Genomic DNA, 228078 nt, shown 5'->3' with positions numbered 1-228078 from the left:
CAGATGCGCCCCGGCCTCGAACGGAGGCAATGCGCCGGATGCGGCGGCGAAGGTGAATTCGCAGATGTCTGGGGTCAGGTCACGGCGGGCCGCAAGGGTCAGTGTCAGGGTCATGCAACGCTCACGCTGTCACCGGGGCGGATCACGGCGCCGGTCATCAGTTCGGCATAGATGCCCATGTCGGAATGGCCGTAGTGCTGATGTAACAGGCGCGGGATGGGCAGGTCGCGCCGCGCCGTCACCGGGTTCACCTCGGTCGCGGCACAGCGACGGGTGCGCAGCGTCACGCGGGCGCGGGCGGTGCCGATGGTGATCTCTTGCCCCACCAGCGCCAGTTCCGAAAAAGCGGGCCAGCCGGAGAAGCAGATATTCGCGCGGAAACGTTCGGGCGCGATGGCGGCTCCGGTCCTGGCCTCCAGATCCGCGATGCTGTCGAGGTTGATCAGCGAAACCGCGTTCATGAGATCTGACGAGACGACAGACACATCGGTAAAGCGGTGCGGGGCGGCATGGACAAAGCGCGGCATCTTGTCGGGGGCAAGGTCGAACATGCGGGCAAAGAAGGCTTCGGTCTCGGCGCAGCCTTCCGCTGTGGACAGGTCTGCCTGATGCACGCTGTGGCCCTGCACCTTCAGGACAAGCACCCGGCTGACGGGGTCAAAATGACTTGCAAGCCCGGCAAGCCTTTCGTCCCGCATCAGCATCAGGAAGCGGTCCTTCGGCATGGGGGCGGGGGCCAAGGGGTCGAACCCGCTGCCCGCGCGGGCAAAGCCGAACATCCGGTCGAACGGAAAGCCCTGCCCGGGCGACAGCGTCACCTCGGGCAGGGGTTGGCCGGACAAGCCCTTGACGGGGTAATGCATCAGCGATGCGATCGTGCCCTTGGTCATTTAATGCGTGCGGCCTTGTCCCGAAGCACCTGAACAGCCTCGGCCATCATCGTGGCGACGATTTCGCCTGCCGGGCGGATGTCCTTGACCAGGCCTACGCCCTGACCCATCAGCCAGGCCATTTCCTCGAAATCGCCAGTGGTGTCTTCGGTCGGCAGGATCACGTCGAACTTGCGCTTGATATGCTTGCCGCCCAGGAACACCGTTTCGCCAATCACCTCAAGGTCGTCACGGACGGTTGGGACTTCGGCCAAGCGGTGGGTCCACTCTTTCACCACGCGTGATTTGTGCAGACGCATCGGGTTGAAGAACGGCATTTCCGGCCCGAACACCCCGCTGAGGATGGTATCGGTGCCCGCGGCCTCGACCAGACGGCGGTGGTGTTCGGGATGCACATAGGCCTCGGCCGAGGCGACCAACCGGGTGCCGACCCAGACGCCATCCGCGCCCAGGGCCAAGGCCGCAGCAACGCCGCGCCCGTCGGCGATACCCCCTGCCGCCAGCAGCAAGGCGCGGCCGGCGATGGCATCGGCCATCACCGGGATCAGGGCGATGCCGCCCATGCCCGGCTGGTCCGCGCCGCCAATGCCCTGATAGTTGTGGCCGCCCGCCTCTTGCCCCTGGGCCACGATCACCTCGGCGCCATAGCCGATGGCGGTTTCGGCATCGGCAACGGATCCCACCTGCACCCAGATCGAGCAGCCCGCCGCCCTAAGCAGCGCCACCTGTTCCGCCGGGGGATGGCCCCAGTGGAAGGACACCACGGGCACCTTTTCCTCGGCGGCGACCTGTACCTGGGCTTCGTTGCCGAAAATGGTGATGAAGTTGATGTTGAACATCGTCACCCCCGCCGCGCGGATGGTGCGGATGGTGGCGCGCAGTTCCTCGGGCGGCATGAAGCCCACGCCGATGGCCCCGATCCCGCCCGCCTGGCTGACCGCGATGGCGAGTGCGGGCTTCTCCCCGGCAAAGGCCATACCCGCCTGCGCAAAGGCATGGGTCAGGCCGAACTTCTCCGTGAATGCTGTGGTGATGCTGGTCATGATTTCCCTGTCATCTTGCGGGCAGGATAGCCCTGTTTTCCCCACTGTGCGGACAGGGCGCGCGGGACGGTATCGGCAATAATGGGGATGCCTATCCCAGCAGGGTGGCGGAAAACCGTGCGCTCAATTCGGCGCGGTTGGAACAGTCGAGCTTTTCAAAGCAGCGGTTGACATGCGTGCGGACCGTTGAAAAGCCGATGCCAAGGATGTCCGAAATCTCTCGGTCCGTGCAACCCCGCGCGATCAATCGACCGATCTCACGTTCGCGCGGCGACAGGACGGCCAGACCCTCATCACCCGCCTGCAACGCGCGGGCGACATGCAGGGCCAGGGTATCCAGAAGATCAATCTCGCGCTGACCAAAGGGCTGGCGGTTCCGGTTGCGCCACACACGCAAGTCGAACACCTTGCCCGATCTGGCGGGCAGAAAGATGTTCAGGCCATAATGCATGCCGTCGGCTTGCAGGAAATCCGTGTAGAATTCGGTCTTTTCCAACTCTTGCATGGGAAAGCAGTTTTCGACGATCTGTGCCCCCTTCAGCCGCCGCATCCGCCGCGTCAGCGGGTCGCTGAACTGCAAGGAGGCGACATACTGGGCGACCTTGCCCTCATCGTGGTTGACCGAGACGGGTTGGTCATAGCGCGCCTTGCCCGGTTCCCAGACGTAAGAGGCCAGCGTATCCCCCCTCAGCAAACGCAGGATGCGTTCGGATGTCACTGCGCGCGGATCGACGTCCGGGGCAGGGCGGGCGAGGTCATGGATGACATCCGCGAAAACGGCGATCTCTTCCCCGGTCATGTCCCTGATCTGGAATGCCATTCGCCCGCGTCTCCCCAGACGAAAGGTAGAGGGGAACTTGGAGTCTGGCAACAAAGCTTGGGGTTTAACCGCCCAAAAGGGCTTCGATTCGTTGCGCCTGCAACAAAAGCATGCGGTCCTGTCCCGGCAGCGTTTCGATCATCAGGGAAACGGGCAGGCCGTCGCGGTCCAGCCCTGCGGGGATGGCCAGCGAGGGGGCGCCGGTCAACGTGGCCAATGCGGTGTTTGCCGTGACCGTCGGAAAGGTAGGCCGCGGCCCGAGGTCGGTTTCCATCATGTCATCCATACCAATCAGCGGCGGTTGCACGCTGACGGTGGGCAGGGCGATCATGTCGAGCGCATGATCGGCAAACAGCCGGGCATAGGCGGCGCGCAGTTCGGGCAGGTCATGGGCCATGGCGCGGGCGTAGGCGGCGCTCTCGGCCGCAGCGATGTCGGGCAGCGCCTGGAACACGTCGCGCACATCGGGGCTGGCGATCTGGGCCGCAAACTCTGCCAGGGTCAGCCCGGCCTTGTCCCGGGCAAAGCGGGTCCAGACCGCGAAAGTCTCGCAGAGAACGATGGCATCGCCAAAGCGGGCGTCCAGATCGTCAAAGGCCGGAACCTCGAGCGGAACAAGGGTAACTCCGGGGGCGGATCCCAGCCGCGCAAAGATATCCGCCATCGCAAGATCGACGGCGGCACTCAGGCCCGCTGCGGCCCAGAGCACGCCGATGCGCAGGGTGGGCGGCGGCGCGGGGTCGGCCGGTCCCGGCACGATCAGGGCGTCAACCTCGGCCAGATCGGCGCAGGTGACAGCCATCGGGCCGATCGTGTCGCGGGTGGTGGACAGCGTCAGGACGCCGCCTTCCGGATAGCGGCCGGTGCTGGGGCGAAAGCCCGCGATCCCGCAGAAGGCCGCAGGGATGCGGGTCGATCCGCCCGTGTCCGTACCCAAGGCAAAGGGGATCACCCCGCGCGCAATCGCCGCCGCATTGCCGCCGGATGATCCGCCCGCCACGCGAGACGGATCGAACGGGTTGCGCACCGGCCCATGTGCGGCATTGTTCGAGGTGATGCCAAAGGCCAGTTCATGCAGGTTCAGCTTGACCGGCACATAGCCCCCCGCCGCCTTGAGCCGGACCACGGAAGGTGCATCTGCGTCAGGAAAGCAGCCAGCCAAAGCGGGGGTGCCACCCGTCGTGGCAAAGGGCAGGCAATCGATGTTGTCCTTCACGCCGAAGGGGATGCCCTGCAATGGTCCTTCGGTCTGTTCAGGCAGGTGCCCATGAACCGAAATCACCGAATTGTCGGTTCCCGCGGCCGCTCGGTCCAGAACCCGGCGCAGGAGGGCGTCGGCCCCTTCGGCATCACGGATCGCACGTGCTGCGGCAAGCGTCATGGGTCTGTCGCGCATCGCGGCCATGGATCATCCTCGTCAGTTCGTGCGTTTGACGGTAGAGACATGCCCCGGCATTGCCATCGGCATTTTTGCTGATCCCGGCAACGGCGGTGACCACGTGAGTGACATAGCGATCAACTGACCGTCAGTGGCCGAGATGAAGTGGAGAAGCACGACATGCGCAGGGGGAGGACTCCGGCTTGATGAACCCGCAACAGCAATACGGATCGATCGCCTTTGGGCATTGATCTGGTCGTCTGCTGCCGCCCGCTTGTGATGTTTGCTCACGAGTTCTGCCTGGCCGCGGGGAGGGCCGCCTGACGGTGAGAGCCGCCCTCGCGCTCATGGCCTGACGGTTTCGATGAAGTCTGGCCCGACGAACACCCGCCTCGGGTTGCCGCGTTGCAACTGGCGGTGCCGGGCATGGAGGTCGGTCCTTTCCCCGGCACGGGCCGCTGCCTCTGTCGCTTGCACGAGCATCTGCAGCCGCTCCAGCGCCCGGGCCTTGTTCTGATGCTGGGACCGCCCGTCGCGCGACACCGCCGAGAAGCCGCGCCAGGTCGCACGGACGGCGCTGTCGGTCGTGTTCTGGTGCTGGCCGCCGGGGCCACCGGCCCGGAAGCTTGAGAACCGCACGTCCGCCAGGGGGATGGCGTCTGTTTCGGCAGTGGGCGTCGGCAGGTCAAAGACGCCAACGAACCAGTTGGCGCGGCGGTGTCCGGGGCGCAACTGGCTGGTCTGGCGCCATTGCACCGTGCCGGTCCAGTCCTGGGCGAGACGGTGCGCTCCTGCGCCCTGCAGCGCAACCACGGCCGAGGCCGGGGACGCGTCTTCGCTGCTGCTGGAAAGATCGACGCCCAAGGCTTCAGCCTCAAGCCGCATCCGGGCCAGGACATGGCCCACGGCCAGACGGCATTCCATCGGGCCGCCGCCTGCCGTGACCAGAAGAAAGGCCTGTTCCATGCTATGCCTCCCCGCCCGTCTTCTTGTAGGTGATCAGCGGGCGCAGTGTCGCGATGGACCGGGCCAGCGACAGGCTTTCCAGATCCGCCAGCACCCGGGCGGCTGACTTGTAGGCCGAACCGGCCTCTTCGATCAGAAGATCGGGATCCTCGCACAGGACCAAGCCACCAAGCGAGGTGCGGAGCTGCGCCTGCAGGTTGCTTTGCGTCTTCCTGATCCGGCCATGCATGGCGGCGCGGTCATGCTTGCGGCCAGCGCCGTGCGAGAGCGAGGCGAAGGGCGCGGCTGTTGCGCCGGTCGGGGCGAGGAGATAGCTGAAGCTGTCGCGCGAGCCTGCAAGGGGCACCGCTGGCCCGCAGGCAACCGCCGCGCCTTTGCGGTGCAGCCAGCCGTCTGCGGTTTCGACCACCAGATTGTGGGGCACGTCGGCCACGAGCCGAAGGTCGGCATTCAGTGCCCTTGCAGCCCGCGTGGCGATGGCCAGCCGATTGGCCGCCGCCCATTCGACGGCGCGGTCGTGGTCGACCAGATAGGCCCGGCCCGCATCGCTTTTGGGGTCCAGGGCCGCTTGCCCCTCGAAGCGGCGAAAAACGCTTTGACCCAGGCCGCGTGAGCCAGAGTGGACCAGCAGGCAAAGCCGGTCGCGGGCCAAGCCCAGTGCCACGGCTGCATCGGTCAGGGTCTCAACAGACTGCAGTTCGCAGAAGTGGTTGCCACCACCGATGGTGCCGAAGCCGAAGCCACGGTCCGCAGGGGCTTCGTCCCATTCGCCCGCCAAGGCGCGCAGGCGGCGCGCGGCCTTGTCCAGCGACAGTTTGCGGGGGGCAAGATCCAACGTGAACAGCGCCATCCCGCAGCCGATGTCGTTGCCGACAAGGGCCGGGAACAGGCGGTCGGCCAGAAAGGCGGCCCCGACCGGACCGTTGCGGCCGGGGTGCAGGTCGGGATAGCCCGCGACCGCGATCATGCCGGGCAGTCCGGCCGTTGCCGCAAGTTGCTGGGTGGCGCGCCCGTCGATCCAGGCCGCGTCCGTGAAGTAATGCGTGATCCGGTCGCCCGAAACGGCGGCTGCGGACCCCGAGAGGGGAGTGCCCATGAAGGTGTCTTTCGATCAGAAAATGCCTGCCGAAGCGGGCGATGGATCGGGCGGATTCCCGATCAGCCGAGGCGGGGAGATTGAATATGTGGCATGTGCAATCTCCCTTTTCTGATGCCGAACCCCATGTCCGGCAAAGACGGTGGTGCAGGTATCACGTCGCCGCAAGAATGCAAGTGGCAGGGCAAAGGCGGATTTCGCCTGTTGCCGTCAGACAACGACGCTTCTCCGTTCATGCGCACACCGGGCGGACATCGGTGTGCCGTTGAACGCGCACAACGCTTTTGGAGCGTTGATGAACCCGGCGGTTACCGCCGGGTTCGCTTGCCCTTCTGCCAGGCGGGGGGAAGGTCGCCCGCCATGATGCAGCCATAGGGGTCGATGCAGTCCACCACATCGGCCAGCCCGTAGTCGGCGATCTGGCGCATCACCTTCTCGGCGGGCTTGTAGCTCGACGGCAGCTCCGAAGCATCGACCGCACCGGCATGGAACCGGATGTCGAGCCCCTGGGTCTCGGCTGCCAGCATTTGCTCGGGCGTCACCCCGCCCATCCGCCGCTTGTGTTCGGACCGCGAGAAGTTGCGGCCCGCACCATGCGGCGCGAACCCCAAGGCATGGCCTGCGTCCTTCCCGCGCACCACCAGCACCGGCTGGGCCATGTTGAGCGGGATCAGGGTCAGCCCAGTCGCATCCGCTGCATAGTCCCCCCAGGCCGGGGTTGCCCCCTTGCCGTGGTAGTACAGGTCGCCACGCCGGAAGACGAAGTTGTGTTCGTTCCAGAAGCGGTCCCCAGGGCTGGCGCGCAGGCGTTCCACCACCGACTGGTGCAGCGCGTTGTGGTTGGCCTTGGTCCAGCGGCGGATGGTCTGCAGGGCGTCCCAGTAGTCCCTGCCTTCCTGCGTATCGGCGGGAATCCAGGCGTTCTGCTTCAGCGTGGCAGGGGACAGTTCGCGCCGGAAGCGTTCGGCCACCTCCATCCCGTACTTGTAGAGAAGCCCCCCCGGCCCGCGAGAGCCGTGGTGCGTGACCATCGCCACCCGTCCCGTCGCCCGGCTGCGACCGATGAACAGGAAGTGGTTCCCGTCGCCTTGCGTCCCCATGTGTGCCTGGGCGGCATGGATCATCCGCCCGTCCTTCAGGAAGGGATTGCTGCGGAACTCATCCATCAGGTCCAGGGACACGGTGTAGCGGTTCCCCTGATCGCGCCCGCCGGGGCCGAAATGGGTGATGGTGCTGGCGGCATCCAGCGCTGCCTTCGGGTCAACATGGCCGAGGTCGGTGAGCATCACGCTGCAGCAGATGTCGGCCGAATGCATACTCGGATGGATCGCGTTTCGCGTGGCGACCACGCCACCCACCGGGATCGTTCCCAGGGGACCAGCCGGGCACGCGTCGGGCATGATCGATCCGGCCACGGCGGTCGGGGTCTTCAGGACCTCGGTCATCGTGGCCTTGCAGTCCGCCAGATTCTTTTCCTCGTCCGGATCCTCGGCGCGGATGTTCACTTCCAGCTTGATCGCGCCTGCGGGCTGCAGGTCGAGCGCCGAGGGCGGCAAGTCGGCAGAGAGAAGGGCGCGCACGGCCTCACGGTCAGCGCCCCCGGTCAGGGCCGCGTTCGCACGCTCGATCAGCGCCGGGAAGGCGCGGCTGGGCCGGTGGCCCCAGGCTTTCAGGTCGTCGCCGGTGATCGGCAGGATTGCATCGGTCATCATCTCATTCACTCACATCTCTGGCCCCGGCGACAAGGGTTTGGCGACACGTCGTGCTCTATCCAGCTGAGCTACGTGCGAATGGGCGCACGGCGGGATTCGAACCCGCGACCACGAGGGTTGCAGCCTGTAGTGCCGCACGGCATTCGCCGGGGTGTTTCGGGTCCGGGGGACAAGGGATCGGGCAGACGGCGACAGGTTGGAGCTGTAGTCCGCCCGGCATTCCCCCGGTGTTGTTCTTGGCTGGAGGGGAAGGGTTCGAACCCTCGACCATCGGGACCAAAACCCGCTGCTCTGCCAACTGAGCTACCCTCCATCAAGACCGGGGCGACAAGGGGGAAGAGACTATGGGACCCCCGGCCGCACCGATGGCCGCATGCAAGGTGGGGGCTTGAACCCCACAGGTTATCCCGATGTGTGCTGTAGTCCCTTCGGCATTCGCCCCGGTGTTCGGGTCCGGCGACTAGGTTGGCAGGACAGCCTTGCACTGAGCTACGCTTGCGCGGCGCGAGTTGAACGCGCGACCTCCGGTTTCCCGGCGCTCTTACCGTGTAGTCCTACCGGCATTCGCCGGGTCGTTCTCCTTCTTCTGGTCCTGGCGACAAGGGGGGTGAAACCTTCCTTTCGGAAACTGCTCTACCACTGAGCTACTGCCTGAATTGGCAGGTGGGGATCGAACCCACGACCAGTTGTAGTTCCACCGGCATTCGCCAGGTCGTTCATTCGGTTGGCCCCGGCGACAAGGGTCGGCGACACGAAGTCTACTGCTCTACCTGACTGAGCTACGCGCCGTTCCCTTTCGGGTGACGACACGGCGGGATTCGAACCCGCGACCAGAAGATTAATGTAGTGCCGCCTGCATTCGCCGGGGGGTTGGGGTCCCCCCCGGCCCTTGGGCCGAAGGGGTGTTTACAATTGGACCGCCCGGATCTCGCCGACCCAGTGGTCGGGGCCCATCCGGTCGTCCGCGAAGGCGGCGATCTGGTCGAAGACCGCGTCCGAGAAGCCGCCGATGTTCAGCACGTCTTCCCGTTCTGCGGCCTGCGCCGTCCCGTAGGGCTGGATGTCGATGCAGACCAGCTTTGCGGCCTTGTTACGGGCCTTGAGCTTCGCCCACTCCGCCATCATCGCCGTCGCCTGCCCGCCCTGCCGACCGTCGACCCAGGACTGGTTGTCCGAGACGAAGATCACCAGGTCAGGTGCCAGACCCGCCTTGTTCAGCGCCGCCAGCGGAGCCGAGCAGTTGGTCCCGCCCCCTCCCAACGCCGCGAGTTTCTCGGCGTTGGTCAGGATCGTGTCGCGCGCCTCCAGCCGGACATCGCGCACGTCCACCTCAAAGGGCAGGACACGCGCGCCCGGGTTCTCGCGAACCACCGCCGCCGCGACCAGCGCCGCCACGTCGATGCAGCGCACCGCCGTGGTCGCCCCTTTCCGGTAGCCGGTCACGGGCGAAGACATCGAGCCGGACACGTCCGGGCAGACCGCGACTTGGCCCTTCAGCACCGGCACGTTGGAAATCGAAGCCTCCATCGCGTCGTGCAGCGCCTCCCGCAGCCGCGGGTCCACCCCCGCCTCCAGCGCCCGCAGGGTCGCCATCAGCTGATAGGGCATCGCCTTGGCCGCCTTGATGCGGGCGGGGTCACGCAGCGCCGAAGCCACATGGTCGACCGTTCCGGGTACCGTGAAGGCGCCCTTGCGGTCCAGCATGTTCAGCCCCTGCCGCAGTGTCGCCCAGGAGGCCCGGCCCGCGACTTCGGCCCATTGCTCGGGCGAAAGCGTCAGGTCGGACAGCATCTGGAACGGCACCTCCGGCACCTTGGCCGTGGCCCCGGCGCGGAAGGCGATCAGGTCCTGCACGACTTGCGGCAGGGCCGCCGTATCGGCCGGTTTCCCGATGGCCCAGGCATAGAAGGCCGCCCGCGACGCGGTTTCCGGCTTCGGGTGCACCATCCGGATCACATCCGCCAGCGACGGGTCGTTCCCGACCATCGCCGCCATCAGCTGCTCCTCCGTGGACCCGTTCAGCCAGCCCTGCACCATCGCCTTCGGGCGCGACCCGAGCGATTTCCGCCCCACCCGCCCCGACCGCAGGATCTGCACGAAGGTCCGCAGCATTTTCCCCGAGGTTACGACCTGCGGGAACGCCAGCGCAAAGAGCGCCGGGTCGCGGCTGGCCAACACTGCAAGCAGCAGCGCCGGAGTATCCTTCATGTGCCCCTTGGCCCGGACATGGACCGCGGTTTTCGCCAGGAACATGGGCTCCACCGCCTCAGCTGCCGCGACCAAAGTGGTCACTTCGGCCTCGGCATCCTGGTAGAACCCGCCCCCGATGGTGCCGGTCATGGCCAGCTGCGCCAGCTTGTGCTCGGCATCGTAGGCATAGGCCTTGGTGCCGTGGGCTGTGGTGGCGGTCGCCTTCGGCAGCAACCGCCCCACCACCGATGCAAACACGGATTTGTTTGCCATGATCGTCTTCCCTCTGTTTTCGCCAGGCCTTTGTGGCCGAATTCGTTGCAAGGCGGAAGAAAAGTGCGAAACGGGCCTTAAGTGTCTAGAAATGCACAATTAAACACCAGAATCGCGCACCTTGTGAGAAGTATGTCTGATACGCTAGTATCGCATCTTATCAGATTGGATAAACACCATGCGCAATGTCGTCATCGGCTTCCTCGGCACCCAGCTTGACATGGGCAAGCGGCGCGAATGGCGGCCTTCGGTCCAGCTGTGTGCCCATCCCGATTTCCCCATCGACCGGCTGGAGCTGATCCACGACAGGCGGCACTATCACCTTGCCTGCAACGTTGCCGCCGCCATCGGACGCATCTCTCCCGAAACCGAGGTGCGGCTGGTCAACATCGACATGAAGGACCCCTGGGACTTCCAGGAGGTCTACGGCAGGCTCTACGACTTTGCCGCCGACTACGGCTTTGACGAGGACCGCGAGAGGTATCACGTCCACCTGACCACCGGCACGCATGTGGCGCAGATCTGCTGGTTCCTTTTGACCGAAAGCCGCCACATCCCGGCGCGGCTGATCCAGACCGGACCGCCGAGGGAGGGGGGCGAACCGCAAGGCACGCTTGATGTCATTGACCTGGACCTCACGCGCTACAACGCGCTTCAGCGCCGGTTCGATGTGGCCAAGCGGGATCATGCGGCCCTGCTTCTGGGCGGGGTCGAGACCCGGTCGCCAAGAATGCTGGGCCTGATCGAACGGCTTGATCTGGTGGCCGGAACCACCGACGCACCGATCTTTCTCTTGGGCGAGGCAGGGACGGGCAAGTCGGCTCTTGCCACGCGGCTGCATGAGCTGAAGCTGGTGCGTCGCAGGGTCAAGGGCAGGCTTGTGCAGGTCAACTGTGCCACCTTGCGTGACGGAGCGCTGCCAGCCCTTCTTGGCCAACGGCGCGCGGCCACGGGTGCGCCGGGCATCGAAAGGCCCGGTTTCCTGCGCGAGGCGGACGGCGGGGTTCTGTTCCTGGACCAGATCGACGAGCTTTCGCCCGAGGCACAGGCGGCCCTGCTGCAGGCGCTGGAGACGGGTCGCTATTGCCCCGTCGGGTCCGAGGCGGAAACCTCGGTCAGGCTGCAGCTGATCGCATCGGCGAGCCTTGATCCCGGGGCGCTGGTCAAGTCGGGCCGGTTGCGCGCGGACCTTTACGCACGCCTTTCGCAATGGCAATTCCGCCTGCCCCCCTTGCGCGAACGGCGTGAGGATATCGAGGCGCATCTGCTGCATCTGATCGCCGAAAGCGAACGCCAGCTTGGGCGTCAGACCGGTTTCAATGCGGATGCCCTGGCACGCTACATGCGGTTTGCCAAGGATCCGGCGTCGGCATGGCCGGGCAATCTGCGAGACTTGCAGGCATCCGCCAGCCGGATGGCCGTCCTGGCCGAGCGCGGGCGGGTGACCCTTGCGATGGTCGAGGAAGAGATCGACATGCTGACAGCGCAGTGGCGGGCCGTGGATGCCGACCCCGATGGCACGCTGCTGGCCGAGGTGATCGCCGACCCGCAGGCGCTGGATGCCTTTGACCGGGTGCAACTGGCCGCGGTCATCCGCACGTGCCGCCAAAGTAGCAGCCTTTCAGCGGCCGGAAGATCGCTTTTTGCCGCCTCGCGCGCCGAAAAGGCCAGCCCGAATGACGCTGACCGTCTGCGTAAGTATCTGGCCCGTTTCGGGCTGGACTGGGCGGCGGTTTCGGCCAGTCAATCCCTTTGAAACGCTTGCGTTTGTGGTCGACTGGTTTCAAGATCAAGCGCGCAGAAGTTGTGTTTCAGGGGTCGGCGGGAGGCGCGATTTGGCTGTATTGCGCCAGGAAGTCATCGAAGCCGCGGCGCCGGATCAGGCCTCATTGGCTGCAGCGGTAAAGCTTCTGAAACCTGCGCTTTGGTCTGGCTTTGGCGGCTCTGCGGACGGCAAGCTTGTCTGGGGCGATTGCCAGGGGTCAGGTGCAAACCCCTACCGGCTGGCTGTCGATCTGGAGAACATCGGCAGCAAATGCACCTGCCCGTCCCGCAAGTTTCCCTGCAAGCACGCCCTGGCCCTGATGCTGCTGCAAAGCCGGGGGCAGGCTTTCCCGGTGGCCGACGTGCCGCCCTGGGTGGTCGAATGGATGGGGCGTCGCAGGGGCGCGTCGGTGGCGCCTGCGGCCCCGGAGACCGGCTCGGCGGCCGCTTCGGCGCCATCGCTTGCCGCCGTCATTGACGAGGCCGAGGCCGCGCCCGATCCAAAGGCTGAAGCCCGGCGCGAGGCGCAACGGCAGAAGCGCGAGGCCGAGACCGCGACGGCAATCCGGGCGGGCCTGACGGACCTGGAGGGTTGGATATCGGATCAGTTGCGTGGTGGGCTGACCAGCCTGATGGCCAACCTGCAGCCCCGGTGCCGGCAGATCGCGGCCCGCATGGTGGACGCGCGCATGGGGGCCCTGGCCGCGCGCCTTGATGAACTTCCCGCCCGGCTTCAGGAGTTGCCTTCCGCCCGGCGCGTCGATGCGCTGGTCGCTGAACTTGGCAATCTTGTGCTGATGTCGCGCGCCTGGGGCGATGGGTCCGCCCCTGATCCGGGCCTCCGCCGCCAGATTGCGACCACCGAGTCGCGTGATGCGCTGCTGGCCGATCCCACGGCGTTGCGGGTGATCGCCCCATGGTCTGTCTGCGCCACGCGAGAGGTGACCCGCCGTGACGGGTTGGTCGCTCAGTCCACCTGGCTTGCGAACCGTGGAGAGGGTCCGGCCTTCGCGCTTTTGCAGGATTACTTCCCCGCATCGGCCGGACGCCGAAGTGCCGCATTCGTCGAAGGCGAAACTTTCGGGGCAGAGCTTGTGTTCTATCCCTCTGCCCATCCTGTCCGCGCCCAGATCGTCCAGCGCTGTGAGGTCGGCGCCCCGTCCGCGCCAGCCGTGCCGGACGATCCGCTGGAGGCCTATGTCGCGGCTCTTGGCCGGGAACCCTGGATGGCCGAGCTTCCCCTGATGCTGCCCGAAGGGCGACTGGCCAAAGCCGAGGATGGCGCGCTGTGGTGGCAGGGCAGGGCGCGTGCCTTGCCTGTCCTGGCTGCGGACGTGCCAGAGGTTGTCTTTGGATTGCCGCTTTCGCGCGCGGTCATGCTTTGGGATGGCCACCAGGGCCGGATGCTCGAGGCTGAAACCCCGATGGGCAGGATCGGTTTTCATGGCTGAACCGCTAATCCCCCTCCTGATGGCCGCCCGGTCGCGCTGGATGATTGGCGGCGAAGCGCCAGTCCTTGACCATCCGCTTGTCGCCGAAGCATCACCGGCCGAGGCGGATCTGCGCCTCCTGGCGGTGGCGTGCCAGTACCAGCGGTTCGCGCAACCACCGCAGCCCCCGGCCCTGAACCAGTGGCCCGACCTGCCGCCGCTGAGCTTGCCCTTCCTGCCCGAAGCCCTGCGCCCCCTGGCGCGCAGACTGTTACAGGACAAGGCGGACCGGGCACCGCTCTGGTTGGCTACGTTTGTGGCGCGTCGGGGCCATGCGCTGCATCCTGCCGACTGGATGCCACCGCCGAGTGTCGACCTGCCCGAGGTCTACCGCCCGCTGCAGGCGTGGTCGCAAGGCCAGACCGCCCCGAATGCGCCCGTGTCGTCCGAGACCTGGCTCGACCTGTCCCGGGCAGAGCGTCTTGCGCGATTTACAGCCCTTCGTCGGGCCGACCCCATAGCCGCGCTTGCCCTCTTGTCTGAAAACATTGCCGCCTCTCCCGTCGAGGAGCGTCTTGCGCTGGTCGAGGCGCTGGCGACCAGACTGTCGGCCGAAGACGCCGCGTTTCTGCAAGGCTTGGCCACGGACCGGTCCGAAAAGGTTCGCAAGGCTGCGACCCATCTGTTGGCGCGGCTGGGCCATTCCGACGCCGACCCCCTGGCCGCCGAAGCCGCCGCGATGTTCGAAGTCGCGACCGAAGGCCTGATCCGGCGGCGCAAGGTCATGCGCCTGATCGCCAAGGCCAAGGACGGGCAAATCCGGTCGCTTGCCCAGGCGCTGTCCGAGATCAGCCTGCCAAGTCTCGCGCGAGCTTTGGGTCTGGACTCGGCCGAGTTTGTCGCGCTGTGGCAGCCGGATAAAGTGCCCCACACTGTGCAACACGCACTCTCTGGCATGATCGGGCGAACCGCGACAGACGCCGAAGTGGCTGACTACTGGCAAAAGATCATGGCCGATCCGGACGTCGCCCGAGCCAGCTTGCCCTTGCTTTTTTACCGGCTGTCGCCTGACGAGCAAGCGGCTGCCTGCCAATGGCTTGTCGCGCAATCCGGCCTTGGGGCCTGCGCCGACATTCTGTCTCTGACCGGGGTGGCGGTTCCGGCCCCGGTGTCGGCGACCCTGACGGCGCAGCGCAAGGCGCTGGTCGAACTGTTCGGGATGTCCCAGGAAACTGCACCCGAGAAAGCCGCAAGCGCGCGCGCCAAGGCGCAGGAGTTGGCGAATGTGCTGTCTGCCCTTGGCCTTCTGCTGACTGCCAGCGATGCCGCCCTTGTTCTGCAAACTCTGACCGGGGCTGGCGTCCATCCGGCTGACCCGATGCTCGACCGTCTCACTCTCAACGCTGCCTTGAAAGGTTCCTGAATGTCCGACATCCAGCGCCCGCCCGCCGAACAGCTTTTCGCCCGGGAACTTGCCGCCCTGAAGGCCGCCGACAAGGCCGAACGGCCCGAGGGTTGGGTTCTGTCCCCCAAGGCCGTGGTGACCTATGTCCTGGGGGGCACGGCGGCGGATGGGACGGTGATCTCGCCCAAATATGTCGGATCGCGGCGGCTGATCGAGACGGCTGTCGCCACGCTTGCCACCGATCGGGCGCTGCTGCTTCTGGGTGTGCCGGGGACCGCGAAATCCTGGGTGTCGGAACATCTGGCGGCAGCAATTGCGGGCGACAGCACGATGGTGGTGCAGTGCACCTCGGGGACGGATGAAAACCAAATCCGCTACAGCTGGAACTATGCCCAACTGCTGGCGAAGGGACCCTCGCCCCAGGCGCTGGTGCAAACGCCGCTCTACCGGGCGATGGATCAGGGCAAGCTCTGCCGGCTGGAGGAACTGACGCGGATGGGGTCGGATGTGCAGGACACGCTGATCACGGTCCTGTCGGAAAAGATGATGCCGGTGCCGGAACTGAATTCTGCGGTCTATGCCAAGCGCGGCTTCAACATCATCGCGACGGCCAACAACCGCGACAAGGGGGTGAACGAGCTGTCCTCGGCCCTGAAGCGGCGGTTCAACGTGGTCGTTCTGCCCCTGCCCACCGACATCGAGGAAGAAGTCGCAATCGTGACGCGCCGTGTGGGCGAAATGGGGGGCGGCCTGTCGCTGCCGGTGCCCAAAGGCACTGCGGCCGAGGTCGAGCGGGTCGTGACCATTTTCCGCGAGTTGCGCGACGGCAAGACGCTGGACGGCAAGACCGCGCTGAAGGTGCCCTCGGGGTCCTTGTCCACGGCCGAGGCGATTGCGGTGATGGTGGGCGGCCTGAGCCAGGCTGCCTGGTTCATGGACGGCGCGCTGGACGCCGAGGCACTGGCGCCGACGCTGCTGGGGGCCATCGTCAAGGACCCCGTCCAGGACAAGCTGGTGCTGGAGGAATATCTGGAAGGCGTCCTGAAAAAGCGCCGCGATTATGCCGGCTATTACACGGCGCTGACCGACCTTCTGTGATGGCCGAGGTCCATTACTTCGGCATTCGCCACCACGGGCCCGGATCGGCCCGGCGTCTGGTACAGGCGCTGGACCGGCTGCAGCCGAACCAGGTGCTGATCGAGGGGCCGTCCGACCTGTCCGACCTGATGCCCGCGCTGGCCCACCCGCAGGCACAGCCACCGCTGGCGCTGTTGTCCTATGCCGAGGATGACCCGTCGCGCGCGTTGTTCTGGCCTTTCGACATCTATTCGCCCGAGTATCAGGCGATCCGCTGGGCGGTGGCCCACGCGGCCAGGCTGCAGTTCATCGACCTTCCGTCCTTCGTAAAGCTTGCTCAGGAGCCTCAGGATGCGCCGCCTGCTCTGCGCGACGATCCGATTGCGGCGCTGGCGACAGCGGCGGGGCATGATGACCCGGAAAGCTGGTGGAACGACATGTTCGAGCTTTCGGGCGAAACGGACGTGTTCGAGGCAGTGGCCGAGGCCATGGCCGCGCTGCGCGATGGTCAGCCGGCCGCGGGCGACGACATCCCGCGGGAGGCGCAGATGCGGCAGGCGATTGCCGAGGCTGCCGGGGGCGATGGGCCGATTGCCGTGGTCTGCGGCGCCTGGCACGTGCCCGCGCTGACGGCAGCGCATGGGAAGGGCGCGGACCGCGAGGCGCTGAAGGGCCTGCCGCGCGTGAAGACACGGGCGACATGGGTCCCCTGGACCACGCAGCGCCTGTCGCGCCAGTCGGGCTATGGCGCGGGCGTTCCGGCACCGGGCTGGTATCGGCATCTGTGGGAGCAGGGCGGGGGTCAGGACGCTTCGGTGCGTTGGGTTGCCCGGATCGGCGCGGCGCTGCGGGCGGCGGGGCACCTCGTCTCGACCGCAAGCCTCATCGAGGTGCAGCGTCTGGCCGTCAGCCTGGCGGCACTGCGCGACCGCCCGGCCCCGGGGTTCGAAGAGCTGCGCGAGGCCTCGGTCGCTTGCCTCATGGGCGGCACGCCCGAGCTTTGGTCGCTGGTCGAGGCTGAGCTGCTTTTGGGCAATATGGTCGGCACCATTCCCCCCGACCTGCCGCTTGCGCCACTTCTGGACGATCTGGAGCGTCAGCAGAAAGCCACCCGACTGAAACCCGAGGCGTTGCCGCGCGAGTTGATGATCGACCTGCGGTCGGACGCAGGCACCGCCCGGTCGCAGCTTCTGCACCGGCTGGCGATCCTGGGCGTGCCCTGGGGCCGGATCGCCGACGCAGGCCGCAGCCGTGGCACCTTCCGCGAGAAATGGGTGCTGGCCTGGGAGCCGGAGCATGCCGTGGCACTGGTCGACAAGCTCGTCTGGGGTCCGACCATCGAGGCTGCGGCCACGGCTTTGCTGGTCGATGCGATGCAGAACGCGGCCAGTCTTGCCGATCTGGCGGGGGCGGTTGAAACAGCCTTGACGGCCGACCTGCCCAAGGCGGCGCAGGCCGGGATTGCGCTTCTGGACCGGTTGGCTGCCCGGACCGACGATGCCGGGGCGCTGCTGGCGGCCTTGCCATCGCTGGTCGACACCCTGCGCTACGGAACGGCCCGCGACATCGACCGCACGCCCTTGGCGGCATTGGCCGAGCGTGTCACCACACAGGCCGCAGTCGCCTTGCCCTATGCCGGGCGCAACCTCGATGCCGCAACCGCGCAGGCGCTGTCGCAAGCGGTTGTCGCGGCGCATTGTGCCGTGGTTCTGGCCGAGTTCCCCGAGCCGCTGCGCGCGGTCTGGCTGGGCGCCTTGTCCAGCCTGTCCGCCGCACCCCAGACCGCGCGCCAACTGGCCGGCTCTGCGACACGTCTTCTGTACGAAGCCGCGCAGATTTCGCCCGACGATGTGGCCGACCGCATCGGACTTGCCCTGTCGCCCGGCACGCCGGTCGTGGATGCCGCCGCCTATTTCGAAGGTTTCTTCGCCGGGGCCAGCCAGCGCCTGATCCATGATGCGGCCCTGTGCGCGGCGGTGGACGGCTGGATGCAGCGCCTGGACGAAGAGGACTTCATCGCCGCCCTGCCACTGTTCCGTCGGGTCTTTTCCGACCTTGCCCGGACCGAGCGGCAGATGCTGATGCAGGCTGTCCTGACCGGCCCACGGATCGCGCCCGCATCTGAAGACGAAGCCCATCCCGCCTGGGACGCGCATCTTGCCACCTTGACCCGAATCCTGACCGGCGGGGGATATCCATGAGCGAACGCAAGCGCCGCTGGTCCCTTGCCCTTGGTGGAGACGAAGCGGGTCTCACGGAAACTGACCGCCGGATGAGCCTCGCGCTGGACGCGCTTTATGATGATGAAAAGCCAAGGTCTGCAGGCCTCGGCGGGTCAGCCCCGCGCGTGGCACGCTGGCTGGGCGACATCCGCGAGTTCTTCCCGGCCCCCGTGGTGCAGGTCATCCAGAAAGACGCCTTCGACCGCAAGGGCCTGCGCCAGATGCTGTTGCAGCCGGAGTTCCTGGCCACGGTCGAGCCCGATGTGCATCTGATTGCCGACCTGATCTCGCTGCGCAGGGTGATGCCGGACAAGACGATCGAAACCGCCCGCCAGGTCATCGCGAAGGTCGTGGCCGAGCTTCTGAAGCGGCTGGAGGCACGAACGGCCGAGGCCATTCGCGGAGCGCTTGACCGCAGCCAGCGCACCAGCCGTCCCCGTTTTGCCGATATCGACTGGCCGCGCACGATCCGCGCGAACCTGTCGCACTATCAGCCCGATCTGCAGACCGTGATCCCGGAGCGGCTGGTGGGCTTTCAGCGCACGCAGCGGCGGCTTGCCGATCTGGATGAAGTCGTGCTGTGCGTCGACCAGTCGGGTTCCATGGCGACATCGGTGGTCTATTCCTCGATCTTTGCGGCCGTCATGGCGTCGATCCCGGCAGTGAAGACCAAGCTTGTCTGTTTCGACACGGCGATTGTCGATCTGACCGAAGACTTGGCCGATCCGGTGCAGGTGCTGTTCGGCGTGCAGCTTGGAGGCGGGACCGACATCAACCGCGCGATCGCCTATTGCGAAGAGCGGATCGAGCGGCCGTCCAAGACGCACCTCGTACTCATTTCCGACCTGTACGAGGGGGGCAACGCAGAAGAGCTTCTGGGGCGCATCGCACGGCTGGTCGCAACCGGGGTGAACGTGATCGCGCTTCTTGCACTGACGGACACCGGTCGGCCGGGATATGATCCAAGGAATGCCGAAGCCTTCGCCGCCCTTGGGGTGCCCGTCTTCGCCTGCACCCCCGATCAGTTCCCGGCCCTGATGGCCGCAGCACTGCGGCGGCAGGATATCGCTGCGTGGGCGGCAGCCCAGGACATAAAGCTTGCCAGGTGAACTCGGGTAGGGGCGCGCGCCGTTTGCGATTGCGTTGAACGAGTGCCGTCGGCTTCCGGCTCAACGACTGAAACGGCATGCGTCGCCCACCATCCTCACGCGGCATGGACCGCCGCCGTCACTGGAACCGGAAATCCCGGCCGGGCAGGGGGCTGACGCCTTGCGTTGACCCGATGGGTGGGTTGGTGTCGCCATCGGTGCGGACGATCATCTCGCCCAGGTTCGGGACATCAAGATAGATCACCGTGTCGGCGCCCAGCCGTTCCACATGCCGGACCCGACCTTGCCAGCGCGGCGCATCGCTGGTCAGGCGCAGGTGCTCGGGCCGGACGCCATAGGTTGCGCAGGACTCGCCCGCTGCGGTGCCGGGGTAGAGGTTCATCTTCGGGCTGCCGATGAAGCCCGCGACGAAGGGCGAGACGGGCGCGTCGTACAGCTGCATCGGCGCACCGACCTGTTCGATCCGGCCGGCGTTCCGGACGACGATCTTGTCGGCCATCGTCATCGCCTCGACCTGATCGTGGGTGACGTAGATCATCGTGGCGCCCAGCTTGCGGTGGAGGTCGGACAGCTCGATCCGCATCTCGGCGCGCAGGGCCGCATCGAGGTTCGACAGCGGCTCGTCGAACAGGAAGACCTTGGGGTCGCGGACGATGGCCCGGCCGATGGCCACCCGCTGACGCTGGCCGCCGGACAGGGCCTTGGGCTTGCGATCAAGGTAGTCCGTCAGCTTCAGCGCGGCCGCCGCGACCTCGACCTTGGCCTTTATCTCGGCCTTCGGCAGGCGGGCCGGCGAGAGGCCGAAGCCGATGTTGTCGCGGACGGAAAGGTGCGGATAAAGCGCGTAGTTCTGGAACACCATCGCGATCCCGCGGGCCGAGGGTTCGGCGTCGGTCACGTCCTGCGCCCCGATGTGGATCGTGCCCGAGGTCACCTCCTCCAGCCCCGAGATCAGGCGAAGGAGCGTGGACTTGCCGCAGCCCGAGGGGCCGACGAAGACGCAGAATTCGCCTGGCTCGATGGTCAGGTCGACGCCCTTGATGACCTCGACCGCGCCAAAGCTTTTGCGGATGTCCTTCAGGACGACGGAAGCATCGGACGCCATGCGCTACCCTTTCACCCCGCCGGTGGTCATCCCGGCGACGATCTGGCGGTTGAAGAAGATGAAGACAAGAAGGGGCGGGATCGTGACCAGGAGGATGTTCATGAACAACAGGTTGAACTGGCTTTGGAACTGGCTTTGGAAGTTGAAGAGCGTCAGCTGCACGGTCACGTTCTCGCGGCCCGGCAGGTAATAGAGCGGGTTGGTGAAGTCGTTGAAGATCGCGATGGACTGGACGACGATCAGGGTAACCGTGACGGGCTTCAGCAGCGGCAGGATCACCTTGAAGAACACCTGCCAGGGCTTGGCGCCGTCGATGATCGCGGCCTCGTCCAGTGATCGCGGGATGGTGCCGATGAAGCTGCGGTAAAGGAGGACCGAGAAGGCCAACCCGTAGGCCACCTGGATCAGGATCATGCCGTGGATCGTCTTGAAGAGGCCGAGGCCCTGTAGCACCCAGATCGTCGGGACCACGGCAGGGGGGACCATCAGGCCGATCAGGACGCAGGCGTAGATCAGCTTGTTCCAGCCGGTGGGGCGGCGCTGCAGCACGTAGCCGACCATTGCGCCGAAGATCACCAGCAGGGTCACAGCGCCCACGGTGATGATGGTAGAGTTGAAATAGGCCAGGAGAAGCATGTAGTTGCGCGTCTGCACGACGTCGACCAGGTTCTGCCAGAGGTGCCATTCCGTGGGCCAGGTGAACAGGAACAGCGCGGCTTCCTGCTTGGTCTTCACGGCCATGAACAGGATGTAGAGGAAGGGCAGGATGAAGATCACCGTCGCGACCAGCAGAGCTGCGATGCCGAGGTTGCGGCGACGGGCGGCGGTGCGGCGGAGGCTCACAACTCGACCTCACGCTTGCTGAACCACCAGGTGAGCGGCAGGATGATGACGGCGATGAGGATGAACAGGATCACGTTCCCGGCGGTGGACAGACCGTAGAACCCGGCCTGGTACTGCTTGTAGATCACCGATGCGAGGACATCCGAGGCGAACCCCGGCCCCCCGCGCGTGGTGGCCCAGATGATGTCGAAGGACCGCAGGCCCCCGATCAGCGACAGAGTGACCACCGTCACGGTGGCCGGGCGAACCAGCGGCACCGTCACGCGCCAGAACTGCTGCCAGCCTGTCGCGCCGTCGATGCGGCTGGCCTCGTAGTATTCCGGGGAGATGGCGGCCAGCCCCGCGATGTAGATCAGCGTCGCGAGGCCCACGCCCTTCCAGATGTCGATCAGCGCCACGGAATAAAGGGCCAGCGCCGGGTCGGACAGCCAGGCCGGGCCGTCGATTCCGACCCAGGACAAGGCAAGGTTGATCGCCCCCTTGGTCGGGTGCATCAGCGCCGCGAAGGCGATGCCGACACCGATGGTCGACACCAGCACCGGGAAGAACACCACCGACCGCAGGAAGCCCTGGAACCAGATCCCGCTGGTCAGGAGGACCGCGAGGAGCAACCCCAGCACAGTCTTCGCGCCCGAGGTGACCACCGCGTAGATCAGCGTGTTGACTAGGCCCTGGACCAGGAACGGCTCCTTGAAGAACTGGCGGTAATTGTCGAGGCCGATGAAATGCGCCTCGAACAGGTCCCAGCGGGTGAGGCTGAACCAGAAGCTGGCAATGGTAGGCACCAGGAACAGGGTCACGAAGACCACCGCGGCGGGCAGCACGAACCAGTAGGGGTAGGGCGAGCGTCGGGTGGCCATATAAGTCTCGGTCAAGGGTAGCCCCCGCCCGTCTGGGGTGGGCGGGGGCGGAACTGGTGTCGGGAGGTTACCAGTTCGGCAGGCCCAATTGCTTGGCCTGCTTTTCCACATCTTGGTCGTAAAGCGCCGCCGCTTCCGCCGCCGGACGGATGCCGCTGCCGACCTCGACCGTGATCTGCTCCAGCGCCGGGCCCTTCACGGGCGACAGGAACTCCAGCGCCGGGGCCGTCATGCCTTCGGTCTGGAAGTAGGGCAGCATGTCCTGCACTGCGGGCGGCACGTCGGCGGGCAGCTCGCAGCCCTTGATCAGGTAGGGGCCCGAGGCACCTGCAGCCCCGATCATCGTGTTGCACCCTTCGACCGAGGCGACGAAGTTCAGGAACTTGATCGCCTCGTCCTTGTTCGGGCTGGCTTCCGGCACATAAAGCCCCGCGGGCATCCAGACCGTCAGTCCATTCTTCGCGGCATCCGGGCCTGGCTGGGCGAAGAAGCCGAGGTCGTTCAGGTTGTCGGGGTGGTTCTGCTTCACCGTGCCGACGCCGAAGGTCAGCATCGGGTAATGCGCGCCCTCGCCGGTGGCGACCATGCGCATCCCGTCCTCGAACTTCGCCACGCCGAAGTCCTCGTTCATGTAATTGGCCTTGAACACGGCCTCCAGGTAGTCGAACCCGCGCATGGCCGCCGGGGTCGTCGCGTACTTCGCCTTGTTCGCGGTATAGTCGGCGGCAAAGGTCGGCACCTCGGCCTGGACGTTGAAGTAATCCGCCAGCACGAACAGCTGGCTGGTCCAGGTGTCGCCGAAGGTGGTGATGACGGAGACCTTGCCCGCTTCGGCTACCTTGGCGTTGTTCGCCATGAACTCGTCCCAGGTCTTTGGCACCGAGAGGCCGAGGTCGGCATAAATCTTGCGGTTGTAGAAGATCCCGCCGCCCATCGACGGGCCGAAGGGCACCCCGCGCACGCTGCCGTCAGGCGCGGTCACCACCTGCTTGAAACTGTCCAGCACATTCGCCTGGCCTTCGATCGCGGTCAGGTCGGCCAGCGTCTGGTCCGGCTTCAGCGCCTGGAAGAGGGATCCCGAGTTGTAGTTGAAGATGTCCGCCATCTCGCCCGTGGCCAGGCGCGTCTTGACGATGTTGTCGCCTTCCGCCCCGCCATTCCTCTGTTCGATGTCGAAGGTCACGTCCGGGTTCGCCGCCGTATAGGCCGCCGTCAGCGCCTCCATCGAGGCCACCGTCTCGGGGTTGTTGTCGATCAGGACCGAAAGCGTGACTTCGGCCTGGGCCATGCCCGCCGCAAAGGCGATGGCGGTGGCAAGGGCGGCAGAGTGTCTGAAAGTCTTCATGTTTCTGGTTTCCTCCCGTTGGTCGTTCAAGTCAGGTCGCAGGTAATGACGTGCGCGCCCGCAGGGATGGTCAGGCCCTCGGCGGGAACGCTGACGGGCTTGCCGTCCAGCGTGACGTTCTTGCGCTGGTCGCTGGCAGTCAGCCGCCCGCTGCAGCCTTCGGGCAGCGTCACGCGATAGGTCACGCGTGTACCGTCCAGAACCCAGCCAGCCTCGATCCGGCCATGGCGGCAGTCGTGCCAGGCCTCGACCGGGCTCAGCGCGGGCAGGATCAGCGGGTTCAGGGTGACCTCGTCGAAGCCAGGCTTCTCCGCCACCGGGGCCACCCCGGCCACCCCTTCGAACAGCCACTGGCACACCGCGCCATAGGCGTAGTGGTTGTAGCTGTTCATGTCGGGGTCGTAGATCGTACCGTCCTCACCGAGCGCGTCCCAGCGTTCCCAGATCGAGGTCGCACCCCGATCGACCTGGTACAGCCACCCGGGCACCTTGCGATTGAGGAATATCTTCTCGGCCAGGTCCGCCATCCCGTGCATCGTCAGCGCAGGCAGGATCGCCGGGGTCCCGATGAACCCCGTCCCGATCAGCCCGTCGGCATCTTCCACCACCTTGCGGAAATAGGCCTTGCTGGCCTCGTAGGTCTCCTCCGGCACCAGGCTGTAGAGGAACGCGAGGCTCCAGGACGTCTGGTCATTGTGCGCGATGCGGCCCGAGGGCGAGAAGAACTCATTCCGGAAGGCTTTGCGGATCGCCTCGGCCCGGTCCCGCAGCACCTTGGCCTCGGCGTTTTCGCCGATCAATCCGGCGATCTTCGCGGCAAGGTCGGTGGAGATGAAGTGGTAAAGCGTCGCCGCGCAGTCGTCGGCGATGGTGGGGCGGGGCTTCCTATTGTCGCCCACCGGCTGGATCCAGTCACCGAAGGTGAAGCCGAGCGCGCCCCATTCCGCGGGGGGCCGCACCACCGGCCCATCCGAGATGCCCCAGACATAGTCCAGCCACTTGCGCATCGCCGGGAAGTTTTCGCGCAACACACCTTTGTCGCCGTAATGCAGATAAAGCTGCCAGGGGATGATGACGATGGCATCGCCCCAGCCCGTCGACCCGGCCCAATCGCCCCGGTCGTCAATCGGATGCAGCCGCGTCGGGTCGGGCGAGAAATGCGGAACCGCCCCGTTCGGGCGCTGGTCATGCCGCACGTCGCGGAGGTATTTCTTCAGGAAGCTCTCGCAATCCGCCAGCCAGCAGGCCGTGCCCGCGAAGACCTGAGCATCCCCGGTCCAGCCCAGCCGCTCATCCCGCTGCGGGCAGTCGGTCGGCACCTCGATGAAGTTCGACCGCTGCGACCAGATCGTGTTCAGGACCAGCCGGTTGACCGATGGTTCGCCACAGGTGAACCCCCCCGCCGCGACGGGGACGGAGGTCACGGGGATCTGGTGGATTGACCTCAGCGTCGCTCCGCCAGTCAGGGTAACGCGGGCATAGCGGAAACCGAAGAAGGTGAAGAGGGGGGCATAAGTTTCGACGCCGTCACCCTTCAGCGTGTAGTGCTGTTCGGCGCGGGCAGAGCGGAAGTTGCGGTTGTCGAAATCGCGCTTCGGGCCGAGGACTTCCGAGAATTCCACCCGCACATGCGACCCCGCCGGACCCTGCACGGCGATTCGCACGTAGGCCCCGCAGTTCTGGCCGAAGTCGTAGACCGTGGTTTCGCCATCGGCCCAGCTGTCAACTAGGGCGACTGCCTCCATCTCCTTCACTGCGCCGGTTTCATGCGGGACCAGCAGCGCGCGGTCGAAGGGCAGGACCTCGACGCTATGTGTATCTGTCACCGCGATCCGGCAGTCGTAGTCCTCGCCATGGTAGATGCCGTTGCCCGTCACCGGCGTGAAGCCCGACTTCCACGAGGCATCGGTCTTCACCACCGTCTTGCCGCCCGCCATCAGCTCGGCAAAGGCGCCGATGCGGGTGCCCCATGTGTTCGGGATCGGGTTCAGTGCCCACATCAGGCGGGATCGGTACCAGCCGTCGCCCAGCCAGATTTCCAGCCGGTTCTTTCCCGGTTTCAGAAGCGGAGAGACGTCGTAGGACTGATAGGCGATCCGGTCGTCATAGCAGGTCCAGCCGGGGGTAAGGAGGTCATCCCCCACGCGGACGCCGTTCAGGAAGGCCCGATACAGGCCCTGCGCCGACAGGTGCAGAACCGCGCCCTCCGGACCCTTGTCCAGCTCGAACTCCCGCGCGACGAAGGTTCCGGCGCCGCCTGTCCCCGGATCGCAGGACGGCGCGATCATCTCAGCCGTAAATCCTTCTGAAGACAAAGCTTTACTGGCTGCGGACTCTGCCCGCACCTGCCCCTGAAGGCCCATTCCGACATCCTCCCTGCGGTGCCGAATCAGGTCCTCCCCATTTCGTGCACCGTTCTACGTAAATCATTCTACAGCCCGATTTGCCTTGCAACCGTTTTTTGCTAGGGTGCCGGGCAGGGGGGGCAGCATGGCCGACGGCAACAGCGATACGCGCGTGACGATCCGCACCGTGGCGGCGGATGCGGGCGTGTCCGTGGCCGCCGTGTCCAAGGTCATGCGCAACGCCTATGGCGTGTCGGACGCGCTGCGCCTGAAAGTCGAGGCGAGCATCGAGAAGCTGGGCTATCGGCCTTCGGTCGCAGCCCGGGGGATGCGGGGGCGGACCTTCACGATGGGCGTCCTCTTGGTCGGCATCGACAACCCGTTCCTGCCCGGCATCTACCAGGGCATCGAGCGGGTGACCGAGCCTGCCGGCTACAAGATCATGGTCGGTGTCGGCGCTGCGCGCACCCGGACCGAGGCCACGCTGATCGAGCAGATGATCGATAACAGGATGGACGGGCTGATCCTGGTCGCCAGCCAGATTTCCGGCGAGACGCTGGAACATTTCGCGCGGCAGATTCCGATCGTCGTCGTCGGACACCATGAACCCGCGGCGCTGGGCTATGACACGATCAACAACGATGACCAGAGGGGGGGGCAGCTGATGGTCCGCGCCTTTCTGGACCGCGGCTATCGCGACATCGCCTTTCTGACCCAGTCCGATCAGGAAGGGCAGCTGGCCGATGTCGCCCCCCAGCGCGAGATCGGCTATCGCCGGGCGATGGCCGAGGCCGGGCTGGCGGACCGGATCCGGGTGATCGGGGTGCCCAACCATGGCCTGCCGCGCGATGCGGCGTTCCGCGCGATCCTTTGCGCCCCGGACCGCCCGCGCGCGTTCTGCTGCTGGTCCGACCTGGACGCGATCCCGCTGTTGGGCGAAGCCTACCGCCTTGGCATCCGGATCCCGCAGGACCTGGCGGTGATCGGCTACGACAACTCGCCCGTGGCAGGCCTGCCGATGGTCGAGCTGGCATCGGTGGATCAGGATGGGCCACGGCTTGGCAAGCTTGCGGCCGAGGCGCTGTTCACCCGCATGAACGGGCGCAGCGTGGCAGAACATATCCTGATCGAGCCGACTCTGATCCCGAGAAAGAGCTGTTGATCGGATCAGTGGACCGCACCGCCCTTGCGCGGCTATGCTGCAGTCAGGACAGAATGCAGGCGCTGCCGGACCCGTGCCAGGCGCCCCGACACCGATAGCCGAAGATGGAGATGCGCCCCGTGACCTTTGCCCCCGAAGACCGCAAGATCGCCAACATCCACGACGCCGACTACCGTCCCTTCGTCTACCCGGACGGCCAGGCCTTCGGCGATGACATCCTGCAGCTCGACACCGACATGCCGCTGGGAGAGGGCTTCCACGTCTACCGGATGCCCGCCGGCATGACGACGCGGCGGCACATCCACAACGGGCACGAACAGTTCCTGATCCTCGAGGGCGAGCTGATCGAGGACGATGGCCGCGTGCTGAAACCCGGCGACCTGGTGTTCTACCGTGACGGGACCGAGCATCACTCTTACACGCCGAACGGCTGCCTTCTGGCCGTCCATATCGCAGGGCCCGAGATTTCGACCAGATAGCGCCCGGGCTAACTGGCCCTCAGGGCGCGAAGACCGTCGTGTCGTAGGCCAGGCTCAGGCCGATATAGCTGTCCTCATATTCCGAGCCGTCGTAGTAGCGCAGGTCCAGCGCCGCCTCGTCGGTCAGGCTGTAGGTGACGCCGAAATCCCATTCCTGCTCGGAGGGGGCTTCCTCGACCTCGTAAACCCCGTAGTTGGCCGAGATGCCGAACGTGTCGGTGGCCTGATAGGCCAGCTCGATGTAGGCGTTGCCAAGGGACGAATCCGGGTCGTAGGCAAGGTCGAGCGTGGTGCTGAACTTCTCGCCAAGGGGCACGCCCAGGCTGGCGGTCAACTCGCCGCAGCAATTGCCGCCGTCATTGGGGTAGATGTAGCGCGTGTAGCCGAAGTCGTAGGACACCCCCGAGGCCAGTTCGTTGCGGTAGCCCAGGTAGATGTCGACCTCGTTCAGGGTGTCATCATCGGCCACCTGACCCCAGATGCCGGCATAGAGGCCGTTCCGGTCAACTTCCAGATAGCCGGAAAGGTATGCGGCCGTTCCGCTGTCGGGTCCGTTCTCATCGAAGGTGAACTCAAGCTCTGTGCCGCCGTAAACCGTTACGTCCTGCGCCAAGGCGCCACTCGCCAGCAGGCTGAAGAAGGCGGTCGCCGTCGCTGCAAACCTGATCATGACGTTCCTCCATTCGGACAAAGTGGACCAGGACTTCTGTCATCAGCAGGGGAACACAGAATTGACTGGCTGAAAAGCCAAAGTAAGACTGGTGTTGACAGACCCCCGCGGATGCGTCGCTTTCGTCACAGGCGGATGGTCCGTCCGTTGAACGGATCAACGGTCTGGCGCAGCAGGAAGGACAATCGTGGCAACGATCCGCACGGACTTCCCGCACCAGGTCGAAGTGGTTGAAAACCTGTGGATTCCGTTGCCTGACGGTACGCGGCTGGCGGCAAAGCTGTGGCGGCCGGCGACGGGGCGGCATCCGGCGATCCTGGAATACCTGCCTTACCGCAAGCACGACGGGACCCGCAGCCGCGACCAGGGGATGCACATGTATCTGGCAGGCCACGGCTATGCCTGCCTGCGGGTGGACATCCGGGGCTGCGGTGAAAGCGAGGGGCTGATCTACGACGAGTACTCCGAAGTGGAGTTGGCCGATGGCTGCGACGTGATCGCCTGGATCGCGGGCCAGGACTGGTGCGACGGGCAGGTGGCGACGATCGGGATCAGCTGGGGCGGGTTCAACGGCTTGCAGATCGCAGCGCGGCAGCCTCCGGCGCTGAAGACGGTGGTGGCGGTCGGGTTCACCGATGACCGCTATGCGACGGATGTCCATTGCATCGGCGGCTGCCTGTCGAAGGACAACCTGGACTGGTCGGGGACCATGGTGGCGGGCATGGACCTGCCGCCGGACCCCGCCTTGCACGGGACGGCCTGGCGCGACCTTTGGCTGCAGCGGATCGAGGCGAACCGCCCCTGGGGGCTGATCTGGCTGCGGCATCAGCGGCGGGACGACTACTGGCGGCATGGCTCGGTCTGCGAGGATTTCTCGGCGATCCGGGTGCCGGTCTATGCGGTCTCGGGTTGGGCGGACAACTATTCCGAAGCCGTGCCGCGCCTGCTGGCGGGGTTGGGTGCGGACCGCTGCCGCGGTCTCATCGGCCCCTGGGCGCATTCCTTCCCGATGGATGTCTCGGTCGGCCCGGCCATCGGCTGGCTGCAGGAGGTCATCCGCTGGTGCGACCACTGGATGAAGGGGCGCGACACCGGGATCATGCAGGAACCCGCACTGCGGGTGTGGATGCAGGAAAGCGTGCCGCCCAAGACCTGCTACACTGAACGCCCTGGACGCTGGGTGGGTGAGGATCAATGGCCCAGCCCGCGCATCAGGGAGTGGAAGCTTTATCCTGACGGCCAGTCGCTGCACGAGACTGCGGGGCAGGGGCAGGCGCGCATCTGCTCCCCCCTCTGGGTCGGCGCGGCGGCGGGTGAGATCGGGCGTTACGGCGATGAGGCCGACTGGCCCACCGACCAGCGCGAGGATGACGGCGGGTCCCTGGTCTGGGCGACCGCGCCATTGGCAGAACCCGTTGAAATCATGGGGGCCGCGCGGCTACATCTTCGGGTTGCCTCGGACAAGCCTATGGCACTGGTGGCCGTCCGCCTGAACGACATCGCGCCCGACGGGGCTTCGACCCGAGTGACGCTGGGGGTGCTGAACCTGACCCACCACAAGGGCCACGACCGGCCGCAGGCGCTGGTGCCCGGCCAGCCGGTCGACGTGGTGGTCGAGCTTGACGACATCGCCCACGCCTTCCCCGCAGGCCATCGGATCGGGCTGTCGTTGTCCTCGGTCTACTGGCCCATCGCCTGGCCCTCGCCAGAGCTTGCGACGTTGACGGTGGACTTTGGGGCAACGTCATTGATCCTGCCGATACGTGCCCCGCGCCCCGAGGACGCGACGCTCCGCCCCTTCGACGCGCCCGAGATGGCGCCGCAATCCCCGATGATCCACCACCCCGTCACGCCCGCGCATCCGCGCCGGGTGGCGCGGGACCTCTTGTCGGGCCGGATCACGGTCGACTTCCCGCGCTGGTGCTATGACCACGAATTCCCCGATATAGGCATAAGGCAGGCAAGCGAGGGGCATGCCCGCTACCTTATCACCGAAGGCGAACCGCTCTCCGCGGCGATGGAAACCGCCTACCGCGTCGTCCAGACCCGCGCAGATGGGGTCTTCACCCATGACAGCCGCAGTCGGCTCACCTGCGATGAAAAGTCATTTCACTTCTGGGCCGAGACGGTGATCCACGAAAACGGCGCCGAGATTGCGCGCAGAGAATGGTCCGAGGAGATCCCGCGTGACCATCTCTGACGGCCCCAGCGTTGACTTGCCCCCCAAGCGCACCGCAAGCTTTGCCCGACCGGCCCCGCGCTGCCAGAGGTGCGCATGAGAGTGGAAACCGTGCCCCTGTCCGGGCCCAGCCCCGGCACCACACGGACCCTGACCCGCCATCACTGGGGGCGTGAGGGGGCGAGGCCCAAGGTCTACCTCCAGGGCGGGCTTCACGCCGACGAAATGCCGGGGCCTCTGGCGCTGTTTCACCTGATGGACCAGCTCGACCGGGCCGAGGCCGAGGGGCGGATCACCGGGCATGTCATCGTGGTCCCGCTGGCGAACCCAATCGGGCTGTCGGAGTGGCTGCTGCACAAACCCGTAGGGCGGCGCGATCTGGAGGGGGCGCACAACTTCAACCGGGGGTATCCGGACCTCGCCGCGCTGGTGGCGGACGGGCTTGAGGGGCGGCTGGGCGATGATCCCGTGGCGAATGTCGCGGTGATCCGGGCGGCCTTTGCGGAGGCTCTGGCCGGGGCCAAGATCGAGACCGAAGTCGACGAGCTGCGCATCCGGCTGATGGAGGCGTCCCACGACGCCGACATCGTCCTTGACCTGCACTGCGACCACCGGGCGGTGATGCACTTCTACGCCTCGACCGCGCGGCCCGAAGTGACCGACCTTCTGGGGCGCTGCACCGGGTCAGTGCTGGCGTTGATCGAGGATGTCTCGGGCGGGAACGCCTTTGACGAGGCACATACCGCGCCCTGGCGCGCGCTGCGCGAGAGGTTCGGCGAACGGGTGCCGCAGCCCTGTTTCTCCACGACGCTGGAATATCGCGGGCAGATGGATGTGGACGATACGACGGCGGCACGGGATGCCGAGGGGCTGATGGCCTTTCTCGGCTCTATCGGAGCCGTGACCGGCGGTCCTGCACCAGCTTACGGCCCGGCGGAAGAGATGCCGTTGGCCGGCGCGGTCGAGTTCATGGCCCCCATCGGCGGGATTGTCACCTGGGTGACCAAGCCCGGAGACCGGGTGAGCGAAGGCCAGGTCCTTGGCCACATCACCGACGCCGCTGCCCGGAGGCGAGTTGAAATCACGGCACCGACCACAGGCATCCTGTTCCGGCAAGAATTGTGGACCTCTTGCCTCAAAGGGCAGGGCCTGTGCCACGTGGCGGGCCACGAAATCCGGCGGACGGGGGACCTTCTGTCGAACTGAACCAACGATAACAGGGAGAGACGCGGATGATCGGAAAGGCAGGAAAGGTGGCGCGGTGGTTGGCTGGCGCGGCGATGGCCCTGGCGCTGGCGACGACTTTGGCGACGGGCCCGGCGCTGGCGGATGATACGCTCGACCGCGGCGTGGGGTCGGAATGGTCCTCGCTCGACCCGCAGGTGAACTTCGACGCGGCGGCGGGGTGGATCCTGGCGGATGCCTACGAGGGACTGGTGACCTTCGACCCCGACGGCAAGATCATCCCCGGCGCTGCGGAAAGCTGGGAAGCAAGCGCGGACGGCAAGACCTACACCTTCCGCCTGCGCGAGGGGCTGAAGTGGTCGAACGGCGACCCGCTGGTGGCGCAGGACTTCGTCAACGGGGTCCTCAGGACGCTGAACCCCGATACGGTGTCGGAGAAAGGCTACTACTTCTACTCCACAATCAAGGTGAAGGGTGCCGAGGCGCTGGCCAACGGCGAGACGAAGGACCCCTCGACCTTGGGGATCACTGCGCCTGACGACCGCACGCTGGTGATCGAGATGGAGACCCCCGCCCCGCATATCCTGGACCTGGTGGGGGCCTTCCAGTTCGCGCCCCTGCATTCCCCCAGCTTCGAGGCAAACGGCGCAGGCGTCTTCATCGACCCCTCCAAGGTCGTCTCGAACGGGGCCTATGTCATCAAGGAAGTCGTGCCGCAAAGCCATGTTCTCCTTGAGAGAAACCCCAACTACTGGGACGCGGCCAACGTCAAGATCCCCTTCGTCAAGTATCACGTGACCGAGGACGTGGGGACGGAACTCAAGCGCTATCAGGCGGGTGAAATCGACATCACCTATGACATCCCGCTGGCCGATCTGGAACGCCTGCAGGCCGAGACGCCGGATGAGGTCTGGGTGTTCCCCTCGACCTATCTGATCTACTACAGCTTCAACCTTTCGCACCCCGATCTGCAGAACATCGACCTGCGCCGGGCGCTGTCGCTGGCCTTGGACCGGGACGTGCTGGAGAACAAGATCGTCAAGGGCGGGGCCACGCCCAAGCTGAACTATGCGGGCGGCTTCGACCCCGACTACAAGGGCCCCGACATCGCCGAGGCTTCGATGACCCAGGCCGAACGCGAGGCGCTGGCGCAGGAGCTGTATGCCAAGGCGGGCTATGGCCCGGATAACCCCTTGAAGCTGTCCATCGCCACCACCGTGGCCGAGATCAACATCCGCCGGGCACAAGGGGCCGCGCTGATGTGGAAGAAGGTGCTGGGCGTTGAGGTCGAGCTCAACTCGATGGAGCGGAAGGCCTGGCTGGACCTGTTCTACACCGACGACTGGTCGATCTTCGCCGACAACCTGGTGGGTGATTTCGCGGGGCCGGAGACGTTCCTTTCTTACATGCGTCCCTCGGCAGAGCCTGGCTATGGCTGGGAGAAGCCCGAGTATGACGCGGCGATGGACGTGGCGGCGGAACAGCCCGACAAGGCGACGCGGTATCCGGAATTGGCGAAGGCCGAGAAGATCCTGCTGGACGACTACATCTTCGCGCCGATCTCGATCGAGCCCTACCGGCATCTGGTGAAGCCCAACGTCAAGGGCTTCGGCCCCTCTGCGGCGGGCTATCACAACAGCCAGTGGATGACGCTGGACTAGATGCTGCGCTTCATCGGCAAGCGGCTTTGGCACGGGGGCCTGACGCTGGCGGCGCTGGTCACGCTGACCTTCTTCGTCATGCGCCTGGCCCCCGGCGGGCCGTTTTCTCGCAACCGCAAGATCAGCCCCGAGGTGCAGGCCAACATCGAGGCGGCCTTCCACCTGGATGAACCATTGTGGATGCAGTTCGGCCGCTTCGTCTGGGGCATCTTGCGGCTGGACCTAGGCCCTTCGACCCGGCACCGCGACTATTCGGTCAACGACCTGATCGCATCCGGTCTGCCATATTCGCTGACCATCGGCTTCTGGGCTGTCATCATCGCGGCAATGGTGGGCGTGGCGCTGGGTCTGGCAAGCGCGCTGCGGCGGAACTCGGCCACCGACTACCTTGCGGGGACGGTGGGCGTCGTCGGCATCGCCATCCCGATCTTCGTCATCGGGCCTTTGCTGCAGGCCTTCTTCGCGCTGCGGCTCGACTGGCTGCCGGTCGGCGGGATCAACGACGGCTGGCGCTCGCTGATCCTGCCGGTGATTGTGCTCGCGCTTCCGAACATCGCCTATATCAGCCGCCTGACCCGCACATCGATGATCGAGACGATGCGCGAGAATTACGTGCGGACTGCGCGGGCCAAGGGCATCGGTTGGCGCCGGACGCTGTGGCGGCACACGCTGACCGGGGCGCTGCTGCCGGTCATCGCCTACCTTGGCCCGGCGACGGCGGCGATCATCACCGGATCGATCCTGATCGAGACGATCTTCGCCGTCCCCGGCATCGGGCGGCACTTCGTCGACGCGGCGCTGAACCGCGACTATCCCCTTGTGATGGGCATCACGCTCCTTTACGGCGCGATCCTGATCCTGTTCAACATCGCCACCGACGTCGTCCGCGCGATCCTTGACCCGAGGATCCGGAATGAGCGTTGATCTGGCCCCGCCACGCGGCACCTCGACCTTTCAGCTGCAGCTGCGGCGGTTTCGGCAGAACCGGCTGGCGATGGGCTCGGTCGTGGTGCTGGCGCTGATCGTCGCCCTCTGCTTCCTCGGCCCCTACACCTTCCCCTTCACGGGTGAGGACGCGGATTTCGACTTCATCAATGCGCCTGCCGAGTTTCAATGGCCGCACCTTTTTGGCACCGACGATTTCGGGCGCGACCTTCTGGTCCGCGTCCTTGAAGGGGGCCAGGTGTCGCTGACCATCGGCTTCCTGGGCGCGCTGGTCGCCGGTGTCATCGGCGTCCTCTACGGCGCCGTCGCGGGCTATGTGGGGGGCCGCACCGACGGGGTGATGATGCGGTTGGTCGAGATCCTATACGGCTTTCCCTACGTGATCCTCGTCATCCTCCTGAGCCTCCTCTTCGGCGGCGGCACCCTGGCCCTTTTCGCCGCCATCGTCTTCACCCTCTGGCTGACCCCCGCCGTCATCGTCCGCGCCCAGGCCCAATCCCTCGCCCGGCGCGAATTCGTCGAGGCCGCCCGCGCCGGCGGCATGACTGGCCCGGCCATCGTCCTTCAGCACATCGTCCCGAACTGCATGTCGAGCGTCATCGTCTACGGCTCGCTCCTGGTGCCCGAGGTGATCCTGTCCGAGTCCTTCCTGTCCTTCCTCGGCATCGGCATCAAGGAACCGCAGGCGAGCTGGGGCAACCTGATCCAGGCCGGCACTGCGGCGATGGACAGCGACCTGCGGCTTCTGCTTCTTCCCGGGGGCCTTCTCGCCGTCGTCCTCCTCTGCCTCAACTTCATCGCCGACGGCCTCCGCGATGCGTTTGACCCAAATGACCGGTAGCCTGCTGTCGATAAGGGACCTGACGGTCCGCTTCCGCCTGGCGCAGGGCGAGACGGTGGCGGTTGATGGCGTATCACTGGATGTGGCCCCGGGAGAAGTCCTTGGGATCGTTGGCGAAAGCGGGTCGGGGAAAAGCCAGATCCTCTATGCGATGATGGGGCTTCTGGCGGCCAACGGGCGGGCCGGGGGGCAGGTGCTGTTCCAGGGGCAGGACCTGCTGGCACTTTCCCCCCGCGACCTCGACCGGGTCCGGGGCGATGCCCTGTCGATGATCTTTCAGGACCCGATGACCAGCCTCAACCCCTACATGCGGGTGGGTGACCAGTTGGCCGAGGGGCTGGTGGTCCATAAGGGCCTGTCGAAGACGCAGGCTCAGGCCGAAGCGGTCCGGATGCTCGACCGCGTCCGCATCCCCGACGCCGCAGCCCGCGGCCGGCGCTATCCGCATGAGTTCTCGGGCGGCATGCGTCAGCGGGTGATGATCGCGATGGCCTTGCTAGCGAAGCCCAAGCTTCTGCTGGCCGACGAACCCACCACGGCGCTGGATGTCACTATCCAGGCACAGGTGCTGGACCTGATGGCGGAGCTCGGTCGTGAGACGGGGACAGCGATCATCTTTGTCACCCACGACTTGGGCGTCGTGGCCCGTCTCTGTGACCGGGTCGTCGTCCTCTACGGTGGCCGGGTGATGGAGGAGGCCCAGGCAGAGACCCTGTTCGACGCGCCCGCGCATCCCTATACCCGAGGCCTCCTCGCCGCGATGCCCCGGTTGGAGACAGCCTTGACCCCGCGCCTTGGCACAATCCCCGGCACGCCCCGGTCGGGCGGTCAGGCCAAGGGCTGCCCCTTCGTCGACCGCTGCGCGGTGCGGCTGCCGCACTGCGCCAGCGACCGACCGTCCCTGCGCGACCTGGGCCCCGGTCGCCGCGCCGCCTGCCATCTGACGGGGGACGCGCCATGAGCCTTCTGGAAGCGAAAGCCTTGAGCGTCGGCTACAAGGTCCCGGGGTCCGGTCTCCTCTCCGGCCCGCGCCTCTTGCCTATCGTCCACGATGTCTCCTTCACGCTGGAGGCAGGCCGCACCCTTGGCATCGTCGGCGAAAGCGGGTGCGGCAAGTCCACCCTGGGCCGCGCCCTCCTCCGCCTGATCGAACCGTCGGAAGGGCAGGTGCTCTGGCAGGGGCAGGACATGGCGACCATCCCCGACCTCCGCCGCCGACGGTCCGAGATGCAGATCATCTTCCAGGACCCGGTCGCCGCTTTGGACCCCAGGATGACGCTGGCCCGCATCGTCAGCCGCCCGCTGGCAACCTTTGAGCCCGGCCTTTCGCGCAGCAAAGCCCGCGACCGGGCGGTAGAGGCGCTGACCCAAGTCGGCCTGTCGCCCGATTTCGCCGACCGCTACCCGCACGAACTGTCGGGCGGTCAGGCGCAACGCGTGGGCATCGCCCGGGCGCTGGTCGGCAGGCCCAAACTCATCATCTGCGACGAACCCGTCTCTGCGCTGGACGTCTCGATCCAGGCACAGGTCATCAACCTGTTGATGGAGTTGCAGGAAAGGATGGGCCTCGCCCTCGTCTTCATCTCGCACAACCTGGCCGTTGTCCGGCACATCAGCCATGACATCATGGTCATGTGCCTGGGCCGCGTCGTCGAGCACGCGCCCCGCAGCGCGTTCTATGCGAAGCCGCTGCATCCCTATTCCCAGGCCCTGATGCAGGCCGTCCCCGAACCCGATCCGCGCCGGGAAAAGGGCCGGATCGGCACGGCGCTGCCAGGGGAACTTCCGTCCGTTCTGAACCCGCCCCCCGGCTGCGTCTTTGCCAGCCGCTGTCCCAAGGCCGCTGACCTTTGCCGCACCACCCGCCCCGAGCTGCGTGAGGTCGCCTCAGACCGCCTTGCCGCCTGCCATTTCGTGGATGCCCCATGACCGACCTTGCCGCCCTTTGGGCCACCGTTCCGCAACTGTCGAACATCCACGCCAGCGAGGATGGCCAATGGGCCTTCTGGTGCATGTCCGGCGTGACCGAGACCGAGAACGTCTGGTGCGCCCCTTTGGACGGTTCCGCCCCACCGAAGATGTTAACCGACGGCCATGACCACTACCTGATCCGCGACGTCTCTCCTGACGGCAGGCGCCTCGTCCTCGCCCAGTCGCTGAACGCGAACGAGCATGATCACCTGCTTATCCTTGATCGCGAAACCGGCGCACTGCGGCAGATTACACCGACGCAGGACACCCACTACGTCTACGGCGGCGCGCTGGCGAAGGACGGAAGCGCGGTCTTCTTCCTGGCCGATTACGACTATGCCACGGGCGAAGTGACGGAAGGCGCCTGGCTTTGGCGGCAGGACCTCGTCGCGGGCCGTTACACCTGCCTCGACCGGGCCGACAGCCCGCCGCACTACTACGTGGGTCCGCTTCTTTCGCCCGACGGCACCCGCCTTCTCTGGCACCGCAGCGACCGCGCGCCGGGCGGGTATCAGCTGTGGCTGGTGCCGGTGGCGGGCGGTGAGGCCACGAAGGTTCTGGATCTGGGTGCGAAGAACAACGTGCTGGCATGCTGGCTGGATGACAACCGGATCGGCTTTGCCTGCGACCATGAGGGGCGGGACAAGCTGGGGGTCCTGACCTTGCCCTCCGGCGCGATCGACTGGCGGACGGGGGAGCCGGACCTGTTCCCCCATTCCGTGCTGGCGGGGACGGGTAAGGACTTCCTTTGCATCCACCACCAGCAAAGCCACACCCGCGCCGCCCTGGTCGGCCCCCATGGCATCCGCCCGCTTCCCAACCATTCCGGCCGCCGCAGTCTTCTGCCCCATGCCGCGCTGCCCGGTGGCGGGTGGCTGGCCGAGGCTTATGACGCCGACGCGCCGCATGACCTGGTGGCCGTGGCTGCGGACGGCACCTGCCGCACGATCTTTCGCGCACCGCCAGAACCTGCGCGTCGCCATGTCGCCCCACAGGACTTCCGCTGGACCGCCCCGGATGGGATGGCGATGCAGGGTTGGCTTTACCGGCCCGAGGGCACTCCGAAAGGCCTGATCGGCTATGTCCACGGCGGCCCGACCTGGCATTCGGAGGATTGGGTCAACCCGAAGATCCAGTTCTGGGTCGCCTGCGGCTATGTTGTCCTTGACCCGAACTATCGCGGCTCCACTGGGTTCGGCTATGCCCACCGCGAGGCGGTGAAGGTCGACGGTTGGGGCGGGCGGGAGCAGGCGGATATCCGGGCGGGGCTGGAGGCGGCGCTGGCATCAGGGCTGCCCGGGCCGGTGGCGGTGGCGGGGAATTCCTATGGCGGGTTTTCAAGCTGGTTCGCGATCACTCGTCATGCCGACCTCGTGACGGCGGCGATTCCGATGTGCGGGATGTATCGCCTGGACATCGACTACCACGCGACCGAAATGCCGCATGGCCGGGCCTATAGCGAAGAGATGATGGGCGGCACGCCGGAGGAGTTTCCCGAGAAATACGCCAATGCCTCCCCCGGCCGGTTCATCACCTTGATCCGGGGGCAGGTGATGATCGTCCATGGGTTGGCGGATTCCAACGTCGGGCCCGAGAACACCCATGTGGCGATCCGCGAGCTGACGGCGGCGGGAATCCCGCACGAGGTGCTGCTGTTCAAGGACGAAGGCCACGGCGTGTTCCGGCGGCGCAATGTCGAAACCTACCTGCGCAGAAGCGCCGAATTCCTGGACCGGGCCTTTGCGACAGGGGGCGGAGCAGGGCAGGGGTAACCCTCGCCCCAGACCTTTGACGCCTGACCAGCTAGGACCATGGCCTCCAACCGTTCCAGGTGGCGGATCGCCGCCTCCAGCGATCCGGTGGTCACCAGTGACCGGTTCCAGGTCCGCAGCAGGGACCGCGCGCTCCAGGGCAGGGCGGCCTGAGTGGCCCAGGCGCGCAGGGGCGGCGGCAGGGCGTCGTGGTCCCGCATCGGGTTGCTTGGACGCCAGCGCAGGCGTGGTGCCGAAAGGTTGCGCATCATGCCGCCTTCCGACCCCAGGCCGGGAAAGGGTCGGGCAGTCTGGCCCAGGCCCCGGGCGTGAAGTCGGCGGCCGAGACCAGCGCGGCATTCAGCGCGGCAGAGATTGCATCGCGGTCCAGGCCCGCGCCGATGAAGACGATCTCTTGCCGCCGGTCACCCCAGGGTTCGGCCCAATGCCGGGCGATCTCGGCCTGGGCGTCGGGGTGTTTCGGCAGCCGCTCGGGCGGCACCGAGGCCCACCAGCGGCCCAGCGGCGTGACCGAGGACATCGCGCCCGCCAGCGAGAATTCAGCCACCCAGTCGGGGCGGGTGGCGATCCAGAAATGCCCCTTGGCGCGGATCACGCCGGGAAGCGGGCCGTTCAGGACGGCATGAACCTTTGCCGGATGGAAGGGCTCGCGCGCGTGGTAGACGAATGAGGAGATGCCGTATTCCTCGGTCTCGGGCGTATGGTTGGCGAAGCCGTACAGCTCCTTGGCCCAAAGCGGGTGTTCATGGGCGCGGTCAAAGTCGAAGAGGCCGGTGTCAAAGATCGCATCTGGCGCAACGCAGGAGCGGTTGGTCTCGATCAGGCGGGCGTCCGGGTTCAGCGCGCGGATGATCTTGCGCGCGGCATCGACCTGCGAAGGCGTGGCATCGGCGACCTTGTTCAGCACGATCACGTCGGCGAATTCCATCTGGTCGGTCAACAGGTTGACCAGCGTCCGTTCGTCGCCTTCGCCCATGACCTCGCCGCGGTCGGCCAGGAAATCATGGCTGGAGAAGTCGCGCAGCAGGTTCACCGCGTCGACGACCGTGACCATCGTGTCGAGCCGCGCGATGTCGGACAGGCTGATGCCGTTCTCGTCCCGGAAGTCGAAGGTCGCCGCGACGGGCAGCGGTTCGGCGATGCCGGTCGATTCGATCAGCAGATAGTCAAAGCGCCCCTCGGCAGCCAGGCGGCGCACTTCGGTCAGAAGGTCGTCGCGCAGCGTGCAGCAGATGCAGCCGTTGGTCATCTCGACCAGCTTTTCCTCGGACCGCGAAAGCTCGGCCCCTTCGCGGATCAGGTCGGCGTCGATGTTCACCTCGCTCATATCGTTGACGATGACAGCGACGCGGCGGCCGTCCCGGTTGTTCAGGACGTGGTTCAGAAGCGTGGTCTTCCCGGCACCGAGAAAGCCGGAAAGCACGGTGACGGGCAGGCGGGGGTCGGACTGGCTGGGGGGCATGGCGATCCACGTAATGTTATAAGATAACATATACTGCTACCCGAAAGCGCGCGCCCCTGCAATGTCCTTGCAAAACGCGCGTGCAGGCTGGGCCCGGGCAAGCCGACCGACCTGACTGGCAAAGGGCAGCGCATCCGCCCTGCATCAAGGCCGTCATCTACGCAGGACTTGCACCCTACACCGTCCGGATCGTGATCCCCCATCGGCGACCCGCTTGTTCAACGCATCCTGCAGGATCTGCTCCATCGCCTGCGTCACCAGCGGGACATCGACAGGACCGACCGGGAAGAACACCGTGGTCATGGCGGCTTTTCTTCGCCGGGGACTGAAACGCGAAGGCAATCGCATCGAGAAGGGCCGTTCCGCCGCAGGGTTTGGCGCATGGAAAGCCTGCCCCGCGACCACTGACCCGCTGGCGCAGGCGGAAACCGCCGATATTGGCGGTGAACCGACCGGTCGTGCAACAAAGGGCTTGAAGTCGGCGTCTTTCGGCGCGAGTCTCGCCGAAAAATGTCTGGCGGGACAACGAGTGGGAAGCAGTACAAGTTTGGTACAATTCGCGACAGGCCAATACAGCCTGCCAGGCACCCGGGGTAGAAGTCCCGGTGGTGCTTTCAGCTCATGCTTGATCGCCTGCCATAATGCCGCCTTCGAACGGTTGCATGTTCGGTCGCCGAATCGGACAGGCAACATTGGGGAGTCGGCTTTGGTCAGGGTCGTGCGCCAGTATCGCGCCGCTGAAAGAGACTGCCGCTGATGCCGCTGAGATCGTGGAGTCCTGCTGTCGTCGCCGGACGGGCGCCGCATCATGAGGCCGCCCAGCAGGTCTGGGATGTGATCGTGATCGGCACCGGTATCGGCGGTGGTCTTGCTGGCCGACGCCTGGCAGAAAGCGGGCTGTCGGTTCTGTTCGTTGAAAAGGGTCCGCTGGGCTATCGCACGGAAAGCCAGGACCTGCGGATCGACGTCGACGACTACACCACGCGGCAGATGCGCGGGTTCTGGCCCACCAAGGTCGAGGTGCGGATGGACGGCGGCCGTCCGCAGCAATTCTTTGCGCCGATCGGCAGCGGAGTTGGCGGCACCTCGGTCTTCTATGCTGCGGCGGTCGAACGCCCCGAACGGCATGACATCGAAACCGTGGGCAAGATGGAGCACCCCACGGGCGGCTGGCCGGTGGGTTATGATGCCTTCAGCGCCTATTTCGATCAGGCGGCAGAGATGTTGTCGATCCGGGGCGAAGGCGACCCCGTCTCGGGCCTGCCGGCGCCGGGTCTGCCAGCTCCGCCCTTGCGCGACGCCGAAGCGATCCTGTTCCAGGACCTGCGCGCCGTCGGCCTGAACCCCTACCGCGCGCATGAGGCGCTGCGCCGAGTTCCCGGCTGTTCGGATTGCCTGGGGCGCAAATGTCCCTTGCCCTGCAAGATGGACGGACGCTCTGCCGGGATCGAGCCCGCGATGGAAACCGGCCGCGCGATGCTGATGGCCGATACGACGGTCGAGGAGTTGATCGAAAGCGGCGGGCGGATCACCAAGGTCAAGGTGCGCAAGGACGGGCAGGAGATACTCTTGACCGGACGGACGGTTGTGCTGGCTGCCGGGGCGCTGCATTCGCCGCGTATTCTTCTTGCCTCGACCGGAACCCATCCCGAAGGCTGCGCGAATTCCAGCGGCTGGGTCGGACGCGGGCTGATGTTCCACCTGAGCGAGATGTTCGCGCTGTGGCCGCGCAAGGGGCAGCCTTCCGCGGGGGCGACGCGGGCTGTCGCGTTCCGCGATCTTTATGCGTACCAGGGCAGGCGGCTTGGGCTGGTTCAGTCCATGGGTGTGGCGGCGGATACCGGGCAGATTGCGGCCCATCTCAAGGAACGCATCGCCCAGACGCGACTGCGTCATGTGCCCGGGATCAAGATGGCGGCGACGTTGCTGGCGCGGGCGGGGGCCATGGTCTTCGGCAAGGCGACCGTCTTTGTCGGCATCCTTGAGGACCTGCCCTACCATGGCAACCGGGTGACCCGGCATCCGTCCGACCCGGAGATCCCGGTGATCGAGTACCGCCTGAACGAAGAACTTCTGGACCGTCGCGCCGTTTTCCGCCGGGTGGTCCGCAACCGGCTTGGCCGCTGGCGCACGCTGTTGCTAGGGTTCCGCCCGGCGCTGAACTTCGGCCATTCCTGCGGAACGTTGCGGTTCGGCCTGGACCCGAAGACCTCGGTGCTGGATGCCAACTGCAAGGCGCATGATCTGGACAACCTCTATGTTGCCGATGCGTCTTTCCTGCCCACGTCAATGGGGGTCAACCCCAGCCTGACGATCGCGGCGAATGCCCTGCGGGTCGCTGACGTAATTGCGGCGCGCCACCAGGCCGAAAGGCGGAAAGCGGTGTGATGGAGGAAAGCCCAATCAGGCCGGATGCTCCGGGCGGGGTAGCGGTGGTGACTGGCGCCGGCGGCGATCTGGGGCGCGCGCTCACGGCAGCTCTGGCGATGCGCGGTGTGCCAGTCGCCGGGATCTCGGCCACTGCGTTCGAGCCGCTGCATGAAGATGTCATGCCAGTGATCGCTGATGTCCGCGATGCCGCCGCGGTGGCCGTGGCTTTCGAGACGATCCGTACCCGGCTTGGTGCACCGACGATCCTGGTCAACGGGGCCGAGGTCTATCCGCACCGCGATATCCTGGAGGAGACGCCCGCCAGCTTCATGGACACGGTCGCGCTGAACCTGGGCGGGGCGTTGAACTGCTGCCACGCCGTCCTGCCGCACATGGTTGTCACGGGCCGGGGGCGGATCATCAACATCGTGACCTTCGCCGATGTGATGCCCGCGCCCCTTGCCGCCGCCTATTCCGTCTCGAAAGGCGCCCTGCGCATCCTGACCCGCGCGCTGGTGTCCGACCTGGGCGACCGCTTTCCCGGCATCGTGATCAACGACTGGGTCCCGGGCACCCATACCCCGCGCAAGGGCATCCCCGACGGCGTCGACCCGCTGCGTGCCGCCGAGTGGGGGGCAAACCTTGCGCTCTTGGATGACCGGGCGATCAACGGACTTCTCTTCCTGCAGGACCGCGAGCATGTGCTGCACCGGTCCCTGAAGGGGCTGGTCAAGGACCGGGTCCTCGGCCGCGACCGGGTGCGGGTGCGGCTGAACTGACGCCGAACTGCCGTCGCAGAGATTGCAGAACCCAGCCGCCCGCGCTATCCCCGACAAAACACGTGGGGGGAACATGAGCCGCGCATTCGTCTTTCCGGGGCAGGGCGCCCAGACCATCGGCATGGGCAAGGCGCTTTCCGAGGCCTATCCGGCCGCGAAAGCCGTCTTCGACGAGGTGGATGCCGCGCTGGGCGAAAAGCTGTCCGCGCTCATCTGGGAAGGTGACATTGCCGAGCTGACGCTGACCCAGAACGCCCAGCCCGCGCTGATGGCCACCTCCATCGCCGCACTTCGGGCGCTGGAGGCGGAAGGCTTCGGTCTGGACCAGGCCAGTTTCGTGGCCGGGCATTCCCTGGGCGAGTACTCGGCGCTTTGCGCGGCGGGGTCGCTGACCCTGTCCGACACCGCGCGCCTGCTGCGCATCCGGGGTCGGGCGATGCAAGAGGCCGTCCCCGTCGGTGTCGGTGCGATGGCCGCACTTCTGGGCCTTGATTTCGAGGCCGCGACGGCGGTCGCCGCCGAGGCCGCGCAGGGCGAGGTTTGCCAGGCCGCAAACGACAACGACCCCGCCCAGGTGGTGGTCTCGGGCCACAAGGGTGCCGTCGAACGCGCGGTGGAGATCGCCAAGGCCAAGGGCGCGAAACGTGCGCTCCTCCTTCCCGTCTCCGCCCCCTTCCACTGCGCCCTGATGCAGCCCGCCGCCCATGTCATGGCCGAGGCGCTGGCCGCCGTCCCGATCCAAAAGCCCGCCGTCCCCGTCGTGGTCAACGTCCGCGCCGAGGCGGTGATGGAGCCCGACCGGATCATGGACCTTCTGGTAGCGCAGGTCACCGGGTCAGTCCGCTGGCGGGAAAGCGTCCTCTGGATGGAAAAGGCCGGGGTCACGGAGTTCTGGGAAATCGGGGCCGGCAAGGCGCTGTCCGGCATGATCAAGCGCATCGCCCAAGGGGCCACCACCCGTGCCATCGGCACCCCTGACGACATCGCCGCGCTCAAGGCGTGAAGGAGACCAACATGTTTGATCTGACCGGCAAATCCGCCCTTGTGACGGGCGCATCGGGCGGCATCGGCGCCGATATCGCCCGCGTGCTGCACGCCGCCGGGGCCACCGTTGGCCTGTCCGGCACTCGCATCGAACCGCTGGAGGCGCTGGCAACCGAACTGGGCAGCCGCGCCTACGTGCTGCCCTGCAACCTGTCGAACCCGGAAGATGTCGAAGGGTTGGTGAAACGCGCCACCGAGGCGATGGGCGCGGTCGACATCCTGGTCAACAACGCCGGGATCACGCGTGACGGGCTGGCGATGCGGATGTCGGACGACGACTGGCAGTCGGTGATCGACGTCAACCTGACGGCGGCCTTTCGCCTCTGCCGGGCCGCGATCCGCGGGATGATGAAGGCACGCTGGGGACGGATCATCAACATCTCCTCCGTTGTCGGGCGCGCAGGTAATGCGGGGCAGGCGAACTATGCGGCCTCGAAGGGCGGGCTTGTCGCGCTGTCGAAGTCGCTTGCCGAAGAGGTCGCCAGCCGCGGGATCACGGTGAACTGCGTGGCACCTGGTTTCATCGAAACCGCGATGACCGAAAAGCTGAACGAGGCGCAGCGCGCGACGATCCTCGCCTCTGTCCCCGCAGGCCGCATGGGCACGCCCCAGGAAATCGCCGCCGCCGTCCTCTATCTTGCTTCGCAGGAGGCGGCCTATGTGACGGGCGCGACGCTGCATGTGAATGGCGGGATGGACATGGTCTGACGCGCAGGCGCGCAAGTCAGGTTAAAGCGTTTGCCATAGGCCTTGACCCTTGGTATAGGCGCGCAGGATTGAGGCCCGGGATGCCCGGGTAGAACGGTAAAGGCCGGGAGAAAGCCCGCGCCAAGCAAGAGGAACGGACATGAGCGACATCGCTGATCGCGTGAAGAAGATCGTCGTCGAGCATCTGGGCGTCGAAGCCGACAAGGTGACGGAATCGGCCTCGTTCATCGACGACCTGGGTGCGGACTCGCTCGACACGGTCGAGCTGGTCATGGCCTTCGAGGAAGAGTTCGGGATCGAGATCCCGGATGATGCCGCCGAGACCATCCAGACCTTCGGCGACGCGGTGAAGTTCATCTCGGAAGCCGCCTGAGGCATTCGTCCTTTCGTGGGACAGCAGGGCACCCTTCGGGGTGCCTTTTGCGTTTGCGGCGGGGGCAGGGGCGCAAATCTTTTCGAAAAGATTTGCAAAATCCTTCGAAGGATTTTGGCCCAGGCGCGCCGTCTCGGCGAAGGTGCGCCGCAACACCTGTCATCGGCCTTGCCAGCCTATGGGCCCAGCCGCAGACTGAGGGCCGCGAGAGGAGGCCCCCATGACCGGCAACACCGCCCTTGGCACCATGTTCGGCGCGTCCGGTGTGGAGACCTTCATGGGCATCCCACGTACCCGGGACCTGTCGCGCCTGTCGGCAAAGATGGCTTTGATCGGAGCGGATGGGTGTACTCCGTACCAAAGCGTCGGCTTCTATTGCGCCGGCGGTCCGGCGGCGATCCGGGCAGCGGGGGCGGCTTATGCGGCGAACCTTGCGCATATGAACTTCGACCTTGGCGGTCCGGTGTTTCCGGGCGGTGTTTCGGCAGTAGACGCGGGCGATCTGCCGCAGGATGTGAACGATCCGGCGGGCAATCGGGCGCGGATTTTCGGGGCGGTGAACCAGATCCTTGACCGGGGTGGGGTGCCGCTGCTGATCGGCGGCGATGACAGCCTGCCGATCCCGATGCTGGAGGCCTATGGTGCGCGGGGGCGGGGCTACACGATCCTGCAGATCGACGCGCATATCGACTGGCGCGATGAGGTGCAGGGGGAACGGCTGGGCCTCTCGTCCACCATGCGGCGGGCTTCCGAGATGGACCACATCGACGCGATCATCCAGGTCGGCCAGCGCGGGATCGGCTCGGCCCGGCTGCAGGACGTGGCGGATGCCGAGGCCTGGGGTGTGGGCTTCGTCCCGGCGGGCGAGGTGGCGCGCTACGGGATCACGCGCGCGCTGGACATGGTGGCCGAGGGGGCCGAGGTGATCATCTGCCTGGACCTCGACGCGCTCGACCCTGCGGTGATGCCTGCAGTGATCGGGCGGACTGCGGGGGGGCTTGGCTACTGGCAGGTCTTGGAACTGATTGCGGGCGTGGCCGAGAAGGCGCGGATCGTGGGCTTCGACATGGTGGAGTTCATGCCTGAACGCGACATCGACGGCCAGGGCGCGGCGGTGGCGGCGCAGCTTCTGGCAGCCGTGATGGGGATCGTGGCGCGGCAGGGGTGATGGTGAACGCATTCTGAACGTCCACGGCCAAGCGTCTGATTTCGCTGCATCTGCCCAAGCTGTCCTGCGTGGACAGCCCTCGTCGCCGCCGATGGGCCGCCCCCAAGGTTGCGCGGGTTCGGGGGGCCGTGTATCACCCAGAAAAAGCCTGGGTCCTGGAGGAAGAGCATGCGTCGCGTCGTCGTCACCGGTCTTGGAATGGTCACCCCGCTCGCCTGTGGGGTGGAGGAGACCTGGAGCCGCCTGATCGCCGGTCAGTCCGGGGCGGGGACGATCACCAAGTTCGACACCACGAACGTCGTGACCCAGTACGCCTGCGAGATCCCGAAGGGCGACGGGTCGGACGGGACCTTCAACCCCGATGACTGGATGGAGCCGAAAGAGCAGCGGAAGGTCGACGACTTCATCATCTACGGGATGGCCGCGGCGGTGCAGGCCGTGAAGGATGCAGGGTGGGAGGACCCCTCCGAGGACGAGAAGCTGCGGACCGGGGTGATGATCGGGTCGGGGATCGGGGGGTTGAACTCCATCGCCGAGACGGCGGTGCTGATCAAGGAGAAGGGGCCGAAGCGGGTCAGCCCGTTCTTCATCCCAGGCGCACTGATCAACCTCGTCTCGGGGCAGGTCTCGATCCGCTTCGGCTTCAAGGGGCCGAACCACGCGGTGGTCACGGCGTGTTCCACGGGCGCTCACGCGATCGGGGATGCGGCGCGGCTGATCCAGTGGGGGGATGCGGACGTGATGGTGGCGGGTGGGGCGGAAAGCCCGATCAGCGAGATCGGGATCGCCGGGTTCAACGCCTGCAAGGCCCTGTCGACCAAGCGCGCCGATGAGCCGCAGAAGGCCAGCCGTCCTTACGACGCCGACCGCGACGGGTTCGTGATGGGCGAGGGGGCGGGGATCGTGGTTCTGGAGGAATACGAACACGCCAAGGCGCGCGGTGCCAAGATCTATTGCGAGGTGCTGGGCTATGGGCTGTCGGGCGACGCCTACCACATCACCGCGCCGTCCGAGGATGGGGATGGCGGGTTCCGGTCGATGTCGGCAGCGTTGAAGCGGGCGGGGCTGGAGCCTGCGGACATCGACTATATCAACGCCCACGGGACCTCGACGATGGCCGACACCATCGAACTGGGGGCGGTGGAGCGGCTACTGGGCGACCATGCGGCGAAGGCCACGATGTCCTCGACCAAGTCGTCCATCGGGCACCTGCTGGGCGCAGCGGGCGCGGTGGAAGCGATCTTCTGCGTGCTGGCGATCCGGGATCAGGTGGCCCCGCCGACGATCAACCTGGACAATCCGGCGGTCGCGCCAAAGCTGGACCTCGCCCCGAAGAAGGCTGTGAAGCGGAAGATTGACGTGGCTCTGTCGAATTCGTTCGGCTTCGGCGGGACGAACGCGAGCCTTGTGCTGGGCAAGGTGCGCTGAGCGATGTGGCGGTCCGTCGCCTCAAACGCGCTGACGCTGTTCATCGTGATCCTGGTCGCGGTGGCGGCGCTGGTCGCCTGGGGGCGCAACGAGTTCGTTGCTCCGGGTCCCTTGGCAGAACCGATCTGCTTGCAGGTCGAGCGGGGAGCGAGCCTTGCGGCGGTGAGCCGGAACCTCGAGGAGCGCGGCGCAATCACCGACGCGCGGATTTTCCGGATCGGGGCGGAATATGCCGACAGGGCCGATGACCTAAAGTTCGGCAGTTACATGGTCCCGGCGCAGGCCAGCATGTCGGAGGTGCTGACAGCGATCACCTCGTCGGGCCGGTCGACCTGCGGGCGCGACCTGAACTTCCGGATCGGTGTGACGAAGGCCGATGTGGTGCTGAGCGAGTTGGACCTAAACAGCAATTCCTATACCGAAGTGACGCGGTTCGATGCGGGTGTCGATCCGCTGCCGCCAGAGTATCTGCAGGTCTCGGACGACCCGGCGCTGGTGTTCCGGATCACGGTGGCCGAAGGGGTGACCAGCTGGCAGATCGTCGACGCGCTGAAGAAGGCGGATTTCCTGCAGGGCTCGCTGGAGACAGTGCCGCCCGAGGGCAGCCTGGCACCCGGCGGATACGAGGTCGAGCGTGGGACTGAGCGGGCGACGCTGATTGCCAGCATGACCGAGAAACAGGCGGCGATCCTGGCCGAGGCCTGGGCGGGCCGCGCCGAGGGACTGCCCTATGACACGCCCGAGGAGGCGCTGATCATGGCCTCGATCATCGAGAAGGAAACCGGGATCGCCGAGGAGCGGGGCCGGGTGGCGAGCGTTTTCGTGAACCGGATGAACCAGGGGATGCGCCTGCAGACCGACCCGACGGTGATCTACGGCATCACCAAGGGCGAGGGCGTGTTGGGCCGGGGGCTGCGGCAAAGCGAGCTGCGGCGCGAGACGCCCTATAACACCTATGTCATTGACGGCTTGCCACCGACGCCGATTGCCAACCCCGGGGCCGAGGCGATCAAGGCTGCGATGAACCCGGACACGACGGACTATCTGTTCTTCGTGGCCGACGGGTCGGGTGGGCATGCCTTTGCCGAAACCCTGGACGAGCACAACGCGAACGTCGCGGCCTGGCGCAAGATCGAAGCGGCGCAGGGCGCGGCGGAGGAGGGCGGCGTCCAGGGGGAATGACGGTTAACGGGACGTGAAGCCAGCGTTCAAGCAACCTATTGATGTGTAACGGAAAATTCCTTGACTTTCCGCGCGGTCTGATGTAGACATCGTGGCATGCTAGAAGAAGTGTCGAAGCGGCCCGGGGGCGCCTCCGTCGGCCGCTTTTTCATTTCCTTCGTGCGGGCGCAGCATGAGGGGGTGTCGGGACTAGATGACGGTACGGTTTACGGGGGATGTGCCCACGCCAGAGGATGTCCTGGGGGTCACGGAACGGCTGTACGAAGAGGCGGTCATCGAGCTGGAACGCACGATGGCGGCCATCAAGGCCGGAGAATTCAACGAAGTAAAATCGGCACAGGAGGCAATCCGTTCCCTTCGGGCGACGGCGCTGCAAGTGCTGCAGGAAAGGAGCAAAGTTGACCAACTCCGCAAGCAGATCGCCGGCCACGTCGGAGCCGGAGGGGCACTCGACCTTGAAAGTGCCCGAGCTGAAATCGGGCGCCGCCTGGCTTGCCTCCGCAACGCCGGAGGAGGTGGATGAGTTTCTGGGCGGCCTGAGCCAGAACGCGCTTTTGGCGCTGCCCTGGGTGTTCGAGTTCTGGGCGCTGCCGCATCAGTTGCCGCCACGGGGGGCCTGGAAGACCTGGGTCATCATGGGCGGGCGCGGGGCGGGGAAGACGCGGGCGGGGTCGGAATGGGTGCGTTGCCAGGTGGAGGGGGCGGGTCCTCTGGACGCCGGAAAGTGCAAGCGGGTGGCGCTGGTCGGTGAGACGATCGATCAGGTGCGCGATGTGATGGTGCTGGGCGAAAGCGGGATCATCGCCTGTTCTCCGCCCGACCGGAAGCCGGAGTGGCTGGCGTCGAAGAACCAGCTGGTCTGGGCCAACGGGGCCATCGCGCAGGTGTTTTCGGCCCATGAGCCCGAGGCGATGCGGCCTGGGCGGACGAGTACGGCTCTGCAGCAATCGACAAAGGCACCAACCAGCCAAACAAGTTCGTCGATCCGAAGTCGTCCGAGTCTGCCCTGCCGGCATTTTCCAATGGCGGGCGGGACGATCTGATCCAGATGCAGTACCTGTTGGCAAACGCGTCCTTCTGGTCTGACCCTACCAACAACCCGCGATCGACGATCTATGCCGGTCCCATGCTGGATATGGACCATGCCTTCGCCTGGACGTGGGACGCGCGACCCTTCCCGGAATTCCCCGGTCAGACCAACATCTGGAACGATGGCGAAAACTACGCACGGGGGCACTGGCTGAACGGGCGGGCTTCGAACCAGCCACTGGCGGCGGTCGTCAAGGAGATCTGTTCCCGGTCCGGGGCAGATGCGGTGGATGCAACTGGCCTCTTCGGGCTGGTCCGCGGCTATCAGCAGGCAGACCTGACAACGGCCCGCGCGTCCTTGCAGCCGCTGATGCTTGCCTTTGGCTTCGATGCCGTCGAGCGAGATGGCAGGCTGGTCTTCAAGACGCGCAATGCCCGGGTGCAGGCCAGTATCGGCAGCGATGATCTTGCGGTGTCGCCGGACCTTGAGGGCAGCATCGAAGCAACGCGTCTGGCCGAGTCGGAAACCGCTGGCACGGTCCGGCTGGGCTTTGTGGACGCGCAGTCAAGCTATGAGGTCCGGGCGGTCGAAACGCGGCTTCCGGATGAAGAGTCACTCTCCGTGTCACAAAGTGATCTGCCGCTTGCCCTGACCCGGTCGGAGGGGCTGAGCGCCGCAGAGCGCTGGCTGACCGAGGCACGTGTTGCAAGGGACACGATCCGACTTGCCTTGCCCAAGTCGCAGCTGGCGATCGGAGCCGGCGACGTCATCGGTTTTGAAGGTCGAAGATACCGCGTTGATCGCGTCGCACAGTCCGAAGGCCAGCTATTGGAAGCGGTCCGGGTCGAACCGGGTGCATTCCTGCCCTCGGATCCGGGTGACGAGGCAATTTCGGTCCGCGCCTACTCGGCCCCGGTTCCGGTTGTACCGGTGTTTCTGGACCTCCCGTTGCTGACCGGCACCGAGGTCCCGCACGCGCCCCATATAGCGGTGGCGGCGGAACCTTGGCCCGGCACAGTGGCGGTATGGTCATCCGGCGAAGACGCGGGCTACGAAGTCAACCGCCTCGTGGCCGCCTCGGCCGTCATCGGCGTGACCGAAACGGTCATGACGACCCACCGCCCCGGCCAATGGGATTACGGCCCGCCGCTACGGATCAAGCTGTCTGGCGGAGAGCTGGCATCCGCCAGCGAGTTGGCGGTGCTGAACGGCGCCAATGCCATGGCTATTGGCGACGGAAGCAGTTCGAACTGGGAGGTCTTCCAGTTCCGGGACGTTCAGCTTGTGGCACCGGACACCTACGAAGTCTCGGTGCGGTTGCGGGGCCAGCTTGGCACGGACGGCGTGCTGCCCGCCAGCTGGCCGGTGGGCAGCACCGTCGTGCTGCTTGACCTTGCCCTGTCGCAGATCGATCTTGCCGTATCGGCGCGGGGCCTTGCCCGGTACTACCGCGTGGGTGTCGCTTCCCGTGGATTTGACGATGTCAATGTCGCCCTTCGGGTCGAGGCCTTCGACGGCATCGGCCTGCGCCCGTATCCAGTCGCCCATCTGCGCCACACGGTTGTTTCCGGGGATGTGGCCGCGACCTGGATCCGCAGGACCAGGATCGACGGTGACACCTGGCAGTCAGCCGAAGTGCCTCTGGCGGAAGAAACCGAAGCCTACATCGTCAGGATCATCCAGGGCGCGACCACGGTCGCCGAGTACTCCGTCACCCAACCAACCTTCACCTACACCGCAGCAATGCAGGCGGCAGATCTGGTGACCGGGCCGTTCCAGATGGCGGTGGCGCAGGTTTCGCTCAGCTTCGGGCCTGGCCCGTGCCGGCAGATAAGTGTGACGGTCTGACCAGTAAAGCGCGCGCCCGGCCAAAAAGGCTGCCGCACCCATGTGGCAGCCTTTCTGCGGCGTCCGGGCATCCATCGCTACACGTGATGGGTTAGCGCACACAATTGCGTCTCGCCTGCCGTTTCCGATGTGGTATGAAGATGCCACAGTCGGAGGCGTTGCCATGCTTGAGTCCAAACCGAAATTGACCGCTGTTGACCCGGTCTGGCGCCGCGTCTGCGAAGAGGCGGTCGAAGCCGTTCGCAACGAACCGCTGCTCGGCGCCCTGATCCATTCGGGGCTCTTGCACCATTCATCGCTGGAACGCGCGCTGGCGTACCGCTTTTCGCTGAAGCTCGCTTCGGGCGAGATGAGCGAGCAGATCCTCCGCGAAATTGCCGACCAGGCCTATGACAGCGATCCGCAAATCGGAGGCGCTGCCCGTTCCGACCTGATGGCGGTTTACGAGCGCGATCCGGCTTGCCACCGCTTCCTCCAGCCGATCCTGTTCTTCAAGGGCTACCAGGCCGTACAAGCCTACCGCATCGGCCATTGGCTGTGGCAGGCGGGCCGGATCGACATGGCCTACTTCGTCCAGATGCGGGTGTCCGAGGTCTTCGGCGTCGACATCCACCCTGCTGCACGAGTCGGCAAGGGCATCATGATCGACCATGCCCATTCCATCGTGATCGGCGAAACTGCCGTGGTGGGCGACAATGTCTCCATGCTGCATTCCGTCACGCTGGGCGGCACCGGCAAGGAAGACGGCGACCGGCACCCGAAGATCGGCGACGGCGTCCTGATCGGGGCAGGGGCCAAGGTCCTCGGCAACATTCATGTCGGCCACTGCTCGCGCATCGCCGCCGGGTCCGTCGTGCTTGAGGATGTTCCGCACAATACCACTGTCGCCGGCGTCCCCGCCCGCGTGGTTGGCAAGGCCGGCTGCGCCCAGCCCGCGCTGACGATGGACCAGCTTCTCAAGGCGGAATGACCAGCACAGCATGAACTCCGTCCTGCGTGCCTTCGCAGCCCGCGTCACTGGGCTGATGATTTCCACCTTCGCGCGGTTCATGACCGCTCCCCGGGCCCTATGGCAGGGGATCGAACCGGTGCCGCAGCAGCGGGTCTATTTCGCCAATCACACCTCGAACGGCGATTTCGTACTCCTCTGGACCGCGCTGCCCACCCCCCTCCGCCGGCAGACCCGGCCTGTCGCGGCCCTCGACTACTGGCTCACCTCCCCCCTCCGCGCCTTCATCGGACGTGAAGTCTTCAACGCCGTCCTGATCGACCGCCGCCCCGAAGCGCGCACCGAGGACCCGGTTGCCCAGATGGTCACAGCCCTCGACCAGGGCTCCTCCCTCATCATCTTCCCCGAAGGTCAGCGCAACAGCTCGGACGCCGCTCTCCTCCCCTTCAAGTCCGGCCTTTACCACCTTGCCAAGGCCCGTCCCGGCGTTGACCTTGTCCCAGTCTGGATCGCCAATCTCAACCGTGTGATGCCGAAGGGTGAAGTCATTCCCGTCCCCCTGATCTGCACCCTTAGCTTCGGCGCACCGATCCACGTCGAACCCGATGAGACCAAGGACGCCTTCCTTGCCCGCGCCACCCAGGCGCTTCTCGCGCTGAAGGCCGCAGCATGACCGCCCCGCATCTCCTCTGGCTCCTGGCAGGCGTCGGTACAATCCTCGTCCTCGCCTCCATCATCGGCGAAATCCTCCGCGCCCGGCTGTCCCCCGCCGGTCAGAACCCGGTCATCGAGAATCTGAACGCCCGCATCAATGCCTGGTGGGTGATGGTGATCTGCCTGGCTCTCGCCTTCATCGCAGGCAAGCCGGGTGTCGTCCTCCTCTTCGCGCTCTGCTCCTTCGCGGCGCTGCGGGAATTCCTCACCCTCACCACCCACAACCGCGCCGACCACTGGTCGCTTGTCGCCTGCTTCTTCCTGATCCTGCCACTCCAGTACTGGTTCCTCGCCACCGACTGGTACGGGATGTATTCCATCTTCATCCCGGTCTACGCCTTCCTCCTCCTCCCCGTCGTCTCCGCGCTCAGGGGCTCCACCAAGGACTTCCTGATCCGCGTCTCGGAAACCCAATGGGCGCTGATGATCTGCGTCTACTGCGCCAGCCACGTGCCCGCGCTCCTCTACCTGCAGATCCCGGGGTTCGAGGGCCGCAACGTCATCCTCATCGCCTACCTGATCTTCGTCGTGCAGCTGTCGGACGTGCTGCAGTACGTGTGGGGCAAGCTCCTCGGCCGCACCAAGGTCGCGCCAAACCTCTCGCCCTCGAAGACGTGGGAGGGCCTGATCGGCGGCACCCTCTCCGCCACCGCCATCGGCACCGCGCTTTACTGGATGACGCCGTTCTCCCCACTTGAAGCTGCCGGCATGTGCCTCCTGATCACGCTCATGGGCTTCTTCGGCGGCCTCGTCATGTCGGCCATCAAGCGCGACCGGGGGATCAAGGACTGGGGACACCTCATCGCCGGTCACGGCGGTTTCCTTGACCGGCTCGACAGCGTGATCTTCGCCGCGCCCATCTTCTTCCACGTCACCCGCTGGGTCTGGTCCGCGACATGACCGACAAGAACCGCCGCCCCCTGAATTCTCGCAACTCCGCCTGGGCCGCGCGCCTGGCTTCTTGGGCGGTCCAGAAGGGCCTCACCCCGAACCAGATCAGCCAAGCCTCCATGGCCTTTGCGCTGACCGGCCTCGCGCTCTACTGGCTTTCGACCCAAGGCCCCGGCATCGTGCAGTTCCTCTGCCTGCTCCTCGCCGCTGCCACGCTCCAGGCCCGTCTCGTCTGCAACCTGATCGACGGCATGGTCGCGATCGAGGGTGGCCGCGGCGCCAAGGACGGCCCCTTCTGGAATGAGGCGCCCGACCGTGTCTCCGACCTCCTCTTCTTCGCTGGAGCAGGCCTCGCCGCCGGCAACCCGGCGCTCGGCCTCCTCGCCGCAGCCCTCGCCATCGCCACCGCCTACATCCGCGAACTTGGCCGGGCCGAGGGCTTCCCGCCCGACTTCTCCGGCCCCCTCGCCAAGCCCCAGCGCATGGCGGTCCTGACCGCTGGCACCGTCCTCGCTGCCCTCTACGCGACCGAATGGACCCTGATCGTCACCCTCTGGATCATCGCTTTTGGCACCGCCGCCACTGTGATTCGCCGGTCGTGGACGCTCATCAACAACCTCAAGGCGCGCTAAATCAAAAGGGGACCTTACGGCCCCCATTTGCTCTTTTCACAAATACTCCACGGGGGTGCGGGGGTGTGAAACCCCCGCGTCCGCCGGTTCAAGCCAGCATCACCATCGGGTTCTCCAGCGCCTCGATCACGGCCTTCAGGAACTCTGCCCCCAAGGCCCCGTCGATCACCCGGTGATCCACCGACAGCGTCATCGACATGACCGTGGCCACCCCGATGGTCCCGTCCGCCAGCACCACCGGCTTCTTGATCCCCGCGCCGACGGCCAGGATCGACCCATGCGGCGGGTTGATGACAGCGTCGAAGTTCTCGATGCCCATCATTCCGAGGTTCGAGATCGCAAACGACCCGCCCTGATATTCATGCGGCGCCAGCTTCTTGGTCTTGGCGCGGGTCGCCAGGTCCTTCATCTCTGCCGACAAGGCCGACAGCGACTTCTTCTCCGCATCGCGCAGGACGGGGGTGAACAGCCCACCCTCGACGGCAACAGCCACCGCCACGTCCGACGGCTTCAGCCGCAGCATCCGGTCGCCTGCCCAGACGGTGTTCGCTGCCGGAACCGCTTGCAGAGCCATCGCACAGGCCTTGATGATGAAGTCGTTGACCGACAGCTTCACCCCGCGCCCCTCAAGCTGCTTGTTCAACGTCTCTCGGAACGCCATCAGCGCGTCCAGCTTCACATCCCGCCGCAGGTAGAAGTGCGGGATCGTCTGCTTCGCCTCGGTCAGCCGCGCCGCCACGGTGCGCCGCATCCCGTCCAGGGCCACTTCCTCGAAGGGCCGGTCGGCATACATCTTCAGCACCGTCTCAGCTGCCATGCCGGTCGGCATTGCGCCCGCCGGTTTCGCCGGGGCAGGGGCCGCGGCTTTCGGAGCCTCCACGACCGGGGCCGCTGCAGGCTTCGCTGCCCCGGGCTGTGCCCCCTCGACATCCGCCCGCACGATCCGCCCATGCGGACCCGAACCCTTCACGGCCGTCAGGTCCAACCCCTTCTCCTTGGCAATCCGCCGCGCCAGCGGCGAGGCAAACACCCGAGCGCCCGAAGCGACCGGAGCCGCAACGGCTGCCGCCGGGGCAGGGGCCGCCGACGAGCCGCCCGACGAGGCGACAGCCGAGGAAGCGGACGAGGAGGCAACCGCTGCAGGCTTCGCAACCGCCGCAGACGCATCCTCACCCTCGTCCAGCAGCACCGCGATGGGCGTGTTGACCTTCACCCCGGCGGTCCCTTCCGCCACAAGGATCTTGCCCACCACACCCTCGTCGACCGCCTCGAACTCCATCGTCGCCTTGTCGGTCTCGATCTCGGCCAGGATCTGGCCCGACTTGACCGCATCGCCTTCCTTCACCAGCCACTTGGCCAGCGTGCCCTCCTCCATCGTGGGGGACAGCGCGGGCATCAGAATTTCGGTCGCCATGGCTTCACCTCACCGGTAGCAGACGGATTTGACAGCGGTCACGACCTCGGCGGGCGTGATCAGGGCGAACTTCTCAAGGTTCGCGGCATAGGGCATTGGCACATCCTTGCCCGTGCAGGTCACGACCGGAGCATCCAGATAGTCGAACGCCTTCTGCATGATCGTCGAGGCCAGGTGGTCGCCAATGGACCCGACCGGGAAGCCTTCTTCCACCGTGACGCAGCGGTTCGTCTTCATCACCGAAGCCAGCACCGTGTCATAGTCGATGGGCCGCAACGTCCGCAGGTTGATCACCTCGGCATTGATCCCCTCCTTCGCCAGCTCTTCCGCCGCCGCGAGCGCATGCGAACAGCCGATCCCGAAGGACACCACCGTCACATTGGTCCCCGGCCGCAGGATACTGGCCTTGCCGAACGGAATGGTGAAATCGCCATCCGTCGGCACCTCGAAGGACCGCCCGTACAGGATCTCGTTCTCTAGGAACACCACCGGGTTCGGATCGCGGATCGCCGTCTTCAGGAGTCCCTTCGCATCCGCCGCCGAATACGGCATGCACACCTTCAGCCCCGGGATCGCCGCATACCAGGCCGCGAAGTCCTGACTGTGCTGTGCGCCCACCCGCGCCGCCGCACCATTCGGACCCCGGAACACCATGGGCGAGCCCATCTGGCCCCCCGACATGTACAGGGTCTTGGCCGCCGAGTTGATGATGTGGTCGATCGCCTGCATCGAGAAGTTGAAGGTCATGAACTCGACAATCGGCTTCAGCCCGCCCCAGGACGCACCCACGCCAATCCCGGCAAAGCCCATCTCGGTGATCGGCGTGTCGACGACCCGCTTGGCTCCGAACTCATCCAGCAAGCCTTGGGAAATCTTGTAGGCCCCCTGATACTCGCCGACCTCTTCCCCCATCAGGAAGACCGTCGGATCGGCCCGCATCTCCTCGGCCATCGCCTCGCGCAGCGCCTCGCGGACGGTCATGGTCTTCGTCGGACCCTCGGGCAGGTCGGTATGCGGCCAACCCGAAGCCGCCGCGACCGGGGCAGGGGCCGCCGCCACGGGGGCGGCCACCACCGTCGCCGGCACTTCCGCCGCCGCCGCCGCAACCGCAGCAACCGGAGCCGCCTTGGGCGCGTCAGAGACGGCTTCCCCGTCCTCGACCAGCACCGCAATCGGCGTGTTCACCTTCACGCCCGCCGTGCCTTCCGCGACCAGGATCTTGCCGACGATCCCTTCATCGACCGCCTCGAACTCCATCGTCGCCTTGTCGGTCTCGATCTCGGCGAGGATCTGGCCGGACTTGACCGTGTCGCCTTCCTTGACCAGCCACTTCGCCAGCGTCCCTTCCTCCATCGTGGGGGACAGCGCGGGCATCAGAACTTCGGTTGCCATGTCTATATCCCCCCTTACGCCGTGATATCCGTCCAAAGCTCGCTCAGCGGCGGCTCCGGGCTTTCCTTGGCGAACTCGGCGCTTTCGTTGACGATCGCCTTGATGTCCTTGTCGATGGCCTTCAGCTCCTCGTCGGACGCGAGGCCGCCTTGCGTCAGCAGATCGCGGACATGCTCAATGCAGTCCTTCTCGGTCTTGATCTTCTCGACCTCTTCCCGCGTCCGGTACTTGGCCGGGTCAGACATCGAATGCCCGCGGTAGCGATAGGTCATCATTTCAAGGATATACGGGCCTTTCCCAGCCCGGCAGTGCGCCACCGCCTTCTCGCCCGCGGCCTTCACCGCCAGCACGTCCATCCCGTCAACCTGCTCGCCCGGGATGCCATAGGCGAGGCCCCGGCCATAAAGCGTCGTCGACTTGGTCGACCGCTTCACAGAAGTCCCCATCGCATACTGGTTGTTCTCGATGACAAAGATCACCGGCAGGTCCCAGAGTTCCGCCATGTTGTAGGTCTCATAGACCTGGCCCTGGTTCGCAGCGCCGTCGCCGAAATAGGTGAAGGTCACGTTGTCATTGCCGAGGTACTTGTCGGCAAAGGCCAACCCCGCCCCCAGCGGCACCTGAGCGCCAACAATCCCGTGCCCGCCGTAGAAATGTTTCTCTTTCGAGAACATGTGCATCGAGCCGCCCTTGCCCTTGGAGTATCCTCCAATCCGCCCGGTCAACTCGGCCATCACGCCCTTGGCGTCCATCCCGCAGGCCAGCATATGCCCGTGGTCGCGGTAGCTGGTGACGCGCTTGTCGCCTTCCTTGGCCGCCGCCTCCAGACCCACGACCACCGCTTCCTGCCCGATGTACAGGTGGCAGAAGCCCCCGATCAGACCCATCCCGTACAGTTGGCCCGCCTTCTCCTCGAACCGGCGGATCAAGAGCATCTCGCGGTAAAACTTCAGCAATTCCTCTTTTGAGACATTCGGTCTCGCGTCAGGCTTCTTGGCCATCGGGCTCCTCCCAGAGCTACAAGTCGGGATCAGGAATGGTTTAGTATTAAACCATCCTTACAGCATCGGTGTTTATTGGGTCAAAAGGATTCTCGCCCGCGGCCTGCGGCATGGCAACATGGCACCTATGCGCGCAGCGCAAGGCCGAAACGATGGAATGGGTCGTGGTTAGACCTCAGCGGATCGCGATCTCGTCCGCGCGCATGTAGCCCAGCACGTCGCGCGCCTGCTGGTCCAGAAGGTCCAGGTCCAGATAGGTGTCCGACAGCCGCCGCGTCAGGTTCTGCATCTCGGCCAGTTCAGCCTGCAGCCGGTCACGCTCGGCGGTCAGCGCTTCAGCCTCGGCATTGATCGCGACGCGGGCGAACATGCCGTAATCGCCCTGCACCGCCGCAAAGGTGAAGTACAGCCCAAGCACCATGGCAAAGCCAAGGTAGATCAACCCGCCGAACCCGCGATGCGCCTGTGCTGTCGTCATGCCCGCCTCGTCAGGGCCCCTCTTGTCCGGGGGCCTCTGCTGGGATCATGGCACATCGCGAATCGCTTGTGAATCCCGAAAATGCACGGGACTCAAAGACTTGAACGCCACACCCTCAGGTGATCGAGGCCGCGTAGATCCCGTCCACCGCGCCCTCCAGCACCGCGTCGAACTCGGCGTCCGACTGCTGCGCCGACAGGCCTTCCGACAGCGCCCGGCTGAAGCTTGCGATGATCCCGTGGTTCTGCGCCAGGATCTCGTTCGCCTTGTCGCGGGAATGCCCGCCAGACAGCGCCACGACCTTCAGCACCTTCGGATGCTTGACCAGCGGCTGGTAGAAATCCGGCACCGTCGGTAGCGACAGCTTCAGCATCACCTGGCCCTCAAGCCCTTCCAGATGCTTCAGGATTTCCTCCTGCAGGATCGCTTCCGCCTCGGCCTTGTCGGCGATGGAGATGGTCACTTCCGGCTCCAGGATCGGCATCAGCCCATGCGCCGCTACCTGCCGCCCCAGCTCGAACTGCTGCGCCACCACCGCGGCAATCCCCTTGCGGTTTGCCGCGTTCACCACCGACCGCTCTTTGGTCCCGAAAATCCCCGCCTTCGCCGCCCGCGCCAGCAGCGCATCGAGGCCCGGGATTGGCTTCATCAGCTGGACGCCATCCGCCTCGGCCTCCAGCCCCTTGTCGATCTTCAGGAACGGCACCACGCCGCGCTTTTCCCACAGGTAGGTCGCCGTGGGCACGCCGTCGATCGTCCGGTCCATCGTCTGCTCGAAGAGGATCGCCCCCACCACCTTGTCGCCGGTAAAGGCGGGCGACTTGATGATCCGCGCCCGCATCGCGTGGATCAGGTCGAACATCTGCTCTTCGCCAGAGTATTCACTCTCGGAAATCCCGTAGAGTTTCAGCGCCTTGGGGGTCGAGCCCCCCGACTGGTCCAGCGCCGCGATAAAGCCCCGGCCGTTCCGCACCTGTTCGGTCATCTTCGCGTTGGTCATGTCCGTCTCCTGATCCCTTGGCGCTGGCATAGCCCCTGTGGCCTAACCCATCAAGGCCTTCACGCCCGGCAATTCCTTGCCTTCCATCCATTCCAGGAACGCCCCCCCCGCGGTGGAGATGAAGGTAAAGTCATCCGCCGCCCCCGCCGCATTCAGCGCCGCGACCGTGTCGCCCCCGCCCGCCACCGAAATCAGGCCCCCGGCCTTGGTCAACCGCGCTGCCGCCTGCGCCGCCGCATTGGTCGCCGCATTGAACGGCTCAATCTCGAAAGCCCCCAGCGGCCCGTTCCAGATCAGCGTCTTGGCCTCGGCAAAGACCGCCTCCAGCCGCGCCACCGTATCTGGCCCCGCATCCAGGATCATCGCATCCGGCGGGCATTTCAGCACGCCCACCGTCTGGCTCTCCGCCCCCGCCTTGAACTCGCGCGCAACGACCACGTCCACCGGCAGATGGATCTGACACCCCGCCTTCTGCGCCCGGTGCCGGATCTCCCGCGCCGTTTCCGCCATCTCGCGCTCGGCCAGAGACTTGCCAACCTCGATCCCCTCGGCCACGAGGAAGGTGTTTGCCATCCCCCCGCCGATCACCAGATGGTCGACCTTGGTCACCAGGTTCGCGAGCAACTCGATCTTGGTCGAAACCTTCGCGCCCCCCACAACCGCCACCACAGGACGCTTCGGCGACCCCAAGGCCGCCTCCAGCGCCTTGAGCTCCGCCTCCATCAACCGCCCCGCCGCCGCCGGCAACAACCGCGCCAGCCCTTCGGTCGAGGCATGCGCCCGGTGTGCGGCAGAAAACGCATCATTTACATAGACTTGTCCCAACTTCGCCATCTGTGCCGCCAGGTCGGGGTCGTTCTTCTCCTCGCCCGGATGGAACCGGGTGTTTTCCAGCAGCACGACCTCACCCTTGCCCGCCTTGGCAATCGCCGCCGCCGCCACATCCCCCACGCAATCCGCGCCGAACACCACCTTCCGGCCCAGCGACTCCGCCAGGGCCTCCACGACGTGACCTAGGCTCATCTCCGGCACCACCTTGCCCTTCGGCCGGTCGAAATGCGCCAACAGAACGACCTTGCCGCCCTTCGCCACGATGTCATCGACCGTCGGCTTGATCTTGTCGATCCGGGTCATGTCCGTCACCCGACCGCCCTCCATCGGCACGTTGATGTCGACGCGCACCAGCACCGTCTTGCCGCCAAGCTCCATGTCGTCCAGCGTTTTCCAGGCCATCCGCGTCTCTCCATCTGTTCGGGTGCATCCCGCTTTTGGCGCGGGGATCACGCCCACGTCAACCGCTTCTCGCGCTTTGCCCTTTCCTTGGCCGGATGCCGCCGCTACGGTCGCGCCCGACGAAAACCAAGGAGACCCCGATGCCCGACATCAAGGACCCGGAGAACACGATCATCCTCACGCTGAAGGACGGCGAAGTGGTGATCGAGCTTCTCGCCGACGTGGCGCCGAAGCACACCGAGCGGATGAAGCAGCTTGCCCGCGACAAGGCCTATGACGGCGTGGCATTCCACCGCGTGATCGAGGGCTTCATGGCCCAGACCGGCGATGTGGAAAACGCCAACATGGACAGCCCGAACTACAATCCCCGCCGGGCGGGGACGGGTGGGTCGTCCTATCCCGACCTTCCGGCCGAGTTTTCCAAGCTGCCGCATGATCGGGGCACTTTGGGCGCGGCCCGGTCGCAGAACCCGAACTCGGCCAACAGCCAGTTCTTCATCAACTTCCGCGACAACCATTTCCTGAATGGCCAGTACACCGTCTATGGCCGGGTCGTCTCGGGGATGGAGCATGTCGACAAGATCACCCGGGGCGAGCCGCCGCAGAACCCCGACCGCATGATCACTGTCCGGGTGGCCGCCGATGTCGCGTAACCTGATCCTCGCCGCCGCCCTGGCGCTTGCCACCCCCGCCGTCGCCCAGGACGCAACCGATGGCCCCGGCCCCAACCTGGTGATCGAGGTCGCCGGTGCTGCGAACGGCACCATCGTGATCGACCTCCTCCCCGACGTCGCGCCAAAGCACGTCGCCCAGATCGTCGCGCTCGCCAAGGAAGGCGCCTACGACGGCGTCGTCTTCCACCGCGTGATCGACGGCTTCATGGCCCAGACCGGCGACGTCTCGAACGGCAAGGCGGGCGGTGACCTGTCGATGGCGGGCACCGGCGGCTCCTCGCTCCCGGACATCCCGGCCGAGTTCTCCGACAGCCTCAGCTTCCAGCGCGGCGTCGTCGGCATGGCCCGCGCCCAGGACCCGAACAGCGCGAACAGCCAGTTCTTCATCACCTTCGCCGACGCAAGTTTCCTTGACGGCCAATACACCATCTTCGGCAACGTCGTCTCGGGGATGGAGGTCGTCGATGCGATCCAGCGCGGCGAGCCACCGGCAACGCCGGACGTCATGACCAAGGTCACCGTTCAGGAGTGACCTTGAATTCCACGGATATTGACGTATATTCACGTCAGTATCCGTGGAGATTGCCATGTCCCTCGCCCTTGCCCGCACTGCCCAGGGTCCCGGCTTCTCGCCCCGGCTGATTGCCGAACACCTCCTGACCACGGTCGACGATGTCGCCGCCTCGACCGGCCTTGGCCGCGACGCGCTTTCCCGCAAGGACCGGATCGCCACCCCGAAAACCCAGACCCGCCTCCGCGAGATGATCGAGATCCTGAACCGCGTCTCGCCGCGCTTCGGCTCTGATCTCCTCGCCTATGCCTGGTACCGGTCGGAACCGCTGGCGGGCTTCGGCGGCATGACCGCGATGCACCTCGTCCGCCAGGGCCGCGCGGTTGAGGTTATGGATTACATCGACGCAGTGGATGCCGGCGTCTACGCCTGATGCGGCTTCAGGCCATCGTCTACCGTGCGCTGAACCCGGTCTGGGTCGGCGATCCGCTCTCGGGTGAGGGCGCCCGGCGTTACGGCGGCCGCTTCAATCCCAAGGGCATGCCCGCGCTCTACTGCACGCTTGATCCCGTCACCGCCGTGCGTGAGGTCAGCCAGATCGGCCAACCCCTGCAGCCGACGATCCTGGTCAGTTTCCAGGCCGACATCGCCCCTGTCTTCGACGCGACCGACGCAGGGCTTCTGGCAGGGCAGGGGCTGACACCCGGCAACCTGGCCGCCAACGACTGGCGCGTCCACATGGCCGAGGGGCGAGAGGCTCCGACCCAGACTCTCGCGCGCCGCCTTGTGGACCAGGGTTTTGCCGGAATGCTGGCGCCAAGCTACGCCCGCCTCGCGCCCCCTCAAGCCCGCAACCTGATCCTCTGGCGCTGGTCACTCGAAACGCTGCGCCTCATCGATGACGAGTCCCGCCTCGCGCGCGGGTAAGGTGGGCAGCTTGCCCACCCTACTTACCCGATCACCACCAGCGCGTGCCGCTTCTTGCCCGCGGTCAGCTTCATCGGCTCGACCAGATGGCTCGCCCCATAGCGCAGGCCGGCATCGGTGACGATCTCGTCGTTCACCTTCGCGCCGCCCTCCGCGATCAGGCGTTTCGCATCCTTGCCCGACGCCGCGAGACCCGCCCGCACGAACAGCTGCACGATCCCTACACCCTCGGCCAGTTCCCCGGCCTCCAGCGTCACGGTGGGCAGATCCTCCCCGATCCCGCCCTTCTCGAACACCTCCCGCGCCGTCGCTTCCGCCGCCGCCGTCGCCTCGGCCCCGTGCAGAAGCCCCGTCACCGCATTCGCCAGCACGATCTTCGCCTGGTTGATCTCCGACCCGCCAAGCTTGCCCAGCCGCTCGCATTCCTCGACCGGCAACTCGCTGTAAAGCTTCAGGAACCGCCCCACATCCGCGTCGGTCACGTTCCGCCAGTACTGCCAGAACTCGTAGGGCGAGAACATGTCCCCATTCAGCCAGACCGCGCCCGACTGGCTTTTCCCCATCTTCTTCCCGTCGCTTGTGGTCAGCAGTGGCGTCGTCAGCCCGAAGACCTCACCCTCCACCACCCGCCGCGTCAGGTCGACGCCGTTGACGATGTTGCCCCACTGGTCCGACCCGCCCATCTGCAACAGGCAACCATAGCGGCGGTGCAGCTCCAGGAAGTCATAGGCCTGGAGGATCATGTAGTTGAATTCCAGGAAACTGAGCGACTGCTCACGATCCAGCCGCGACTTCACGCTTTCGAACGACAGCATCCGGTTGACGCTGAAATGCCGCCCGATGTCGCGCAGGAAACCGATGTAGTTGAGCCGGTCCAGCCACTCGGCGTTGTTCACCATCACCGCGTCCGTCGCGCCCTCGCCGAACCGGACGTAGGGCGAGAACGCCCGCTTGATCCCCTCGATGTTCGAGTTGATCTGCGCGTCCGTCAGCAAGGGGCGCTCCTCGGCCCGGAACGACGGGTCGCCGATCTTGGTCGTCCCCCCGCCCATCAGCACGATGGGTTTGCCGCCGCACTTCTGCAGCCAGCGCAGCATCATGATCTGAATCAGGCTGCCGACATGCAGGCTGGTGGCCGTCGCGTCGAACCCGATATAGCCCGGTACCACACCCTTCACCAATGCCTCGTCAAGCGCCTGATAATCCGTGCAATCGGCAACAAAGCCGCGCTCGAACATCACGCGCATGAAGTCAGATTTCGGGTGGTAGTTCATGGCCGCCTCGGTCTAGGATGGGCGCGGTATAGCTTCGCATGGGGCACAAGGGAAGATGCGGAAGGAAGGCGCGTTGTGGGCCTTGGGCACGATGTCCGGGACCTCGCTGGACGGCGTCGATGCCGCCATGATCAAGACCGACGGCCATGCAGTTCTTGCCTTCGGCCCCTCGGCCTATCGCCCCTATACGCCCGAAGAACAGGCTACCTTACGCGCGGCTCTCGGCCGCTGGCCCGGTGAGCCCGAGGTCGCCGCCGCCGCCGAGGTGGTTGAGACCGCCCATGCCGAGGTCCTGGCCCGCTTCACCGGGGCGGAAATCCTGGGCTTCCACGGCCAGACGCTTGCGCATGATCCCGCGGGCCGCGGCACCCACCAATGCGGCAACGGCGCGCTCTTCGCCCAGCTTCTGGGCCTGACCACCGTCTGGGATTTCCGCTCGGCCGACGTGACCATTGGCGGCCAGGGCGCACCGCTGGCGCCCTTCTACCACTATGCGCTTGCCCGCCACATCGGCGCGACCGAGCCTTTGGCCTTCCTCAACCTCGGCGGCGTCGGCAACATAACCTGGATCGATCCCACCGCCCCCGGCCCCGAAAGCCCCGGCGCGCTTCTCGCCTTCGACACCGGGCCGGCGAACGCGCCGATCAACGACCTGATGCGCGAACGCCGGGGTAAGACGCATGACGAAGGCGGCAGCCTCGCCGCGACGGGAGAGGCGGACGAATCCTTCGTGGCCTCGGTCCTGAAGGATCCGTTCTTTGACGCGCCGCCGCCCAAGTCGCTCGACCGCAACGATTTCGCGGGCCTCCTTGACCGGATGGACATGCTGTCCGACGCCGATGCAGCGGCCACGCTCACCGCCATTGCCGCCGCCTCGGTTGCCGCCGCTCAGATCCATTTCCCGGCGCCGGTGACCCGCATCCTCGTCACCGGCGGTGGTCGCCACAACCCGACGCTCATGGCCGAACTCCGCCGTCGTATCCCGTGCGCGATCCTGAAGGTCGAGGATGTGGGCCTCGACGGCGACATGCTGGAAGCCCAGGCCTTCGCCTTCCTCGCCGTCCGCGTGCTCCGCAAGATGGCGACCTCCGGCCCCGACACCACCGGCGCACCGGCCCTCGTCGGCGGTGGCCAGATCAGCCGCCCCGATTGACCCGCGCCGCAAGCATCGGCAGCGAATAGATCACCAGCGCCGTCCAGATCAGGCAGAAGGCCACCAGCTTCACCCCGCTGAACGGCTCGCCGAAGATGAAGACCGCGGTCAGGAAGATCAGCGTCGGGGCGATGTATTGCATGATCGCGATGGTCGACAGCGTCAGCCGCTTGGCCCCGTTGGCGTAGATCATCAGGGGCACCGCCGTGACCAGCCCGCAGCCCAGCAGCAGCAGGTTGTCCCAGGCCACGCCTTCCAGGAAATGCCCGGACCCGTCCGCAAACAGCCAGCCGATATAGGCCAGCGCCGGGGCCAGCAGGATCAGCACTTCCAGCGTGAAGCCCTGGTTCGGACCGATCGGCAACCGCCGCTTCAGGTAAGCGTAGAACCCCCAGGTTACCGTCAGCCCCAGCGCTACGACCGGCAGCCGCCCCGCCTCCCAGGTCAGGATGCCCACTGCCACCGCCGCCAGCGCAATGGCGGCAACCTGGGTCCGCCCCATGCGCTCGCCCAGCAGGACCGCGCCGAGGAAGATCGAGAAGAGCGGGTTGATGTAATATCCCAGCGCCGCATCCAGCGCATGCCCCGAGCCAATGGCCCAGACATAGATCCCCCAGTTGACCGAGATCAGCGCCGCCGTCATCGCGCCCATTCCCAGCATCCGGGGGGACTTCAGGGCCGCCTTCAGATCATCCGTCCGCCCCAGCCAGGCGATCACCGCCACCGCAATCGGCACCGACCACAGCACCCGATGCGCGATGACTTCCACCGGGGGAATATGCGCCAGCGCCTTCATGTACAAAGGCAGGAAGCCCCATAGCAGGTAGGCCGTCAGCGCATACAGAAAGCCGGACAGACTGTCGCCAGTCGTCGCACCTTGGGCAGCCGCGGGGCGGGGCGGGGCAGGGGTCTCGCTCATGCCTCACCCCTATCCAAAGCCCCGGGCAACAACCACCCCGATCTTGTGCCCCGCACAATCCCGGTCCACCCGCGTCACGTCTTGCCAATGGCCCAAATACTCCCGCCGGAGGCATCCGCCCGCCGATCCGGATCAACCCGCAAAGACTGGTGGCGAGAGCCTGCGCTGTGGTGATGACGGCGTTCGACAAAACCTCGCCCCACCTGAGACGAAGTTCACTGCGAAGTGCAACGGTCCATCGGCACCAGCATCCCCTCGACCAACTCACCCCGCTGGGCGGCTCGGATGCAGACGCGGTCTCCGGGCAAAGTCCCGGTCCGCGCCTCCACCCGAATTTGATCGCCTCGGTCAAGCCGCACCATGAAGTAGCCTCTTGTTCCTCCTCCCTTGGTGACCGTGACTTCGTATGAGAGAACTGATCCGGTCAGAAAGGAACGAGGTTTACTGGCAGAGATATGGTGTGAACGGATCGCCAGCGCTGAAAGGCTCGCCATCAGAATGACCAGTCCCGCAAGCGTCAGATTGTCTCGTGTCCAGATCATTTTCATGAAGTGGGATGTCAATCCTTGCTGCACAAGCCTAAGCCTTCGGCACTTTCCACCCCGGCGGTTCTGGCCCAAACCCCTCGACCGAAAGGGTCAGCAACCTCTGCTCCCTCTCCAACCGCCGATCCGTGTCGACCCGCAAAAAAAAATCGGCGGCGAAAGCCCGCGCAGGGGTCATGACGGCCTTGGGCAACACCTCGCCCCGCCTGAGACAAAGCTCACTGCGAAGTGCAACGGTCCATCGGCACCAGATGTCCCTCGATCAGCGATCCCCGCCGAACCGCCCGGACACAGACCTTTTCCCCGGGGGCCAGCGCCGCGGCAGCGCGCACCCTCATGTCCGTGCCCTGATCCAACCGAACAGCAAGAAATCCCTGTGCGCTGACCGACCCCACGCGCAACTCGTAGGACTGCACCACACCCGGAAAGTAGCCCAAGGCCTCACGTGCCGGGTAGACCGCAGGCAGGATGGCAATGGCGCCAAGACCGGCGGTTGCCATCGCTGCCGTTGCCCAAGCCAAGACGTCCTTCCAGAAGATCATTCGGCTCATATCGGAACCGGATCGACCTCCGACAAGTCCATAGGATCAGCCCAACGGCAACTCCCACCCCGGCGGGGCCAGTTCGAACCCCTCGAACCGGAACCCCGGGCTCACCGTGCAGCTCACCAGCGTCCACTCCCCCGTGGACCACGCCGCCTGCCACCACCCGGCCGGGACCACCGCCTGCACCACCTCGCCCCCCAGCACATCCGGCCCGAGGGTCACATCCCGCGCCGCCGCCACCCCCATCGACAGCACCATGGGCGCGCCTGCATGCCACAGCCAGATCTCGTCCGCATCGACACGGTGCCAATGCGACCGCTCGCCGGCCTGCAGCAGGAAAAGGATCGCCGTCCCCGAGGCGCGCCCGCCCACCTCCGGCCCGTGCCACGTCTCGCGATACCAGCCGCCCTCCGGATGCCGCTGCAATCCCAGCTTCGCGATGATCGCCTCTGCGCTCACACCTGCCTCCATTCTCCCGGAGCCAACCCCTCCAGCGTCCAGTCCCCCACCTGCCACCTTATCAGCCGCAGGCAAGGCAGCCCCACCGCCGCGCACATCCGCCGCACCTGCCGGTTCCGCCCCTCGCGAATGGTCAGCTCGATCCACCCATCCGGCACCGTTTTCCGCACCCGGATCGGCGGCACCCGGGGCCAGAGCCACCCAGGCTCCCCCACCCCCCGCGCCTTCGCTGGCAGCGTCATCCCATCGTTCAACTCCACCCCCGCCCGCAACCGCTCCAGCGCCGCCTCGGTCACCACCCCCTCGACCTGAGCAAAATATGTCTTCTCCAGCTTGAACTTCGGGTCCGCAATCCGCGCCTGCAGCTTCCCGTCATCGGTCAGGACCAGCAGCCCCTCCGAATCCCGGTCCAGCCGCCCCGCCGGATAGACCCCCTTCACCGGCACGAAATCCGCCAGCACCGCCCGCTCCCCCTCGCGTGAGAACTGGCACAGCACGTCATAGGGCTTGTTCAGCAGGATCAGCATCCCCCAGACCTAGCCCGACCGACCCCCGGTTGCCAACCCGGCCCACCCGTGCCAGCCTGACCCAATGTCCCAAACCCTCATCATCGGCGCAGGCATCACTGGTGCGGCGCTCGCCTACCAGCTGTCCCGGCGCGGAGAGCAGGTCACCATCCTCTCCACCCATGCCGAAGGCGGCCTCGCCTCGGCCGCCAGCTTCGGCTGGCTCAACGCCTCCTACTACCTGAACCACCCGCATTACCGCCTGCGTCACGAGGGCCTCGCCGCCCATCGCCGCCTCACCGAAGCCCTGCCAAACCTGCCCACCACCTGGCCCGGCTGCCTGTGGTATGAGGCGACGGGCGACGCGCAAGAGGAAACCGCCTCCGACCTTGCGGCCCTCGGCTACCAGGTCCAGCGCCTGACCCGCGCCCAGATCGCCGAGCGTCTCCCCGCCCTCGGCCCCGTCCCGGAGGCCGCACTCTTCTTCCCAGGCGAAGGCGTGGCCGACCCGGCCGTCCTTGCCCGCGCGCTGATCGCAGCCTCTGGCACACAGGTCACCCGCGCCACCGTCCAGTCCATCACCGAAGAAAAGGGCAGGGTGACCGGCGTCCTCACCGACCTTGGCCCGATGTCTGCAACCCGCGTCATCCTCGCCACCGGCACCGGCACGCCCGCGCTCCTCCAGCCCATGGGCTACACCCTGCCCATGCTGAAACGCCCCGGCCTGATGATCCGCACCAACCCCCAGCCGCCGATCTGCCCCATGGTCCTCGCCACCCCCGACCAGGAGGTCCGCCAGGACGCGGACGGTGCCCTCGTTGCCCCCGCCTCTGCCGGCCACCAGTCCGACCATGCCGAGGTGCTCGGGGCCTTCCCCGTGGTGGTCAACGCCACCCTGCAACGCCTGCGCACACTTTTCCCCGGCCACGACATCCACTTCGCCCACCAGGCGATGGCGATGCGCCCGGTTCCCGGCGACGGCTTGCCCGTCGTGGGGCAGGGGCCCATCGAGGGCCTGTGGCTGGCCGTCATGCACTCCGGCGCAACCCTGGCGCCCGTCGTGGCCGAGTGTCTCGCCGAGGAAATCACCGGCGGCCCCGAAAACCCGCTGCTGAAAGACTTCCGCCCCGCCCGGTTCCAATAGAAAAGGGCGCCCGAAGGCGCCCCCATATTTTCGTCGAAAATTTGCAATCCGATCTGTCTGGCCTCAGCCCTTCAGGATCGACCGACCGGCATACTCCGCCGTCTCGCCCAGCATCTCCTCGATCCGGATCAGCTGGTTGTACTTGGCGAGGCGATCCGACCGCGACAGCGACCCGGTTTTGATCTGCCCGCAGTTCGTTGCGACCGCGAGGTCGGCGATGGTCGAATCCTCGGTTTCGCCCGACCGGTGAGACATCACATTGGTATACCGCGCGCGGTGCGCCATATCGACGGCCTGCAGCGTCTCGGTCAGCGTGCCGATCTGGTTCACCTTCACCAGCATCGAATTCGCCACCCCGTCCTTGATCCCCCGCGCCAGACGCTTGGGGTTCGTCACGAACAGGTCGTCACCCACCAGCTGGATCTTCGACCCCAGACGCTCGGTCAGAAGCTTCCAGCCCTCCCAGTCATCCTCGCCGCAACCGTCCTCGATCGAGATGATCGGATAGTCGTTCGCCAGGCCCACCAGGAAATCGACGTTGCCCTCGATGGACAGCGACTTGCCTTCGCCCTTCATCTCGTACTTGCCACCCTTGAAGTACTCGGTCGCGGCACAGTCGAGCGCGAGGAACATGTCCTCACCCGGTTTGAAGCCAGCCTTCTCGATGGATTTCAGAATGAAATCAAGCGCGTCGCGGGCAGAGTTCAAGTTCGGCGCGAACCCGCCCTCGTCGCCGATTCCGGTGTTGTGACCCGCCGCCTGCAGTTCCTTCTTCAGCGTGTGGAACACTTCCGACCCCATCCGCACTGCTTCGCGGATATTGTCGGCGCCCACCGGCATGATCATGAATTCCTGGATGTCGATCGGGTTGTCGGCATGCTCGCCGCCGTTGATGATGTTCATCATCGGCACTGGCAGCACGCGGGCCGAGGTCCCACCCACATAGCGATACAGCGGCTGCGCCGTGAATTCCGCCGCGGCTTTCGCCACCGCCAGCGACACGCCAAGAATGGCGTTCGCGCCAAGCCGCGACTTGTTCGGCGTCCCGTCCATCTCGATCATCGTGCGATCGATGCCGACCTGCTCGGTCGCATCAAAACCCACGATCTCTTCGGCGATCTCGCCATTCACCGCCGCCACGGCCTCCAGGACGCCCTTGCCCTTGTACCGGTTCTTGTCGCCATCCCGCCGCTCGTTCGCCTCATGCGCCCCCGTGGACGCGCCCGAGGGCACAGCGGCCCGGCCCATCGAACCGTCCTCCAAGGTGACGTCCACCTCGACCGTGGGGTTGCCCCGGCTGTCCAGGATTTCGCGGGCGTGAATGTCGATGATCGTGCTCATGGGTGTCCCTCAGGGCCGAATGATGCTCTCGTCCGCCCCTTTACCCCGGCTCACGGCATAGGGGAAGCGCGTTTCCTCGCCCGTTCCCGGGCAAAGGCGTAAAGTCCCGATCCGACAACCAGGGCCGCGCCCACCAGCGTCGTTGCCGATGGCCGCTCGCCCAGGAAGATCATCGCGATCGCCAGCGCGAATACCAGCCGCGTGTAACGGAAGGGTGCCACCACGGACACCTCGCCCAGCCGCATCGCCGCCACCACGGCGTAATAGCCGAACAGCCCCGCGACCAGCGCGCCTCCCAGCCCCGCCCATTGTCCGGGGCTCGGCCATACGAAAGTCTGCCCCATCCCCGCCATCAGCAACGCGCCCGAGGGCACGAGCCCGATGTAAGCCCAGGTCGCCACCTGAAACGTCCCGATCCGCGCTGGCATCACTCGTGTCAGAAGGTCCCGCGCCGCCAGCACCACCACGCAGGCAACCGTAAGCAACCCCGTCGGGTCAAACGCCGCCCCCCAGGGCTGCAGGATCACCAGGACGCCGACAAACCCCACCAGGATCGACGCCCACCGCCGCCAGCCGACCTTCTCGCCCAGGAACAGCGCCGCCCCCGCCACCACCACCAGGGGCGAGGCCTGCAGAAGCGCCGAGGTCATCGTCAACGGCGCCCAAGCCAGCGCCAGGATGTAAAAGATCGCCGCCGCCGCTTCGGCCAGCGTCCGCCACAAGGGCACGCCCCGCACGGCATCCAAGGACAGCACCCGCTGCCCTTGCCCTGCCGCCAGCGCCCAGAAGACGCAAGCCCCCGCCGCCCCGGTCAAGGCCAGCACCTGGCCCGGAGGCAGCGCCTCGGCTGACCATTTCAGGAACAGGTCCTCGACGGCGAAGAACGCCATCGACCCCACCATCAGCGCCGCAGCACGGGTGTTGTCGGCGGCGTCGGTCGGGCGGGGCATCAGCGGTCTCCTTCGCGCCCCGCCTACACCGCCCCCGCCGGGAAGGAAACCTCAGCGATAAAGCCGCTGCACCCCCGCCTTGTCATGGATCGCGTTCACCTGATCGGGCGACAAATCCAGCGCGCCCGCCAACTGATGCAGGTAATCCGCCTCGACGCGCGCATCCAGATCGATCGCCATCAACGACACCATGTAGACCTGCGGCTCCAGCCCCGCCGGGACCGCGCGGGCCAGACCCGCCACGTCCACCGGCCGCTGCAGCTCGGCATTGACGGCCTGCACCTCGCGCTGCGTGGCCTCGCCCATCGCCTGCATCAGCCGCTCGCGCTCCGCATCGTCCATCTCGCCGTCGCACTTCACCGCCTGGATCACCGCCCGCAGCATCAAGGCCGCCGACAGCTCTTCCTCGCGCTCGGGCTCCGGCAGCACCACCGGTCGACCCTTGCCACCCGGCTTGTCGGCCAGCACCTGATCCAAAAGGTCCCCGACCCCGCCGCTCGCCCCCTTGCCCCGGCCACCGCCCAGGATGCCGCCATCATCCCGCGGCTCGGGCGCTGACCGTCCGGTCAACTGGCCCAGAAGATCGTCCAGCCCACCCTTTGGCGCCGTGGCGCGCGGCTTCGACCGTTTCTGCCCCGACATCTCGGTCAGCAGATCGCCCAGCCCGCCCCCATCGGCCTTGCGCGCGGTGCCGGCCTTCGGGCGTCCGCTGCCCATGACATCCTTCAACAGGTCTTCCAGCCCGGGCTCGCGTTGCGACGGCTTCGGATCGAACGGCGTGCCACGCCCGGCCTTCCGCTCTGGCGTCGGGGTGACAGACCTGTCCGCCGGCGACGCACTCCCCTTGGTCAGAGCCGTCACGCCCTTGGCGATGACAATGCCGATTGCGACCTTCATCAAAGTCTTGCCCAGGCTCATCCTACCCCTCACACTTTGCAACCTTTGCCGGACATGCTTGCTTGCCCACGGACGCGGGTCAATGCAAAAGGGTCCGCCGGGGCAGGGGGAAAAATGCGCAAAGACCGACTCGACGCCTTCGGACTGACTGCGCTCCTCGGCGTCCAGGGCCTCCTCGCCGTCAACCAGATCATCATCAAGCTGGTCAACGCAGGCCTCCAACCCGTCTTCTTCGCCGGGCTCCGCTCGCTTCTCGCCATCGGCTTCGTCTGGGCCTGGCTGGTCTGGAAGGGCCGCCCGCCACGCCTCCGCCGCCAGGCCTGGGGCACCGGCCTCCTCATCGGCACCCTCTTTGCCGCCGAGTTCCTGTTCCTCTTCCTCGCCATCGACCTGACCACTGTCGGCCGCTCGGCGCTCATCATGTATTCGATGCCGGTCTGGTTCGCGATTCTTGCCCATTTCGGCCTCGGCGAACGGATCACCGGCCCGAGAGCCGCAGGCCTCGCTTTGGCCTTTGCCGGTTGCGCGGTGGCGATCCTGTCGCGGCCCGACACTGGCGAGGCCAGCCTTGCCGGAGACCTCTGCGCCCTTGGCGCCGCCTGGGGCTGGGCGCTGACCGCCTATGTCGCCCGCCGCCCGGTGATGCGCGAAGAAGGCGCCGAGATGCAGCTGTTCTGGATGGTCCTCGTCTCGGCCCCGATCCTCCTGGTCGCTTCCCTGGGGTTCGGACCGCTGATCCGCGACCTGCAGCCCCTCCATATAGTGGGGCTTGTCTTCCAATCCTCGGTCGTCGTGGCAGGCGGTTTCATCGCCTGGCTCTGGCTTTTGTCTGTCTACCCCTCCTCGACTGTGGCCTCGTTTTCCTTCCTGACGCCGATCCTGGCGCTGATCCTCGGGGCACTCCTTTTCGGCGAAACCATCGGTCTGCCGATTCTTCTTGCGGCCCTCTTGGTCGCCGCCGGGATCGTGCTGATGAACCGACCTGCGACAGCAAAGCCACAGTCGCAGTAGACCCGGAATCGCCCTTCCGCCTGGTGCCCACGCCTGTGGGCATCTCAGCTCTGTCGGGCAACCGGGCCTGATTGCAGCGAAAACCGCCGCAGTTCAGAAACTGCGCGAAGTTTGTCCCCAGCCCTGTCCACATCCATCGCTCACGACCCGTCGCGCTCGCGTGATGTGGCGGGCAAATCGTCAAGCCGAAAAATTCGCTTCAATGCAAAATTTTTCCGTTGATAGGTCCTGAAGATTACGACACTTTGACAAAGCGGCGGGGACAACCACTAAATCTAGTGCCGCAGCGAACAGGCAGATCGACCCACATAAAGGGCATCCAAATCGGATGCGGCCCTCTTGGCGGCTCATAACCGCCAGGACCGGACGTCTGTTGCCTGATCGTTGCGACGCAAGGCCGGATGCCCCCGCGATTTGACTCAAGCAAAGGCCGTTAGGCCACAAAAAGAGGATCAGGGGCATGAAGATCGAGCGGAAGTTTACCACCGAAGCCACCGGCGCCTATGGCGCGATGGACTTCACCACCACCGTTTCCGAAATCCGCAACCCGGACGGCAAGGTCGTCTTCCGCAACGACGCCGTCGAGGTCCCCGAGGGCTGGAGCCAGGTCGCCTCCGACGTGCTCGCCCAGAAGTATTTCCGCAAGGCGGGTGTCCCGGCGGTTCTGAAGAAGGTCAAGGAAAAGGGCGTGCCCGAATTCCTTTGGCGGTCCGTCCCCGATGAGGAAGCCTTAGCGAAACTCCCGGAAGATCAACGCATTGTCGGCGAAACTTCGGCCAAGCAGGTTTTCGACCGTCTGGCCGGCGCCTGGGCCTATTGGGGCTGGAAGGGCGGCTATTTCACCACCGAGGCCGACGCGAAAGCCTACTATGACGAGATGCGCTTCATGCTCGCGCGTCAGATGGCCGCGCCGAACAGCCCGCAGTGGTTCAACACGGGCCTGCACTGGGCCTATGGCATCGACGGCCCCAGCCAGGGCCACTACTACGTCGACCACAAGACCGGCGTCCTGACCAAATCCTCCAGCGCCTACGAACACCCGCAGCCCCACGCCTGCTTCATCCAGTCGGTCAAGGATGACCTCGTCGGCGATGGCGGCATCATGGACCTCTGGGTCCGTGAAGCGCGTCTGTTCAAGTACGGCTCCGGCACCGGCACCAACTTCTCCTCGCTCCGTGGGGAAGGGGAAAAGCTCTCGGGCGGCGGCAAATCCTCGGGCCTGATGGGCTTCCTCAAGATCGGCGACCGCGCCGCTGGCGCGATCAAGTCCGGCGGCACCACCCGCCGCGCCGCCAAGATGGTGATCTGCGACATGGATCACCCCGATATCGAGCAGTTCATCAACTGGAAGGTCATCGAAGAGCAGAAGGTCGCTTCCCTCGTGGCCGGATCGAAGATGCATGAGGCCCGCCTCAACGACATCTTCGCCGCGATCAAGTCCTTCGACGGCTCGATGGACGGCGCGACCGACCCCGCCGCCAACCCCGCCCTCAAGGCTGCGATCAAGGCCGCCAAGAAGGCGATGATCCCCGACACCTACACCAACCGCATCCTGCAATACGCGCGGCAGGGCTTCACCTCGATCGAATTCCCGACCTACGACACCGACTGGGACTCGGAGGCCTACATCTCGGTCTCCGGCCAGAACTCCAACAACTCGGTCCGCGTGACCGACGCCTTCCTGCGCGCCGTCAAGGAAGACAAGCCGTGGGAGCTGATCCGCCGCACCGACGGCAAGGTCGCCAAGACCGTCTCGGCGCGTGAGCTTTGGGACCAGATCGGCCACGCCGCCTGGGCCTGCGCCGACCCGGGCATCCAGTTCCACGACACCGTCAACGCCTGGCACACTTGCCCCGAAGACGGCCCGATCCGCGGCTCGAACCCCTGCTCGGAGTACATGTTCCTCGACGACACCGCCTGCAACCTGGCGTCGATGAACCTCCTCACCTTCCACAAGAACGGCAAGTTCGACGCCGAGGCCTACATCCACGCGACCCGTCTCTGGACCGTGACGCTGGAAATCAGCGTGATGATGGCCCAGTTCCCCTCGAAGGAAATCGCCCAGCTCTCCTACGACTTCCGCACCCTCGGCCTCGGCTACGCCAATATCGGCGGGCTCCTGATGAACATGGGCCTCGGCTACGACAGCGACGAAGGCCGCGCCCTGTGTGGAGCCCTCACCGCAATTATGACCGGCGTGACCTATGCCACCAGCGCGGAAATGGCCAAGGAACTCGGCCCCTTCTCCGGCTACGCCCGCAACCGCGAGCACATGCTCCGCGTCATCCGCAACCACCGCGCCGCGGCCCACGGGACGGCCTACGAGGGCCTGAACGTCCCCGCCGTCGCCCTTGACCAGGCGAACTGCCCCGACCAAGCCCTTGTTCAGCTTGCCAAATCCGCCTGGGACGAAGCCCTGCGCCTTGGCGAACAGCACGGCTACCGCAACGCACAGACGACCGTGATCGCCCCCACCGGCACCATCGGCCTCGTCATGGACTGCGACACGACGGGCATCGAGCCCGACTTCGCCCTCGTCAAGTTCAAGAAACTGGCGGGCGGCGGCTACTTCAAGATCATCAATCAGTCGGTCCCCGCGGCGCTGGAAACCCTCGGCTACTCCACCTCGCAAGCTGCCGAGATCGTCGCCTACGCCGTCGGCCACGGCTCCCTCGGCCAGGCCCCGGCGATCAACCACACCGCGCTGATCGGCCACGGCTTCGGCCCGCGCGAGATCGAGAAGATCGAGGCAGCCCTCCCCTCGGCCTTCGACATCCGCTTCGTCTTCAACCAGTGGACCCTGGGCGAGGACTTCTGCAAAGGCACCCTCGGCATCCCGGCCGAGAAACTGGCCGACCCGACCTTCGACCTCCTCCGTCACCTCGGCTTCACCAAGGCCCAGATCGACGCCGCCAACGACCATGTCTGCGGCACCATGACCCTCGAAGGCGCGCCGTTCCTGAAGCCCGAGCACTACAAGGTCTTCGACTGCGCCAACCCCTGCGGCAAAACCGGCAAGCGGTTCCTCTCGGTGGAATCCCACATCACCATGATGGCCGCCGCCCAGTCCTTCATCTCGGGCGCGATCTCCAAGACCATCAACATGCCGAACAACGCCACCATCGCCGAAACGCTGGCGGCCTATGAACTCAGCCACTCCCTCGGCATCAAAGCCAACGCGCTCTACCGCGACGGCTCGAAACTCTCGCAGCCGCTGGCTTCGGCGCTGATCGAGGACGACGAAGAGGCCGAGGAAACCCTGACCAACGGCTCGATCATGGAGAAAGCCCAGGTCATCGCCGAGAAGATCGTCGAAAAGGTGATCGTCAAGGAAATCGTACGCAGCCACCGCGAGAAACTCCCGGAACGCCGCAAGGGCTACACCCAGAAGGCAATCGTCGGCGGCCACAAGGTCTATCTCCGCACCGGCGAATACCAGGACGGCTCCCTGGGCGAGATCTTCATCGACATGCACAAGGAAGGCGCGGGCTTCCGGGCGATGATGAACAACTTCGCCATCGCGGTCTCGGTCGGCCTGCAATACGGCGTTCCGCTGGAAGAGTTCGTCGAGGCCTTCACCTTCACCCGCTTCGAACCGGCAGGCATGGTCCAGGGCAACGACTCGGTGAAGAACGCCACGTCCATCCTCGACTACATCTTCCGCGAGCTTGCGATCAGCTATCTCGACCGCACCGACCTCGCCCACGTCGCCCCGAAAGGTGCCTCGTTCGACGACCTCGGACGGGGTGACGAGGAAGGCAAGCGCAACATCGCCGAGCCGTCGGACACCGCCGCCTCGAAGTCGCTGGAGGTCCTGAAACAGGTCGCCTCGACCGGCTACATGAGGAAACGCCTGCCGCAGGAGTTCACCGTGCTGCAAGGCGGGCAGGGGGTCACCGCCTTCGGCGGCGGCCTCGCCACCGGCACCGACATGGCCGCACCGATGACCGCGGTCCTGTCGGAAACCCGGGTCTCGGGCTTCTCGGAGTCGACCAGTACCTTCGCCCTCGGCGCCACCGACGCCCGGACCAAGGCCAAGCTGCAAGGCTACACGGGGGACTCCTGCGGCGAATGCGGCAACTACACGCTCGTGCGCAACGGCACCTGCCTGAAGTGCAACAGCTGTGGTGCTACGACGGGGTGCAGCTGAGTCACCTCGCTGTGAGTGTCATCCCCGCGTAGGCGGGGACCCCTTCCAAGTGCAAAGGCCGTTCAAACGAACGGCCTTTGTATTCTTCAAGGGGGCCAAGACGCTCCCGGTTGTCCTCCCCGCACTGCCTGTCATCCCCGCGTAGGCGAGGATCCATTCTTCTGAACCGTTGGAGCGGCATCACAATGGATTCCCGCCTCCGCGGGGATGACACCCGGCACCGGCTCCAACCCCAAACCAACCGCCAAGTCCCGCCAATCCGGGTTCCCCTCCTCGATCAGCCGAACCTTCCACTCCCGGTTCCACTTCTTGATCCGCTTCTCCCGCAGGATCGCCTCGTTGATGTCCGAATGCTGCTCGAACCACACCAGCTTCGATACGCCATACTTCGCCGTGAACCCTTCAGCCGTTCCCTCGCGATGCTCAACCGCCCGACGCGAAAGATCATTCGTCACGCCGCAATACAGCGTGCCGTTCCAGCGCGACGCCATCAGGTAGACGAAGAAATTGTAATCTCTCATGGGTCCCCGCCTTCGCGGGAATGACAGTTGTGCGAAATGATGAACGTCGGCTTAACGATGTCGCACCCGGACCGGACCCGTCCCCCTCGTAGGGTGCGCTACAGCGCACCGTCCGAAGGTGCGCTGTAGCGCACCCTACGCTGCCCCGGCCATCCCGCGCAAAGCCAACCCCAAAGCGCCTCCCTCCCCCCTCCGTGGGGGAGGGATGGGGTGGGGGGCCGCACGCTCGACGAAACCCCTTCCCCCCACCGCCCGCAATGCTTACCTCTGCACCAACCGGAGGCCCCCATGCAGCACTACTCCTACCTCGACCTGGCCCCGATCCCCGAAGGCCAGACCGCCGCCCAGGCGCTGAGATCCACCGTCGACCTCGCGCAAGCCGCCGAGAAAGCCGGCTTCCACCGCTACTGGCTGGCCGAGCATCACAACATGCCCGGCATCGCCTCTGCCGCGACCGCCGTCGTGGTCGGCCATGTCGCCAGCCACACCAAAACCATGCGCATCGGGGCAGGGGGCATCATGCTGCCGAACCACTCCCCCCTGGTCATAGCCGAGCAATTCGGCACGCTGGCCACCCTCTACCCGAACCGCATCGACCTCGGCCTTGGCCGCGCTCCCGGCACCGACATGCAGACCGCCCGCGCGCTCCGCCGCCGCATGGCGCAGGAAGACACCTTCCCCCAGGACGTGCAGGAACTGATCGCCTACCTCGGCGACACACCCGGCGCCGTGCAGGCCATCCCCGGCACCGGTACCAGTGTCCCCGTCTGGATCCTCGGCTCCAGCACCTTCGGCGCGCAGCTGGCCGCCTACCTCGGCCTCCCCTACGCCTTCGCCTCCCATTTCGCGCCCACCCACCTGGAGGAGGCGCTCGACATCTACCGCCGCACCTTCCGCCCCTCGGCCCACCTTGCGAAACCCCATGCGATGATGGCCATCGGCGTCTCCGCCGCCGCGACGGACGAGGAAGCGACCTACCTCCGCTCCTCCCAACTCCTCGCCTTCGCGCGCCTCCGCACCGGCCGCCCCGGCCAACTCCCGAGGCCCACCCGTGACCTCGGCGACATCCCCGAATCCATCCTCGCCCAGGCCCGCTACGCGCTCTCCTGCTCCGCCGTAGGCTCCCCCGCGACGGTGCGCCAGCAACTGACCGCCCTCATCACCCGCCACCAGCCCGATGAGGTGATGATCACCGGCATGATGCACGACCACGCCGCCCGCGTCCGCTCGCTCCAGATCGCCGCCGAAGTCCTGGCCGACCTCACCACCCCCGCCGCAGCCGCCTGAAACGGCGCGAAAACCGGCGTGCCACAGGTCTTAACACCACCCTAATAGAAAATCGCAACCCATTGAAATCAAAAGCATCGCAGCGTTTGTCCACCGTGGACACATCTGCGGGATTTGACCGCACCCCCCGGTCCCGCTAGCATCGCACCCCATGAAACCGACCCCGAAACAGGCCCTCCGAGACACCGGCGTCCGCGTGACCCGCCAGCGCGAGGCCCTCCTCAAGGTCCTGACTGAAGCCCAGGACCACCCCGACGCCGCCGAGCTGCACCGGCGGGCGAGAACCCTCGACGACAGCCTCTCCCTCGCCACCGTCTACCGCACCCTCTCGGTCCTCGAACGGGAAGGCGTCGTCCTCCGCCTCGCCCTCGAAAACGGCGGCGCGAGGTACGAGGTCGCCGACACCCCCCACCACGACCACATCGTCGACCTCGACACCGGCACGATCATCGAATTCCAGTCCGAGAAGATCGAGGAACTCCAACGCCAGATCGCCGCCGAACTCGGCTACGAGATCGTCCATCACCGGATGGAACTCTACTGCCGGAAGAAGCCCTAGACGGTCCTGACGAGCCGCAGCGCATCATAGATCGCCGCGTGGGTGTTCCGGGCCTCGACCGCGTCCCCGATCCGGAACAGCTGGAACCCCTCCACCGCAGGCTGCGGCTTCCCGTCGATCAGGGCGTCATAGTCGACCGCCCCCTTGTTCCCCGACGCCGGCTTCAGATCGAAATACAGGTCCGCCAGCGGCTGCGTCCCCCCATTGACGATCACCTGATCGTACACCGCCGTCTTGTCGAGCTTCATGTAATCCGACCCGATCACCGCCTCCAGCTGGTTCCCCGCCCGCCGCACGGCATCCAGCCGGTAGGTCACCGTGAAGGTCACCGCCTTGTCCTGCAGCGCCCGCATGTAGGGGACGAGGTTCATCCCCATCACTTCCGGCGAGAACGTCCGGTCCCGCGTCATCACCTCGACCCGTCCGCCAGCCTCGGCGATCATCTGGGCCGCCTGCAGCGCCGCGTGGTCCCCAGCCTCGTCATAGATCAGGACGTTGGTCCCGGGCTTCGCATCCCCCGAAAGGATGTCCCAGGCCGAGATCACCAGATCGTTCCCCTCTGCCAGAATCCCCGTCGTCGGCATCCCCCCCGTCGCGATCACCACCACGTCCGGCGCCTCGGCCAGCACGTCGGAAGCCTCTGCCCAGGTGTTGAAGCGGAACTCCACCCCCAGCCGCTGGCACTGCGCCAGCCGCCAGTCGATGATCCCGATCATCTCGGCCCGCCGCTTCGACTGCGCGGTCAGCCGGACCTGCCCGCCGGGCTTGTCTGCGACCTCGAAGACCACCACCGAATGCCCCCGCTCCGCCGCCACCCGAGCCGCCTCAAGCCCCGACGGACCGGCCCCCACGACGACGACCTTCTTCTGAACCGCAGCCTTCTCGATATGGTGCGGCTGGGTCTGCTCGCGGCCCGTCGAGGGGTTGTGGATGCAGAGCGCCATGCCCCCCTGATAAATCCGGTCCAGACAGTAGGTCGCCCCGACACAGGGCCGGATGTCGTCCTCGCGCCCCTCCACGATCTTCCGCACGATATGCGGGTCCGCCATGTGCGCGCGGGTCATCCCCACCATGTCGACCTGACCCGTCGCGACCGCGTGCCGGGCCGTCGCCACGTCCGGTATCCGCGAGGCATGCAGCGTCGGCATCCCGACCTCGGCCTTGATCCGGCCCGCAAAGTCCAGGTGCGGAGCCGACCGCATGCCCTGCACCGGGATCAGGTCGGTCATCGCCGGGTCGGTGTGGATGCGGCTGCGGTTGATGTTAAGGTAGTCCACCAAGCCACTGTCACGGAAGATCTTTCCGATGGCGACACCTTCCTCGATGTCGATCCCGCCGGGCTCCATCTCGTCCACGCCATAGCGCATCCCGATGATGATCTTCGGTCCCACCTTCTTCCGGATCGCCGCCAGGATCTCCATCGTCAGCCGCGCCCGGTTCTCCAGCGACCCGCCATAGGGTGCGTCCAGCGTATTCGTCAGCGGCGACATGAACTGGTCGAGGAGATGCCCGTGGCACATGATCTCGATCCCGTCGAGGCCTGCCGCCTGCATCCGTTCAGCCGCGTCCACGTAGTCGCGGATGATCCGGGCGATGTCCCAGTCCTCGGCCGGTTTCGGGGTCGCGCGGTGGGCCGGTTCCCGTTCGCTGGTGGACGACACTACCGGCAGCCAGTCGCCTTTGTCCCAGCGCGTCCGCCGCCCAAGGTGCGACAGCTGGATCATCACCGCCGCCCCGGCCTCATGACAGTCGTCGGCCAGCCGCTTCATCCAGGGCACGATCTCGTCTTTCCAGACCAGAAGGTTGGAAAACACCGGCGGGCTGTCGCGGCTGGTGCTGGCGGACCCTGCGGTCATCACCATCGACACCCCAGCCTTCGCGCGCTCCAGGTGGTACAGCCGATAGCGGTCCTTCGGCAGGCCGTCGTCGCCATAGGCCGGTTCATGGCTGGTGGTCATGATCCGGTTGCGCAGGGTCAGATGCTTCAGCTGGAAGGGCTGGAGAAGGGGATCGTTCGACATCTTTGCGGCCCGCAATTCAAGTATGTCCGGATGCTAGAGCGGTGCCCGACGCCACGCAAGAGAAAACTCGACACATATGTCGAGTTTATGCGGTCTTGTCTAGAACCGTCGGCCAAGCCTAGGGTGGCGCATGACCATGGAACGACCGGAACGCGGCTGGCGGGGTACGCCGGACATCTGGCTGGACGCGGCCTATGACCTGCTGGTCGAAGGCGGCATTGATGCCGTCAAGGTCATGCCGCTGGCCGAACGGCTGGGCCTGTCACGCACGTCGTTCTACTGGCATTTCCCCGACCGCGAGGCGCTGCTTGCGGGGCTGGTCGACCGCTGGCGGACAAGGAACACGGCCAACCTTGTCGCGCGTTGCGAAACCCCGGCTGCGACAATCTCCGAGGCGCTGTTGAACCTCTTCGACTGCTGGTACGACAGTGACCTGTTCGACAGCCGGCTGGAATTTGCCCTGCGGACCTGGTCACTGACTGATCCCGCAGTCGCCGCCGCGATGGCCGAGGCCGACGCCGTCCGGGTCGCTGCGATCACCGGGCTTTTCCGCCGCTTCGGCTATGATCAGACCGAAGCCGACACCCGCGCCCGCACACTGTATCTTACTCAGGTCGGCTATATCGCCTTGCGGTCGCAGGAAAGCTTTGAGGTCCGGATGAGCCGGGTCCCGGCCTATGTGCTGACCTTTTGCGGCACCGCGCCGACCGAGACCGAAGTGGCGGCGTTCCAGGCGCGCCACGCGGTCAGGTCAAGCGCAGAAGCAGGTCCTTGAGGGTCCGCGCCTCGTCGGCGGTCAGCGGGGCGACCGTATCAGCCGAAACGGACAGCGCCGTGGCCACCTTCTCGGCGAACAGAGCCTCGCCTGCCGGGGTCAGGCTGACGGTCAGGCGACGACGGTCGGACGGGTCGGCGCTGGTGGCCACATAGCCAAGCTTGGCCAGCCGGTCGACCACGCCCTTGATCGTCGCGGCATCCATTGCCGTCGCTCGGCCAAGGAGGTTCTGCGACTGCGGGCCAATCTCGGCCAGCCGGGCAAGGACCGCGAACTGGGTGGTCGTGACCTCGGGGATCGCGGCGGCAAAGATCGCCAGATGCCGCTGGGTGACCCGGCGCAGGACATAGCCGATCTGGTCGTCAAGGCGATAGGATTTGGCGTCGGTCATACCTTCGCGATACGACGTGCAAGGGGCAGGTGCAAGGTCGTTGACAGAATCTGCGCAGCGGCTTCAGACTGTTGCTACACAAATGAAATGGGGACCGCCGACTTGAACTATGCCCGCCCCCAGACCTTGACCGAGGCGCTTGGCCACTTGGCCGATGGCGGTCGCGTTCTGGCGGGTGGGACGGACCTATACCCTGGGGCAGGTGGCCAGCTTTCCGGGCCAGTGGTGGATCTGGCCGGTCTGGCTGACCTTTCGCGGCTGCAACTGGGCGCGGACCTGCGGATCGGGGCCGGGACGTCCTGGACCACGATTGCCGAGGCCGCGCTGCCGCCGGCCTTGCGGGCGTTGCAGCAGGCGGCGCGGCAGGTCGGCGGGCGGCAGATCCAGAATGCCGGGACCATCGGCGGCAACCTCTGCAACGCCTCGCCCGCCGCAGACGGCGTGCCGCCCCTTCTGGCGTTGGGGGCAGAGGTCGAGCTGGTCTCGGCCAAGGGGACGCGGCGACTGCCACTGCAGGCCTTCCTCCTTGGCCCGCGCCGCACCGCGCTCCAACCCGGAGAGTTGATGGCTGCGGTTCTGATCCCTGGGCCGGGCCTTCAGGACCAGTCTGCCTTTGTCAAACTGGGCGCGCGGACGCATCTGGTGATCTCGATTGCCATGGTTGCGGCGCGGTTGGAGCTGGAGGCGGGCCGGGTGACGGCGGCTGCGGTTGCGGTCGGGGCCTGCTCTCCGGTGGCGGTGCGGCTGCCCTTGGTCGAAGCCGCGCTTCTGGGCGCACCGGTCGATCAGGCGGCAAGCCGGGTGCGGGCGGAGGATGTGACGGCGGCGCTGTCGCCCATCGACGATGTGCGGGCCACGGCGGCCTACCGGCGCGAGGCGGCGGTGGACCTGGTGCGGCGTGCCGTGGTGGAGGCGCTGGGATGATCCGGTTCCGGCTGAATGGCAGCGAAGTGGCGGTCGAAGCCCAACCGTCCGAACGCCTGTCGGAAACCCTGCGCGAACGGCTGGGGAAGGTCGGCACCAAGGTCGGCTGCGATGCGGGTGATTGCGGGGCCTGCACGGTGCTTCTGGACGGCGCGGCGGTCTGCGCCTGCCTGACGCCCGCAGCGCGGGTCTCGGGTCGCCATGTGACCACGGTCGAGGGCGAGACGCCGGAACTGACCCGCCTGCGCGACAGCTTCCACGCGCACGGGGCCGCACAATGTGGCATCTGCACGCCGGGGATGCTGCTGACCGCGGCGGATCTGCTGACGCGGAATGCCCGGCCTTCCGAGGATGAGGTGGAACAGGCCCTGGGCGGCGTCCTCTGCCGCTGCACCGGCTATCGCAGCATCATCGCCGCCGTGGTTGCAGCGGGGCAGGGCACCCTGCCGGCCAGCGCGGACGGGGCGGTCGGGACCAGCGTCTGCCGCCTCGACGGTGCGGCCAAGGTCGCGGGCGACAGCTTCGGCGCAGACGAATGGCCCGAGGGCGCGCTGGTGGTGAAGGCCGTCCGCTCGCCCCATCCCCATGCCGCGTTCCAGATCGGTGACTTGACCGCCTTCCGCGCCCGGCCCGGGGTTGTTGCGGTCTTCACCGTGGCCGACATCCCCGGCCGCAACGCCTTTTCCGTCATTCCCCCCTTCGCCGACCAACCCGCCATCGCCGCCTCTCCCGCCCGGTTCCGGGGCGAATGCGTTGCGCTGGTAGCCTTCGAGCCGGGGGCCGAGGCTGATCTGACCGACTTCCCGATCACCTGGACTGCGCTGGAGCCGCTTGCGACGACCGAGGCCGCCGAGGCGGGTCCGGCAATCCACGTCAGCCGCCCCGGCAACCTTTTGGTCGAGGGGCGCGTGATCAAGGGCGACGCCGCCGCCGCGCTGGCCGCCAGCGCGCATGTCCTCGAAGGGGTGATGACCACCGCCTTCGTCGAACACGCCTATATCGAGCCCGAAGCCGGGGCTGCATGGATGGAGGACGACACTCTCGTCATCCGCGCCTGTACCCAGGCCCCCGGCATGGACCGTGAGGATACCGCCGCGATCCTGGGCCTGCCGCTGGACCGCGTCCGGATCATCCCATCGGCCACCGGGGGCGGGTTCGGGTCCAAGCTCGACATTTCGCTGCAACCCCTGATCGGCCTTGTGACGCTGAAGACCGGGCGGCCGTGCCGAATGGTCTACTCGCGCCAGGAAAGCATGACCTCGACCACCAAACGCCATCCGGCCGAGATGCGGGGCCGGATCGGCTGCGACGCCCAGGGCCGGATCACGGGGGTGGAGTTCGAGGGACGCTTCAACACCGGGGCCTATTCCAGTTGGGGTCCGACCGTGGCGAACCGGGTGCCGGTGCATGTCTCTGGCCCCTACCTTACGCCCGCGATCAGCGCGAAGGCGCGGGCGATCCACACCCACGGCCCGGTTTCCGGCGCGTTCCGGGGCTTCGGTGTGCCGCAAGGCGCGCTTTGGCAGGAAACGCTCTACGACCGCCTTGCCGACAATGCCGGGATCGACCGGCTGGAGTTTCGCCTGATCAACGCGCTCCGCGATGGTGATGCCTCCGCAACCGGTCAGGTCCTGCGGGCGGTCGGCATCCATGAATGCCTGACTGCTCTGAAACCGCACTGGACCCGCGCCCTTACCGAGGCAGCAGGACAAAGGGGCAGGGGCGTCGGCGTCGCCTCCTGCTGGTACGGCTGCGGCAACACCGCGCTGCCGAACCCCTCCACCATCCGCATCGGCCTGTCGCCCCAGGGAGAAGTCGTCCTCCACCAGGGCGCACCCGATATAGGGCAAGGGTCCAACACCGTCATCGCCCAGATCGCCGCCGAGGCGCTTGGCCTGCCGCTGTCCGCCTTCCACCTGATCGGCCCGGACACAGCGCTGACACCCGACGCTGGCAAGACCTCGGCCAGCCGCCAGACCTTTGTCACCGGACGCGCCGCCAAGGCCGCCGCCGAGGGCCTGCGCGCCGAGATCTTGCGCCGTGCCAATGCGGGCGAGGGGGCCGTCCTGTCCCTCGACGCCGCTACCCTCACCGTGAAGGACCGCGGCACCACGGCCCGGATCGATCTTTCCACCCTGCCCGCCGACGCTCACGGCCACGCCCTGACTGCCGAGGCGAGTTATGATCCGCCGACCTCTCCCCTCGACGCAAACGGCCAGGGCGCGCCCTATGCCGTCTACGGCTACGGCGCGCAGATGGTGGAGTTGGAGGTGGACCAGGCCCTGGGCACAGTGCGCCTTCTGAAGATCACTGCCGCGCATGACGTGGGTCGCGCGATCAACCCGATGCTAGCGCGGGGCCAGATCGAGGGCGGCATCGCGCAGGGCATCGGCATGGCGCTGATGGAGGAATACCTACCGGGCCGCACCGAGAACCTGCACGACTACCTAATCCCCACCTTCGGCGACGTGCCCCCGATCGAAAGCCTGTTGATCGAGATTCCCGATCCCGAGGGCCCCTTCGGCGCCAAGGGCCTGGGCGAACACGTCCTGATCCCGACCGCCCCTGCAATCCTGAACGCGATCCGACACGCGACGGGGGCCGAGGTCACCCGCGTCCCGGCACTCCCGCACCGGGTACGGGAGGCCTTGCGATGACCCAGGACCCGGAAAAGATCCGCTGCGATGCCTGCCCGGTGATGTGCTACATCGCGCCCGGCCAGACCGGGGCCTGCGACCGCTATGCCAATGACGCAGGGAGGATCGTGCGGACCGACCCGGTGGTCATGCTCTCCCACACGGTTGAAGCCGGGGGACACATCGTCCCCTTCGCCGCGCGCGACTGGGACGGCTCTCCGGTCCCCGCCGACGCCTTCGTCACCGGCATCGGCTCCGGCACCACCTACCCCGACTACAAACCCGCGCCCTTCATCGTCTCGTCCCAGGTGGACGGGGCCGACATGGTCACCGTGGTGACCGAAGCGATCTTTTCCTACTGCGGCGTCAAGGTGAAGATCGACACCGACCGCTTCCTTGGCCCCGAAGGCGCCGTGGTCCGGGTCGAGGGCGAACCCATCGGCCATGTCACCACCGCCGAATACGGCAGCCAGATGCTGTCCTTGGGCGGAGTTCATCACTTGACCGGGGGTGGCAAGGCCGAGGGGCGCGTTACCTGCGCGGCGATGCTGGCGCTTTGCAATGGCGAGGCGGTGGAGCTGGCCATTGACGGTGGCTCCACCGTGGTGGTCCAGGCGGGCCAGGCGCCCGTCGTCGACGGGGTGCGCGAACGCCGGATGCGGGTCGGCTGCGGCTCGGCCACCATCGGGATGTTCGCGGTGCAGTGGCAGGGGCTGGTCGACGAGGTGGTGGTGGTCGACGACCACATCACCGGTGTCGTCAGCGAACACCAGGCGGGCAAGGTGATCGGCTGGCAGCCGACCGGCATCAAGATCAAGGGCCACCGGTCCACCCCCGGCCGCTATTTCCGCGTCTCGGAACCCGGCCAAGGCTGGGGCGGCACCCGGCTGACCGACCCGTTGGAGATCCTGGGCGACTGGAACCCGAAGAAGGGCGCAAGGCCCGGCTTGCGGCTTCTGATGGTCTCTACCACGGGCGAACAATACGCTTACTACGTGCTTGACGATGCCTTGCGGCCCGTTGTGCAAGAGTTGCCGCAGAACTTGAAGAAGACCGTCGAACTCATTGATGAGAATTGCGAACCTTCGCTGTGCACCGTCCTGTTCGTTGGTGGGGCCGGGGGCAGCTTGCGTGCCGGTGTGGCGAAGAACCCGGTCCGCCTGACGCAATCCGTCCAGGGCGGTGTGACCCGGCTGACCTGTGGCGGAGCCGAGACTTACGTCTGGCCCGGCGGCGGGATCACCTTCATGGTTGACGTCACTCGCCTGCCCAAGGGCGCCTTCGGCTATGTCCCCACCCCCGCCCTGGTCGCGCCCTTGGAATTCACCATGGCCCGCGCCGACTACCTTGCGATGGGCGGGCATGAAGAGGCGATCCGGACGCTGGATCAATCCATCGCCGAGGGCGGCGAATACCCCACGAGCCTGAGGGTCGCGCCATGGCCCTGACCGCCACCCGTCCGCAAGGTGCCGTCGCAGCCTTGCTGCCGGACGGTCGGCTGCATCTGCAGCACGGGCCCATCGACATTGTCGCCCAGGCTTTCGGTGAGCCGCCCGCCATTCGCGCCGCCTACACTCGCGCCAGTTCCCGCTTTGCCACCGTACTGGAGGAACTGGTGGCCGAACTGCCAGCCTTGCGATCCGAGGCCGCGCCTGTCGAAGGCAATATCGCCCGCCGCATGGCCGCCGCCGTCGCGCCCTTCCGGCCCGCCTTCATCACGCCGATGGCCGCTGTCGCTGGGGCCGTCGCCGAGGAGGTGCTCGCAGCCCTGACCGGCCCCGGCATCACCCGCGCCTATGCCAATAACGGCGGCGACATTGCGCTGCACGTCGGCGCCGCAGACCTGACCTGCGCGATGGCAGGAACGGGCGACAGGGTGACAGTCCGCGCCAGTGATCCGGTGCGTGGGATTGCCACCTCGGGCTGGCGGGGCCGCAGCTTTTCGCTGGGGATCGCCGATGCGGTGACGGTGGTGGCCCGGACCGCCGCGATGGCCGATGCGGCGGCGACGATGGTGGCAAATGCAGTGGACCTGGACCACCCGGGCATCCAGCGCCGCCCTGCGCGCGAGGTGCAATGCGACAGCGACCTCGGCGACCGACTGGTGACAGTGGCGGTGCCGCCTTTGTCACCGGATGAGCGGACCGCCGCGCTGGACGCGGGCCTGCGCGCTGCTGAAGCCTTCCGCGTGCGCGGATTGATTGAAGGGGCGGCACTTTTCCTGCAGGGTGAACGTCGGGTGACAGGCGCGCTGGCGCTGGAAGAAGGGGGCGCAAGTGACTGATTTCGCTATCCGCAAGATCGTGGTCCAGCTTGAGGAGATCCGCCACGAAGGCGGCCCGCTCGTGTCGCCGCCGCCCGTCAGGGGCGCGATCTACGCGATCTGCGCCAACCCCTTTGCGGGCCGCTACATCCCCGACCTGCAGCCGGCGATGGAGGATCTGAAGCCCCTCGCCCTTGACCTGACCGACCGCCTCGTCGCCGTACTGGGCGGGCGCGAGGGGATCGACGCCTACGGCAAGGGGGCCATCGTGGGCGAGAACGGCGAAAGCGAACACGGGGCGCTGTGGCATGTCGCAGGCGGCTACGGGATGCGCGACCGGCTTGGGGAATGCCGCGCCATCGTGCCTTCGGTGATGAAGGTCGGCGGGCTTGGCGCGACGCTGGACCTTCCGCTTGGCCATCTGAACGCGGCCTATGTCCGCTCGCGCTTTGACGCGATCACGTTCTCCTGCCCCGACGGGCCGCGGGCGAACGAGGTGCTGTTCGCGCTTGGCATGGCGCGCGGGGGCAGGGTGCACAGCCGGATGGGCGGGCTGGAGATCGACCAGGTCAAGGGGGAGGACGGGCTGAGGTGACGCGCGAGCCAAAATCCTTCGAAGGATTTTGCCCAAAGTTTTCGAAAACTTTGGGGGCAGGTGGGCTGGCGGTCGTCCTGACCCCTGGCCTTGCCTTTGCCTGCGCGCTGCCGCCCTCGGTCATCCTGACCTTGCCCACCGGCCACTACATCACTGCCGCCGCCCTGACCGTCGCGCTGACCGCCCTGATGGGGGCCGCCGCCCACCGCCTGCCTGCGCTCACCCCCCGCCTGGTCTGGGACCGCCGTATCCTGCTTCCGGTGACCCTGACCTCCTACCTCTCCTTCCTTGCCTTCCTGGGCCTGGTCTTCGTCGGCCTTTTTGGCGAGCGCGATCCGATGCACAACCTGATGACGCTGGTCTTCTGGACCGGCGTCTGGATCGTCATCCCCTTCGGCTCCATGCTCTTCGGCGACCTCTGGCGGCCGCTCAATCCCTGGACCGGACCGGTCCGCATCGCCCGAGCGCTTCTGGGGCGCACCGGCAGCATCGGCCTTTCGCGCCTTGGCCACTGGCCCGCCGTCGCGGGCTATGCGGGCTTTGTCTGGTTCCAGATGGTCTCGCTTTACCCCGACGACCCGACCGTCCTTGCCCAGATCGCACTTGGCTACTGGGGCGTGATCTTCGCCCTCGCCGTTCTGGAAGGCGAAGACTGGCTGCGGAAGGGCGAGTTCCTGACCGTCCTCTTTGGCTTCATCGCCAAGGTCGCACCCCTTTGGCACGAACACGACGGGACGCGGACCCGCCTGATGCGCGGCTGGCCCGGGACCCAGGTCCTGACCATGCCGCCCCTTTCGCCGTCCGCCGTGGTCTTCGTCAGTCTGGCCCTCGCGGCGCTAACCTTCGACGGGCTGGCCGAGACCTTCTGGTGGCAGGCCCTGATCGGCGAGAACCCGTTGGAGCCTCGCGGGCGCAGCGCCGTCATGGCGGTCAACACGGTTGGCCTCTTGGCGGTCTGGGTGCTGACCCTGGGCCTGATCCTGGGGGCGATCATGCTGGGGCGGCGGATAGGCGGCGGCTTCGCCACGGGACCGGTGATGCTGTCCTTCCTCGCCATCGCGGCGGGCTACCATGCGGCGCATTACCTGGTGATGCTGCTGACCGCCGGGCAGTACACTCTGGCTGCGCTGAACGACCCCTTGATGACCGGGGACAGCTGGCTAGGCCTGCCGCCGTTCTTCGTCTCGTTCGGCTTCCTGACCGATCCCTTCGTGATGCCGGTGATCTACGCCCTGCAATTCGCCGCGATCCTGGGCGCGCATCTTCTGGCGGTGTTCCTGGGGCTGAAACTTGCAGGGCAGGGCGCGCGGCCCATCGCGCATCTGCCGATGACGGTGTTGATGGTTCTGTACACGGTGCTGGGTCTCTGGCTTCTGTCCACCGCCAGAACCGGATGAAAAGACTGGACAAATCCGGGCGCTCGCCCGCCAATGAAACGGAAGGCCCGAAGAGAGGCCGCAACAGTGAGGAGACGGAGATGACCAAAGGACTGCTTCACCCCACCCGCCGCGGCCTGCTGATGGCCGGGGGCGCGGGGCTTCTGACCGCAGCGCTGCCGGGCTATGTCGGCGCGCAGGCCGCGCCGATCAAGATCGGCTTCCAGCTGCACCGCACCGGCATCGGCGCGGCCTACGGGCGCTGGTATGAACGTACCGCGCAGGCGGCGCTCAAGCTAATCAACGACGGCGGTGGCATCGCTGGCCGCCCGGTCGAGATTCTGTTCGAGGATGACGCGACCGACCCCAAGCGCGGGTCCGAAGTGGTGGACAAGCTGACGCAATCCGACGGCTGCGACGTGGTGATGGGGACGCTGTTCAGCCATGTCGTCATCGGCTCGGCTCCGCGCGCCGGAGAACTGAAGGTGCCCTACCTCGTCTGCTCGGAAGGCTACCACGTCGCCTCCGGCATGCTGAACCGCTGGACGCTCCAGCCCGGCATTACCGATGTCCGCAGCCAGATCCAGGCCATGGCGCCGTGGATTTCTGCGAACCTCGGCAAGAAGGTCACGATGGTCTTCCCCGACTTTGCCTTCGGCCACGACCACCGCGATTTCTTCACCGCCAAGATGGCCGAGATGGGCGGCGAGGTGATCGCCCAGATCGCCATCCCGCCGACCGAGACCAGCTTTACCCGCTATTTCCCGCAGATCCCGGCGGAAACCGAGGTCCTCTACCACGTCATGGTCGGTCCCGCCGTCCTGACCTTCGTCAAGGAGCTGGGCGAATTCTACGGCTCGGGCGCGAAGCCGCAGATATTCGGCTTCATCGACAGCCTCGAGGCGGTGGATACCGCGACCCCGGGGCTGGAATTCCTGGAAGGCACCCATTTCTGGGAAGGCCACAACCGGGTGAAACCGGCGGACGCTGGCGAACATGAGGCCGCCTATCGCGCGGCAGTCGGCGTGGACGACAACGGCGCCAGCGTCAGCGATGCGGCGGATGTGGCGACCTATGCGCACATGTTCTCCACCTGGGAGACGCTGTTCGCGATCAAGGCGGGGATGGAGGCGGCGGGCTACCAGGGCCCGGCTGACCGGCAGAAGTTCGTGGAAGCCATGGAGGCGATGACCGACCTGCCCTACGGCATCGAACGGCCGCAGGGGGCGAAGGTGTTCAACGGCAAGACCCACCAGGTCTTCGGCACCCAGAACATCAGCCAGGTGCAGGGCGGCAAGCTGATCCGGGTCCATCAGACCTCGATGGCAGACGGTGCCTATGAGGATGCGGTCGACTACACGACGATGTCCTTTTGATTAGGGGGGTGGGCGGATCGCCCACCCTACCTGTGCGCCCCGCGTAGGGTGGGCGGTTTCGCCCACCTTCCTCACCCATCGGACCCGACATGGCCTTCGGACCCTTCCTGCTGCTCGCCCTGATGGAGGGCCTCGTGACCGCCGCCGTACTGGCCCTTGCGGCCAGCGGGCTGGCGCTGGTCTTTGGCGTCATGCGGGTGGTGAACGTCGCCCATGGCGAGTTCTACATGCTGGGCGCGGTCCTGGCCTGGGCGGTGGCCGCCTTCATCCCGGGGCCCCCGGCGCTGGCCTTCATCGCCGCGCTGGTTGTCGCGCCGCTTCTGGTGGCAGGCCTTGCTGCCGCGGCGGACGGGCTGATCCTCAAGCGGCTGAACTACGACCCCGAGGCGACGATCGTCGCCACAATCGGGCTTCTCTACATGATCCAGCAGGCCACCCTGTCGTTCTACGGCCCGAATGCAAACCCGGTGCAGGCGCCCTTCGAATGGCGCATCCAGCTGCCCTGGTTCGGCTATTCCGGCTACAAGCTCTTCGTCATCCTTGCCGCCTGCGCGGTCCTCCTCGCGCTTTGGGCGGTGATGACCCGCACCAAGGCCGGCCTCGTGATGCGCGCGACACAGGTCGACAGCACTACTGCTCGCGCCTTCGGCATCAACACGGATCGCGTCTACATGGGCACCTTTGCGCTTGGTGCAGGCCTTGCCGCCCTGGCCGGGGTCCTGATCGTCCCGATCCAGCAGGCACATTATCTGATGGGGGGCGATCCGCTCCTCCTGTCGTTCATCGTCGTCATCATCGGCGGCCTCGGCAGCCTACGCGGCACCCTGATCGCCGCACTGGTCATCGGCCTGTCGGATGGCGTGATCTCGATGTTCTTCACGCCAACGCTGGCCAAGATCCTTGCCACACTCCTCGTCGCCATGGTGCTGGTCTTCCGCCCGCAGGGCCTGTTCGGAGCGCGCGCGTGAAGCCTTGGGTCCTGCACCTTGCCGTGATCCTGGTCCTCTTTGCGGCCCAGTTCCTGCTCTCGCCCTATCACACGACGAACCTAGTGCGGATCATGGTGCTGGCGGTCTTCGCGATGGGCTACAACCTGGCCTTCGGCTACACCGGCCTCCTCAGCCTTGGCCATGCGCTCATCTTCGCGGCCGGGATGTATGCCGCCGGCCTGCCGGCCCAGCTTTGGGGCGTCACCGCAGGCCCGGCGCTGATCCTCGGGCTTCTCGGCGGCGGTCTGGCGGCCGCTGCCGTCGGCCTCCTGGCGCTCCGGACTGCCGGGGTCAGCTTCATGATCGTGACGCTGATGTTCGCCCAGGCCGGCTACCTGACGCTTCTCTACTTCGGTGCCACCACCGGCGGGGACGAGGGCTTTACCCTCGCGGCAACCAGCCGCAGCCTCCTGGGGTTCGATCTGTCCACCGACACCCCGCGCTACCTGGCGGCGCTCGCGCTGTTCTCCGTGGGCCTTCTGGTCAGTCTCGCCATCATCCGCTCTCCCTTTGGCCGCACCATGGTTGCAATCCGCGAAAACGAAGAGCGGTCGCGCATGCTGGGCTACAACCCCTTCACCGTGAAGCTTGCCGCGCTGACCCTCTCCGGCCTCTACGCCGGGGCCTCCGGCGCGGCCTATGCGATCCTGTTTGGCTATGTGGGCGCCAGCTTTGCGACGATCCAGTATTCGATCCTGCCGATGCTCTACGTGCTTCTTGGCGGGGCGGGCACCACACTTGGCCCCTTCCTCGGCGCCGCCCTGATGTTCATTCTGATCGAGGCCGCCACCGGCCTGACCACCGCGCACCAGTTCATCGTCGGGGCTGCGCTTGTCGCCCTCGTCCTCTTCGCCCCGAAAGGCATCCTGGGAACGATCCGGGAAAGGTGGATCAGATGGCTGCCCTGACCCAGACGCCGCTGATCGAGACCCGCGATTTGACCCTGCATTTCGGCGGTCTCAAGGCCGTGGACGGCGTCGACTTCACCCTAAACCCTGGCGAAATCCACGCGCTGATCGGCCCGAATGGCGCGGGGAAGACCACCTTTGTCAGCCTTCTCTCCGGTCGTCATCTGCCGCAATCCGGCACGATCCGTCTGGGTGCCGAAGACATCACCCGCCTTCCCGCCCATGCCCGCGTCCGGAAGGGCATCGCCTATACCTTCCAGATCACCTCGATCTTCCCGCGCCTCACGGTCTTCGACAACGTGGCCCTCGCCGTCCAGTCGTACGGCGCGCACGACCTGCTCGCCAAGACGCGCGCCGCCCTGGACCGCGTTGGCCTTGCGGGGCTGGAGGCGCAAGAGGCCCAGACCCTGTCCTACGGCCACCAGCGTCTTCTGGAACTCGCCATGGGCCTTGCCCTGCAGCCGAAGGTGCTGATCCTCGACGAACCGACCCAGGGCCTCGCCGCGTCCGAGATCGACAGCTTCATCCGCCTTGTCGAAAGCCTGGTCCCCGCAACGACGGTCCTATTGATTGAACACAACATGGAGGTCGTCATGGACCTCGCCACGCGGATCACCGTCCTGAACTTTGGCCGGGTCCTGGCCACCGGCACTCCGCCCGAGATCCGTGCCAACCCGTTGGTGCAGGAGGCCTATCTTGGCGCTTGAGGTCAAAGGCCTGACCGCCGGATACGGCCCGATCACCGTCCTGCACGGGGTCGATTTCCGGGCCGAGACAGGACAGATCACCTGTCTGATGGGGCGGAACGGGGTGGGCAAGTCCACCTTCCTCAAAACCCTGATGGGCCTCGTCCCTGCGACGGCAGGCACCATCCAGCTGGACGGCATCGCCCTGGAACGCCTGCCCGCCCACGACGTCCCGAAACGCGGGCTGGCCTATGTGCCCCAGGGCCGTCGCCTGTTCGGCCCCCTGACCGTGGCGGAGAACCTGGCCGTGGGCGGCCTGGTGCAAGGGAACGACGAGGCCACCTTGACCCGGGTCCTGTCCCTGTTCCCCCGCTTGCGCGAACGCCTGACCCAGACCGCGCAGACCCTGTCGGGGGGCGAGCAGCAGATGCTCGCCATCGGCCGCGCCCTGTGTCTGAATCCCAAGGTCCTCCTCCTCGACGAGCCGACCGAAGGCCTGCAGCCCTCGATGATCGCGCTGATCCAGGAGGCGATCCAGACGCTGAAGGCGCAGGGGGTGGCCGTGGTGCTGGTCGAACAGCGCGTCGATGCGGTGCTGAAGCTGGCCGACAACGTGCATTTCATGGTCGCGGGCCGGATCGAGAAGGCCATGCCAGTCAAAGACTTGCAGCGCGATGCTGACGTCTTCCGCACATACGTGGGTGTCTGAATGACCGGACTTGTCGCAGGCGTCGATGTGGGCGGGACCTTCACCGATCTGGTGATCTTCGACCCCGCTTCAGGCGCCGTCCGGCTGGCCAAGGTGCCGACCACCCTGCCGAACCAGGCGGGCGGCGTCCTGAACGCCTTTGCCGAGGCCGGGGCGGACCTGTCCGCAATTGACCTCATCGTCCACGGCACCACCACGACGACGAATGCCGTCCTGGAACGGCAACTGTCGAAGACCGGCCTCATCACCACGATGGGCTTTCGCGACGTACTGGAGCTGGGTCGCAGGACCCGACCGCAGGCCTATGGCATGCACGGGTCCTTCACGCCAGTTATCCCCCGCGACCTGCGGCTGGAGGTGCCGGAACGCATGGACGCGCGGGGCCGGGTGGTCACGGCGCTGGACGAACCCGCCCTGCACCAGGCCGTGACCCGGCTGCGCGATCAGGGCTGCGAGGCGCTGGTCATCCACTTCCTGCACGCTTACGCCAACCCCGCCCACGAGCTGCGCGCGGGTGAGATCGCTAGGACGATTTGGCCCAATGATTACATCACCTTGGGGCACAAACTTCTATCGGAATCGCGCGAATACGAACGCGGTGTGACGGCTGCCGTCAATGCCTCGGTCCAGCCGCTGCTGGAACGCTATGTCGCCCGGCTGGCCGAACAACTGGCCGCCAAGGGCTACGCCCGCGACCTCCTCGTGATGAACGGCAACGGCGGGATGGTGGCCGCCAAGGACGTGGCGCGCGAGGCGGTGAAGACGGTGATGTCCGGCCCCGCCTCGGGCGTGATGGCGGCGGTGGCGACGGGACGCCGCGCCGGAATGCCGAACCTCCTCACCTATGACATGGGCGGCACCAGCACGGATGTGGCGATGATCCGGAATGGCGTCGCCCCGGTCTCGAACGAGATCGAGGTCGAATATGCCATGCCGATCCATGTGCCGATGGTCGACGTTCGCACCGTGGGGGCGGGTGGCGGAAGCATCGCGCGGATCGACGCGGGCGGCATGCTGCGGGTCGGGCCGGAAAGCGCGGGCTCCTCGCCGGGGCCCGTCTGCTATGGGCGGGGGGGCACGCGTGTCACGATTTCCGACGCGAACCTGATCCTCGGCCGCCTGCCCGCCAGCCGTTTTGGCCAGGCGGCCGAGGCGGCTTCTGCGGCGATGCGGGACCAGATCGCCACGCCCCTGGGCCTGTCGGTCGAACAGGCCGCCGAGGCGGTGATCCGCATCGCCAACACCCATATGGCCGGCGCGATCCGGATGGTGTCAATCTCGATGGGCGCCGACCCTCGCGACTTTGCGCTATTTGCCTTCGGCGGTGCCGGCCCGCTGCATGCGGTGGCGCTGGCGAAGGAACTGAACGTCCCGAAGGTCCTGATCCCCGCCCGCCCCGGCATCACCAATGCGCTTGGCTGCGTGGTGGCCGACCTGCGCCACGACTTCGTCCGCACCCTGAACCGCCCGCTGGATGGCATCGACATCGCCGATGTGCACCGCGTCCTGGCGGGGCAAGAGGCCGAGGGACGCCGCCTGATCGGGCAAGAGAAGATCACCCTGACCACGGTCCGGGCCGAGTATTCCGCCGACATGCAGTTCGTCGGCCAGACCCACCTGCTGCGCGTCGCCTTGCCCTCGGCCACGCCCACGCGCGAAGGGATGCAAGCGCGGTTCGAGGCCGCCTATCACGCCCGTTTCCGGGTCGATCTGCCCACGATCCGCGCCAATCTGGTGAACCTGAACGTCTCGGTCATCGGCGAACGCCCGGCGCTTGACCTGTCGCGGCTGATCGACCCGGTGGGGCGGCGGACCGCAGCAGAACCGGCCGCGACCCGCCGGGTCTGGTTCGACGGTTGGCACGACACGCCGGTCTATTGGCGCGACCACTTGCCGGTGAAGATCGACCTGCAAGGCCCAGCCATCATTGAACAAATGGACACAACCATCGTGATCGACCCCGGAGCACGGGTGACTCAGGACGGGGATGGCAACCTGATCGTGGAGATCGCCACATGATCGACCCCGTCACCCTTGCCGTGATCCAGGCCGGCCTGCAGCAGGTCTGTGACGAGATGGACCTGACCTTCTCGCGCGCGGCCTTCTCGCCCGTCATCGCCGAGGCCGACGACCGGTCCGACGGCATCTACGCGGCCGACGACGGCAGCCTGATCGCGCAAGGATCGAAAGGCCTGCCGGTCTTTGTCGGCGTCATGCAGTTTTCCACCCGCACGATCCTGGAACGCATCGCACAAGGGATCACCGCCGCGCCTGAACCCGGCGACATCTACATCGTCAACGATCCCTACCTTGGCGGCACGCATCTGATGGACGTCCGCTTTGCCATGCCGGTCTGGCGGGCGGGCCGCATCTTCTGCTGGCTGTCGAACACCGGCCACTGGCCCGATACCGGGGGTGCCGTCCCTGGCGGCTTCTCGGCCTCCGCGATCAGCGCCGAACAGGAAGGCCTGCGCCTGCCGCCGGTAAAGCTCTTCAAGAAGGGCGTTCTTGACCAGGAGATCTACCAGATCATCTGCTCCAACATCCGCGTCTCGGAACAGCGGATCGGTGACGTGAAGGCCCAGGCCTCGGCGCTGCTGGTGGGGGCTGAACGGCTGGGCGCGCTGATGGACCGCTATGGCGACGACACGGTGACCGAGGCGATTGCCGAGATGCGCCGCCTCGCTGCGCGGCAGATGCGGGCGATGATCGCGCTGATCACGCCCGGCACCTACCGCGCCACGGCCATCGTCGACAGTGACGGGGTGGTCAACGAACCCCTGACCATCGCCCTGTCAGTGACCCGAACGGACAACGGCCTGCGCTTCGACTTCCAGGGCTCGTCAAAGCCGTGCATGGGCCCGATGAACTCGGTCCGCGCCACTACGTTGTCCGCGGTCTACCTCGCCATGCGCCACATCTTCCCCGACGTCCCGATCAGCGCCGGGGCGTTCGAGCCGCTGGAGGTCGTGGGGATCGAAGGCACCTTCCTTGACGCGCACTACCCCTGCCCGGTCAGCGGCTGCGCGGCCGAGGTCAGCCAGCGGATCGCCGAAGCCGTCTTCGCAGCCCTGGTCCAGGCGCTGCCTGACCGGGTCACGGCGGCCCCTGCGGGCACCTCGGGCAACTTCGGCCTGGGCGGGCATGACCCGGAAAAGGGCCGCGACTACGTGATGTACCAGATCTCCGGCGGCGGCTACGGCGGCTTTGCCGGTGGCGACGGCATTGCCAACGGCTGTTCCACCATCGGCATTTCCAAGGCCCCGCCGATCGAGATCATGGAGCAGAATTTCCCGGTCCTCTACCGCCGCTACGCGCTGCACGAAGGCTCGGGCGGGGCGGGCCAGCATCGCGGCGGCTTTGGCCTGGACTACGAAATCGAGCTTCTGCGCGGTGAGGCACGGGCAAGCTTCGTGATGGACCACGGTCGCGTCGGGCCGCAGGGCGCGCTTGGGGGCAGCGACGGCGCAGTGAACCGGGTCGAGGTGATCCGGGGCGGCGAGGTCCTGATCCCGGAACACCTGTCCAAGGCGCAGGACATCGCGCTGAAACCCGGCGACCGGGTTCGGGTCCGCACCCCGGGCGGCGGCGGCTATGGCCCGCCCGAGGCCCGCGACCCGGCGCTCGTGGCCGAAGACGTGCGACTTGGGCGCTATACGACCGAGGATGCCGCGCGGCTTTGGCCAAGACCCGCGCGGTCCCCAGACGGCTGACCAGCGTTACCTATTCGGCCGCGTGCGGCTTGGCACCCTGCCGGATCAACGCTGACTCCAGCACCGAAATCCGGTTCTGCAGCACCGCCACATCGACCTGATTGCGCGCCAGACCATCGGCGACCAGGATCGGGTCGGGGGCCGTCCGTTCGACTTCCTTCTTGCCGATGAACCGGCTGAAGATCATCGAGAAGAAGCGCGACAGGTCGTCCATCGCCAGATACATCGACGGCACGACCACCAGGCTCAGGACCGTCGACACGATGATCCCGCCGATCACGGCAATCGCCATCGGCGCCCGGAACGCCCCGCCTTCGCCGACCCCCAGCGCCGAAGGCAGCATCCCCGCCGACATGGCAATCGAGGTCATCACGATGGGACGCGCACGCTTGTGGCCAGCCTCGATCACGGCCTCGATCCGCTCCATGCCGCGGGCCCGCATCTCGATGGCGAAGTCGATCAAGAGGATCGCGTTCTTCGCCACGATCCCCATCAGCATCAGGATACCGATCAGCACCGGCATCGACAGCGGGTTCTGCGTGACGATCAGCGCCGCCGCCACCCCGCCCACCGACAAAAGCAGCGAGAAGATGATGGTGATCGGTTGCAGGACCGAATGGAACAAGAGGATCAGCACGAACATCATCAGCAGGACGCCCAGCACCATGGCGTTGACGAAACTGCCCAGCAGCTCTGCCTGGATTTCGGCATCGCCGGATGGGGTGACCTTGACCGTCGCCGGCAGGCCCAACGTCGGCAGGATCTCGTTGAACCGGGCGGTCGCCTGGTCAAGCACATATCCGGGCGCAATGTCGGCGCCAATCGTGGCGACACGCTGACGGTTCAGACGCTTGACGACCGAAGGCCCCTCGGCCACCTCGACCGTGGCGACGGAGGACAGCGGCACCGGACCCGCCGAGGTCATGACCTTCAGCGCCGAAATGCGGGCAAGATTGTCACGTGAGGCATCGTCCAACTGCACCCGGATCGGCACCAGCCGGTTGTCGATGGACAGCTTGCCAAGCGCGGCCGAGACATCGCCGATAGTGGCGACCCGGACAACGGTCGCGATCTGCTGCACCGTCACGCCAAGCCGCGCAGCTTCATCGGCCTTGGGCGTGATCTGGATTTCCGGCCGGGGCAGGGCGGCTTCGGTCGAGGGGCTGAGGAACATCGGTTCAACCCGCAGCGCCTCTTCGATCTTCCGCACCGCCTCGTCCAGGTCCTGCTCGTCGGTGGACAGGATGTCATAGGCAAAGGGACGTGACCCGCCACCCGGGCCGCCAATCTTGAAGGCACGGACATCGGGGACGGATTTCAGGGCCTCGAACACTGCGGCTTCGATCTCGACCTGCGGGCGCAGGCGACCAGTGGACGGGATTTCCGGGATCAACGCATGGATGACAGGCAGAGCTTCGCCCAGGTCGATCAGCTTGCGCTGCAGCCCGTTGTCCAGCCGGTCAAGAATGATGGTGAAGGTCGCCCGCCGAATGTCGCGATCCCCGAGCGGGGTCGAACCGCCGATGACCAGGACAGATTTCACCCCGTCAATCTCGGTGACGATGTCGCGCATCGCGTCGGTGGTCGCCGCCGTGTCGTCCAGGGTGGATCCGGGTGGGAGTTCGACCGACACGACGATGCGGCTTTCATCCTCGGGCGGGAATAGCGAGCCCGGAACCTGCAGCATGGCGATGACCGAGAAGATCACCACGATCACCGCGACGACCAGCGTGACGTAATAGGTTGGCAGCGCCAGCCAGCGGCGCGTCTTCGACCGACGCACCTTGGTGGTCGCGCGCACCAGCCCCATGTAGCCGCGCATTATGACGCCGTCCTTCTGCTCTTCATGGCCGACGGCATCCTTCGTACGCATGAAGTAAGCTGCCATCATCGGCGTGATAAGTCGGGCAACAAGCAGTGAGAACAGGACGGCGATGGCAACTGTCAGGCCGAATTGTCGGAAGTACTGGCCGGGGATGCCGGGCATGAAGGACACCGGCACGAAGACCGCAACGATGGTGAAGGTGGTGGCAATCACGGCCAGGCCGATTTCGTCCGCCGCCTCGATCGCGGCACGGAACGGCGTCTTGCCCATCCTGATGTGGCGCGCGATGTTCTCGATCTCTACGATGGCGTCATCGACCAGGATGCCCGTCGCCAGCGTCAGCGCCAGGAAGCTGACGAGGTTCAAGGAAAAGCCCAGCATATCCATCAGCCAGAAGGTCGGGATCGCCGAAAGCGGCAGCGCCACGGCCGAGATCAGCGTGGCCCGCCAGTTCCGCAGGAACGCGAGCACGACCAGGATGGCAAGGATGCCGCCTTCCAAAAGCGTGTGGATCGCGGATTCGTAGTTGCCATAGGTGTAGAAGACGGAATCGTCGACCATGGTGATCGCGACGTTCGGATGCTGCTTGCGCAGGTCGTCGACGACCGCGTTGGTAACCTCGGCCACGCTGACTTCCGACGCGCCTTTCGACCGGAACACCAGGAAGCTGACCGCAGGCTCTCCATCGATGCGCGCAAAGCTCTTCAGCTCTTCATAGCTGTCGACCACCTGGCCCAGATCGGTCAGCTTGACGAAACGGCCCGAGGGCAGCGCGATGGTGGTGTTGGCCAGGCTCTCGACCGTGCCCTGGTCGCCCAGGGTCCGGATCACCTGCTCGCCGTTGCCAAGCTCCAGCTTTCCTGCGCCCAGGTTCGCGTTCGTTGCCGCGATCTGCGCGCTGACGGCCTGGGCAGTCACGCCATAGCTGTCCAGCCGCACCGGGTCGAGCTCCACCCGGATCTCCCGGTCCGCCCCGCCGATGCGGGTGACGCGCCCGATGCCGGGCCGCCCTTGCAGCGCGCGGGTCACGGTGTCGTCGACGAACCAGCTGATTTCCTCCATCGTCATGTCGGGCGCCGTGACCGAGAAGGTCATGATCGCCTGGCCCTCGACGTCGATGCGGGTGACGATGGGCGCCTCGATCCCGCCGGGCAGGTCGCCGCGGATCTGGTCGACGGCGTCCTTCACGTCCTGCACCGCCTTGTCGGTCGGGACCTCCATGCGGAATTCGACCACCGTGGTGGACACGCCGTCGGTGACGGTAGAGGTCACGCGCTTGGCCCCGGTAAGGCCCGCGACCGCGTCCTCGATTTCCTTGGTGACCTGGCTTTCCATTTCGGCCGGCGCGGCGCCCGACTGCGCGACGGACACCGCAACCAGCGGCACGTCGATGTTCGGGAAACGGGTGATCGGCAGCGCGTTGAAGCTTTGCCAGCCCAGCACCATCAGCAGGAAGAAGGCCAGAAGCGGGGCAACCGGATTGCGGATCGACCAGGCAGAGAAGTTCATGGCCCTCTCCTCAGTTCACGGGGGCAGGGGCGGGGACCGGGTTGATCCGGTCGCCGGCGCGGACAAAGGCACCGGCCTTGGTGACGACCGTGTCACCCTGGGCAAGCCCTTCGATGATCTCGACCAGACCGCCATCCCGGATGCCGGTCTTCACGGTGACCCGCTCCACGACGCCGTCCTTGACCCGCATCACCGTGCTGCCCTCGGGCGACGAACCGATGGCGGTCACCGGAACTGCCAGCGCTTCGGTCTCGGCGGCCAGGATTTCAGCCTCGACAAACATGCCTGTGCGCAGTGCTTCGTTGTCGCTGTCAACGGTGATGCGCGCCCGGCCAAGGCGGGTCACCGGGTCGATGCTGGGTTCCACCAGACGCACGGTGCCTTCCAACTCGCCCGCCATGCCCACCGCCCGCAGCCGCGCCTTCTGGCCGGGGGCCAGGCGAAGAAGGTCGGTCTCGGCCACGTCAGCGCGCAGTTCCAGCGCCGCGTCCCGGGTGATGACGAACATCGGCTGGCCCGCCGCCGTGGCGATGGCACCGGTCTTGGCGTTGCGGGCGACGATCTTGCCGGCGACCGGGGCTCTCACCTCGGTCCGCGACAGGTTCAACTCCACATTCTCCAGCCGAGCCTCGGCCAGTGCCAGTTGCGCGCGGGCGGCCTCCAGCCCCTGTGTCGCCACCATCACGCGGGCATTGGCCGAAACGGCATTCGCCCGGGCGGTATCGGCCTGGGCCTGGGGCGCCGTGCCCTGTTCGCGCAGCTTCGCCGTCCGGTCTGCCACGCGCTGGGCTTCGTCGCTGGCGGTCTTTGCCTCGACCAATTGTGCCTCGGCCTGGGCAATCGACGATTTCGCCGCCGCCAGCGAGGCGGCCGCCTCGGTCTTCTGCAGTTCCAGCGTTGTCTTCGACAAGACTGCCAGCACCTGGCCCTCGGTCACCATGTCGCCCACGTCGACCAGAAGCTGGTCCAGGGGCTGGCCTTCGACCAGCGGCGCGACTTGCACTTCCTCCACGGCCGCCACAAGGCCCGAGGCGATGATCCGGTCGGACAGCTTTACCAGGCCCACCGTGGAAACAGTGATCGCGGGCAGGGCCGGGGTCGTTGCGGGTGCGCTTTCGGCGGCGGCTGCCTCTTGTGCCTGGGCGGGCATGAGGGGCGCAAAGGCCATAAGGGCGGCGAGGATCAGGGTCGGGCGCATGGGTCTTAGCCTTCTGCTTTGTCGTTGGAAATCTGCGAGATGATGCCGTCGATCACGGCGACGACCTGGGCTTCAAGCGCGGGACTTGCCGGCCCGCACTGGGCGGTTCTTGTGGCCATGGCCTTCACCAGCATGACCAGCATCTGGCACTGGCCTTCATAGCGGCTGCGGGCCTCTTCCACCGGACGGCGGGTGGTGTGGGCAAAGATCGTTGACAGAAGGGAAACGATCGTCTCCTCCATCTGCCGCGCCGCCGCGCCGATTTCCGGCTTGCGGATCGCGGCGGCGGTGATCTCGGCCCAAAGCTGACCGTCCTTCATCGACTCTTCCGTGAAGTGGTTCAGGATGCGCTCGCGCAAGGCCAACAGTGGCTGGCCCGACGTCTGGATCTCGGCGAACTCGCCCTGGATTTCGGCCAGGTCATAGCCGCACATCGCCTGGACGATGGCCGCCTTGGACGGGAAGTAACGGTAGAAGTTGCCAACGCTCATTCCCGCCGCCCGCGCAAGGTCCTGCATCGAGGCCCCGTCAAAGCCCTTTTCGGCAAAGGCCTGCCGGATCGAAGCCAGGATCTCGTGGCTGCGTTCCTCGGCGGCGGGAATGGGTTGGGGCAGGGGCGGCATGGTCACCAAGTCTGGGAATGAACGTTCATTCACTGCAAATAGAGACTGCAGCACTCACGTCAAGCGGGAATACGGGGCTTTCGGCGAATTGGATGGGTCCGGCTTCACTTTTTCCCGGATTTGGCCCAAGGAAGCGGCAGCAAAGGGGTTGGTGGCATGGCGATGGGCTTCGGATTCAGGGTGGCGGCGACGGATGGCGCGGCGCGGACCGGGGTGATTTCCACGCCCAGGGGAGAGATTCGCACCCCCGCCTTCATGCCGGTGGGCACCGCCGCGACGGTGAAGGCGATGCTGCCGGAAAGCGTTGCCGCCACCGGGGCCGACATCCTGCTGGGCAACACCTACCACCTGATGCTGCGCCCGGGGGCCGAACGGGTGGCGGCACTCGGTGGCCTTCACCGCTTCATGAACTGGTCCAAGCCGATCCTGACCGACTCGGGCGGCTTCCAGGTCATGTCGCTGGGTGCCTTGCGCAAGCTGACCGAAGAAGGGGTGCGCTTTTCCTCGCACGTCGACGGCTCCAAGCACATGCTGACCCCCGAACGCAGCATGGAGATCCAGCGGCTTCTGGGGTCGGACATCGTGATGTGTTTCGACGAATGCCCGGCGCTGCCCGCGACCGAGGCAGAGGTCGCCAAGTCCATGCGCCTGTCGATGCGCTGGGCTCAACGCAGCCGAGATGCCTTTGGCGACCGGCCGGGCCATGCGCTTTTCGGGATCATGCAGGGCGGTGTGACGCGAGAGCTACGCGAAGAGAGTGCCGAGGCTCTGAAAGCCATCGGCTTCGACGGCTATGCGGTGGGTGGTCTGGCCGTGGGTGAGGGACAGGAGGCCATGTTCTCGGTCCTCGACTACGCGCCGGGGTTCCTGCCAGAGGACAAGCCGCGCTACCTGATGGGGGTGGGCAAGCCGGACGACATCGTGGGGGCCGTGGAGCGGGGCATCGACATGATGGACTGCGTGCTGCCCTCCCGCTCGGGCCGCACCGGCCAGGCCTGGACGGCGCGGGGGCAGGTGAACCTGCGGAACGCCCGCCACAAGGACGACCCCCGCCCGCTGGAGGACGGCTGCCAGTGCCCCGCCTGCCGCAGCTATTCCCGCGCCTACCTGCACCATGTGGTCAAGGCGGACGAGATCATCGGGTCGATGCTGCTGACCTGGCACAACCTGCACTACTATCAGGTGCTGATGCAGGGCCTCAGGGATGCGATTGCGGCGGGCGCGCTCACGACGTTCGTCGCCGCCTTCCACGCCCGGCGCGCCGAAGGCGATATCGAGCCGGTCTGATCACGGCATCGGCGCCAGAAGCGGCAGCGCGCGGGCGTAGGCGGCATTCAACAGCACCTGGAAGCCACGATTGCGCAGCATGCCCGGCGTCGCCACCTGCGGTTCGGTCTCGATGGCATAGACGGTCACAAACGGACCATCGCCCACCACCGAGGCCGACCCTGGACCCGTTGCCTCGGCCAGCGTCTGATTCTGGGTGAAGAGCGGCATCCCGCCGAACTCCGCGTTCAGCGTGGTTGCGGCGATCTCTGCGTCGTCCTTGCTGGGATAAAGCAGCGCGACCAGGGTCAGATCCCGCGTCCCGCTGCCCAGGTCCGCCAGCATCATGTTCTGCCAGGCCGGGATACCCTTCGGTTCAATCGGCGTCGGCATCAGCGCCGGGTCGGGGGTGAAGGACGACACGAAAAGCCCCGGGTCCGAGAAGATCACCGCCTGCACCAGCTTTCGGTCCCCCCAATCCGGCAGGTCGATGACGGACGCGAAGGCCGTGAGTGCCGGGTTGGTCTCGGCAGTTGCGAACAGCGCCTTCAGCCCCGGCCAGCTCGGAGAATGCAGCAGCACTTCCCCATCGAACGCGATCCGGGACGACTTCGGTACCGGAACCGAGAAGGGGTCAGCCGGATCGCGCCAGGCCATGTCGAAGGCGTAATCGTCTTCTCCCCGCCAGAAGGCCGGAAAGCCGGGCTCTTCGGTCTGGGCATAGCCGTTCGCAAGCAGTGCCGGGGCGATGCGCGGTATCGCTTCGGACGACAGAAGCAAGGCCAGTTGCCGGTCCGGCGGGGCGTCGATGAAGGCGGCAGCCTCCAGGTCGGCGGTCGAAAAGCCCACCTTCGTGGTCCAGTACTGTCCCTGCGGTGCCTTCCCGAAAGGTCCGCTGATGATGCGCAGGGCGTCCGGTCGCAGTGCGTCCGGATGCGCGCTGACATAGGCTTCGGTGATCGCGCGGGCTGCCGCGAAATCCACGAACTCCGGTTGGCCCGGGGACGCGGGGCTCAGGGCCACATCGGGCAGAATTGACATCAACGCGACAAACCGCTCGCTGCGGGTTTCCGCCCAGGCTGACGACCCGCAAGCGATGGCGCCGATCAGGACCGCGCTAAACAGATGTTTGCCCATCTTGATCCCCGCTGCATTCTTGCGACGCAACGTTTCCCCACTGCTGCAACCTCGAACAAGTCGGGATTTCACTATCCGCCCTCCTCGCCTACACCTCAGTAAAGTCCGCACCGCGATCCGGCACCGCTTGCATCGAGTTGGCCACAGAACGTGACTTGCACCCGCTCACGCACAGGTTCATTCTGGGGAACCAAGCCGGAACTTGAATCCCCCGCCCGGGGACCACAAGTTAACAAGTCTTAAGGCGGAGCGGGCAGGGTTGCCGATGGTCGGGGCCCGGATCGCTGCCGCGAACGAAGGTAGACATATGAGCACCCAAAGCTATCCCGTGCTGCCCCTGCGCGACATCGTGGTCTTCCCCCACATGATCGTGCCGCTCTTCGTCGGCCGCGAGAAATCGGTCCGCGCGCTGGAAGAGGTGATGCAGGACGACAAGCAGATCCTCCTGTCCTCGCAAAAGGATCCCACCGCCGACGACCCGCAGACCGACGGCATCTTCCGCGTCGGTGTGCTGGCCAATGTGCTGCAGCTTCTGAAGCTGCCGGACGGCACGGTGAAAGTCCTGGTTGAAGGCAAGTCGCGCGTCCGGATCACCGGTTTCGTCGAGAACCCGGCCTTCTTCGAGGCCACCGCTGAGACGCTCGCTGAAACCGAGGGCGATCCCACCTCGGTCGAGGCGCTGGTGCGTGCGGTCGGCGAAGAGTTCGAGCGTTACACCAAGGTCAAGAAGAACATCCCCGAAGAGGCGCTTGCCGCCGTGTCCGACACCCGCGAACCCGCGCGTCTGGCCGACCTGGTTGCCGGCCACCTGGGTGTGGACGTGGGCCAGAAGCAGGCGATCCTAGAGACGCTGGATGTCGCCGAACGTCTGGAAAAGGTCTACGGCCACATGCAGGGCGAACTGTCCGTCCTGCAGGTCGAGAAGAAGATCAAGTCTCGGGTGAAAACCCAGATGGAGAAGACCCAGCGCGAGTACTATCTGAATGAGCAGATGAAGGCCATTCAGAAGGAACTTGGCGACGGCGAGGACGGCCAGAACGAGGTCGCCGAGCTGGAAGAACGCATCCGCAAGACTGAGCTGTCCAAGGAGGCCCGCGAAAAGGCCGAGGCCGAGCTGAAGAAGCTGAAGTCGATGTCGCCGATGTCGGCAGAGGCGACGGTCGTGCGCAACTACCTCGACTGGCTGTTAGGCGTGCCGTGGGGCGTGAAGTCCCGCGTCAAGAAGGACCTCGGCGCCGCGCAGAAGGTGCTCGACGCCGACCACTACGGGCTGGAGAAGGTCAAGGAGCGGATCGTCGAGTATCTGGCGGTGCAGGCGCGGTCGACCAAGCTCAAGGGCCCGATCCTCTGCCTCGTCGGCCCTCCGGGCGTCGGCAAGACCTCGCTGGGGCGGTCGGTCGCCAAGGCCACGGGCCGCGAGTTCATCCGTATCTCGCTTGGCGGCGTACGGGACGAATCCGAAATCCGCGGGCACCGGCGGACCTATATCGGCTCGATGCCGGGCAAGATCATCCAGTCCCTCAAGAAGGCCAAGACCACCAACCCGCTGATCCTGCTGGATGAAATCGACAAGATGGGCCAGGATTTCCGGGGCGACCCGGCCTCGGCTCTGCTAGAGGTCTTGGACCCCGAACAGAACAACACCTTCGTCGACCACTACCTTGAGGTGGAGTATGACCTGTCGAACGTGATGTTCATCACCACGTCGAACTCGTACAACATGCCCGGGCCGCTTCTCGACCGGATGGAAATCATTCCTCTGGCCGGCTACACCGAGGATGAAAAGCGCGAGATCGCGCGGGGGCACCTGCTGCCCAAGCAGATCACCGCGAACGGGTTGAAGAAGGGCGAATTCAGCGTCTCGGACGACGCGCTGAACCATGTCATCCGCTACTACACCCGTGAGGCGGGCGTGCGGAACCTGGAGCGTGAGATCGCCAAGCTGGCCCGGAAAGCCGTGACCGACATCCTGAAGGGCAAGACCAAGAAGGTCGAGGTCGATCCGGCCAAGGTCGAGGAATACCTGGGCGTCCAGCGCCACCGCTATGGCCTGGCCGAAAAGGAAGACCAGGTCGGCGTGGTCACCGGCCTCGCCTGGACCTCTGTCGGCGGCGATCTTCTGCAGATCGAAGCGCTCAAGCTGCCGGGCAAGGGTCGGATGAAGACCACAGGCAAACTTGGCGACGTGATGAAGGAGTCGATCGAGGCGGCAGCATCCTACGTCCGCTCGGTCTCGCCCCAGCTTGGCGTGAAGCCGCCGAAGTTCGAGACGATGGACATCCACGTCCACGTGCCGGACGGGGCGACGCCCAAGGATGGCCCTTCTGCAGGTCTGGCGATGGTCACCGCTATCGTCTCGGTCCTGACCGGCATCCCGGTCCGCAAGGACATCGCGATGACCGGCGAGGTGACGCTCCGCGGGAACGCCAGCGCCATCGGGGGCTTGAAGGAAAAACTGCTCGCCGCGTTGCGCGGGGGGATCAAGACCGTCTTCATCCCGGAAGAGAACGCCAAGGACCTGGCGGAGATCCCGGCCAACGTGAAGGAAGGGCTGAAGATCATCCCCGTGACCCATGTCCGCGAGGTCCTGGCCCAGGCGCTGGTGCGTCAGCCGGAACCGGTGGAATGGGACGAGGCCGCCGAAGAGGCCGCCGCAGCGGCCAGGGCGGCGCAGAACCAGCCGCCGTCGCAGACCGCGCACTGATCCGCGCAAGACCCACGAAAGGCGCGCCTGTCGGGCGCGCCTTTTTCGTTCGGACGGCGCAGCCGTCGCCAGGAAAATCCGCGCTGGCACTGAAAACGGCTGGCCCGCCTGCCAAACGGGGGGTAAGACCATGGGTGACGAAACCCAGCTGGAAGCAGGCACCATGGCACCGCGCACGCCCACCGACCCCGAGACGAAACCTGCCAAGGCGAAACCGGCCGCAAAGGCCAAGGCCAAGCCTGAGCCGAAGGCCAAACCCGCCGCAAAGCCGAAGGCCAAGCCCGCCACCGAGATTGCCGAGCGCCCTGCGCTGCGGGTGGTCGAGGAGGATGCTGCGGCTGATGCGGGCGCCACCTTGCGGCTCAAGGACCTGATCTACCAGGTCTCCCAGGCCACCAACGGCAAGAAGACCGATGTGAAACCGGTGATCGAGGCGACGCTGACTGCCCTTGGCAATGCGCTGGCCACCGGCAAGTCTCTGACCGTCCCGCCCCTCGGCAAGCTGCGCGTCGTCAAGAACAAGGGTCCGGCGCTGACCTTGAAGTTGCGGCTCGCCGATGGCCCGAAGGCCGCCGGATTGGGCCTTGCAGACGACGGGGATGACGACTAAAAGCCCCCGCATCGGGCGATTAGCTCAGCGGTAGAGCGCTTCGTTCACATCGAAGATGTCAGCGGTTCAAATCCGTTATCGCCCACCATTCTTCCCTCAAGGCGCGCCCAAACGGCGCGCCTTGAACATTTCCGGGCCTTGCCACAGCGGGTCGGGCAGGGTAGGCACCGGGGCAGGGGCGGTTAGCTCAGTTGGTAGAGCGTCTCGTTTACACCGAGAATGTCGGGGGTTCGAGTCCCTCACCGCCCACCATCCCCATTGCGTTTTCTGTACGAGCAGGCAGGCTTTTGCTGATCCAATGCCGGGCAATGCCGCCATTGACGCGGATCAAGGCCCGACACTGTGCTTGCCCTTAGGGTTCCCGTCCGAAAGGACCGCCCGATGCCCGACCCCAGCGACACCGTCTTCCGCGCAAGCGGATTGACCAAGGTCTACCGCAACGGCGCGCTCGAGGTGCACGCGCTGCGCGGCATCGACTTTGCGGCGCGCAAGGGTGAGTTCATCGTGATCCTCGGGCCCTCCGGTTCGGGGAAGTCCACCTTCCTGAACATCGTCGGCGGACTGGACCGGGCCAGTGCGGGCGAGGTCTGGTTCGAGGAACACCAGCTGACCGTGATGAGCGAGGCCCAGCTGACCCAATACCGGCGCGACCATGTGGGCTTCGTCTTCCAGTTCTACAACTTGGTTCCCAGCCTGACTGCGCGCGAGAACGTCCAGCTGGTGACCGAAATCGCCCGCCGCCCGATGCGCCCCGAGGATGCACTGGCACTGGTCGGGCTAACCGACCGCGCCAACCACTTCCCGGCGCAACTGTCGGGCGGCGAACAGCAGCGCGTGGCCATCGCCCGCGCCATCGCCAAGAACCCCGAGGTCCTTCTCTGCGACGAACCCACAGGGGCGCTCGACAGTGCGACCGGCATCAAGGTGCTTGAGGCGCTGACCCAGGTGAACCGCGCCGTCGGGGCCACGACCCTGGTCATCACCCACAACGCCGCCATCCGCGACATCGCCGACCGGGTGATCCGCTTTGCCGACGGTCGCATTGTCGAGGAAACCGTCAACACGGTGAAGAAACAGCCGTCGGAGGTCGCATGGTGATCTCGCCCCTTCGCCGCAAGGTCCTGCGCGATCTGCGCCGGCTCTGGGCGCAGGTGCTGGCGATTGCGCTGGTGCTGGCGGCGGGCGTGGCAACGCTGATCCTGGGCAACGGCGCCTATGCGTCCCTGCACGAAACCCGCGCCCGCTACTACGAGGAAAACCGCTTCGCCGATGTCTTCGCCGATGTCACCCGTGCCCCCCGGGCGCTTTTGGCCGAAGTCGAACAGATCGAGGGCGTCCTCGACGCCGAAGCGCGGATCGTCAAACTCGGCCTCCTCGACCTGCCGGGCATGGTCGAGCCGGGCTCGGTCCTCTTCGTCTCGCTGCCCCGGACCGGCGGGCTGAACCGCATCTACCTGCGCTTCGGTCGCCTGCCAGACCCGCTGTCAGCCGACGAAATCGTGGTCAGCGAAGGCTTTGCCGATGCCCATGGCCTGGGTCCAGGCGACGTCCTGCCGGTCCTGATGAACGGCCAGCACCGTGAACTCCACATCACCGGCGTCGCCCTCTCGCCCGAGTTCATCTATGCCCTCGGCCCCGGCCAGATGATGCCCGACCCGCGCCGATTTGGCGTGGTCTGGGCACCCCGGGCGGCACTTGCCTCTGCCTATGACCTGGAAGGCGCCTTCTCGAATCTGGTCCTGAAACTCGCCCCGGGTGCCAATCCCGACCGAGTGATCGAGACCCTGGACCGGCTGACCGAACGCTATGGCGGGGCAGGGGCACAGGGCCGCTCCGACCAGATCAGCCACGCCTTCCTCGACGCCGAGCTGAAACAGCTCTCGGCCATGGTCAAGGTGCTGCCGCCGATCTTCCTTCTGGTCGCGGCCATGCTGGTGAACATGACGCTCTCGCGGCTGATAACTCTGGAACGCGAACAGATCGGGCTCTTGAAGGCCATCGGCTACACATCGCGCGCGGTGGCCCAGCACTATGTCGAATTCGTCGTGCTGATTGCCGCCCTGGGCATCCTGATCGGCTTTGCCGCCGGGGCCTGGCTGGGCGCGGGCCTTGCGCAGATGTATGCGCGCTTCTTCTCGTTCCCGTACCTCGTCTTCACCCGCGACCCGGCGCTATACGGTCTCGCCGCCCTCGTCACCCTGGCCGCTGCGGTGAGTGGGGCGCTCTATGCCGTCCGCTCGGTTGTCCGCCTGCCCCCCGCCGTCGCCATGGCCCCGCCCGCGCCCGCTGTCTACCGCGAACGGGCACCTTGGGTCCGACGCCTTCTCAACCTGCGCCAGACCGGGGTGATGGTCGCCCGCCACCTCATGCGCTGGCCGTTCCGCACGGCCTCCTCGACGCTGGGCGTGGCCATGGCGGTGGCGATCCTGGTTGCCTCGCTCTGGTCCTTCGGCTCCATCGACCGGATGATCGACGTCACTTTCTTCCGCGCCGAACGCCACGATGCGCAGATCTTCTTCGGCGCACCCCAGCCCCTGGCCGCCGTCTTCGCCGCTCGCGACCTGCCGGGGGTGGTAGTGGCCGAACCCTTCCGCCAGGTCGCCGCGAAGATCAGCCACCAGGGCCGGGAAAAGACCCTTGCCATCACCGGCCGCCCGACCGATCCGCACCTCTCCCGCGTCCTTGACCCCAGCCTTCGCCCGATGCCGATGCCCGAGGCCGGGCTGATCCTGTCCGAAGCGCTGGCCGAGGCCCTGCAGGTTCGCCCCGGCGACCTCGTCACGGTCGAACTGCTCGCGGGTCGCCGCCAGACCGCCACTCTGCCGGTCAGCGGGCTGTCGGTCGGCTATGTCGGCCTTGGCGCGGCGATGGAGATCGGCGCGCTCAACCGGCTGATGGGCGAGGGGGCGCTCGTCTCCGGCGTCAGCCTCCAGCTTGATCCCGCAGAAACGCCCGCCTTCTACGCCGCCGCCAAGGCCACGCCCCGGACCGAACTGATCAGCGTCACCAGCCTGATGCTGAACCGCTTTCGCGAGACATTGGCCGAAAACATCACGGTGATGATCACCGTCTACGTCGTCCTCGCGGGCATCATCGCCATCGGCGTGGTCTACAACTTCTCGCGCATCGCGCTGTCGGAACAGGGGCGCGAACTGGCCAGCCTCCGTGTCCTCGGCTTCACCAACAGCGAAGTCTCGGGCGTCCTCTTCGGCGAACTTGCCACCGTCGTCCTGCTGGCGCAGCCGCTCGGCTGGCTCATCGGCTACGGCATCGCTGCCGCAATGGTCGCGGCCTTCTCCTCCGACCTCTACCGCGTGCCCTTCGTCATCGGGCGCGAGGTCTTTGCCACCGCCAGCCTCGTCGTCTGCGCCGCGGCCCTCGTCTCGGCCGTCGCGATCCGGGGGCGGATCACCAATCTCGACATGATCGAAGTCCTGAAGACACGGGAGTAAACCATGCGCCGCCTGATCCCCATTCTCGCTGCCCTGGCCGTGCTGGCCTTCCTCGTCTGGGCCTTCCTGCCGCGCGCCATCGAGGTCGAGCTGGCCGAGGTCGCCCCCCGCACGCTTGAGGTCGCGGTCGAGGAAGAGGGCGAGGCGCGCATCCGCGAGGTCTTCACCGTTTCGGCCACCATCGCGGGCCGGCTGCAGCGCATCGGCCTCCATGCCGGGGACGCGGTGACCGAAGGCCAGCCCGTGGCCAGCATCGGCCCGGCGGCCCCGGTCCTCCTCGACAGCCGGTCCCGCGCGGTGGCCGAGGCGACGGCGGCCGCAGCCCAGGCCGCGACCGACCTGGCCCGTGCCCAGCTGGACCAGGCCCAGGCCACGCTGGATTTCATGACTGCCGAGGCCCTGCGCGCCAAGGAACTTTTCCGCCGCGAGGCCCTGTCGCAGCGGGCCTACGACAATGCGATCCGCGAGGAACGGACCGCGCGGGCCGCCGTCTCCAGCGCCGTTGCGAATCTCGCCGTGCGCGAGAAAGAGCTTGAAAGTGCTCTGGCGGTCCTGCGGTCGGAAACGGTCGGACCAGCGACATCCTGCTGTGTCGAAATCCCGGCCCCGGTCTCGGGCAAGGTGCTGCGGGTCCTGACCGAAAGCGAACAGGTGGTGCAGCCGGGCACCCCGATCCTGGAACTGGGCGATCCCGGCAGTCTGGAGATCGTCGTCGATCTTCTGTCCCGCGACGCCGTGCGGGTGGCCGAAGACGCGCAGGCCTTGGTCACCGGCTGGGGCGGCCCGGACATTCCCGCCGCGGTCGAACGGGTCGAACCCTCGGCGGTGACCCGCGTCTCGGCGCTGGGGATCGAGGAACAACGGGTGACCGTGGTCCTTTCCCTGACCGGTGGGCCGCAGGATTGGCAGGCGCTTGGTCACGGCTTCCGGGTCATTGCGCGGATCGCCATCTGGCGCGAGGATGATGTGCTGACGATCCCCGTGGGCGCCCTCTTCCGCGACGGCCCGGACTGGGCCACCTATGTCGTCCGCGACGGCCGGGCGGTCCTGCAGCGGATCACGCTTGGCGAACGGAACGAGGATTATGCCCAGGTTCTGACGGGCGTTGCTGCGGGCGACCAGGTCATCCTGCACCCCTCGGACCAGTTGTCAAAGGGTGCCGCTGTAACGGCAATCGCGCCTTAGCCGAGCGCAAACCACAGCGCCGCAACCCCGGCACATACCAGGGCCGCACCGGCAGCGACCTGCATGCCCCGCGACAAGCCGCCCTGCGTCTCTCCGACCGGACTCGTCTGCGTCGGGGCAGCGGATTTCGGCGCCTGCCCGTTCAGCGTCGGCGGCAGCTCCCCGCCTTCTTCGCCGATCCGGATCCAGTCCAGCCAGTCGGTCGCCGACTGGATACGGTCGCGCGGCATCACCCGGACTGCCTTGTCGATCGCTTCCAGGAACCCCGGCGGATAGCCTTCGAACCGGCCCGCCAGCGGCTCATAGGGGTCAGGCTCGCCCTCGGCCACCCGGGCCAGACGGCGCTGGCTTTCCGGCGGCGACTTGCCCGAGATCACATGGTGGAACGTCGCCCCCAGCGAATACAGGTCGCTGGCCGGGCTCTGCTCGGCCCCGGTCAGGTAGAATTCCTGCGGCGAATAGCCTTCCTTGATGACCCGCCGCCCGGTCAGAACGCGGGTTGCGCGCACCACCTGCTCACTGGCCGCGCCAAAGTCGATCAGGATCGGGTTGCCGGTCTTGTCGACCAGGATGTTGTCGGGGCTGATGTCGCGGTGCAGGATGCCAACCTGGTGGATGAACTCCACCGCCGACAGCATCCGCTTCAGCATGAACACGATCTGGTCGGGCGTGAAGGCCTGGTCGGTGGAATCCAGGATGTCGTGCAGGTCGCGCCCGTCGATATAGTCGATCGCCATGTAGGCGGTGTCATTGTCTTCGAACACCTGATGGACGCCAACGATGTTCGGATGCACCAGCCGCGCCAGGCTTTTCGCCTCGGCCACGAAGCTTTCGACAAAACTGCGGAAATCGCCCTGGTGCTTGCGCGACCGCGCCCGCACCAGGCTGGTCGACCGCCGGCACAGCGCGTTCGGAAAGCATTCCTTGATGACGACAGTGCGGTCCAGGCTGTCCTTGGCCAGATAGGTGATCCCGAACCCGCCCGAATTCAGGAAGCCCACAATCGTGTAGTGCCCGCCCAGCAGGGGGGTCCCGGGCTTCAGATCGTCGGCAAAGGCATCGGGATCGACCCTGCCCAACTCGCTTTCGAGCTGATTGCTGATCTGCGTCGGGCCTTGGGTCACGTCACACCTGCCGTCATGGCACAAACTTCGGTCACTGTCGCAGAGGTCCTGCCACCGCGCGCAATGATCCCTGCGGTTACTTTCACAAAGGTGAAATCGCTGCGGCCTCAACTCCGCAACGATCAAACATCGTTAACACATTCTAGGCGCGAGGCTTCCCTTGACGCAAATCTGTGCAGTTTCCCTGTAGAAAAGCCTTGTGGCCAGATAGGGGCGGCGGGGCGGCAAACCTGTAGCGGCTGACGTCTCGCAGCCGCCATGTCATTGAAAAGGTGTGAATATTTCTTCTACGCCCGTAATCTGGCGGCCAGTGGGCACTTTGGCCAGTGTGACAATTTCAGCAGCCATCCCAAGGGGATGCGCCACCGTCTTGCCCAAATCATCCCAGAATCACGACCCTGGCGCGAAGACGTTTGCGCTACCACAACCTCGGGCTGCGTCTCCCCGCATGCCCCGCGCCGCGCCGCCTGATTCGCGGCCTCAGCCCGGGGCCCAGGCTTCCGCCGCCTTGCCAGGTCGCAGGATCTGGAAACTGCCCGCCGGCAGGCTTTGCCACTCGCCCTCCACCCCGCCCGGCCAGATCACGCGCAGCTCTGCCTCGGCCGCATCGCCCAGCCCGAAGTGCAGCCACCCGACCGAGCCCGAGACATGCCCCCCGCCCGAGGTCACCTCGTGCCGCTCCACCACCTCGCCACGCTTGATCTCGATCACCGCGCCGATGGCATCTCGGTTGCTGCCGTCCTGCGCCAGGCGCACCTGCACCCAGCCGCCCGCCGTCTCGCCGGTCTGCCGCCAGACCTCGGCCGGGGTCCAGCGGTTCACCACCACCAGGTCGAGCTTGCCGTCCAGGTTCAGATCCACCACCTGCGCCCCCCGCGCGATCCCCATGCTGGCCACGCCCGCGCGGTCGCCCGCCTCGACAAAGGTCCCGTCGCCCACCGAAAGCAACAGGTTGTTCGGGTCCTTCTCGGCAAAGTCCGGCATTTTCGCCACGTTGCCTTTGGCAACAAACAGGTCCAGCCGCCCATCATTGTTCACGTCCGCGAATTGCGGATGCCAGGCAGTCGAGGGTTTGAGGTCGCCCCCGGTATAGGGCCGGTGCGCGGTGATCCCCGACTTGAACGCAATGTCGGCATAGTCCGGCTTGCCCGAAGCGGTGTCCTTCAGGACCTGGAACTTGTTGTCGGCCATCGAGGTCAGGTAATAGTCTGGATAGCCGTCCAGCGTGATGTCCGCGCTGGCGATCCCCATCCCCCAGATCCGCAAACGCTTCCAGCCGTCGTCCTTTTCGGTGTAGAGCCACGGAGCCTCACCGGGCTCCAGATGCCACATCTGCTCTTGTCCGCCCTTGTAGTACTCCCGGTCGTTCGACACCCGCAGCGAGGGATGGCCCGAACGGTTCCAGTCGGTGAAGAGGATCGACAACGCGCAGTAGGACGGCGTCAGTGGGATCGGCGCGCCGAAGCGGTCACCTTCCGGCCGATGCAGCCAGTTGTCGGTGCAGGACCCCCAGGGAAACGCTTCTTCCTTCCGGTCGACATAGTTGCCGATGGCGATGGTTGGCCAAGTCTGTCCCTTCTCCCAGATCGCCGCAAAGGCTGTCGACCAGGCATCGCCGCCGTCAAAGCCCCAGGCCTCGTTCACTTCCTCGAACTTGCACTGCCCAAGGCCCCGCAGGACCTTGTTCTCGCCCAGCCGCAGGACAACCAGGTCCATCACCCCGTCGCTGTCGATGTCCAAGGGATAGGCCCCGAGCACCGCATCCAGCGTCACCGCATCGGTCTTCTCGAAGGCCAGGGCACCGCCTTGCGGGCTGCGGTTCAGATACAGCGCCGACGGCGCCGCACCGCCCGACAGGAACACCTCGGGGAAGCCATCGCCGGAACAGTCAAAGGTCGCGACCCCGCCGCCGACCATGTACTCCCACTCGCCCTCGAAGACGGTGGTCAGACCCGCCGTCTTCGTCTCATCGGTGAAGGTCGGGACCAGCGGTTCGGCGCAGGCGGGGGCCGCAAGGGCCAGGAACACCAGGACGCGCATCAGGCTTCGGTCTTCAGCGCGGCAGCCAGCGCTCCGATGGCACGGCCCTGGTCCAATCCCGCGTCGTTGCCGAACCGGAAGTGGATGCCCCCGTAAAGCCTTGACATCGCAGCCTCTTCCGCCGCCGCGTTGAACGAGGCGAAGCTCCGGATCGGCAGGCCCTCATCCTCATGCGTGGCGTCGTCGAAGGCGAAGTTGTCGCCGAAGACCGCGGTCAGCACCGTCGAGGCCGCACCCGATTGCGTCGAGTGACCCGAGGTGTATTCCGGGAAGGGCGGGGTGATCAGCAAAGGCTCCCAGGCCTTGTCGATGTGGCGCTTGATGTAGGTCACCGGGCGCAGAAGGTTGTACTTGTACTTGGTCGACCAGCAGGACACGAAGGCATCCGACTGTGCGCAGCCGAGTTTTGCCAGCGCAGCTGCAATGGTCTCGACCGGCATCGCATCGCGGTCGGCGATCTGCATCACGATGGAAATCCAGTGCCCGGCTGGAGTAGGGGTCAGCATCGCATCGTCCGACCAGAAGCGGGCGATCAGTTTCTGCTCGTCGGTCAGGGCCTTGCCCACATCGTGCACTTCCTTGGCAAAGCCAAAGAAGGCCGACGTCGGCGCTTCTTCGTAGTCCGGGTGTGCGGGCGCATCCATTGCCGCCATATCTCGGATGGCAAAAGGCCGATTGCTTCCCCAGGCTGGGAGCAGTGGCGCCTGCTGCAGGCGGACGGCAGAGGTCGGCACCCAGTCCTGCGGAAGCGTCCCGGGGGTGTACTCCATCGGGAAGCCAAGGTTCTCGATCACCGCGCCGCCGTCTGCGGCCGCCCAGTCCAGGATATGCGCCGCAATAGCCTCGCCATGTGCCACGCTGCGGCTCACCACGTCCGCGGCCATGCCTTCGCTGGCCATGCGGCCCATGATCTCGCCCAGCTTCTCCATCGCCCGCTGTCCGGTGGGTCCGGTGTTGGCGAAAAGCCCGCTCACGACGGAATTAAGTGCAGCGTGCAGGACGCAAGGCTCATCGAATTCCCCTTCGCCCCGTGCGGGCAGGGGGGACAGGTCGGTCACCTGACCCGCCAGACTGCGAAGGCCCGGATTGCCCGTCGCCAAAGCCTCATGCGCCGTGACCCCGATGTACCCGAAGGCCCGGGCGGCCACGGGTGGCATGTAGGTCGCGGTATGGCGGACAAGCTCCAGGATCAGTTTGTGCCAGGTGAGCAGAACCTCGCGCGAGACATCGGCGCGGCCAGCAGCCAGCGCGGGCTTCAGGGCAAGCGCGAATGGCGCGGCAACGGCAAGGCCAAGAACCTGGCGGCGCTGAAATGGCATGTTTCCCTCCGGACTATGCGAAGGGTTTTGTCATGCGCCAATGGCTCGCGCAAATGCTTTCAGTGCCGCCCGGTCAGCCAGTTCCCCACCGCCGCCAGCCGCGATGGCCCTGCGCCCTCGCGGTCCTCGCGCCGGTCTGCAGCGTTCAGAAGCGCATACATCCCGTGCACCCCCAGCCAGCGGATCGGCTCCGGCTCCCAGTCGCGCACCTTCCGGTTGACCCAGGGAAGATGCGTCAGGTCCGTCTCCCGCGCCAACGCCAGATCCGCCAGCGTCCGCCCCGCAAGGTTGGAGGTCGAAACCCCCACCCCCACATAGCCCCCCGCCCAGCCAAGGCCGGTCACCGGGTCCAGCCCGACCGTCGCGCACCAGTCGCGCGGCACGCCCAGCACGCCGCACCAGGCATGGTCGATCTTCGCGCCCTTGGCGGCGGGGAAATGCCGGTGCAGGATCGCTGTCAACCGCCGGATCGTCTCCGGGTCCGGGGCGCCGTTCGTATCAAGGTTCGACCCATAGCGATACGGCACCCCCCGCGCGCCCACGGTGATCCTGCCCTCGCGCGTCCGCTGGCAATAGCAATAGGCATTGGCGAAATCTCCAATGATTTCATGCCCCTCCCAGCCGATCTTCGCCCAGACCTCCGGCGGCAATGGCTCTGTCGCAATCTGGGCCGAGTTCATCGGCAGCCATTCGCGCTTCCGCCCCGGCAGCCCCGCCGTGAAGCCTTCGGTGCAGCGCAGGATCACCGGGGCCTCGACGCGGCCCTTGTTCGTCGTCACCACCCCCGGCTCATAGCCCGTCACGGTCGTTCCCTCGACGATCCGCACCCCCGCCCGCTCCACCGCCTTGGCCAGCCCCCGCACCAGTTTCGCCGGCTGCACCCGCGCCACGTTCGTCACCACCATGGCCCCAAGCGCGCCGGGGATACGAATTCGGTCCGACAGGTCGCGGGCCGACATCTCGAACACCCGACCGTCCTCACCCCAATGCCGACGATGCTCCACTTCGGCCTTCATCCGCCCGACCTGAGCAGGCTTCGTCGCCACCATCAGCTCGTCCGTCCGCCGGATGTCCGCGTCGATCCCGCAGGCCTCGGCCACCCGGATCACCTCATCCACCGTGCCGTTCATCGCCTCGACCATCGCCCGCACTGCCGCCTCTGACGAGCTCTCCAGATACCGCGCATGATTCCAGGCGAACCCGCCGGTCAGCCAGCCGCCATTCCGGCCGCTGGCACCGAAGCCTGCGAACTCCTTCTCGATCACCAGGATGTCCAGCGCGGGGTTCGCCTGCTTCAGGTACCAGGCCGTCCACAGCCCCGTATACCCCGCCCCGATGATCGCCACATCCGCCGTCGTGTCCCCGGCCAGGGCCGCACGCCGATAGGGCTGCCCGATGTCGGCATACCAGAACGAGACGTCTCCGATCCGCATGGAACCCCCTGTTTTCGGCCAAGGGGCCACAGGCCGGGCCGCATTTCAAGGATTATGCCCGTTGCCAAGGCCGCGTCCCCCGCCGATGCTGCCGGAAAACCACGCGAGACGGTCATGCAAGGCTTCTTCGTCCCCGGCCCCTACGATGACGGCGACCCGGTCACCGGACATTACTACGAGACAGCTTCTGCCGACCCGACCCGCCCCCAGGTCTGGGGCTACACCGCCGCGCTCTCCTACCGTCCGGGCGAGACCCTCCGCCTCCACGCCATGTCCTCGTCCCGCGAGTCCCGTCTGACCATCGCCCGCGACGGGTTGACGCCCTTCACCGTCCTCGACACCACCATCACCCCGACCTTCGCTGCCACGCCGCCCGACTGTTCGGTCAAGGGCTGCGGCTGGCCCGTGGCTTTCCAAACTGAAATCCCCACCCACTGGCCCAGCGGTGTCTACACCGTCACCCTCGCCATCGACGGCCACAGCTCCCAGGGCCTCTTCGTCCTGAAACCCGCCCAGCCCACCGCGAAACTGGCCCTGATCCTCGCCACCGGCACCTGGTGCGCCTACAACGACTGGGGCGGGTCGAACCATTACCAGGGCCTCTGCGGCCCCACGGGTGGAGACTTCGCCGCCGAGGTCAGCCTCCTTCGCCCCTGGGCCAAAGGCTTCGTCCGCTGGCCCGACGACGCCCCCCGCATCCCGTATGCCTCGCCGCTCCTCTCGCGCCCCCGCTACCCGCATATGGACTACGCCCGAGCAAATGGCATTTCGAAGAAATACGCCTCTTCCGGCTGGGCGGCCTTCGAACGCCCCTTCGCCCTCTGGGCCGAAGACCAGGGCATCGCGCTCGACTATCTCACCCAGCACGACCTCCACGCCGACCCTCAGCTCCTCAAAGGCTACCAACGCGCCGTGATCGTCGGCCACGACGAATACTGGACGTGGGAGATGCGCGACCACCTCGACGCCTGGATCGACGCTGGCGGCCAGCTTGCCCGTTTCGGCGGCAATTTCTTCTGGCAGACCCGCCTCTCCGACGACCTGACCACACAAACCTGCCACAAGTCGCGCGCCGAGGCCGAAGATCCCCTCGCCACCACCAACCGCATCACCAGCTACTGGGACCACCCCCGCGCCCGCCGCCCCGCGGTTGCGACGATGGGCCTGACCGGCAGCATGGGCGTTTACGCGGGGTGGAGCCGCTGCGCCGCTCACGGCTCGGGCGGCTTCACGCTTTACCGCCCCGACCATTGGTCGATGGCCGGGACGGGGCTTGGCTACGGCGATGTCCTTGGCGCGCAATCGAAAATCTTCGCCTATGAAGTCGACGGCATCGACTACGAAATGCGCAAGGGCCTGCCGTACCCCGCGCCGGATTCGGGGCTGGAAGGCGACCTCGCCATCGTCGCCCTCTCCCCCGCCACCACGCTCGCCCACCACACCGGCCGCCATGACATGGACCATTTCATCGGCACGCTCGACGCCGAAGAGGTCGCCCAGACGATCTACGGCGAGGTCACCCCCGAAACCCTCGGCCTCGCCAGCCGCGGCAACGGCTGCATGGCGGAATACCGGCGGGGCAGGGGGGCCGTCTTCAACGCCGCCTCCTGCGAGTGGGTCGCGGGCCTGATCGCTCGGGAACGCCCCGTGGAAGTCGTCACGCGGAACATCCTTTTGGGCGATTGGGGGTGACCCCTTTCGCAAACCGCCCCCATCGGCTAGGCCTTCGCCCATGTTGAGCACGTCCGATCTTGCAGTCGCGCGCGGCGGGGTGACGGTCCTGCAGGGCCTGACCTTTGCGCTGATGCCCGGCCAGGCGCTGATCCTGCGCGGGCCGAACGGGTCGGGAAAGACGACGCTTCTGCGGACGCTGGCCGGTCTGCAACCGCCCGCCGAGGGCACTTTCCACCTGCCCCCCGACAGCGTCGCCTATGCCGCCCATGCCGACGGCCTCAAATCCACCCTCACCGTCGCGGAAAACCTGAGCTTCTGGTCACAAATCTACGGCGGCCCCGCCATCGACCACGCCCTGACCGCCCTCAACCTCACCCAACTCACCCGCCGCCGCGCCGGGGAACTGTCGGCAGGTCAGAAACGCCGCCTCGGCCTCGCGCGCCTCCTGGTGACGGGCCGCCCCGTCTGGCTCCTCGACGAGCCCACCGTCAGCCTCGACGTCGCCTCCGTCGCCCTTTTCGCCGATGTCGTCCGCGCGCACCTTGCCAATGGCGGCCTCACCGTCATCGCCACCCATGTCGACCTCGGCCTGCCCGAGGCGACGGTCCTCGACCTCGATCCCCACCGCGCCCGGGTAATCCAGTCTACCGGCTTCGACGAGGCCTTCGCATGAAGGCCCTCCTCCTTCGTGACCTGCGGCTGGCCTTCCGCTCCGGCGGCGGCTTCGGGCTGGGCCTCGCCTTCTTCTTCCTCCTCTCCGTCCTCGTCCCCCTCGGCGTCGGCCCCGAAGGCGGCACGCTTTCCCGCATCGCCCCCGGCATCCTCTGGGTGGGAGCACTCCTGGCCTGTCTCCTCTCGCTCGACCGCATCTTCGCGCTGGACCATGAGGACGGCTCCCTCGACCTCCTCGCCACCGCGCCGATCCCGCTGGAGGCCGTCGTCGCGATCAAGGCCCTCGCGCACTGGATCGTCACCGGCCTTCCCCTGACGCTGATCGCCCCGGGCCTCGCCATCTTCCTGAACCTCCCCCCCGCCGGCTACCAATGGCTGGTCCTCAGCCTCTTCCTCGGCACCCCGGCCCTCTCGATCATCGGGGCCTTCGGTGCCGCCATCACTGTCGGGCTGCGGAGGGGAGGTCTCCTCCTCAGCCTCCTCGTCCTGCCGCTTTACGTGCCCACCCTGATCTTCGGGGCCGAGGTCGTGCGCCGGGGAGCCGAGACCATGGCCCTCGCCACCCCATTGGCACTTCTCGCCGCAATCAGCCTTGGCGCCGCCGCCCTCCTCCCTTTCGCGGCCGCAAGCGCAATCCGCGTCAATTTGCGCTGAGGACTCGCGAGATGGTGTGTTGAGCGGAAAACCGGAACAGGATAGGCGAAGCGCCATGTCGATCTGGGAATATGCGAACCCGAAGAAGTTCATGGCCACCTCGGCCTGGATGCTCCCCTGGGCAGTGGGGCTGACTGTCGTGCTTCTGGTGGTGGGCCTCGTCTGGGGCTTCTTCTTCACGCCCGACGACTACAAGCAGGGGTCCACCGTCAAGATCATCTACCTGCACGTGCCGTCCGCGATGATGGCGATCAATGCTTGGGTGATGATGCTGGTGACCTCGCTCATCTGGATCATCCGCCGCCACCATGTGAGCGCACTGGCCGCCAAGGCCGCCGCGCCCGTGGGCCTGACCTTCACCCTGATCGCGCTGGTCACCGGTGCGCTGTGGGGCCAGCCGATGTGGGGCACCTGGTGGGCCTGGGACCCGCGGCTGACATCCTTCCTGATCCTGACGCTCTTCTACTTCGGCTACATCGCCCTTTGGGCCGCGATCGAGGACCCGGATACCGCCGCCGACCTGACCTCGATCCTCTGCCTGGTGGGTTCCGTCTTCGCGCTCCTCTCCCGCTATGCGGTGAATTTCTGGAACCAGGGGCTGCACCAGGGGGCCTCGCTGTCCCTCGACAAGGAGGAGAACGTGTCCGACGTCTTCTGGATCCCTCTCCTCGTCTGCATCGCCGGGTTCGTACTGCTGTTCGTGACCATGGTCCTCCTAAGGACCCGGACGGAAATCCGTGCGCGGCGGCTGAAGGCGCTTCTGGCGCGGGAAAGGGTGGCGTGATGCCGGATCTGGGGAAATATGCCTTCGCGGTGCTGGGGTCCTATGCGGCCACGGCGCTGCTGATCGCTGGGCTGGTGGGGCTGACCTTGTGGCAGTCGGCCCGGATGAAACGCGCGCTGGCCGAGATTGAGGCGCGGCAGGGGAAAGTCGATGGCTAGGTGGCTGATGCTCGCACCCCCGATCCTGTTTGCGGGGCTGGCGGGGTTGTTCTACGCAGGCATGTACCGCGACAACCCGGGAGAGTTGCGGTCGGTCTTCGTTGGCCGTGCGGCACCTGCGCTGCCCGCGACCACGCTGCCCGGCATCCCGGGCCTGACCGAGGCCGACCTGCGGACCGGCGAGGTGACGGTGGTGAATTTCTGGGCCACCTGGTGCCCGCCCTGCCGGGCCGAGCATCCGGTGCTCCTCAAGATGGCCGCCGACGGGGTACGGGTCGCCGGGGTCAACATCCGCGACGACGATCAGAAGGCGCTGGACTATCTGGCCGAGGAAGGGAACCCCTTTCTGGGCGTCGCGACGGACCCCACGATGCGGGGGGCGATCGAGTGGGGGGTGACCGCCCCGCCCGAGACCTTCATCATCGCGGGGGACGGGACCGTTCTGTTCCGCTTTCAGGGGCCGCTGGTCGGGACCGACTACGAGACCCGCTTCCTGCCTGAACTGGAAAAGGCGCTGGCGGGCGGCTGAGTGTCCACGGTGGACAGGGACTTCCGCTCCAAGGATATCAAGGACTTCTCCGCGGACGTTAGGGGTTTTTTAACCCCTGCGGGTGGTGGGCCAACCCCGCGCAAAGTGCGCGGGAACGGCCCACCCTACGGGGCGTTCCGCGTCAGATCAGCGCCAGGACGATCATGAAGGTCAGTGCCGCAATCAGCGTCAGGTCGACGGGTGCCGGGGTGGGCAAGGCGCGGTCGCGGGGCCGGGCGGACAGGCTGGCCTGGGAACGAAGCGGGGGAAAACGGTCGGACATGGGGTAAAGCCTTCTGGCTGGGGTCCCGGCCAGATTGCCGCTGAATATGAGAACAAAAAGTGAAAGCCCGGGGCTTGCCCGGGCCTTCCATGGAAACAATGCGTTTCCGAAATCAGGACGCCGCGAGGTCGCGCAGCACGTAGTGCAAGACGCCGCCGTTCTCGACATATTCGATCTCGATCTCGGTATCGATCCGGCACTTGATCTGGATCGTCACCTTGCGGCCGTCGCCATAGGTGATGTGGCAGGGCACCAGGCTCAGCGGCTTCAGGTTGCCCTCCAGCCCCTCGATCGACACCACCTCGTCGCCCTTCAGGCCCAGCGTCTTGCGGGTCTGGCCGCCGGTGAACTCGAACGGGATGACGCCCATCCCGACCAGGTTCGACCGGTGGATCCGCTCAAAGCTCTCGGCGATCACCGCCTTGACGCCCAACAGCGCCGTGCCTTTCGCGGCCCAGTCGCGCGACGACCCCGCGCCGTATTCGATGCCGCCAAAGATCACCAGCGGCGTGCCTTGCGCCTGATAGGCCATCGAGGCGTCGTAGATCGAGGTCTGCTGGCCGTCCGGCCCAAGGGTATAGCCGCCCTCAACCCCATCCAGCATCTCGTTCTTGATGCGGATGTTGGCGAAGGTCCCGCGCATCATCACCTCATGGTTGCCACGCCGGGCGCCGTAGGAGTTGAACTCGGACACCGGAACTTGCCGCTCCGTCAGATACTTGCCGGCCGGAGTTGAGGCCTTGAATGAACCGGCAGGCGAGATGTGGTCGGTGGTGATCATGTCGCCCAGAAGCGCCAGCACCCGGGCGCCGGTGATGTTCTTTATGACACCGGGCGTCGCCGACATGCCCTGGAAGTAGGGCGGGTTCTGGATGTAGGTCGACGATGCCGGCCAGTCGTAGGTCTCCGAGTCGGTGATCTGCACGCCCTGCCACTTGGCATCGCCCTTGAAGACATCGGCGTATTTCTTCTGGAACGCCTCGCGCGTCACGACCGCGTGGACGATGTCGGCGATTTCCTTGTTCGTGGGCCAGATGTCCTTGAGGTACACGGGCTTCCCGTCCTTGGACGTCCCCAGCGGCTCCGTCGTCAGGTCGATGTTCATGTCACCCGCCAGCGCATAGGCGACGACCAGCGGCGGCGAAGCCAGGTAGTTCGCGCGGACGTCCGGCGAGATGCGGCCCTCGAAGTTGCGGTTGCCCGACAACACGGCAGCAGCCACCAGGTCCCCCTCGTTGATCGCCTTGGAAATCTCCGGCTGCAGGGGGCCAGAGTTGCCGATGCAGGTGGTGCAGCCGTAGCCCACAAGGTTGAAGCCGACGGCGTCCAGGTCCTCCTGCAGGCCCGCGGCGTTCAGGTATTCCGACACAACCTGCGACCCGGGGGCGAGCGAGGTCTTCACCCAGGGCTTGCGGTTCAGACCCAAAGCCCGAGCCTTCCGCGCCACCAGCCCCGCGCCGATCAGAACATAGGGGTTCGAGGTGTTGGTGCAGGAGGTGATGGACGCAATAACCACCTTCCCCGAGGAGAGCTTGTAGCCTTCGCCTTCGACGGCGACTTCCACGCCCTGCGGACGCTTGAAGCTGGCCTCCATCTCCTTGGCGAAGCTGGATTTTGCGTCCGTGAGCGGCAAGTAGTCCTGCGGGCGCTTCGGGCCCGAGATCGCCGGGACGATGGTCGACATGTCGAGGTGCAGCGTCGAAGTATAGATTGGATCATAGTCCGGCCCGCGCCACATGCCGTTCGCCTTGGCATAGGCTTCGACCAGCGAGATGCGGGCGGTGTCGCGGCCCGTCATGTGCATGTAGCGGAGCGTCTCGTCGTCGATCGGGAAGAAGCCGCAAGTCGCGCCGTATTCGGGGGCCATGTTGGCGATGGTGGCGCGGTCGGCGAGCGGCAGATGGTCGAGGCCCTCGCCATAGAATTCGACGAACTTGTTGACGACGCCATGCTTGCGCAGCATCTGCACGACCTTCAGCACCAGGTCCGTCGCCGTGGTGCCTTCGCGCATCGCGCCGGTCAGCTTGAAGCCCACGACTTCCGGGATCAGCATGGACACAGGCTGGCCGAGCATCGCAGCCTCGGCCTCGATCCCGCCGACGCCCCAGCCAAGGACCGCAAGGCCGTTGACCATGGTGGTGTGGCTGTCGGTGCCGACGAGCGTGTCGGGGTAGGCCACCAGGTTGCCGTCCTGGTCGGTGTCCGTCCAGACGGTCTGCGCCAGGTATTCCAGGTTCACCTGGTGGCAGATGCCGGTGCCGGGCGGCACGACGCGGAAGTTGTTGAACGCCTTCTGCCCCCATTTCAGGAAGACGTAACGCTCCATGTTCCGCTCATACTCGCGGTCCACGTTCATCTGGAAGGCGCGGGGGTGGCCGAATTCGTCGATCATCACCGAATGGTCGATGACAAGGTCGACGGGGACCAGCGGGTTGATTTTCGCGGCCGAGCCCTTCAGGCCCTTGATCCCGTCGCGCATCGCGGCAAGGTCCACGACGGCCGGAACGCCGGTGAAGTCCTGCATCAGCACGCGGGCCGGGCGATAGGCGATCTCGATCGGGTTCTGGCCGCCGTTCTTGCCCCAGGTCGAAAAAGCCTTGATGTCATCGACGCTGACGGTCTTCGCGTCCTCGAACCGCAGCATGTTCTCCAGCACCACCTTCAGAGAGGCGGGCAGCTTCGAGAACTCACCCAGGCCCGCCGCCTCGGCCGCAGGGATCGAGTAATAGCTGACCGTCTGGCCCCCTGCGGTCAGGGTCTTGCGGGTCTTGGAAAGGTCATGTCCAACGGTGACGGTCATCTCTGGCTCCCTGGAAAGGCGGCTTCGCGCGGCATTGTATGCAATTGTATGCCGAATATCCAGCCCCGGATTGCGTCAAACTTTACTGCATGTGACAGGTCTCTCGCAAAACCTTGATTGGCTCGTGTCACCTGGCGTCCCTATAAGGCAATGGGGACCAGGATCGGGAAAGTCACTATGCGACATTTCGTCAGCGCTGCATGCGGGCTTTGGCTTGCCGCTGCGAACCCTTTGCAGGCCGAGCCGGTGGTCGTGGTCGAGCTTTATACCTCGCAGGGCTGTTCCTCCTGTCCGCCAGCCGATGAATTCGTGGCGATGCTGGCCTCGAACCCGCAGATCCTGCCGCTCGCGCTGCACGTCGACTATTGGGATTACATCGGCTGGGAAGACAAGTTCGCCGATCCCAAGTTCACCGACCGCCAGAAGGCCTATGCCAAGGCCATCGGCAGCCGGACGATCTATACGCCGCAGCTGATCATCGGCGGGGCGGACCGGATTGAAGGGTTTGCGCCCGAGGAGACCGCCGAACGGCTGCGGGCGCATCTGAAGGCGGGCAGTCCGGTGCGGCTGACCGTCACGCGCGAAGGTGACCGGCTGGTGATCCGGGCCGAGGCCGACCCGCCCTTGACCGAACCGGTGCGGGTGCAGCTGGTGCGCTACCGGCCGTCCGAGACGGTGATGATCGAGCGGGGCGAGAATGCCGGCAAGACGATCACCTACACCAACATCGTGACCTCGTGGGAACGGCTGGACGACTGGTCGGGCCAGGAACCACTGGAGGTTTCGGCGCCGTTTGACGGGGAAGACCCGGGCGCGGTGATCGTGCAGCAGGACGGACCGGCGGCGATCCTTGCGGCGGCGCGGGTCGACTGACGGTAGGGTGCGCTGTAGCACCCCCTACGCCTGACCGCCTTTCCAGCGCCGATGGATCCAGAACCACTGGCCGGGATGGGCCAGGACCCGCCGCTCCAGCGCCTGGGTGACGGCCACCATCATCGTCTCGGGGTCCGAAGGCGGGACCGGCGGGTCAAGCTCGACCCGGAAGCCCAACCCGTCGGGCTGGCGCGTGGCGAAGAAGGGGATCAGGTCCGCCTTCAGCCGCAGCGCCAGTTCCGCCGCCGACAGCGCCGTGCGCGCGGGATGGCCCAGGAAGGGCAGGGCGGGTGCGCCGGGCACGTCCTGGTCGAACAACAGGACCAGCTGCCCCCCCGCCTTCAAATGCCGCACAAAGCCCGCCGTTCCCGCCCGGCCCTGCGGAAAGACCGGCCCGCCAAAGGCCTGCATCGTGCGCACGTAATGCGCGTTGAAATAGCTGTTCGACAGGTTGCGATAGAGCCCGCCGATGTCGAACCCGCGCGCGACCAGCGCCGCCCGCGCGGCCTCGTAATTCCCGAAATGGCCCGAGACCAGGATCACCGGCCGCCCCGCATCCCGTGCCGCGACCAGCGCGGCATAGCCCGGTCCCTCGGGCTCGATCGCCCGCGCCCGTGCCAGGAAGGCCCGGGTCGAATAGTTCTCGATCAAGGTGCGCCCCGCGTTGTCGAGCGAAGCGTCGGCAATCGCCGCCCGCTCGGCCTTTGTCTGGTCCGGCCAGACCAGCGCCAGGTTTTCCCGTGCCCGCGCGCCATAGCCCGCATAGGGCCCGATCACCCGCCGCATCAGCCAGCCGACAAAGCCCACGCGCCACGTGTACGGCAGGCCCAGGGCCAGAGTGATCAGCCCGCGCGCGGCCAGGTTGACCAGATAGTGATCGGGCCGGAAGGGCGGGCGGTCAGCCGAAGGTTCGGGGCCGTCTTGGGACATCGGGTCTTTCAGGACTTGGTCGCGCGCGAGGCCAGCGTCTCGCGGTGCCAGACATAAAGTCCCGCGCCCACGATCACAAGCGCACCGATCACCGTCCAGCGGTCCGGCCACTGGTCATACAGCACCACCCCCCAGAAGGTGGCAAAGACGATCCCCAGATAGGCGAAGGGCGCGACGATAGACGCCTCGGTGATGGAGAAGCTGCGGATGATGCACAATTGCGCCCCGGTGCCGAGGCAGGCGATCAGCCCGAACTTCCACAGGTCGCCCGCTGCAATCGGCTCCCAGTAGAAAGGCAGGGCGGCCCCCGCAACGATGGTCCCGAACAGCGAGGCATAGACCATCGAGGCCCAGACGCTTTCCTGCGCGCCGATCTTGCGGGTCAGAAGCGCAGAGGTCGCATAGGACAGCGCACAGAGGAGCGGCAGGACCGCCGCCCAGGTGAAGACGCCAGCCCCCGGCCGGATCACGATCAGCGCGCCGATCAGCGCGACGACTACCCCGGCGATGCGGCGGGGACCAAGCTTTTCGCCCAGGAACAACGCCGCGCCCAGCGTGATCAGGACCGGGTTGATGTCGGCAATCGCGGTGGCTTCGGCCAGGCCGATGAAGGGCAGCGACAGGAAGAAGAACGTGGTCGCCCCGAACTGCGAGGCCGAGCGCCAGACATGCAGCACCGGAAACCGCGTGCGCAGGACGGGTCCCAACTGATGACGCAGGATCAACAGGACCAGCACCAGCTGCCCGGCAAAGCGCACCCAGATCACCTGCGGCGCGGGGTAGGTGGCGATCAGGCCCTTGGCCGTCGCATCCATCGCCGTGAACAGGAAGACCGCGAGGATCATCAACGCCACGCCGCGCGTGACTTGGGATAGGGGGGCGGCGGACATGGCCCCGTTCTAGGCGGGCGGGAACGGCGCCGCAAGGGTGGGCTCGGCCGCGCGTGCTCGCCTGCGGCCTTGGCAGGGGCGGGGTGGGCCGACAGCCCCAGTCCTGAAACGCCGCCTCGGGTTCAGGAAAGACGTCAAGAAAACCGGAAAAGCAGCTGATGAAAAACGCCTTTCCCTGCATCGCTACCAACAGGGCAGACCGCCGGGCGGCGCTGGCCCGACCTAGTCCTCTTCCTCCTGGATCAGGGTGATCTCGCCGCTTGATTCCAGTGTGCGGATCGCGCCGATGATGGCGTTCATCGCCTCTTCGGCGTCCTTGTCCTTGATCTTGCCGCGCGTGCCCATTTCTTCGCGCAGGCCCTGGGCCAGGCGCTGCGAGATGTTGGCCAGGATGAATTCCGCCGCCTCTTCCAGCCCGGGCTTGCCCTGGGCAGCCGCGAGCGCGGTGACCAGAAGCGGCTGTTCCACCAGGCGGGTGATCTTCGGCGTGTCGCGCGGGTTCAGGCGCGTGGGGATATGGACGAAGGTGAAGATCGCCTTCCGCACCTCGGCGGCGAAGGCGGCATCCTCGGCCTCCAGCCCCTGCAGGACATCGTCGCGGGTCAGGGACGGCGAGATGTTCAGGATCGCGCCCACCCGTTCCACCGGCCCCTGGTCAAAGGCCTTGGGCGGCTGGTTGTCCAGTTCCGCCAGCAGCGCAATGCCAATCCGGCGCACGGTTTCGGGGTCGACATTGCCGGTCAGCGATACCGCATAGGCCACCCGGCGCGCCCGTTCGCCCGGCAACTTGCCCAGAAGTTCCGCGGCCTTGCCGACCGGCACCTTGGACAGCATCACGGCGCCCACCTCCACCGCCTCGTTCAGCAGGATCGGCAGCAGGCGTTCTGGCGGCAGGTTGGTGATCCGTTCCCACGGGTCGATCTTGGACGAGGCCGAGGACATCCGACGCAACCGTTGCGCGGCCGATTGCGAGATGTGGCCGTCCATGATCGACAGGGCGCCTTCGATCCCGCCCGGGAAGGCAAGGCCGACCGATTCAAGCTCGCTCAGGAACTCATCCACCACCTCGTCCAGGGTGGTACGGTCGACCAGCCGCATCTCGGCCATCTGTTCGGCCAGGGCCGCCTGCATGTGGTCGGGCAAGGAGGACAGGGGCAGCGAGGTGCCTTCGGTCAGAAGATAGCGCACGATCACCGCCGCCTTCTGCCGGGGCGTCAATGACCGGCGCGGCAGGGAAGGCACGGAAGACGACCTGCGTTCCGGGGTGATCCGGGCAAGGGGCATCATGTCCTGGGGCATCAGGTCCTCATCGATTCCTCTGACAAGGACCCTCGCAGTCCCGGGTTAACGGGACCTTGATCGCCGGGCTCAGCTGGACGGATTCTCGACACAAGCGCCCTTTGCGGCATCCCAGGTCGTCCCGGGCATGCAGCTGGCGGCGGTCTGTTCGCCGTGCTTGCCCGCGCATTGCGCGAAGGCAAAGCCGGGGAGAAGGGCAATCGCCAGTGCGGCGAGGGTCGTCGTCGTCTTCATCGGTCGTCCTCCTTCAGGGTCAGTAGGTGTAAGTCACTCCGGTGGTAATCGCGGTGGCAAGCGCGGTCTCGGCCCAAGTGCCGGTGCCGTCCGCCGCGCGGATTTCGTCAAGCTGGGCCCGGGCCAGGTCCATCTCGTTCATCTGGACCAGAAGCTGGCCATAGTAGCTGCGCGCCAGGATGTTTTCCGGATTCAGGGCAATGGCCCGTTCGTAGGCGGCAATGCCTTCCTCGACCCGGCCGGTCTGGCGCAGGAGGAAGCCCAGGTAGGTCATCACCCGGCTGGTTTCGCCCTCGGTCATCGTGGCGAGGATCGCCAGCGCCTCGTCATGCCGCCCGGCATAGGCCAGTTCCCGCACCGCACCAAAGCGCTGGTCGTCGTTCAGGCTGGACTCTTCCGCCTTGATGCAGGCCTTGGTCTTTTCATCCCAGACCTCGCCCTTGGCGCATTCGGTGGTGGTCTCGGTGGGCGTCGGCGGCTCGCTGTCATTGCTGCCCGCCGCAAGGGCAAGCTGCGGCGCCAGGGCCAGGGCAGCGGCAAGGATCATGCGCATAAGCGGACCTTTCGGCAATTTCCGGAAAGGTAGCATGATTGTCGTCAAGGCAAGAACGGAATGTGCGCGCGGCCTTTCAATGGCCGATCACGGTTCCGTCAACTGCCGAAGACCCGGGCGAAAATCGTGTCGACGTGCTTGGTGTGGTAGCCGAGGTCGAACTTCTCCTCGATTTCCGCCGGCGACAGCGCCGCCGTGACTTCGGGGTCGGCCAGAAGCTCGGTCTTGAAGTCCGCGCCCTTCTCCCAGACCTTCATCGCGTTCCGCTGCACCAGGCGATAGCTGTCCTCACGGGAAACGCCGGCCTGGGTCAGCGCCAGGAGCACCCGCTGCGACATGACCAGGCCTTTGAACTTGTTCATGTTCTTCAACATGTTTTCCGGGTAGACCACCAGCTTTTCGACGACCCCCGCCAGCCGGTGCAGCGCGAAGTCGAGGGTGATCGTCGTGTCCGGCCCGATCATCCGCTCCACGCTGGAATGGCTGATATCCCGCTCATGCCACAGCGCCACGTTCTCCAAGGCCGGGACGACGGCCATCCGCACAAGCCGCGCCAGACCCGTCAGGTTCTCCGTCAGCACCGGGTTCCGCTTGTGCGGCATCGCCGACGAGCCCTTCTGGCCGGGAGAGAAGAACTCCTCCGCCTCCAGCACCTCGGTCCGCTGCATGTGGCGGATCTCGATGGCGACGTTCTCGATCGAGGACGCAATCACCCCCAGCGTCGCAAAGAACATCGCATGCCGGTCGCGGGGGATGACCTGGGTGCTGATCGGCTCGGGCGCGAGGCCCAGCATCTTGCAGACATGTTCTTCCACGCGCGGGTCAATGTTCGCGAAGGTGCCGACCGCGCCCGAAATCGCCCCCGTCGCTACTTCCGCCCGCGCCGCCACCAGCCGCTGCCGGTTACGCGCCATCTCGGCGTAGAAGCGGGCGAAGGTCAGGCCCATCGTGGTCGGTTCGGCATGGATGCCGTGGCTCCGCCCGATCCGCACCGTATCCTTATGCTCATACGCCCGGGCCTTCAGCGCCGCCAGCACCCGGTCCAACCCCTTGAGCAAAAGGTCCGCTGCCCGCACCAGCTGGATGTTCAGTGTGGTATCAAGGACGTCCGACGAGGTCATCCCCTGGTGCACGAACCGCGCATCCTCGGCCCCGATATGTTCGGCCAGATGCGTCAGGAAGGCGATCACGTCGTGCTTCGTCACCGCCTCGATCTCGTCGATCCGGGCGACGTCGAACTGCACGTCCTTCGCGCGCCAGACGGCCTCGGCATTGGCCTTCGGGATCACGCCCAAAGCCGCCTGGGCGTCGCAGGCATGGGCCTCGATCTCGAACCAGATCTTGAAGCGGATTTCCGGGGACCAGATCGCCACCATTTCGGGGCGGGAATAGCGCGGGATCATCGGGGCCTCCGGCAGCAGGGAACGCCGCCCCCTTACGCCGCGCCGCCGCAGCGCGCAAGGCGTCAGGGAAAGGCCGCGACCAGCCCGGGCGGGATCACCAGCGGGGTCACCAGACCGGCCAGAAGCGCCACCAGGCTGACCGAGACCACGCCCCCCGCGAACACCACCGCAGACCCCAGCCACATAGCGCGCCGGGACAGCGGCACCGACAGATGGGCAAAGACCGCCATGACCGCCAGCCCGTAGTAGACCGCAAAGACCAAGGGCCAGGGCAGGGGCGCGTGCAGCCCCGCCGCCGCAAAGGCCAGATCCGTCTCGGTCCCCTGCCAGCGCGCGGCCAGGACCGCGCCCAGATGGACCAGCAGGAACAGGGCCAGATAGGCCCCCGACAGGGTCTGCAGCGTCACGCGCGGCCGCCGGGCCAAAAGCGTCAGACCTGCGCCAATCTGGAAACAAACCGCGGCCAGCAGCAGGGGTTCGACGATAGGGTTGCGATAGACGACCCGCAGCGCATCCTGCACCGCCCGGTGCACCTCCTGCCCCCAAAGCCCCGCCAGATGGTTGCCAAGGTGCAAGAGCAGGAACAGGCCCAGCAGGACCGCGACCCCCCGGTGCAGCCGCCGCAGGGTCATGCGGCAAGCCCGATCAGGCCCAGGGCGGAAATCACCAGGAAGGCCAGCCATTGCGGCAGAATCCGCAGCGTTCCCAACCGCTTCCACCCGTAGAATATGAACAGTCCTGCCGCCGACAGGAACAGGAGGATGGGCAACAACGCCAGCGCCAGGGCCAGTTCCGGCAGGAAGGCCGCAGCGATCAGGAACAGCCCGCCAAGCGCCATCACTGCGGTCACTGCGTGCCAGACCACCGACCAGACCGCCTTTGCCGGTTCCGGCCAATGGGCGGCGACCATGGGTCGGTGAATCTCGCGCCCGCCCAGAAAGATATGGACCAGATTCAGCAGCTGTGCCGCAATTCCGGCCGAAAGCAACCAGGTGTTCATCATGACCTCCATACGGTTGCGTATGGATAGCGCGACCCGCTGGACCTTGTCCATACGGCTGCGTATGTTTGTCGCATGACCGACCGGGAAAACAGGCAGAGACTGGGGCGCAACGACTGGGTGCTGGCGGGGCTGCGGGCCCTGGTCCAGGGCGGAATTGCTTCGGTAAAGGTTGAAGCCCTGGCGCGCGACCTTGGGGCGACTAAGGGCTCTTTCTATTGGCATTTCAAGGATCTCGGCGAACTTCATCAGACAATGCTTGAACTGTGGGAGACAGTGGCCACCACAGCAATCACCCAGACCGTGCGCAATTCGGGACGCGATCCCCTTGGTCAGCTGATGCTTCTGGTCGACATGGTCTCTGTCCGTCCGGGCGCGGCCTTCGGCGGGGTGGAGATCGAGCCTGCCCTGCGCGACTGGGGCCGCAGCGACCCCCTGGCAAGGGCCGTCCTGCAGCGGGTCGACCGGCAACGGCTGCAGGATCTGCAAGAGTTTCTGCGCGCGGCAGGGGTCACAGAAACCGAACTGTTGCCAAAGGCGCAACTCATTTATGCCGCAGTGATCGGGTTAGAAAACCTGAGACTGACGACCGGGGTCGAGATGGAGCCGCCGCTCCGTGACCTGGTGAACAGGCTGGTGGCAAGGTGAAGGGGCGCCTGCAACGCGCGGGCGGACGTGGCAGATGAGTGAAGACGAAGGCAACTGGCATCTGGTGATCGGCGCCCTGCTTGGCGCGGCAGTGGTCCTTCTGGCTGGCGGCTATCTCGGCTGGCTGCACCCGCTCGGCGATTCGCTGGCGGTCGGACGCGGCATCGCTGCGGCGGTGATCCTGATCCTCGCGGTCATCGCCAGCTTCTCGGGCCTCAGGATGGCCGCCTTCGTCTCGGTGCTGCTGGCGCTTCTGACGGGGGGGCAGGTGCTTCTGGCCTATGCCTGGCCGGGGCTGCCGGGGACCTATTCGGTCTACCAGAAGAACATGCTATTCAGGAACGCCGACCTGCCGGCGCTGGAGGCCGACATTCGCGCCACCGCCCCGCAGATCGTGACCCTGCAAGAGGTCTCGGACCCCAATATCGCGCTGGTCGAGGCGCTGAAGGATGCCTATCCGCACCAGCATGTCTGCCCGGGCGGGGCCGTTGGTGGCACGGCGATCCTGACCCAGCTGACCCCGGTCGAAGGCACCGCCTTCTGCGCGCCGGGGCTGGCCGTGATGCAGGTCGTGGCGGGGCCCGAGGGGCAGGACCGGTTCTGGCTCGCCTCGGTGCACCTGCACTGGCCCTGGCCCTACAGCCAGGCCGAGCATGTGGAGCGTCTGCTCCCGATCCTTGACCGGCTGCAGGGGCCGGCGATCATGGCGGGCGATTTCAACATGGTGCGCTGGGGCAGCTCGGTCACCCGGATGGCCGACATCCTGGAGCTGCGCCCCGCGGGTCCGACCTTCGGCAGCTACCTCGGGTTGTCCGAGACCATCCGCCTGCCGATCGACCACATCTTCGCCACCCGCGGCGGCCGGGTCAGCCCGCGCGCGGCGCTGGGGTCTGACCACCTGGGCCTCTTGGCGCAGGTCGAGATCTGAGGGCGGGGCTTTCGCTGTCCACGGTGGACAAACGCTGATGGTCCTTTGTTTGCAAGGGGTTGTCCGCGGACGTTAGGGGTCTGTTAAGACCTTGTCTTTCGTCCACGGAACCGCTCGTCGTTCACTTCGTTTCTCCTCGCTGACTGCACCGACGAGAAGACGAAGGCGAACGAGGAGGCTTCCGTCAGCCCATCAACCGCTCGTCAAACGGATACCTTGTCAGCGTCTCGCAGCCGGTCTCGGTGATCAGCACTTGATCCTCCAGCTTGATCGAGAAATCCCCACCCTCGGGCGAGACCAGCGCCTCGACGCACAGCACCATTCCCGGCTCCAGCGCCGCATCAAAGGCGCCTGGCATCCAGCCGTCTGGGTAGTGGACGTAGGGCCATTCATCGCAAAGCCCGACGCCGTGCATCTTGCAGGAATACTTCTGCGCCCAGTATTCCGGGGCCAGCTGGTGGCCCTGCATCACCAGCTCCTCGATGGTCACCCCGGGCTTGAGCCGCGCCTTGTGGTCGGCGATGTGGTCCAGCGCATGGTGGAAGGCCGACACCATCGCGTTCGACGGCCGCGCGTCGCCCACCCACCAGGTGCGCGAAATGTCGATGCAAAAGCCGTAAGCGCCGATCAGGTCGGTATCAAACGCCACGATCTCGTTCGGCTGCACCAGCCTGGGCCCGCATTCCTGGAACCACGGGTTCGTCCGCGGGCCGGAGGCCAGAAGCCGCGTCTCGATCCACTCGCCCCCCCGCCGGATGTTCGCCGCATGCAGCTCCGCCCAGATCGCATCCTCGGATACCTTGCCCGAGGGCACGTTCTCGCGCGTGAAGGCCTCCATCTCGGCGATCCCCGCTTCGCAGGCATGGTGGGCGCAGCGCATCGCCAGCACTTCGTCCGACGTCTTCACCGCCCGCACCCGCTCTGTCACCTCCTCGCCTTCCTCGACCACAAACCCGATCGCCTCCAGCGCGCGGAGCCCGTGGACCATGATCTTGTCCACCGCCAGCCGCCGGTTCGCCCCGGCATGCGCCCGCATCACCTCATCGACCTGCGCCGCAAAGCCCTCTGCCGCCTGCTGCCCGCGATCTCCCGTCGAGTTGTAGAAGAACGTCGCCCCCGACCGCAGCTCCTTCACCAGTGGGTTGAAGGTCACCAGGAACGGCGAGTTCTTGTACTCCCACATCACCATATGCCCGTCGGCGCACAAGAGGCAGGCCCGGAACGGGTTGTGCGTGTTCCACAGCTGCATGTTCGTCGTATCGGTCGCGTAACGGATGTTCAGCGGGTCGAACATCAGCAAACCGCCATAGTCCCGCGCCACCAGCCCTGCTGTCAGCTTCTTCCAGCGATCCTCGCGCATCCGGGCCAGGTTCGGCAGCGTGAGCCCCGCCGCCGCCCATTCCGCAAAGGCCAGCTGGGTCGGCCCGATCTCGACCCGGTCGTTGTCGTTGGGCGTCCCGTCGCCCAGGGCCACCCCGCGCGTGGGATCGATCTTCCGGCGGTCGCGCTGATAGGTCATGGGGTCCCCCCTCGGTTTCCAACACACTGCCCCGGCACCAATCCGCCGCTTCCCCATCCGCGACGCCTTTGGTCGCAAACGTGTTGGTTGCACCCTCGCGCAGCCCATGGTCAAACACCGCCATGGCAGACCTGATGCAAGATCAGCCCATCCTGCAGGACCGGCTTCCGCTTCACCCGTGGGAGCATCCGGCCACCCGCCGCCTGCCCGGCATCCAGCCGGTGCAGGGCCGCGACTGGCTGCGGGTGGATGAGGCCTACGCCCCCCAGATGGCGCTGCGCGACCGCCTGATTGCCGGCCAGCCAGAGGTTGTCCACGCTCTCCTGCCAGAGGCCCGCCCCGCCGCCGACGAACTTTACGCGACGATCCTGACCTGGCTTGGCGACGAACCGGGCTTCGCCCTCACCGACCGCGAGGTCACCCGCCCCGACGGCGTGACCGTGGCCCTCGACCCGTCCCAGCCGCTTCTGACCCTTGGTCGCCTGGTCCAGCAGGACCTCTGCCTGATGCAGGCAAAGGGCAGCGAATACGATCTGACCGGTGCGATCCTCTGCTTCCCTGCCTCCTGGACGCTGACGCAAAAGCTTGGTCGTCCGATGACCGGCATCCACCAACCCGTCGAAATCTATGACGAGGCGCTCGCCGCCCGGGTCCATCGCCTGTTCACCGCAATCAAGCCAGACCTGCCGCTCTGGCGGATGAACTTCTTCACCTACGACAGCTTTCACCTGCATCACCCAAGGGTCGAGGGCGACTGGCGCCGCCAGCCCACCGGTCGGTCCTACGTCCGCTGCGAACGCCAGACGCTTCTCCGCCTGCCCGAAACCCAGGCGGTCCTCTTCGCCATTCACACCATCGTCGTCGACGCGACCCAGCTTTCCGCCGAAGACTACGCCGCCCTGCGCGAGGCGATGCATTGACCCGTTGCCTGCTTGTCACCGCGCATCCCTTGGCCGAAAGCCTGACCGCGCGCCTGGCGGCGCATGTCGAGGCCGCGGCCCGGGCCCAGGGCTGGCAGGTCACCCGCCGCGACCTTTATCCGGCTTTCGATCCGGTGCTGACGCCCGAGGAGCGCGCGGGCTACTATGCCGCGCCTTCCGCGACCCTGGCCGACGAAAAGCGGGACCTTGTCGAGGCCGAGGTCCTGATCCTGGTCTTCCCGACCTGGTGGTCGGGCTTTCCGGCGATCCTGAAAGGCTGGTTCGACCGGGTCTGGACCCCGGGCGTGGCCTTTGACCATGCCGCGGACCTGGGCGCGATGCGGCCCCGACTGCTCGGCCTGAAAGAGGTTCTGACGGTGACCACGATGGGCTCGCCCTGGTGGGTTGACTGGCTGATCCTGCGTCAACCCCTGCGGCGCAGCCTGCATTGGGGAATCTTCCGCCCTTGCGCGCCCAAAGCCCTTCACCGCTGGAACGCTCTTTACCGGGCCGAGACGGTGCAGCCCGACCATGTCGCACGGTTCGAGGCCAAGCTCACCCGCGAGATAAGATTAATGGCACGGAGCCTGACATGCCCGGACTGATCCGACGCACCCTTCTGATTGGTGGCGCTGCCGCCGCTGCCGGTGGCATTGCCCTCTGGCGTTGGCGGACGCCGGGGGCGAATGACATCGCCTATGGCAATGACCCGCGCCAGGTGATGGACCTGACCCATGCGCGGGGCACCGGCCCGTCTCCGATCCTGGTCATGGTGCATGGCGGGGCATTCAAGGTCGGCGACAAGTCCGAACTGGCAATCTGGCCCGAGGTGCTGGACGCAGGCATCGCCGTAGTGCGGGTGAACTATCGGCTCTCGGGGACGGCGACATGGCCGGCGCAGGGCGATGATTGCCTGGCCGCGATCGTCCATCTGCAGCGTGAAGGGGCGGCGCTCGGGCTTGATCCGTCGCGGATCGTGCTGATGGGTCAGTCGGCGGGGGCGTTCCTGGCGGTGTCGGCGGCGCTGAGCCTGGTTCAGGTGGGCCTCCGCCCGCGCGGGGTGGTCAGCATGTTCGGGCCGATGGATTTCTCCACGATGGACGAGGACATGAAGGCCCTGGGCCGGACACCGCAGATGGGCTGGACCGACGCGGCGGACAGCGCGGAGAGCCAGCTTCTGGGCAAGCCGGTCGGCGAAAACCGCGAGGCCGCGCGGGCGATGGGGCCGGTCGGGCGGCTGGCGCAACTCAAGGAACCGCTGCCGCCGATCCTGATCCGCCACGGCGATGCCGATCCGCTGATCGCCGACCTGCAGGCCAAGCGGCTGCGTGAGGCCTGGGTCGCCGCCGATCCGCAGGCGAAGGTCGATTACAAGCTGGTCCCCGGCGCGGGCCATGGCGGCGAGGCGTTCGAGACCGATCCCGTCAAGGCCGAGGTGATCGCCTTCCTGCAAAAGGTGCTGGCCTGACCCCGGGGGGAGGGGCTGGGCGGATCACTCCTCCTGCCCGATGCCCTTCAGATCGCGGCCGCTGACCCAAAGCCACAGCGACCGGACCAGCCCGTAGGGCAGGGCGGCCAAGATCGAGGCCCAGCCCAGCAGGTAGCCGGTAAGCTGGATCGCCCCGGTTGCGACCGGCCCGGGCGGAGCAGGGGGGCTGGCGGGTTCTGACAGGGGGACGGGACGGGCCTTTCCGGCTTTCGCGCTGGTCTTCGGCCCGCTCGCCATCTCGTCGCGGATCGCGGCCAGCGGGTCGGGTTCCGGAGCGGGCTCGGCCAGGACGACCGGCGGTACGTCCGAGGGCGCGGTCTCGACGGGCGCGGGGGGTGTGGGGGGTGCGTCGGGTGCTGCCTCGACCATGTCCGGCAGTGACCAGAGATGCGGCTCGATCTCGGCCACCAGCGCATTGCCGCGTTTCACATCCGGGTCGGCGGTGGCGCTGGCATGCGACAGGGTGGCCGCAAGGTTCTTGATCCACCCGGCCACCCGCAGATGCGAGGGCACGAAGCGCTCGGCCCGGCCCAGCTTTTCCGCCGGAATCCGCCCCGCGCCGTTCTTCACGTTGATCGCCACCCGCCGCATCCGGCGGGCGGTCCAGGCGTGCAGCGGGGCTACCAGGTCCCGCGACAGATGCAGGCTGGCCCGGCCCAGGGCGCGGATGTCGAACGGCGGTCGCTGCCCGCCCGAGGCCCAGATCTCGGGCCGGCCCGCACCGCGTTTCTTGCCAAGGGGGTTCTCTGCCATGCGGGTTCCGGAGTTCGACAACCTGGCCCACGTTAGCCGCGGAAAACATGCTTTCCAAGAGCTTACCGTCCACGCCCATCGTTATTTGAAATCAGATACTTGCTCGAAATGTCCAGCGTGGACAAAAACGAAAAAGGGCGCCTTCAGGCGCCCTTTCCGTTCTCTGTCCCTGATCTCAGCAGCTGTAGTACAGCTGGTACTCGACCGGGTGGGGGGTGTGCTCGTAGGCGTACACTTCTTCCCACTTCAGCGCCATGTAGGCCTCCAGCTGGTCGCGGTCGAAGACGTCGCCGGCCAAGAGGAAGTCCATGTCCTTCTCCAGCTCTTCCAGGGCTTCGCGAAGCGAACCGCAGACGGTCGGGATTTCCGCCAGTTCTTCCGGCGGCAGGTCATAGAGGTCCTTGTCCGAGGCCGGACCCGGGTCGATCTTGTTCTTGATGCCGTCAAGGCCGGCCATCAGGAGCGCCGCGAACGCGAGGTAGGGGTTCGCCGACGGATCGGGGAAACGGGCCTCGACACGCTTGGCCTTCGGCGATTCCGTCCACGGAATACGGACGCAACCCGACCGGTTGCGGGCCGAATACGCGCGCAGAACCGGGGCTTCGAAGCCCGGGATCAGCCGCTTGTAGCTGTTCGTGCCGGGGTTCGTCAGCGCGTTCAGGGCCTTGGCATGCTTCAGGATGCCGCCGATGAACCACAGGGCTTCCTGGCTCAGGTCGGCATACTTGTCGCCCGCGAACAGCGGCTTGCCGCCCTTCCAGATCGACATGTTGACGTGCATCCCCGAGCCGTTGTCGCCCTTCATCGGCTTCGGCATGAAGGTCACGGTCTTGCCGTAGGCGTGCGCCACGTTGTGGATCACGTACTTGTACTTCTGGATGTTGTCGGCTTGCTCGACCAGCCCGCCGAAGATCATCCCGAGTTCGTGCTGGCAGGTCGCCACTTCGTGGTGATGCTTGTCGACGCGCATCCCCATCCGCTTCATGGTCGAGAGCATCTCGCCGCGGATGTCCTGGGCTTCGTCAATCGGGTTCACCGGGAAGTAGCCGCCCTTGTGGCCCGCGCGGTGGCCGTAGTTGCCGCCTTCGCTGACCGTGTCGGTGTTCCAGGCGGCGGCTTCCGCGTCGATCTCGTAAGCCACCTTGCGGGGGGTCACGGAATAGCGGACGTCGTCGAAGATGAAGAATTCAGCTTCCGGCCCGAAGTAGGCCGCGTCACCGATGCCGGAGGACTTCAGATAAGCCTCAGCCTTCAGCGCAATCTGGCGCGGGCAGCGGGCATAGGCCTCACCCGTGTCGGGCTCGACCACGTTGCAGTGCACGCACATGGTCTTTTCCGCGTAGAACGGGTCGATGTAGACCGACGCCGGATCCGGGATCAGCTTCATGTCGGACTGGTCGATCGACTTCCAGCCCGCGATCGACGAGCCGTCGAACATGAAGCCTTCTTCGAAGAAATCCTCGTCCACGAGGTCAGCGACCAGCGTCACGTGCTGGAGCTTGCCCTTCGGGTCGGTGAAACGGATGTCGACGTATTCGACTTCCTCGTCCTTCATCAGTTTCAGAGCCTTGGCAACGGCGCTCATCTGACTGCCTTTCGGTTTGGGGTTTCGTTTATCGGGCCGAGGCCCGGGTGTTACACAGCATCGTCGCCGGTTTCGCCGGTGCGGATGCGGATGGCTTGTTCCACGGGGGTCACGAAGATCTTGCCGTCGCCGATCTTGTCGGTGCGCGCGGCGGCGATGATCGCCTGGACGGCGGTGTCGACCATGTCGTCGGTCAACACGACCTCGATCTTCACCTTGGGCAGGAAGTCGACGACATATTCGGCGCCGCGGTAGAGTTCGGTGTGGCCCTTCTGGCGGCCGAAGCCCTTGACCTCGGTCACCGAAAGACCCTGGATGCCCGCCTCCTGAAGCGCCTCTTTCACCTCGTCAAGCTTGAACGGCTTGATGATCGCTTCGACTTTCTTCATGGGCTGGGCCTCCCCCGGTACGTCCTTGCCCCTCTCACCACTTCCCCTGTGGAGGGGCAATGTGACAGGGTTTGCTTCAGCGGTTGCGCCGGGGGATTCCTGGGATGCTGCCTAAAATTTATGCAATGCGCCTGTTGGGTGGGCAGATTGAAAACTTGGGTGCGCGAAGAATGACCGAACTCCTGACCGCCGCGCAGATGCGGGCCATCGAACAGGCGGCGATTGCCTCGGGCGAGGTCACGGGCCTGGAGCTGATGGAACGTGCAGGAAAGGGCGTGGTCGAAGCGATCTTCGAGGAATGGCCAGAGCTGAAGGCCACCTCGCACCGGGCGGTGGTCCTCTGCGGGCCGGGCAACAACGGCGGCGACGGGTTCGTCGTGGCGCGGCTGCTCAGGGAGTGGGGCTGGGAGGTGGATGTCTTCCTCTACGGCGAGCCGGAGCGCCTGCCGCCGGACGCGCGGGTGAATTATGAGCGGTGGGTGGGGATGGGGGAGGTGAAGGCGCTGACCGAAAAGGCATTCCGAGCGCGCCATCCGGTTTATGGCAACGCCTATGCAGACCTCTACGTAGATGCGATCTTCGGAACCGGCCTTACGCGTCCGCCGGAGGGTGACCTGGAAAGTCTGCTTCGGCATCTCGGCGGCTACGGTGGGGACAGCTACCAAAGGCTCGTCGCCGTAGATGCGCCTTCGGGGCTGTGCCTCGACAGCGGAAGGATGCTGATTGGTGGTTGGGCACGACCTCAGGCCGCAATGACCGTGACGTTTGACAGCCCCAAGGTCGGACACTTTGTTGCCGACGGTCCAGAGTGCTGCGGGCGCGTTCGCATCGCGGACATTGGCGTGCGTCGCTGGCGCGAGCGTCAGCCCGGACCGACAGGCAATCCACGCCATATGATAATCCGTCCAGCGCGCCAGCAGCTTGTTTGCCGTGAGAAGCTGGTTGAGGACACGCGGAACACGTCGATCTTGTACTTTGCTATCCACCCGAAGCAACAAGGCCACAAATACTCCCACGGCCACGCCCTCATCCTCTCCGGCCCCTCCGGTCGCGGCGGGGCGGCGCGCTTGGCGGCTCGGGGGGCTTTGCGGATCGGGGCGGGGGTGGTGACGGTGGGGTGTCCCTTGGACGCCATCCCGGAGAACGCCGCGCGGCTGGATGCGGTGATGCTGCGGGGGGTGGCGGATGGGCTGGCGCTGGAGGAGACGCTTGGGGATGGGCGGATCAATGCGCTGTGCGTGGGGCCGGGGTTGGGGCTCGATGCGCGGGGGCGGGAGGTGGTGGCGGTGGCTCTGGAGAGTCGGGGCAGGCCCCGACCTCCGGGCGATTTAGGCCGGGGCGTGCCCCGGCGGTCCGTCGTCCTCGATGCCGACGCCCTGACGATCCTCTCGCAAAACCCCGATCTCTTCGCCGCCCTGCACGAGGGATGCGTCCTGACCCCCCATGCCGGGGAGTTCGCCCGCCTCTTCCCCGACATCGCCGAGAAACTCGCGGCCCCCGCCACCAAAGGCCCCGCCTATTCCAAGGTCGACGCCACGCGAGAGGCTGCAAAGCGGGCGGGCTGTGTGGTCCTATACAAAGGCCCCGACACGGTGATCGCCGACCCCTCGGGTCGCTGCGCGATCAACTCGGCGCATTACGAACGGGCGGCGCCGTGGCTGGCCACGGCAGGGTCAGGGGATGTGCTGGCGGGGTTCATCACTGGGCTTCTGGCGCGCGGGTTCTGCCCGTTCGACGCCGCCTGCACGGGGGCCTGGCTGCATGTGGAATGCGCGCTGTCGTTCGGGCCGGGGCTGATTGCCGAGGACCTGCCCGAGGAACTGCCGAAGGTGTTCCGGGCGCTCGGGTTGTAGGTGCGAAGGAATGGTGCGCCATGAATGCGCACCCTACGCACCGCCCGTAGGGTGCGCATTTATGGCGCACCGCACGGTCACACCGCCCGGTCGATCTTGGTCGACAGGTGGATCAGGCTCTCCGACGCCCGGACCCCCGTCATCGCGCCGATCTGGTCCAGCACCGAATCAAGCACCTGGGTGTTGGGGCAGGCGACCTGCACCAGAAAGTCGAAGCGACCGGAGGTGGTGAAGACCCTCTCGATCTCGGCAATCGACTTCAGCCGGGCCAGGACGGCGGCTTGCGAGCGGGGTTCGATGGTCAAGAGGACCGAGGCCCGAAGCCGCCCCTCCCGCGCGGCCTCCCCCAGTTTCAGCGTGTAGCCGGCGATGACGCCCGAGGTCTCCAGCCGCTCAAGCCGGGCCTGGATCGTCGACCGCGCCACCTTCAACCGGCGCGAGAGGGTCGCCACCGAAACCCGCGCGTCGGCGGAGAGCAGCCCGATGATGTTGCGATCCAGTTCGTCCATGCAATCTGCCGTCCTTTTTCGTCATTATAACGACGAAACCGCGCATTTATATAGTTTTGTTCGGTGAAGTTGTAACACATATCCGGCATCCTCGATTGCAGGAAAAGGGCGGCTCATACGCACCTGGCCTGGTTCACTTGAAACCACGCTGGTGCCCGGTCCCATTGCTGCACGGGGAAGGGCGAAGCGTCTTGTTGGCAAAGGGAAATACGCCGATGGGACTCTCCAAGACAATCTGGTCTAACCCCACTGATTTTCTGAAGAAAGAGCAGCCGGAAAACCCGGTTCTGTTCTTCGCTCCGTCCGCGGCCCAAGCGGCGGCGCGCCGGTTCATCGACGGCTTCCCGGGTCTGGTGACCTATGCCGTCAAGTCGAACCCCGGCGAGGCGATGGTGGAGAACCTGGCCGCAGCGGGCGTGCGCGGCTTTGACTGCGCCTCGCCCTTCGAGATCGATCTGATCCGCCGTTTGGCGCCTGACGCGGCGATCCACTACAACAACCCGGTCCGCGCACGGCATGAGATCGCCTATGCGGTGGAACGCGGCGTGAAGTCCTACAGCGTCGATTCGAAGTCGGAGCTGGCCAAGCTGATCGAGATGGTCCCCGTGCAGGGCACCGAGATCAGCGTCCGCTTCAAGCTGCCGGTGGCGGGTGCGGCCTACAACTTCGGCGCCAAGTTCGGCGCGACGGTGGAACTGGCGACGGAGCTTCTGAAGACCGTGGCCGATGCGGGCTATATCCCGTCGATCACCTTCCACCCGGGCACCCAGTGCACCGACCCGCACGCCTGGGAGGCTTACATCCGCGAGGCGGCGAACATCGCCAAGGGCGCGGGCGTCAAGATCGCGCGGCTGAACGTGGGCGGCGGCTTCCCGAACCACCGCCTGCAGGCCGTTGTGCCGCAACTGGAGGAAACCTTCCAGCTGATCGACCGCGTCACGACCGAGGCCTTCGGCGCCGACCGCCCCGCGTTGATCTGCGAGCCGGGCCGCGCGCTCTGCGGTGACGCTTTCGCTCTGGCGGCCCGCGTCAAGGCGCTGCGGGACGGGACGCATGTGTTCCTGAACGATGGCGTCTATGGCTCGCTCACCGAACTGCCGATGATCGGCGTGATCGACCGGATCGAGGTGCTGGCCCCCACGGGCGAAAAGCGCACGGGTGAAGCGCAGCCGCGCATCGTCTTTGGCCCGACCTGCGACTCGGTTGACCGGCTGCCGGGGGAAATCCCGCTGCCGTCGGACCTCGCCGAAGGCGACTTCGTCATCTGGCAGGGCATGGGGTCCTATTCGACCGTCACCAACACCCGCTTCAACGGCTTTGGTGAGCTGCAGATGGCAACGGTCCTCAGCCTCAAGCTCTGACTGTTTGAAACTCCTCGTGAAATCCCGACGCCCGGCTGGACATGTTCCGCCGGGCGTTTAGCATTGCGGTCAAGGGAACCTTAACCCGCGCTGCCGGATGATACCGCAAGCGCCCCTTTGAAGGAGACCCGCCACGCGCCTGTTCGACCGCCTTCGCAGCTTTTTCCGTCGGGACGTTGAGCCTGAGGTTGAGCCAGCGCCGCCTCCGGGTCGGGTGCGCGGGGTGGTCGACCATGTGGTGATCCTGGACGGCACGATGTCGAGCCTGGAACCGGGGCAGGAAAGCAACGCCGGGCTGATCTTCCAGCTGTTGAAGGGGATGGGTCACCACGCCAACCGGCGGCTTTACTATGAGCCGGGGATGCAGTGGGAAGGCTGGTTGCGCGGCATCGCGCTTTTGGAAGGCCGGGGCACCGCGCCGCAGATCCAGCGGGCCTATGGCTGGCTGGCAAGCGGGTATCGTGAGGGGGACCGGATCTTCCTCTTGGGCTATTCCCGCGGGGCCTATGCGGTGCGCTCGTTGGCGGGCGTGATCGACCGGGTGGGGCTTTTGCGGCGGGACCATGCCACCGAACGGGCGGTGCGGCTGGCCTGGCGGCATTATGAGCGGGCGGGACAAAGTCAGGCGGCACAGGCCTTTACGCGGCGGTTCTGCCATCCGGAGGCCCCGATCGAGATGGTCGGCGTCTTCGACACCGTGAAGGCGCTGGGCATCCGGCTGCCGTTCTTCTGGATGTTCGCCAGCGACCGGCACGGGTTCCACAACCACCACCTCGGGTCGTCGATCCGGCACGGTTATCACGCGCTGGCGCTCGACGAGACGCGCGAGGCCTTTGCGCCGGTCCTGTGGGACTGCCCGGAGGGGTGGGAAGGCAACGTCGAACAGGTCTGGTTCCGCGGCGCGCATGGCGATGTCGGCGGCCAGTTGGGCGATTTTGAACCCGCGCGGCCCCTGGCCAACATCCCGCTGGTCTGGATGCTGGACCGGACCGAGGCCCTGGGGCTGGCCCTGCCCGAGGGCTGGCGGGCACGCTATCCCTGCGACGCCGGGGCGCCGATGGTTGGGACCTGGCGCAGCTGGGGCAAGTGGTTCCTGATGCGGCGTCGCCGGGTAGTGGGGCGCGACCGATCCGAACGGCTGCACCCGACGGCAGTGGCAGCGGCGGGCGGACGCTGGCCGCAGGCCGTCGGAATCGGGCTACACGCCGCGCCACCAGAGACGTAAGGTCTGGGCCAAATCGCCCGAGGCCCGCCCATGAGACCGATCACCGTCGCCGCCACCCAGTTCGCCTGTTCCTGGGACCTGCCCATGAATGCCGACCGCGCCGAGGCTTTGGTGCGGCAGGCGGCGGGGCAGGGCGCGCAGGTGGTGCTGATCCAGGAGCTGTTCGCGGCGCCTTACTTTTGCATTGAGCAGCATCCGAAGTATTTCGATCTGGCCCAGCCAATTGAGGGTCACCCGCTCGTCGCCCGCTTCGCAAACCTGGCGAAAGAGCTCGGCGTGGTGGTCCCGGTCAGCTTCTTTGAGAAGTCTGGGCAGGCTTTCTTCAACTCGGTCGCGATGGTCGATGCGGATGGGACGGTGCTGGGCATCTACCGGAAAAGCCATATTCCGCAAGGGCCTGGCTACGAGGAGAAGTACTATTTCTCGCCCGGCGACACCGGCTTTCGGGTCTGGGAGACGGCCTTCGGGCGCATCGGCGTCGGCATCTGCTGGGACCAGTGGTTCCCGGAATGCGCGCGGTCGATGGCTTTGCAGGGGGCGGAGGTGCTTTTGTACCCCACGGCCATCGGGTCAGAACCCCCCGCACCGGACTACGACAGCCAGCCGCATTGGGAGATGGTCCAGCGCGGCCATGCGGCGGCGAACATCGTGCCGGTGGTGGCCTCGAACCGGATCGGGACCGAGGTCGCTCCGGATGGCCGAGAGGTGACGTTCTACGGGTCAAGCTTCATCGCCGACCATACGGGGACGCTGGTTGCCAAGGCGGATCGGCAGACCGAGGGCGTGCTGGTGCACCAGTTCGACCTTGATGCCATCGCGGCCCTCAGGGCCAGCTGGGGCCTCTTCCGCGACCGGCGGGTGGAGCTTTACCGGGCGGTGGCGACTCTGGACGGGAAGTAGGGTGGGCAGTCTGCCCACCCTCCCATCGTTCAGCGGTGCCGCAGGTCGACGTAGTCGCGCTTTTGCGGGCCGATGTACAGCTGGCGCGGGCGGCCGATCTTCTGGTTCTTCTCGCCGATCATCTCTTTCCACTGGCTGATCCAGCCCACGGTCCGGCTGATCGCGAAGATCGGCGTGAACATGGCGGTGGGGAAGCCCATCGCCTCGAGGATGATGCCGGAGTAGAAGTCGACGTTGGGGTAGAGCTTCTTCGAGATGAAGTAGTCGTCTTCCAGCGCGATCCGCTCCAGCTCCTTGGCGACCTGGAGGAGCGGGTTGTTGTGGACGCCCAGAAGCTCAAGCACCTCGTCTGCGCTCTCCTTCATCACCTTCGCGCGCGGGTCGAAGTTCTTGTAGACCCGGTGGCCGAAGCCCATCAGGCGGAAGCCCGAGTTCTTGTCCTTGGCCTTGGCGATGAATTCCGGAATGCGGTCGACAGTGCCGATTTCCTTCAGCATTTCCAGGCAGGCCTGGTTCGCCCCGCCATGCGCGGGCCCCCAGAGGCAAGCGATGCCGGCGGCGATGCAGGCAAACGGGTTCGCGCCCGAAGATCCGGCCAGACGCACCGTCGATGTCGAGGCGTTCTGCTCGTGGTCGGCGTGGAGCATCATGATGCGGTCCATCGCCTTTTCCAGGATCGGGTTGACCACATAGTCCTCGGCCGGGACGGCGAAGCACATGTGGAGGAAGTTGCCCGCGTAGCTGAGGGCGTTCTTCGGGTACACGAAGGGCTGGCCGACCGAATACTTGTAGGCCATCGCGGCAATGGTCGGCAGTTTCGCGACCATGCGGATCGCGGCGACCTCGCGCTGCCAGGGGTCGTTGATGTCGGTCGAGTCGTGGTAGAAGGCCGCCATTGCGCCTACCACACCCACCATCGTCGCCATCGGATGCGCGTCACGCCGGAAGCCCCGGAAGAAATAGTGCATCTGTTCATGCACCATCGTGTGCTTGGTCACGCGGTTCGTGAAATCGGCCAGCTGGTCGGCGGTCGGCAGTTCGCCGTAGAGGAGGAGATAGCAGACCTCGAGATGCGTCGATTTTTCCGCAAGTTGTTCAATGGGATAGCCGCGATACAGAAGCTCTCCCACGTCCCCGTCGATGTAGGTGATGGCGCTTTCGCAGGCCGCGGTCGAGGTGAAGCCCGGGTCGAAGGTGAACACGTCCGCCTCGCCATAGAGCTTGCGGATGTCCAGCACATCGGGGCCGAGAGTGGGTTTGTGCACGGGAAGCTCGTAGGTGTTCCCGTTCAGTGAAAGCTTGGCGACAGTGTCCGACATGGTTCTCCCCGGTCATGGCGGTCGTCCCCGCGCAGGGGGGCGGCCATTGGCTATCCTGCACCCCGGCGGGGGTGGGTTCAAGGCCGGGGGGCGGGCCTTATGCGGCGGCGTCCGACAGCCTGGCGACGGTTTCTTCCCGACCGATGGTTAGCATCATGTCGTAAACCGAAGGTGTAACAGTCCGGCCCGCAATCGCGGCCCTGAGGGGGGCTGCAAGCTTGCCGAACCCGATGCCGTTCTCCTCGGCGATCCCGGTCAGGATGGGCTCCAGCGCCTCCTTCGTCCAGCTAGCATTTTGCAGGCGCGGCGTCAATGATTTCAGTATACCACGGGATACCGTATCAAGCGCCTCCTTGGCCTTTGTGTCTGGTGCGATGGGGCGATCAACCAGCAAAAATTCTGCCTTTTCCATGAGTTCCGGGAAGGTCTTCGCAGATTTCTTGAGGAAAGGCAGAGCTGCCTGCATCCGCGTTTCCTGGACGGGGGTCAGCGCCGTGCGCCCCGAGGCGGTCAGGAAAGCCTGCAGCTCATGCAGCAGTGCAGCATCCTCGGCCATCGCCATGTGGTGGCCGCAGGTGTTCTCGAGCTTCTTGAAGTCGAGCCGCGCCGGCGCCCGGCCAATTCCGGACAAGTCGAACCATTTCATCGCCTCTTCGGACGTGAAGATCTCGGCATCGCCATGCGCCCAGCCAAGCCGCGTCAGGTAGTTGCGCATTCCGGCGGCCGGGTAGCCCATCGCCTGGTATTCCTCGACCCCCGTCGCGCCGTGGCGTTTCGACAGCTTCTTGCCGTCCGGCCCGTGGATCAGCGGGATGTGGGCCCAGACCGGCACGGTCCAGCCCATCGCGTCATAGACCATCTGCTGACGCGCGGCGTTGTTCAGGTGGTCGTCGCCGCGGATCACGTGGGTCACGCCCATGTCGTGGTCATCGACCACCACGGCCAGCATGTAGACCGGCGTCCCGTCGGACCGCAGGACGATCATGTCGTCCAGCGTCTCGTTCTTGATGACCACGCGGCCCTGGACCTGGTCCTCGATGATCGTCTCACCCGTGCGGGGGGCCTTCATGCGGATGGCATAGGGCGCGTCCGGGTAGGTCGCGGGATCGGCATCGCGCCAGGGGCTTTGGAAGACTGCGTAGCTGGCACCCTCCGCCTCGCGCACGGAGCGGTAGGCTTCGATTTCTTCCTTGGTGGAAAAGCACTTGTAGGCCGTTCCGCGCGCCAGCATCTCGCGCGCGACCTCGGCATGGCGGTCGCGGCGTTCGAACTGGCTGACGACCTCGCCGTCCCAGTCGAGACCCAGCCAGGTGAGGCCGCGCAGGATGGCGGCGGTGGCCTCGGGGGTCGACCGTTCGCGATCGGTGTCCTCAATCCGCAACAGGAACTTGCCGCCCCGCCCACGGGCATAGAGCCAGTTGAACAGCGCCGTGCGCCCGCCGCCGATGTGCAGATACCCCGTGGGCGAGGGCGCGAAGCGGGTGACGACGGGTGCGGACATGACGGCGTTAACCTTTCGGAAACCATGCGAGGCGTAGGGTTGCGGCGGGTTTAGGCAATCGCGGGATGGGAAACAAGGTGGGGCCGACGGGCTTGCTCTCACGATGGCTGCTCTGGCCGCTTGAGGCGCTGCAGACTGCGCGTGGCACGCTGTTTCCCTGGATTACCGTGCTGATCGGCTGCGGGATCGGCGCATGGTTTTCCATGCAGCAGGAACCCGGGCCGGGCAGCTATGCACTGGCCGCCCTGGTGCTGCTGGCGGGCGGTGGCTTTGCCTGGCGCGGGGACTCGCTGGCACGCCCCCTGGCACTGGCGGCTGCGGCGCTGGCAGCGGGCTGGCTGGCCGCCGGGGTTCGGGTGCATTGGGTGGCCGCGCCGATGCTGGAGTTCCGCTACTACGGCCCGGTCGAGGGCAGGGTCGTCGGCATCGACCGCTCGCAATCCGACGCCCTGCGCCTGACCCTGGACCGCGTCGTCCTGCGCGAGGTGGCCCCCGACCGAACGCCGTTAAGGGTGCGGGTGTCGCTGCACGGTGAACAGCCCTGGCTCGATCCGGCGCCGGGACAGGTGGTGATCCTGACCGCCTCGCTCGCCGCGCCGGACGGGCCGGTGGAGCCCGGGGGCTTCGACTTCCGCCGCATGGCGTTCTTCGACCGGCTGGGCGCGGTCGGCTATACGCGGACCCCGGTTCTTCTTTTGGAGGAGCCGGAGGACGGTGCCCTGCCCATCGACCGTCTGCGTACGCACCTGACCCAGGGCATGCTGGCGCATATGGACGGGCAGGCGGGTGCCTTCGCGGCCGGGGCGATGACCGGGGACCGTTCGGCCATCACCGAAGACACCGTCGCGGCGCTGCGGGATTCGTCGCTGGCGCATCTGCTGGCGATTTCGGGGATGAACATGGCGTTCCTGACTGGTTTCGTCTTTGCGTTGTTCCGCTACGGCCTGGCGCTGATCCCTTTCGTCGCCCTGCGGGTGAACACCAAGAAAGTGGCTGCGGTCATCAGCCTGGGCGTGGCGTTGTTCTACCTTCTCTTGTCCGGGGCCAACGTGGCGACCGTGCGTGCATTCATCATGATCTCGGTCTTTCTGGGCGCGATCCTTCTGGACCGACGCGCACTGACGCTGCGGTCAGTCGCAATCGCCGGGGCTATCCTCTTGCTGGTCCAGCCGGAAAGCATGCTGAACCCCGGCTTCCAGATGTCCTTTGCCGCCACCATCGCGCTGATCGTGGGCTTTGCGGCGCTGGATGGCAGCGTCTATCGGCAACGATTGCCGCGCTGGCTGATGCCGGTCTTTACGCTGGTCCTGAGCTCGGTCATCGGCGGATTTGCGACCGCGCCTTATGCGGCGGCACATTTCAACCGGTTCACCGACTATGGCCTCCTGGCCAACGTCCTGACCGTGCCGATCATGGGGGCGATCATCATGCCTGCGGGCGCGGTGGCGGCTCTTCTCGCCCCTGTGGGGCTGGCGGCGCTGCCGCTGTGGGTGATGGAGCAGGGCGCGCGCTGGATCCTGTTCGTGGCGCATTGGATTGCGGGTCTGGAAGGCTCGGTCACCGCGATCCCGGCGCCGGGGCCTTGGGTCCTGCCGCTGTTCACGCTGGGCGCCTTGTGGCTGATCCTCTGGCGCGGGCGGGTGCAATGGGCGGGCCTGGCGCCGGTCGTGGGTGCCTTCCTGTTATGGGGGATGGCCGACCGGCCCGTTCTGCTCATCTCGGGCGACGGCAAGCTGGTGGGGCTGGCTGGGGAAGATGGGAGGGCGCTATCTGCGGCCAAGGGCGGCGGGTTCGCGGCCGAGAATTGGCTGCAGAACGATGGTGACCTGGCCGAACAGGCGGTGGCGGCGGAACGGGATGGGTTCGAAGGCCCGCGTGGGGAGCGCTGGTTCGAAATCGCCGGACAGCGCGGCGTGGTGCTGGGCGGGAAAGGCGCGGCTGAGAAACTGACAGCGGCCTGCGCGGGCGCGTCTCTGGTCATCTTCAGCGACACCGCCGAAAGCGTGCCGGAAGGCTGCGGCCTGATCGACGCCAAGGTGCTGGCAGAGACCGGACCGCTGGCGATCTGGCACACGAGCGAGGGCCTGCAGATCCAGCCGACCAAGGGCGCGACGCGGCTCTGGTCGCCGCCAGTCACGCCGGTCGTGTTGCCGGACCTGAGCGCAGAACCGGTCGCGCTGGCGCGTCAGTAGCTGCGGATCAGGCCCACAAGGCGGCCCTGCACCTTGACCAGATGGTCCGGGAAAACCCGCGTCTCATAGGCCGGGTTCGCGGCTTCCAGCGCGATCATGTTGCCGCGACGGCGATAGCGTTTCAGCGTCGCCTCGTGATCCTCGACCAGGGCCACGACGATGTCGCCGTTCTCGGCCGTCGTCTGTTCGCGGATCACCACGATGTCGCCATCGTTGATCCCGGCCTCGATCATGGAATCGCCTTTGACTTCAAGGGCATAGTGCTGGCCCTTGCCGGAAAGCATCGACCCAGGGACGGCAACGTGGTGCGAGACTTCGGAAATCGCCTCGATCGGCACACCGGCGGCGATGCGGCCCATGACGGGCAGTTCCATCGCATGGACCGTAGAGATCGGCATCGCGCCACGCGGCGGGTCGACCTTGTCGCCCTCGATGACCTTGGGACTGAAGCCGGGTTTCTCCATCGCCTCGGGCAGCTTCACGATCTCCAGCGCGCGGGCCCGGTGGGCCAGGCGGCGGATGAAGCCGCGTTCCTCCAGCGCGGTGATCAGCCGGTGGATCCCCGACTTCGACCGCAGGTCCAGCGCATCCTTCATCTCGTCGAAGGACGGCGGCACCCCGTCGCGGTCCATCCGCGTCTTGATGAAGTCGAGAAGTTCCAACTGCTTGCGTGTCAGCATTGCCCAGGCCCCAACAGCGTGTGTTAACACAATGTTCTGCCCGTGTTCTTGGTTTGTGTCAAGACTTATCCACAAACCGTTAAAGCGGCAGATAGGAAACCGTGTCTCCGGCGTGACAGGCGGGGGCGTCGATGGGGCGGATCAGCAGGGCATCAGCCTGGCCGAGGATCGACAGAAGGGCCGAGTCCTGCCGGTCGAACGGTGCTATGTCGGGCAGCCCGTCGGCCTGGGTCAGCCGCGCCCGCATGTAATGGGCGCGGGGTCCGTTCGGGGGCAGATCGGTGGTCAGGCGAGCCTTGCGCGCCTGCGGCAGGGGCGAGGGGTCGCCCAGCATCGCGCGCACCATCGGCAGAAGGAACAGGTGGCCGCAGACGATGGCACTGACCGGGTTGCCGGGCAGGCCCAGCATCGGCACGCCGTTCAGCCGGCCCGCCATCAGCGGTTTGCCGGGGCGGAGGGCAAGCTTCCAGAACGCATGCTCCAGCCCCGCCACCTTGCCCACCAGGTCGTGGTCCCCGACGGACGCTCCGCCGATAGTGACGATCAGGTCGGCGCCCTCGGTAAGGCCTAGGACAGTCAGCAGTTCGGCCTCATTGTCCCGTGCGATCGGGAGGAGCCGCGCATGCCCGCCCGCAGCCTCGACCATCGCCTTCAGGGCAAAGCTGTTCGAGGCGATGATCTGGTCGGGGCGCGGGTCTTCGCCCGGCATCACCAACTCGTCCCCGGTGGCGATGATCGCGACCACGGGTTTGCGGGTGGCCTGCACGGCGGGGATGTTCATCGCGGCCAGCAGCGCCAGGTCATTCGGGCGCAGGCGGCGGGGCGAGATGCTGTCCCCGGCGCGGAAATCCTGGCCTTGCGGGCGGATGTGGGTCGCGGTGTCGAGGCCTTCCTTCAAGAGGATCCGGTCGTCCAGCCGGACCACATCCTCCTGGATGATGACCCGCGTCGCGCCTTCGGGCACCGGCGCACCGGTGAAGATGCGGACCGCCTGGCCGGGGCCGACCTTGCCGTCGAACGCATGTCCCGCACCCGCCTCGCCGATGACGAGGAAGTTGTCGTCCGGCCCGGGGTTTCCTTGCACCGCGTAGCCGTCCATTGCCGAGGCCGGGAACGGGGGCTGGTCGCGCTGCGCCACGGCTGGCGCGGACATCCAGCGCCCAGCAGCCTCGGCCAGGGGAACGGTTTCGGACGTCAGCGGCGCGACAAGCGCGAGGCATCGGGTCAGTGCCTCTTCAACCGTAATCATCAGACCGCCTCGTAACGGCCTGATTTCCCGCCGTCTTTCAGGATCAGCCGGATGCCGTCGATCACCATCGACTTCTCCACCGCCTTGACCATGTCATAGACCGTCAGCGCCGCGACCGAGACGGCCGTTAGCGCCTCCATCTCCACCCCGGTCTGGCCCGAAGTCTTGACGGTGGCCTCGATCCTGACGCCGGGAAGGGAAGGGTCAGCGGTCAGCTCCAGCGCGACCTTGGTGATGGGCAGGGGGTGGCAGAGCGGGATCAGGTCAGCAGTCTTTTTCGCCGCCATGATCCCGGCCAGGCGGGCAACGGACAGCACGTCGCCCTTCTTGGCTCGACCTTCGGTGATCAGTGCCAGCGTCTCGGCCGTCATCCGCACGGCGCCCACGGCCACGGCGACCCGGTCGGTCACGGGCTTGCCCGAAACATCGACCATATGTGCCTGGCCCCGGTCGTCGAAATGGGAGAGCCCGCTCACAGCCCGCCCTGCGCGGTCAGGGGTTTCGCCAGGATCGCGCGGGTTGCAGCAGTCACGTCCGCTTGCCGCATCAGGCTTTCCCCGATCAGGAAGCAGCGCGCGCCGTATTGGGCGAGATCGGCGAGGTCGTCGGGGGTGAAGAGCCCGCTTTCGGCGACGATCATCCGGTCCTCGGGCACGCGGCGGGCCAGACGACGGGTGGTATCGAGCGTCACCTCGAAGGTGTGGAGGTTGCGGTTGTTGATCCCGATCAGCGGGGATTTCAGCAGGGCCGCTCGGTCAAGCTCTGCCTCGTCGTGCACTTCGATCAGCACGTCCATCCCAAGTGCCATCGCGGCGGCTTCCAACTCATGCGCCTGGGCATCGTCCAGCGAGGCCATGATGATCAAGATGCAGTCGGCGTTCAGCGCGCGGGATTGGGTGACTTGGTAGGTGTCGTAGAGGAAATCCTTGCGCAGGCAGGGGAGCGAGACGGCGTCATGGGCGGCGACGAGGTATTCGTCGGCCCCCTGGAAGGACGGCGCGTCGGTCAGGACGGAGAGGCAGGTCGCACCCCCGGCCTCGTAGGCGCGGGCGAGGGTCGGCGGGTCGAAGTCCGGGCGGATCAAGCCCTTGGAGGGGCTGGCCTTCTTGATCTCGGCGATCAGGCCGTAGCCGGTCAGCGTTGCTTCGCGGAGCGCCCGGGCAAAGCCGCGCGGCGGGGCGGCGGATTTGGCGGCGGCCTCAAGGTCGGAGAGCGGCACGGTGGCCTTGGCCTTGGCCACTTCCTCCAGCTTGTAGGCCTTGATGCGGTTCAGGACGGTGGACATGGGGGCCTCAGGCATTCGTCAGTCGGCGGAGGGCATCGACCTTGGCTTTCGCCGCGCCCGAGTCGATGGACGCTCTGGCCAACTCCACGCCATCGGTCAGGGTTCCCGCCTTGTCGGCGACGACCAGCGCGGCGGCGGCATTGAGAAGGACCGCATCGCGGTAGGCCCCGGGCGCGCCGTCGAGGAGGGCGCGGAAGGCCTGGGCGTTCTCGGACGGGGTGCCGCCGAGGATCGCCTCGAACGGGTGGGGGGCAAGGCCGGCGTCCTCGGGGTGGACGGTGAAGTCCCGCACGGCGCCGTCTTCGACAGCAGAGACGGAGGTCGCGCCGCAGATGGTGATCTCGTCGGTGCCATCGGAACCGTGGACGAGCCAGGCTTTTTCGGAGCCCAGGGCGAGGAGCGTCTCGGCCATCGGGCGGATCAGCGCGTCGGAGAAGGCTCCGGTCAGCTGGCGTTTCACACCGGCGGGGTTGGTCAGGGGGCCGAGGATGTTGAAGATCGTGCGGGTGCCCAGTTCCGCGCGGACCGGCATCACGTGGCGGATCGCGGGATGGTGCATCGGGGCCATCATGAAGCCGATCCCGGCCTCGGCCAGGCATTTCTCCACGATCTCGGGGCCGACCATGACGTTGAGGCCAAGTTCCGTCAGCGCATCCGCCGCACCGGATTTCGACGACAGATTGCGGTTGCCGTGCTTGGCGACGGTCACGCCCGCACCGGCTACGACGAAGGCGGTCGCGGTGGAGATGTTGAGTGTCCCCTTGCCATCGCCCCCCGTCCCGACGATGTCCATCGCCCCCGCGGGGGCCTTCACGGCGTTGCATTTCGACCGCATCACGCTGGCGGCGGCGGCGTATTCGTCCACCGTCTCGCCCCGGGTGCGCAGCGCCATCAGGAAGCCGCCCATCTGGGCCGGGGTGCCCTGGCCTTCGAACAGCGCGTTGAAGGCGGCTTCCGCCTCCTGGCGGGTCAGCGGGCGGTTGGCGGCGGTACCGATCAGGGGCTTCAGGACGTCGCTCATGCCGGGACCTGCGCGCGGGCTTCGTCGAGGAAGTTGCGGAGGAGCTGGTGGCCGTGTTCGGAGGCGATGCTCTCCGGGTGGAACTGGACGCCCTCGATCAGGTGGTGCTTGTGGCGCAGTCCCATGATCGTGCCGTCTTCGAGCCAAGCGGTGACTTCCAGGTCGGCGGGCAGGGTGGCGCGGTCGACGACCAGGCTGTGATAGCGGGTGGCCTGGAAGGGCGAGGGCAGGCCGCGGAAGACGCCCTTCCCGGAATGGTGCATGGTGCCCATCTTGCCGTGGACGATCTCGTGGCAGCGGACAACCTTGCCCCCGAACGCCTCACCGATGGTCTGGTGGCCGAGGCAGACGCCGAGGAGGGGGATGCCGGCGGTCGCGGCGGCCTTGGTCAGGGGCAGGCAGATGCCGGCGGCGGCGGGGTCGCAGGGGCCGGGGGAGAGGACGATGACCTCGGGCGCCATGGCGATCACGTCCTGGACCTGCAGGGCGTCGTTCCGTTTCACGACCACATCCGCGCCAAGCTCGCCCAGGTAGTGGACGAGGTTGTAGGTAAAGCTGTCGTAGTTGTCGATCAGGAGGAGCATCGGTTTCCCAGAGGCGGCTACCCGCTGGTTATCGCCGATAGGGCGGACGGTGTAAACCGGGGTTTCCTGGCCGATGTCCACGCAGGACGGCTTTGCGGCCCAAGGGAAATCAAGGGGTTGGAGGGGGGCGTTAACGTGGTCTTTGCCATGCCGGCGGCTCATCGCTTCCTTCGGTCGCTCTTCGCGGGGACCACCGAGGAGCGACCGAAGGAAGCGAGGAGGCGTCAGGCGTGGCTCACCACGTCATCCTCGCCGAGGTAGCAGCCGGTTTCCACGGCGATCAGGGTTACGGGCAGGCGGCCGGGGTTTTCCAGCCGGTGCCACTGCCCGATGGGGATATGCACGGCCTCGCCCTCGCCGACCAAACGTGCGCGGATGCCGGTAGTGATTTCGGCGGTGCCTTCGACGACGACCCAGTGTTCCGACCGATGGAGATGGGATTGCAGCGAGGTCGCCTGGCCCGGTTCCAGCCGCAGCGAGCGGACGCGGAACCGACGGCCCTCAGCCAGGATCGGCGCGGCGGGCACATGTTCGGCGGCTTCGAAGGTGGACCGAGCCTCGGCAAAGCCTGCGTGCTGTGTTCCGTCCATGCTTGTTGCCCCCGTCTGATGCCCTTTGAACCTCGTCGGGAAATGGTTACCGGGGGGTTAACGCGGCGGGGCCATTTCGGGGCATATTGGGGGCAGCGGCGGACGGTTGCCCCACCCCCGAGCCCCTTCGCGCAAAGGGGAGCGGATGCGCTGGCCGTGCCGTCGGGTCGCTTGCCCAGGCGTGGCGAAGGTGGTGGCGGCGGATGCCTCCGGCGGGGATATTTGAGGAAGAGAAAGCCGTTCTTGGTTCAGGTCCAGTCCAGAACGACCTTGCCCGATAGACCGGAACGCATGGCGGCAAAACCCTGCTGAAACTCGCCCACCTTGAACCGGTGGGTGATGACTCGGCGGATGTCGAGGCCGTTTTCCAGCATGGCGATCATCTTGTACCAGGTCTCGAAGATCTCGCGGCCGTAGACGCCCTTGATGGTGATGGCCTTGAAGACGATCCTTGACCAGTCGACCGGGGACTTGCCCGGCGGGATGCCCAGCATGGCGATGCGACCGCCCATGACCATGTGTTCGACCATCTGGTCGAGGGCGGCTTGCGAGCCCGACATCTCCATCCCGACATCGAAGCCCTGGGACATCTTGAGGGCGGGGTAGACGGAGCGGAGGTCGGTGGTGGCGACGTTCACCGGCACCACGTCGGCGACCTGTCCGGCAAGGTCGAGCCGGGCCTGGTTGATGTCGGTGATGACGACGTGCCGGGCGCCGACGTGCCGGGCGACGGCTGCGGCCATAATGCCGATGGGGCCGGCACCGGTGATGAGGACATCCTCGCCGATCAGGTCGAAGCTGAGGGCGGTGTGGACGGCGTTGCCGAGGGGATCGAGGATCGCGCCGATCTCATCGTCGATGGCGTCGGGAAGCGGGACCACGTTGAAGGCCGGTAGCCGCAGGTATTGCGCGAAGGCGCCCGGTTCGTTGACGCCGATGCCGCGGGTTTCGGGGTCGAGGTGGAACTTGCCAGAGCGGCTTTGGCGCGAGGTCTTGCCGATCAGGTGGCCCTCGCCCGAGCAGCGCTGGCCGATCTCCAGCCCATCGACGTTGCGGCCCTTGTCGACGATTATTCCTGCGAATTCGTGGCCGGTGACGAGGGGGACGGGGACGGTGCGCTGTGCCCAGTCGTCCCAGTTCCAGATATGGATGTCGGTGCCGCAGATGCCGGTCTTGTGAATCTTGATGAGGACATCGTCGGGGCCGATTTCCGGCACGGGCCGGGTTTCCATCCAAAGGCCGGGTTCGGGTTTCGACTTGGCCAGGACCTTCATTTCGTTGATCATTTTGCGGTGTCCTTTACTAGGGCAAGCCAGGTCCAGCTGATCCCGGCGGCGGCGGTCTCGGGGTCATGGGCCGGGGCGTCGTGGCGGCGGAGCGGCGTCAGCCCGGCCGCGGCGGCGCGGGCGATTTCGGTGTCCGGGTCAAGGCCGTGCAGGGGCGCGCCTTCGGGAACCGGGCCGCGCCGCAAAGCCAGGAAGATGCGGCCATCCGGGGTCAGGAGGGCGGCCAGTCGCCTGAGTGCGACGTCTCGACCGGCGGGGTCGAGGTGGTGCCAGACGGCGTTCACCAGGATAAGCGCATGTTGGCCAACGAGGTTGGCGAGATCGGGCAGGGCGCTGTCCACCACGGTCGCAGCGGGCGCTCGTCGGGCGATCATTGCACGAAAAGCGGCAACCGGCTCGGCGGCGGTTACCTCATGGCCGCGGGACTGGAACCACGCGGTATCGCGTCCGCTGCCTGCGCCGATGTCGAGGATGGGGGCGGGGGGCGGGGGGATGAGGTCAAGAAGCACGGCGAGGACTGTTTCAGTCGTGACGCTGTCATAGCGGCGGGCCATCGTTCCGGCATTGGCCGCATAGATCGCAAGGGCGGGGTCCTGGGTCATTTGAGGACTCCGGTGGCGCGTCCGGCCTGGGTGAAGGCGTCCAGCGCGAAGTCGAGGTCTTCGCGAGTGAGCGCCGCGTTCATCTGGGTGCGGATGCGGGCCTGGCCCTTCGGGACGACGGGGAAGAAGAAGGGCGCAACATGGACGCTGCGGGTGTTTAGGTCGGCGGCCATGGCCTGGGCGAGTTTGGCGTCGCCCAGCATGACGGGGATGATCGGGTGGTCTCCGGGCAGGAGTGTGAAGCCTGCCTTGGTGAGGCCCGCGCGCCAGTATTGAGCGTTCGCGGTGAGTTGGGCGCGGAGGTCGTCGGCTTGTTCGACGATGTCGAGCGCAGCGAGGGCGGCGCCCACGACGGCGGGGGGAAGGGCGTTGGAGAAGAGGTAGGGCCGGGCGCGCTGGCGGAGGAGGTCGATGACGGGTTGAGGACCGGCGATGTAGCCGCCCAAAGCGCCGCCGAGGGCCTTGCCGAGGGTGCCGGTGAGGATGTCGACGGTGACGCCCGCGCGGGCGGGGGTGCCTGCGCCCTTCGGGCCGGTGAAGCCGGTGGCGTGGCAGTCGTCGACCATGACCATCGCGCCGTAAGTGTCTGCCAAGGCGCAGATTTCCGGAAGTTTGGCGTAGTAGCCGTCCATCGAGAAGACGCCGTCGGTGGCGATCAGGATGAAGCGGGCTCCGTCCGTGCGGGCCTGTTTCAGCTGGGCTTCCAGGTCGGTCATGTCGCTGTTGGAATAGCGGTAGCGTTTGGCTTTGCAGAGGCGGATGCCGTCGATGATGCTCGCGTGGTTGAGGGCGTCGGAGATGACGGCGTCTTCGGGGCCGAGGAGGGGTTCGAATAACCCGCCGTTGGCGTCGAAGCAGGCGGCGAAGAGGATCGTATCGTCGTGGCCGAGGTAGTTGGCGAGGCGGGTTTCCAGGCGGCGGTGCAGGTCCTGGGTGCCGCAGATGAAGCGGACCGAGGCCATACCGAAGCCGTGGTCGTCCATCGCCTGCTTGGCGGCGGCGATCAGGCGAGGGTCGTCCGCAAGCCCAAGGTAGTTGTTGGCGCAGAGGTTCAGCATCTGCCGCCCGGCCATCTGGACATGCGCGCCCTGGGCGCCGGTGATGAGGCGTTCGCGTTTCATCAGCCCGTCGGCCTCGATGGTCTGCAGGGTCGCGGTGATGTGGTCAAGGAAGGCTGTGGCGTCCGTCATGGCAGAACCCTTTCCGGTTTGGCGGAAAATGGCAGATCAAGCGGTGCGTGTCAACTTGGCGGATGGATTTCCGCCATAGTGGAATTCAGCTGTCCTGGACGATCAGGATGGCACGGGCGGCCCCTTGGGCTGCGATTTCGTGCGGGCGGTCGGCGGGGTAGCGGGCGACATCGCCGGGGGCGAGGTGGTCGGTCGCGTCGCCGGAGGTCACCGTGAGGCGGCCTTCGAGGACGGTCAGGTGCTCGCGGCAGCCGGGGGAATGGGGGTCGGAGGTGAGCTTGGCGTCGGGGCTGAAGGCGAGTTCGTAGACCTCATGGCTGCCGACGCTTTCGGGGGCGGAGAGGATGCGGATGGTGACGCCGTGGCGCTGGATGACGGGGGCGGTGCCGGCGCGGGTGACTTCGATGCCGGGGGCGGGGCGGCCTTCGAGGAGGCCGGCGAAATCCAGCTGCAGGGCCTGGGTGAGGGCCCAGAGGGTGGCGACAGTGGGCGAGGATTCGCCGCGTTCGATCTGGCTGACCATGGAGCGGGAGACGCCGGAGAGCTTGGCGGCGGCGTCGAGGCTGAGGCCGCGCGCTTTCCGGGCGGCGCGGAGGGAGGCGGCGAGGCGGTCGTGGATGTCGGAGCGGTCGGCCATGCGGGTATGGTGGCGGGGATGGAGCGGGGCGTCAATCTGGTGCGCTCGTCGATGACTTCGTCACTCCTCGCTCGCGACGAGAAGCCGAAGGCGCACGAGGAGCCTGGGGTCAGGTGCCGCAGAAGGTGACGTATTGGCCGAAGCCGGTGGGGGCGGGGAGCATGTAAGGTTCGCTTTCCGCGAAAGGCTGCTGGATCGCGGCGAGGAGAGCGTGGAAGGGGGCCATGTCGCCTTCGGTGGCGGCGGTGAGGGCCTCTTCGACCTTGTGGTTCCTCGGGATGACCGCGGGGTTCGCGGCGGCCAGGCGCTGGGCGACGCCGTCCGCGGCCCGGGCGCGCCAGCGGGGCAGCCAGGCTTCCATCTTCGCGAAGTCGTCGAAGAGGGGGCGGAGCGCGGCCTCATCGGCGAGGCGGCGGAAGGTTAGGGTCCAGTCGGCGCCCTCCATTGCCGCCATCAGGTCATCGGCGAGTTGGGCGTCGCCGTCTGCTTCGCCCACGAGGCCAAGCTTGCGGCGCATGACGGTGACCCATTCGCTGCGGTAGCGCGCGGCGATGCCGCCAAGGCGGTCGTTGGCGATGTCCACCGCCTTGTCCGCGTCAGGGGCAAGCAGGGGGATCAGCGTCTCGGCCAGGCGTGCAAGGTTCCAGCCGAGGATCAGCGGCTGGTTGGCATAGGCGTAGCGGCCCTGATGGTCGATGGAGGAGAAGACGGTGCCCGGTGCGTAGCCTTCCATGAAGGCGCAGGGGCCGTAGTCGATGGTCTCGCCGCTGATCGCCATGTTGTCGGTGTTCATCACCCCGTGGATGAAGCCGAGGCCCATCCATTCGGCGATCAGCCGGGCCTGGCGGGCAATGACGGCATCGAGCAAGGCCAGATAGGGGTTATCCGCCTGCGCCAAGTCAGGGTAGTGCCGGGCGATGGCGTAATCGGCCAAGGCCTTGACCTGGGCCTGGTCGCCCCGGGCGGCGAAGAACTGGAAGGTGCCGACGCGGAGGTGGCTGGCGGCGACGCGGGCGAGGACCGCACCGGGAAGCTTTGTCTCGCGCCAGATCTCTTCTCCCGTCGCCACCACGGCCAGCGACCGGGTGGTGGGCACGCCCACGGCGGCCATGAATTCCGAGATCAGGTATTCACGCAGCATCGGCCCGATGGCGGCCTTGCCGTCGCCGCCGCGCGAGAACGGCGTCCGGCCCGAGCCTTTCAGCTGGATGTCGAACCGGCCCTCCGGGGTGACGATCTCGCCCAGCAAGTGCGCGCGGCCGTCGCCGAGCTGGGGGGAAAAGCCGCCGAACTGGTGGCCTGCATAGGCCTGGGCGATGGGCTCGGCCCCCGGGGGCAACTCGGCGCCCGAGAACCAGCGGGCGGCCTCAGTCTCGGTCAGCGACAGGCCAAGGTCTTTGGCAAGTGCCTGATTCAGCACCAGAAGCTGCGGCTTCGGGGCAGCATCGGGCGCGACCCGCAAATAGGTGCCGGGCAGGTCGCGCGCATAGCTGTGGTCGAAGGCGATGGTCATGTTTGAGGCCTCTCCTGACAGGATATGGGCCGGGTCGGGGTCGGGCGCAAATTCCTTCGAAGGAATTTGGCAAAACTTTTCGAAAAGTTTTGCGCCCGGCAGGGCAAGCGGCGTGAGGGATGGTGGTCGGGGCGGCGGGATTCGAACTCGCGACCTACGGTACCCAAAACCGTCGCGCTACCAGACTGCGCTACGCCCCGACGAACGCCCGTTTAGCGGGATCGGCCGGGAATGAAAAGCCTTCCTGTTCGCCGTCCTAGGGCTGGGGCAGCGGCGGCCCGACAAAGGCCCGGATGAGATCGGGTCGGGAGCCTTCGGCGATGCGGTCCAGGTCGAACTGCAGGACGACAGACCCGGCCAGCGGCATCCGCAGGGCATCGCGCGGCCCGTGGACGACCCGCAGCGCGCCGCGGTCCGGCAAGGCCATCAGACGGGATCGCGACAGGCCAAGCTCTGCCGCAAGCAGGCGGTCGAGGCGCAGCCCGGTCGGCCAGGCGGCATGGATCGACACCAGGACCTGCGCGCAGCCGTCCGCCGCCGTCGCGGTGCGTTTCTCGACGGCCAGGTCCTCGGGCAGGACGACCTGCAGCGCATGGCGGCGGAGCCGCGGCAAGTCGAAGGCGCGTGGCCAAACCCAGGCCGGATCACTGGCCTGCAGCGCCGCAAGATCTGCAGGTGGCAGGTCGGCAACCGGGACCCGGTCGAGAAGCGGCAGGTTCCAGGTTCGGTCGCAGACCGTGCACTTGTAGATCAGCCAGGCATCCAGCCTGCGTCCGTTCGCGTTGAGGCGCACCTTGCCGCTGCAGCGGAACGGGCGGGGTGCGCCGCAGGTGCTGCAGTGGCGGTGGGGTTGGGGCAGGGACAGGGGGGTGGCGTGCCAATCGATCTGGGCAATGCGCGTCATGGGGTCGTGGCCTTCCGTACGGAAGTTCGCCAGGACGGCTGCGAAGATCACCCGGATGGGGCGCTGGGCGGGAATGGCTCAGGGCATGGAAGAGCAGGCCCCGACGAGACGCGCGCGGGAGGACACCGATCCGGTCTCGCGCCAGCCAGCCCGCGAACAGGGACATCACCCCGGAAAGTGCGAAGCTTTCACTGGGGCGGGGTTCGGGTGGAGGAACAGAGACCGGACGTTACGACGGCAAGGCATACCCCTGAGGCGCGGAGTGCGCGGTCACGCGTTACAGCCTTGGACGGGGTTGGTACAGCAGGCAGTGTCCAGACCGCCCGATATCGGCGAGGGGTCGCTACTGGGTACAGGGCCAGGCCGCATCCGCAACCGGGATTGCGGGATGGCGCAGCACGGCGCCAGGGGCGATGCCCAGCTTGCCCGCCAGCCCGCCGTTGATCTCCAAGACGTATTGCACACCTTCGCCGCCATCGATCGGGGTCAGGTCCCCCGGCACGGCATTGGCATGGACCCGCGTCACCGTGCCGGTCGCGTCGGCAAACACCATGTCGAGCGGAATCAGCGTGTTCTTCATCCAGAAGCCGACCCGGCGCGGGGCGTCATAGACGAAAAGCATGCCCTCGTTCAGCGGCATCTCTTCGCGGAACATCAGCCCCTGGGCCCGTTCCTCGGCGTCGTCGGCGACCTCGATCACGAAGCTTTCGCGCCCCCCCTCCCAGCGGAGGTCGACGCGGCCCGGGACGCAGGCCGCCTCGGCCCATGCCGTGCTGGGAAAGGCCAGAACCAGCGCCAGCACCGCGACCCGAGACCGGGCAGGGTGCCCTGCGCTTAAGTCCGGGCGCGGTTCGCGGCTTCCCATGACACCACCTGCACTGCCATCCGGCCGCGCCGGCCGTCGATGATCCGCAGCGCCACTGCCTCGCCCGAGGCAAGGTCGGCAAAGCCCGATACGCGCAGCACCTCGGCATGGACGAACACGTCCTCGGGGCGACCAAACACATTGGCAAAGCCGAAGCCCTTGCCCTTGTCGAACCACTTCACTCGCGCCGGTTCCAGCTCCAGTGCCATGATGTCGGCACCGACCAGCGCAGCCGCATCCTCGCCCAAGGGCTGGACCACGCCTTCCGGCGGATCAATGCGGATTACCTCGACCGCCTGAACCCCGCGCTGCGTCCGCTGGACGCGCACTTCGATCCCGGCGCCATCGGCGACCGACCCCTGACCGAAGTTTCTCAGTACGTTTGCATGCAGCAAAATGTCGGCGTCGATCTGGTCAGAAACGATAAACCCAAAGCCTTTGGATGGATCAAACCACTTCACGCGACCATGCACGACCTGCATGACCTCTTCTTCGTCCGTCATAGACAGAGCCTTCTCCCCAGAATGAGCCCTAGACCGCACAGATGGCGGAATTCGTGCGCCGGGATCAAGGGCAATTCAACAACAGTACAATAAAAAACACCGCATAACGCCGGAACTCAGGGGTTCAGTCGGGTGACCTCCCAGGGTTCCGTTGCGTCAACTTTGCGCCAGCGGAAACGGTCATGCAACCGGAATGCACCGTCGGCCCAAAATTCTATTTCGACAGGTTGAATCCGGAAACCGCCCCAGTAGGGCGGGCGGGGCGGATTCGGTCCTTTGGTCACCGCGACCCGCGCAGCCTCGGCCATCAGGACCTCGCGTGATGACAGCGGCTGCGACTGCTGGCTGGCCCAGGCGCCAAGGCGCGACTTCAGGCTGCGGCTGGAAAAATAGGCATCTGCCTGCGGCCCGTCCTCGCGCGTGACATGGCCCCGGACCCGGATCTGACGGCGCAGCGACTTCCAGTGCAGCACGAAGGCCGCCTTGCCGGTGGCGGCGATTTCCTGCCCCTTGGCCGAGCCGTAGTTGGTGTAGAAGACGAAGGCATCGGCCTCGATCTCTTTCAACAGCACCATCCGCACATTTGGCATCCCCTCGGCGTCCACCGTGGCCAGCGCGATGGCGTTGGGATCGTTCGGTTCCAGCTTTTCAGCCTCGGCCAGCCAGTCGCGCGCAATCGCGAACGGGTCGCTGCCTGCGAAGATACCTGACCGGTCCATGGAAGCTCCTTGCCTTTGGGCGGAGGACCCGCCTTGAAGGAAGGTCACGCATCGCCTACACGTCTGTGTCACCGAAAAGTGGGCGAGGGGCCGGGAATGTCAACTGGACTGATGCAGGGCAAGCGCGGGCTGATCATGGGGCTGGCGAATGACAAGTCCATCGCCTGGGGCATCGCGCAAGCGGTGGCCGCGCAAGGGGCCGAGCTTGCGTTTTCCTATCAGGGCGAGCAGCTGAAGAAACGGGTGGAGCCCTTGGCCGAAAGCCTCGGCGTGCCGAAGCTTTTCGAATGCGATGTGGCCAGCGATGACAGCATCGAGGCGTTGTTCACCGCGCTGAAGGCGGAATGGGGGCAGCTGGATTTCCTGGTCCACGCCATCGGGTTCGCCGACAAGAATGAACTCCGCGGCCGCTATGTCGACACCAGCCGCGCCGGTTTCGCGCTGGCGATGGACATTTCGGTCTATTCCTTCACCGCCGTCTGCCAGCGGGCAGCGACGATGATGGGGCCGGGCGGCAGCCTCTTGACGCTGACCTATTACGGCGCGGAAAAAGTCATGCCGCACTACAACGTGATGGGCGTGGCCAAGGCGGGGCTGGAGGCGTCGGTCAAGTACCTCGCCGAGGACCTTGGCAAGGACGGCATCCGGGTGAACGCGATCAGCGCGGGCCCGATCAAGACGCTGGCGGCCAGTGGCATCGGCGACTTCCGCTACATCATGAAGTGGAACGAGCTGAACTCTCCCCTGCGGCGCAACGTGACGCAGGAAGAGGTCGGCAAGGCCGCACTGTACCTGCTGTCGGATCTGGGGTCCGGGACGACAGGCGAGAACCTGCATGTCGATTGCGGCTATCATGTCGTGGGCATGAAGGCGATCGAGGCGCCGGACATCGACCTTCTGGCCGGGCGCAAAGAGGGCGGTCAATGACGCTTGCGGCCTTCCTGGCCTTTGCAGGGCTGGTGACCTTTGCCGTGGTCTCGCCCGGTCCGGCCGTGCTGATGTCGGCCCGCACCGGTTTGACCGAGGGCTTCCGGACCGGTGTCATGCTGGCCCTGGGCATCGCCACGGGCGCAGCCTTCTGGGCGCTGGCGGCGATGTTCGGCCTGCACCTGATCTTCGATGCCGCGCCGTCGCTGCTCTGGGCGCTGAAGATCGGCGGAGCGGGGTATCTTCTGTGGATGGGCTGGCACCTCTGGCGCGACGCGAAAACGCCTTTCATCGCCGAGGACTCGCGCCCCGTGCCCCGATCGCCCTTCGCTGCCTTTCGCCTTGGCCTCTGGACCAACCTGTCGAACCCCAAGGCCGTGGTGATCTATTCCTCGATCTTCCTGGGCACGATCAGCCCCGGCACGCCCACCTGGATCCTCGCCACGCTGATCGGGATGATCCTGGTGATGGAGACCGCCTGGAACAGCCTTGTCGCCCGCATCTTTTCGCTGGACCGCACGCGGGCGGCCTATATCAGCCTGAAAACCGTGATCGACCGCTGCTTCGGGGCCGCTCTGGCCCTTCTGGGCGTGAAGATCGTTGCCACCTGAGAGGTTCCGATGTCACCTGAACGCCTGCCGCACGAAAAGGGATTTCACGTCAGCTGGGACCAGATCCACCGCGATGCCCGGGCGCTGGCCTGGCGGCTGGACGGCAAGGGCCCAGGCGAGGGCGGGACGTGGAAAGCGGTCGTAGGGATCACCCGAGGCGGCCTGGTCCCGGCGATGATCGTGAGCCGTGAGCTTGACATCCGCGTGGTCGACTCGATTTCCGTCAAGTCCTACCATTCGGGCGGCGGCAAACAGGACCAGCGGCGCGAGGCGCAGGTGATCAAGGCGCCGAACCCCGATGTGATGGGCGACGGCACGGGCGTGTTGATCGTCGATGACCTGGTGGACTCGGGCCGGACGCTGGAGCTGATCCGCAAGCTCTACCCCAAGGCGCATTTCGCCTGCGTCTATGCCAAGCCCGAGGGCGAAAAGCAGGCCGACACCTATATCACCAGCGTTAGCCAGGACACCTGGATCTTCTTCCCCTGGGACATGGCGCTGCAATATGTCCAGCCGATGCGTGGGGCGGACTGACCGCTCCTCGTCGCATTTCATGCGCTCGTCGCTGACGGGCCGTCCAACGACGAGAAGCGAAGCGCACGAGGAGTGCCCTGATGACCCTGCCCTTGAACCCCGCCTTCGCCGCGACCGAGCCGCCGCCGGTGATGGAAGCACGGCGCTGGATCGAGGGGGTGACGTTTCCCGCCGACCGTCCGCTGATCAACATCAGCCAGGCGGCCCCGGTCGACAGCCCGCCCCTGGGGCTGCGGCAGGCGCTGGCGGATGCGGCGCTGAACGATCCGCAGGCGCATCTTTACGGCCCCGTCCTGGGCCTGCCTGCCCTGCGCGAGGAAATTGCCCGGCAATGGTCGGCCAGCTATGGCGGTAGCATTGTCCCGGCCCAGGTCGCGATCACGCAGGGCTGCAACCAGGCCTTCTGTACTGTCATGGCGACGCTGGCGGGGGCGGGGGACGAGGTGATCCTGCCGACGCCCTGGTACTTCAATCACAAGATGTGGCTGGACATGGCTGCGGTCCGGACCGTGGCGCTGGATACCGGGCCGACCCTGATCCCTTCGGCCGAGGCGGCGGCTGCGCTGATCACTGACCGGACGCGGGCCATCGTGCTGGTCAGCCCGAACAACCCGGGCGGTGTGGAGTATCCGGCGGAGACGCTGGCCTCCTTCCGCGACCTCTGCCGCGCCCGTGGCCTGGCGCTGATCGTCGATGAGACCTACCGCGACTTCGACAGCCGCTCTGGCGCGCCGCATGACCTGTTCGCCGACCCCGACTGGGCCGACACGCTGATCCAGCTTTACAGCTTCTCCAAGGCCTACCGGCTGACCGGGCACCGCGTCGGTGCAATCGTCGCCTCGCCGCAGCGCTTGGCTGAAGTGGAAAAGTTCCTCGACACCGTCGCGATCTGCCCCAGCCAGCTGGGCCAGATCGGTGCCCTGTGGGGGATGCGGAACCTGGGCCAGTGGCTGGCCGGCGAGCGCGATGAAATCCTGGCCCGCCGCCGCGCGATGGTCGACGGGTTCAAATCGCTGCCGGACTGGAAGCTTCTGGGCTGCGGTGCCTATTTCGCCTATGTCGAACACCCCTTCGACATGGCTTCGGACGCGCTGTGCAAGCGGCTGGTGACCGAAGCCTCGCTTCTCATGCTGCCGGGGACGATGTTCCAGCCCGAAGGGTCCGAAGCTGGCAAGCGGCAGATCCGCATCGCCTTTGCCAATGTGGACGCCAAAGGCATTGCCGAGGTGATCCGGCGGCTGGCGGCGTTCCGGCCCTGAATGCCCTGACAGCGACGTGATCCGCGCCCTGCGCCGGGCGATCTTGACCTTGCCCCCCCGCAGGCTTCCCACTATTCACCAGATCGAACCCTTTCGAAGGCAGAGCCATGGCAACTACTCCGACCGAAGACGGCAAGCGTCCCAGCGGCAAGGTCAAGGAATTTGCCGTCTGGACGATGATGGGCATGCTGATCCTCGGCCTCGGCGGTTTTGGTGTGACCAGCTTCGGTGGTGGGGTGACGCGGGTCGGCAGTGTCGGCGACACGGACATCACGGCAGACGACTATGCCCGCGCGCTGCAGACGCAGATCAACGCCCTGTCGCAGCAGATCGGCAAGCAGGTCTCGCTGCAAGAGGCGCAGGTGTACGGCATCGACCAGCAGGTGCTGCAGTCGGTCATCACCCGGGCGGCGCTGGATAACGAGATGGCGCGCGTCGGGATTTCCGTCGGCGACGAGGTGGTGGCGTCCGAGCTGATGGGAATGGACAGCTTCAAGAGCGCGACCGGCACCTTTGACCGCGAGGCGTATCGCTTCATCCTGGAACGCAACAACACCACCGAGGCCGAGTTCGAAAGCGACCTGCGGCGCGACGTCAGCCGGAACTTGTTGCAGGGGGCGGTTGCAGGTGGCTTTGCCGCGCCGAAGGCAATGACCGACACGATCTATGCCTGGGCCGGGGAACGGCGCGGGTTTTCGCTATTGCGGCTGGGCGAGGCCGACCTGACCACGCCCGTGGCGGATCCGACGGACGCCGACCTTAAGGCGCATTACGATGCGAACATCGACCGGTTCACCAAGCCCGAGGCCAAGCGGATCACCTATGCTGCACTCCTTCCTGAGGCGATTGCCAAGGACCAGCCGGTCGATGAGGCGCTGCTCAAGGACCTCTATCAGGACCGGATCGACGAATTCGTCGTGCCCGAACGCCGGATCGTCGAACGGCTGATCTACCCCGACCAAGCCGCCGCCGATGCCGCGCGGGCCGAGCTTGACGGTGGCAAGCCGTTCGAGGACCTCGTCGCCGCGCGGGGCCTGACGCTGGCGGACATCGACCAGGGCGACCTGACGAAGGAAGACCTTGGCGCAGCCGGAGAACCGGTCTTTGCCGCCGCCGAAGGCGATGTCGTCGGGCCCGTTGCCACTGACCTTGGCCCGGCGCTGTTCCGGGTGGGTGCCGTGCTTGCCGCAGAGGAAACGAGCTTCGAGGACGCCCGCGAGACGCTTGCCATCGAGTTCCAGACCGACGCCGCCCGCCGCCTGATCGCCGACAAGGTGGAAGAGGTCGACGATCTGCTGGCCGGGGGCGCGACGCTGGAAGACCTGGCCAAGGAGGCAGGCCTGCAGCTGGCCACGTTCGACTACGTGCCCGGTCAACAGGGCGAAGATTCCATCGAGGGCTATCCCGCCTTCCGCGCCGCCGCCGATGCGGTGCAGGAGGGTGACTTTTCCGAGGCGATCGTCCTGGAAGACGGCGGTCTCGTGACACTTCGGCTGGACGAGATCGTCCCCGCCGCGCCGATCCCGTTTGACGAGGCGAAGGACAGCGTGACCGAGGACTGGCGCAAGACAGCGCTGGCCACGGCGCTGGCCGCCCGGGCCGCCGAGATCAAGACCGCGCTGGAAGGCGGGGCCGCCATCGGCAGCTTCGGCATCGTCGACGTGACCCCGGAAATGGCGCGGAACGGCTTTGTCGAAGGCGCGCCCGATACGCTTTTGGCCGATGTCTTCAAGCTGGCCGAGGGCGCGGTCCAGGTGATCGAGGCGCCGGGTTTCGTGGGTGTGGTGCAGCTTGACCGCATCCTGCCTGCCGAAACCGAAGGCGAGGAGGCCCAGGCGATGCAGGGGCTTCTGGCCGCCAATACTCGGCAGGCCATCGCCGCCGATGCCTTCGCTGCCTTTACCGCTGCGCTGACCGCCGAAGCCGGCATTTCGCTGGATCAGGCCGCGATCAATGCCGTGAACGCGAGCATGAACTGATGCAGCTTTCGCCGGGGTTTGCCGACTTCGAAGCGGGCTGGAACGCAGGCAAGAACCAGATCGTCTGGGCCCGGCTGGCCGCCGACCTCGACACGCCGGTCAGCCTGATGCTGAAATTGGGCGATGCCCGCGCCGATACCTTCATGCTGGAATCGGTGACGGGCGGCGAGGTGCGGGGGCGCTACTCGATCGTCGGCATGAAGCCGGACCTTGTCTGGCAGTGCCGGGGGACGCAAAGCCGGATCAACCGCGAGGCGCGGTTCGACCGGCAGTCCTTCACCGACCTTCCCGGGCACCCGCTGCAGACCCTGCGCGATCTGCTGGCGGAATGCCGGATCGAGATGCCCGAAGGCATGCCTGCCGTTGCGGCGGGCCTGTTCGGCTATCTCGGCTATGACATGATCCGCCTGGTCGAACATTTGCCAGACGTGAACCCCGATCCCCTGGGCCTTCCGGATGCCGAACTGATCCGGCCTTCCGTCATCGCGGTTCTGGACGGGGTCAAAGGGGAGGTCACAGTCGTGGCCCCGGCCTGGGTTTCATCGGGCCTCTCGGCGCGGGCGGCTTACGCTCAGGCCGCCGAACGGGTGATGGACGCGCTGCGCGACCTGGACCGGGCGCCCTCGGCCGCGCGCGACCTGGGCGATGTGGCCCCGGTCGGTCCGGCGCAGTCGAACTTCACGCATGAGGGCTACAAGGCCGCAGTGGAAAAGGCCAAGGAATACATCCGCGCGGGCGACATCTTCCAGGTCGTCCCCAGCCAGCGCTGGGCGCAGCGCTTCACCCTGCCGCCCTTCGCGCTCTATCGATCCTTGCGGCGCACGAACCCATCGCCCTTCATGTTCTTCTTCAACTTCGGCGGCTTCCAGATTGTCGGCGCCAGCCCCGAGATCCTGGTCCGCTTGCGCGAGGGCGAGGTAACGGTCCGCCCGATCGCCGGCACCCGCAAGCGCGGTGCGACGCCCGAAGAGGACAAGGCGCTTGAACTCGACCTTCTGGCCGACCCCAAGGAACGGGCCGAGCATCTGATGCTGCTGGACCTTGGCCGGAACGACGTGGGTCGGGTGGCGAAGGTGGGGACGGTGCGGCCCACGGAAACCTTCATCATCGAACGCTACAGCCACGTCATGCACATCGTGTCGAACGTGGTGGGCGAGATCGCCGAGGGTGAGGACGCGCTGTCGGCGCTGCTTGCAGGCCTGCCCGCCGGCACGGTGTCCGGCGCGCCGAAGGTCCGCGCGATGGAGATCATCGACGAGCTGGAGCCGGAAAAGCGCGGGGTCTATGGCGGGGGCGTGGGGTATTTCGCCGCGAATGGCGAGATGGACTTCTGCATTGCGCTGCGGACAGCGGTCGTGAAGGACGAAACCCTGTACATCCAGGCGGGCGGCGGCGTGGTCTTCGACAGCGACCCCGAGGCGGAGTATCAGGAAACCGTCAACAAATCCAACGCCTTGCGCCGCGCTGCCGAAGACGCGGGCCGCTTTGCCGGGCGTGGGAACGGCTGACCGGGACCTCCTCGTTCGACTGCGTCTCCTCGTCGGCGGCGGTCCAGCGAGGAGGGACGAAGTCCACCGACGAGCCGGGGGTCAGTCGACCTGCATCACCGCCGTGACCGGCGCCAGTGCAACAGTCGCAGCCTTGCCCTCGACCGTCCATTCCAGCAGCGCCGCGACAGTTTCCGGCGTGGCGGCACCGACGACGCTGACCTGACCATCCTGCCCGGCCTTGAACACCGCCCGGTCCAGTAGGCGACGGATGCCGGTCTTGTCGGCCCCGGCGGTGTCGAGGTCGCGGAACACCACGGCTGCCTCAAGATCCTCGCGACGGGCGACCTGATCGGCGGCGTTCAGGCCCTCGTCCCGGGTCAGAAGCCCCCGGCCCTGTGCCTTCAGGATCGGCACCACCGCGCTGGCAAGGCCCCGGTTGTTCTGGAACGCGGGATCGGCCAGGTCGAGCGCGGCGACCGCCTCGGGCAGGCCCTGTTCCATCGACTGGAAGGCGACCTCGACATCCGACGGCTGCGCGCCGTCCGCGATGCCGGTGACCAGCATCACCACCTCATGCCCGGCGGCACGGTAGATCGCGGCGCGCTCTGGCGTCGCCGGGTCCAGCGGATCGAGCGCAAAGCTGACCGGGAAGGGCAGGGCGGCGAGGCCCGTGCGGTCAAGGTCGGCAGCCCCGGTGTCGACAAGGACGATGGCCATCGGCGGCTTCGCCTCGGGGTTCTCGAAAGTGGCCGCGAACTGGGCGATCGGGCGCGGATCGGCTGGCGGGGCGGCAGGATCAGTAGCGGGATCGGTCGCGGGATCGGGGGCCGCCTCTGCCGCGCCTTCATTGCCGCGCCGGATGACCACGCCACCGTCCTTGCCGATCAGCCCGGGCGTCGGCGCGAAGGTCGAGCCGCTCTCCTGACCCGGCAGGCCCTCGGCAGCCTCGCCGATCCCGACTTCCTCGGCGGTGCCGGGCAGGCCTTCGGGCTGGGTACCCGGCATCGCCGGGCTCTCCTCCAGCGTCTCGGGCGCGGGCATGGCCGGGGCGGGCATCGGTTCGGCTTCGGGTTCCGCGGCCGGTTCCGCCGGGGCTTCTGCGGGCGCTTCCGGCGCGGGTTCCGGAGCTGGCTCGGGGCTTGGCTCGGGGGCAGGTTCGGGGGCGACCTCTGCCGGTTCTGCCGCAGGCTCTGGCACCGGCTCGGCGGCGGGCTCTGCGGTTGCCTCCGGGGCGGCCTCGGCGGGCGCTGGGGTGGCCTCGGGTGCCGGATCGGGAGCAGCTTCCGCCGTGGTCCCGGTCTCGGCTTCTGCGGTTGCGTCCGGCGCGGGTGTCTCTGGCTCTGGTGCGGGCTCTGGTGCGGCCTCCGGTGCCGTCGCGGCTTCGGCAGCCGGTTCGGTCGTGTCGGCGGGTTCGGTCACCGCCTCGGCGACCTCAGCTGGTGCCTCGGCCGGCGCGGCCTCAGCGGATTCGGCGCCTTCAGAGGCAACATCGGGGGGGACCTCTGGCGCGGCTTCTGCCACCGGTACGGCCTCTGGTGCCGCTTCGGCCACCGCTTCAGGTGCCGGGTCGGCAGCCGCCGTCTCTACCGCAGGTGTGGTCTTTTCCACCGCGGATGCCGCGGGGTCCGCCGCCGTTTCGGCCAGCGGTGCGGGTGCGTCAGCCGTTGCCGGGGCTGTGGTTTCGGCAGGTACCGGGGCTGCGGCCTCGGCGACCTCTGCAGCGGGAGCCTCCGGTGCAGCCGGGGCGGCTTCGGCGGCGACTTCGGGCTGGGCGTCAGACACCGCTTCGGGCTGCGCTTCGACGGGTTCGGCGGCAGCCTCGGGCGCTGCTTCGGCGGGTTCGGCTTCGGCCGTCTCCTCTGGCGCGGCGGCCGTCTCGGCGGCTGGCGCTGCGGTGGTCGTGGTCTCAGGGGTCGCCGTCTCAGGGGCCGTTTCCGCTGCCGCGGCATCTCCGGCATCCGCCGTTGTCGGTTCGGGCGCGGTGATCGTCGCTTCGGTGGCCACAGCTGCGGGAGCGTTGTCGTTCGCGGGCTGCAGCGGGGCTACGGCAGAGCCGATCACCAGGCCGCCCACGACCAGAAGCCCGCCGGACATCATGCCAAGAAGGAATTTGCCGACCACCTGTGCCTCCTGCTCTCGCGTTCTGCGCGCCCGAACCCGGCCTTTACCCTGTAGCCTGTGCTTCGGAGCCGCCCGCCGGTTCGCCCGGCGTCATGTTTCTGCTCTGCCGCAGTATAGCCTGCGGTTGCGCAGCCTTCACCCCTTTTCGTTCCCGCGTCAACACGATGGGCGGCAACTGCTGCATCCTTGCGCAGCCATCGGCTGGACCGGGTGGGGCAACCGGAGGCTGTACCGCAGTATCGAGGCCCTGGTCTGGCGTTGTCAGGGGAACCTTGCATGCCATGGGGCAGGGCGCCCGGGCGAGGCTTCAGAAGGCATCCAGGCGAAGTCGCGCGATCACACGGCAGCCCTGTCGCAATCGGTACAGCTGACCAGCGTCAGGACCCGCTGCTGTCGGGCTTTGGCAGGTCGAGCCTGACATAGCGGATGGCGCGACGATGATAGGTGTAGGCAATGTGCAGGTGCCCCGCCTTGTCCTGAAGGATGGAAGGGTAGGACAGTTCCCGATTCACGCCCTCGGCCGAGTTGTTCGACAGCGCGTGCCCCGACCCCTGATCCAGGTCGAGCCGGACCGGAAAGGTTGCGCCATTGTCAGCGGACAACGCAAGCGTCATCGGCGCGCGCGGAACGCCCCAGATCGCCCTTGGACCTTCGCTGTCCGTACCAGGTCCGGCCTCTGCGCCGGCCTCGTCGGGGATCTCGTCATAAAGCGAGGCGCGACGGGCTGCGGACTGCGCGGCGCTGATCGGGTTGAGGACCATGGCAATGCGACCGTCAGCCAGCCGGATCGCCTGCACCGAGGAATTGTTGTTGGGCAGGTCGGTCGGATCCGGCGCGCTCCACGTCAGGCCGCCATCGGTCGACAGACTTCGCTTCACCCACTGGGCATAGCGGTCGCGGAAGAAGGCGGGCATCACGCCGGCCTGCGGCGCGATGGGGTTCATGTGCACCGCGCCCAGACTTTCGGGCACGTCGACAGCCTGCCAGCTGTTTCCCTGATCATGTGACACCAGCATCACGGCGCTGTCGATATCGCCGGTCCAGCGTCCTGCCGCCGGGGTCACGCAGCGAAAGCCCGGCAACAGCCATTCACCAGCGGGGCCGAGACGTGGCGGCTGGCGCACGAAGACACCCCGGAAGTCGCCGATCCGTCGTGCCGCACCATAGCTTTCGCCACCGTCCTGCGACACCCGCGCCACGATCTCGCACAGGTCCTGCCGCCCGCCCGGCTGGCTGGTGTGGAACAGCCAGACTGCCCCGTCGGGCGCGGTGAACAGCACCGGGTTCTGTTCCGACCGGGTGGCATCGTCCGAAAGCCTGCGCGCCGCGGACCAGCCCTCGGGACCCAGGGTCGACATCCAGACCGAGATGTCCCCCATCCCTTCCATCGTGCCGCCGAACCAGACGCAAGCGAGGCGGCCATCGGGCAGGACATGCAGGTTGGCCGCGTGATTCTGCACCATCGGCGAGGGAAGGAATGCATCGATGCGTCCTGCGGGACCGGCATGCAACCTTCCGTCCATCGCCGCCTCGATCTCGGCGGCGGTCAGCTCGCGTTGGGGGAAGGCAGACATGCGAGACTCCCGATCAGATGCGCTGCGTCGACATCACAAGTTGTCAACTTCCCTGTCAAGTGCCGCCCTGAGCGGTTCGTGCGGAGTACTTGAGTAGATAATTGTTTTACAATGATATTTTAGTGTCACTTCGCTGTGCCCCTTCATTCCAAGCCGGGCAAACTTGTCATGCGGGAAATAACAAGTTGACAGGCCTGTCTCATGACGGTCTGCTCCGCATCAGTCGTGAGGGCCGGGCAACGGCGCGGGACATTCCTGGGAGGAAGACATGAAACAGAATGCAAGCAAGGCCGGCGTCAGCCGCCGGGGTCTGTTGAAATTCGGGCTGGGTTCGGTCGTGGCCGCTGCGGCGCTTGGACCGGGGGCGCGGATCGTGATGGCGCAGGACGGCCAGGTGCTGAAAGCGATCAATCCGGCCTTCAACCAGGACTGGTCGCCCCTGCGCGGTGGCGGCGTGCCGTTCCGCTGGAACTCCTACTGGAACGCCAGCGCGATGTATTTCAACGAGAAGGGCGAGATCCAGCCCTATGTCCTGACCGAATGGGCCCCGAACGCCGATTTCACCGTCTGGACGCTGAAGGTGAACCCGGACGCGAAATTCGCCGACGGCTCGGCCATCACCGCCGCCGACGTCAAGGGCAGCTGGGAGCTGTCGTCAATGCCGAACACCAAGAACCAGCGGATCGACCAGGTGCTGTCGGGCGTTGCGGGCTATGGCGCAGTCAAGGACGGCACGGCGACAGACATCTCGGGGATCGTCGCTGGAGAGGGTGAGCTGACCGTCACGCTGGCCGGCCCCGACCCGATCTTCTTCCAGCGGCTGGCGAACCATATCGCGCCGATCGTCAAGGTCTCGGTCGCGCGCGGTGCGGACGGGAACGAGGTGCCGGACTGGTTCCTTGGCGCGAACGGTGCGACCTCGGGCCCGTTCATGCTGGAAAGCGTCGATCTGGACGCGGGCACCAACGTCTGGGTCCCGAACCCGAACTTCTTCGGCCCGGCACCGAAGCTCGCCCGGATCGAGCTGACCGCCGTCGAGGACAACGTCACCGCGACCGAGATGCTGAAATCCGGCGAATATCAGGCGCATACGGAACTGGTGACCTCGACCATGGTGATGGACCTGGGCGCCGATTTCGCGGCCGGGCCGACCATTCCGACCAGCCAGCACTTCTGGTTCAACGCCACCCGCGCGCCGATGGACGACCCCAAGGTACGCGAGGCGCTGATCCTGGCCGTCGACCGCGACGGGCTGATCAAGGCCAGCTTCCCGGACGGACCGCACCAGAAGACCGACACGGTGATGAACTCGGTCCCGGGTGAGGATGACGCAGCCTTCACGCCCTATCCCTACGACCCCGAGGCGGCAAAGGCGGCGCTGGCGGCCTCGACCTACGGCGGGCCGGAGAAGCTGCCAAAGCTTATGTTCGTCGGCATCTCCTCGCCCGCGAACGAGGCGGCGGCACAGTACATCGCCGAACAGTGGCGGCAGAACCTGGGGATCAGCGCTGTCGACATGAAGCCGCAGCAGGACCAGTATTCCGGCCCCGACCAGAACGCGATCCAGATCTTCCGCGACGACGTCGGCACCCGCGTTCCAGACGCGCCGAGCTATCTGGCAGGCTCCATCGGTTCGGGCTCCGGCAATGCGCAAGGCAAGATGGGCGGTTACAAGAACGACAACGTCGATGCCCTGATCGCCGAGGCGCTGGCCTTGCCCGCCGACGACCCGAACCGGGTGGCAAAGGCGCAAGAGGCGCAGCGGATCTTCCGCGACGACTTCATGTTCATCCCCTGGTACAAGCAGACCATGAGCCGCTGGGCCAATGCCAACGTGCAGGGCATGGAGAAGAACCTCGACTGGCAAGTCGTCGCGCCCTGGAATATCGCCGTCGGCTGATCTGATGCACATTGACGGGGCGGGGGGCCTGCCTCCTGCCCCGTTGTCGCCTGTGAAAGCCCGTCATGCTTGCCCACATCCTGCGCCGCCTGCTTATCTGGGTGCCCTCGGTCATGCTGGTCATGCTGGGGGTCTATGCGCTGGCCTTCTACGGCGCGGGCGACCCGATCAAGCTGATCTTTCTGCGCGCCCCCGGCGATGTGGCCTATGACCCTGTGAAGATCGAGGCGATCCGCGCCGAGGCCGGCCTCGACCGCCCGTTCCTGGTGCAGTTCTTCAGCTATATCGGCAACCTGCTGCAGGGGAACTTCGGCAACTCGCTGACCTCGGGCCGGTCGGTCTGGGCGATGGTCTCGGCGGCCGCACCCGTCTCGGCGGCCTTGGGGGTGATGACGATCATTCTCACCGCGCTGGTGGCGATCCCGCTCGGCATGATCGCGGGGCTGCGGCAGAACAGCCGGCTCGACTACTTCATCCTTGGAACGGCGGTCGCGCTTTGGGCGATCCCGGCCTATGTCGCCGGACCGCTTCTCATGGTCCTCCTCCTGATGGTCCTGCCCGATGGTGCCGTTCCCTACGGCTGGGGTGGCGTCTTCAGCGTCAAGGTGATCCTTCCCCTGATCGTCCTGTCGTTCCAGCCGATCGCGCTGATCCTGCGCCAGACCCGCGCCGCGGTGATCGAGGTCATGTCCGAAGACTACGTCCGCACCGCCCGCGCCAAGGGCGTGCCGGAGCATATGGTGGCACTCCGCCATATCCTGCGGCCCGTCCTGACGCCCGTCGTCACGCAGCTCGGCCTGATCATGATCACCATCGTCAACGGCGCGATCTTCGTGGAGCTGGTCTTCGGACTTCCCGGCCTTGGTCGCCTGACCGTGCAGGCGCTGATCAACAACGACTATCCGGTGATCCTGGCGGTGACGCTGATCGGCTCCTTCCTGGTCATGGCGTCGAACCTGCTGGTCGACCTCCTTTATCCGCTGCTCGATCCCCGGGCGGCTGACGTGAAGGGGTCGTAACATGACGATACCCAACACGATGATCGACATCGAGGATCGCCCCTCCAGCCTCTGGCGCGATGCCTGGCGGCGGCTCAGGCGGAACCGGCTGGCAGTGGCCGGGCTGGTCATCATCGCGGCCCTGGTCATAGTCGCCATCTTCGGGCCGTGGCTGTCGCCCTACGACTTCCTGTCGCAGAACCTTGACCTTCGGAACCAGCCGCCCTCGGCCCAGCATTGGCTGGGGACCGACGACCTTGGTCGCGATGTCCTCAGCCGCCTGATCTACGGCGCGCGGACTGCGCTGATGGTCGCGGTCGGTGTCACGATCATCGCCGTCGCAATCGGCGTGATCCTCGGCGCAGTCGCGGGGTTCTACGGCGGCTGGTTCGACCGCTTTGTCATGTGGTTCACCGACATAACCATGTCCGTGCCGCAGCTTCTGCTTGTCGTCGTCATCAACGCGAGCCTCAAGCAGCCGATCAGCCTGTGGATGGAAGCCCGCTACATGGAGACGCTGAACCCGATCTGGCGCAACACGCAGATCATCGATTTCGTGCTGGTCTTCGGAGCGATGGCGCTGATCACCTGGCCACCCTATGCCCGTCTTGTCCGCGCGCAGGTCCTGTCGGTCCGGCAGCGGCCCTATGTGACGGCGGCGCGGGCCATGGGCCTGACGAACCGCCTGATCCTGACGCGCTATGTCCTGCCGAACGCGATGGGTCCGCTGATCGTGGCCGTCTCGGCGGGCCTCGGGACGGCGATGGTGCTGGAATCGGCGTTCTCTTTCCTTGGCGTCGGGGTCACCCCGCCCACGCCCAGCTGGGGCAACATGATTTCCGACGGGCTGCGGGTCTGGACCAACTACCCCCACCTTCTTGCCGCCCCCGCCGCCGTGCTCGCCGTGGTGACTGTGGCGTTCAACTTCCTTGGCGACGGGCTGAACGACGCGTTCAATCCGAAGGGGCAGAAATGACGCTCCTGCAGATCAAGGGCCTGACCATCGACATCGACCGCGACAGCGGCCCTGCTCGGGTGGTGGACGGCATCGACCTTGCCGTGATGGAGGGCGAAAGCCTTGGCATCGTCGGCGAAAGCGGCTGCGGCAAGTCGCTGACCATGTTGTCGCTGGTGGGCCTGCTGCCGAACCGCATCCACGCAACCGGCGGTCAGGCGCTGTTCGGCGGGCGTGACCTTCTGAAGCTGACCGCAAAGGAGTTGCGGAAGGTAAGAGGCTCCGAGATCGGCTTCATCTTCCAGGACCCGATGACCAGCCTGAACCCGGTGATCCGGGTCGGCGACCAGATCGCCGAGGCGCTGGTCTACCAGAAGGGCCTGACGAAACCCGAAGCCCGCGCCCGGGCGGTGGAGCTGTTGTCGCTCGTCGGCATTCCCGCCCCCGAGGAACGGGCGAACGCCTGGCCGCATGAGTTGTCGGGCGGCATGCGCCAGCGGGTGATGATCGCCATGGGGCTGGCCGGCCACCCGAAGCTTTTGATCGCGGATGAACCGACGACGGCGCTGGATGTGACCATCCAGGCGCAGATCGTCGACTTGGTGCGCGACCTGAAGGACCGGCTGAAGATGTCGGTCGTCTGGATCACTCATGACCTGGCGCTCATCGCGGGCCTCGCCGACCGTATCGCCGTCCTTTATGCCGGAACGGTGGTCGAGGACGGGCCGGTGGAGGCCATCTTCGACCACCCCTCGCATCCCTATACCCGCGCGCTTCTCGGCTCGCTGCCCACCCTCGCCGGTCAGGCGATGGAGCGTCTCCCCTCGATCCCCGGCACCCCGCCCGAACCCGGCCGCCGTCCCCCCGGCTGTCCCTTCGCCCCGCGCTGCCCGCTGGCCGAGGCCGCCTGCAACGCTGCCGTGCCAAAGCTTCAGCCGGTAGGCGACAATGCCCGGCACCGTGTGGCCTGCCCTGTGGTCCTGGGGGTCGCCGCATGACCGCGCTTCTGGAAATCCGTGGACTGGCGAAACGCTATGACATCCGCCTTGGTGCCTTCGGCGAACGTCATGCCGTCGTGCGGGCATTGGACGACTTCACCGCCGACATCATCGAGGGCGAGACGTTAAGCCTGGTCGGTGAATCCGGCTGCGGCAAGTCCACCACCGGCTTTGCCATCCTGAACCTGCAACGCCCCAGCGCCGGCTCGGTCCGCTACAAGGGGCAGGACATTGCGGGTCTTGACGAGGTCGCCATGCGCCCGCTGCGCCGCGACCTGCAGATCGTGTTCCAGGACCCCTATTCCACCCTGAACCCCCGCATGACCATCGGCGAGGCGCTGGCCGAACCGATCCGTTTCCATGGCCTTGCCCCCAAGGCCGAAATCCAGTCCCGCGTGGCGCAGCTTCTGGCCGATGTCGGCATGACCCCACGCTTTGCCAACCGCTACCCGCACGAGCTTTCTGGGGGCCAGCGCCAGCGGGTGGCCATCGCCCGCGCGCTTGCCTGCCAGCCGCGCTTCATCGTCTGCGACGAGGCGATCTCGGCGCTGGACGTCTCGGTCCAGGCGCAGATCCTGAACCTGCTGATGGACCTGCAGCAAAAGTACCGCCTGACCTACCTGTTCATCGCCCATGACCTGGCCGTCGTGCGCCATATCAGCGACCGGGTGGGCGTGATGTATCTGGGCCGCCTCGCCGAACTCGCCCCAGCCCAGGCGCTGTTTGCCGAACCCCTCCACCCCTACACCCGCGCGCTTCTCTCGGCCGTGCCCAAACCGGACCCGCGGGCCCCGCGCTCACGCCAAAGGCTGACGGGAGAGGTGCCAAGCCCGCTGAACCCGCCCGAGGGTTGCCGCTTTCACCCGCGCTGCCCGCTGGCGCGCGACCTCTGCAAGACCAAGGTCCCCGACTGGCGCGAGGTGGCACCGGGCCACCAGGTTGCCTGCCACGCCGTGACGGGGCCGGGACGGACGAACTGGGAAGGACAGGCATGACCCTGCCGATCGGCATCACCATGGGCGACCCCGCAGGCGTGGGGCCTGAAATCATCGTCAAGTCGCTGGCGGCACTCCCGCCCGAGGAGCGGCGGCGCTATCGCATCTTCGGCAATGCGGCCAGCCTTGGCGCGGCCGAACGCGTGCTGAAGACCGGGCTCGACCTGGCCACGCTTGACCTGCACCAGACCGACATTCCGGGCGATACGATGCCCTTTGGCAAGCTTGACGAACGCGGCGGTGAGGCCTGCTTCCGCTTTATCGAGGCCGCCGTGCGGCAAGCGATGAGCAATGAAATCGCCGGGATCGTCACCGCGCCCATCAACAAGGCTGCCCTGAACGCTGCGGGTCATCACTACGACGGGCATACCGGGATGCTGGCCGCCCTGACCGGGGCGAAGTCCAGCTTCATGCTGCTTACCTCGGAACGGCTGAACGTCATCCATGTCTCGACCCACATCTCGCTGAAGGGCGCGATCGGCCGGGTGCAACCCGACCGGATCCTGGCGACGATCCGCGCCGGGCATCAGCAGTTCCTGCGCCTCGGGATCACCGCCCGGATCGCCGTCGCGGGCCTCAACCCGCATTGCGGCGAGGGGGGACTTTTCGGCGACGAGGATGACACGCAGATCGAACCGGCGGTTCAGGCCGCCCGGGCGGAAGGCATCGATGCCCACGGCCCCATTTCGGCTGACACGCTGTTCCACCGCGCCTACGAGGGTGCCTTTGACCTGGTGGTCGCGCAGTATCACGACCAGGGCCATATCCCGGTCAAGCTGGTGGCCTTCGACACGGCGGTCAACGTCAGCCTTGGCCTGCCCATCGACCGCTGCTCCGTCGACCACGGCACCGCCTTCGACATCGCGGGCAAGGGCATCGCCAACAACACCAACCTGAACCACGCGCTGGCCTATGCCCGACGCATGGCCGCGACCCGGAGCCCCAAATGATCCGTGGAGTCTACTGCGCCTCGGCCACGCCGTTGAACGCCGACCTCTCGCCCGACCTCGGGGCGCTGGCCGCCCATGCCCAGGCGCTGATCGCCGACGGCTGCGACGGCATCGCGCTTCTCGGCACGACCGGAGAGGCCAATTCGTTCTCGCTGACCGAACGTCGCACGATCCTCGAAGCCGCGGCCAAGGCCGTAGGGCCGGACAGGCTGATGCCCGGCACCGGGGTCAACGCCCTGCCCGAAACCATCGAGTTGACCCGCCACGCCCTGAGCCTGGGCGTCACCCGCGTCGTGATGCTGCCCCCCAGCTATTACAAGGGCGTCAGTGACGAGGGCCTGTTCCGCGCCTATGCCTTGGTCATCGAAACCATCGGCGATGCCCGGCTGCAGGTGCTCCTGTACCACATCCCGCAGGTCTCGGGCGTGCCCATCAGCCATGACCTGATCGAGCGCCTGGTGACGGCCTTCCCCGGCACCGTCGTCGGCATCAAGGACAGCGCCGGCAAGATCGAGAACATGACGGCGATGATCGATCGCTTCCCCGGCTTCTCGGTTCTCGCCGGGGCCGACCCGCTGCTTCTGCCGCTCATGGGGCAGGGCGGCGCGGGATGCATCACCGCGACTTCGAACCTGGTGGCCGACAGCCTTGCGACCGTCTTCCGCCACCACGCCGACACCGCCCGCGCGGCGGATGTCGCGGCGGCGCAAGCCCGGATCAACGCCTTTCGCGACCTGTCGAACTCTTACACCCAGATCCCGGCGATCAAGGCGATGGTCGCCTTCCGTCACGGGGCCGCGCTTTGGACCCGGACCCGCCCGCCCCTTGTTGGCCTTACCCCTGCCGAACTGGACGACCTGAAGCACCGCCTGCGCGCCATCGGTGCCAGCGTGAAGGACCTTGCCGCATGACCGACCTTAGCCGCCCCCTGCGCATCCACCAGCCCCGTCGGATGGAATACGGCCTCGGCAGCGCTGCCGAGATCGGAGCCTGGGCAAAGGCCGCGGGGTTCAAACGCATTCTGGTCATGACCCAGCGGTCGATGGCCGGGCGCGTGGCGGCCCTTGGCCTACCCGAGCCGGTGGCACTGTTCGCCGGGGTCCTGCCCGAGCCTGACACCGACAACCTTGCACAAGCCTTGAAGGCCGCGCAGGCGGTCGAGCCCGATCTGATCGTGGGCTTTGGCGGCGGGTCGGTCATGGACCTTGCCAAGCTTGTCACCGTCTTGCGCGGCGACCAGACCCTTGCCGAGATCATCGGCCCGAACAAGGTCACCGCCCGCCAGAATGCGCTTGCTCTGGTGCCTTCGACGGCAGGCACCGGGTCCGAGGCGGGCATCCGGGCGCTGGTCACCGATGTGACGACGGGCATGAAGGTTGCCGTCGAAAGCCCATACCTTCTGGCCGACATCGTCGCGCTTGACCCGTCGCTGACCTTTACCCTGCCGCCCGCGATCACTGCAGCGACCGGCATCGATGCGATGGCGCATTGCGTCGAGGCCTTCACCAGCCGCAAGTCGCACCCCCTGATCGACAACTATGCCCTAATGGGGATCGAGCTTGTGGCCCGCTACCTGCCCCGCGCGGTGGCCGACGGCTCTGACGTCGAGGCGCGGGCCGGCCTGCTGCTGGCGGCCTATTACGGCGGCATCTGCCTTGGCCCCGTGAACACGGCCGCCGGTCACGCGCTTGCCTATCCGCTGGGCACCCGGCTCAAACTGCCGCATGGGCACGCGAACGCGATCATCTTCCCGCATGTCCTGGCCTTCAATGCACCCGCCGTGCCGCAAAGGACCGCACGGATCGGCAAGCTTCTTGGCCTGACCGGCGACCTGCGCCGCGCGGCAGTCGCCTGGTGCGAAGGGTTGGGCGTCAGCATGCGCCTGTCTCGGAACGGCGCGACTGAAGACCAGTTGCCCGGGTGGGCGGTCGAGGCGCACGGCATCCGCCGCCTGATGGATAACAATCCCCGCGACATGACCGTGGCCGAGGTCGAGGCGATCTACCGCACCGCCTTCTGATGTCCGCGATCACGAGATGAGAGGTCCAGAAGCCGCCCCTCGAACAGCCGGTCTCGCGACCCGGTGACGTGCATCAGCATCGCCTCGCGCGCGGCCTCTGCCTGGCCCAGCCGGATCGCCTCGTAGATCGCGGCATGCTCCTCAAGCACATGATCGAGGCCGCCCCTGACCGACTGCAGAGACAGGCCGTGAAACTTCATGCCCACCGCAATATGGTCCTTCAAGGCACGCATCGACGTCTCGAAATACTGGTTGTTCGCTGCCGCCGTGATCGCCAGGTGAAAGCTGAAATCCGCGTCCTCCCGGTGGCTGCGCCGTTCCGTCGCATCGCGCATCAGGGCCAGGTACTTCGCGATCTCGGCCAGCTGCGCCTCGCTGCGCCGCGTGGCCGCCATGGCGGCGGAGGCGGGTTCGATGGTCAGGCGAAACTCGTAGCACCGCTGCAGGTCGGCGATGGTCTCGACCGGCTGGAAGGACAGGGTCTTGCGCTCTCCCGGGGCGACAACAAAGCTGCCAGAGCCCTGGCGGGACATGATCAGACCCTCGGTCCGCAACCGTTTCAGCGCTGCCCGGATGACCGGCCGCGACACCTCGAACTGCCGGGCGAGGTCGTTCTCGCCGGGAAGTCGCGCGCCGTGCGCATGCTGGCCGTCGACGATGGCCCGCCGGATTCGGTCGTGGACGACGTCGGCCAACAACACCGAACGTGGGGCCGAAGCCGGGCTGGCCTCCGGGTCCCTGGTCTCTGTCAGGTCGCTCATCATGTGGTCTGTCCTTCGGGATGGCTTGCGGCCAGCCACAGCCGCAACAGCGTGTCCGGCGGTCCGAAGCCGCCGGACTTGGTGATCAGGTCGGGAAGATCGGGCCGGTCGGCAGCGCGGCACAGGGGTAGTCCTGGCAGGACTTCGCCCTGAACGCGCAGCACGCCGACATGAAGCGCGGTCAGCACCGCCGCCGCCGTTTCGCCCCCGGTCAGGACCAGCGTCCCCAGACCTGCGACGCGGCGCGCGACCCCGTCCGCCAGCCGGGCCGCGACGGTCGGTCCATCGGCCCCGATCCCGGGCGTGGCCTGCACCAGGAAGGACCCATGGGCCTCGGCGGCGGGCACCTTTCCGTCCGGGGCCAGAACCCGAACCATCCCCGCCTCGGCCACAAGGGCGCTAACCTGGGCGACCGTCACCGGATCGCGCGAGCCGACGGCAATGCCCAAGGGTCCCCGACGCATATGGGCGTTCACCGGACTGCGCCCCGGGCAAAGCCGCCGTGCCAATGCCGCGGCAAGGCCTCTGGCACCGGCGAGAAGGCTGCCGGGCGCAAGCTTGGCCACCAGTCGGTCAAGGTCCGCGTCGCTGGTCGCATCCGGAACGTCGCAGGGCAGGTCCAGCCGAACGGTCTCTGCCACCGGCAGGCCCAGGACAAGACCGTTGCCCCGCAGCACCCCTTGCGACACCTGTCGTCCAAGCTCGGGGATCGCGGGACAAAGAACGACCCGCCCGATGGGCAGCACATCTGCCATGCCGGCGATCTCTGCCGCAATCGGGCCCTTCAGCCGCGAGTCGATCTTCTTGTACCAGATGGTTTCGGGCGTGGCGCGCTGCTTGAGGTATCGCGCAGCATCCTTTGCCCTGGCCCGCGCCTCTTCCGGCGACAGTTCCCGGGTGCCGAGGTTCACCGAAATGACATCTGGTGCAAGGGCAAGCGCAGCGCCGATGGACTGAGGCGCAACGCTGACGAGGCAGCCAAGTCCCATCGCAGCGAACGGAGCGATCGAATCGAGCGCTCCGGTCAGGTCATCAGCGATCAGTACGACGGCCGGGAAGGACATGCTTTACATTGTTCCACCGAATGAACTTGGGCAACATGTAAAGATGATAATCACTTGTAATCCCTGGTTGGTCACGGGGAGGTCTTGGCGACGCTGGCCATGCCCGACGTCACGCCAGGACTGACTAAGCTTTAGGCGAGATTTGGAAGATCAACGATCAAGCACGGGATTGCCAACACACTTAGACGGATATTGTTGACGAGTATGTCAGCAAGTCCGTCAATCCCTTTGTAACGGACGCGGATCCCGCAGCCAGCAACGGGGAGCCCCAGAATGAACAGACGCCGCTTTCTTGCGACGACCGGACTTGCCATTGCGCTTGCGGTCCCGGCAACCCGCGAAGGGCCAGGTCGTTCCGTCCGGCCTGTCCTGGGATCTGAGCGGAACGAGCGGATCAAGGCCGCTTTCCGGGGCGGGGAGCTCTGAGATGCGTATTCTGGTGATCAATCCAAACTCCACCAGCTCGATGACCGACAAGATCGGCGCCGCAGCACGGCGCGCGGCAAGTCCGGGGACCGAGATCACTGCCATAAATCCGATCGGGGGACCGGTGTCGATCGAGGGCTACTACGACGAGGCGCTGGCGGTCCCGGGCCTTCTGCACCTGATCGAGACCACCCCAGGCTTTGACGCGGCGATCATCGCCTGCTTCGATGATACTGGTCTCGATGCGGCGCGCTGCTTGACGGACCGGCCGGTCATCGGCATCGGCGAAGCAGCCTATCACTTTGCCTCGATGCTTGCGAACAAGTTCTCGGTCGTAACGACGCTGGCCCGCTCGGTTCCAGCGCTGGAACACAATCTGCTGAAGTACGGTCTCGCGGCCCGCTGCGCACGCGTAAGGTCCTCGGAAGTGGCCGTGCTCGAACTGGAGGAAGTCGGCTCGGACGCCTGCAACCGCATCAGCGCCGAGATTGCGCGCGCTGTCGCGGAGGACCGGGCCGAGGCCATTGTCCTCGGTTGCGCCGGGATGACCGACCTGGCCGGTCGGCTGGCCGACGAACACGGCCTGCCGGTCCTGGATGGGGTGACCTGTGCTGTCCGGCTGGCCGAGGCGATGGTCGGGCTCGGGCTTCGGACATCGAGGCTCGGCGGCTATGCTCCGGCCCAGACACAGAAGCTGAGCGCCAGGGCCTGAGCTCTCGCCGCTGGTTCAACTTGTCTCTGGCATGCCTTGCGCCAGGCTTCGGCTAGCATCGAGGGGAGACCTTGCCCTGGCAGACCCCTTGCTTCGGAAGGCAGAGCTGCCATGCTTGGCCCAGTAAGGGGAATGTGGGTCCTTTGGCAGACGAACGGTTCACCATCGAGGGCGATCTGGATGCCGAAAGCTTCCTGCCCTGGATCACCCGGCACATGCGGCGCCTTGGGCTTTGCGGCGTTGCCACGCGGCGTGAAGACGGACAGGTGGAAGTCACTCTGAGCGGGCCGGAAGACCTGATCGACGCGATGGAACTGGGCGTCTCGCTGGGGCCGATCGACGTCTGGGTGGAAGCGATCACCCGGCAGCGCCTGAAGAACGACACTCTTCCCTGATCGTACGCTTACAAACTGGTTACTTATTGGGCACTCCGGTCTAACAATTGGGCACGACATCCGATTCCCTTTGGCGACCGCCCAGGCCAATCGTCACGGCAGGACAGTCCGTCGAAGTCGGCATAGCGTGACCCAAAGGCCGTTTGACGGAACCGAAAAGAATGACTGCTGCCTGGACTCCCGTCGCACTGGTCCGCGACGTCCCTCCGTTGTGCGTCATGCCCGCCTGTGTCGACGGCGTTGAACTGGCGTTGTGGCGCAGTGCGACGGGTCGTCTGGCGGCCTGGGCCGACCGCTGTCCGCACCGGGGCATGCGGCTGTCGCATGGCTATGTGCGGGGTGAGGCGCTGTCCTGCATCTACCACGGCTGGAGCTATGCCTCCGACGGCCATTGCCTGCGCATTCCGGCCCATCCCGACCTTGAACCGCCCGAGGCGATCCGCGTGCCGGTCTACCATGCGGTGGAAAGCGGCGGGGTGGTCTGGGTCGCGACTGAAAGCCCCGACGTCCCTCCGCCCACCGTCGAAGGCGTGCCCCTGCGGTCCCTGACTGTCGAAGGCGCGGTGGACTGGGCGGCTGCTGGCTTTTCGCTGTCCGGCCCGGTCGCGCGGGGTCATTTGTCCGGCATCGGCGTGACGATCCTGGTGCAGCCCCTGCCGAATGGCCGCCAGGTGCTGCATGCCTTGGCCGAAGCGGCGACCCCCGCCGCGCTGAAAGAGGCATCGCGCGATCTTGAGGCCTTGCGTCGGCAGGCCGAGGAGGCGCTGGCATGACCGATCCCGTCCGCGACGAATGGTATCCGGTCGCGCTGATCAGCCAGCTGCACCACGCGGCACGCGACACCCGGCTGTTGGGCGAACCGATCCGCGTGACCCTGCAGGACGGCCAGCCGCTGGTCACCGCCTCGGGGCGCACGCTGCCCTCGCAGGCCCGTTACGGCCATGTCTGGAGCAGCCTCGGCACCCCCGCCCGCCCGCTCTTCGACATTCCCGAAGCCGACCAGCCCGGGCGGCGACTGGTCGATGTGGGCCTCGTCCGCGTCAAATGCTCGCCCCTGCGCGCGGTCGAGAACTTCCTCGACATCGCGCATTTCCCCTTTGTCCATACCGACATCCTGGGGGCCGAGCCGCATACCGAGGTCGGCCGCTATGACGTTGCGATCCGCGATGAGGTGGATGAGGTCTGGGCGACCAAGGTCCGTTTCTACCAGCCACAAGCCGCCAAATCGGCCGAGGGCGGGATCACCACCGAATACATGTACCGGGTGCCCGCGCCGACCGTCTCGATCCTCTACAAGACCTGCCCGCCGCGCCCGGGGGAATGGGACGTCATCACCCTCTTCGTGCAGCCCTTGACCGAGACGCTGTGCGAGGTCTGGCCCTGGATGGCGCTCTTCGACGATGTCACGCCCCTGACCGACCTGATCCATTTCCAGCAGACGATCTTCCTGCAGGACCGGTCGATCCTGGAAAACCAGCAGCCCGGCCTGTTGCCCCTCGACCCGGGGATGGAGATTCCGACGCGGGCCGACCTGACCTCGGTCGCCTACCGGCGCTGGCTGAAGCGGCGCGGCTATACCTACGGCGCGCAACTGGTGGCGGCATGATCCTTTACGACTACGTCCTTAGCCCCGATTGCTACAAGGTCCGGCTTCTGGCCGCGCTGGTGGGGGCAAGGCTTGACCTGCGGGCGGTCGATTTCCACCCGGGCGGCGAACACCGCAGTGCGGCCTTCCTGCGGCTGAACCCGGCGGGGACGATCCCGGTGCTGGAGGACGGCGATCTGATCCTGACCGAATCCGCGGCGATCCTGACCTATGTTGCCGCTCGTCACGGGCCGGACTGGCTGGGCGACGACACGCCGGTCATGCGGGGCCGGGTGGCACAGTGGCTGGCCTTCGGGCACCGGCTGTCGGCCAGCATCGGCAAGGCGCGGACCCATGACATGCTGCAGAAACCGGCCGACATCGACGCCTGCCGCAAGGCCGGTGTCGCCGCGTTGCGTGAGCTTGAGGCGGCCCTGGTCGAGGCGCGACTGCGGGGCGAGGCATACCTCGCCGGAAACCGGCCCACGCTCGCAGACATCGCCTGCTTCCCGCATGCCATGCTGGCCCCGGACGGCGGCATTTCCACCGATCCCTACCCGACGATCCGGCTTTGGACTCGGTCCTTGCGCGCCCTGCCGGGGTTCATCGAGATGCCGGGCATCCACCGCCTGCACGAGCTGAAACCCGAACCCGTGGGGACCAGCGCATGACCGTCCACCTTTTCAAAGGCTGCGCTGCCGTCGTCTGCGACCCCGAGACGGTACTGCGGGACGTAGACCTGCTGGTCGAGGGCCCGAAGATCACCGCGATCGGCAAGGCCCTGACCACCCCGCCCGACGCCGACATCATCGATGCGCGGGGCTGGTTCCTGTATCCCGGCCTCGTCAACACCCACCACCATTTCTTCCAGACCTTCGTGAGGAACCGCGCCGATCTGGACTGGACGAAGCTTTCGGTCATCGAATGGCTGGACCTGATCTATCCGATCTTCTCGCGCCTGACCGAGGACTGCTTCTACCACTCCTCCCTGACCGCGATGGCGGAACTGGCCAAGCACGGCTGCACGACGGCCTTCGACCACCAGTACAACTTTCCCCGCCACGCCGGAAAACGCCTCATTGACCGCCAGTTCGAAGCTGCGGCGAAGATCGGGCTCCGGTTCCATGCCGGGCGCGGGGGCAATACGCTGCCAAAGTCCGAAGGCTCGACCATCCCGGACGAGATGCTGGAGAGCACCGACGAATTCATCGCCGATTGCGCGCGGCTGATCGAGGCCTACCACGACCCCAGCCCGTTCAGCATGGCGCAGGTCGTGGTCTCGCCCTGCCAGCCGGTGAACTGCTACCGCGAGACCTTCGTGGAATCCGTGGCACTCGCCCGCGACAAGGGCGTCTTCCTGCATAGCCATGTCGGCGAGGGCGAAAGCCCGGTGATCGCCGCGCGCCACGGTATGCGAACGGTGGACTATCTGGAACAGATGGGCTTTGCCGGTCCCGACACCTTCTACGCCCATTGCTGGGAGCTCACCGACGCCGAATTGAGACAGCTCGCCGCCTCCGGCACCGGCGTGTCGCACTGTCCCGAACCAGTCTACCTGGTGGGCGCGGAGGTGACTGACATCCCCGCGATGGCGGCGTTTGGCGTGCGCCTCGGCCTTGGCTGCGACGGGGCCGCGTCGAACGACAACTCGAACCTGATGCACTGCATCCATTCGGCCTACATGCTGCAATGCCTCGTGGCGTCCAAACGTGCCCATCCGGTGCCGGAACCGAGCGATTTCCTGGCCTATGCCACCACGGGCGGAGCTTCCCTGCTGGGCCGCAAGGACATCGGGCGGCTCGCCCCCGGGATGGCTGCGGACCTCTTCGCCATCGACACCCGCCGGATGGATTACGTCGGCACCCGTCACGACCCGGCCAGCCTGATCGCCAAGGTGGGCGTCGGCATGCCAACCGACCTGACCATGGTCAATGGTCGCATCGTCTGGGCCAAGGGTGAATTCCCGGGCCTCGACGAGGCCGAGATGGCCGCAGAGGCCGAAGCCGCACTTTCGAAGATAAACGCGTGAAAACACCTCAACAGGAGAGACAACCATGATCGCCAGACGGACCTTCCTTCAGACCTCGGCCTTTGCCGCCATCGCTGCAGCGATCTCGGCGCGCGGGGCCAGCGCCGCCGAGCCCCTGGGCATCGCGCTCGTCCTGCCCTCGCCGCTCGGCGATGTGGGCTGGTCGCACACGCTGGCTGCGGGTCTGGACCCGATCAAAGCGGCCTATGGCGATGCCGTGACCTTCACGATCCTGGAAAACATCGCGGAAGGTCCTGACGCCGACCGCATCATGAACAAGGCCGTGGCCGACGGGAACAAGTTCCTGATCGCCGGGTCCTTCGGCTATCAGAACGGCGCGATGCAGATCGCCAAGCGCGACCCGTCGGTCACCGTGCTGCATGCCTCGGGCTTCATGGTCGCGCCCAACTTCTCGCCCTTCGCGGCGAAGTATTTCCAGGGCACCTACCTTCTGGGCATGGCCGCAGCGGCGCTGTCGAAGACCGGCAAGCTCGGCTCGGTTTCGGCCTTTGCCATTCCGGAGCTTATCACCTCGATCAACGCCTTCACGCTGGGGGCGCAAGCGGTGAACCCGGATGTCGAAGTGTCGATCGTCTGGGTCAACACCTGGTTCGACCCCGCCAAAGAGCAAGAGGCCGCCAAGGCGCTGATGGCGCAGGGCTGCGACGTGATCTTCTCGAACGCGCAGGACACGCCCTCGGTCATCGCCGCCTGCGAAGAGGCGGGCGTCTATGCCTTCAACCTGAACTCCTCGATGAAGAAATACGCGCCGACCAAGTATCTGGGCTGCGTGGCGACGGATTGGTCGCCCTTCTTCAAGGCGTCCGTCGATGCGCATCTGGCCGGCAGTTTCGTGGGCGCGAATGCCTTCCTCGGCGTGTCCGACAAGGTCGTCGCCGTGGTGGACTGGAGCGCGGACATCCCCGCCGATGTGATGACCAAGATCACCGAGGCCGAAGCCAAGATCGCCGACGGCAGCTTCAACCCGTTCACCGGGCCGATCACCAAGGCCGATGGCAGCGAAGGTGTGGCAGCGGGGGTTTCGCTGGCCGATCCCGACATCATCGCCATGGACTGGCACGTCAAGGGTGTGGCCACCCCCTTGCCGCAGTGACGCGCATGCCCGCGCCGCTCCTCTCGCTTCGCAGGATGACCAAGGCCTACGGCCAGACGGTAGCGAATTCCGCCATCGACCTGGACGTGGCACCGGGGTCGATCCACGCGATCCTGGGGGAAAACGGCGCGGGCAAGTCGACCCTGATGAAGCTGATCTACGGCGTCGAACGCCCCGACGAGGGCGAGGTGTTGTGGAATGGCACCCCCGTCCACCTGACCTCGCCGGCTGAGGCGCGGCGGCTGGGCATCGGCATGGTGTTCCAGCACTTCTCGCTATTCGAGACGCTGACGGTCGTCGAAAACATCTCGCTGATCGTGCCGGGGTCGAAGGCCGACCTCGCCACCCGCATCCGCGCCTTGGGGCAGGACTTCGGCCTGACGGTCGATCCCTTCGCCGAGGTCCATGCCCTGTCGGTGGGCGAACGGCAACGGGTGGAGATCATCCGCTGCCTTTTGACCGAACCGCGCCTTCTGATCCTGGACGAGCCGACCAGCGTCCTGCCGCCGCAGGCCGTGGGTCTGCTGTTCGACACGCTGCGCCGTTTGCGGGACGGAGGGGTGTCGATCCTCTTCATCTCGCACAAGCTGGACGAGATTCGCGCGCTCTGCGACCGCGCCACGATCCTGCGCGGCGGGCGCGTCACCGGCGATGTCGACCCGCGCCAGCATGACAGCCACGACCTCGCCCGCATGATGATCGGGCGCGACATGCCCCCGGCGCTGCATCTGGCCCCGATGCCCGCAGGCGAGGTGCGGTTGGAGCTGGCGGCGCTGGACCACACCCCGGACGACCCTTTCGGCATCGCCCTCACCGGGGTCTCCCTGCGCCTTCATGCGGGCGAGATCCTTGGGATCGCAGGCATTTCGGGCAACGGCCAGTCCGAGCTGTCGCGCCTCATATCGGGTGAGACCGTGCTCCCCACCGTACGCCGCGACGAAATCCGCATGATGGACCAGCCGGTCGGCCATATCGGCCCCGCCGCGCGCCGGGCCCTGGGCTTTGCCTTCGTCCCCGAGGAACGCCTGGGCCGGGGTGCAGTGCCCGAGATGAGCCTGGCCGACAACAGCCTCTTGACCGCCCATCCCCTCGGCCTTCTGAAGCGCGGCCTGATCGATCGGCAGGCCGAAGCGACCTTCACCGCCGCCTGCATCGCCGATTTCGACGTCCGTACCTCGGGCCCCGAGGCCGAGGCCGGGTCGCTCTCCGGCGGTAACCTGCAGAAATTCATCATGGGCCGCGAGATCTCGCTGCAGCCGCGCTTGCTGTTCGTCGCCCAGCCGACCTGGGGGGTGGACATTGGTGCCGCCACCGCGATCCGGCAGCGGCTGGTGAAGATGCGCAACGACGGCGTCGCTGTCCTGGTGATCTCGGAGGAGTTGGAAGAGTTGTTCGAAATCTGCGACCGCATCCAGGTCCTACACAAGGGGTCGCTGTCCCCGAGCCTTGATCCCCGCAGCACCAGGGCAGAAGAGATCGGTCGCTGGATGATCGGCGCTGCCGGGGTGGCCGCGTGATCCGCCTCGTCCGACGTGACCGCGCCTCGCGGCGCATGGCCGTGGCCGCGCCGTTCCTGGCGCTTCTGGCGGCGATCCTGTTGAACCTGGTCCTGTTCCTGGCCATGGGCAAGGACCCGGCGGCCGTCTTTTACGCCCTGTTGCTGGAACCTTTCATGTCCTGGTCCAGCTTTTCCGAAGTGCTGTTGAAGACCGGCCCCCTCCTCCTCATCGCGCAGGGCCTCGCCATCGGCTTCCGCGCCAAGGTGTTCAACATCGGGGCCGAGGGGCAGTTCATCCTCGGCGCGATCTTCGCCTCCGCCATCCCGGTCTACTTCCCGCAGGCGACGGGAGGCTGGATCTGGCCGGCTATGCTGGTGATGGGCGCCCTTGGCGGCGCGCTCTGGGCCGTGGTCCCCGCCTTCTGGCGCGTGCGGCTGAATGCGAACGAAATCCTCGTCACCCTGATGATGAGCCTGATTGCCATCCAGGTCCTGAACTACCTGCTCCTCGGCCCGTGGAAGGATCCGATGGGGTTCAATTTCCCGCAGTCCGTCATGTTCCAGTACGACGCGATGATCCCGATCCTGCTGCCGGGCACGCGGGTCAACGTGTCGATCCTGCTGGCCTTGCTCGCGGCGCTTCTGGCCTGGGTCTACATGCAGCGGAGTTTCGGCGGCTATCAGTTCCTGGTCGGCGGTCTGGCCCCGAACGCCGCGACCTACGCGGGCTTTTCACAATCGCGCGCGATCTGGCTGTCGCTGCTGATCGGCGGGTTCGCTGCCGGACTGGCCGGGGCGGCCGAGGTGGCGGGGCCGATCGGCCAGCTGCAACGCTCGATTTCCACCGGATACGGCTATGCCGCGATCATCGTGGCCTACCTGGGCGGGCTCCATCCCCTTGGCATCGTCGCCTCCGCCTTCCTGATGGCGGCGCTTTACATCGGGGGGGACAACGCGATGGTTTCGGCCGACCTGCCCGTCGCGGCGGTCCGGGTGTTCCAGGGCAGCCTTCTCGTCTGCTACCTCGCCGCCATCGCCTTCGTCCGCTACCGCATCGTCCGCACCGGAGGTGCACCGGCATGAGCGGCATCGAGTTCATCCTGGCCGGAATGCTGGCGGCGGCGACCCCGTTCCTGTTGGCCGCCCTGGGCGAGCTGGTGGTGGAGCGGTCGGGGGTCCTGAACCTTGGTCTGGAAGGCATGATGGCGCTGGGCGCGGCCATCGGCTTCATCGTGGTCTATCACGGCGGTGGCCATGTTGCGGCCTTTGCGGCGGCAGGCATCGTCGGGGTCGGGCTGGCGCTGATCTTCGCGGGCCTTGCCCTGGGCCTGCGGGCCAACCAGGTGGCGGTGGGGCTTGCCGTCGGCATCCTGGGGCAGGGGCTGTCCTCGCTGGTGGGCAATCCCTACGAAAGCCTGACCATCACCGGGCTGCCGAAGCTTGCCGTTCCCGGCCTTGCCGACCTGCCCGTCGTGGGCGGGATGTTCCAGCAGGACATCATCGTCTGGCTGTCGCTTGTTGCCACCGCCGCAATCTGGGCGATGTTCCGCTATTCCCGCCTTGGGCTGATCCTGCGCGCCATCGGCGAGAACCCCGCTGCCGCCCGCGCCATCGGCTATCGGGTCACCTTCCTTCGCCTCTGCGCGGTGATGTTCGGCGGCGCGATGGCGGGCTTCGCCGGGGCCTATGCCGCCACGGTCTACACCCCCCTCTGGGCCGACGGCATGATCGCCGGGCGGGGATGGATCGCGCTGGCGCTGGTGGTGTTCGGCACCTGGTTGACGGGACGGATCTTCTTCGGCGCCCTCCTTTTCGGAGCGCTGTCGCTGGCCAGCCTTGTTGCGCAGACCGAAAGCTGGGCGGTGCCGTCACAGCTGCTGTCGAGCCTGCCCTACATCGTGACTATCGTGGTCCTTGGCATCATCACGTCGAACAAGCGGCTCCTGAAGGTGAACGGAGTGGCATCGCTGGGCGAGCCGTTTGGTCCCTGACGGCCCCGGTCTTGCGATCAGGACCGACTGACCCTGGCCCTGCGAAATGACGCTGCCGCTTGGCGCATGCTGGCCTTCCGGGCCGGACTTAGGCGGTTCGAGACCCGAGTCAGTGCGGCCGCATGCCGTCGCCGGATGCTTTGGCCAGCCCGCCGCTTTCGGCCAGGATCTGCGCGGCAAGCACGACTTCGACCCGGTTTCGGACGTTCAGCTTCTGGATCAGCATCGTCATATAGTGCTTGACCGTTTTCTCGCTGATCTTCAGCGCATCGGCGATTTCCTTGTTGGTGCCGCCGCGCAGCAGCAGGCGCAGGACTTCCTCTTCGCGGCGGCTGAACCTGACGCGCGGGACCGCCTTCTGTTCATGCGCGCGCCGCAGAGCGGTGACGACCCGCGAGGCGAAGACCGGGGCGATGTAGGTCTCGCCGTTGTGGATGCAGCGGATCGCGTCGCATAACTCGTCCAGCGACGCACCCTTCAGCACGTAGCCCAGGGCACCAGCCTCAAGCGCGGCGATGGCGGTATCGACCGACTCGGACGCGGTGAAGGCCAGGAACCGGGTCGGCAGGTTCATCGAGGTCGACCGGGCGATCGCCGTCAGCACATTGCCGGGCATGTTGATGTCGACGACCATGACGTTGGGCCGCATGTTCATGGCGATGTCCAGGACATCGTCGGCGGTCTTGCCGGTCGCAATGACGGAATGGTCCTCTGACGCAGAAAACATCTGACAGAGGCCCGTTAGGAGGATCGGGTGATCATCCAAGAAAGCTATCGAAATCTTCTGCATCAAATCCACCGCACTTGACGTAGGAGAACACAACCAATCTTCCTGACAAGTGATTCCTGCAGGCCGCAAAGGGTCGGGGCAAAGATGGCAACACTGCCGACAACGCACCTTTTTTGTTTCTGAAATCGCAACTCTCGGGCGCTGAAACTTTCAGCAATCCCGGTCATTACCGCTTGCAGCCCGGTGGTCAGGTCTTTCGCGGTCCCGGTTCAGGCTCTTCCCCCGGTGGGCCATCAAGCGCCATCGGCAGCTCCACTTGCAGCGCCGCCACGTTGCCCACGTCGCGCAGCACCGCCGTGCCGCCGAAAGTCGCAAGGCGGCGGCGCATCCCCTGCAGGCCCAGCTGATGGGTCGGGCCCTTGTCCGAGGACAGGCCGGTTCTGCCTTGCGCGCTGACGATGCTGATGCTGATGCCGCTGGCGCGAATGTCGACGATCAGCTGGATCTCGCTGCCGTCACCGTACCGGGCGGCATTGGTCAGGCCCTCCTGGATCACCCGGTAGATGCAGATGCGCCGTGGCAGGTCGATCGACAGATCCGAGGCCGGGCAGGTCACCCGCAGCGGGGTGTCCGACAAAGCCCGGAACCGGTCTGCCGCCAGCGTGACCACCTGGGGCAGGTCCAGGCTTTCGATCTCGGGCAGGATGAGGCCGGCAGAAAGGCCGCGCAGCTGCTCGACCGCCTGGCGGATCAGAACCGACTGGGACGGCCCGTCTGTCGTTTCTGGGGCCGACGGAGCGGTGGCCATCATCGAGGCGAGGGACAGAAGCTGCACCGGCCCGTCGTGCAGTTCGGCGCCCACCAGGTTCAGCGTTTCCTCGTTGGCCCGGCTGGCATCCTCGCGCGCGGTCTCGGCGACCTTGCGGAGGGACTGGTTCTGGATCGCCAGCCGCCGCTCTGCCTCGTAGCGTTCGCGCAGCTGTTCGCCCTGATAGGCGCTGGCTGCCAGCATGAACAGGAAGACGACAGTCGCCAGGATCGCGGTCAGCTTGACGGTGCGTTCAAAGCTGCGGATGTCGGCAAGGATGGGGGTTGCATCGACATAAAGTTCACCGACGGCCACGACCGGTCCGGCCTGATGCTTCCGGATCGGCAGGTAGATTTCCAGGTAAGGTACGGGCAGCGGCGCGCCGTCATCGGCCCCTGCCTCTTCCTCAAGCGCGACGACGTCCTGACCGGACAGGGCCTTCTCAAGATCGTCGTCCTCGTGCAGCTCGACCTTCACCGCGGCCACAGTGCCGTAGATCAGCTTCTTGTCCGTCCCCCAGATCTGCAGGGCCATCCGATTTGCGCGCCGCGCGGTGGGGTTCATCAGCGCGGCCACTTCGGCCAGGTCTGCGGCATCGAGCTGTTCGCCAGCGTCCAGGCGCCTTAGATGCGGGGCCAGCAGATTGCTGATGTAGACTTCGGCCAGATGGCTTTGCGATTGGAACTGGGTTGCGCGAAAGCGTTCAATCAGATGCTGCGCGACAACGAACATCAGCAGAATGGTGATCAGGGTCAGCGCGACCTGCAGCGGACGAAAACGGACATACCGCAAGCCCAGGCTGTCGCTTAGCCCGGTCTGGCTTGATTCGCTTTCTGGTCTGCGGGCGGGTTCGGCCATTCGGACCTTGGGTTTGAACGGTTCGCGCGAAAGTTGAACGGCCGAAACTGGGAAAGGACAACTCCGCAAACACTGCGGAAAATGGCACATCCAAAATCACAACAAATGGTTACAGGAGACTGGCCCGGGCGTCTACACTGCGGAATTGGACTTTGGTCCAATGAATCTATGGGACTTTGGCCTGAAAACTTCCTCGGACATTGGTAGCAGGCATTGATACGGACCTTTGCAGCTAACGGCGCTGCCACAATTGTGACAAATTTGAACAAAGGGTAGCCAGATTTCCCGGACGGCCAGAAGCCCGGCCAAGGGTCCGTAAGACGACAGACAAAGCATTGAAAAACAATCAAGTCCCGGGCGGCATCGCTTTGGGAAACAGGGAGCGCTTGCCATGGCTGTGAAATTGAACGTTGCCGACCTGTCCTTCATCCTGCGCCAGATCAAGATCAGCGAAGCCCATGCCTCGGGCACGGCGCTGACTGAAATCTGGGTTGATGCAAGCGGCAATGTCGTAGCCGAAGGAACGCCCGGAGCGGTGCTGGCCCTGTCCCATCCTCTGGTTCCCTACGGCCTGCGTACGGTCGACGGAACCTACAACAACCTGGTCGAGGGACGGGAAACCTGGGGCGCCAGCGACCAGCCGATGCCGCGCCTTCTCAGCCCGCTGTGGCGGATCGATGCCGATGGCGATGTGATGCCGCTTGGTGCTCCGGGCGGACCGCTGGTGACCAACAACGACTACGGGGTGATCGGATCGCCGACCTCGCCCCTGGTGAACGGCGGCCATACCGGCAACGTGGCGGATGCCGATCCGCGGATCATCTCGAACTTGGTGGTCGACCAGTCGGTCAGCAACCCGGCGGCGGTCGCGGCCTGGTTTGCCAACGAGCCCGCCGTCGCGGCCTGGGAAGCGGCCAATCCGGGCCGGGTCCCGGTGGAACCCGGCGACCCGAGGATCGGTGACGGCACCCACATCGCCATCACCAATGCCGATCTGGCCAACCTGCCGAACCTGGCCCCGGATGACGGCATTTCGGCCCCGTTCAACGCCTGGATGACCTTCTTCGGCCAATTCTTCGACCATGGCCTGGACCTGATCGGCAAGGGCGGCAATGGGACGGTGTTCATCCCGCTGCAGGCGGATGACCCGCTGGTCCTGGGTGCCGACGGGATCGCCGGGACGACGGACGACCTGCCGACCAGCCAGCGCTTCATGGCGCTCACCCGTGCCACGCCGACCGCCGGGCCGGGGGCTGACGGCATTCTGGGCACCGCCGACGACACCGCGCACGAGGGCAACAACTCGACCACGCCCTTCGTCGACCAGAACCAGACCTACACCTCGCATGCCTCGCACCAGGTTTTCCTACGTGAGTACACGGTGGATGGGGCAGGGCGGCCGGTTGCCACCGGGCATCTGCTGGAAGGCGCGAATGGCGGGCTTGCCACCTGGGCCGACATCAAGGCGCAGGCGCGCGACCTTCTGGGGATCGAGCTGACGGATGGCGACGTGCTGAACGTTCCGCTGTTACGCACCGACCCCTACGGCGCCTTCATCCGCGGTCCGAACGGGCTGCCGCAGATCATCACCGGGATCGGCCCGGACGGGGTGCCGAACACCGCGGACGACGTAGTGGTCGAGGGCAGCCTTGAGACCCCGGTCAACACCTTCACGGCGGGTGCGATCCGCATCGGCCATGCGTTCCTCGACGACATCGCCCACGCGGCGAACCCGTTCGACAGCCGCACCGGCGGGCTGAAGATCGCCGATGACGATGCGGACCTGGGGCTTGCCGACAGTGAAAGCACGACCGGCCGCTACGACAACGAGCTTCTGGACCGTCACTTCATCACCGGCGACGGGCGCGGCAACGAGAACATCGGCCTGACCGCCGTGCACCATGTCTTCCACTCGGAACACAACCGCCAGGTCGAGGCGCACAAGCTGACCGTTCTGACCACGGGCGATGCGGCCTTCGTCAACGAATGGCTGGATGCCCCGGTCGATGCCGGCGCGCTGGCGAGTTTCGTCACGGGCTTCAATGCGGCGGTCGACAAGGCCGCCTTCCTGGCCGGGTCCACGTTCTTTGAGGGGCTGGACTGGAATGGCGAGCGGCTGTTCCAGTCGGCGCGCTTTGCGACCGAGATGCAGTACCAGCATCTGGTCTTCGAAGAGTTCGCCCGGAAGGTCCATCCGAACATCGAACCCTTCGTCTTCAACGCGGTGACCGACATCAACCCGGCGATCTTTGCCGAGTTCGCGAACGTGGTCTACCGCTTTGGCCATTCGATGCTGACCGACTCGATGCCCCGCGTCTTTGCCGACGGATCGTCGGACGACATGGGCCTGATCGTGTCCTTCCTGAACCCGGTCGCCTATGACAATGACGGCGGCATCAGCGCGGACGAGGCGGCTGCAGCCGTCATCCGCGGGATGACCATCGAACGCGGCAATGCGATCGACGAATTCGTCGTCGGCTCCTTGCGCAACAACCTGGTGGGCCTGCCGCTTGACCTTGCCGCGCTGAACATCGCGCGGGGCCGGGACACGGGCATGCCCAGCTTCAACGACGCAAGGGCCGAGCTTTTCGCGCAGACCGGATCGACCTGGCTGCGGCCCTACGCCAACTGGGCCGAGCTTGCAGCGAACCTGAAGAACCCGATGACGGTGGTCAACCTGATCGCCGCCTACGGGACCCATGCCTCGATCGTCGAGGCCACGACGCTGGACGACAAGCGGGCAGCGGCGGCCGATCTGGTGTTCGGCGGCGGTGCGGTGTCCGATGCGGACCGGCTGGACTTCCTTCTTGGCCGTGGCACATGGACGGCGGACAACAACGGCCTGAACGACATCGACCTTTGGGTCGGCGGCCTGGCCGAGCGGATCATGCCGTTCGGCGGCATGCTCGGCTCGACCTTCACGGCGATCTTCGAGGCGCAGCTTGAGGCGCTGCAGTTCGGCGACCGGTTCTACTATCTCAGCCGGACGCAGGGGCAGAACTTCCTGAACGAGCTGGAGCAGAACTCGTTCTCGAAGATGCTTCTGGCCAACACTGCGCTGGCACAGCCCGGCGCGGACGGGATCCGGGGGACCGCGGACGACATCATTGCCCGCCACATCGGGGTGGACAGCTTCGCCAACTACGATTTCGTCCTGGAAGTGAACGAGGCCAACCAGGCCGAACCCGACCCGACCGGCAACGATCCGGTGCTGGAGGCGATGGGGCTGGGCAAGGTTGTCCGCGACGATCCGACGACGGCGGCGGTCGAGACCAACTACCTCCGCTTTACCGGGGGCGAACACATCGTCGTCGGCGGCACCGCGGCGAATGACACGATCATCACCGACGACGGCGATGATGGCATCTGGGGCGGTGCGGGCGATGACCGGATCGAGTCTGGGTTCGGCGTCGATCTGGTGAACGGCGGTGCCGGCAACGACATCATGACCGACCGCGGCGACGAGGGCGACTTCCTGAAGGGCGAGGAAGGCGACGACGTCATCAGCACTGCGGGCGGCCTTGACATCCTGATGGGCGGCAGCGGGCGGGACGTCCTGTTCCTGGGGGCCGACAGCGCCGAAATCTTCGGCGGCGAGGGCGACGACTTCATCATGGGCGGCGATGGCCATGACTTCCTGATGGGCAACGAAGGCGACGACTGGATCGAAAGCGGCGACGGCTTCGACACCTCGGCCGGGGACAACACCGAACTGTTCTTCAACAGCCGGATCATCGGCCATGACGTGATGTTTGCCGGATCGGACGAGCATGACTTCGACGCGGAATCCGGCGACGACATCATGGTCCAGGGCGAAAGCGTCATGCGGAACGAGGGCATGTTCGGCTTCGACTGGGTCACCTACAAGGGTGTGTCGGTTGCGGCCAATGCAGACATGCGGATCCGGATCTTCACCACGGACGAGCAGGACATCCTGCGCAACCGTTTCGACAAGGTCGAGGCGCTGTCCGGCTGGAACCTGAACGACACGCTGACTGGCGACGACCGGGTTTCCCTGGCCGCCCTTGGTGGATTGCCCGGAGAGGGTGAAGAAGGGGAAGGCGCCGAAGTCCCGGCAGGGGTGGAAGGCATCTTCTTCAACGACGGCCTGGACCAAGCGGGGATCGACCGGATCACGGGCCTGCAGGACCTGGTGTCGATCGGGGCCGGGCAGACCACCTGGGAGGAAGGTAACATCATCCTCGGCGGTGGCGGGTCGGATGTGATGACCGGCAACGGCGGCAACGACCTTCTGGACGGTGACCACTGGCTGAACGTCCGCATCCGGATCACCGGCGCGCCCGGCGAGGCGAACACGGCCGCGAACGAGATTGCCACGGTCGACAGCCTGAAGCACATCTTCACCACCTCGGACGGGGTCGATGCTTCCTGGGTCGGGCGCAGCCTGTTCGAGCTGATGGTCGACCGGGTCATCGTGCCGTCGCAGATGCACATCGTCCGCGAAATCCTGGATGGCGGTACATCCACCGATCAGGACGTGGCCGTCTTCAACGACGACATTGAGCAATACACGATCACCTATCTGCCCGACGGCACGGCCCGGGTCGCGCATACCGGGTTTGGCAATACCGATGTCACGGTGAATGACGGCACCGACACGGTGCGCAACGTCGAGATCCTGCGCTTCCGCAACGGCGACGTGGCCTTTGGCACCACGGCGGCCGCGGGTCGCCCGATCATCAGCGACCTAACGCCGCTGGAAGGCCAGGCGCTGGGTGTCGACCTGTCTCTGGTGACCGATCCGGCGGGCATTGTCGGTCCGGTCAGCCTGCAATGGCAGGTGTCTGGCGACGGCACGACCTGGACCAATGTCACCGGGGCCACGGGCTCGACCTTCACGCCGGAAAACCTTGCCGATGTGCAGGCCGGGGCGCAGACGGGCCTGTTCCTGCGGGTGGTCGCAAACTTCACCAACGGGCTGGGGCAGCCACGTCAGGCGACGTCTTTCGCAACAGCTCCGGTCGGCTGGGACTGGACCGGTCTGCCGGGCGACCGCAACGACTTTTCGGGGACCGAAGGCGATGACATCGCGGTCGGGGCCGAGGATCGCGACGACCTGGAAGGCAACGGCGGCGCCGACAGCCTGTCGGGTGCGGCAGGCGACGACCGGGTGCTGGGCGGCGTCGGCAACGACACGCTGGACGGCGGCGCCGGGGAGGACCGGGTGATCGGCGGCGACGGCGACGACATGCTGGTCGTCAATTTCGCCACCGGTGCGGGCGGGCAGGACATCATCGAGGGCGACCTGGGCACCGATACCCTTATCGTCACCGATACCGCTCTGGCATCGACCTTCACCATCCTGACCCGGGCCGAGGCCGAACTGCGCGGCATCACGGTTCTGGAGGAGACGAGCGAGATCGTCATCACCCGCAACGGCCTCGACCAGGCGTCGGTGATCGCCGAGATCGCGACGATCGAGGAGATCGTCATCAACACCACCAACGTGACCGCGAACGACGGCGACGGCGGGCTGAATGGTGGCGACACGATCACCATCATCGGTGACTTCTCGACCACCTCTCTCAGCTACAGCACGATCCGCATCAACGGATCGGACGCCGACGACACGGTGGACATCTCGGACTTCGGCTCGGCCCACCGCATCGTCTTCCGCAGTGCGGGGGGCAACGACACCATCGTCGGCAACATCCGCGCGCAGGACGTGATCGACCTGCCCGGAACCGGGCCGGCCACGGTGACGCAGAGCGCGAACGGCATGGTCACGGTCAGCCGTGGCGGGGCCTCGGTCACCTTTGACGGCTCGGGCGCGATGCCCGGTGTCGGGGGTGGCGTCGTGGCGGATGACGATGTGGCGAACGGCGGGTTCACGCTGACGACGCGCGACCTTGCAAGCCTGAAGAACCTGGTGCAGGGCCTTCCGGCCTTCGAGGGCGACGATGACACCGCAGGGGCAACCGGCGTCCGCAGCCTCAGCGGCGAGGGCAACAACCTCGACAATCCGCTGTACGGCACGGCGGGCGAGCCCTTCATCCGGCTGACCGACGCCCGCTACGGCGAGTACGACCCGGCCACCGGCAACCGCGCGGTCAACCCGATCTTCGCAGGTCTCGACCCGCGCGAAATCTCGAACATCCTGGGCACCCAGGAGGCGGGCCTCGCCCCGAGTGCGGCGAATGCCAACATCCTGTTCATGGCCTTTGGTCAGTACTTCGACCACGGCCTGGACTTCATCCCCAAGAACGCGGCCTTCGGCACGATCGAGATCGGCGGCCCCGGCATGCAGCGCGGCCCGACCTCGGACAACCCGGCCGATCTGACGCGGGCGGTGGTCGACCATATCGACGCGAACGGCGTGCCGCAGCATGTCAACATGACCTCGCCCTTCGTCGACCAGAACCAGGCTTACGGCAGCCATCAGCTGGTGGGTCAGTTCCTGCGCGAAAGCAACGGGGACCGCGGCTTTGGGATGCGGCTCTTGCAGGGTGAGGCGGATCCTTCCGATCCGGGCTTCACGCTGCTGCCCACGCTGCGCGACGTGATCCTGCACCACTGGGAGGCTGACACGGTGTTTGTCGACCCCAGCCTGCCGGGCGGTTCGGTCGCCTTCCGCACGGCCTATGCCGGTCTGGTCAGCGAGGCCGGGGTCATCAACAACGCGATGGTCGCGGGGCTTGCGGGCAACTTCCTTGGCTCGGGCCAGCCGCTGCTGCTGGACGCGAACCCCTTCATCAGCCTTCTCGACCACCGGGTCGCTGGCGACGGCCGGGCGAATGAAAACTTCGCCCTGACCTCGATCCACACGATCTGGGCGCGGAACCATAACTTCCACGTCGAGAACCTGATCGACCAGGGCTTCACCGGCACGGCGGAAGAGGTCTTCCAGGCCGCGAAGATGCTGAACGAAAGCGACTATCAGCGTGTGGTGTTCCAGGAGTTCGCCGACAAGCTTCTGGGTGGCCTGCGCGCCGCCGACGGCGGGTTCGGCAACCACGGCTGGGACGGCTACAACGACGCGGTCGATGCCCGGATCAGCCATGAATTCGCGGCGGCGGTCTACCGGGTCGGCCATTCGCTGATCGGCCAGACCTTGCGGGTGATGGGCCCGGACGGGCAGCCGATGGATGTGCCGCTGTTCGACGCCTTCCTGAACCCGACCAACGATCCGGCGGCGTTCACGGCACCCTTGCCTCCCGGCTATGTTCCGCAGCCGGGCTATGCCCAGCACGGGACGGCTGCGATCATCGCAGGGACTGCAACGCAGGTGGCCGAAGAGGTCGACTTCAACATCGTCGATGCGGTCCGCAATGACCTTGTCCGCATCAACGCCGACCTCTTCGCCTTCAACGTGGCGCGGGGTTGGGATGTGGGCCTTGGCACGCTGAACCAGGTCCGGGCCAGCCTTGCGGGATCGCAGAACCCCTACATCGCGCAAGCGGTGGGCTTTGCCGGGGACCTGTCGCCCTATACCAGCTGGGCGGATTTCCAGGCCCGCAACGGGTTAAGCGACGCGGTCATCGCGCAGTTCCAGGCGGCCTATCCGGACCTGGTCCTGTCGACGCCCGAAGACATCGCGGCCTTCATCGCGGTCAACCCGGATATCGAGCTGACCGACGGGCCGAACGGCGAGAAGATCGTCAGGGGGATCGACCGGGTGGATCTCTGGGTCGGCGGGCTGGCCGAGCAACACATCAATGGCGGCATGGTCGGCCAGACGTTCTGGGTCGTCCTGCACGAACAGTTCGACCGCCTGCAGGAGGGCGACCGGTTCTACTACCTCGACCGGTTCGAGAACTTCGACTTCTATGCCACGTTTGGCGAGGACACGACCTTCGCCAACATCATCGCCCGCAATACCGGCCTGACCGGCCTTGACGGCTCGATCTTCGACGCGACGAACGATCAGACGGACGAGGATGAGGGCGAGGGCGACAACGACGGCGACGAGGATGAAGGCGACGGCGACACCGACAACGGGGGTGGCGACGGCGACGAAGACGAAGGCGGCGGCGACGGCGATGAGGACACCGGCGGCGAGACCGGCGAAGACGGTGACGGCGACACCGGCGAAGATGACGGCGACACCGGCGAAGATGACGGCGACACCGATCAGGACGACGGCGACACCGGTGAAGACGGCGGCGACTCGGACGACGGCGACACTGGTGAAGATGGCGACGACTCGGACGACGGCGACGACTCCGGTGAAGACGACAGCGACGACGACAGCGACGGCGACTCTGGCGGTGGCGACGACGACAGCGACGAGGACGATGACGGTGTCACCGTGCCGCCGATTGCCGCCTCGGGAGCGATCCTTGGCACCGCCGCCGGAGAGGCTCTGTTCGGGACCGCAGCGGCCGAGAACATGATGGGCCTTGCCGGGCGCGACATGATCTTTGCCGGGGCCGGGCACGACAACGTGCTGGGTGGCACGGGCAACGACATGATGTTCGGCGAGGATGGCGATGACCGGCTGTTCGGCGAGGAAGGCGACGACTTCGTCGAAGGCGGTGCGGGCAGCGACTTCGCGGTCGGTGGCGAAGGCGACGACACCTTCCGCGCTACGGTGAACGACGGCAACGACACCTACTATGGTGACGATGTCTCGGGCGGGTATGGCATCGATACGCTCGACATGTCGGCGATCCTGTCCGACATCACCGTGGATCTGGGCAGCGGCCATACCGCGCGCGGGATGGCGCAAAGTGCCACCTCGGGCAGCGACGTCCTCTGGAACATCGAGAACTTCGTCGGCGGCGCGGGGGACGACGTCATCACGGCGGGCCGCAAGTGGAACGTGCTGGACGGCGGCGCCGGCGAAGACACCTACCGCTTCCTTGCGGCGGAAGATGCCGACGGCGACACCATCACCAGCTTCGAGCCTGGCGACAAGATCGACCTGTCCGGCATCGATGCGAACGGCGTGGGCGCTGGCAACGGGGCCTTCACTCTGGTCTCGGGTGCCTTCACCGAAGTCGGCCAGCTGGTGATCCGCCACGAGTCGGACTGCGGCAACGACTACACGGTGATCGAGGGCAACACGACCGGCGACACTGCGGCCGAGTTCGCGATCAAGCTGCGCGGTCACCACAACCTGACGGCTGATGACTTCCAGCTGTAGCGAGAAGACTGGCCCGGGGGCAGGTGCGAACCTTCCCCGGGCCAGTCCAATTCCCCCGGAATTCATTTCAGGACGTGAGGGCAGAGAATGACGGCTCGCAACAGGAAGACCAGAAGCGCGGCAAAGGAAGCGGTCGGACAGATCAGGGGGCTGGTAGTTTTCCTGGTCTTCGTCTCGGCGATCATCAGCATCCTGGCGCTGACCGGGTCCTTCTACATGCTGCAGGTCTATGACCGGGCGCTGATCAGCGGCTCGGTCCCGACGCTGATCGCGATCTCGGCCCTGGCCATCGGGCTGTACCTGTTCCAGGGCCTCTTCGACATCCTGCGGTCGCAGATCCTGGTCCGGGTCGGCGCGCGGCTGGACCGCAGGCTCGCGCCCGTCGCACATCAGGTCGCGGTCGACATGCCGCGATTAGGCTATTCCACCTCCGAGGCGCTGGAGCGCGGCCGTGACGTCGACACGATCCGCAGCTTCTGTGGCTCGCAGGGGCCGGCGGCGATCTTCGATCTGCCCTGGATGCCGCTGTTCCTGGTCTTTGTCTATGTCCTGCACCCGACGCTGGGTGCCTTGACCCTGGGCGGCGCCGTGGTCCTGACGCTGCTGGCGATCCTGGCCGAGCTTCGGACCCGCAAGTGGAGCCAGGCCACGATCGCCGCCACGATCCAGCGCAACGCCATAGCCGATTCCAACGCCCGCAACGCCGAGGTGCTGAAGGCGATGGGCTTTGCCGGCCGCGCCGTGTCGCGCTTTGCAGTGGCGAACGAGCGGCACCTGGAAGTGCAGACCCAGACCAGCGACATTTCGGGCACCTATGGCGCGGTGTCGCGGGTCCTGCGGATGCTCTTGCAATCCGCCGTCCTGGGCCTTGCCGCCTATCTGACCATCAAGGGCGAGCTTTCGGCCGGTGCGATCATCGCCGCCACCATCGCCTCGTCTCGGGCCATGGCGCCGATCGACCTGGCCATCGGCAACTGGAAGCAGATCGTGGCCGCGCGTGGCGCCTGGAAGCGGGTGACCGAGACGGTGGAAGTGCTGGACCGCCAGCCGGTGCCGATGAAGCTGCCCGCGCCGATCAAGTCGCTGAAGGTCGAGACGATCACCGTCGCCGCGCCGGGGAATGGCCGGGTGCTGCTTAGCGATGTCGCCTTCGAGGTGATGGCGGGCCAGGCGCTGGGCATCATCGGCCCCAGCGGCGGCGGCAAGTCGACCTTGGCCCGGGCGCTGACCGGGGTCTGGCCCACCTTGCGCGGTGCTATCCGGCTGGACGATGCCGAGCTGTCGCAGTGGAGCGATGCGGACCGCGGCGCCTCGGTCGGCTACTTGCCGCAGGACGTGGCGCTGCTGGATGCGACGGTCGAGGAAAACATCGCCCGGCTTGACCCGCAGGCGAACCCGAACCTGGTGGTCGAGGCGTCGCGCGCTGCGGCGGTGCACGAGATGATCGTGCGCCTGCCCGAAGGCTATCGCACGCATCTGGGCCCGATGGGCACGGCGCTGTCCGGCGGGCAGCGGCAGCGGCTGGGTCTGGCGCGGGCGCTCTATGGCAATCCGTTCATCGTTGTTCTGGACGAACCGAATGCCAACCTCGACCCGGAAGGCGAAGCGGCACTGACCGCGGCCATCGAGGGCGTCAAGGCGCGGGGCGGGATCGTCGTGGTCATCGCGCATCGCCCGTCGGTCCTGCAGTCCTGCGACCTGATCGGCGTCGTCCAGCGCGGCAAGCTCACGAACTTCGGCCCGCGCGATCAGGTGATGAACCCGCGGCCAGCGGCGGGGGCTCCGGCTGCCGCGCCGGTTCCGCTGCCGACCGACGCCCCGCGCCGCAAGGCGAACCCGTCGCGGCGGCTGAAGCAGGCGGTTGGCGGCTCTGGCAAGGGGGCAAGCGCATCATGATCGAGGTCAAGGGAACTCGCTTATCCCAGTCAGCCGCCGATCCGACGGATCCGTTAGGCCTGCGCAAGCCCGTGGATGCCGGCACTGGTGCGGTGACCGGGATGCTGGCCGGACTGCTGGGGCTGGCGGTCTATCTGAAATCCTTCCTCTGGGCCGAACCGGCCCAGGCGATGCCCGCCCCAGAGCCGCAGGGCGCAGCCTCGGGCGAAGATGGTCCGGCAGGACGCGCGGCACCGCGACCCGTGCTGAAGCTTGCCGCCGACGCGGGTCCGGCGCCGCAGTCAGCCGAAGCCGCCGCAGACGCCAGCGCCGAGACGCAGACTCTGCCCACCGTCCTTGGCCCCGCCGATCTGGGCGTCTTCGCCCTGACCCCGGCGGCGATGCCCACGGCTTTCGTCAAGGACTTTGCCGCCAATACGCCGCTGCCGCCCTTCCCGCGGCCCGGGCGTCCGGTGCAGCCCGAGGCAAGTCTGCCCTCCGCCCCCATCCAGTTGCCGGGGCCCGACGCCTGGTCGCCCGAGCTGCACAGCCTTCTCGCGTCCGAAGAGCCGGAGGCCTCGGCGCTGGCGGATGACCTGTCGAACGACGACGCCGATGAAAGCAGCGGCTCTGGCCCCGTGATCGCCGACCGGAACCGCGCGCCGCGGAACACCGGGCCGGTCTACCTGGGCGATGTCGGCAGCGGTGCGGTGCTGGCCATTGCCCTGTCGCATCTTCTGTCGAAAACCTCGGACGCAGACGGCGACAGCCTGTCGGTGGCGGTTGGGCAGGCAACCTCGGGCATGATCCAGGCCGATGACGGCGCCTGGCGCTATCTGGCCGACAGCGATCATCTGGGCGAGGTTGAGATCCGGTATCAGGTCTCGGACGGGCAAGCGACTGTCCAGCAGACTGCCACCCTGACGGTGATCGAGAACCTGCACGAAGGCACGGACGATGCCGAGCTGATCCTGGGAACCGACGGCCGCGACCGGGTGCTGGCCCATGCCGGGGACGACAACATTTCCACCTTCGTCGGACGCGATGTCGTGTTCGGCGGGGCGGGCGACGACAATATCGCGGGTGGCGCGGGACGCGACAGCCTGTTCGGTGACGACGGGAACGATCTGATCGCGGGCGGTGCCGATGCCGACGTGATCTTCGGTGGTGCGGGCGATGACCGGCTGTATGGCGAGGCCGGGGACGACGAGGTTCACGGCGACGCAGGCGATGATCTGGTCGACGGCGGCGCGGGGGCCGACACGCTGACCGGTGACGCGGGCGACGACAGCCTCCTTGGCGGCGAGGGGGACGATGTGCTTGCCGGGGGCGAGGGGGACGACCTGGCTCAGGGCGGGACCGGGGCGGACGTGATCTTCGGCGATGACGGCAAGGATGTGCTTCTGGGCGAAGCGGGTGCCGACCTGTTGTTCGGCGGCCTTGGCGACGACCGGCTGGAAGGGGGCGCGGATGACGATCTGTTGTCCGCCGGCGCCGGGGACGATCTGGTGCTGGCAGGCAGCGGCGATGACATTGCCTTAGGTGGCGACGGCCACGACCGGCTCGAAGCCGAGGCCGGGGCGGACCACCTGTCCGGCGAGGCCGGGGACGACCTTCTGCTCGGCGGAGACGGGGCGGACTGGCTGTCGGGCGGCGACGGTGAGGATACGGTCATCGCGTGCCACGGCAACGATGTGGTGGTGATCGACATCGACCTGTCCGGCGATCTTCTGGACGGGGGCGAGGGCTTTGACCAGCTGGTCGCGGCACCCGAAAGCAGCAGTGTCCTGTTCGACCTGATCCAGGGGACGGTCTCCAGCGACGAAGGTCCGGCGGACATGGTTTCGGGGTTCGAGGCCTATGTCGGCAGCGCCGAGAACGATGTCTTCGTAGTGGCCGAAGGCGAGGCCACCCTGACCGGAGGCGACGGCGCGGACCTCTTTGCCTTCATGCAGGGCGACCGGCTGGAAGCGCCACAGGCAGCCCACAACATCACCGACTTTTCCGACAGCGACACTATGACCTTCAGCAATGAATTTGCGGGCCTGTCGATGCGGAAGGCGCAGCGCAGCGTCGAGGCGCGGATCGAAGAGTTCTTCCAGGACTACGCCGAACGCTTCAGCGCCGACGAGCCGCGCCTGCGGTACTTCCACGACTGGCTGGACGATTACCAGCGCACCATCGTCGAGGTCGACTTCGACCACGACCGCACCGTCGACCTGGTCGTGACGCTTGAAGGCGGGCACGAGTTCGACATTTCGCCCTATTCCGTTTGACCAAGGACCTGATCATGTTCAACTCCCAGAACCCCGAACCCGTCGAACGTCAGGCAAAGGCCTTTGACCGGCTTGGCGGACGTGTCCTTTTCGGGCTGATCCTTGCCGCCGGGCTTCTGGGCGGGGTCGGCAGCTGGGCCGTCACCGCGCGGCTCTCCGGGGCGGTCATTGCCACCGGCTCGGTCCAGGTCGACGAGAACCTGAAAGAGGTCCAGCACCGTGATGGCGGGATCGTTGCCGACATCCTGGTGAAGAAGGGTGATATGGTCGCCGCAGGGCAGACGCTGTTCCGCCTGGATGACGCGCAGTCCCGGGCCGAATTGTCGATCTTGCAGGCCCAGCTTGACGAGGCCGAGGCGCGGCGGGCCCGACTTGTCGCCGACCGCGATGGCCAGGCCGAGATCGTCTTCCCTGCTCGGATGCGGGCCGACGAGGCCGCCTTCGCCGACATCCTGGGCGGCGAGATGCGGCTCCATGCCGGCAATCTGGCGAACCGCGCAAACAACCGCGAACAGCTGGAACTTGGCGTTCTGCAGATCGAGGAAGAGATCGCCGCCCTGAACGCGCAACGCGACGCGCTGGTCGAGGAAGTGGCGCTGGTCGAGGCGACTCAGAAGCGCGTGAAGGACCTGGAGGAGAAGCGGCTGATCGAAACCGCGCGGGTCGACGAGGTCGCGCGCGAGATCACCCAGCTCCGCGGTCGCTTGGGCGAGATCGACGCCAACATCGCGCGGTCCCGGTCGCGGATCAGCGAGGTTCAAATGCGCATCCTTGCCATCGAAGAAGTCGCCCGCACCGAGGCGCAGAAGGAACTGGGGGTGGTCGAGTCGCGCATCCAGGAACTGTCCGACCGGCTGACGGCGGTCGAGGACCGGCTGCAGCGCACCGAGATAAAGGCTCCGATCGCCGGGCGTATCAACGAGATGTCGGTCTACACCGTGGGCGGCGTCATCACCCCGGCCGAGGTCCTGGCCACCATCGTCCCCGAAAGCGCTGACCTCAGCATCGAGGTGCAACTGCCGACCACCGCGATCGACCAGATCTACCTTGGTCAGACCGCCCGGGTGCGCTTTTCGGCCTTCAATCACCGGACGACGCCGGAACTGCAGGCAACGGTCAGCTACATTTCGCCCGCGACAAGCTCGGCAGCTCCGGACCAGCCGCCAACCTATACGGGCAATGTGGTGCTCATGGAGGGAGAGCTGGCAAAGTTGGCCGGTCTCGACCTGCTGCCAGGCATGCCGGTCGAAGTTTACCTCACAACGCAAGAGCAGACGGCCTTGGCCTACTTTGTGCGGCCGCTTGTGGACCAGTACGAGCGCGCCCTGCGCGAGGAGTGACCAGTCCGGCAGCACCAGCGCCTTCCGGGGACCATTTCTGCCACAAGTGCCTCGCACCGAACCGCGTCTCGATTTGTCGAAGCCGACCTGCGTTGGCTGCGCCGCCTTGAATGCAGTTTCCCCCAGAACAAAACTGCACGTATTGTCAGGCGGTTGGGAGAGTGCTTGGAGGCGGGTACCGGAATCGAACCGGTCTTCACGGATTTGCAATCCGGTGCGTAACCTCTCCGCCAACCCGCCGCGAAGGTGGGGGAGGGATAGCGGAAGCGTCCGGTCTCTGCAAGGGCCATGGCGCGTGATCCTTTGCCGGGCTTGGCGGGCTTGACTTGGAGGGGGAGCGCAGGGATTGTCCGCCGCAGGCGCAGGGAAGGGCTTTCGTGCAGAGGATCCTCATCACCGGGACAGCCGGCTTCATCGGCTTCCACCTCGCGCGGCATTTCCTGGCGGCGGGGCACCGGGTGCACGGCTTTGACGGGATCACGCCCTATTACGACGTCACGCTCAAGCAAAAGCGGCACGCGATCCTGGCAGCGACCCCCGGCTTTTCCGCGACCGAGGCGATGCTGGAGGACATGGGGACGCTGACCCGGGTGGCCGACGACTTCGCCCCGGACGCGATCATCCACCTGGCCGCACAGGCGGGGGTCCGCTACAGCCTGACCAACCCACGGTCCTATGTCGAAACCAATGTTTCCGGCAGTTTCAATGTGTTGGAGGTGGCAAAGCGCCTCTCGGTCAAGCACCTGATGATCGCCTCCACCTCCTCCGTCTACGGCGCGAACCCCGAAATGCCGTTTCATGAAACCGACCGCACCGACCATCCGCTGACCGTCTATGCCGCGACGAAGAAGGCGGTCGAGGGCCTGGCGCATTCCTACGCCCATCTCTGGGGCCTGCCGGTGACGCTCTTCCGCTTCTTCACCGTCTACGGCGCCTGGGGGCGGCCTGACCTCGCCTATTTCAAGTTCGCCAAGGCGATCCTGCAGGGCGACCCCATCGACGTCTACAATCAGGGTGAGCTTTGGCGCGATTTCACCGCGGTCGAGGATCTGGTCGAGGGCGTCGCGCGCCTGCTCCCACTCGCCCCACCCGCACCTGGTGCGCGAGGGGAAATGGTCGAAGGCGACAGCCTGTCCCCCATCGCGCCCTGGCGGATCGTGAACGTCGGCAATTCCGACAAGGTCCACCTGATGGAGTTCATCCGCACGCTGGAGACGCTGCTCGGCCGCAAGGCGATCTGCAACTTCCTGCCGATGCAGCCCGGCGACGTGCCCGCGACCTGGGCGGATTGCTCGCTTTTGCAGCGGCTTGCCGGTTTCAAGCCGCGCACTGACCTGGCCACCGGGCTGGGGCGCTTTGTCGACTGGTATCGGGACTACTACCGGGTGTAGAACCTGGCTATAACGGCGGCATGGCTCTGGTCCTAACGGCGACTGGCAATATGCAGGATCATGCCGCGCAAATCGAACCGAAAGGACGGGTCATGGAAGACTATGCAGGCATGAACGACATCGGTGCCGTGGTCGAGGCCGACCGCGCCCATGTCTGGCACCACCTTTCCCAGCACAAGCAGTACGAAACCGTCGATCCCCGCGTCATCGTCGAAGGCAAGGGGATGCGGGTCTGGGACGCCAAGGGCAAGGAACACATCGACGCCGTCTCGGGCGGGGTCTGGACGGTCAACGTGGGCTACGGGCGTGAGCGGATCGCCAACGCCGTCCGCGATCAGCTCATCAAGCTCAACTATTTCGCAGGCTCTGCCGGGTCGATCCCCGGGGCGATGTTCTCCAAGCGCCTGATCGAGAAGATGCCGGGCCTGACCCGCGTCTACTACAACAACTCCGGGTCCGAGGCGAACGAGAAGGTCTACAAGATGGTGCGCCAGATCGCGCATCGTCACCACGGCGGGAAGAAGTGGAAGATCCTGTACCGCGACCGCGACTACCACGGCACGACCATCGCGGCCCTCGCCTCCGCCGGACAGGACCAGCGCGCCATGCAGTACGGGCCGTTCCCCGATGGTTTCGTGCGCGTGCCGCATTGCCTGGAATACCGCAAGCAGTGGGACGTCGAGAACTACGGCCAGCGCGCCGCTGACGCCATCGAGGAGGTCATCCTCCGCGAAGGCCCCGACACCGTCGGCTGCCTGATCCTGGAACCCGTCACCGCCGGCGGCGGCGTCATCGTGCCGCCCCAGGGCTATTGGGACCGCGTGCAGGAAATCTGCAAGAAATACAATATCCTGCTGGCGATTGACGAGGTCGTCTGCGGCGTCGGCCGCACCGGCACCTGGTTCGGCTACCAGCACTACGGCATCAAGCCGGACTTCGTGACCATGGCCAAAGGGGTGGCCTCGGGCTACGCCGCGATCTCCTGCACCGTGACGACGGAAGCCGTCTTCGAGATGTTCAAGGACGACCCCTCCGATCCCCTCAGCTACTTCCGCGACATCTCCACCTTCGGCGGCTGCACCTCTGGCCCCGCGGCGGCCTTGGAGAACATGAAGATCATCGAGGAAGAGGGTCTTCTGCAGAACACCCTCGACATGGGCGACTACTGCCTGGGGAACCTGCAGGCGCTGATGGACAAGCACAAGATCATCGGCGACGTTCGCGGCAAGGGCCTGTTCCTTGGGGCGGAACTGGTGACCGACCGCGCGACCAAGGAACCCGCGCCCGAGAAGATGGTCCAGGCCGTCGTCGCCGACTGCATGGCGCAGGGGGTGATCATCGGGGCCACGAACCGGTCGCTGCCGGGCCTGAACAACACGCTGTGCCTGAGCCCCGCTCTGATCGCGACGAAGGACGACATCGACGAGATCACCACGGCGATTGATGGGGCGCTGACACGGGTGTTCGGGTAGGGATATCGGGAGCGCCAACCAAGGGCGCTCCCGAAACCATGCAGGCATCTGCTTCAACAAACATCGCTATTCATGGCTTGTATTGTCAGGCCGTGCCGATAAGTCTTTCTGGGTGGTATTCGCTGGGACGTCTTGTCATGGGATGAAGTGGGTCGCCAATGTGCCTCCGGTTTGGACGACCGTTCCAGCTCCGGTGACGGCCAGCAATGCGGATGTTGCTGCAGCCCTTGCGGAATTGGCCAGGACCGAAGACGGCGTTTCGGTCAGCGTCGATCTTGAAACCAGTACTGTCTTTCTGGGCTGTCGCAACGAACAGCATCTCAACGAGATCACCTACAGGCTTTGGCCGCTCATCGGCGATACCAAGCTGTTTAGCCCACCTTCGGTGACATACCTTGAGACGATCCTGCTTGGCACCGACGTCACCTACACCACCTATGGCGGTCCAAAGGGCGCTCGTCAGTTTGCCCGTGTTCAATTGCAGCTTATCCCGACCAAGGACTGCGATGCCGACATCTATGAAAGCGAAATCGACGGCGCCCGATTGGCGCAAGACTTTGTTGCCGGGGTCGAAGCAGGGGTCAGAACGGCTCTTGCAACGGGCCCGCTGCACAAGGCCCCGGTAGTCGGGGTGAAAGTCGTGTTCACGGGTGGGGCGTTCGATCCGACATCAACTCCCAAGGCGTTCGAGATTGCGGCCAAATGGGCCATGCGAGATGGCCTCAAGAATGCCAAGCCGGTCCTTCTGGAACCCTTCATGCGGATGCACATCGATTGCCAAGACAGGTACGTTGGCGGGGTGGTCGGAGACATCGTCTCGCGCCGGGGATACGTGACTTTGCAAAGTGATGGGAGTCTGGGCACACGGCTTCAGGCCTGCGCTCCCATGGCAAACCTCTGGGGCTATATCCATTCACTGCGCCGAATGACCGAGGGGAAGGCATTCACTTCGATGGCATATTCGCACCATGAGATCGCACCACCATACGCGACCGATCCGGACGACAAGTTCCCGATGGCTATGGCAATGCGTGCATAGATCGCCAGGTGCGGCTCGCAGTGTCCCGCACTCCGATTCGCCCCCCATGGTTAACGGCTTGCCGGTCATACGTGCGTATGCATGGGTTGCATACGCGATGTATACGGAAAACAGATGACGGAAACCGGCTGGAACCCGGTAGTTAAGGCCGCGTTCTCAAAGGCTTATGAGTCCAGACCAGGGGCGTTGCGGCCCCGCTGAACTTTCTCGCTGCGACTGTTCGGTGAAGAGGGAAGGGAGGCGGGCTGAAGCCCCCCTCACACCACCCCATACCGGCAGCGGGCTTCCTTGAAGCTCATGAGCTTCCCCTCGACCGTGTCCCACAGGTGGAGGTTCACCGAAGCGAGGCTCTCCCGCAGCGTCAGGCGCTGTGCTTCGGCCAGCGCGCGGTGGTCGCGGATCACCTCGGGCAGGCGGTAGAACGGGATGCGGGAGTAAAGGTGGTGGACATGGTGGATGCCGATGTTGCCGGAAAACCAGCGCAGGGGCTGCGGCAGGATATAGTGGGACGACCCCTCCAGCGCAGCTTCGTGCAGTTGCCAATCCTCGCCCTTGGACCAGTGCGTGTCCTCGAACTGATGCTGGACATAGAACAGCCAGACCCCCAGCGTCGCGGCGATCAGCGAGGTCGGCAGGTAGATCAGGAGGACAGGCCAGAACCCGCCGAACCAGATCAGGAGGCCCAGGGTGATGCCGATCATCGCGTTGGTGCCCATCGCGGAAGTCCAGTAGCGCCAGCCGGATTTCATCAGACCGAAGGGCAGGCGGTTCTGCAGCAGGAACAGGTAGCTGGGGCCAAGGACGAACAGGACCACGGGGTTGCGGTAGAGCCGGTACATCAGCCGCCCCCACCAGCCCCGCGCGTGGTATTCCTCGATGGTCAGGGTCAGGACATCGCCGATCCCGCGTGCGTCAAGGTCGCCGTGGTGGGCATGGTGGATCGCATGGGTCCGCCGCCAGACCCCATAGGGCGTCAGGGTCAGCACGCCAAGGCAGCGCCCGACCCAGTCCTGCGCCGTGCGGTTGGCAAGAAAGGACCCGTGGCCGCAATCGTGCTGGATGATGAAGATCCGGACCAGGAACCCGCCGTTCAGGATCGCGAGGGCCACGGCCAACCACGCACTGACCGACAACGCCATCCACGACAGCCCCCAAAGGAACAGGAATGGGACCAGCGTCGCGCCCAGCTCGTACAGGCTGCGCCGGGTTGACGGTTCGCGATAGCGGGCCAGCGTGGTCAGCCAGTCGCGGGCGGAAGAGGGAAGATCGGGCATCATGGCCTTTGGTTTTGCCGGACAAATGCGGCTGCTTCTGGACAGCCTTGCCAGGAACCGCGTGCGTGGCATCTTTCAGGCCGGACCGGCGTAGGCCGAAGCGGTGCGAACATCAATCAAAATGATTGAGCGGCGCGAGGATGACGCTGCCTGCCGGGTGTCCGCTGCTTGACTTTCCCCGGCCCGCTGCGCCTTCATCTGGACCTATCGCCACCCTTGCGAGGCCCCATGGCCACCATCCCCGTCGAAGCCTTCTACCTGACCCCCGGCGCGACCGGGTCGCTGCAACAGCAGATCCGCGCCATGGTCACCCAAGGCATCCTGACCGGCCGCTTCCGCCCCGCCGCGCGGATGCCGTCCTCCCGGGGTCTGGCCGAACACCTCGGCGTCAGCCGGATCACCGTGACGCTCGCCTATGCCGACCTCGTCTCCTCGGACTACCTCACTGCGCAAGGGCGGTCGGGCTATTTCGTCTCGGACACTGCCCCCCTCGCGCCCGAGTTCCCACAGTCCGAGCCCCGCGCGGAAGCCATCGATTTCAAGGGCTTGACGCAGGGGCGCTTCACCCTTGTCCCCAAGGTCGAACGGCCCGAGGACTGGGACCGCTACCCCTATCCCTTCATCTACGGCCAGGCCGACCCGACGCTCTTCGACCACCAGAACTGGCGGCAATGCGCGCTCCGCGCCCTGGGAAAGCGCGACTTCGCGGCCCTCACAACCGACTACTACGAACGCGACGATCCCCTGCTAATCCAGGAGCTCCTCCGCACGATCCTCCCCCGCCGGGGCATCGCCGCGCGGGAAGATGAGGTTCTTCTCACCTTGGGTGCGCAGAACGCCCTCTGGATAGCCGCCAACGCGCTTCTGGGCCCGGGACGGAGAGCCGTCGTCGAAAACCCCGGCTACCCCGCCTGGCGCGCCATCGTCGCGGCCACCGGTGCCACTGCCGTTCCCGTGGACGTCGACGCCCAGGGCCTGCCGCCGCAAGCGCTTGATGCAGATGTGGTTTTCACCACTCCCTCGCACCAGTGCCCCACCAACGCCACCATGCCCGTCGACCGCCGTGTGGCGCTTCTGGAAGCCGCCGAGGCGAAGGGCTTCGTCATCATCGAGGACGACTACGAGTTCGAGATGTCCTTCCTGAAACCCGTCGCCCCGGCTCTCAAATCCTTGGACCGGGGCGGCCGGGTGATCTACGCCGGCAGCTTCTCGAAATCCGTCTTCCCGGGCCTGCGCCTCGGATATCTCGTCGGCCCCCCCGGCTTCATCGCAGAGGCACGTGCCCTGCGGGGCTTGATGCTGAAGCACCCGCCCGGCCATATCCAGCGGACGATGGCCTATTTCCTGGGCCTCGGCCACTACGACGCTCTCGTCAACCGCATGAAGAACGCCTACCGCCGCCGCCGCCAGGTCATGGCCGAGGCCATCGCGGCGGAAGGCCTGACCGTGGCAGGGCAGGGCGGCTTCGGCGGCTCCAGCTTCTGGATGCGCGCGCCCGAGGGGGTGGACACCGAACAGCTTGCCCTGTCCCTGCGCGCCGAGGGCGTCTTGATCGAACCTGGACAGGCTTTCTTTGCGGGAGATGGTCCGCGCAACTTTTACCGCCTCGCCTATTCCTCGATTGCCCCGCAGAAGATCGCCGAGGGCGTGGCCCGGATTGCCAAGGCGTTGCAGCGTTACTGATCTCAGGAGGCTTTCCGATGGTGAACTTGGAAGAAATCAATCACCTGCTCGCTAGGGTAGAGTGCATCAGGCAACTCAGGCTGAGTCTATCGCCGGACCCGTATATGCCTGATCCTGTTTATCACTATGACTTGAAACTGGAATTGTTCAATTCGGATAGCTCGGCCAATGTCGAACTGATCTTTCGTGACGTTGGAGAGCTGCAGGTGCCGGAGTTTGGCGGCCTTTCACAAGTAACAATGCTGATGGTCGAGAAGAACCATCCCGGCCACGAGCGCACACTGCGGGTGAGGCAACTTGAGGACGACCGGCTCAGCTTCACCTGCAAGCGAGTCGAGATTGTGTCGCAGCGTTTCTGACTGGATATACCGGGCTGAAACAACTGGCCCTAAGTCATGCTCTGGCGCGGGGCTAGTGTGCGCGCAACTGGCCTTATCGGGCCGCATGGGACATGGAGACAGACGATGAAGATGACCACCGAGGAAGCCTTCGTGAAGGTCCTGCAGATGCACGGCATCGAGCACGCCTTCGGGATCATCGGCTCGGCCTTCATGCCGATCTCTGACCTGTTCCCCAAGGCAGGCATCCATTTCTGGGACTGCGCGCATGAGGGCTCCGGCGGGATGATGGCCGACGGGTTCACCCGGGCCTCCGGCAAGATGTCGATGATGATCGCCCAGAACGGGCCGGGGATCACCAACTTCGTCACCGCGGTGAAAACCGCCTACTGGAACCACACGCCCCTGCTTCTGGTGACGCCGCAGGCCGCAAACAAGACCATCGGGATGGGCGGCTTCCAGGAAGTCGAACAGATGGCGCTCTTCAAGGACATGGTCTGCTACCAGGAAGAGGTCCGCGACCCCTCGCGCGTGGCCGAGGTGCTCAACCGCGTCATCCTGCAAGCGAAACGCCAGTCGGCCCCGGCGCAGATCAACATGCCGCGGGACTATTTCACCCAAGTCATCGATGTGCCCCTGCCGGCCGTGGTGGAGTTCGAGCGGCCCTCGGGAGGCGAGGACGCGATCGCGCAGGCCGCACAGCTCCTGTCCAGCGCGAAGTTCCCGGTGATCCTGAACGGCGCCGGCGTGGTGATCGGGGGGGCGATCCCGGCCTCGATGGCGCTGGCGGAGCGTCTGACCGCCCCGGTCTGCGTCGGCTACCAGCACAACGACGCCTTCCCCGGGTCGCACCCGCTGTTTGCGGGGCCGCTGGGGTACAACGGGTCCAAGGCGGGGATGGAGTTGATCGCGCAGGCCGATGTGGTGCTCGCGCTGGGGACGCGGCTCAACCCGTTCTCGACGCTGCCGGGCTACGGGATCGACTATTGGCCGAAGGGGGCCAAGGTGATCCAGGTCGACATCAACCCGAACCGGATCGGCCTGACGAAGCCGGTGACGGTGGGGATCGTCGGCGACGCGAAGAAGGTGGCCGAGGGGATCCTTGCGCGGCTGTCGAAGACTGCGGGCGATGCAGGGCGGGCGGAGCGCAAGGCGCTGATCGCGCAGAAGAAATCGGCCTGGGCGCAGGAACTGTCCTCGATGGACCATGAGCAGGACGATCCCGGCACCACCTGGAACGAACGCGCCCGGAAGGCCAAGCCCGAGTGGATGTCACCGCGAATGGCCTGGCGCGCGATCCAGTCCGCGCTGCCGAAGGAGGCGATCATCTCGTCGGACATCGGCAACAACTGCGCCATCGGCAACGCCTATCCGTCGTTCGAGGCGGGGCGGAAGTACCTTGCACCCGGCCTGTTCGGGCCATGCGGCTATGGCCTGCCCTCGATCATCGGCGCCAAGATCGGCTGCCCGGACACGCCCGTCGTGGGCTTTGCCGGGGACGGCGCCTTCGGCATCGCGGTCACCGAACTGACCGCTATCGGCCGCAAGGAATGGCCCGCGATCACCATGGTCGTCTTCCGCAACTACCAGTGGGGGGCGGAGAAGCGGAATTCCACGCTCTGGTATGACGACAACTTCGTCGGCACGGAACTCGATACCGACGTCAGCTACGCCGGGATTGCCAAGGCTTGCGGGTTGCAGGGCGTTCAGGCCCGCACGATGGAGGAGCTGACGGCGGCCCTGCGCAAGGCCATCGACGACCAGATGCACCACGGCAAGACCACGCTGATCGAGGCGCTGATCAACCAGGAACTCGGCGAGCCCTTCCGCCGCGACGCGATGAAGAAGCCGGTCGAGGTCGCAGGGATCTCCAAGGCCGACATGCGGCCGCAGGTCGTCTGATGCCCTTTGACCTTGGCCCCGGCGCGCTGCTTTGGCTCGCCGTGGCCTGCCTCGTCGCGGGCTTCGTGCGGGGCTATTCGGGGTTTGGCTTTTCGGCGCTGCTCATCGCAGCCTCCAGTCTGGTGACCAATCCGCTGAATTTCGTCGCGGTTGTTGTCATTCTGGAAACGGTCATGTCCCTGCAGCACGCCAAGGGCGCAGGGCCTGACGTCGACTGGCGGCGGGTCGGCTGGCTTCTCGGCGGGGCTGCCATCGGGTTGCCGCTGGGCCTCTGGATCCTGACCGGGGTCAGTGAGGACACGGCGCGGGCGGTGGTCTCTGCTTACGTGCTGCTGATGTGCGTCGTCCTTCTGGCCGGGTGGCGTCTGGCCGCAGAGGTCAAGGGTGCTCCGAACGGGGTGGCGGGGGTGATCTCGGGCCTCGCCAATGCGCCCGGCATGGGGGGGCTGCCGGTTGCGGCCTTCTTCGCCGCGCAGCCGATGTCGGCCAGTGTGTTTCGCGCAACGCTGATCGCCTATTTCCCGCTCCTCGATCTCTACTCTGCGCCACTGTACTGGCTGGCGGGGCTGGTGACCTGGGACACGCTCTGGGCCGCCCTCATCGCGCTGCCGGTCACGCTTCTGGGCAACTGGCTGGGGGGACGGCATTTCTTCGGCACCGACCCGCAAGAGTTCCGGCGCTTTGCCATCGTTCTGCTCGCTGGACTTGCGGCGCTGGGGCTGGGAAAGGCGCTGATCTGATGTGGCTGATTGTGAACGCCGGTTCGTCTTCGCTGAAGCTGAAGGTGTTCGACGGAGACCGAGAGGTCGCAAAAGCCAGCGTCAGCGAAATCGGTCCTGACGGGCACCAGGCGGCAATGGCCGAGGGGCTGGCGCAGGCCGGAGTGTCCCTGAACCGGCTGACGGCAGCGGCGCATCGGGTGGTGCATGGGGGCGCAGGATTGACGGCAACCTGCCGGGTGACGCCCCAGGTGTTGCGGCAGATCGAGGCCTGCGTGCCACTCGCACCGCTGCATAACCCGGCGAACCTCGTGGGAATTCAGTCTGTTGCGGCGCTGGCTGCCGACCTGCCGCAATACGTGGCCTTCGACACCGCCTTCCATGCGACCAACCCGGATGTGGCTGTCACCTACGCGCTTCCCAAGGCAGAGCGCGACCGGGGCCTTCGCCGCTATGGCTTTCACGGGATCAGCTATGCGGCCCTGGTTCGGGTCCTGTCGGCGCGGGGGACGCTGCCGACGCGGCTCCTCGCCTGCCATCTGGGCAATGGCTGTTCCATGGCTGCGATTGTGAACGGTCATTCGGTTGCATCAACGATGGGCTATTCACCCCTCGACGGTCTGACCATGGGTACCCGATCCGGCGCGATTGACGGAAATGCAGTCCTGCGACTGGCTGAGATGCATGGGGTGGAAAAGGCGGGGCGGATCCTGAACCGGGAGAGCGGGCTTCTCGCCCTTGGTGGGGCGAGCGACGTGCGAAGCTTACGCGCGGCGGGGACGCCAGAGGCGCGGTTTGCACTGGACCATTTTGCCTATTGGGCGGTTCGTCACGCAGGTAGCATGGTCGCCGCGATGGGCGGCCTTGATGCCTTGGTCTTCACCGGTGGGATTGGCGAGAACGACCCTGACATGCGGAAGGAAATCCTGTCC

197 protein-coding genes, 5 tRNA genes and 1 pseudogene (2 of these 203 cut by a window edge) are annotated in these 228078 nt (G+C 66.3%); 116 read left to right on the top strand and 87 right to left on the bottom strand.

Annotated elements, in window-relative coordinates; genetic code table 11:
• The 10 genes from AC2EAL_RS18960 to AC2EAL_RS18915 form a co-directional block, all read right to left on the bottom strand.
• A protein-coding gene (locus tag AC2EAL_RS18960; RefSeq protein WP_484725790.1) for a PDR/VanB family oxidoreductase crosses the window boundary here: on the bottom strand, window positions 1–114 show its start. 822 nt of this gene lie to the left of the window's left edge; 114 of the gene's 936 nt are visible here — the first part of the coding sequence; its start codon is at window positions 112–114; its stop codon lies off the left edge, out of view.
• Window positions 111–890 (bottom strand): MOSC domain-containing protein, encoded by a 780-nt coding sequence (locus tag AC2EAL_RS18955; RefSeq protein ID WP_484725789.1) that lies wholly within the window; start codon window positions 888–890, stop codon window positions 111–113. Before AC2EAL_RS18955 ends, AC2EAL_RS18960 begins: the two co-directional genes overlap by 4 nt.
• Window positions 887–1933 (bottom strand): NAD(P)H-dependent flavin oxidoreductase, encoded by a 1047-nt coding sequence (locus AC2EAL_RS18950; protein ID WP_484725788.1) that lies wholly within the window; start codon window positions 1931–1933, stop codon window positions 887–889. Before AC2EAL_RS18950 ends, AC2EAL_RS18955 begins: the two co-directional genes overlap by 4 nt.
• Before the next feature lie 91 nt (window positions 1934–2024).
• Window positions 2025–2753 carry a helix-turn-helix transcriptional regulator gene (locus AC2EAL_RS18945; protein ID WP_484725787.1) on the bottom strand — a complete coding sequence of 243 codons (729 nt, stop codon included), beginning with the start codon at window positions 2751–2753 and terminating at the stop codon, window positions 2025–2027.
• Between the two features lie 64 nt (window positions 2754–2817).
• Window positions 2818–4149, bottom strand: coding sequence for an amidase family protein (locus tag AC2EAL_RS18940; protein ID WP_484725786.1), 1332 nt, complete (start codon window positions 4147–4149; stop codon window positions 2818–2820).
• A gap of 327 nt (window positions 4150–4476) precedes the next feature.
• Entirely contained in the window at window positions 4477–5097 is a 621-nt protein-coding gene (gene prfH / locus AC2EAL_RS18935; RefSeq protein WP_484725785.1) for a peptide chain release factor H, read from the bottom strand.
• Window position 5098: 1 nt separating this feature from the next.
• Entirely contained in the window at window positions 5099–6193 is a 1095-nt protein-coding gene (locus AC2EAL_RS18930; RefSeq protein WP_484725784.1) for an RNA ligase RtcB family protein, read from the bottom strand.
• Window positions 6194–6501: 308 nt separating this feature from the next.
• A complete protein-coding gene (locus tag AC2EAL_RS18925; protein WP_484725783.1) occupies window positions 6502–7902 on the bottom strand; it encodes an RtcB family protein in 1401 nt (466 codons plus the stop codon).
• Window positions 7903–8142: 240 nt separating this feature from the next.
• A tRNA-Gln gene (locus AC2EAL_RS18920) sits at window positions 8143–8218 on the bottom strand.
• A gap of 593 nt (window positions 8219–8811) precedes the next feature.
• Window positions 8812–10368: a vWA domain-containing protein gene (locus tag AC2EAL_RS18915; RefSeq protein WP_484725782.1), complete on the bottom strand. Its 1557-nt coding sequence runs from the start codon at window positions 10366–10368 to the stop codon at window positions 8812–8814.
• A gap of 178 nt (window positions 10369–10546) precedes the next feature.
• On the opposite strand from AC2EAL_RS18915, the gene AC2EAL_RS18910 reads away from it, so the two are divergent.
• From AC2EAL_RS18910 to AC2EAL_RS18885, 6 genes are all read left to right on the top strand, one after another.
• Window positions 10547–12124 carry an RNA repair transcriptional activator RtcR family protein gene (locus AC2EAL_RS18910; RefSeq protein ID WP_484725781.1) on the top strand — a complete coding sequence of 526 codons (1578 nt, stop codon included), beginning with the start codon at window positions 10547–10549 and terminating at the stop codon, window positions 12122–12124.
• 79 nt (window positions 12125–12203) lie between these two features.
• Window positions 12204–13583, top strand: coding sequence for an SWIM zinc finger family protein (locus AC2EAL_RS18905; protein ID WP_484725780.1), 1380 nt, complete (start codon window positions 12204–12206; stop codon window positions 13581–13583).
• A complete protein-coding gene (locus AC2EAL_RS18900; RefSeq protein WP_484725779.1) occupies window positions 13576–14985 on the top strand; it encodes a DUF5691 domain-containing protein in 1410 nt (469 codons plus the stop codon). The genes AC2EAL_RS18905 and AC2EAL_RS18900 overlap by 8 nt, the downstream gene beginning before the upstream one ends.
• Entirely contained in the window at window positions 14986–16065 is a 1080-nt protein-coding gene (locus AC2EAL_RS18895; protein ID WP_484725778.1) for an ATP-binding protein, read from the top strand.
• The gene (locus tag AC2EAL_RS18890) at window positions 16065–18245 is read left to right on the top strand and encodes a DUF5682 family protein (protein ID WP_484725777.1); all 2181 of its coding nucleotides are present in this window, start codon (window positions 16065–16067) and stop codon (window positions 18243–18245) included. The genes AC2EAL_RS18895 and AC2EAL_RS18890 overlap by 1 nt, the downstream gene beginning before the upstream one ends.
• The gene (locus AC2EAL_RS18885; protein ID WP_484725776.1) at window positions 18242–19375 is read left to right on the top strand and encodes a VWA domain-containing protein; all 1134 of its coding nucleotides are present in this window, start codon (window positions 18242–18244) and stop codon (window positions 19373–19375) included. Before AC2EAL_RS18890 ends, AC2EAL_RS18885 begins: the two co-directional genes overlap by 4 nt.
• A 118-nt stretch (window positions 19376–19493) precedes the next feature.
• Here AC2EAL_RS18885 and AC2EAL_RS18880 read toward each other — a convergent pair whose 3' ends face one another.
• The 5 genes from AC2EAL_RS18880 to AC2EAL_RS18860 are packed head-to-tail and all read right to left on the bottom strand — an operon-like array spanning window position 19494 to window position 25816.
• Window positions 19494–20480, bottom strand: coding sequence for an ABC transporter ATP-binding protein (locus AC2EAL_RS18880; protein ID WP_484725775.1), 987 nt, complete (start codon window positions 20478–20480; stop codon window positions 19494–19496).
• A 3-nt stretch (window positions 20481–20483) separates the two neighbouring features.
• Complete coding sequence (locus AC2EAL_RS18875) at window positions 20484–21323, bottom strand: carbohydrate ABC transporter permease (RefSeq protein ID WP_484725774.1); 840 nt, start codon at window positions 21321–21323, stop codon at window positions 20484–20486.
• Window positions 21320–22198, bottom strand: a complete 879-nt coding sequence (locus AC2EAL_RS18870; RefSeq protein ID WP_484725773.1) for a carbohydrate ABC transporter permease — start codon at window positions 22196–22198, stop codon at window positions 21320–21322. The genes AC2EAL_RS18875 and AC2EAL_RS18870 overlap by 4 nt, the downstream gene beginning before the upstream one ends.
• A gap of 52 nt (window positions 22199–22250) precedes the next feature.
• Entirely contained in the window at window positions 22251–23528 is a 1278-nt protein-coding gene (locus AC2EAL_RS18865; protein ID WP_484725772.1) for an ABC transporter substrate-binding protein, read from the bottom strand.
• Between the two features lie 26 nt (window positions 23529–23554).
• Window positions 23555–25816: a family 78 glycoside hydrolase catalytic domain gene (locus AC2EAL_RS18860; protein ID WP_484725771.1), complete on the bottom strand. Its 2262-nt coding sequence runs from the start codon at window positions 25814–25816 to the stop codon at window positions 23555–23557.
• A 202-nt stretch (window positions 25817–26018) separates the two neighbouring features.
• Between AC2EAL_RS18860 and AC2EAL_RS18855 the strand changes: the two genes are divergently transcribed.
• Both AC2EAL_RS18855 and AC2EAL_RS18850 read left to right on the top strand, forming a co-directional pair.
• Entirely contained in the window at window positions 26019–27035 is a 1017-nt protein-coding gene (locus AC2EAL_RS18855; protein ID WP_484725770.1) for a LacI family DNA-binding transcriptional regulator, read from the top strand.
• Between the two features lie 110 nt (window positions 27036–27145).
• Window positions 27146–27514 carry a cupin domain-containing protein gene (locus tag AC2EAL_RS18850; RefSeq protein WP_484725769.1) on the top strand — a complete coding sequence of 123 codons (369 nt, stop codon included), beginning with the start codon at window positions 27146–27148 and terminating at the stop codon, window positions 27512–27514.
• 19 nt (window positions 27515–27533) lie between these two features.
• Here AC2EAL_RS18850 and AC2EAL_RS18845 read toward each other — a convergent pair whose 3' ends face one another.
• Window positions 27534–28184 carry a TorF family putative porin gene (locus tag AC2EAL_RS18845; RefSeq protein ID WP_484725768.1) on the bottom strand — a complete coding sequence of 217 codons (651 nt, stop codon included), beginning with the start codon at window positions 28182–28184 and terminating at the stop codon, window positions 27534–27536.
• Window positions 28185–28371: 187 nt separating this feature from the next.
• Here AC2EAL_RS18845 and AC2EAL_RS18840 point away from each other — a divergent pair, with 187 nt between their 5' ends.
• The 8 genes from AC2EAL_RS18840 (at window position 28372) to AC2EAL_RS18805 (ending at window position 38738) form a co-directional block, all read left to right on the top strand.
• A complete protein-coding gene (locus tag AC2EAL_RS18840; protein ID WP_484725767.1) occupies window positions 28372–30384 on the top strand; it encodes a CocE/NonD family hydrolase in 2013 nt (670 codons plus the stop codon).
• A gap of 75 nt (window positions 30385–30459) precedes the next feature.
• Complete coding sequence (locus tag AC2EAL_RS18835) at window positions 30460–31569, top strand: succinylglutamate desuccinylase/aspartoacylase family protein (protein WP_484725766.1); 1110 nt, start codon at window positions 30460–30462, stop codon at window positions 31567–31569.
• Between the two features lie 26 nt (window positions 31570–31595).
• Window positions 31596–33209, top strand: coding sequence for a peptide ABC transporter substrate-binding protein (locus AC2EAL_RS18830; RefSeq protein WP_484725765.1), 1614 nt, complete (start codon window positions 31596–31598; stop codon window positions 33207–33209).
• On the top strand, window positions 33210–34133 hold the full coding sequence (locus AC2EAL_RS18825) for an ABC transporter permease (RefSeq protein WP_484725764.1): 924 nt from the start codon (window positions 33210–33212) through the stop codon (window positions 34131–34133). It begins immediately after the preceding gene.
• Window positions 34123–34995, top strand: coding sequence for an ABC transporter permease (locus tag AC2EAL_RS18820; protein ID WP_484725763.1), 873 nt, complete (start codon window positions 34123–34125; stop codon window positions 34993–34995). The genes AC2EAL_RS18825 and AC2EAL_RS18820 overlap by 11 nt, the downstream gene beginning before the upstream one ends.
• Window positions 34985–35956, top strand: a complete 972-nt coding sequence (locus tag AC2EAL_RS18815) for an ABC transporter ATP-binding protein (RefSeq protein WP_484725762.1) — start codon at window positions 34985–34987, stop codon at window positions 35954–35956. Before AC2EAL_RS18820 ends, AC2EAL_RS18815 begins: the two co-directional genes overlap by 11 nt.
• Window positions 35953–36924 carry an ABC transporter ATP-binding protein gene (locus tag AC2EAL_RS18810; protein WP_484725761.1) on the top strand — a complete coding sequence of 324 codons (972 nt, stop codon included), beginning with the start codon at window positions 35953–35955 and terminating at the stop codon, window positions 36922–36924. The genes AC2EAL_RS18815 and AC2EAL_RS18810 overlap by 4 nt, the downstream gene beginning before the upstream one ends.
• Complete coding sequence (locus AC2EAL_RS18805) at window positions 36921–38738, top strand: S9 family peptidase (RefSeq protein WP_484725760.1); 1818 nt, start codon at window positions 36921–36923, stop codon at window positions 38736–38738. The genes AC2EAL_RS18810 and AC2EAL_RS18805 overlap by 4 nt, the downstream gene beginning before the upstream one ends.
• On the opposite strand, the gene AC2EAL_RS18800 is transcribed toward AC2EAL_RS18805, so the two are convergent.
• The 3 genes from AC2EAL_RS18800 to AC2EAL_RS18790 all read right to left on the bottom strand — a co-directional run bounded on the left by AC2EAL_RS18800 (window position 38669) and on the right by AC2EAL_RS18790 (window position 40503).
• Window positions 38669–38986, bottom strand: a complete 318-nt coding sequence (locus AC2EAL_RS18800; RefSeq protein WP_484725759.1) for a DUF6525 family protein — start codon at window positions 38984–38986, stop codon at window positions 38669–38671. The two genes, AC2EAL_RS18805 and AC2EAL_RS18800, sit on opposite strands and share 70 nt — an antisense overlap.
• The gene (locus AC2EAL_RS18795; protein WP_484725758.1) at window positions 38986–40200 is read right to left on the bottom strand and encodes a GTP-binding protein; all 1215 of its coding nucleotides are present in this window, start codon (window positions 40198–40200) and stop codon (window positions 38986–38988) included. The genes AC2EAL_RS18800 and AC2EAL_RS18795 overlap by 1 nt, the downstream gene beginning before the upstream one ends.
• A 153-nt stretch (window positions 40201–40353) precedes the next feature.
• Window positions 40354–40503, bottom strand: coding sequence for a hypothetical protein (locus tag AC2EAL_RS18790; RefSeq protein WP_484725757.1), 150 nt, complete (start codon window positions 40501–40503; stop codon window positions 40354–40356).
• Between the two features lie 453 nt (window positions 40504–40956).
• Between AC2EAL_RS18790 and AC2EAL_RS18785 the strand changes: the two genes are divergently transcribed.
• The 15 genes and pseudogenes from AC2EAL_RS18785 (at window position 40957) to AC2EAL_RS18715 (ending at window position 55316) form a co-directional block, all read left to right on the top strand.
• On the top strand, window positions 40957–42588 hold the full coding sequence (locus tag AC2EAL_RS18785; protein WP_484725756.1) for a GMC oxidoreductase: 1632 nt from the start codon (window positions 40957–40959) through the stop codon (window positions 42586–42588).
• Complete coding sequence (locus AC2EAL_RS18780) at window positions 42588–43349, top strand: SDR family NAD(P)-dependent oxidoreductase (RefSeq protein WP_484725755.1); 762 nt, start codon at window positions 42588–42590, stop codon at window positions 43347–43349. The genes AC2EAL_RS18785 and AC2EAL_RS18780 overlap by 1 nt, the downstream gene beginning before the upstream one ends.
• A gap of 73 nt (window positions 43350–43422) precedes the next feature.
• Window positions 43423–44352, top strand: a complete 930-nt coding sequence (gene fabD / locus AC2EAL_RS18775) for an ACP S-malonyltransferase (protein WP_484725754.1) — start codon at window positions 43423–43425, stop codon at window positions 44350–44352.
• A gap of 11 nt (window positions 44353–44363) precedes the next feature.
• Window positions 44364–45101 carry a 3-oxoacyl-[acyl-carrier-protein] reductase gene (gene fabG / locus AC2EAL_RS18770; protein ID WP_484725753.1) on the top strand — a complete coding sequence of 246 codons (738 nt, stop codon included), beginning with the start codon at window positions 44364–44366 and terminating at the stop codon, window positions 45099–45101.
• A gap of 139 nt (window positions 45102–45240) precedes the next feature.
• Window positions 45241–45474 carry an acyl carrier protein gene (locus tag AC2EAL_RS18765; protein ID WP_128515501.1) on the top strand — a complete coding sequence of 78 codons (234 nt, stop codon included), beginning with the start codon at window positions 45241–45243 and terminating at the stop codon, window positions 45472–45474.
• A gap of 220 nt (window positions 45475–45694) precedes the next feature.
• A complete protein-coding gene (locus tag AC2EAL_RS18760) occupies window positions 45695–46642 on the top strand; it encodes an arginase family protein (RefSeq protein ID WP_484725752.1) in 948 nt (315 codons plus the stop codon).
• A gap of 168 nt (window positions 46643–46810) precedes the next feature.
• Window positions 46811–48070 (top strand): beta-ketoacyl-ACP synthase II, encoded by a 1260-nt coding sequence (fabF, locus tag AC2EAL_RS18755; RefSeq protein WP_484725751.1) that lies wholly within the window; start codon window positions 46811–46813, stop codon window positions 48068–48070.
• A 3-nt stretch (window positions 48071–48073) separates the two neighbouring features.
• Window positions 48074–49252, top strand: a complete 1179-nt coding sequence (gene mltG, locus AC2EAL_RS18750) for an endolytic transglycosylase MltG (protein WP_484725750.1) — start codon at window positions 48074–48076, stop codon at window positions 49250–49252.
• A gap of 193 nt (window positions 49253–49445) precedes the next feature.
• Complete coding sequence (locus tag AC2EAL_RS18745) at window positions 49446–49775, top strand: hypothetical protein (RefSeq protein ID WP_484725749.1); 330 nt, start codon at window positions 49446–49448, stop codon at window positions 49773–49775.
• Window positions 49723–50169, top strand: a pseudogene (locus AC2EAL_RS18740) (terminase large subunit domain-containing protein); the annotation flags it as partial. The gene AC2EAL_RS18745 and the pseudogene AC2EAL_RS18740, both read left to right, overlap by 53 nt.
• A gap of 29 nt (window positions 50170–50198) precedes the next feature.
• The gene (locus AC2EAL_RS18735) at window positions 50199–52130 is read left to right on the top strand and encodes a phage tail protein (protein WP_484725809.1); all 1932 of its coding nucleotides are present in this window, start codon (window positions 50199–50201) and stop codon (window positions 52128–52130) included.
• 163 nt (window positions 52131–52293) lie between these two features.
• Window positions 52294–53100: a serine O-acetyltransferase gene (gene cysE, locus AC2EAL_RS18730; protein WP_484725748.1), complete on the top strand. Its 807-nt coding sequence runs from the start codon at window positions 52294–52296 to the stop codon at window positions 53098–53100.
• A 10-nt stretch (window positions 53101–53110) separates the two neighbouring features.
• Window positions 53111–53752, top strand: a complete 642-nt coding sequence (locus AC2EAL_RS18725) for a lysophospholipid acyltransferase family protein (protein WP_484725747.1) — start codon at window positions 53111–53113, stop codon at window positions 53750–53752.
• Complete coding sequence (locus AC2EAL_RS18720; RefSeq protein WP_484725746.1) at window positions 53749–54693, top strand: phosphatidate cytidylyltransferase; 945 nt, start codon at window positions 53749–53751, stop codon at window positions 54691–54693. The genes AC2EAL_RS18725 and AC2EAL_RS18720 overlap by 4 nt, the downstream gene beginning before the upstream one ends.
• Window positions 54690–55316 (top strand): CDP-alcohol phosphatidyltransferase family protein, encoded by a 627-nt coding sequence (locus AC2EAL_RS18715; protein WP_484725745.1) that lies wholly within the window; start codon window positions 54690–54692, stop codon window positions 55314–55316. Before AC2EAL_RS18720 ends, AC2EAL_RS18715 begins: the two co-directional genes overlap by 4 nt.
• A gap of 88 nt (window positions 55317–55404) precedes the next feature.
• Here the strand turns inward: AC2EAL_RS18715 and AC2EAL_RS18710 are convergent, their stop codons facing one another.
• The 6 genes from AC2EAL_RS18710 to AC2EAL_RS18685 form a co-directional block, all read right to left on the bottom strand.
• Window positions 55405–56730 (bottom strand): pyruvate dehydrogenase complex dihydrolipoamide acetyltransferase, encoded by a 1326-nt coding sequence (locus AC2EAL_RS18710; protein WP_484725744.1) that lies wholly within the window; start codon window positions 56728–56730, stop codon window positions 55405–55407.
• Between the two features lie 9 nt (window positions 56731–56739).
• The gene (locus AC2EAL_RS18705) at window positions 56740–58122 is read right to left on the bottom strand and encodes a pyruvate dehydrogenase complex E1 component subunit beta (RefSeq protein ID WP_484725743.1); all 1383 of its coding nucleotides are present in this window, start codon (window positions 58120–58122) and stop codon (window positions 56740–56742) included.
• A gap of 14 nt (window positions 58123–58136) precedes the next feature.
• Entirely contained in the window at window positions 58137–59123 is a 987-nt protein-coding gene (gene pdhA, locus AC2EAL_RS18700; RefSeq protein WP_484725742.1) for a pyruvate dehydrogenase (acetyl-transferring) E1 component subunit alpha, read from the bottom strand.
• A gap of 175 nt (window positions 59124–59298) precedes the next feature.
• A complete protein-coding gene (locus AC2EAL_RS18695) occupies window positions 59299–59544 on the bottom strand; it encodes an FtsB family cell division protein (RefSeq protein WP_484725808.1) in 246 nt (81 codons plus the stop codon).
• Window positions 59545–59716: 172 nt separating this feature from the next.
• Window positions 59717–60601, bottom strand: a complete 885-nt coding sequence (locus AC2EAL_RS18690) for a fructose bisphosphate aldolase (protein ID WP_484725741.1) — start codon at window positions 60599–60601, stop codon at window positions 59717–59719.
• Between the two features lie 42 nt (window positions 60602–60643).
• Complete coding sequence (locus AC2EAL_RS18685; protein ID WP_484725740.1) at window positions 60644–61834, bottom strand: phosphoglycerate kinase; 1191 nt, start codon at window positions 61832–61834, stop codon at window positions 60644–60646.
• Window positions 61835–61974: 140 nt separating this feature from the next.
• Between AC2EAL_RS18685 and AC2EAL_RS18680 the strand changes: the two genes are divergently transcribed.
• Genes AC2EAL_RS18680 through AC2EAL_RS18665 form a run of 4 tightly spaced genes read left to right on the top strand, consistent with a single transcriptional unit; the run spans window position 61975 to window position 63946 of the window.
• Window positions 61975–62487 carry a peptidylprolyl isomerase gene (locus AC2EAL_RS18680; protein WP_484725739.1) on the top strand — a complete coding sequence of 171 codons (513 nt, stop codon included), beginning with the start codon at window positions 61975–61977 and terminating at the stop codon, window positions 62485–62487.
• Entirely contained in the window at window positions 62477–63040 is a 564-nt protein-coding gene (locus tag AC2EAL_RS18675; RefSeq protein WP_484725738.1) for a peptidylprolyl isomerase, read from the top strand. The genes AC2EAL_RS18680 and AC2EAL_RS18675 overlap by 11 nt, the downstream gene beginning before the upstream one ends.
• Before the next feature lie 55 nt (window positions 63041–63095).
• Window positions 63096–63452, top strand: coding sequence for an antitoxin Xre/MbcA/ParS toxin-binding domain-containing protein (locus tag AC2EAL_RS18670; protein ID WP_484725737.1), 357 nt, complete (start codon window positions 63096–63098; stop codon window positions 63450–63452).
• Window positions 63452–63946, top strand: a complete 495-nt coding sequence (locus AC2EAL_RS18665) for an RES family NAD+ phosphorylase (RefSeq protein ID WP_484725736.1) — start codon at window positions 63452–63454, stop codon at window positions 63944–63946. The genes AC2EAL_RS18670 and AC2EAL_RS18665 overlap by 1 nt, the downstream gene beginning before the upstream one ends.
• 23 nt (window positions 63947–63969) lie before the next feature.
• Here AC2EAL_RS18665 and tyrS read toward each other — a convergent pair whose 3' ends face one another.
• Window positions 63970–65220 carry a tyrosine--tRNA ligase gene (gene tyrS / locus AC2EAL_RS18660; RefSeq protein ID WP_484725735.1) on the bottom strand — a complete coding sequence of 417 codons (1251 nt, stop codon included), beginning with the start codon at window positions 65218–65220 and terminating at the stop codon, window positions 63970–63972.
• Window positions 65221–65275: 55 nt separating this feature from the next.
• Between tyrS and AC2EAL_RS18655 the strand changes: the two genes are divergently transcribed.
• Window positions 65276–66373, top strand: a complete 1098-nt coding sequence (locus tag AC2EAL_RS18655; RefSeq protein WP_484725734.1) for an anhydro-N-acetylmuramic acid kinase — start codon at window positions 65276–65278, stop codon at window positions 66371–66373.
• On the opposite strand, the gene rarD is transcribed toward AC2EAL_RS18655, so the two are convergent.
• From rarD to AC2EAL_RS18630, 5 genes are all read right to left on the bottom strand, one after another.
• Window positions 66357–67292, bottom strand: coding sequence for an EamA family transporter RarD (gene rarD, locus AC2EAL_RS18650; RefSeq protein WP_484725733.1), 936 nt, complete (start codon window positions 67290–67292; stop codon window positions 66357–66359). The genes AC2EAL_RS18655 and rarD overlap by 17 nt on opposite strands.
• A gap of 215 nt (window positions 67293–67507) precedes the next feature.
• The gene (locus tag AC2EAL_RS18645; RefSeq protein WP_484725732.1) at window positions 67508–67840 is read right to left on the bottom strand and encodes a hypothetical protein; all 333 of its coding nucleotides are present in this window, start codon (window positions 67838–67840) and stop codon (window positions 67508–67510) included.
• 215 nt (window positions 67841–68055) lie between these two features.
• The gene (locus AC2EAL_RS18640; RefSeq protein WP_484725731.1) at window positions 68056–68379 is read right to left on the bottom strand and encodes a hypothetical protein; all 324 of its coding nucleotides are present in this window, start codon (window positions 68377–68379) and stop codon (window positions 68056–68058) included.
• A gap of 45 nt (window positions 68380–68424) precedes the next feature.
• Window positions 68425–68841, bottom strand: coding sequence for a cupin domain-containing protein (locus AC2EAL_RS18635; RefSeq protein WP_484725730.1), 417 nt, complete (start codon window positions 68839–68841; stop codon window positions 68425–68427).
• On the bottom strand, window positions 68838–69368 hold the full coding sequence (locus AC2EAL_RS18630; protein WP_484725729.1) for a pseudouridine synthase: 531 nt from the start codon (window positions 69366–69368) through the stop codon (window positions 68838–68840). The genes AC2EAL_RS18635 and AC2EAL_RS18630 overlap by 4 nt, the downstream gene beginning before the upstream one ends.
• Before the next feature lie 64 nt (window positions 69369–69432).
• Between AC2EAL_RS18630 and AC2EAL_RS18625 the strand changes: the two genes are divergently transcribed.
• Window positions 69433–70491, top strand: coding sequence for an NAD(P)/FAD-dependent oxidoreductase (locus AC2EAL_RS18625; RefSeq protein WP_484725728.1), 1059 nt, complete (start codon window positions 69433–69435; stop codon window positions 70489–70491).
• Between the two features lie 63 nt (window positions 70492–70554).
• Here the strand turns inward: AC2EAL_RS18625 and eno are convergent, their stop codons facing one another.
• The 3 genes from eno to AC2EAL_RS18610 are packed head-to-tail and all read right to left on the bottom strand — an operon-like array spanning window position 70555 to window position 73679.
• On the bottom strand, window positions 70555–71832 hold the full coding sequence (gene eno, locus AC2EAL_RS18620) for a phosphopyruvate hydratase (RefSeq protein ID WP_484725727.1): 1278 nt from the start codon (window positions 71830–71832) through the stop codon (window positions 70555–70557).
• Window positions 71833–71882: 50 nt separating this feature from the next.
• Window positions 71883–72782 carry a DMT family transporter gene (locus tag AC2EAL_RS18615; RefSeq protein WP_484725726.1) on the bottom strand — a complete coding sequence of 300 codons (900 nt, stop codon included), beginning with the start codon at window positions 72780–72782 and terminating at the stop codon, window positions 71883–71885.
• 51 nt (window positions 72783–72833) lie between these two features.
• Window positions 72834–73679 (bottom strand): DUF533 domain-containing protein, encoded by an 846-nt coding sequence (locus AC2EAL_RS18610; RefSeq protein ID WP_484725725.1) that lies wholly within the window; start codon window positions 73677–73679, stop codon window positions 72834–72836.
• A gap of 114 nt (window positions 73680–73793) precedes the next feature.
• Between AC2EAL_RS18610 and AC2EAL_RS18605 the strand changes: the two genes are divergently transcribed.
• Together AC2EAL_RS18605 and AC2EAL_RS18600 are read left to right on the top strand one after the other, a co-directional pair.
• Window positions 73794–74690, top strand: coding sequence for a DMT family transporter (locus AC2EAL_RS18605; protein WP_484725724.1), 897 nt, complete (start codon window positions 73794–73796; stop codon window positions 74688–74690).
• A 460-nt stretch (window positions 74691–75150) separates the two neighbouring features.
• Window positions 75151–78840, top strand: coding sequence for a vitamin B12-dependent ribonucleotide reductase (locus AC2EAL_RS18600; RefSeq protein WP_484725723.1), 3690 nt, complete (start codon window positions 75151–75153; stop codon window positions 78838–78840).
• 131 nt (window positions 78841–78971) lie between these two features.
• Here AC2EAL_RS18600 and AC2EAL_RS18595 read toward each other — a convergent pair whose 3' ends face one another.
• A complete protein-coding gene (locus tag AC2EAL_RS18595; RefSeq protein ID WP_484725722.1) occupies window positions 78972–79361 on the bottom strand; it encodes a GIY-YIG nuclease family protein in 390 nt (129 codons plus the stop codon).
• Window positions 79362–79649: 288 nt separating this feature from the next.
• On the opposite strand from AC2EAL_RS18595, the gene AC2EAL_RS18590 reads away from it, so the two are divergent.
• A complete protein-coding gene (locus AC2EAL_RS18590) occupies window positions 79650–80648 on the top strand; it encodes an LLM class flavin-dependent oxidoreductase (protein WP_484725721.1) in 999 nt (332 codons plus the stop codon).
• 151 nt (window positions 80649–80799) lie between these two features.
• The gene (locus AC2EAL_RS18585; protein ID WP_484725720.1) at window positions 80800–81207 is read left to right on the top strand and encodes a Fur family transcriptional regulator; all 408 of its coding nucleotides are present in this window, start codon (window positions 80800–80802) and stop codon (window positions 81205–81207) included.
• Here AC2EAL_RS18585 and AC2EAL_RS18580 read toward each other — a convergent pair.
• A complete protein-coding gene (locus AC2EAL_RS18580; protein WP_484725719.1) occupies window positions 81204–83228 on the bottom strand; it encodes an oxidoreductase in 2025 nt (674 codons plus the stop codon). The genes AC2EAL_RS18585 and AC2EAL_RS18580 overlap by 4 nt on opposite strands.
• A 130-nt stretch (window positions 83229–83358) precedes the next feature.
• On the opposite strand from AC2EAL_RS18580, the gene AC2EAL_RS18575 reads away from it, so the two are divergent.
• The gene (locus AC2EAL_RS18575; protein WP_484725718.1) at window positions 83359–84003 is read left to right on the top strand and encodes a TetR/AcrR family transcriptional regulator; all 645 of its coding nucleotides are present in this window, start codon (window positions 83359–83361) and stop codon (window positions 84001–84003) included.
• Here the strand turns inward: AC2EAL_RS18575 and AC2EAL_RS18570 are convergent.
• Window positions 83975–84394: a MarR family winged helix-turn-helix transcriptional regulator gene (locus AC2EAL_RS18570; protein ID WP_484725717.1), complete on the bottom strand. Its 420-nt coding sequence runs from the start codon at window positions 84392–84394 to the stop codon at window positions 83975–83977. The two genes, AC2EAL_RS18575 and AC2EAL_RS18570, sit on opposite strands and share 29 nt — an antisense overlap.
• 87 nt (window positions 84395–84481) lie before the next feature.
• Here AC2EAL_RS18570 and AC2EAL_RS18565 point away from each other — a divergent pair, with 87 nt between their 5' ends.
• From AC2EAL_RS18565 to AC2EAL_RS18505, 13 genes are all read left to right on the top strand, one after another.
• Window positions 84482–85318 carry an FAD binding domain-containing protein gene (locus AC2EAL_RS18565; RefSeq protein ID WP_484725716.1) on the top strand — a complete coding sequence of 279 codons (837 nt, stop codon included), beginning with the start codon at window positions 84482–84484 and terminating at the stop codon, window positions 85316–85318.
• On the top strand, window positions 85315–87975 hold the full coding sequence (locus tag AC2EAL_RS18560) for a molybdopterin-dependent oxidoreductase (protein WP_484725715.1): 2661 nt from the start codon (window positions 85315–85317) through the stop codon (window positions 87973–87975). Before AC2EAL_RS18565 ends, AC2EAL_RS18560 begins: the two co-directional genes overlap by 4 nt.
• The gene (locus tag AC2EAL_RS18555; protein ID WP_484725714.1) at window positions 87972–89402 is read left to right on the top strand and encodes a 6-hydroxynicotinate reductase; all 1431 of its coding nucleotides are present in this window, start codon (window positions 87972–87974) and stop codon (window positions 89400–89402) included. Before AC2EAL_RS18560 ends, AC2EAL_RS18555 begins: the two co-directional genes overlap by 4 nt.
• Entirely contained in the window at window positions 89393–90238 is an 846-nt protein-coding gene (locus AC2EAL_RS18550) for a UPF0280 family protein (protein ID WP_484725713.1), read from the top strand. Before AC2EAL_RS18555 ends, AC2EAL_RS18550 begins: the two co-directional genes overlap by 10 nt.
• Window positions 90231–90812, top strand: coding sequence for an amino acid synthesis family protein (locus tag AC2EAL_RS18545; RefSeq protein WP_484725712.1), 582 nt, complete (start codon window positions 90231–90233; stop codon window positions 90810–90812). The genes AC2EAL_RS18550 and AC2EAL_RS18545 overlap by 8 nt, the downstream gene beginning before the upstream one ends.
• Window positions 90813–90862: 50 nt before the next feature.
• Entirely contained in the window at window positions 90863–92209 is a 1347-nt protein-coding gene (locus tag AC2EAL_RS18540) for a hypothetical protein (protein WP_484725711.1), read from the top strand.
• An 80-nt stretch (window positions 92210–92289) separates the two neighbouring features.
• Entirely contained in the window at window positions 92290–93564 is a 1275-nt protein-coding gene (locus AC2EAL_RS18535) for an ABC transporter substrate-binding protein (protein WP_484725710.1), read from the top strand.
• 89 nt (window positions 93565–93653) lie between these two features.
• The gene (locus tag AC2EAL_RS18530) at window positions 93654–94532 is read left to right on the top strand and encodes a branched-chain amino acid ABC transporter permease (protein WP_484725709.1); all 879 of its coding nucleotides are present in this window, start codon (window positions 93654–93656) and stop codon (window positions 94530–94532) included.
• A complete protein-coding gene (locus AC2EAL_RS18525) occupies window positions 94529–95461 on the top strand; it encodes a branched-chain amino acid ABC transporter permease (RefSeq protein WP_484725708.1) in 933 nt (310 codons plus the stop codon). The genes AC2EAL_RS18530 and AC2EAL_RS18525 overlap by 4 nt, the downstream gene beginning before the upstream one ends.
• A complete protein-coding gene (locus AC2EAL_RS18520; RefSeq protein WP_484725707.1) occupies window positions 95449–96168 on the top strand; it encodes an ABC transporter ATP-binding protein in 720 nt (239 codons plus the stop codon). The genes AC2EAL_RS18525 and AC2EAL_RS18520 overlap by 13 nt, the downstream gene beginning before the upstream one ends.
• The gene (locus AC2EAL_RS18515; protein WP_484725807.1) at window positions 96155–96856 is read left to right on the top strand and encodes an ABC transporter ATP-binding protein; all 702 of its coding nucleotides are present in this window, start codon (window positions 96155–96157) and stop codon (window positions 96854–96856) included. The genes AC2EAL_RS18520 and AC2EAL_RS18515 overlap by 14 nt, the downstream gene beginning before the upstream one ends.
• Window positions 96857–98875 carry a hydantoinase/oxoprolinase family protein gene (locus AC2EAL_RS18510; protein WP_484725706.1) on the top strand — a complete coding sequence of 673 codons (2019 nt, stop codon included), beginning with the start codon at window positions 96857–96859 and terminating at the stop codon, window positions 98873–98875. It begins immediately after the preceding gene.
• Complete coding sequence (locus tag AC2EAL_RS18505; protein ID WP_484725705.1) at window positions 98872–100569, top strand: hydantoinase B/oxoprolinase family protein; 1698 nt, start codon at window positions 98872–98874, stop codon at window positions 100567–100569. The genes AC2EAL_RS18510 and AC2EAL_RS18505 overlap by 4 nt, the downstream gene beginning before the upstream one ends.
• 10 nt (window positions 100570–100579) lie before the next feature.
• Here AC2EAL_RS18505 and AC2EAL_RS18500 read toward each other — a convergent pair whose 3' ends face one another.
• The 3 genes from AC2EAL_RS18500 to AC2EAL_RS18490 are packed head-to-tail and all read right to left on the bottom strand — an operon-like array spanning window position 100580 to window position 105724.
• Entirely contained in the window at window positions 100580–103903 is a 3324-nt protein-coding gene (locus AC2EAL_RS18500) for an efflux RND transporter permease subunit (protein ID WP_484725704.1), read from the bottom strand.
• A gap of 10 nt (window positions 103904–103913) precedes the next feature.
• Entirely contained in the window at window positions 103914–105101 is a 1188-nt protein-coding gene (locus tag AC2EAL_RS18495; RefSeq protein WP_484725703.1) for an efflux RND transporter periplasmic adaptor subunit, read from the bottom strand.
• 5 nt (window positions 105102–105106) lie between these two features.
• The gene (locus tag AC2EAL_RS18490) at window positions 105107–105724 is read right to left on the bottom strand and encodes a TetR/AcrR family transcriptional regulator (RefSeq protein ID WP_484725702.1); all 618 of its coding nucleotides are present in this window, start codon (window positions 105722–105724) and stop codon (window positions 105107–105109) included.
• Between the two features lie 156 nt (window positions 105725–105880).
• On the opposite strand from AC2EAL_RS18490, the gene tgt reads away from it, so the two are divergent.
• The gene (gene tgt / locus AC2EAL_RS18485) at window positions 105881–107011 is read left to right on the top strand and encodes a tRNA guanosine(34) transglycosylase Tgt (protein ID WP_484725701.1); all 1131 of its coding nucleotides are present in this window, start codon (window positions 105881–105883) and stop codon (window positions 107009–107011) included.
• Here tgt and AC2EAL_RS18480 read toward each other — a convergent pair whose 3' ends face one another.
• Window positions 107012–108127, bottom strand: a complete 1116-nt coding sequence (locus AC2EAL_RS18480) for a hypothetical protein (RefSeq protein ID WP_484725700.1) — start codon at window positions 108125–108127, stop codon at window positions 107012–107014.
• A 307-nt stretch (window positions 108128–108434) separates the two neighbouring features.
• Here AC2EAL_RS18480 and lon point away from each other — a divergent pair, with 307 nt between their 5' ends.
• From lon to AC2EAL_RS18445, 7 genes are all read left to right on the top strand, one after another.
• Complete coding sequence (lon, locus tag AC2EAL_RS18475; RefSeq protein ID WP_484725699.1) at window positions 108435–110831, top strand: endopeptidase La; 2397 nt, start codon at window positions 108435–108437, stop codon at window positions 110829–110831.
• 130 nt (window positions 110832–110961) lie between these two features.
• Entirely contained in the window at window positions 110962–111441 is a 480-nt protein-coding gene (locus tag AC2EAL_RS18470) for an HU family DNA-binding protein (RefSeq protein WP_484725698.1), read from the top strand.
• A gap of 13 nt (window positions 111442–111454) precedes the next feature.
• A tRNA-Val gene (locus tag AC2EAL_RS18465) sits at window positions 111455–111529 on the top strand.
• Window positions 111530–111617: 88 nt separating this feature from the next.
• Window positions 111618–111693, top strand: a tRNA-Val gene (locus AC2EAL_RS18460).
• A 129-nt stretch (window positions 111694–111822) separates the two neighbouring features.
• A complete protein-coding gene (locus tag AC2EAL_RS18455; protein ID WP_484725697.1) occupies window positions 111823–112539 on the top strand; it encodes an ABC transporter ATP-binding protein in 717 nt (238 codons plus the stop codon).
• Window positions 112533–114893, top strand: a complete 2361-nt coding sequence (locus AC2EAL_RS18450) for an ABC transporter permease (RefSeq protein WP_484725696.1) — start codon at window positions 112533–112535, stop codon at window positions 114891–114893. The genes AC2EAL_RS18455 and AC2EAL_RS18450 overlap by 7 nt, the downstream gene beginning before the upstream one ends.
• Before the next feature lie 3 nt (window positions 114894–114896).
• A complete protein-coding gene (locus AC2EAL_RS18445; RefSeq protein ID WP_484725695.1) occupies window positions 114897–116078 on the top strand; it encodes an efflux RND transporter periplasmic adaptor subunit in 1182 nt (393 codons plus the stop codon).
• Here the strand turns inward: AC2EAL_RS18445 and AC2EAL_RS18440 are convergent.
• The 4 genes from AC2EAL_RS18440 to AC2EAL_RS18425 all read right to left on the bottom strand — a co-directional run bounded on the left by AC2EAL_RS18440 (window position 116075) and on the right by AC2EAL_RS18425 (window position 121994).
• Window positions 116075–117202, bottom strand: coding sequence for a serine/threonine protein kinase (locus AC2EAL_RS18440; protein ID WP_484725694.1), 1128 nt, complete (start codon window positions 117200–117202; stop codon window positions 116075–116077). The two genes, AC2EAL_RS18445 and AC2EAL_RS18440, sit on opposite strands and share 4 nt — an antisense overlap.
• A 480-nt stretch (window positions 117203–117682) precedes the next feature.
• Entirely contained in the window at window positions 117683–119242 is a 1560-nt protein-coding gene (locus tag AC2EAL_RS18435) for a CRTAC1 family protein (RefSeq protein WP_484725693.1), read from the bottom strand.
• Window positions 119242–120561: a vanadium-dependent haloperoxidase gene (locus AC2EAL_RS18430; RefSeq protein WP_484725692.1), complete on the bottom strand. Its 1320-nt coding sequence runs from the start codon at window positions 120559–120561 to the stop codon at window positions 119242–119244. Before AC2EAL_RS18430 ends, AC2EAL_RS18435 begins: the two co-directional genes overlap by 1 nt.
• Window positions 120562–120620: 59 nt before the next feature.
• Entirely contained in the window at window positions 120621–121994 is a 1374-nt protein-coding gene (locus tag AC2EAL_RS18425) for an NAD(P)/FAD-dependent oxidoreductase (RefSeq protein ID WP_484725691.1), read from the bottom strand.
• 54 nt (window positions 121995–122048) lie between these two features.
• Here AC2EAL_RS18425 and AC2EAL_RS18420 point away from each other — a divergent pair, with 54 nt between their 5' ends.
• The 6 genes from AC2EAL_RS18420 to AC2EAL_RS18395 are packed head-to-tail and all read left to right on the top strand — an operon-like array spanning window position 122049 to window position 126465.
• Window positions 122049–123686: a N,N-dimethylformamidase beta subunit family domain-containing protein gene (locus AC2EAL_RS18420; protein ID WP_484725690.1), complete on the top strand. Its 1638-nt coding sequence runs from the start codon at window positions 122049–122051 to the stop codon at window positions 123684–123686.
• Between the two features lie 40 nt (window positions 123687–123726).
• Window positions 123727–124341, top strand: a complete 615-nt coding sequence (gene ccmA, locus AC2EAL_RS18415; RefSeq protein ID WP_484725689.1) for a heme ABC exporter ATP-binding protein CcmA — start codon at window positions 123727–123729, stop codon at window positions 124339–124341.
• Window positions 124338–124994 (top strand): heme exporter protein CcmB, encoded by a 657-nt coding sequence (gene ccmB / locus AC2EAL_RS18410; protein WP_484725688.1) that lies wholly within the window; start codon window positions 124338–124340, stop codon window positions 124992–124994. The genes ccmA and ccmB overlap by 4 nt, the downstream gene beginning before the upstream one ends.
• A gap of 55 nt (window positions 124995–125049) precedes the next feature.
• Window positions 125050–125778, top strand: a complete 729-nt coding sequence (locus tag AC2EAL_RS18405; RefSeq protein WP_484725687.1) for a heme ABC transporter permease — start codon at window positions 125050–125052, stop codon at window positions 125776–125778.
• Window positions 125778–125936: a heme exporter protein CcmD gene (gene ccmD, locus AC2EAL_RS18400; protein ID WP_484725686.1), complete on the top strand. Its 159-nt coding sequence runs from the start codon at window positions 125778–125780 to the stop codon at window positions 125934–125936. The genes AC2EAL_RS18405 and ccmD overlap by 1 nt, the downstream gene beginning before the upstream one ends.
• Complete coding sequence (locus tag AC2EAL_RS18395) at window positions 125929–126465, top strand: DsbE family thiol:disulfide interchange protein (protein WP_484725685.1); 537 nt, start codon at window positions 125929–125931, stop codon at window positions 126463–126465. The genes ccmD and AC2EAL_RS18395 overlap by 8 nt, the downstream gene beginning before the upstream one ends.
• A gap of 142 nt (window positions 126466–126607) precedes the next feature.
• Here the strand turns inward: AC2EAL_RS18395 and AC2EAL_RS18390 are convergent, their stop codons facing one another.
• Together AC2EAL_RS18390 and acnA are read right to left on the bottom strand one after the other, a co-directional pair.
• Window positions 126608–126748, bottom strand: a complete 141-nt coding sequence (locus tag AC2EAL_RS18390; protein WP_484725684.1) for a hypothetical protein — start codon at window positions 126746–126748, stop codon at window positions 126608–126610.
• A 112-nt stretch (window positions 126749–126860) separates the two neighbouring features.
• Complete coding sequence (gene acnA / locus AC2EAL_RS18385; RefSeq protein ID WP_484725683.1) at window positions 126861–129548, bottom strand: aconitate hydratase AcnA; 2688 nt, start codon at window positions 129546–129548, stop codon at window positions 126861–126863.
• Between the two features lie 177 nt (window positions 129549–129725).
• On the opposite strand from acnA, the gene AC2EAL_RS18380 reads away from it, so the two are divergent.
• Window positions 129726–130421 carry a DUF1223 domain-containing protein gene (locus AC2EAL_RS18380; protein ID WP_484725682.1) on the top strand — a complete coding sequence of 232 codons (696 nt, stop codon included), beginning with the start codon at window positions 129726–129728 and terminating at the stop codon, window positions 130419–130421.
• Window positions 130422–130445: 24 nt separating this feature from the next.
• On the opposite strand, the gene AC2EAL_RS18375 is transcribed toward AC2EAL_RS18380, so the two are convergent.
• The 8 genes from AC2EAL_RS18375 to AC2EAL_RS18340 form a co-directional block, all read right to left on the bottom strand.
• Entirely contained in the window at window positions 130446–131351 is a 906-nt protein-coding gene (locus AC2EAL_RS18375; RefSeq protein WP_484725681.1) for a lysophospholipid acyltransferase family protein, read from the bottom strand.
• Window positions 131352–131359: 8 nt separating this feature from the next.
• Window positions 131360–132241, bottom strand: coding sequence for a DMT family transporter (locus AC2EAL_RS18370; protein ID WP_484725680.1), 882 nt, complete (start codon window positions 132239–132241; stop codon window positions 131360–131362).
• 222 nt (window positions 132242–132463) lie between these two features.
• Window positions 132464–133540 carry a flagellar motor switch protein FliG gene (locus AC2EAL_RS18365; RefSeq protein ID WP_484725679.1) on the bottom strand — a complete coding sequence of 359 codons (1077 nt, stop codon included), beginning with the start codon at window positions 133538–133540 and terminating at the stop codon, window positions 132464–132466.
• Window positions 133541–133609: 69 nt separating this feature from the next.
• Window positions 133610–133774 (bottom strand): hypothetical protein, encoded by a 165-nt coding sequence (locus tag AC2EAL_RS18360; protein ID WP_484725678.1) that lies wholly within the window; start codon window positions 133772–133774, stop codon window positions 133610–133612.
• A gap of 19 nt (window positions 133775–133793) precedes the next feature.
• Window positions 133794–134321, bottom strand: a complete 528-nt coding sequence (locus tag AC2EAL_RS18355; protein WP_484725677.1) for a tetratricopeptide repeat protein — start codon at window positions 134319–134321, stop codon at window positions 133794–133796.
• 104 nt (window positions 134322–134425) lie between these two features.
• A complete protein-coding gene (purB, locus tag AC2EAL_RS18350) occupies window positions 134426–135730 on the bottom strand; it encodes an adenylosuccinate lyase (protein ID WP_484725676.1) in 1305 nt (434 codons plus the stop codon).
• A 62-nt stretch (window positions 135731–135792) separates the two neighbouring features.
• On the bottom strand, window positions 135793–136362 hold the full coding sequence (locus AC2EAL_RS18345) for a hypothetical protein (RefSeq protein ID WP_484725675.1): 570 nt from the start codon (window positions 136360–136362) through the stop codon (window positions 135793–135795).
• Window positions 136359–136730 (bottom strand): hypothetical protein, encoded by a 372-nt coding sequence (locus tag AC2EAL_RS18340; RefSeq protein WP_484725674.1) that lies wholly within the window; start codon window positions 136728–136730, stop codon window positions 136359–136361. Before AC2EAL_RS18340 ends, AC2EAL_RS18345 begins: the two co-directional genes overlap by 4 nt.
• 75 nt (window positions 136731–136805) lie before the next feature.
• Here AC2EAL_RS18340 and AC2EAL_RS18335 point away from each other — a divergent pair, with 75 nt between their 5' ends.
• Both AC2EAL_RS18335 and AC2EAL_RS18330 read left to right on the top strand, forming a co-directional pair.
• Window positions 136806–137378 carry a TetR/AcrR family transcriptional regulator gene (locus tag AC2EAL_RS18335; protein WP_484725673.1) on the top strand — a complete coding sequence of 191 codons (573 nt, stop codon included), beginning with the start codon at window positions 136806–136808 and terminating at the stop codon, window positions 137376–137378.
• A 34-nt stretch (window positions 137379–137412) separates the two neighbouring features.
• The gene (locus AC2EAL_RS18330) at window positions 137413–138306 is read left to right on the top strand and encodes an endonuclease/exonuclease/phosphatase family protein (protein ID WP_484725672.1); all 894 of its coding nucleotides are present in this window, start codon (window positions 137413–137415) and stop codon (window positions 138304–138306) included.
• 184 nt (window positions 138307–138490) lie between these two features.
• Here the strand turns inward: AC2EAL_RS18330 and dddP are convergent, their stop codons facing one another.
• Window positions 138491–139825 (bottom strand): dimethylsulfonioproprionate lyase DddP, encoded by a 1335-nt coding sequence (gene dddP / locus AC2EAL_RS18325; protein ID WP_484725671.1) that lies wholly within the window; start codon window positions 139823–139825, stop codon window positions 138491–138493.
• 122 nt (window positions 139826–139947) lie between these two features.
• On the opposite strand from dddP, the gene AC2EAL_RS18320 reads away from it, so the two are divergent.
• Genes AC2EAL_RS18320 through AC2EAL_RS18310 form a run of 3 tightly spaced genes read left to right on the top strand, consistent with a single transcriptional unit; the run spans window position 139948 to window position 142213 of the window.
• A complete protein-coding gene (locus AC2EAL_RS18320) occupies window positions 139948–140745 on the top strand; it encodes a heme-dependent oxidative N-demethylase family protein (protein WP_484725670.1) in 798 nt (265 codons plus the stop codon).
• A complete protein-coding gene (locus AC2EAL_RS18315; protein ID WP_484725669.1) occupies window positions 140742–141350 on the top strand; it encodes an NAD(P)H-dependent oxidoreductase in 609 nt (202 codons plus the stop codon). Before AC2EAL_RS18320 ends, AC2EAL_RS18315 begins: the two co-directional genes overlap by 4 nt.
• Window positions 141338–142213 carry an alpha/beta fold hydrolase gene (locus AC2EAL_RS18310; protein ID WP_484725668.1) on the top strand — a complete coding sequence of 292 codons (876 nt, stop codon included), beginning with the start codon at window positions 141338–141340 and terminating at the stop codon, window positions 142211–142213. Before AC2EAL_RS18315 ends, AC2EAL_RS18310 begins: the two co-directional genes overlap by 13 nt.
• Window positions 142214–142237: 24 nt before the next feature.
• On the opposite strand, the gene AC2EAL_RS18305 is transcribed toward AC2EAL_RS18310, so the two are convergent.
• From AC2EAL_RS18305 to AC2EAL_RS18295, 3 genes are all read right to left on the bottom strand, one after another.
• On the bottom strand, window positions 142238–142987 hold the full coding sequence (locus tag AC2EAL_RS18305; protein WP_484725667.1) for a hypothetical protein: 750 nt from the start codon (window positions 142985–142987) through the stop codon (window positions 142238–142240).
• 175 nt (window positions 142988–143162) lie between these two features.
• Window positions 143163–144572, bottom strand: a complete 1410-nt coding sequence (gene glnA / locus AC2EAL_RS18300) for a type I glutamate--ammonia ligase (RefSeq protein ID WP_484725666.1) — start codon at window positions 144570–144572, stop codon at window positions 143163–143165.
• Between the two features lie 50 nt (window positions 144573–144622).
• Window positions 144623–144961, bottom strand: a complete 339-nt coding sequence (locus tag AC2EAL_RS18295) for a P-II family nitrogen regulator (RefSeq protein WP_103255696.1) — start codon at window positions 144959–144961, stop codon at window positions 144623–144625.
• Window positions 144962–145131: 170 nt separating this feature from the next.
• On the opposite strand from AC2EAL_RS18295, the gene AC2EAL_RS18290 reads away from it, so the two are divergent.
• Window positions 145132–146814, top strand: coding sequence for an NAD(P)H-hydrate dehydratase (locus AC2EAL_RS18290; RefSeq protein ID WP_484725665.1), 1683 nt, complete (start codon window positions 145132–145134; stop codon window positions 146812–146814).
• Window positions 146815–146891: 77 nt separating this feature from the next.
• Here AC2EAL_RS18290 and AC2EAL_RS18285 read toward each other — a convergent pair whose 3' ends face one another.
• A complete protein-coding gene (locus AC2EAL_RS18285) occupies window positions 146892–147323 on the bottom strand; it encodes an Lrp/AsnC family transcriptional regulator (protein ID WP_128516412.1) in 432 nt (143 codons plus the stop codon).
• A 215-nt stretch (window positions 147324–147538) separates the two neighbouring features.
• On the opposite strand from AC2EAL_RS18285, the gene AC2EAL_RS18280 reads away from it, so the two are divergent.
• The 3 genes from AC2EAL_RS18280 to aguB all read left to right on the top strand — a co-directional run bounded on the left by AC2EAL_RS18280 (window position 147539) and on the right by aguB (window position 150809).
• Complete coding sequence (locus AC2EAL_RS18280; RefSeq protein WP_484725664.1) at window positions 147539–148684, top strand: type III PLP-dependent enzyme; 1146 nt, start codon at window positions 147539–147541, stop codon at window positions 148682–148684.
• A 139-nt stretch (window positions 148685–148823) separates the two neighbouring features.
• Window positions 148824–149909 (top strand): DUF2235 domain-containing protein, encoded by a 1086-nt coding sequence (locus AC2EAL_RS18275; protein WP_484725806.1) that lies wholly within the window; start codon window positions 148824–148826, stop codon window positions 149907–149909.
• A 30-nt stretch (window positions 149910–149939) separates the two neighbouring features.
• Window positions 149940–150809 (top strand): N-carbamoylputrescine amidase, encoded by an 870-nt coding sequence (gene aguB, locus AC2EAL_RS18270; RefSeq protein ID WP_484725663.1) that lies wholly within the window; start codon window positions 149940–149942, stop codon window positions 150807–150809.
• Between the two features lie 29 nt (window positions 150810–150838).
• On the opposite strand, the gene AC2EAL_RS18265 is transcribed toward aguB, so the two are convergent.
• Both AC2EAL_RS18265 and gltX read right to left on the bottom strand, forming a co-directional pair.
• Window positions 150839–152128: a citrate synthase gene (locus AC2EAL_RS18265; protein WP_484725662.1), complete on the bottom strand. Its 1290-nt coding sequence runs from the start codon at window positions 152126–152128 to the stop codon at window positions 150839–150841.
• Between the two features lie 97 nt (window positions 152129–152225).
• Window positions 152226–153629, bottom strand: coding sequence for a glutamate--tRNA ligase (gene gltX, locus AC2EAL_RS18260; RefSeq protein ID WP_484725661.1), 1404 nt, complete (start codon window positions 153627–153629; stop codon window positions 152226–152228).
• Window positions 153630–153694: 65 nt separating this feature from the next.
• Between gltX and AC2EAL_RS18255 the strand changes: the two genes are divergently transcribed.
• Window positions 153695–155821 (top strand): ComEC/Rec2 family competence protein, encoded by a 2127-nt coding sequence (locus AC2EAL_RS18255; protein WP_484725660.1) that lies wholly within the window; start codon window positions 153695–153697, stop codon window positions 155819–155821.
• Here the strand turns inward: AC2EAL_RS18255 and lexA are convergent.
• The 17 genes from lexA to pdxH form a co-directional block, all read right to left on the bottom strand.
• Complete coding sequence (lexA, locus tag AC2EAL_RS18250) at window positions 155815–156501, bottom strand: transcriptional repressor LexA (RefSeq protein ID WP_484725659.1); 687 nt, start codon at window positions 156499–156501, stop codon at window positions 155815–155817. The genes AC2EAL_RS18255 and lexA overlap by 7 nt on opposite strands.
• 79 nt (window positions 156502–156580) lie before the next feature.
• The gene (locus AC2EAL_RS18245) at window positions 156581–157750 is read right to left on the bottom strand and encodes a molybdopterin molybdotransferase MoeA (RefSeq protein ID WP_484725658.1); all 1170 of its coding nucleotides are present in this window, start codon (window positions 157748–157750) and stop codon (window positions 156581–156583) included.
• A complete protein-coding gene (gene moaC, locus AC2EAL_RS18240) occupies window positions 157750–158226 on the bottom strand; it encodes a cyclic pyranopterin monophosphate synthase MoaC (protein WP_484725657.1) in 477 nt (158 codons plus the stop codon). Before moaC ends, AC2EAL_RS18245 begins: the two co-directional genes overlap by 1 nt.
• Entirely contained in the window at window positions 158223–159035 is an 813-nt protein-coding gene (gene trpC, locus AC2EAL_RS18235; protein ID WP_484725656.1) for an indole-3-glycerol phosphate synthase TrpC, read from the bottom strand. The genes moaC and trpC overlap by 4 nt, the downstream gene beginning before the upstream one ends.
• A gap of 7 nt (window positions 159036–159042) precedes the next feature.
• The gene (trpD, locus tag AC2EAL_RS18230) at window positions 159043–160056 is read right to left on the bottom strand and encodes an anthranilate phosphoribosyltransferase (RefSeq protein WP_484725655.1); all 1014 of its coding nucleotides are present in this window, start codon (window positions 160054–160056) and stop codon (window positions 159043–159045) included.
• Window positions 160053–160640: an anthranilate synthase component II gene (locus AC2EAL_RS18225; RefSeq protein WP_484725654.1), complete on the bottom strand. Its 588-nt coding sequence runs from the start codon at window positions 160638–160640 to the stop codon at window positions 160053–160055. Before AC2EAL_RS18225 ends, trpD begins: the two co-directional genes overlap by 4 nt.
• Window positions 160641–160864: 224 nt before the next feature.
• Window positions 160865–161230, bottom strand: a complete 366-nt coding sequence (locus AC2EAL_RS18220; protein ID WP_484725653.1) for a phosphomannose isomerase type II C-terminal cupin domain — start codon at window positions 161228–161230, stop codon at window positions 160865–160867.
• A 248-nt stretch (window positions 161231–161478) separates the two neighbouring features.
• Window positions 161479–162504, bottom strand: a complete 1026-nt coding sequence (gene tdh, locus AC2EAL_RS18215; protein ID WP_484725805.1) for an L-threonine 3-dehydrogenase — start codon at window positions 162502–162504, stop codon at window positions 161479–161481.
• A gap of 8 nt (window positions 162505–162512) precedes the next feature.
• A complete protein-coding gene (locus AC2EAL_RS18210; protein ID WP_484725652.1) occupies window positions 162513–163118 on the bottom strand; it encodes a class I SAM-dependent methyltransferase in 606 nt (201 codons plus the stop codon).
• Window positions 163115–164308, bottom strand: coding sequence for a glycine C-acetyltransferase (locus AC2EAL_RS18205; RefSeq protein ID WP_484725651.1), 1194 nt, complete (start codon window positions 164306–164308; stop codon window positions 163115–163117). The genes AC2EAL_RS18210 and AC2EAL_RS18205 overlap by 4 nt, the downstream gene beginning before the upstream one ends.
• Window positions 164309–164393: 85 nt before the next feature.
• On the bottom strand, window positions 164394–164945 hold the full coding sequence (locus AC2EAL_RS18200; protein WP_484725650.1) for a helix-turn-helix domain-containing protein: 552 nt from the start codon (window positions 164943–164945) through the stop codon (window positions 164394–164396).
• 109 nt (window positions 164946–165054) lie between these two features.
• A complete protein-coding gene (locus AC2EAL_RS18195) occupies window positions 165055–166458 on the bottom strand; it encodes a protein adenylyltransferase SelO (protein ID WP_484725649.1) in 1404 nt (467 codons plus the stop codon).
• Between the two features lie 123 nt (window positions 166459–166581).
• A tRNA-Pro gene (locus tag AC2EAL_RS18190) sits at window positions 166582–166658 on the bottom strand.
• 56 nt (window positions 166659–166714) lie between these two features.
• Window positions 166715–167413, bottom strand: a complete 699-nt coding sequence (locus AC2EAL_RS18185; RefSeq protein ID WP_484725648.1) for a DUF1062 domain-containing protein — start codon at window positions 167411–167413, stop codon at window positions 166715–166717.
• A gap of 292 nt (window positions 167414–167705) precedes the next feature.
• A complete protein-coding gene (locus AC2EAL_RS18180) occupies window positions 167706–168227 on the bottom strand; it encodes a DUF192 domain-containing protein (protein ID WP_484725647.1) in 522 nt (173 codons plus the stop codon).
• Entirely contained in the window at window positions 168197–168730 is a 534-nt protein-coding gene (locus AC2EAL_RS18175) for a cold-shock protein (protein ID WP_484725646.1), read from the bottom strand. Before AC2EAL_RS18175 ends, AC2EAL_RS18180 begins: the two co-directional genes overlap by 31 nt.
• Before the next feature lie 116 nt (window positions 168731–168846).
• On the bottom strand, window positions 168847–169449 hold the full coding sequence (gene pdxH, locus AC2EAL_RS18170; protein ID WP_484725645.1) for a pyridoxamine 5'-phosphate oxidase: 603 nt from the start codon (window positions 169447–169449) through the stop codon (window positions 168847–168849).
• Window positions 169450–169545: 96 nt separating this feature from the next.
• Here pdxH and fabI point away from each other — a divergent pair, with 96 nt between their 5' ends.
• From fabI to trpE, 6 genes are all read left to right on the top strand, one after another.
• Entirely contained in the window at window positions 169546–170376 is an 831-nt protein-coding gene (gene fabI / locus AC2EAL_RS18165) for an enoyl-ACP reductase FabI (protein WP_484725644.1), read from the top strand.
• Window positions 170373–170987, top strand: a complete 615-nt coding sequence (locus tag AC2EAL_RS18160; RefSeq protein ID WP_484725643.1) for a LysE family translocator — start codon at window positions 170373–170375, stop codon at window positions 170985–170987. Before fabI ends, AC2EAL_RS18160 begins: the two co-directional genes overlap by 4 nt.
• A 9-nt stretch (window positions 170988–170996) precedes the next feature.
• Window positions 170997–171521, top strand: a complete 525-nt coding sequence (gpt, locus tag AC2EAL_RS18155) for a xanthine phosphoribosyltransferase (RefSeq protein ID WP_484725642.1) — start codon at window positions 170997–170999, stop codon at window positions 171519–171521.
• Window positions 171522–171601: 80 nt separating this feature from the next.
• Complete coding sequence (locus tag AC2EAL_RS18150) at window positions 171602–172780, top strand: aminotransferase (RefSeq protein WP_484725641.1); 1179 nt, start codon at window positions 171602–171604, stop codon at window positions 172778–172780.
• 107 nt (window positions 172781–172887) lie between these two features.
• The gene (locus tag AC2EAL_RS18145; RefSeq protein ID WP_484725640.1) at window positions 172888–174759 is read left to right on the top strand and encodes a peptidylprolyl isomerase; all 1872 of its coding nucleotides are present in this window, start codon (window positions 172888–172890) and stop codon (window positions 174757–174759) included.
• Window positions 174759–176267 (top strand): anthranilate synthase component I, encoded by a 1509-nt coding sequence (gene trpE / locus AC2EAL_RS18140; protein WP_484725639.1) that lies wholly within the window; start codon window positions 174759–174761, stop codon window positions 176265–176267. Before AC2EAL_RS18145 ends, trpE begins: the two co-directional genes overlap by 1 nt.
• 81 nt (window positions 176268–176348) lie before the next feature.
• Here the strand turns inward: trpE and AC2EAL_RS18135 are convergent, their stop codons facing one another.
• Both AC2EAL_RS18135 and AC2EAL_RS18130 read right to left on the bottom strand, forming a co-directional pair.
• Window positions 176349–178370, bottom strand: a complete 2022-nt coding sequence (locus AC2EAL_RS18135; protein WP_484725638.1) for a divergent polysaccharide deacetylase family protein — start codon at window positions 178368–178370, stop codon at window positions 176349–176351.
• A 377-nt stretch (window positions 178371–178747) separates the two neighbouring features.
• Window positions 178748–179944: a sialidase family protein gene (locus tag AC2EAL_RS18130; protein WP_484725637.1), complete on the bottom strand. Its 1197-nt coding sequence runs from the start codon at window positions 179942–179944 to the stop codon at window positions 178748–178750.
• A gap of 268 nt (window positions 179945–180212) precedes the next feature.
• Here AC2EAL_RS18130 and AC2EAL_RS18125 point away from each other — a divergent pair, with 268 nt between their 5' ends.
• The 8 genes from AC2EAL_RS18125 to AC2EAL_RS18090 all read left to right on the top strand — a co-directional run bounded on the left by AC2EAL_RS18125 (window position 180213) and on the right by AC2EAL_RS18090 (window position 188760).
• Window positions 180213–181844 carry an ABC transporter substrate-binding protein gene (locus AC2EAL_RS18125; RefSeq protein WP_484725636.1) on the top strand — a complete coding sequence of 544 codons (1632 nt, stop codon included), beginning with the start codon at window positions 180213–180215 and terminating at the stop codon, window positions 181842–181844.
• Between the two features lie 65 nt (window positions 181845–181909).
• Window positions 181910–182863, top strand: coding sequence for an ABC transporter permease (locus AC2EAL_RS18120; RefSeq protein WP_484725635.1), 954 nt, complete (start codon window positions 181910–181912; stop codon window positions 182861–182863).
• A gap of 1 nt (window position 182864) precedes the next feature.
• The gene (locus tag AC2EAL_RS18115; RefSeq protein WP_484725634.1) at window positions 182865–183818 is read left to right on the top strand and encodes an ABC transporter permease; all 954 of its coding nucleotides are present in this window, start codon (window positions 182865–182867) and stop codon (window positions 183816–183818) included.
• The gene (locus AC2EAL_RS18110; RefSeq protein WP_484725633.1) at window positions 183815–184795 is read left to right on the top strand and encodes an ABC transporter ATP-binding protein; all 981 of its coding nucleotides are present in this window, start codon (window positions 183815–183817) and stop codon (window positions 184793–184795) included. Before AC2EAL_RS18115 ends, AC2EAL_RS18110 begins: the two co-directional genes overlap by 4 nt.
• A complete protein-coding gene (locus tag AC2EAL_RS18105; RefSeq protein WP_484725632.1) occupies window positions 184792–185790 on the top strand; it encodes an ABC transporter ATP-binding protein in 999 nt (332 codons plus the stop codon). Before AC2EAL_RS18110 ends, AC2EAL_RS18105 begins: the two co-directional genes overlap by 4 nt.
• Entirely contained in the window at window positions 185787–186740 is a 954-nt protein-coding gene (gene pdxA, locus AC2EAL_RS18100) for a 4-hydroxythreonine-4-phosphate dehydrogenase PdxA (RefSeq protein WP_484725631.1), read from the top strand. The genes AC2EAL_RS18105 and pdxA overlap by 4 nt, the downstream gene beginning before the upstream one ends.
• Complete coding sequence (locus AC2EAL_RS18095) at window positions 186737–187651, top strand: dihydrodipicolinate synthase family protein (protein WP_484725630.1); 915 nt, start codon at window positions 186737–186739, stop codon at window positions 187649–187651. The genes pdxA and AC2EAL_RS18095 overlap by 4 nt, the downstream gene beginning before the upstream one ends.
• The gene (locus tag AC2EAL_RS18090) at window positions 187648–188760 is read left to right on the top strand and encodes an iron-containing alcohol dehydrogenase (RefSeq protein WP_484725629.1); all 1113 of its coding nucleotides are present in this window, start codon (window positions 187648–187650) and stop codon (window positions 188758–188760) included. Before AC2EAL_RS18095 ends, AC2EAL_RS18090 begins: the two co-directional genes overlap by 4 nt.
• On the opposite strand, the gene AC2EAL_RS18085 is transcribed toward AC2EAL_RS18090, so the two are convergent.
• Window positions 188742–189521 (bottom strand): FadR/GntR family transcriptional regulator, encoded by a 780-nt coding sequence (locus AC2EAL_RS18085; protein WP_484725628.1) that lies wholly within the window; start codon window positions 189519–189521, stop codon window positions 188742–188744. The two genes, AC2EAL_RS18090 and AC2EAL_RS18085, sit on opposite strands and share 19 nt — an antisense overlap.
• Entirely contained in the window at window positions 189521–190585 is a 1065-nt protein-coding gene (locus tag AC2EAL_RS18080; RefSeq protein WP_484725627.1) for a four-carbon acid sugar kinase family protein, read from the bottom strand. The genes AC2EAL_RS18085 and AC2EAL_RS18080 overlap by 1 nt, the downstream gene beginning before the upstream one ends.
• A 427-nt stretch (window positions 190586–191012) precedes the next feature.
• Between AC2EAL_RS18080 and AC2EAL_RS18075 the strand changes: the two genes are divergently transcribed.
• From AC2EAL_RS18075 to AC2EAL_RS18030, 10 genes are all read left to right on the top strand, one after another.
• Window positions 191013–191723: an aspartate/glutamate racemase family protein gene (locus AC2EAL_RS18075; protein WP_484725626.1), complete on the top strand. Its 711-nt coding sequence runs from the start codon at window positions 191013–191015 to the stop codon at window positions 191721–191723.
• Window positions 191724–191866: 143 nt separating this feature from the next.
• Complete coding sequence (locus tag AC2EAL_RS18070; protein WP_484725625.1) at window positions 191867–192118, top strand: acylphosphatase; 252 nt, start codon at window positions 191867–191869, stop codon at window positions 192116–192118.
• Between the two features lie 161 nt (window positions 192119–192279).
• Window positions 192280–192891, top strand: coding sequence for a Rieske 2Fe-2S domain-containing protein (locus AC2EAL_RS18065; RefSeq protein WP_484725624.1), 612 nt, complete (start codon window positions 192280–192282; stop codon window positions 192889–192891).
• Entirely contained in the window at window positions 192888–193724 is an 837-nt protein-coding gene (locus AC2EAL_RS18060) for an aromatic ring-hydroxylating dioxygenase subunit alpha (RefSeq protein ID WP_484725623.1), read from the top strand. Before AC2EAL_RS18065 ends, AC2EAL_RS18060 begins: the two co-directional genes overlap by 4 nt.
• Window positions 193721–194374, top strand: a complete 654-nt coding sequence (locus AC2EAL_RS18055; protein ID WP_484725622.1) for a glutathione S-transferase family protein — start codon at window positions 193721–193723, stop codon at window positions 194372–194374. The genes AC2EAL_RS18060 and AC2EAL_RS18055 overlap by 4 nt, the downstream gene beginning before the upstream one ends.
• Window positions 194371–195732, top strand: coding sequence for an amidohydrolase (locus AC2EAL_RS18050; protein WP_484725621.1), 1362 nt, complete (start codon window positions 194371–194373; stop codon window positions 195730–195732). The genes AC2EAL_RS18055 and AC2EAL_RS18050 overlap by 4 nt, the downstream gene beginning before the upstream one ends.
• A gap of 25 nt (window positions 195733–195757) precedes the next feature.
• A complete protein-coding gene (locus AC2EAL_RS18045; protein ID WP_484725620.1) occupies window positions 195758–196846 on the top strand; it encodes a BMP family ABC transporter substrate-binding protein in 1089 nt (362 codons plus the stop codon).
• A gap of 5 nt (window positions 196847–196851) precedes the next feature.
• On the top strand, window positions 196852–198363 hold the full coding sequence (locus tag AC2EAL_RS18040; protein ID WP_484725619.1) for an ABC transporter ATP-binding protein: 1512 nt from the start codon (window positions 196852–196854) through the stop codon (window positions 198361–198363).
• Entirely contained in the window at window positions 198360–199427 is a 1068-nt protein-coding gene (locus AC2EAL_RS18035; protein WP_484725618.1) for an ABC transporter permease, read from the top strand. The genes AC2EAL_RS18040 and AC2EAL_RS18035 overlap by 4 nt, the downstream gene beginning before the upstream one ends.
• Complete coding sequence (locus AC2EAL_RS18030; protein WP_484725617.1) at window positions 199424–200335, top strand: ABC transporter permease; 912 nt, start codon at window positions 199424–199426, stop codon at window positions 200333–200335. Before AC2EAL_RS18035 ends, AC2EAL_RS18030 begins: the two co-directional genes overlap by 4 nt.
• Before the next feature lie 109 nt (window positions 200336–200444).
• On the opposite strand, the gene AC2EAL_RS18025 is transcribed toward AC2EAL_RS18030, so the two are convergent.
• On the bottom strand, window positions 200445–201125 hold the full coding sequence (locus tag AC2EAL_RS18025) for a LuxR C-terminal-related transcriptional regulator (RefSeq protein WP_484725616.1): 681 nt from the start codon (window positions 201123–201125) through the stop codon (window positions 200445–200447).
• A gap of 187 nt (window positions 201126–201312) precedes the next feature.
• The gene (locus AC2EAL_RS18020) at window positions 201313–202731 is read right to left on the bottom strand and encodes a sensor histidine kinase (RefSeq protein WP_484725615.1); all 1419 of its coding nucleotides are present in this window, start codon (window positions 202729–202731) and stop codon (window positions 201313–201315) included.
• 391 nt (window positions 202732–203122) lie between these two features.
• Between AC2EAL_RS18020 and AC2EAL_RS18015 the strand changes: the two genes are divergently transcribed.
• The 4 genes from AC2EAL_RS18015 (at window position 203123) to AC2EAL_RS18000 (ending at window position 217328) form a co-directional block, all read left to right on the top strand.
• Window positions 203123–211837 carry a peroxidase family protein gene (locus AC2EAL_RS18015; protein ID WP_484725614.1) on the top strand — a complete coding sequence of 2905 codons (8715 nt, stop codon included), beginning with the start codon at window positions 203123–203125 and terminating at the stop codon, window positions 211835–211837.
• 87 nt (window positions 211838–211924) lie between these two features.
• The gene (locus AC2EAL_RS18010) at window positions 211925–213733 is read left to right on the top strand and encodes a type I secretion system permease/ATPase (protein ID WP_484725613.1); all 1809 of its coding nucleotides are present in this window, start codon (window positions 211925–211927) and stop codon (window positions 213731–213733) included.
• Window positions 213730–215988 (top strand): calcium-binding protein, encoded by a 2259-nt coding sequence (locus tag AC2EAL_RS18005; protein ID WP_484725612.1) that lies wholly within the window; start codon window positions 213730–213732, stop codon window positions 215986–215988. The genes AC2EAL_RS18010 and AC2EAL_RS18005 overlap by 4 nt, the downstream gene beginning before the upstream one ends.
• Before the next feature lie 14 nt (window positions 215989–216002).
• On the top strand, window positions 216003–217328 hold the full coding sequence (locus AC2EAL_RS18000) for an HlyD family type I secretion periplasmic adaptor subunit (RefSeq protein WP_484725611.1): 1326 nt from the start codon (window positions 216003–216005) through the stop codon (window positions 217326–217328).
• Window positions 217329–217494: 166 nt separating this feature from the next.
• On the opposite strand, the gene AC2EAL_RS17995 is transcribed toward AC2EAL_RS18000, so the two are convergent.
• Window positions 217495–217568, bottom strand: a tRNA-Cys gene (locus tag AC2EAL_RS17995).
• Between the two features lie 137 nt (window positions 217569–217705).
• On the opposite strand from AC2EAL_RS17995, the gene AC2EAL_RS17990 reads away from it, so the two are divergent.
• The 3 genes from AC2EAL_RS17990 to AC2EAL_RS17980 all read left to right on the top strand — a co-directional run bounded on the left by AC2EAL_RS17990 (window position 217706) and on the right by AC2EAL_RS17980 (window position 221230).
• Window positions 217706–218719: an NAD-dependent epimerase/dehydratase family protein gene (locus AC2EAL_RS17990; RefSeq protein ID WP_484725610.1), complete on the top strand. Its 1014-nt coding sequence runs from the start codon at window positions 217706–217708 to the stop codon at window positions 218717–218719.
• Between the two features lie 92 nt (window positions 218720–218811).
• On the top strand, window positions 218812–220191 hold the full coding sequence (tpa, locus tag AC2EAL_RS17985) for a hypotaurine--pyruvate aminotransferase Tpa (protein WP_484725609.1): 1380 nt from the start codon (window positions 218812–218814) through the stop codon (window positions 220189–220191).
• 142 nt (window positions 220192–220333) lie between these two features.
• A complete protein-coding gene (locus tag AC2EAL_RS17980) occupies window positions 220334–221230 on the top strand; it encodes a hypothetical protein (protein ID WP_484725608.1) in 897 nt (298 codons plus the stop codon).
• Between the two features lie 257 nt (window positions 221231–221487).
• On the opposite strand, the gene AC2EAL_RS17975 is transcribed toward AC2EAL_RS17980, so the two are convergent.
• Window positions 221488–222504 carry a fatty acid desaturase gene (locus tag AC2EAL_RS17975; RefSeq protein ID WP_484725804.1) on the bottom strand — a complete coding sequence of 339 codons (1017 nt, stop codon included), beginning with the start codon at window positions 222502–222504 and terminating at the stop codon, window positions 221488–221490.
• Window positions 222505–222732: 228 nt separating this feature from the next.
• On the opposite strand from AC2EAL_RS17975, the gene pdxR reads away from it, so the two are divergent.
• The 5 genes from pdxR to AC2EAL_RS17950 form a co-directional block, all read left to right on the top strand.
• Window positions 222733–224187 (top strand): MocR-like pyridoxine biosynthesis transcription factor PdxR, encoded by a 1455-nt coding sequence (gene pdxR / locus AC2EAL_RS17970; protein ID WP_484725607.1) that lies wholly within the window; start codon window positions 222733–222735, stop codon window positions 224185–224187.
• A 17-nt stretch (window positions 224188–224204) separates the two neighbouring features.
• Entirely contained in the window at window positions 224205–224546 is a 342-nt protein-coding gene (locus tag AC2EAL_RS17965; protein WP_484725606.1) for a hypothetical protein, read from the top strand.
• Between the two features lie 105 nt (window positions 224547–224651).
• A complete protein-coding gene (gene xsc / locus AC2EAL_RS17960; RefSeq protein WP_484725605.1) occupies window positions 224652–226427 on the top strand; it encodes a sulfoacetaldehyde acetyltransferase in 1776 nt (591 codons plus the stop codon).
• On the top strand, window positions 226427–227167 hold the full coding sequence (locus AC2EAL_RS17955) for a TSUP family transporter (protein WP_484725604.1): 741 nt from the start codon (window positions 226427–226429) through the stop codon (window positions 227165–227167). The genes xsc and AC2EAL_RS17955 overlap by 1 nt, the downstream gene beginning before the upstream one ends.
• Window positions 227167–228078, top strand: partial view of an acetate/propionate family kinase gene (locus AC2EAL_RS17950; RefSeq protein ID WP_484725603.1) — the 5' portion only. The gene runs 162 nt beyond the window's last position; only the first 912 of its 1074 coding nucleotides appear in the window; its start codon is at window positions 227167–227169; its stop codon lies off the right edge, out of view. Before AC2EAL_RS17955 ends, AC2EAL_RS17950 begins: the two co-directional genes overlap by 1 nt.

It is taken from the genome of Tabrizicola sp. T74 (assembly GCF_057219935.1).
The sequence above is the reverse complement of the archived record's forward strand: the minus strand, read 5'-3'. Positions and strand labels throughout refer to the sequence as shown.

Coding starts and splice junctions, on each gene's coding strand:
- AC2EAL_RS18955 (WP_484725789.1), bottom strand. CDS start 890: ATGACCAAGGGCACGATCGCATCGCTGATGCATTACCCCGTCAAGGGC.
- AC2EAL_RS18950 (WP_484725788.1), bottom strand. CDS start 1,933: ATGACCAGCATCACCACAGCATTCACGGAGAAGTTCGGCCTGACCCAT.
- AC2EAL_RS18945 (WP_484725787.1), bottom strand. CDS start 2,753: ATGGCATTCCAGATCAGGGACATGACCGGGGAAGAGATCGCCGTTTTC.
- AC2EAL_RS18940 (WP_484725786.1), bottom strand. CDS start 4,149: ATGCGCGACAGACCCATGACGCTTGCCGCAGCACGTGCGATCCGTGAT.
- prfH (WP_484725785.1), bottom strand. CDS start 5,097: ATGGAACAGGCCTTTCTTCTGGTCACGGCAGGCGGCGGCCCGATGGAA.
- AC2EAL_RS18930 (WP_484725784.1), bottom strand. CDS start 6,193: ATGGGCACTCCCCTCTCGGGGTCCGCAGCCGCCGTTTCGGGCGACCGG.
- AC2EAL_RS18925 (WP_484725783.1), bottom strand. CDS start 7,902: ATGACCGATGCAATCCTGCCGATCACCGGCGACGACCTGAAAGCCTGG.
- AC2EAL_RS18915 (WP_484725782.1), bottom strand. CDS start 10,368: ATGGCAAACAAATCCGTGTTTGCATCGGTGGTGGGGCGGTTGCTGCCG.
- AC2EAL_RS18910 (WP_484725781.1), top strand. CDS start 10,547: ATGCGCAATGTCGTCATCGGCTTCCTCGGCACCCAGCTTGACATGGGC.
- AC2EAL_RS18900 (WP_484725779.1), top strand. CDS start 13,576: ATGGCTGAACCGCTAATCCCCCTCCTGATGGCCGCCCGGTCGCGCTGG.
- AC2EAL_RS18895 (WP_484725778.1), top strand. CDS start 14,986: ATGTCCGACATCCAGCGCCCGCCCGCCGAACAGCTTTTCGCCCGGGAA.
- AC2EAL_RS18890 (WP_484725777.1), top strand. CDS start 16,065: ATGGCCGAGGTCCATTACTTCGGCATTCGCCACCACGGGCCCGGATCG.
- AC2EAL_RS18885 (WP_484725776.1), top strand. CDS start 18,242: ATGAGCGAACGCAAGCGCCGCTGGTCCCTTGCCCTTGGTGGAGACGAA.
- AC2EAL_RS18880 (WP_484725775.1), bottom strand. CDS start 20,480: ATGGCGTCCGATGCTTCCGTCGTCCTGAAGGACATCCGCAAAAGCTTT.
- AC2EAL_RS18865 (WP_484725772.1), bottom strand. CDS start 23,528: ATGAAGACTTTCAGACACTCTGCCGCCCTTGCCACCGCCATCGCCTTT.
- AC2EAL_RS18860 (WP_484725771.1), bottom strand. CDS start 25,816: ATGATCGCGCCGTCCTGCGATCCGGGGACAGGCGGCGCCGGAACCTTC.
- AC2EAL_RS18855 (WP_484725770.1), top strand. CDS start 26,019: ATGGCCGACGGCAACAGCGATACGCGCGTGACGATCCGCACCGTGGCG.
- AC2EAL_RS18850 (WP_484725769.1), top strand. CDS start 27,146: ATGCGCCCCGTGACCTTTGCCCCCGAAGACCGCAAGATCGCCAACATC.
- AC2EAL_RS18845 (WP_484725768.1), bottom strand. CDS start 28,184: ATGATCAGGTTTGCAGCGACGGCGACCGCCTTCTTCAGCCTGCTGGCG.
- AC2EAL_RS18835 (WP_484725766.1), top strand. CDS start 30,460: ATGAGAGTGGAAACCGTGCCCCTGTCCGGGCCCAGCCCCGGCACCACA.
- AC2EAL_RS18830 (WP_484725765.1), top strand. CDS start 31,596: ATGATCGGAAAGGCAGGAAAGGTGGCGCGGTGGTTGGCTGGCGCGGCG.
- AC2EAL_RS18825 (WP_484725764.1), top strand. CDS start 33,210: ATGCTGCGCTTCATCGGCAAGCGGCTTTGGCACGGGGGCCTGACGCTG.
- AC2EAL_RS18820 (WP_484725763.1), top strand. CDS start 34,123: ATGAGCGTTGATCTGGCCCCGCCACGCGGCACCTCGACCTTTCAGCTG.
- AC2EAL_RS18815 (WP_484725762.1), top strand. CDS start 34,985: ATGACCGGTAGCCTGCTGTCGATAAGGGACCTGACGGTCCGCTTCCGC.
- AC2EAL_RS18810 (WP_484725761.1), top strand. CDS start 35,953: ATGAGCCTTCTGGAAGCGAAAGCCTTGAGCGTCGGCTACAAGGTCCCG.
- AC2EAL_RS18805 (WP_484725760.1), top strand. CDS start 36,921: ATGACCGACCTTGCCGCCCTTTGGGCCACCGTTCCGCAACTGTCGAAC.
- AC2EAL_RS18800 (WP_484725759.1), bottom strand. CDS start 38,986: ATGCGCAACCTTTCGGCACCACGCCTGCGCTGGCGTCCAAGCAACCCG.
- AC2EAL_RS18795 (WP_484725758.1), bottom strand. CDS start 40,200: ATGCCCCCCAGCCAGTCCGACCCCCGCCTGCCCGTCACCGTGCTTTCC.
- AC2EAL_RS18790 (WP_484725757.1), bottom strand. CDS start 40,503: ATGACCACGGTGTTCTTCCCGGTCGGTCCTGTCGATGTCCCGCTGGTG.
- AC2EAL_RS18785 (WP_484725756.1), top strand. CDS start 40,957: ATGCCGCTGAGATCGTGGAGTCCTGCTGTCGTCGCCGGACGGGCGCCG.
- AC2EAL_RS18780 (WP_484725755.1), top strand. CDS start 42,588: ATGGAGGAAAGCCCAATCAGGCCGGATGCTCCGGGCGGGGTAGCGGTG.
- fabD (WP_484725754.1), top strand. CDS start 43,423: ATGAGCCGCGCATTCGTCTTTCCGGGGCAGGGCGCCCAGACCATCGGC.
- fabG (WP_484725753.1), top strand. CDS start 44,364: ATGTTTGATCTGACCGGCAAATCCGCCCTTGTGACGGGCGCATCGGGC.
- AC2EAL_RS18765 (WP_128515501.1), top strand. CDS start 45,241: ATGAGCGACATCGCTGATCGCGTGAAGAAGATCGTCGTCGAGCATCTG.
- AC2EAL_RS18760 (WP_484725752.1), top strand. CDS start 45,695: ATGACCGGCAACACCGCCCTTGGCACCATGTTCGGCGCGTCCGGTGTG.
- fabF (WP_484725751.1), top strand. CDS start 46,811: ATGCGTCGCGTCGTCGTCACCGGTCTTGGAATGGTCACCCCGCTCGCC.
- mltG (WP_484725750.1), top strand. CDS start 48,074: ATGTGGCGGTCCGTCGCCTCAAACGCGCTGACGCTGTTCATCGTGATC.
- AC2EAL_RS18745 (WP_484725749.1), top strand. CDS start 49,446: ATGACGGTACGGTTTACGGGGGATGTGCCCACGCCAGAGGATGTCCTG.
- cysE (WP_484725748.1), top strand. CDS start 52,294: ATGCTTGAGTCCAAACCGAAATTGACCGCTGTTGACCCGGTCTGGCGC.
- AC2EAL_RS18725 (WP_484725747.1), top strand. CDS start 53,111: ATGAACTCCGTCCTGCGTGCCTTCGCAGCCCGCGTCACTGGGCTGATG.
- AC2EAL_RS18720 (WP_484725746.1), top strand. CDS start 53,749: ATGACCGCCCCGCATCTCCTCTGGCTCCTGGCAGGCGTCGGTACAATC.
- AC2EAL_RS18715 (WP_484725745.1), top strand. CDS start 54,690: ATGACCGACAAGAACCGCCGCCCCCTGAATTCTCGCAACTCCGCCTGG.
- AC2EAL_RS18710 (WP_484725744.1), bottom strand. CDS start 56,730: ATGGCGACCGAAATTCTGATGCCCGCGCTGTCCCCCACGATGGAGGAG.
- AC2EAL_RS18705 (WP_484725743.1), bottom strand. CDS start 58,122: ATGGCAACCGAAGTTCTGATGCCCGCGCTGTCCCCCACGATGGAGGAA.
- pdhA (WP_484725742.1), bottom strand. CDS start 59,123: ATGGCCAAGAAGCCTGACGCGAGACCGAATGTCTCAAAAGAGGAATTG.
- AC2EAL_RS18695 (WP_484725808.1), bottom strand. CDS start 59,544: ATGGTGCTTGGGCTGTACTTCACCTTTGCGGCGGTGCAGGGCGATTAC.
- AC2EAL_RS18690 (WP_484725741.1), bottom strand. CDS start 60,601: ATGACCAACGCGAAGATGACCGAACAGGTGCGGAACGGCCGGGGCTTT.
- AC2EAL_RS18685 (WP_484725740.1), bottom strand. CDS start 61,834: ATGGCCTGGAAAACGCTGGACGACATGGAGCTTGGCGGCAAGACGGTG.
- AC2EAL_RS18680 (WP_484725739.1), top strand. CDS start 61,975: ATGCCCGACATCAAGGACCCGGAGAACACGATCATCCTCACGCTGAAG.
- AC2EAL_RS18675 (WP_484725738.1), top strand. CDS start 62,477: ATGTCGCGTAACCTGATCCTCGCCGCCGCCCTGGCGCTTGCCACCCCC.
- AC2EAL_RS18670 (WP_484725737.1), top strand. CDS start 63,096: ATGTCCCTCGCCCTTGCCCGCACTGCCCAGGGTCCCGGCTTCTCGCCC.
- AC2EAL_RS18665 (WP_484725736.1), top strand. CDS start 63,452: ATGCGGCTTCAGGCCATCGTCTACCGTGCGCTGAACCCGGTCTGGGTC.
- tyrS (WP_484725735.1), bottom strand. CDS start 65,220: ATGAACTACCACCCGAAATCTGACTTCATGCGCGTGATGTTCGAGCGC.
- AC2EAL_RS18655 (WP_484725734.1), top strand. CDS start 65,276: ATGCGGAAGGAAGGCGCGTTGTGGGCCTTGGGCACGATGTCCGGGACC.
- rarD (WP_484725733.1), bottom strand. CDS start 67,292: ATGAGCGAGACCCCTGCCCCGCCCCGCCCCGCGGCTGCCCAAGGTGCG.
- AC2EAL_RS18645 (WP_484725732.1), bottom strand. CDS start 67,840: ATGAAAATGATCTGGACACGAGACAATCTGACGCTTGCGGGACTGGTC.
- AC2EAL_RS18640 (WP_484725731.1), bottom strand. CDS start 68,379: ATGATCTTCTGGAAGGACGTCTTGGCTTGGGCAACGGCAGCGATGGCA.
- AC2EAL_RS18630 (WP_484725729.1), bottom strand. CDS start 69,368: ATGCTGATCCTGCTGAACAAGCCCTATGACGTGCTGTGCCAGTTCTCA.
- AC2EAL_RS18625 (WP_484725728.1), top strand. CDS start 69,433: ATGTCCCAAACCCTCATCATCGGCGCAGGCATCACTGGTGCGGCGCTC.
- eno (WP_484725727.1), bottom strand. CDS start 71,832: ATGAGCACGATCATCGACATTCACGCCCGCGAAATCCTGGACAGCCGG.
- AC2EAL_RS18615 (WP_484725726.1), bottom strand. CDS start 72,782: ATGCCCCGCCCGACCGACGCCGCCGACAACACCCGTGCTGCGGCGCTG.
- AC2EAL_RS18610 (WP_484725725.1), bottom strand. CDS start 73,679: ATGAAGGTCGCAATCGGCATTGTCATCGCCAAGGGCGTGACGGCTCTG.
- AC2EAL_RS18605 (WP_484725724.1), top strand. CDS start 73,794: ATGCGCAAAGACCGACTCGACGCCTTCGGACTGACTGCGCTCCTCGGC.
- AC2EAL_RS18600 (WP_484725723.1), top strand. CDS start 75,151: ATGAAGATCGAGCGGAAGTTTACCACCGAAGCCACCGGCGCCTATGGC.
- AC2EAL_RS18595 (WP_484725722.1), bottom strand. CDS start 79,361: ATGAGAGATTACAATTTCTTCGTCTACCTGATGGCGTCGCGCTGGAAC.
- AC2EAL_RS18590 (WP_484725721.1), top strand. CDS start 79,650: ATGCAGCACTACTCCTACCTCGACCTGGCCCCGATCCCCGAAGGCCAG.
- AC2EAL_RS18585 (WP_484725720.1), top strand. CDS start 80,800: ATGAAACCGACCCCGAAACAGGCCCTCCGAGACACCGGCGTCCGCGTG.
- AC2EAL_RS18580 (WP_484725719.1), bottom strand. CDS start 83,228: ATGTCGAACGATCCCCTTCTCCAGCCCTTCCAGCTGAAGCATCTGACC.
- AC2EAL_RS18575 (WP_484725718.1), top strand. CDS start 83,359: ATGACCATGGAACGACCGGAACGCGGCTGGCGGGGTACGCCGGACATC.
- AC2EAL_RS18570 (WP_484725717.1), bottom strand. CDS start 84,394: ATGACCGACGCCAAATCCTATCGCCTTGACGACCAGATCGGCTATGTC.
- AC2EAL_RS18565 (WP_484725716.1), top strand. CDS start 84,482: ATGGGGACCGCCGACTTGAACTATGCCCGCCCCCAGACCTTGACCGAG.
- AC2EAL_RS18560 (WP_484725715.1), top strand. CDS start 85,315: ATGATCCGGTTCCGGCTGAATGGCAGCGAAGTGGCGGTCGAAGCCCAA.
- AC2EAL_RS18555 (WP_484725714.1), top strand. CDS start 87,972: ATGACCCAGGACCCGGAAAAGATCCGCTGCGATGCCTGCCCGGTGATG.
- AC2EAL_RS18550 (WP_484725713.1), top strand. CDS start 89,393: ATGGCCCTGACCGCCACCCGTCCGCAAGGTGCCGTCGCAGCCTTGCTG.
- AC2EAL_RS18535 (WP_484725710.1), top strand. CDS start 92,290: ATGACCAAAGGACTGCTTCACCCCACCCGCCGCGGCCTGCTGATGGCC.
- AC2EAL_RS18530 (WP_484725709.1), top strand. CDS start 93,654: ATGGCCTTCGGACCCTTCCTGCTGCTCGCCCTGATGGAGGGCCTCGTG.
- AC2EAL_RS18520 (WP_484725707.1), top strand. CDS start 95,449: ATGGCTGCCCTGACCCAGACGCCGCTGATCGAGACCCGCGATTTGACC.
- AC2EAL_RS18510 (WP_484725706.1), top strand. CDS start 96,857: ATGACCGGACTTGTCGCAGGCGTCGATGTGGGCGGGACCTTCACCGAT.
- AC2EAL_RS18505 (WP_484725705.1), top strand. CDS start 98,872: ATGATCGACCCCGTCACCCTTGCCGTGATCCAGGCCGGCCTGCAGCAG.
- AC2EAL_RS18500 (WP_484725704.1), bottom strand. CDS start 103,903: ATGAACTTCTCTGCCTGGTCGATCCGCAATCCGGTTGCCCCGCTTCTG.
- AC2EAL_RS18495 (WP_484725703.1), bottom strand. CDS start 105,101: ATGCGCCCGACCCTGATCCTCGCCGCCCTTATGGCCTTTGCGCCCCTC.
- AC2EAL_RS18490 (WP_484725702.1), bottom strand. CDS start 105,724: ATGCCGCCCCTGCCCCAACCCATTCCCGCCGCCGAGGAACGCAGCCAC.
- tgt (WP_484725701.1), top strand. CDS start 105,881: ATGGCGATGGGCTTCGGATTCAGGGTGGCGGCGACGGATGGCGCGGCG.
- AC2EAL_RS18480 (WP_484725700.1), bottom strand. CDS start 108,127: ATGGGCAAACATCTGTTTAGCGCGGTCCTGATCGGCGCCATCGCTTGC.
- lon (WP_484725699.1), top strand. CDS start 108,435: ATGAGCACCCAAAGCTATCCCGTGCTGCCCCTGCGCGACATCGTGGTC.
- AC2EAL_RS18470 (WP_484725698.1), top strand. CDS start 110,962: ATGGGTGACGAAACCCAGCTGGAAGCAGGCACCATGGCACCGCGCACG.
- AC2EAL_RS18455 (WP_484725697.1), top strand. CDS start 111,823: ATGCCCGACCCCAGCGACACCGTCTTCCGCGCAAGCGGATTGACCAAG.
- AC2EAL_RS18450 (WP_484725696.1), top strand. CDS start 112,533: ATGGTGATCTCGCCCCTTCGCCGCAAGGTCCTGCGCGATCTGCGCCGG.
- AC2EAL_RS18445 (WP_484725695.1), top strand. CDS start 114,897: ATGCGCCGCCTGATCCCCATTCTCGCTGCCCTGGCCGTGCTGGCCTTC.
- AC2EAL_RS18435 (WP_484725693.1), bottom strand. CDS start 119,242: ATGCGCGTCCTGGTGTTCCTGGCCCTTGCGGCCCCCGCCTGCGCCGAA.
- AC2EAL_RS18430 (WP_484725692.1), bottom strand. CDS start 120,561: ATGCCATTTCAGCGCCGCCAGGTTCTTGGCCTTGCCGTTGCCGCGCCA.
- AC2EAL_RS18425 (WP_484725691.1), bottom strand. CDS start 121,994: ATGCGGATCGGAGACGTCTCGTTCTGGTATGCCGACATCGGGCAGCCC.
- AC2EAL_RS18420 (WP_484725690.1), top strand. CDS start 122,049: ATGCCCGTTGCCAAGGCCGCGTCCCCCGCCGATGCTGCCGGAAAACCA.
- ccmA (WP_484725689.1), top strand. CDS start 123,727: ATGTTGAGCACGTCCGATCTTGCAGTCGCGCGCGGCGGGGTGACGGTC.
- ccmB (WP_484725688.1), top strand. CDS start 124,338: ATGAAGGCCCTCCTCCTTCGTGACCTGCGGCTGGCCTTCCGCTCCGGC.
- AC2EAL_RS18405 (WP_484725687.1), top strand. CDS start 125,050: ATGTCGATCTGGGAATATGCGAACCCGAAGAAGTTCATGGCCACCTCG.
- ccmD (WP_484725686.1), top strand. CDS start 125,778: ATGCCGGATCTGGGGAAATATGCCTTCGCGGTGCTGGGGTCCTATGCG.
- AC2EAL_RS18395 (WP_484725685.1), top strand. CDS start 125,929: ATGGCTAGGTGGCTGATGCTCGCACCCCCGATCCTGTTTGCGGGGCTG.
- AC2EAL_RS18390 (WP_484725684.1), bottom strand. CDS start 126,748: ATGTCCGACCGTTTTCCCCCGCTTCGTTCCCAGGCCAGCCTGTCCGCC.
- acnA (WP_484725683.1), bottom strand. CDS start 129,548: ATGACCGTCACCGTTGGACATGACCTTTCCAAGACCCGCAAGACCCTG.
- AC2EAL_RS18380 (WP_484725682.1), top strand. CDS start 129,726: ATGCGACATTTCGTCAGCGCTGCATGCGGGCTTTGGCTTGCCGCTGCG.
- AC2EAL_RS18375 (WP_484725681.1), bottom strand. CDS start 131,351: ATGTCCCAAGACGGCCCCGAACCTTCGGCTGACCGCCCGCCCTTCCGG.
- AC2EAL_RS18370 (WP_484725680.1), bottom strand. CDS start 132,241: ATGTCCGCCGCCCCCCTATCCCAAGTCACGCGCGGCGTGGCGTTGATG.
- AC2EAL_RS18365 (WP_484725679.1), bottom strand. CDS start 133,540: ATGCCCCAGGACATGATGCCCCTTGCCCGGATCACCCCGGAACGCAGG.
- AC2EAL_RS18360 (WP_484725678.1), bottom strand. CDS start 133,774: ATGAAGACGACGACGACCCTCGCCGCACTGGCGATTGCCCTTCTCCCC.
- AC2EAL_RS18355 (WP_484725677.1), bottom strand. CDS start 134,321: ATGATCCTTGCCGCTGCCCTGGCCCTGGCGCCGCAGCTTGCCCTTGCG.
- purB (WP_484725676.1), bottom strand. CDS start 135,730: ATGATCCCGCGCTATTCCCGCCCCGAAATGGTGGCGATCTGGTCCCCG.
- AC2EAL_RS18345 (WP_484725675.1), bottom strand. CDS start 136,362: ATGACCCTGCGGCGGCTGCACCGGGGGGTCGCGGTCCTGCTGGGCCTG.
- AC2EAL_RS18340 (WP_484725674.1), bottom strand. CDS start 136,730: ATGAACACCTGGTTGCTTTCGGCCGGAATTGCGGCACAGCTGCTGAAT.
- AC2EAL_RS18335 (WP_484725673.1), top strand. CDS start 136,806: ATGACCGACCGGGAAAACAGGCAGAGACTGGGGCGCAACGACTGGGTG.
- AC2EAL_RS18330 (WP_484725672.1), top strand. CDS start 137,413: ATGAGTGAAGACGAAGGCAACTGGCATCTGGTGATCGGCGCCCTGCTT.
- dddP (WP_484725671.1), bottom strand. CDS start 139,825: ATGACCTATCAGCGCGACCGCCGGAAGATCGATCCCACGCGCGGGGTG.
- AC2EAL_RS18320 (WP_484725670.1), top strand. CDS start 139,948: ATGGCAGACCTGATGCAAGATCAGCCCATCCTGCAGGACCGGCTTCCG.
- AC2EAL_RS18310 (WP_484725668.1), top strand. CDS start 141,338: ATGCCCGGACTGATCCGACGCACCCTTCTGATTGGTGGCGCTGCCGCC.
- AC2EAL_RS18305 (WP_484725667.1), bottom strand. CDS start 142,987: ATGGCAGAGAACCCCCTTGGCAAGAAACGCGGTGCGGGCCGGCCCGAG.
- glnA (WP_484725666.1), bottom strand. CDS start 144,572: ATGAGCGCCGTTGCCAAGGCTCTGAAACTGATGAAGGACGAGGAAGTC.
- AC2EAL_RS18295 (WP_103255696.1), bottom strand. CDS start 144,961: ATGAAGAAAGTCGAAGCGATCATCAAGCCGTTCAAGCTTGACGAGGTG.
- AC2EAL_RS18290 (WP_484725665.1), top strand. CDS start 145,132: ATGACCGAACTCCTGACCGCCGCGCAGATGCGGGCCATCGAACAGGCG.
- AC2EAL_RS18285 (WP_128516412.1), bottom strand. CDS start 147,323: ATGGACGAACTGGATCGCAACATCATCGGGCTGCTCTCCGCCGACGCG.
- AC2EAL_RS18280 (WP_484725664.1), top strand. CDS start 147,539: ATGGGACTCTCCAAGACAATCTGGTCTAACCCCACTGATTTTCTGAAG.
- aguB (WP_484725663.1), top strand. CDS start 149,940: ATGAGACCGATCACCGTCGCCGCCACCCAGTTCGCCTGTTCCTGGGAC.
- AC2EAL_RS18265 (WP_484725662.1), bottom strand. CDS start 152,128: ATGTCGGACACTGTCGCCAAGCTTTCACTGAACGGGAACACCTACGAG.
- gltX (WP_484725661.1), bottom strand. CDS start 153,629: ATGTCCGCACCCGTCGTCACCCGCTTCGCGCCCTCGCCCACGGGGTAT.
- AC2EAL_RS18255 (WP_484725660.1), top strand. CDS start 153,695: ATGGGAAACAAGGTGGGGCCGACGGGCTTGCTCTCACGATGGCTGCTC.
- lexA (WP_484725659.1), bottom strand. CDS start 156,501: ATGCTGACACGCAAGCAGTTGGAACTTCTCGACTTCATCAAGACGCGG.
- AC2EAL_RS18245 (WP_484725658.1), bottom strand. CDS start 157,750: ATGATTACGGTTGAAGAGGCACTGACCCGATGCCTCGCGCTTGTCGCG.
- trpC (WP_484725656.1), bottom strand. CDS start 159,035: ATGTCCACCGTCCTGAACCGCATCAAGGCCTACAAGCTGGAGGAAGTG.
- trpD (WP_484725655.1), bottom strand. CDS start 160,056: ATGAGCGACGTCCTGAAGCCCCTGATCGGTACCGCCGCCAACCGCCCG.
- AC2EAL_RS18225 (WP_484725654.1), bottom strand. CDS start 160,640: ATGCTCCTCCTGATCGACAACTACGACAGCTTTACCTACAACCTCGTC.
- AC2EAL_RS18220 (WP_484725653.1), bottom strand. CDS start 161,230: ATGGACGGAACACAGCACGCAGGCTTTGCCGAGGCTCGGTCCACCTTC.
- tdh (WP_484725805.1), bottom strand. CDS start 162,504: ATGAAGGTCCTGGCCAAGTCGAAACCCGAACCCGGCCTTTGGATGGAA.
- AC2EAL_RS18210 (WP_484725652.1), bottom strand. CDS start 163,118: ATGACCCAGGACCCCGCCCTTGCGATCTATGCGGCCAATGCCGGAACG.
- AC2EAL_RS18205 (WP_484725651.1), bottom strand. CDS start 164,308: ATGACGGACGCCACAGCCTTCCTTGACCACATCACCGCGACCCTGCAG.
- AC2EAL_RS18200 (WP_484725650.1), bottom strand. CDS start 164,945: ATGGCCGACCGCTCCGACATCCACGACCGCCTCGCCGCCTCCCTCCGC.
- AC2EAL_RS18195 (WP_484725649.1), bottom strand. CDS start 166,458: ATGACCATCGCCTTCGACCACAGCTATGCGCGCGACCTGCCCGGCACC.
- AC2EAL_RS18180 (WP_484725647.1), bottom strand. CDS start 168,227: ATGGGAAGCCGCGAACCGCGCCCGGACTTAAGCGCAGGGCACCCTGCC.
- AC2EAL_RS18175 (WP_484725646.1), bottom strand. CDS start 168,730: ATGACGGACGAAGAAGAGGTCATGCAGGTCGTGCATGGTCGCGTGAAG.
- pdxH (WP_484725645.1), bottom strand. CDS start 169,449: ATGGACCGGTCAGGTATCTTCGCAGGCAGCGACCCGTTCGCGATTGCG.
- fabI (WP_484725644.1), top strand. CDS start 169,546: ATGTCAACTGGACTGATGCAGGGCAAGCGCGGGCTGATCATGGGGCTG.
- AC2EAL_RS18160 (WP_484725643.1), top strand. CDS start 170,373: ATGACGCTTGCGGCCTTCCTGGCCTTTGCAGGGCTGGTGACCTTTGCC.
- gpt (WP_484725642.1), top strand. CDS start 170,997: ATGTCACCTGAACGCCTGCCGCACGAAAAGGGATTTCACGTCAGCTGG.
- AC2EAL_RS18150 (WP_484725641.1), top strand. CDS start 171,602: ATGACCCTGCCCTTGAACCCCGCCTTCGCCGCGACCGAGCCGCCGCCG.
- AC2EAL_RS18145 (WP_484725640.1), top strand. CDS start 172,888: ATGGCAACTACTCCGACCGAAGACGGCAAGCGTCCCAGCGGCAAGGTC.
- trpE (WP_484725639.1), top strand. CDS start 174,759: ATGCAGCTTTCGCCGGGGTTTGCCGACTTCGAAGCGGGCTGGAACGCA.
- AC2EAL_RS18130 (WP_484725637.1), bottom strand. CDS start 179,944: ATGTCTGCCTTCCCCCAACGCGAGCTGACCGCCGCCGAGATCGAGGCG.
- AC2EAL_RS18125 (WP_484725636.1), top strand. CDS start 180,213: ATGAAACAGAATGCAAGCAAGGCCGGCGTCAGCCGCCGGGGTCTGTTG.
- AC2EAL_RS18120 (WP_484725635.1), top strand. CDS start 181,910: ATGCTTGCCCACATCCTGCGCCGCCTGCTTATCTGGGTGCCCTCGGTC.
- AC2EAL_RS18115 (WP_484725634.1), top strand. CDS start 182,865: ATGACGATACCCAACACGATGATCGACATCGAGGATCGCCCCTCCAGC.
- AC2EAL_RS18110 (WP_484725633.1), top strand. CDS start 183,815: ATGACGCTCCTGCAGATCAAGGGCCTGACCATCGACATCGACCGCGAC.
- AC2EAL_RS18105 (WP_484725632.1), top strand. CDS start 184,792: ATGACCGCGCTTCTGGAAATCCGTGGACTGGCGAAACGCTATGACATC.
- pdxA (WP_484725631.1), top strand. CDS start 185,787: ATGACCCTGCCGATCGGCATCACCATGGGCGACCCCGCAGGCGTGGGG.
- AC2EAL_RS18095 (WP_484725630.1), top strand. CDS start 186,737: ATGATCCGTGGAGTCTACTGCGCCTCGGCCACGCCGTTGAACGCCGAC.
- AC2EAL_RS18090 (WP_484725629.1), top strand. CDS start 187,648: ATGACCGACCTTAGCCGCCCCCTGCGCATCCACCAGCCCCGTCGGATG.
- AC2EAL_RS18085 (WP_484725628.1), bottom strand. CDS start 189,521: ATGAGCGACCTGACAGAGACCAGGGACCCGGAGGCCAGCCCGGCTTCG.
- AC2EAL_RS18080 (WP_484725627.1), bottom strand. CDS start 190,585: ATGTCCTTCCCGGCCGTCGTACTGATCGCTGATGACCTGACCGGAGCG.
- AC2EAL_RS18075 (WP_484725626.1), top strand. CDS start 191,013: ATGCGTATTCTGGTGATCAATCCAAACTCCACCAGCTCGATGACCGAC.
- AC2EAL_RS18065 (WP_484725624.1), top strand. CDS start 192,280: ATGACTGCTGCCTGGACTCCCGTCGCACTGGTCCGCGACGTCCCTCCG.
- AC2EAL_RS18060 (WP_484725623.1), top strand. CDS start 192,888: ATGACCGATCCCGTCCGCGACGAATGGTATCCGGTCGCGCTGATCAGC.
- AC2EAL_RS18055 (WP_484725622.1), top strand. CDS start 193,721: ATGATCCTTTACGACTACGTCCTTAGCCCCGATTGCTACAAGGTCCGG.
- AC2EAL_RS18050 (WP_484725621.1), top strand. CDS start 194,371: ATGACCGTCCACCTTTTCAAAGGCTGCGCTGCCGTCGTCTGCGACCCC.
- AC2EAL_RS18045 (WP_484725620.1), top strand. CDS start 195,758: ATGATCGCCAGACGGACCTTCCTTCAGACCTCGGCCTTTGCCGCCATC.
- AC2EAL_RS18040 (WP_484725619.1), top strand. CDS start 196,852: ATGCCCGCGCCGCTCCTCTCGCTTCGCAGGATGACCAAGGCCTACGGC.
- AC2EAL_RS18030 (WP_484725617.1), top strand. CDS start 199,424: ATGAGCGGCATCGAGTTCATCCTGGCCGGAATGCTGGCGGCGGCGACC.
- AC2EAL_RS18025 (WP_484725616.1), bottom strand. CDS start 201,125: ATGCAGAAGATTTCGATAGCTTTCTTGGATGATCACCCGATCCTCCTA.
- AC2EAL_RS18020 (WP_484725615.1), bottom strand. CDS start 202,731: ATGGCCGAACCCGCCCGCAGACCAGAAAGCGAATCAAGCCAGACCGGG.
- AC2EAL_RS18015 (WP_484725614.1), top strand. CDS start 203,123: ATGGCTGTGAAATTGAACGTTGCCGACCTGTCCTTCATCCTGCGCCAG.
- AC2EAL_RS18010 (WP_484725613.1), top strand. CDS start 211,925: ATGACGGCTCGCAACAGGAAGACCAGAAGCGCGGCAAAGGAAGCGGTC.
- AC2EAL_RS18005 (WP_484725612.1), top strand. CDS start 213,730: ATGATCGAGGTCAAGGGAACTCGCTTATCCCAGTCAGCCGCCGATCCG.
- AC2EAL_RS18000 (WP_484725611.1), top strand. CDS start 216,003: ATGTTCAACTCCCAGAACCCCGAACCCGTCGAACGTCAGGCAAAGGCC.
- tpa (WP_484725609.1), top strand. CDS start 218,812: ATGGAAGACTATGCAGGCATGAACGACATCGGTGCCGTGGTCGAGGCC.
- AC2EAL_RS17980 (WP_484725608.1), top strand. CDS start 220,334: ATGAAGTGGGTCGCCAATGTGCCTCCGGTTTGGACGACCGTTCCAGCT.
- AC2EAL_RS17975 (WP_484725804.1), bottom strand. CDS start 222,504: ATGCCCGATCTTCCCTCTTCCGCCCGCGACTGGCTGACCACGCTGGCC.
- pdxR (WP_484725607.1), top strand. CDS start 222,733: ATGGCCACCATCCCCGTCGAAGCCTTCTACCTGACCCCCGGCGCGACC.
- AC2EAL_RS17965 (WP_484725606.1), top strand. CDS start 224,205: ATGGTGAACTTGGAAGAAATCAATCACCTGCTCGCTAGGGTAGAGTGC.
- xsc (WP_484725605.1), top strand. CDS start 224,652: ATGAAGATGACCACCGAGGAAGCCTTCGTGAAGGTCCTGCAGATGCAC.
- AC2EAL_RS17955 (WP_484725604.1), top strand. CDS start 226,427: ATGCCCTTTGACCTTGGCCCCGGCGCGCTGCTTTGGCTCGCCGTGGCC.